Here is a 226,980-nt window from a genome sequence, read left to right as displayed (position 1 = left end):
CGTCGGCAACACCGACAAGAAGGCCGGGGCTCTCAACCAGGTCCTCGACACCCTGCTGCCGACGCTGGGCGAGTCGGACCTGATCTTCGTGCAGGACGCGGACTCGGCGCTGGAGCGGCACTTCCTCGCCAACGCCGCCCGCTACCTCACCCGTCACGACCACCTCGGCGCCGTGGGCGGCACCTTTCGCGCGCAGCCCGCCCTCCAGCGGGAGCGCACCCGACGCCGCGAGCCGTCGACCGAGCGCTGGCAGCGTCAGGCCTGGAACCTCAACTCACGCTTCCTGCGGCACCTGCAGGACAACGAGTACGCCCGCTACGCCCGCGACGTGCGACGCCTCGACGGCAAGTGCCTCGTGGTCACCGGCACCGCGGCGATGTTCCGGGCCACCATGCTGCAGGACCTCAGCCGGGCTCGGCTCGACGGCCGACTCCCCGCAGGCGACGGCAAGGGCGGGATCTACGACCCCCGGGTCCTCACCGAGGACAACGAGCTGTCGTTCGCCATCATGCACCTGGGCTACGAGCTCCTGGCGCCCCCGAACTGCCTGCTCACCACCGAGGCGATGCCGACCTGGCGCGAGCTGTGGCAGCAGCGGCTGCGCTGGAAGCGCGGCGCCGTCGAGAACTGCGTGCAGTACGGCCTCACCGCCGTCACCCGCCCCTACTGGGGCCGGCAGCTGCTCACCATGCTGGGCGTCCTGGTCACGATCCTCTACCTGTCGGACCTCGCCCTCACCCTCGCGCTCGGTCACTTCACCCTTCAGCCACTCTGGGCGGCGGTGACCGGGATCTTCTGCCTGGAGCGGTTCGTGACGATCCGGGACAAGGGGATCAAGCAGATGGCGCTCAGCGCCACGATGTACGAGCTCCCGTTCGACTTCTTCCTGCAAGCCACCCACGCGAAGGCCTACGCCGACGCGCTCATCGGAACCGAAAGGACATGGTGACATGTACAACAACCCCGCTCCGGTCTTCGCCGCCGGCGTGACCGGTGGACTGACCTACGCCGGGTTCGAGAACCTCTACTACGCGATGGGCGCCTTCGCTCTCGTGGCCGCGGCCTCCGCGGTCAAGCGCATGATGCCGGTTTACCGCACGCGGTCGGCCCGCGCCCGCGCCGCCATGATCTCCGAGAACGCCTGATCCTGGGCGCTCCCGGCGTCACCAGACCAGCGCCGACGGCCGGTCCCGCAGCTGCGGGACCGGCCGTTGGTCCGTCCGGGCAGACTTGGCTAGATACAGAAAGTAGTTGATGATTACGCTTCGTACTGTCGGGCGATGCGCCTCCCCCGCCGTGCCCTCCTGTCCCTCGCCCTCGGAGCTGCCGCGATGACCGCCACCGCGGGCAGCTCGGACGCCGTCTCCCCCGCCCCCCGGCCCAGCACCGCTCCCCGCACCCTGGCCGACTCCTCGGTCCCGCTCGTCCTGGGCGCCTACAGCCAGGGCATGGACAAGGACCCCACGGTGCTGGACCGGACAGCCTCCGCCCTCGGGCGGCCCCTGGCCGTCGCGAGCGTCTTCCGCGGCAAAGGTGACGACGCCTGGTGGCCATACCCCGCAGATCGGACCCTCGGGATGCGCCGGACGCTGCTCGTGGCGTGGTCGCTGGAGGACTACGGCAGCTATGCCTGGTGGGCGTCCGGCCAGGGCGACGCCGTGCTGCGCGACAAGGCCCGCACGCTGCGTGCCTACGGACGCCCCGTCGTGCTGCGCCCCTGGGCCGAGATGAACGCCGACTGGGTGGCCCACCAGGTCACCACCGGCACCCCCAAGCCCGCCGGAGGATCCCCCGAGCAGTTCCGGGCCGCCTGGCGGCGCGCGGTCGACATCTTCCGCCACGAGGGAGCCACCAACGTGCGCTGGGCGTTCAACCCCACCACCGACACCTACGCCGGCACCAGCGACGTGCGCGCGTTCTACCCCGGCGACGACGTCGTCGACGTCCTGGGCCTGGACGGCTACAACTGGGGCACCACGGCCACCACCGACCTCGGCTGGCGCGCCTTCGACGACGTGTACGCCGCGCAGTACGCCCGCCTGGTCGGGCTCGCCCCCACCAAGCCCGTGTGGCTGTGCGAGATATCGTCGGCCGACCCCGCCAGCGCGGGGGTCTCGGCGGTGCGGGCGACCGCACCGGCCGGGCAGACCAAGGGCCTGTGGTGGCAGGACACCTTCGCGCACCTGCGCACCGGCTACCGCAACGTCCAGGCCGTGGTCGTCTTCGACGTCGACAAGGAGCGCGACTGGCGGGTGGCGAGCTCGGCCGAGGCGCTCCGCGGGCTGCGCACCGCAGTCAGCTCCCCGATCTACAAGCCGCGCCTCGGCTGACCGTGGCCGGGACCATCTCCGCTCCGCAGGCGCAGGTATGACGACAGGCCCGGGTGCACCGGGCCTCTCGTCATACCTGCTGGGTCGGTCGAGGGCTCACTTGCCCAGCATGCCGCCGAAGCCCTTGGGCAGCTGGGACAGGTCGAGCTCGGAGGGGTCGGGCATCGCGCCCTCGCCGAAGGCCGAGCCGAAGGCGTTCTCCTTGGCGGCCCTGGCCTTCTCGGCCGCGGCCCGCTCCTGCTCCGCGCGCTTGGCGGGGTTGCCCGACTTGGCCTTCTTGCGGGCGGGCTGCTGCTTGGCCTTCTTGCCGCCGGGGGCTCCGGGCATCCCCGGCATACCGCCGCCGCGGCGCAGCTGGCGCATCATCTTCTGCGCCTCGCCGAAGCGCTCGAGCAGCTGGTTGACCTCGGAGACGGTGACGCCGGAGCCCTTGGCGATGCGCGAGCGGCGGGAGCCGTTGATCTGCTTGGGGTGGGTCCGCTCGAAGGGCGTCATGGACCGCACGATTGCCTCGACCCGGTCGAACTCCCGCTCGTCCAGCGCATTGATGGCGTCGCGCATCTGGTTCATGCCCGGCATCATCCCGAGCATCGACTTGAGGTTGCCCATCCGCTTGATGGCGGACATCTGCTGCAGGAAGTCGTCGAAGGTGAAGTCCTCCTCCGCCAGGAACTTCCGGGCCATCTCGTCGGCCTGGCGACGGTCGAAGGCCTTCTCCGCCTGCTCGATCAGGGTGAGCACGTCACCCATGTCCAGGATGCGGCTGGCCATCCGGTCGGGGTGGAAGACCTCGAAGTCCTTCACGCCCTCGCCGGTGGAGGCGAACATGATCGGCTTGCCGGTCGTGTGGGCCACCGACAGCGCGGCACCGCCACGGGCGTCGCCGTCGAGCTTGGACAGGACCACGCCGGTGAAGTTGACGCCCCGCTGGAAGGCGTCGGCCGTCTCGACGGCGGCCTGGCCGATCATCGCGTCGATGACGAAGAGGACCTCGTCGGGGTCGATGGCGGCCCGGATGTCCGCGGCCTGCTTCATCAGCACCTCGTCGATCGCCAGGCGTCCGGCGGTGTCCACGATGACCACGTCGCGCTGCTGACGGCGGGCCTCGGTGACGCCGTCGCGGGCCACGGCGATCGGGTCGCCGTAGCCGCGGGTGCCCGAGCCGGTCTCGATCGCCGCGTCGTAGCCCGACACGTTGCCGCGCTCGGGGGCGTAGACGGGGACGCCGGCACGCTCGCCGACCACCTGCAGCTGGGTGACGGCGTTGGGGCGCTGGAGGTCGGCCGCGACGAGCATCGGGGTGTGCCCCTGCTCCTTGAGCCAGTAGGCCAGCTTGCCCGCGAGCGTGGTCTTGCCCGCACCCTGCAGACCGGCCAGCATGATGACCGTCGGTGGCTGCTTGGCGAACTCGATCCGCCGGGTCTGGCCGCCGAGGATCTCGACCAGCTCGTCGTTGACGATCTTGACGACCTGCTGGGCGGGGTTGAGCGCCTCGTGCACCTCCGCCCCGAGCGCCCGCTCGCGCACGGCCGCGGTGAAGTGACGCACGACGGGCAGCGCCACGTCGGCGTCGAGCAGGGCGACCCGGATGTCGCGGACCGTGGAGTTGACGTCCTTCTCGGTGATGCGCCCCTTGGAGCGCAGGTGCTTGAAGGTGTCGGTCAGACGGTCAGACAGGCTGGTGAACACCGGACAAGGTTACCGGCTGACCCTCGTGCCCCCGACACGGTCCGTCCCCGTCGCGCGCCTCGGCCGCCGCGGGGCGGCGACCGGTGCCGACGGGGGTCAGGTCGTAGCCGGTCTCGGCGTGCTCGGTCGTGTCCACGCCCTGCAGCTCCTCCTCGTCGGTGACCCGGAAGCCCATGGTGCGGTCGACGACCGTCCCGAGGACCCAGGAGACCACGAAGGAGTAGCCGAGGACCGCGAGCGCGCCGGCGGCCTGGCGCCACAGCTGGTCCGGTCCACCGCCGTACGCCAGGCCGGCCACGGTGCCCGCCGGGACCGAGCGGGTGGCGAGGACGCCGACCGCGAGGGTACCGGTCAGTCCGCCGACCAGGTGCACGCCGACGACGTCCAGCGAGTCGTCGAGGCCGATCCGGAACTTCAGGCCGACCGCGCAGGCGCACACCGCCCCCGCCACCGCACCGATGACGATGCCGCCGACCGGGCTGACCGCGGCGCAGGCGGGGGTGATGGCGACCAGGCCCGCGACGACCCCGGAGGCGGCGCCGAGGGACGTGGCGTGCCCGTCGCGCAGCCGCTCGGTGAGCAACCAGCCGCACATCCCCGCGGCGGCCGCGCCCAGGGTGTTGATCCAGGCGATCCCGGCGAGCGGACCGGCGCCGAGCGCGGACCCGGCGTCGAAGCCGAACCAGCCGAACCACAGCAGCCCGGTGCCCAGCATGACCAGGGTCAGGTTGTGCGGCCGCATCGGGTCGGTGCCGAAACCGCGGCGCCTGCCGAGCACCAGCGCCAGGGCGAGGGCCGCCGCGCCGGCGTCGATGTGGATCGCGGTGCCCCCGGCGAAGTCGACCGCCTTGAGGCCGTTGACGATCCAGCCTCCGTGCGGGGAGACCACGCCGTCGAGCGAGAACACCCAGTGGGCCACCGGGAAGTACACCAGGAGCGCCCACGACGCCGTGAACACGCACCAGGCGCTGAACCTCGCGCGGTCGGCGATCGCACCGGAGATCAGGGCGACCGCGATGACGGCGAAGGCGCCCTGGAAACCCGCGAAGACGGTGGCCGGAACGGTCCCCACGACCGAGGTGGGGCTGAGCACGTGGTCGAGCCCGGCGAGCTCCACCGGGTTGCCGACGAGCCCGCCCATCGAGTCGCCGAAGGCCATCGAGTAGCCGACGAGGACCCACAGCACGCCCACGATCCCCATCGACGCGAAGCTCATCATCATCATGTTGAGCACGCTCCTGGAGCGCACCATGCCGCCGTAGAAGAGGGCGAGACCGGGGGTCATCAGCAGCACCAGGGCGGCACTGACGAGGAACCAGGCGGTGTCGCCGGTGTTGGTTGTGTGCATGTCTCCACCCTGCCGCGGGGGTGTTTCGGCGCGCCGCTCGGCGATATTTCCGCGACGTGAACCGAGGCCGCCGCAGGTTAACTCCGCGTGACACCGCCCAGGTGGCCGCCCATCGGGGGCACGAGCCCGGCGTCCGCCGCCGCCGCCCGCAGCGCCAGGCCGATGGAGTCCACGTCGTCGTGCGCGTTGAGCCCGCTCGGGTTGGGGACCACGTGCACGATCGCGCCGTGCCAGGGCTGCGGCTGCCGGCCGCGCACGACCTGCTTGACGCCGAAGGCGATGCGATAGGTGGAGATCCCGGCGAAGGCCACCACGCGCGGGTGTCGCTCGTCGACGAGGGCGGCGAGGCGCTCGACCCCGGCGCGCAGCTCCTCGGGGGCCAGCTCGTCGGCCCGGGCCGTGGCGCGCGGCACGAGGTTCGTCATGCCGATGCCGCGCTCCTCGACCAGCGCCCGGTCCTCGGCGCGCATCCCGCAGCTGACGTCGATGACGTGCCGGGCCAGCCCGGCCCGGTGCAGCGCCGGCCAGAACCTGTTGCCCGGTCGGGCGTAGTGGGCGTCCACGGCGGCGGACCACAGCGAGGGGTTGATGCCGACGACCAGCAGCGCCAGGCGCTCCGGCATCAGGTCGGTGATGACTCTCCCCCGGGCCTGCTCCAGCTCGGCGGCGGTGGGCCTGCGGCCCGTGACGTAGGCCGCGAGCCCGCCGCCCTGGCGGGCGGCGGGCTCGGGGTGCTCGGACACCATCAGCGCGGTGGCCTCACTCGACGATGGCGTCGACGAACGCCACCGGGTCGAAGGGCGCCAGGTCGTCGGGTCCCTCGCCGAGCCCCACGAGCTTGACCGGCACGCCGAGGGTGCGCTGGATGGCCACGACGATGCCGCCCTTGGCGGTGCCGTCGAGCTTGGTGAGGGCGATGCCGGTGATGGCGACCTGCTGGGCGAAGGCCTCGGCCTGACGCAGACCGTTCTGACCGGTGGTGGCGTCCAGGACGAGGATGACCTCGTCGACCTCGGAGGTCTTCTCGACCACGCGCTTGATCTTGCCGAGCTCGTCCATCAGGCCCACCTTGTTGTGCAGCCGACCGGCGGTGTCGAGGATGACCACGTCGGCCTCCTGCTCGATGCCGGCCTTGACCGCGTCGAAGGCCACGGCGGCGGGGTCGGCCCCGTCCCGGTCCGAGCGCACGGTGGCCACGCCGACGCGCTCCCCCCAGGTCTGGAGCTGGTCGGCGGCCGCGGCGCGGAAGGTGTCGGCCGCACCGAGGATCACCTCGCGGTCCTCCGCGACGAGGACCCGGGCCAGCTTGCCGACGGTGGTGGTCTTGCCGGTGCCGTTGACGCCCACGACCATGATCACCGCCGGGCGGTCGCCGCGTCGGGTGGAGGCGATGCGGCGGTCCATGGTGGGGTCGACGAGGGTGAGCAGGTCCGAGCGCAGCCACTCACGGGCCTCGGCCTCGCTCGTGGTGCCGTCGACCTTGACGTGGGTGCGCAGCTGGGCGACCAGCTCGGTGGTGGCTTGCACGCCGAGGTCGGACGCGAGGAGCGTGTCCTCGACCTCCTCCCAGGCCTCCTCGTCGAGCCGTCCGCTCGCCAGGAGGTTCAGCAGCGCGCGGCCGAAGGCCGTGTTGGACCGGGCCAGGCGGCTGCGGAGCTTGTAGAGCCGTCCGCGCGCCGACTCCGGACGGGAGGTGCCCACGTCCAGACCCTCGGCCTCGGGGGTGACGGCGACGGCCGGGTCACCGGGCGCGGTGAGGGCGGTGCTGCGACGCAGCCCCGCGGGGTCCACGTCGGGCACGGCGTCGGTGGCGGTCGCCCGGGTGGCTCCGCCCTGCGCCGGCTCGTCGAGGTCGGGGGCGGCGCCGGCAGGCGCGGTGCCGACGGAGGCGCCCAGCGCCGGCGCGTCCTTGGGCGCCTTGGGCTCCAGCACGTCGCCCCACGTCGGGGCGGGTGCGTCCCGACGTGGCGCCGGACGGGCGGAAGCAGGTGGCTTCGGGGCTTCCTTCGTCCGCCCGCCCCGGCCGCGGACGAGTCCGACGACGGCGACGGCGGAGAGGACGAGGATGCCGACGATCAGCAGCAGATAGTCCTGGAGGGTGTGCACGTCGCCATCCTCGCAAACCTCGGGGCCGGGCACACCTCGCGCGGCCGGGCCGGGACCCTGCGATCGGGGGGAGCGGGGCAGGACGAACCGAGCGGCCCTCCACCCGGACGGGCAGGAGGGCCGCTCGGCGGCGTCGCTGGGGAGCCGGGCTCGCGGCCCGGCGGGACGTCAGGCGCTGGCGCCGATCGCCTCCCGGCCGGAGCCCGAGGGGCAGGAGACGGTGGTCGCGGGGCGGGCGATCTCCTGGCCCTGGGCGGTCAGGGCGAGGGCACCGTCCTGCGCGGCCGGGATGGCCACCAGGGCGAGGATGACGATGGCGAGGGACAGGGCAAGGAGCATTCCGAGGATGACGACGACCATGGGTCCAGTGTGACGGTTGGGTCGCCCGCGACCTATGGGATCCGGGCTGTCGCGACAGGACTGTGATCAGATTGCTCCGACCGGGTGTGCCTCATTCACTTCCTCTACCAGGTCGTCACCAGGCACGACGTCACGATCGGCCAGATCCCGGATGCGCTGCGACACCACGGTCGTGACTCCGTCGCCACGCATGGTCACGCCATACAGGGCATCGGCCACCTGCATGGTGCGCTTCTGGTGGGTGATGACGATCAGCTGGGAGGAGTCCCGCAGCTCCTCGAAGATCGCGATCAACCGGCCGAGGTTGGCGTCGTCCAGCGCCGCCTCCACCTCGTCCATGATGTAGAAGGGGCTCGGCCGGGCCTTGAAGATGGCGACGAGCAGGGCCACCGCCACCAGCGAGCGCTCGCCGCCGGACAGCAGGGACAGCCGCTTGATCTTCTTGCCCGGCGGACGGGCCTCGACCTCGATGCCGGTCGTGAGCATGTCCTGCGGGTCGGTCAGCAGCAGGCGGCCCTCTCCGCCGGGGAACAGCCGCGCGAAGACCCCGACGAACTCCCGCGCGGTGTCGGCGAAGGCCTCGGCGAAGACCCGCTCCACCCGCTCGTCGACCTCCTTGACGATGTCGAGCAGGTCGCGTCGGGAGCGGCGCAGGTCGTCCAGCTGCTCGGTCAGGAAGGTGTGCCGCTCCTCCAGGGCCGCGAACTCCTCCAGCGCCAGGGGATTCACCCGGCCCAGGGCCGCGAGCCCTCGCTCGGCCTTGCGCAACCGCTTCGCCTGCTCCTCCCGGACGAACGCCACGGTGCGGGTCTGGGTGGGTGCGCCGTCGTCGGCGCCCTCGGCGGGCGGCTCGAGCACCGGGATCGGCTGGTGCGGACCGTACTCCTCCACGAGGACCGCAGGGTCGACGCCCAGCTCCTCCAGCGCCTTGCTCTCCAGCTGCTCGATCCGCAGCCGCTGCTGAGCCCGGGCCATCTCGTCGCGGTGCACCGAGTCGGTGAGGACGCGCAGCTCGTCCGCGAGGCGGGTGACGTCCGCGCGTACGGCGACCAGCCCGCTCTCCCGCTCGGCCTTGGCCCGCTCCGCCTGCTGCCGTCGACCGGCCGCGGCGACGACGAGCCCCTCGAGGACCGCCACGGCCCGCTCCGCCCCCGCGCGGACCGCGCACGCGGCGTCGGCCTCCCGGCGGCGTCGGGCCAGGCGCTCGGCGGCCTGGCGGCGGGAGAGCTCCTCCTGGACGGCCGCCCGCTCCAGGCCGGCGGCGCGCCCGCCGTGGGCCCGGACCCGCTCCTCGGTGGTGCGCAGGGTCAGCCGCAGCTCGGTCTCCTGGCCGCGGGCGGCCTGGGCCTCGGCGGCGAGCCGGTCCCGCTCCCGCGTGCTCGGCCCGGCCTCGTCCTCGGCCGCGGTGGTGCGCGCGTCGGCGAGCCGCTGCTCCAGCGCCGCCAGCTCGGTCCGGTCCCGCTCGATGCCGGCCCGCAGCTCGCCGCCGCGGCGGGCGGTGCGCTCCGCCTCGGCCCGGGCGCCGCGGGCGGTGGCCGCCAGCGAGCCGAGCCGCTCGGCGACCGCGGCGAGCTGGGCGTCGTTGTCGTTGAGCCGGTCCAGCGCGGCGTCCGCGGCCACGCCGGCCTGCTCCAGCCGGGCGGTCGCCCCCTGGAGCGCGAAGGCCGACCGCTCCCCCGCGGCCGTCGCGGCGGCCACGGCGGTCCGGGCCTCGTCGACGGCGGCCTGGATCTCCAGCTGGCTGGGGGCGCTGCCGGATCCCCCTCGTGCCCAGCCCGGCCCGTGCACGTCGCCCGCTGCGGTGACCGCCGTGACGTCCCGTGCGAGGACTTGCGCGACGAGGGCGTCAGGGGCGCCGTCCGGGAGCAGGGCCACCCGGTCGAGCAGGCGGTCGAGGGCGGGCCGCAGCTCGACGGGGGCCCGCTCCACGCAGTCCGCGGCCCACTCCACGTCGGGCGGCAGCACCGGTCGGTCGGCCACGGCCGTGCCGGAGCCCGAGGCCGGCCCGCTCACGGCGCCGGCGGCGACGCCCGCCTCGACGCTCGTCCGCGCGTCCGCGTCCGCGACGAGCAGGGTGACCTGGCCGGCGTCCTGGGAGCGCAGCCGCGCGAGCGCCGCCACCGCCTGCGGCCGACCCGCGACGGCCACGGCGTCGGACGCCCAGCCCAGGGCCGCGGCGACCTGGGCCTCCCGGCCGGCCCGGACCGTGACCAGGGACGCGAGCGGCCCCAGGACCCCGTCCGGCATACCGTCGAGGAGGGAGCCGGCGCCGTCCTTGCGCCGCAGCCCCAGCTCCAGAGCGCCCAGGCGTGCCTGCTGGGCCGCCCGCTCCTGGGTGGCGGCCCGGGCCTGCTCCTGCAGCCGGCGCACCTCGGCCTGGGCCGCCTCGCGCAAGGACTGCGCCTGCTCGTAGGCCTCGTCGAGGTCCTCCTCGCCCGCCTCCGCGTCGGCGATGGAGACCTCCAGGGCCCGGAACTGCCCGTCAGCCTCCTCCGCGCGCGCCCGCGAGGCGGCGACGGCCTCGTCCAGGCGCGACAGCTCGCCCTCGGCCGCCTCGATCCGGGACCGCCGGGCGGCGACCTGCCCCTGCAGGCGCGCGAGCCCCTCACGGCGGTCGGCCGCGGCCCGCGCGAGCCGGGCGAGCCGATCCACCTCCTGGGCGTGCTGCTGCTCCAGCTCGGCCCTGCGGGCGACGATCTCGTCGAGGTCGGCCTCGGCCTGGGTGACCTCGGCGGCCAGGGCCTGCTCCGTGGCACGTGCGGCGGCCGCCTCGGCGCGGAGCAGGTCCGGGTCCCGTCCGGCCGGGGCCGCCTGGTGGGGGTCGTCGGCGAGCAGCCGGGCGCGCTCGGCCGCGAGCTGCCCGGTCCCACCGATCCGGTCACGCCAGGAGCTGAGCTCGAACCACTCCTGCTGCGCCCGGGCGACCTGCGGCGCCAGCTCGGCGACCCCCGCCTCGAGGGTCGCCAGCTCGGCCTGCGCCACCCGCAGCGCCTCCTCGACCTCGGCCCGCCGCCGCAGCAGCGCCGTCTCGTCGGCGACCTCCTGCTCCAGGGTGCTGGTCAGCTGCACGAGATCGTCCGCCAGGAGCCGCAGCCGGGCGTCCCGGGCGTCCGCCTGGATGGTCGCGGCGCGGCGGGCCGTCTCGGCCTGGCGCCCGAGCGGCCCCAGCTGACGGCGGATCTCACCCGTGAGGTCCTGCACCCGCTGGAGGTTGCCCTGCATCTGGTCGAGCTTGCGCAGCGCGCGTTCCTTGCGCTTGCGGTGCTTGAGGACGCCGGCTGCCTCCTCGACGAACCCGCGTCGCTCCTCCGGGGTCGCGCGCAGCACCGCGTCCAGCTGCCCCTGGCCGACGATGACGTGCATCTCCCGGCCGATGCCGCTGTCGGACAACAGCTCCTGGATGTCGAGCAACCGACAGGGGGTGCCGTTGATGGCGTAGTCGGACCCGCCGTTGCGGAACATCGTCCGACGGATGGTCACCTCGGTGTAGTCGATCGGCAGGGCACCGTCGGAGTTGTCGATGGTGAGGCTGACCTCGGCGCGCCCCAGCGGCGGACGCCCGGCGGTGCCCGCGAAGATGACGTCCTCCATCTTGCCGCCGCGCAGCGTCTTGGCGCCCTGCTCCCCCATCACCCAGGCCAGCGCGTCGACGACGTTCGACTTGCCGGAGCCGTTGGGACCGACGACGCAGGTGATCCCCGGCTCCAGCCGGAAGGTCGTCGCGGACGCGAAGGACTTGAAGCCCTTCATCGTCAGCTGCTTGACGTACACGCGGTCACCCTAGCGGCCCGATCCAGTCAGACGTGTGACGCTGGGTGAGTGAGTATGTCGCAGGTCGCCATCCCCCGTCGGTCACCGGGGTACCCGGCCGCGGCTCGGCGGCGGGAGCCGCACCGGAGCCAGGTCACCCCTCGGCCTCAACGGGTGAGCGCCACCCGAGCGACGCGTCGGAAGCCGTGCCGCTCGTACCACGTGACCGGCCAGTCGTCCTCGTCGGCGCCGACGACCACGGTGTCGACCCCGTCCTGACGCAGCTGGGCGGTCACCCCCGCCATGAGCAGGTCGCCATACCCCTTGCCGCGGTGCCCGGGGAAGATGTCGACCTCCTGGAGCCGGGCACAGGTCACCCCCTGCTCCGTCACGCGAAAGATCCCGACCGCTCCCACCCGGGTGCTGCCGGCCGTGGCGAAGTACATCCGCAGGCCCAGTCGCGTGCAGCGCTCGTGGAGCACGCCGACCATCGAGAAGACCTGGTGCTGCGCCGTGCCCAGCTCGACCTCCACCCCCGTGCGGCGCTCGAGGTAGCCCGCCCAGTCCTCGCCGGAGACGATCGGCGTGAGCTCCACCCGGGTGGCGGACGAGCTCGTGGTGGTGGGGGTCCAGCCTGGCTCGTCCAGGGCGAGGAGGGCCTTGCCGACGGCATGGGGGTCCCGCAGGATCGTCGTCCGGGGAGAGAGGGCACGCTCCGAGGCCAGCACGGCCTCGACCAGGTCAGTCGCTGTCACCTGACCAGCCTAGCGGCATCAAATTCTTTATATGACAAATAAACTCATCGTGAGGCAGCCAGGCTCGAGCGCCTGCTCGGGGCACCTCGGCATACCACCAGGGGGGTATGCCGACGGTCCCCGGCCGGGCTCGTGATGCGGGATCGGGCGGACCGTCGACTACTTCTCGACGAAGCCCGTCACGTCCGGGCGCACCCGACCGGGCAGCGCCACGCAGGACTCCACCCGTCCGGGGCGGCGGCGAGCGCCGGAGGGGTCCACCGCCGCGGTCGGTGACAACCGGCGCCCCAGCTCGGCGACCGCGTCGGTCGGGCCCTGGGCGACGACCTCCACGCGCCCGTCGTCTATGTTGCGGGCGTGCCCGACGAGCCCGAGCTCCAGCGCCTGCGAGCGGGTCCACCACCGGAAACCCACACCCTGCACCCGCCCTCGCACGAAGTAGGTCGTGCGCACCGTCTCCTCGGTCATGCGCCGAGCATAGGTGCCCGCCCGGCCTCGACGGCAGTCCTCCCGGAGCCTCACCGCTCGACGGCGGGCCCGACCCCGCCGTTAGGCTGAGCGGGTGATCGCCGCCTCCGCCCTCCTCGCCCTGCCCGCCGACGCCACCGCCTGGCCCGACTGGGTGCGAGATCTCCTCGACGGCCGTCTCGCCGACGCCGCCCGACTGCATGAGGAGCTGCGTGCCCTGCCCGTTCCCGCCCCCGGCGACACCGCGGCCCGCGACCGGGTGCTGCGTCTCTGGGACGAGATCGGGGGGCACCTGCGGGGTGCCGCCGCCCCCGCCGAGCTCTTCGTCAACGTCCACCCCGACCCCGAGGTCCGGGCCCGCTGCGAGGAGGCCGCCGCCCGGGTCGTGGCGCTGGACACCGAGATCGGTCAGGACCGCGAGATCTACGCCCTGCTCGGGGGACTGGACCGCGAGGGGCTGGACGGGGACCGGCAGGTGCTGCTCGACCGGGCGCTGCGCGAGTTCCGCCGCGCCGCGGTCGACCGGGACGACCGGACCCGCGAGCGGGTCAAGGAGCTCGCCCGCCGGGCCGTGGAGCTGGGGCAGGACTTCGACCGCACGGTCCGCGACGACGTGCGCACCGTGCGGGTGCGTCCCGACCAGCTCGAGGGTCTGCCCCAGGACTGGATCGAGGCGCACACCCCCGACGCCGACGGGCTGATCACCCTGACGACGGACTACCCGGACCTGGTCCCCGTGCGGACCTTCGCCCGCGACCGAGGCGCCCGCACCGCCATCACCCAGGCCTGGATGCGCCGCGGGTGGCCCGACAACCAGCGCACCCTGGCGGACCTGCTGTCCACCCGGGACGAGCTGGCGCGCACGCTGGGCTACGCGGACTGGCCGTCATACGACGCCGAGGTCAAGATGATCGGGCGCGGCGACGCTATCCCCGAGTTCATCGACCGGATCAGCGCGCTCGCCCAGGACCGGGCCCTCGCCGATCGCGAGCAGCTGCTGACGCGGCTGCGCCAGGACGAGCCCCACGCCGACGGGCTCACCACGGCCGACACGCTCTACTACACCCAGGTGCTGTCCCATGAGTTGCACGCCGTCGACGCGCAGGAGGTGCGCTCCTACCTCGCCTTCGACAAGGCCCTCGCGGGCGTCCTGGACGTCACGAGCCGGCTGCTCGGCATCGACTGGACGCCGGTGCCCGACGCCCCGGTCTGGCACGAGGAGGTGCTGACGTACGACGCGCACGTCGACGGCGACCTGATCGGACGGATCTACCTCGACCTGCACCCGCGGGAGGGCAAGTTCGGCCACGCCGCGATGTTCGAGATGGTGGCGGGGGTCCGCGGCGGCGCCCTGGCCCAGGGTGCCCTGGCCTGCAACTTCAGCAAGGGCTACCTCGAGCACTCCCAGGTGACCACCTTGTTCCACGAGTTCGGGCACCTCGTGCACCACGTCCTCGGCGGCCGCGGCCCCTTCGCCCGGCACTCCGGGGTGGCCACCGAGTGGGACTTCGTGGAGGCCCCCTCGCAGATGCTCGAGCACTGGGCCTGGGAACCGGACGTGCTCGCGACCTTCGCCACCGACGACGAAGGCAGGCCGATCCCGCGCGAGCTCGTGGAGCGGATGCACGACGCCGACGGCCTCGGTCGTGGCCTGCACGTGTGCCGGCAGATGAGCCTGGCCGCCATGTCCTACTGGATGCACGCCCGGCCGGCGGACGACCTGGACGCCCAGAAGGACGAGCTCACCGCGCGCTACGACCTGGTGGCCCACCCTGCGGACACGCACTTCCACACGAGCTTCGGTCACCTCAACGGGTACTCGTCGGGCTACTACACCTACATGTGGTCGCTGGTGATCGCCGAGGACATGTTCAGCTGCTTCGACCGGCAGGACCTGATGGCGACCGGGCCGGCCCGGCGGTACCGCGAGCGGGTCCTCGAGCGGGGCGGCCACCGACCCGCCGCCGAGCTGGTCGAGACCCTGCTCGCACGCCCCCGGTCCGAGGATGCCTTCCGCCGCTGGCTGCAGGCCTGAGACCTGCCGGGGGCGGTCGGACCCGCCTGGGCGACCAGGCCCGGCGGATCCGACCGCCCCCGGCAGGACGTCAGTGGTCGGCGCAGCAGGGCGTCGGGCTGGGGGTCTCGTAGGGCACGAGCATCCCGCCGTCGGCCGGCTGCACGGGGAGCAGGAGCCGCCCGTCGCGCCATACCGGCCGGACGAAGTCCCGGGTCCGCACCTGGTCCTGCGACCCCACGGCGCTGCCTGCCAACCCGACGACCTCGTCGATCGCGCTGAGCCGCACCAGGTCCCGCACCGCCAGCGTCCCCACCAGTGCGGCACGCCCGGGATACACCACGGCCCGGCCGCCCATCCCACGGCGGCTCTCCTCCTCGACCGCCGCGGCCCAGGACGCGAGCGCCGCGAGCCCCCGGCGGTGCGGCCCGCACGCCACGCCGATCTCCCCAGCCCCCTCGGCGCCGCAGTGCGGGAGCAGGGTCTCGGCGAGGGCGTCCAGCAGGTCCGGCAGCAGCATGCCGATCGGCGGGTCCAGCCGGACGCCCAGCGCCACGTGCGGAACGGGCCCCCGGACCGGGTGCGTGGACACGACCGCCGCCTGCGCGGGGTCACCGAGCAGTGCGTCGAGCCGCTCGGCCAGGAGCTCGGCGAGGTGGTCCGCCTCGCGCACCGAGGCCACCACGGGGTCGAGCCCGACCACCGCCGGCGCGCTGGCGGGGTCGAGCCCGACCACCGCCGGCGCGCTGGCGGGGTCGAGCCCGACCGTCGGGTCCGTCGCGCTCACGCGCGCGGCAGGACCCAGATCGGGTTCGTGTAGAACCACAGGTCGTTCCACGGGTCGGCGTCGCCGACGACGTCGAGGGCGGGTCCGGCCGGGTCCACGGCCGCCCCCCGCAGACCGGGAGCGACCCGCTTGCCGTCGGAGCCGCGCAGGCGGACGTAGAGCCCCTGGTCGCCCACCGTGGTGGTCCAGGTCAGCACGGCCCACTGGCCGGCGGCCGTGGTGGACACGTCCCAGCTGCGCGCGACCTTGGTGTCCGGCGCGACGAAGGAGTCACGGTCCTTGGCGGGGCCGGTGACCGGGCCCGAGATCAGGTCGACCTTGGCGACGTGCGGCAGCAGACCGCCCCAGCTCGGCAGGTTCTGCTGCTGGACGCGCACGAAGAGGTCGACGCGGGCGCCGCGGCGGGCCGTGATGACACCGCCGAGGCCCACCTGGTGTCCGTCGACGGCGACGCGGACGTCGAGGTCCTTGACGAGACGGCCGTGGTCGACCCAGACCCGCCCGTCGCGCAGGCCCCGCATGACCGAGGCGTAGTCGCGGCGGTCCGCGCCGACGTGGGTGCGGCTGTAGTAACCGGGCCAGTAGTCGCCGCTCTCGGTGTCCGGCTGCTTGCCGACGACCGGGTCGGCATAGTAGCCCTGCTTGGCGAAGTCGCCGTCCGGACCGCCGCGCACCGCGGAGTCGAGGTAGATGCTGTGGCTGTCGGAGTTGGCGGTGATCCACCACGGCTTGCCCTCGGCGAGCAGGCTGTCCCAGAGGCCGCCGACGGTGGCGGTCATCCAGTCGAAGCCGCCGTAGGTGCGGTAGGACTCCAGCGGGTAGGCCGCGAAGGAGTCCTTGCCCGGCGCGTTGTCGTAGTAGCCACGAGCCGAGCCGGGCCCGAGCGGCTTGGGCAGCCCGGCGGCCTGGTGCCCGGGCGCACCCTCCATGCCGACCGCGATCCGGCCGGGGGCATCGCGCCAGCCGCGGATCTCATGGGGGCTGTCCAGACCCTTGCGGGCGGGGTGGTTGGCGATCATCAGGGCGTCGCGCACCTGGTGGGAGCCGACCGCGGAGGCGAGGTAGGCCAGGCCCTGCAGCGCCAGGGCCTCGTTGGCGGGGGTCGAGCCGGTGGCCTTCTTGACCGCACCGTCGAAGGTGTTCTCGAAGGCCTTGAGGACCGCCACCTCGTTGGCGCCGGGGTGGACGAAGACCGTGCCGTGCTCCGCTGCCGGGATGTTCCACTCCAGGCCCTGGAAGACGAGCATGTCGTCGAACTCCTGGCGGGCCGCCTTGATGAGCGGGTTGACCTTGTCGACACCGATCTTGGCGTGCTGCTCCGAGCCGTGGTCGGTGATGACCATCCAGTCCAGGCCGTATGCCGAGGCGTGCTGCACGTGGTCGATCACGCGGTACTTGCCGTCGGAGGAGAACTGCGTGTGGATGTGGTGGTCACCGGCGAGCCAGTGCTGGCCCTTGCCGTGCGGACGCCCGAGGTGCCACAGCTCGTGCGCGGCGGCCGCTGCGGTGCCGGTGCCGTTCTCGGTGACGAAGCCCGCGGCGGCCACGCCGGCGCCGAGGACCCCCGCGGCGCGCAGGAAGTTGCGGCGGCCCAGGTCGGCGGGCGCCAGCTCGGTGTCGGGGACGCGCAGGTCCTCGGCCGGGGCGACCGGCAGGTCGTGGTCGTGGCTGTGCGTGTGGGGGTGCGAGTGGTCGTGGTCGTGCGAGTGGTGGTGACCCATGAGGGTGTGTCCTCCAGTGGTGTCAGGACCATCCCGTCCGCACGGGCGGGGTGGGTCGCCGGGGGCGGTCCCGGTCAGCGCCCCCAGCCAACTCCTGCACCTTCAACCCCCAGGACCCACGCGTTGAACCCTGCATGAACTCCGCGCGACCACCACCTCTCGCGCGATCATCGATCTCACAAAGTCCCTCCGCCGCGCGGTCGGGTCTGGCACGTCGGGCAGTAGTGGCTGGAGCGGTTCATGAAGGGCTCGCGGCGGATCAGGGTGCCGCACCGTCGGCAGGGCCGCCCCTGCTGGCCGTAGGCCGCCAGCGACCGGTCGAAGTAGCCGCTCGCCCCGTTCACGTTGACGTACAACGCGTCGAAGCTCGTGCCGCCCTGCGCCAGGGCCTCGCGCATCACCGTCGCGGCGTGGTCCAGGATCCGTCCCAGGGCGGGCTTGCTCTGCGCGGACGTGAGCCGCATGCCGTGGACCTCCGCGCGCCACAGCGCCTCGTCGGCATAGATGTTGCCGATCCCGCTGACGATCCTCTGGTCGAGCAGGGCGCGCTTGACCGGGACGTGGCGGGCCTTCAGCCGGCGCACGACCTCCCCCTGGTGGTAGGCCCCCTCCAAGGGGTCCGGAGCGACGTGGACGACCGAGCCCGGCACCCCGTGCGGATGGATCGGCCCCGTCGGCGCGCCGTCCGGCCCGGGCACCGCCGTGGGGCTCCTGGCCGGGTCGGGCACCAGGTCCGCCCACGCCAGACCGCCGAAGGTCCGCTGGTCGACGAACCGCAGCTGGCGACCACCCCCGAGGTCGAAGGTCGCGTGCAGGTGCTTCTCGGGCGGCGCGTCGGCGGGCTCCACGAGCAGCTGCCCGCTCATCCCCAGGTGTATGACGAGCGCCCCGGCGGGCTCGGGCACGGGGTCACCGGCGCCCACGACCAGCCAGAGGTACTTGCCGCGGCGGTCGGCGGCGAGGACCCCTTGCCCGGTGAGCCGGTCCTCCAGGTCCCGCGGGCCGGGCGCATGGCGGCGCGCGACCCGAGCCCCGCGCAGCTCGACCGCGCGCAGGGTGTGTCCGACGACGTGGTCCGCGAGTCCGCGTCGGACGACCTCGACCTCGGGCAGCTCGGGCACGGGGTCAGCCGCGGTCGGGGACCTCGCCGGACGGCGTGCCGTCGGCGTCGGTGGTCGTCACCTGGTCGAGCTGGGGAGAGGTGTTGCCGTCTCCTCGCCCGCGCCGGACGGCGCGGGCACTGAGGGCGGTCCAGGCGATCTCGGCGGCCTTCTGCTCGGCCTCCTTCTTGGACCGGCCCACGCCCTCGCCGAGGGTTTCCTCGCCGACGACGGCACGGGCGGTGAACACCTTGAGGTGGTCGGGCCCCTCGTCGGTCAGCGCATACTCCGGCACACCGATGCCGAGGGCCGACGTCATCTCCTGCAGGGAGGTCTTCCAGTCCAGCGCGGCGCCGAGGCGGGCGCTGGAGGCCATGAGGGGATCGAGCAGGTGGTGGACGAGGGCCTCCGCCTGGCGCGTCCCGCAGGAGAGGTAGACCGCACCGATGACGGCCTCCGTGGTGTCGGCCAGGATCGAGGTCTTGTCCCGGCCCCCGGTGCTCTCCTCCCCGCGTCCGAGCAGGAGATAGGCGCCGAGGTCGAGGCCGCGCGCCACGCCGGCGAGCGCCCGCATGTTGACGACCGCGGCGCGTAGCTTGGCCAGCTGGCCCTCGGCCTCGTCGGGGTGCGCACGGTACAGGGTGTCGGTGACGACGAGCCCCAGCACCGCGTCACCCAGGAACTCCAGGCGCTCGTTGTGCGGGAGGCCGCCGTGCTCGTAGGCGTAGGACCGGTGGGTCAGGGCACGCACGAGCAGCGGCTCGTCGACGCGCTCTCCGACCACCTGCTCGAGGTGGTCGACGAGGGCGCCGACGGGCCGCTGCGGCGTGCCGTCGGAACCGGTCCCGGCGCGAGGCGTGGTGCTCATGCGCTCGGTGACCCGGCTCAGCCCTGGAGCTCGGTGCGCTCCGCGACCGCGTAGTGCCGGCCGTTGTAGGTGCCGCAGGACGGACAGGCCACATGGGGCTGCTTCATCGAGCGGCACTGGGGGCACGTGGTGAGGGGGGTGGCGGTGGTGCGCCAGTTGGCGCGACGCGAGCGCGTGTTGGAGCGCGACATCTTCCGCTTCGGGACAGCCACGTCAGTTCCTCTTCTCTTCGTTGATGGTCAGGCCTTGCAGTGCCGACCACCGGGGGTCGATCACGTCGTGCTGGTGGTCCGGGTCGTCCGCGAGGCGCTCTCCGCACTGGGAGCACAGCCCCGGGCAGTCGGCCCGGCACACCGGCTGGAACGGCAGCGTGGGCACCACCGCGTCCCGCAGCACCGGCTCGAGGTCCAGGAGGTCGCCCTCCAGCTCGCGCAGGTCGTCGTCGTCCTCGCCCGCGACCTCCTCGTGGTGACGAGCGCGGTCGGCGTAGGCGAACAGCTCCTGGAAGGTCGTCTCGACGGGGAGACGCACCTCGTCCAGGCACCGCACGCACGCGCCGGTCGCGGTCGCGGTCACGGTCCCGGACACGAGCACGCCCTCCAGGACGGACTCGTAGCGCAGGTCGAGGTCGACAGGGCTGCCGGTCGGGACCGCGATGACGTCCGTCCCGAGGTCCTCGGGGGCCGGCACCTCGCGGCGCTCGGTGTGCATGGACCCGGGCCGACGCCCGAGCTCCCTGGTGTGGAACACCAGGGGCGAGCGGGGGTCGAGTGGGGACATGGCTCCAACCGGGCGGTCTGAGTGGGCGGTATGGCGGTGAGGCTACGACGTGCTGCTCGGTCGACGCACGCCCGGGCGCCCGGCTCGAGACCGAGTCGCACGCACACACGCAGACCGACGCACAAGACTACCGGACCGGGTGGCCCCACCCAAATGCGTCAGCGACCGCGCTCCCGCAGGGCGGCGGCCACCGGCTCCGGCACCAGGTCCAGGCCGTAGCCGCCGAGCCGCCACACCTCCTTGACCAGCGACGAGGAGACGTGCTCGAAGGACGGGTCACCGGGCAGGAAGACCGTCTCGATCCCGGTGAGGTGCTTGTTCATCAGCGCCATCGGCAGCTCGTAGGCGAAGTCGGTGCCCGACCTCAGCCCCTTGACGATCGCGGTGACCTGCAGTCGCGCGCACAGGTCGACGAGCAGACCCTCGCCGTAGGCACCGACGGTGACGTTGGGCAGGTGCGCGACGGACTGCTCGACCAGACGGGTGCGCTCCGGCACCGGGAACATCCCCGAGTCCGCCTTGGCGGGGTTGAACAGCACCCCCACGACGACCTCGTCGTAGAGCCGGCTGGCCCGCTCGACGACGTCCACGTGACCCAGGGTCACGGGGTCGTAGGAGCCGGGGCAGAGGCAGCGTCGGGTGGTCACGAGGTCGACCCTACGCGGCGGGGTCCGCGACGTGCTCGGCGTAGTGGATCGTGGTCTCGCCGTACTTCTTGTCGGCCAGCGGCTCGATCCCCTCCGGCCAGCGCGGCGCCGCGGACCGGGAGGAGCGCTCCACGACGAGGACCGCACCCGGCGCCAGCCAGCCCTGGTCCACGAGCGCCGCGAGCACGGCGGCGAGCGCGTCGTCGTCCACGGCGTACGGCGGGTCGACGAGCACCAGGTCCATCGGCTGCGGGGGCGCGGCGGCGAGCACCCGGGCCACGGTGTCGCGGCGCACCGTCGCACCGCGCAGCCCGAGGTCGGCGGCGTTGCGCGAGATCACCTGCGCGGCGGCGCGGTCGGACTCGACGAGCAGGGCGCTCGCGGCGCCGCGGGACAGGGTCTCGAGCCCGAGGGCACCGGACCCGGCGTAGAGGTCGAGGACGTGGGCGCCGGGCAGGACGTCGAGGTGGTCGAGCCGGCTGAAGATGGCCTCGCGCACCCGGTCGCTGGTCGGGCGGGTGCCCGCACCGGAGGGGGTGGCGAGGCGGCGGCCTCCGGCGCTGCCGGCGATGATGCGGGTCACGGCAGCACCCTAGGTCAGCCGCGCTCCAGATAGGCGGCGCTCTCGTCGTCGAGCGTCTCCCGCAGCCAGGCCGCCAGCACGGGGTGGCCCCCGAGGTCGGGATCCTCGCCCAGCAGACCCTGGGCGTCCTCCCGGGCCTGAGCGACGAGGCCGGCGTCGCGGGTGAGCCGCAGCAGCCGCACCCGGCGCCGCCGCCCGCTCTGGGCCGCGCCGAGCACGTCGCCCTCGCCGCGCAGCTCCAGGTCGCGCTCGGCGAGCTCGAAGCCGTCGGTGGTGCCGGCGACCGCCGACAGCCGCTGCCAGGCCAGTGGCTGTCCCTCGTCCGCGGGTGCGCCGGGCAGCTGGGCGGCTCCCCCGGCGTCCGGGTCGACCTGGGTGGCGAGGAAGCAGGTGCCGGGGTGTCCGCCCCGCCCCACCCGGCCGCGCAGCTGGTGCAGCTGGCTGATCCCGAAGCGGTCGGCGTCCAGGATCACCATCACCGTGGCGTTGGGCACGTCCACCCCGACCTCGACGACGGTGGTGGCCACGAGCACGTCGATCTCACCCGCCGCGAAGCGCCGCATCACGGCGTCCTTGTCCTCCCCGGACAGGCGGCCGTGCACCAGGCCGATCCGGACGTCCGCGAGCTGCGGCGTGGCGTCGACGAGCCGCTGGTGGGCGTCCAGCAGGCTCACGGCGACCGGGCGCGGCTCGGAGCCGCCGGCCTCGTCGGCCTCCGTGTCCCACGCCGCCTCCGGCGCGTCGTCGGCGGCCCCGGCGTCGTCGCCCCCGATCCGCGAGCAGACGACGTACGCCTGGCGTCCCGCGGCCACCTCGTCGGCGACGATCTGCCACACCCGGTCCATCCAGGCCGCGGCCTGCTGCTTGACGACGTGGGTGGTGATCGGGGTGCGGCCCGCGGGAAGCTCGCGCAGGGTGGCGGTGTCCATGTCGCCGAAGACCGTCATCGCCACCGACCGCGGGATGGGCGTCGCGGTCATCACCAGCACGTGGGGTGGGCGGGCGGCCTTGGCCCGCAGGGCGTCCCGCTGCTCGACGCCGAAGCGGTGCTGCTCGTCGACCACGACCAGACCCAGGTCGGCGAAGGACACGGCGTCCTGGATGAGGGCATGCGTGCCGATGACGATCCCGGCCTGCCCGGAAGCCGCCTCCGACAGCGCCCGGCGCCGGGCGTCGGCGGACATCGACCCGGCGAGCAGGACCACCCGGGTGGCGTCCTCGGCGCCGCCGAGCAACCCGCCCTCCGCGAGCGGACCCAGCAGGGCGCGGATCGACCGCTCGTGCTGGGCGGCGAGCACCTCGGTGGGGGCGAGCAGCGCCGCCTGGCCGCCGGAGTCGACGACCTGCAGCATCGCCCGCAGCGCCACCACCGTCTTGCCGGAGCCGACGTCGCCCTGCAGCAGCCGGTGCATCGGCGTCGGCTCGGCGAGCGCCCGGGCGAGCTCCTCCCCCACCTGCCGCTGCCCCGCGGTCAGGGCGAACGGCAGCGCGGCGTCGAAGGCCGCGACCAGCCCACCCGGGCGGCCGGGTCGGGCGGTGCCCTCGTCGGCCACGGCGGCCAGCCGGCGCTGGACGAGGGCCGTCTGCAGGAGCAGGGCCTCGTCGTAGCGCAGCCGGCGGCGGGCGCTCTCGACGTCGGGCCAGCCGGCGGGCTGGTGGATGGCGCGCAGCGAGCTCGTCAGGTCGCCGAGCTCGTGCCGGGCGAGCAGGTCGGCCGGCACCGGGTCCGGGATCTCCCCCACGGCGTCGAGCACGATCCCCATGGCGGTGGCGAGGTTCCAGGAGCTGAGCTTGTCGACCGCTCGATAGACCGGCAGCAGCCCGTCGAGGCGGGCCTCGCCCTCCTCCCCGATCACCTGGTAGTCCGGGTGCGCGAGCTGCCAGCGGCCGTTGAAGGTGCCGGCCTTGCCGGAGAACACCGCGAGCACCCCGGGCTGCAGGTCCTTGGCGGGCCCCCAGTGGCTGAAGAAGGTCAGGTCGATCTCGGCGGTGCCGTCGGTGATGGTCGCGCGCAGCAGCTTCTTGCGCGGGTTGGAGCGGATCGGCTGCACCGACGCGCGCATCACGCGGGCGACGACGACCAGGTGCTCCCCCTCGACCAGCCGGCTCGTGGACAGGCGTGGCTCGAGGTAGGTGCGGGGGAACCACCCGAGCAGGTCGCCCGCCGTCTCCAGCCCCACCTGCGCCAGCACGGTCGCGGTCTTGTCGCCGAGCAGCGACCGCAAGGGGGTGCTACGCGAGGCGCCCGGCTCGGCGGGTCCGTCGGACCAGCTGACCCCGCCCGCCACCTACTCCACCCCCACGAGCAGGAGGTAGGCCGGAGAACCACCCTCGTGGGCCAAGGCCTCGACCCCCGGGTACTCGGCCTGGACGCGGGCGGCGAGGGTGCGCAGCGCGGCGGCCTCGACGGTGCCGCCCAGCAGCGAGACCAGCTCGCCCCCGGAGGCCAGCAGGTGCGCGACCACGGCCAGCCCGAGCTCGACCGGGTCGTCGCCCGTGGCGACCTCGACGTCCTCGGCCCGCGCCACCAGGGCGGGGCGGCCGCCCTCGCAGGTGGCGTCGCCGGGGTCCGCGGCGCGCCTGGTGACCGAGCCGCTGCGGATGACACCCACCACCTCGCGCAGGCCCGCGGCCGCCTCGGCGAGCGGCGCCTCCCGGTCGAGCACGGCCAGGGCGGCGAGCGCCGCCAGGTCCGAACCGGCGTCCACGGCCTCCGCGCGGCGGCCGTCGCGGCGCAGCTTCTCCGCCAGGGGCTCGACCCCCTCGTGGGATCCGGTGAGCAGCAGCAGGTCACGGTCCGGGTGCTCGGCCGCGGCGGCGAGGGGCTCGGCGGTGAGGACCGCGCCCTCCCCGGCATACAGCTCGCGCAGCGCCTGACCCTCGGCGTGGACCAGGACGACCGGCCCGGTCTCGCGCAGCCGGGCCCCGCGCTGCGCGCTGACCTGCGCGTGCAGGTCGGTGACGGCCAGGTCACCGACGACCCCGACCGCCCCGGCCAGGCGGACCGCCTCCTCGACGTCGTCGACGTGGGCGTGGACGCGCGCCACGTCGCCCGCGGACGCCACCACGACGCTGTCGCCGATCCGGGCGAGGGCACCCCGCAGGTCCCGCAGCTCGTCGGGGGTGCCGCCGTGCAGGACGTGCACGACCTCGTAGCGTGGCCCGGAGCAGTCCGTGGGCAGCTCCTCCCCGTGGGCGACGCCGTAGCCCAGGTCGTCCACGGCCACGCCCCCCGGCGAGCTCGGTCGCCGGGGGGCGTGGCCGTGGACGACCTGCTGCAGCGCGCCCAGGACCGCCACCAGCCCCGAGGCGCCCGCGTCGACCACACCGGCGGTGCGCAGCGGGGTCAGCTGGTCAGGGGTGCGTTGCAGCGCCTCCTCGGCCGCGTGCAGCGCGTCGTCGACGACGGCGGCGACGGTGGCCTGGGCCTGCCGGGCACGGGCCTCGGCGGCCTCCGCGGCGGACCGGGCGACGGTGAGGATGGTGCCCTCGGCGGGGTCGCCCACCGCGGCGTAGGCCAGGTCGGAGGCGCGCCGGAAGGCGCGGGCCAGCACCCCGGCGTCCGCGCCGCCGGACCGGGCGGGTCGTTCCAGGACGTCGAGCAGCCCGCGGACGAGCTGGGAGACGATGACCCCGGAGTTGCCGCGTGCCCCGAGGACCGCCGCCCGGGCGAAGACCGTGAGCTTCTCCTCCTCGCCGACGGACGCGGTCCGGGTGACGGCCGAGTCGAGGGTGAGGAACATGTTGGTGCCGGTGTCGCCGTCGGGCACGGGGTAGACGTTGAGGGCGTCGATGGCCTCGCGCTCCTCGCGCAGGGCGTGCTGGGCCCGCACCGCCCAGCGGCGCAGGGCGTGCCCGTCCAGGACGTCCAGCGGCGCGTTCGGGGGGCGGCGTGGCGACATCGGGCACCTCCGTGGGGGGTCGAGGTCCTCGGAGCCTACGGGAGGAAGGCGACCCCTCGGCAGGGCGCGTCCGGACCGGGCCGGGCGTGCGGACCCGAGGGTACGCGTCGGTGGGCCGCTCCGACGGTTTGGCCCTGAGGTGCGGGTCGGATACGCTAGAGCGGTTGCCCCACCTGCCTGGCGCCTGCCTGCGCCGGACAGCTGCGCCCACCGGCGCGGCCACGGGGCGCGAACCGACTGTCGACGAACGTAGGAGAACTCCCGTGGCTGCCAACTGCGATGTCTGCGGCAAGGGCCCGTCCTTCGGGCACAGCATCTCGCACTCGCACCGTCGCAACAAGCGCACCTGGACCCCCAACATCCAGCGCGTCAAGGCGAAGGTCGGCGAGGCGGGCATGACCCCCAAGCGCCTCAACGTGTGCACCTCCTGCCTGAAGGCCGGCAAGGTCAAGCGCTGACGCACCCACGAACCACCGCGAGAGGGCGGCACCCATGACGGGTGTCGCCTTCTCGCGTCTCCGGTCCCACGAGGGCAGGGACGGCCGCGGGCGCTCGTCGGCCGGCACCCCGCCCCCTGCCCGCCTCGTCGGGGTCGACCTCGCCCGCGGCGTCGCCCTGCTGGGGATCCTGGTCAACCACCTGGTGGGTGGCCTGCCCAGCCAGGTGCTGTGGGACGTCCACGCGGTGCTGTTCGCCGTCCTGGTGGGCGTGGGCGCACAGCTGGCGATCGCCCGGGGCGCCACCGTCCGCGACGGGGGCGTGCGCGTCCTGGTGCTCGCGGTCGTGGGCCTGACCCTGGCCCAGCTGGACACGCGCGCGGCGATCGTCCTGGTGCCCCTCGCCGTGGTGAGCGCCGCCGCGACCTGGGCCGCCCGCGCCCGCTCCGCGGCGGTGCTGGGCGGGGTCGCCACCCTGGCGCTCGCGGGACCGGTCGTGGCGCACCTGGCCCGATGTCCCTTCGCCCCTCGGCCCTGGTCCCCCGACGTGGGCTGGTCCGAGCTCACCGACCCAGGTCGTGCCCTGGTCACGCTGCTGTGCGCCACCAGCTATCCGGCGCTCACCTGGACCACCCTGGGCCTGCTCGGCGTCCTCGCGGCCCGGGCCTGGCTGCGCCCCGGCGCTCCCGCCGACGTCCGCGCGATCCTGGCGGCGGGTATGGCGCTGCTGCTCGTCGGCCGGGTCGGCGGGATCCTCGCGGTGCTCCTGACCGGACGACCCGGGCTGCTCGACGTCGAGGCCGCCGCGGCCCGGCACCACACCCCGCTGCCGGACGTCCCCGAGCGGTTGCTGCTGGTCGGGCCCTACTTGCCCTCCACGCCCAGCATGCTCGTCAGCGCGGGCGCCGCCCTGGTGGTGCTGGCCGCGTGCCTGGCGATCGGCCGCGCCGCGACGTGGGGTGGGTCGCCACCGGTGCGGTCGGTGGCGGCGCTGGGGTCGATGACCCTGTCGGCCTACACCCTGCACGTCCTGCTGCTGCCCGCGACCGAGACGGTCCTGCGGGCCCGTCCCGAGCTGACCGGGTGGCCGACCTATGCCGGGCACGTGGTGGTGCTCGCCGCCGTCCTGGGGGCCTGGCGGGCGTGGCTGCCCTTCCCGCTGTCGGCGGGGCCGCTGGAGTGGGTGACGCGGACGATCAGCCGCCGAAGTGGTCCCAGCCCTGCCCCGACACCGGCGCGCCGTCGAGGGTGACGGCCGGCTCCTCCTCCGCGAAGGGCAGCACCCGGCCGATCACCCACCAGCGGCCGTCCGGGTCGTCCTGGTCGCGCAGCAGCGGCGAGTCGGCGGGGACGGTCGCGACGAGCGAGTGTTCCTCGCCCCCCGTGAGCACCTGCTGCCAGGCGACACCCTCGGGCAGCACCTCGACCAGCGGGGCGACGAAGTCGCGCTGCAGCGCCTCCCCGTCCAGGTCGATGCGCACCCCCGAGGCCCGCGCGATCCGGCCGGCGTCGCGCACCAGCCCGTCGGACAGGTCGATCATCGCCGTGGCCCCGGCCCGGGCCGCCAGGGCACCCGACCCGGGATGGGTGACCGGAGTCCGGTGCACCCCCATCAGGTGGTCCATCGCCCCCGCCCGACGCCACTGCGGCGTCGGCTCGCCGTCGCCGGACCACGGGCCGGCGTGGTCCGGCCGGTAGCCGTGCTCGTACAACCACCACCCGGCCCCGGACTCGCCCAGCGAGCCGTGCACCGCCAGCAGGTCGCCCGGGCGGGCACCGCTGCGGCGCACCGGTTCCCGGCCCTCCAGGTCGCCCAGCGCGGTGATGGTCACCACGATCACGCCCTCCGGCGCGCCCGACAGGTCCCCGCCGACCACGGTGACGTCGTAGGCCGCGGCGGCCCGGGCGATCCCGTGCGCGAAGCCCTCGACCCAGGCCACCTCCAGGTCCCGGTGCGCGGCCAGGGTGACGAGCAGCCCGGTCGGTCGGGCCCCCATCGCGGCGACGTCGGCGACGTTCTGGGTCACCAGCTTGTGGCCCACGTCCTGCGGCGAGGACCAGTCGTCGCGCCAGTCGTGGCCGAGGACCATCGTGTCGGTGGTGGCGACGACGGACCCCGAGGGGGCGGCCACGACGGCGGCGTCGTCCCCGGGACCGAGCAGGATGTCACCCTCCCGGCCGCAGGCCGCGGCATACACCGGGAGGATCCGGGCGAGCAGCTCCTCCTCGGACAGGTCGCGCAGCCACAGCGGGCGCGCCGGGCTCGCGTCGGCCAGGACCGGACCATCTGACATGCGGACCTCCGTGGCGCTCGAGTGAGGTCTGCACGCTACCGTGACGAGGACGCGGCACCGCCCGAGGTCCCGCCCCCGTCGCACGTCGCGGCGGGCACCCTGCACGAGTGGAGGATTCGCATGGTCCAGGCCTACATCCTGATCCAGTCCGAGGTCGGCAAGTCGTCCGCGGTGTCCGAGGCCGTCGGCGCGATCCACGGCGTCGTCAAGGCCGAGGAGGTCACCGGCCCCTACGACGTGATCGCCCGCGTCGAGGCCGACAACGTCAACGAGCTCGGTCAGCTCGTCATCGCCAAGATCCAGGACATCCAGGGGATCACCCGCACCCTCACCTGCACGGTCGTGCACGCCTGAGCACCGTCCCATGGATGCCCGCGTCGACCGGCGCACGATCGTCACGGCCACCGTCTGCGCCCTCGCAGCGGTGGCCGTGACGTTGTGGCTGCTGCACCCGCGCGCCCTGCAGGTGGCGCCGGCCGCGGCCGACGGCTCCGTGGCCTGCGCCCGGGTCGCCGACCGGTGGCCGACCGTCGTGGCCGGCCTGCCTCGGCGCGACGACGTCCAGGGTGGTGCCCGGGCAGCGGCCGCCTGGGGCGATCCCGCCGTGATCGCGCGCTGCGGCGTGCCTGCCCTCGCCCCGACGACCGAGCAGTGCGTCTCCGCCGACGGCGTGGACTGGGTGGTCCGCGACCTGAGCGACGGCCAGCGGCTGACGTCCTACGGCACCGATCCGGCCGTCGAGGTGCTGGTGCCCCGCCGCTACGCCCCGGCACCGCTGCGGGTGGGTGCCTTCGCGCCGGCCGTGCGCACCTTGCCCGGCAACGGGCACCGCTGCCGCTGACGGATCCGGCGCCGGGGGGGACAATGGACCGGTGAACGACAGCGACGGACCCACCCCCTCCACCGAGCAGGCCAAGGGCGGGGAGAGCATGCTCACCGTCCTCGTGGCCCTGGCCGCCAACACCCTCATCGCGATCGCCAAGTCCGTGGTGGCGATGATGACCGGATCGGCCTCCATGGTCGCCGAGGCCGCGCACTCCTGGGCCGACGCGGGCAACGAGGTCTTCCTCGTCCTCGCCGAGCGCAAGTCGGCCCAGCCGCGGGACCGGTCGCACCCGCTCGGCTACGGCCGGGAGGCCTACGTCTGGTCCATGTTCGCGGCCTTCGGGCTGTTCACCGCCGGCGCCGTCGTCTCCATCTGGCACGGGATCACCTCCCTGCAGCACGCGGAGGAGGAGGCGGACTACCTCTGGGCGTACGTCGTGCTCGGGGTGTCCTTCGTCCTCGAGGCCGTCTCCTGGGCCCAGGCCATGCGCCAGACCCGCAAGGAGGCCGGCGAGCGCGGTCTCACCCCCGCCCGCTACATCTGGACGACCCCCAACCCCACGCTGCGGGCCGTCGTCGCCGAGGACACCGCCGCCCTGGTCGGCCTGCTCATCGCGGGGGCCGGGATCCTGCTGCACCAGCTGACGGGCAACCCCGTGTGGGACGCGATCGGCTCCATCCTCGTCGGCCTGCTGCTCGGGGTGGTCGCGGTCTTCCTGATCGGCCGCAACCGCGACTTCCTCACCGGGCAGGCGGTCTCGGTCGAGACCCGCGACCGGGCGCTGCGAACGCTGCTGGAGCACCCCGAGATCGAGCGGGTGACCTACCTGCACCTGGAGTGGGTGGGCCCGGACAAGGTCTTCCTCGTCGCCGCCGTCGACCTCGTCGGCGACCAGAGCGAGCACGACGTCGCCGTGGTCCTGGACCGGCTCGCCACCGAGCTGCGCACCCACGAGATGGTCGAGGAGGCCGTGCTGACGCTCGCGACGCCGGACCGCCCGGCCCTGCTGCCGCACTGAGCCACGCCGCTGACCAGGGGCGTCGACATACGACCTGTTGGCCTGGACGTCGTTCCGTCGTCGGACGCACGACACCCGCGCAGAGGAGGATGCGGACATTCGGCACCCCCACCGGAAGGTCAACCCCCATGCGCACCCGCCTCCTCGCCGGGCTCGGCTCCGCCGCCCTGGCCCTCACCCTCACCGCCGCCCCGGCGTCCGCCGCCGGCCCCGACCACGGCCGGCACCAGGGCCGTGACCAGGGCTACACCTTCGCCGTCATCGGCGACACGCCCTACGGCGCGGCCAAGATCGCCCGCTTCCCCCAGGACGTCGCGAAGATCAACGCGGACAAGGACGTCCGCCTGGTCATCCACGTCGGCGACATCAAGAACGGCTCCACGGTCTGCTCCGACGAGTACTTCCGCTGGGTCAAGGGTCAGTTCGACCGCTTCGAGGACCCGCTCGTCTACACCCCCGGCGACAACGAGTGGACCGACTGCCACCGGGCCAACAACGGCGGCTACGACCCCCTCGAGCGCCTGGCCACCATCCGCAAGACCTTCTTCGGCCAGCCGGGCCTGACCCTGGGCAAGAGCCGGCTGGCCGTCAACGCCCAGACCGGCATCGGCTTCCCCGAGAACGTGCGCTGGCAGCAGGCCGGCGTCGTCTTCGCCATCACCCACGTGGTCGGCTCCAACAACTCGATGGCGCCCTGGACCGGCAAGACCGCTCCCACGCCCGAGCAGGCCGCGGAGGTCGTCGACCGCACCGCAGCCGCCGTCGCCGAGATCCACGCGGCCTATGCCCAGGCCCGGGCCTCCCGCGCCCGAGCCGTCGTGATCTCCATGCAGGCCGACATGTTCGACGGCAGCTACGACGGCTGGAAGCTCACGGAGAACAACTCCTTCGTCCCCGTGATCAAGGCGCTGACCGAGGAGTCCAACTCCTTCCGCGGCGCGAGCTACCTGTTCGACGGCGACTCGCACGTCTACACCGACGACCGCCCGCTCGCGGCCGGCTCGGTGTGGCTGCAGCGCTACGACCTGACCACGCCGGCTCCCAAGCTCCACCGCATCACCGTGGACGGGTCCGACAAGGCCGACGACTACCTCAAGGTGACCGTCAACACCAAGGCGCACCAGGGCGACCAGGACGTCCTGTCCTACGTCCGGGTCCCGCTGGTCTGAGCCGGCGCACCCTGCCCGAGGGCCCGGACCGCGTCGGCGGTCCGGGCCCTCGGCGTTGCCGCCACTCCCCTCGCGCGGCGCCCGCGCCCGGCGAGGCGGACCCGGGTCCGACCAGGCCTGGTCCGGCTCGTCCCGGCCTGGTCCCCCGTGACCCGGCCTGGCTCGGCTCGCTAGGGTCGGCGGATGAGCCTGCCCACCATGGTCATCGGTCAGCGGTATGCCGTGCGCGTGGACACCGGCGCCGACGTGCGGGATGTGGTGGGGCTGCTCGTCGCCGCGGACGCGGACGGGTGGACCCTGCTGCCCGAGGACCGGGGACCGGTCCTGGTGCCGGTCAGCCAGGTGAGCGCCGCCCGGGCCGTCCCGCCGCGCGCCGTGCGCCCCACCTCCTCCCCCGACGACCTGCAGCGCCTCGCGGCCCGGGGCTGGCCCGGCCTGGAGCAGGAACGGCTGGGCGGCTGGCTGCTGCGGTATGCCGGCGGGCACACCCGGCGGGCGAACTCCGCACTGGTGGCGGGTGATCCGGGATGCGACGTGGCGGCCGCGATCGACCTGGCGCAGGAGCGCTACCGCGAGCGGGGGCTCGTCCCGACCTTCCAGGTGACGCCGGACAGCGACTCGTCCGGGCCGGTGGACCGGCTCCTCGACGAGCGAGGCCTGGTCCGGTGCGCGCCCTCGCTGACGCTGGTGACCGACCTGCGGCGGCATGCGGACTCCCCTGTGCCCGCGGCTCTCTCGGTGACCTGGTCGGATCGGCCGGACCCGGACTGGCTGGCCGTGTCCGACCCGGTCCATCCGCAGGCGGCGGCGGTGATGACGGCCTCCCGGGCGCGCTACCTCACGCTGCGGCACGAGGGCGCGCCGGTGGGCCGGGCCCGGGTCGCGCTCGTGGCGGACTGGGGCGGACTGACCGACCTGGTGCTGGTCCCGCACCTGCGGGGGCGCGGGTGGGGGCGGGCGGCGATCCACGAGGCGGCCCGCGAGACCCGGCGCTGCGGCGGACGATTCGGCTACCTGCAGGTGCTGGAGGACAACACCGTCGCCCGCGGGCTCTACACCTCCCTCGGGTGGCAGGTGCACCACCACTACCACTACCGCGAGGCCCCGAGGTCCTGAGGCGGGCGGCGCCCGACACGCACCCGACCGTCCGCCGAGGTGAGGGGCGCGGGCCGTCATACCGTGTCGTCATGGACTGGAGCCCCGCCACCCGCGTCGTCGCCCTCGGCCGCCCGCCGCGCGAACCCGGAGCACCCGTCAACGTGCCCGTGGAGCTGTCCACGACCTTCGTCAAGGGTGGGGAGATCGCCTACTCCCGAGCCGGGAACACCACCTGGACGGCCTTCGAGGAGACCCTGGGCTCCCTCGAAGGAGGCTCGGCGCTCGCCTTCGCCAGCGGTATGGCGGCTGTCGCGGCGGCCCTCGACCTGGCCCCGGTCGCGGGTGTGGTCGCGGTGCCGGACGGGGCCTACAACACCACCTTGTCGCTGCTCGAGTCCTGCCAGCGGTCAGGGCGGCTGGGACAGGTGCGGCGCGTGGACCCGGCCGACACCGGGAGCGTGCGGCGGGCGCTGGACGGGGCCGACCTGGTGTGGCTGGAGTCGCCGACCAATCCCCTCCTCGTGGTCGCCGACCTGGGCGAGATCGCCGCCGCGGCCCGGGCGCAGGACGCGGTGGTGGTGTGCGACAACACCTTCGCTACGCCGATCCTGCAGCGCCCCCTCGACCTCGGGGCCGACGTCGTGGTCCACTCGGCCACGAAGTACCTCGCCGGCCACTCCGACGTGCTGCTGGGCGCCACCGTGAGCCGCGACCCCGCCCTGACCGAGCGACTGCACACCCACCGGACGCTGCACGGCGCCGTGCCCGGGCCGCACGAGACCTGGCTCGCGCTGCGCGGGATGCGCACGCTCGCGCTGCGGGTCGAGCGGGCCCAGGCCTCGGCGCGGGCGCTGGCCGAGCGGCTGGCGGCCCACCCGGCGGTGTCCCGGGTGCGCTACCCGGGGCTCGGCGCCATCGTGTCGATCGAGGTCCGCGGCGGCGCGGACGCCGCCGACCGGCTCGCGGGCGGCACCCGGCTGTGGACCGATGCCACCAGCCTGGGCGGGGTGGAGTCGCTGCTGGAGCGGCGCCGCCGACACGCCAACGAGCCTACCGTCGTGCCGGAGGACCTGGTGCGTCTCTCCGTGGGCATCGAGGACGTCGAGGACCTGTGGCGCGACCTGGAGCAGGCCCTGGACCGACTCGGTTGAGCCGCGCCCGTCCGGGCACGGCAGGCGGGACCAGCCGATCCGGTCGGGTCAGCGCCGCTCGGACTTGCGGGCCCGCGACATCAGCGCGGTCACGACCTCCTGCGGTTCGCGCCCGTCGTGGACGACGGCCGCGACCTGCTCGACGATCGGCATGTCCACCGCCACCGAACGGGCGAGCGCCAGGATCGACTCGGCCGACTCCACGCCCTCGGCGACCTGGCGGGTCTCCGCGACGATCTCGTCCACGGACAGGCCCTGGCCGAGCTTGACCCCGAAGGAGTGGTTGCGGGACAGCGGCGACATGCACGTCGCGATGAGGTCTCCCACGCCCGCGAGCCCGGAGAAGGTCAGCGGGTCGGCCCCGAGCCGGACCCCGAGCCGGGTGGTCTCGGCCAGGCCCCGGGTGATGATCGAGGCCTTGGAGTTGTCACCCAGCCCCAGCCCCTCGGCCATGCCGACCGCGAGGGCCACGACGTTCTTGGTCGCCCCGCCCAGCTCGCAGCCGACGACGTCGGTCTCGGTGTACGGACGGAAGTAGGGCGTCGCGCACAGGTGGGCCACCCGCTCGGCGGTCTCGCGCGAGGCGGAGGCCACGACGCTCGCGGCGGGGTCGTGACGCACGATCTCCTTGGCGAGGTTAGGACCGGTCACGACGGCCACCCGCACGGGGTCGATGGCGCCGACTTCGCTGATGACCTCCGTCATACGCCGGCCGGTGCCGCGCTCGATCCCCTTCATGAGCGAGACATAGGTCGCCTCGCGCGGCAGGGTGCCCGCCCACCCGGCGAGGTTGGCCCGCAGGCTCTGGGACGGCACCGCCAGCACCACGGCCTCGACGCCGGCCACGGCCTCGGCGACGTCGGACGTGGCCGAGATCGCCGCGGAGAGCGGCAGACCCGGCAGGTACTGCGCGTTGGTGTGGCGCTCGCGGATCTCGCCGGTGACCTCGGTGCGCCGGCCCCACATGGTCACCGTGCACCCGGCGTCCGCCAGGACCGTGGAGAAGGCCGTGCCCCAGCTGCCGGTGCCCAGCACGGCCACCCGCGGGCTCACGCGCGACCCCCCGCGACGGCGCCGGGCCCGCGGCCGTCGCCCTGACGGCGCAGGTCGTAGCGCTCGACGGGAGCCGGCTCACCGCGCAGCTCCTCCAGCAGGCGCACGATGTCGGCGACGATCCGGTCGGTGGCCTCACGCACCACCTCACCCGTGACCGGCCGGCCCTGCAGGTCCGTGAGGTCCACCGGCGGGCCGGCGAGCACGGTCACCGTCTTGCGTGGGAACGGCCGCAGCCGGCCAGAATAGGGCGCCATGATCTCCTGCGGTCCCCACTGCGCCACGGGGATCACCGGGCAGCCGGTCTCCAGGGCGATGCGGGCCGCACCGGTCTTGCCGGTCATCGGCCACAGCTGCGGGTCCCGGGTGATGGTCCCCTCCGGGTAGATCGGCACCGTCTTGCCCGCCCGGATCGCTCCCACGGCGGTGCGATAGGCCTCGACGGCGCGACCGGTGTTGCGATAGACGGGGATCTGGCCGGCCAGCGCGGCGAGACGACCGAGGACGGGTGTGCGGAACACCGACTCCTTGGCGAGGAAGAACGGCGGTCGCCCGTTGTCGTAGAGGAAGTGCGCGAGCACCAGGAAGTCCACGTGCGAGAGGTGGTTGGCGCAGACGACGACCCCGCCGGGGCGGTCCAGGTGCTCGGTCCCCCGCCATACCCGCCGGGTCAGGGGCACCACGGCAGTCTTGGCGATCACCACGCACGCCCGATATGCCCACGGCAGCCTGATCCTCGGCGCTCGGCCCACGGTGATCCCTTCGCCCTGCGGTCGGCCGGGAGGATCCCGGACGGCTGACCCGCAGGGGCCATGATCGTGCAGCACCTGCGTCCTGTCGACCTGCGCGACCCGGCGTGGCGCACCTGGGAGGATGGATCCGATGTCCGACTCCTCCGCACCCCAGCCCTTCCCCTGGCGCGTCGTGATCCCCGTCAAGGACACGGTCACGGGCAAGTCCCGTCTCGTGCCCCCGGAGGGCATCTCGCGCAACTTCCTGGCGATGAGCATCGCCCTGGACACCATCAACGCCGCCCGGCACTGCCTGGGCGCCGCTGCCCTGGTGGTGGTGACCGGCGACGAGGCGCTGCAGGCCCACATGGGCTCGTGGGGGGTGCCGGTCCTGCCCGACCCGGGGGGTGATCTGGACGCGGCTCTGCGGGCCGGTGCGTCGTATGCCGTGACGGCGGCCCGCACGGCCGGGCACGAGGCGCCCGGCGTGGCCGCGCTGCTCGGCGACCTGCCGGGGATGCACCCGGACGACCTGCGATCGGTGCTGCTGGCGGCGACGGGGGTGCCGCGCGGCTTCGTGCCCGACCGGGACGGGACGGGAACCGTGCTCCTCACCGCCGCCCCCGGTCTCGCGCTCGCCCCGGCCTTCGGGCCCGGGTCCGCCGGGCGCCACGGGGAGCAGGCGGTCGACCTCACCACCCTGGTCGAGGTTCCCGAGCGGCTGCGGCTGGACGTCGACGTCCGGGCCGACCTGGCGCGGGTCGCGCAGCTCGGGGTGGGGCGGCACACCGCGATGGTCCTCTCCCTCGGCGCCCCGGACTGAGGTCGGCGCGCCGGGGCCTGCTACGTCGCGGGCACCGAGCCGGACCGCGCGGCGCCGCAGCCGTACCGCTCCGGACGCGGACCGCCCGCCGCCTCCGACGGAGACGGCGGGCGATCGGGGCGCGGGCAGGCGCTACTTCTTGGCGTCCTTCTTGCCCGACGCCTTGGGCGTGGCCTTGGCGGCTTTCGTGCCCGTGGTGCCGGGCGCGTCCTTCTTGGGGGCAGCCTTGGTGACCGGGGCCGGGGTCTTGGCCGCGGCGGTCTTCTTGACCGCGGCCTTCTTGACCGCGGCCGAGGCGACCTTGGTGGCGGGGGTGCGGGCGCCCAGCGCGGAGGCGGAGTTGGCGCGAGCCCCGGCGATACCCGACTTCGGGAGCTTCCTGGGGTCGGCGACGACGTCCTTGAACTGCGCGCCCGGGCGGAACTTCGGCACGTTGGTCTTCTTGATGCGGACCGTCTCACCGGTGCGGGGGTTGCGACCGGTCCGAGCGGCGCGCGCGGCCCGCTCGAAGGTGCCGAACCCCGTGATGCCCACGCTGCCGCCGCCGGCGACCTCGCGGATGATGACGTCGACGATGGCCTCGACGGCCTCCGACGCGGCCCTGCGGCTGCCGAGGCGCCCCTCGAGGGCATCGAGCAGATCTGCCTTGTTCACATTCCCTCCACATGTCCGTTGCGTCCGGCAGGCTGCCGGTCGTCACCGCGTCGGTCGAGGGAAGGACCCCTGCGCCCTGCCAAGGCTCGACCTGTCCTCGACGGTAGGTAATCGGCGGGGCCACGTCTACGAATTCGGGAAGTTGGACCACTTGCCCGACAAGGACTTTGGGGGGCGGGGGGAGCCGGTGGGACGAGCCACGGTCGCGTGGCCCCTGGCCTGCGCAGATCCCGTCCGGGCGGGGCCCCCTCTCGACCCTCTGACCGAAAGCACTGCGACACAACATACTTCACTCAGAGTAGTCGAATGAACACGTATAGATGACCGTCCGTCGGGCCGAACGAACGGATGCGCCAGGGGATCTCGGGGCGGCTCCCAGAGGTCGGGTCGAGGCGCCGAAAAATAACTCTCGGCCTCTTGGCGTGTTGCTACGCCGATCGGGTGAGCGTGCTCGGGAGACGGCCCGGTCGACGCGCCTCGAAGGCCGTGATCGCCGCCTCGTGGCGCAGGGTCAGGCCGATGTCGTCCAGCCCCTCCAGGAGCCGCCAGCGGGTGTAGTCGTCGATCTCGAAGGGGGCGACCAGCTCCCCGCAACGGACCTGCCGCTCCTGCAGGTCCACCGTCACCGCGGCGCCCGGGTCGTGCTCCAGCAGCTTCCAGAGCAGCTCGACGTCGGACTGGGCGACGGCCGCCGTCAGCAGGCCCGCCTTGCCGGAGTTCCCCCGGAAGATGTCGGCGAAGCGGGACGAGATCACCACCCGGAAGCCGTGATCCATCAGCGCCCACACCGCGTGCTCGCGCGAGGAGCCGGTGCCGAAGTCGGGGCCGGCCACGAGGATCGTCCCGCCGGCATACGCCGGATCGGCCAGCACGAAGCCCGGGTCCGAGCGCCAGCCCGCGAACAGGCCGTCCTGGAAGCCCGTGCGCGACACCCGCTTGAGGTATTCGGCCGGGATGATCTGGTCGGTGTCGACGTTGCTGCGGCGCAGGGGCACCCCGACTCCGGTGTGGACGACGAACGGCTCCACGGCTCACGCTCCTTCGGTCGAGGTAGGGCGGGCTGGCAGGTCGGCCGGGCCGGCGAGCGTGCCGCGCACGGCGGTGGCGGCGGCGACGGCGGGTGAGACCAGGTGGGTGCGCCCGCCCGGACCCTGCCGCCCCTCGAAGTTGCGGTTGGAGGTGGAGGCGCAGCGCTCCCCCGGCCCGAGGCGGTCCGGATTCATCGCCAGGCACATCGAGCACCCGGGCAGGCGCCACTGCGCCCCGGCAGCGGTGAACACCTCGTGCAGGCCCTCGGACTCGGCCTGCTGCTGCACCCGGGCCGATCCGGGGACGACGAGCATCCGCACCCCGTCGGCGATCTCGCGGCCCCGCAGCACCTCCGCGACCTCCCGCAGGTCCTCGATGCGGCCGTTGGTGCACGACCCGACGAAGACCGCGTCGACAGGGATGTCCTTGAGCGGCATACCTGCTCGCAGACCCATGTAGTCGAGGGCGCGGCGCGCGTCGGCCGCCGCGTCGTCGTCCCCGAGCGCGTCCGGATCCGGCACCTCGGCCGACAGGGGCAGCCCCTGGCCGGGGTTCGTGCCCCAGGTGACGTGCGGGGACAGCGTCGTCGCGTCGATGACGACCTCGCGGTCGAAGGTCGCGTCGTCGTCCGAGCGCAGTCGCGACCAGGCCGCGACGGCGGCGTCCCAGTCCGCACCGGTGGGGGCGTGCGGACGTCCCCGCAGGTAGTCGAAGGTCACCTGGTCCGGGGCGATCATGCCCGCTCGGGCCCCGGCCTCGATCGACATGTTGCAGACCGTCATCCGCGCCTCCATCGACAGCGAGCGGATGGCGGGGCCGCGGTACTCGATCACGTGGCCCTGCCCCCCGCCCGTACCGATCCGGGCGATGACCGCGAGGACCAGGTCCTTGGCCGTGACCCCGGCCGGCAGCTCGCCCTCGACGGTGACCGCCATGGTCCGGAAGGGCCTGAGCGGCAGGGTCTGGGTGGCCAGGACGTGCTCGACCTCGGACGTGCCGATGCCGAGGGCCAGCGCCCCGAAGGCGCCGTGGGTGGAGGTGTGGGAGTCGCCGCAGACGACCGTCATCCCCGGCTGGGTGAGGCCAAGCTGCGGGCCCACGACGTGCACGATCCCCTGCTCGGGGTCACCCATCGGGCGCAACGGGATGCCGAGCTCGGCGCAGTTGCGGCGTAAGGTCTCCACCTGGGTCAGGCTCACCGGGTCGGTGATCGGGCCCGGTGTGGTGGGGACGTTGTGGTCCTCGGTGGCGAGCGTCAGATCCGGGCGGCGCACGGTGCGCCCCGCGAGGCGCAGTCCGTCGAAGGCCTGAGGGCTGGTCACCTCGTGAAGCAGGTGCAGGTCGATGTAGAGCAGGTCGGGCTCGCCGTCGGCGCGGTGCACGACATGGGATTCCCACACCTTCTCGGCAAGGGTGCCGCCGTGGTTCGGGCTGACGCTCACGGTCTCCTCCGATGGGCTGGGCGCGATTGGTCGGGTATGTCGGCGGGCCGCTGGCCCTCTCTGCTGGCAGGCTGTCGCAGGACGGCTACGCAGCGGATTTGCGTCTCAGGCTACGAGACGGCAGTATCATGCTATGGACACCTCTACATCGGGCGTCGGCGTCCTCGACAAGGCCGCCGTCGTGCTCGGAGCCCTCGAGGCGGGACCCGCCACGCTCGCCCAGCTCGTCTCCGCCACGGGGCTGGCCCGGCCCACCGCGCACCGCCTCGCGGTCGCCCTGGAGCACCACCGCCTCGTGGCCCGCGACATGCAGGGCCGCTTCGTTCTCGGACCCCGCCTCGCCGAGCTGTCCAGCGCGGCCGGGGAGGACCGGCTCCTGGCCGCGGCAGGCCCCGTGCTCAACGCCCTGCGCGACCACACCTCCGAGAGCGCGCAGCTGTTCCGGCGCCAGGGCGACCACCGCATCTGCGTCGCCGCCGCCGAGCGCCCGATGGGTCTGCGCGACTCGATCCCGGTCGGCGCCTCCCTGTCCATGCTCGCCGGCTCGGCCGCTCAGGTGCTGCTCGCCTGGGAGGAGCCCGACCGGCTCCACCGTGGCCTGCAGGGCGCGAAGTTCACCGCCACCACCCTGTCCGGGGTGCGGCGCCGGGGCTGGGCCCAGTCGGTGTCCGAGCGCGAGCTCGGCGTGGCCTCGGTGTCCGCCCCCGTGCGAGGTCCCTCCGGCCGGGTCGTCGCCGCCGTGTCGATCTCCGGCGCCATCGAGCGGATCTCCCGCCAGCCCGGCCGGCTCCACGCCGCCACCGTGGTCGCCGGCGCCAACAAGCTCACCGAGATCCTGCGGCGCTCCGCGCCCTGACCCACCCCGCCGAGCCGGACTCGGTGCTGCCGGACGCCCGCGACGGCGCCTCGCCCCGATCGCCGGGGGTGAGGCGCCGCCGCCGGAGGCGGCTCAGAGGATGTGCATCTCCTGGGCCTTGATCCCCAGCTCCTCGCGGAACTTGGGGTGGGCGATGTCGATCAGCGCCCGGCAGCGCTCCTGGTTGGTCTTGCCGCGCAACTGGGCCACGCCGTACTCCGTGACGACGTAGTTGACGTCGTTCTTGGAGGTGGAGACGTGCGCGCCCGGCTTGAGGGTGGGCACGACGCGCGAGATCGTGTCGCCCTTGGCCGTGGACGGGGTGACGATGAAGGACTTGCCGCCCTTGGAGCGGTTGGCCGCGCGCACGAAGTCGCTCTGACCGCCGGTGCCGGAGTAAGGCATCCACCCCATCGACTCCGAGCAGCACTGGCCGACGAAATCGATCTCGACGGTGGCGTTGATGGTGTGCATGTCGTCGATCCCGCCCACGACGTAGGGGTCGTTGGTGAAGTCGACCGGGTGCATCTCCAGGGCGCGGTTGCGATGCATCCACGAGTAGAGCCGCTCCGAGCCGAGCGCGAAGGTGGCGACCGAGCGCCCGGGCAGGAGGTTCTTGAGCCGGTTGGTGACCACGCCGGCCTCCACGAGGGACAGGATCCCGTCCCCGATCATCTCTGTGTGCACGCCCAGGTCCTTACGGTCGGTGAGCTGCATGACCACGGCGTCGGGGATCGCACCGAAGCCGATCTGGATGGTCGCGCCGTCGGGGATCAGGTCGGCGACATACCTGCCGATCGCCTGCTGCACCGGGCCGATCTCGGGCAGCCCCACCGTCGTCAGGGGGCGGTCGTCCTCGACGACGGCGGCCACCTGGTCGACGTGCACGTGGCACTCGCCGTAGGCATAGGGCACGCGCGGGTTGACCTCGAGCACCACGCACCGGGCCTTCTCGATCGCGGCCATGGTGTAGTCCGTGCTGAGGGAGATGGCGAAGTACCCGTGCTCGTCCATCTCCGAGGCCATCGCGAAGACCACGTCGCACGGGAAGAGACCCTGCCGGATCAGCGAGGGCATCTCGGTGAAGTAGTTGGGGCGGTAAGGGATCCAGCCGGCCTGCCCGCCGGGACGGGTGGGTCCGCCGTAGAAGTAGGCGGTGTGCCGCACGTGGTCGACCGTCTCCGGGTCGTAGTAGTCGAAGCTGCGGAAGGGGATGATCTGCTCCACCGCGACGCCGTGGAGCTCGCGGCGCCGCTCGGAGAGGGCCTCCAGCAGCGAGGGCGGCTCACCGACCCCGGTGGGAACCACGATCGTCTCGCCGTCCCGCACGAGACGGACCGCGTCGTGCGCGCTCGTCAGCTTGCGGCGGTAGGTGTCCTGGGCGGTCAGGCTCGTCGTCATCGTCACTCTCCATCGAGGCGGCCGGTGGGTCACCCCATCCTCCCGGCCCGCGGCGGAGCCGACAACGCGACCCCCCTGGTTGCCCGTGTGACCTGACAGACAGCGGCGGTATGCCGGGCGCCCCGCAGCGCCACCAGCAGCGGTCGGCCTGGTCAGGAGCGGCCCGGCCAGGCCGACCGAGGGGGCCTGGCGCCCTCGAGGGTGCTCGTTCAGACGACCGTGTCGCCGGCCTGGCGGGCGTGCCGCAGGCCGAGCAGCAGCATCAGGCGGAGCCGAGGTAGTCCGCGATCGCGGCGAACTTGGCGATGGTGCCCACCGTGGTGAAGGCCTTGGCCTGGTCACCGGTCGTCATCTCCTGGCCGGCGTACTTCTCCGGGTTGGGCTTGATCGCCGGGTCCTCGAGCTGCCTGCCGGAGGGCATGGTGATCCTCTGCGCGGCCAGCTGGTCGTGGACCTGACCCTGGGCGAAGGAGGAGGCGGCCCAGGTGAGCAGGCCACCCCCCACGAGCAGCGGCAGGGCGAGCAGGAGCCCGAGGGAGGAGAGGAGGGTGTCGAGGGTCGTGCGGCGCATGGGGTGCCTCCTTGCGGTGAGAGCCGGTCGACATCGACCGGCCTCTCCACTGCGCCCCCGATCGTTCATGGTTCAACCACTCGGCCGCTTGCTTCGCATCACATCTCCCTGCACAGGCAGGAAGGGCCCCTCCTGCAGGAGGGGCCCTTCCTGATGTTTGTACCCCCGACCGGATTCGAACCGGCGCTACCGCCGTGAGAGGGCGGCGTGCTAGGCCGCTACACAACGGGGGCAAAACTGTTGCGCTCTCACCCTCTCGGGTGTTTCGCAACGAGGAGAAACCTTACTCGAACCAGCGGGCTTCTCCCAAATCGACGCTTTCCACGAGAGAGAACGGTCGATCTTGCTGGGGTACCAGGACTCGAACCTAGACTAACTGAACCAGAATCAGTCGTGCTGCCAATTACACCATACCCCAAGGGAACTGACCCCTTCCTCGACCGCCTGGTGAGGGGCGGTGAAGCGTGGGCGAACCGAGAGAGAACTCTACCGGAGGCGGGCCGCTCCCCCAAATCGTCCCGCTCACGACGAGGAGGCCAGGTAGGAGTACTCAGGCGCCGACACCCGCCGCTGCCTAGGGTCGCGGCCATGAGCGACCTCCCACCCCCGGCCCGGCCCGGGTGCGAACGCCGCGCCCTCCACGTCCTCGCCACCACCTACACCCTGCTCGTCACCGGGTGCTGGGCCCTGTGGATCCGGGACGAGTTCCACCCGGATCCCGACCAGGTAGGCGCCTCCCTCGCCGGCGTACCGCTGCTCCTGGCGACCATGCCGTGGGGCGTGCTGCTCCCCCCGGTGCGCAGCCTCCCAGGCCTGGGCGACGTGCCCGTCTGGGTGCACGCGACCGTCGTCGCCGTCGTCGGGTGGGCGGCCAACCTGGCGGTCCTGCGGTCCCTGGCCTGGGTGGTCAGGCAGGTGCGTGGCCGTCGGGCGAGGTGATGCGGTCGGCGGGATCAGGGGGGACGACGACGCCCCCGCCGCTCGAGGGGGGCGGCGGGGGCGTCGTCGGGCATCCGGCTCAGAGCTGGGACCGCAGACGCCGCAGGCGCGCCAGCGTCGACTCCTTGCCCAGGATCTCCATCGACTCGAACAGCGGCGGCGACACCCGGCGCCCGGTGACCCCGACACGAGCGGGGGCGAAGGCGAACTTCGGCTTGATCCCGAGGTCCTCGCACAGCCGGGCCCGCAGGGCGGCCTGGATCGGGGCGGCGGTGAAGTCGTCCAGGGCCGTGAGCGCCTCGATGGAGGCGTCCAGCACCTGCGGGGCGTCCTCCTTGAGGGCCGCGACGGAGTCCGCGTCATACACCAGCTCGTCGTCGCCCACGAACAGGAAGCCGAGCATCGGTCCCGCCTCGGCAAGGGTCTGCATCCGCTCCTGCACCAGCGGGGTGGCCGCGGTGACCAGGCGCATCTGCTCCTCCGTCGGCTGCCCCGGCAGCTCGCCGCGACGCACCAGGTGCTCGACGATCCGGCCGGCCAGGTCCTCCGGCGAGAGAGCCCGGATGTAGTGGCCGTTGAGCCAGTTGAGCTTGTCCATGTCGAAGATCGGGCCGACGGTGTTGACCTTGGTCCAGTCGAAGCGCTCCACGAACTCCTCGAAGGTGGACACCTCCTGGCCGTCCGCCACCGGGGGGTAGCCCACGAGCTGCAGGAAGTTCAGCAGCGCCTCGGGCAGGTAGCCCTCCTCGCGGAACCAGGTCAGGCGGGCGGCGGGGTTCTTGCGCTTGGAGATCTTGGACTTGTCGGGGTTGCGCAGCAGCGGCATGTGCGCGAACTGCGGCAGCTCCCAGCCGAGCCACTGGTGGAGCAGCACGTGCTTGGGGGTGGAGGAGATCCACTCCTCGCCGCGCACCACGGTGGTGATGCCCATCAGGTGGTCGTCGACCACGACGGCCAGGTGGTAGGTCGGGAAGCCGTCGGCCTTGAGGATCACCTGGTCGTCCGGACGAGGGGCGCTGACCCAGCCGCGGATGACGTCCTGGAAGCGCAGCTCCACGTCGTCGGGGATGAGCATCCGCACGACCGGCTTGTCGGTGAATCCCGGCAGCTGGGCTCGCTCCTCGCGGGTCTTGCCGTGGCACAGCCGGTCGTAGCCGGTGGGCTGCTTGGTCTTCTGCTGCAGCTCGCGCATCGCCGCGAGGCGCTCGGTGGAGCACCAGCAGTAGTACGCGTGCCCGTCGGCGATGAGCTGCTCGACGTAGGGCGTGTAGGTGTCCAGCCGCTCGGACTGGCGGTAGGGGCCGTGCTCGCCGCCCACGTCCGGTCCCTCGTCGTAGGTCAGCCCGAGCCAGGTGAGGGTGTCGAAGATCTGCTGCTCGCTGCCCTCGACGTAGCGCGCCTGGTCGGTGTCCTCGATGCGCAGCACGAACCGGCCGCCCGTCCTGCGGGCCCAGGCGAGGTCGAACAGCGCCATGTAGGCGGTCCCGACGTGCGGGTCACCGGTCGGCGAGGGGGCGACGCGGGTGCGCGCCGGCGTGCGGGAGGCAGGGGTGTGAGCGGCGTCAGTCATGGTGGGGCCAGCCTATCGGCCCTGCCTGACCGGGGCGGCCCGGCGGATCCGGCACGATGGGCGGGTGACTCCCCCACCTCGGCACCTGCTGACCGTGGCCGTCGGTGGCGCGGTCGGAGCAGGGCTGCGCCAGGCTCTGGTGCTGGCCTGGCCGCCACGCGGGTGGGACGCCGTCGTGCCGGCGATCAACGTGGTCGGGGCCTTCGCCCTGGCGGTGCTGCTCACCTGGCTGGCCGGGCTCGGCCCCGACGCCGGTCGGCGCCGCGACGCACGGCTGCTGCTGGGCACCGGCGTGCTAGGGGGCTTCACCACCTACTCCACCCTCGCCGTGGACACGGCGACGCTGCTGCGCAGCGGTCGTGCCGGTATGGCGGCCGGCTACGCCCTGCTCACCGTCGGCCTCGGCGCCGCGGCCTCGCTGATCGGGATCCGCTGCGGTGCAGGGCTGCTCGCGGCCCGGCCGGGGGGACGTCGGGGGACGCCGCCGCCCGACGCCTCGGCGCCCGAGGAGGCACCGTGACCCCTGGCCTCTTCTTCGGCGTCGCCGTCGCCGGTGGCGTGGGCGCGGCGTTGCGGCTGGCCGTCGACACGTGGGTGCGCGACCGGGTGGCCCGCCACGCGGCCCCCGGGTTGGCGGCCTACGGGCCGGGCACCCTGCTGATCAACGTCGCCGGATCGTTCGCCCTCGGTCTGGTCGTCGGCCTCGCGTCTCGCGAGCCGCTCGACCCCGCCTGGCGGCTCGTGCTCGGCACCGGGCTGTGCGGAGGGTTCACGACCTTTTCGACCGCGAGCCTGGACACCGCTCGGCTGGTGCCCGCGGCCGGGCCCGGCCGCGCGGCGTCGCACGCCGCGGCGACGCTGGTGCTGTCGCTCGCGGCGGCGCTGCTCGGCCTGGCGCTCGCCGGCACCTGACGGCCGGACCCGGCCGGGATCAGCGGGAGCGGACGAAGGGATTGCTCAGCGTGCCGATCCCCTCGACCTCGACCTCGACGCGCTGACCCTCCTGGACCTGCCCCACGCCGGCGGGGGTGCCGGTGAGGATGACATCGCCCGGCAGGAGCGTGAAGGTCTGGGAGGCATGGGAGATCAGCCGGGCGACGTCGTGGATCATGTCGCTGGTCCGGCCGTCCTGGACGACCTCGCCATCCAGCCGGGTGACGATCCGCAGGTCGGCGGGGTCGAGCTCGGTCTCGATCCACGGCCCCAGGGGCTTGGACCCGTCGAACCCCTTGGCCCGGGCCCACTGCCCGTCCGACCGCTGCAGGTCACGGGCGGTCACGTCGTTGGCACAGGTGTAGCCGAACACGGTGGCGAGCGCGAGCTCGGGCGGCACGTTGCGCACCATCTTGCCGATGACGACGGCGAGCTCGCCCTCGTAGTGGATGTTGCTGCTCGCGGCCGGCATCGGCACCGGGTCGCCAGGACCGGAGACCGCGGTGTTGGGCACCAAGAACATCAACGGCTCGGCCGGGGCCTCACCACCCATCTCCGCGGCGTGGTCGGCGTAGTTCTTGCCGATGCCGACGACCTTGCTGCGCGGGATCACCGGACTGAGCAGCCGGACCTCCTCGAGCGGGTAGCGGGGACCTGCGAAGGCGAGCTGCTGGTAGATCGGGTCGCCGCCGATCTGGGCGACCACCAGGTCGTCCCCGTCGCGCTCCACGACGCCGTAGGCCGGGTCTTCTCCAAGGGTGAATCTCGCGATACGCACGGTGTCAACCTACCGCCGTGCGCCAGCCCGCCGCTGCTCGGACGGCCTGACGTCCACGTGGCCGCGGGCGCGCAGAAACCGCCTGTTCGGCAACAGCCCGTGTCGATACCACCCGCCCGGCTCAGCCTGGACGGTTCATACCGTGACGACCCCGACCCGGTCGGGCTACGTTGCGATTCCCCCGTCCCTGGATGGACCCCGGAGGTCCGAGCATGCCCAGCTCATCCACCCGCCGATACGCCGCGCCCGCCCCCGTGCGCGCGGTGCCCTCCCCCGAGGGGCCGACCCAGCCTAGCCCCGCGCACCTGGTGCCCCAGTCACCGGCAGACGCCGAGGAGGACGAGCCGATGACCGTCTCCATCCGCGACATCTTCGCGGGAGGCGGTCCGGAACCGGTCGACGACGAACGGGCCGCGGACGCGCCCGCGCACCGCACCGACGAGCAGGAGGCGCGGGCTCGCGGGGACCGCTTCCCGCACGCCGAGCGCTTCGGGCGGCAGGAGGGGCGCCGCGACGAGCGGCGGGCCGAGCACCGCGCCGACCGGCGGGAGGACCCCCGTCCTGGTCCCGAGGACCGCTTCGACCACGACGAGGTGCAGCGGCGCCCCGGCGCCCGCCCGACGCACCGCTCCGGCGGGGAGCACGCGCACGGACACCCGGTCCTGGAGCCCGTCGCCGCCGCGCCGGACCCGGTCCGCGATCCCGAGACCGACCCCGACCTGGCGTGGGAGCGTGCCTGGGGCCGCGACCCCCAGCCCGAGCCCCGACCGCGCCAGGAGACCCGGCGGCGCACCCAGGTCGGCGAGCGCACCGCCCGCGACGGACGCCCCACCCGCGACGGACGCCCCACCCGCGACGGACGCCCCACCCGCGACGCGCGGCCGACCCGCGACGAGCACCCCACCCGCGACGAGCGACCGCAGGACGTCGAGGAGGACGAGGACCTCGACCTCGACCTCGCCGAGCCCACGCTGCGGCTGGAGGAGGACGAGAGCACCCCGCCCCGCAGCGGCTTCCGCGCGCTGCTCTTCGAGCTGAGCGGCGGGCGGATCAACCTCGGCCCCAGCGCCGCCGAGGTCGAGGACCTGGAGCGGGTGCACCGCATCCAGCGCCACCTCGACCGTCCCCTGCACGTCGCGTTCCTGTGCTTCAAGGGCGGTGTCGGCAAGACGTCCACGGCGGCCGGTGTGATGCTCGCCATGGCCAACAACCGCGCCGACGGGGTCGTCGTCACCGACCTCAACCCCGACGCGGGAGACCTGGCCGAGCGGCTCATCGGTGAACGCCTGTCGGGGGTCTACGACTTCGCGAAGTCCTGCCGTCAGGTGCAGCGCCGCGGCGACCTGGGCCGCTGGGTGGTCACCGAGGGCCGCCTCGCGGTGCTGCCCGGGGACGAGGACCCCAGCCCGGAGCGCAGCGTCTCCAGCGAGGACGTGGACGCGGCCGTCGCCACGCTCGAGCGCTACTACACCGTGATCGGGATGGATGCCGGCACCGGCTTCGCCCAGCCGATCATGAGCGGGGTGCTCGCCAACGCCGACGTCGCGGTCGTGTGCGCCAGCCACTCCCTCACGGGTGCCCGCCGCGCCATCGACACCCTGGAGTGGCTCCGCCGCCACGGGCACGAGGACCTCGCGGACAACGCGGTCATCGCCCTCGCGGACAAGGACCGCACCTCCGGCCACCTGTCCAAGGATCGCGTCGTCCGGTGGCTCAGCCGACACACGCGCGGTCTGGTCGTCGTGCCCCACGACCCGCACGTGGCCGACGGACGCCAGGTCACCTTCGGTGCCCTGGCACCGGCCACCCGCCGCGCGTACGAGGAGATCGCGGCGATGGTCACCGACCTGGCGCCCTGACCGAGGCGGGTCCGGCTCAGGTCGAGCGGGACCCTGAGGAGCCTCGGCGGGCGAACCAGCGCCGCCACCAGGCTTTCTCCCGTCGCTCCTGGGCCAGCCGGGCGATCCGGGCGCGCTCCCGCTCGGCGTGCTTCTCGGCCGCTCGCGCCACCAGGCGCCGGTGCTCGCGCCATACGGCCAGGACCTCGTCGACGTCGACCGTCGGTGCGACGGGTGGCATCTGCGGGCCGGTCGCCGGCCGCAGCCGGTCCTGCCGGACCCGGCGGTTGAGGTCCTCGGCGATCTCCCGGACCGCCTCCTCCCGGGTCACGTCCCGCACCGTGTCGTGGATGTCGTGGGCCTCGCGCCGCAGCGCCATCGTCGGGTTCATCGCGCCGGCCAGGTCCAGCTGCTCCCGCTCGATCAGACCGGTGATCCACCAGTCCTCGCGATACGGGCGGTCCAGGCTGGGCAGGGGCTTGCCGGCCCCCTTGAGGTTGTCGAACTCGCCACGCTCCTGGGCCTCGCGGATGCGCTTCTCGGCGAGGGACTCGACATAGCTCGGTGGCGGACGCCACCCGCGGCGAGGTCCTGGGTCTCCAGCGGTCTGCTCGTCGGCCATGGCCTCCATCATGGCGCCGGACCAGGTCCCGGCGGTCCTAAGATCGTCCGGTGATCGTGCTGACCCGCAGCGAGTGGGAGCCGCTCGAGTCCGCCCACCGGGCGCGGGCCTGCGCGGCGACCGCGGCGCACCTGGAGCGCCGGGCACGCGGGCACAAGCACCCGCTGGAGGACTTCCTGTTCGAGTACTACGGCTTTCGCCCCGGCCACCTGGCCCGCTGGCACGTGGGGCCGGGTGTGGCCCTGGAGGGACCGGCCCCGCACGAGGCCTGGCCGTGCTACCGCACCGAGGCGGGCCGCACCTGGCTGGACGTCCAGGCGTATGCCGACAAGCGCGGCGCCGCGGTGCGATTCGTCCGGGACCTCCTCGTAGGCATCCACGGTCGGCCGCCGGCTTTCGGGTGCTTCGGGCTGCACGAGTGGGCGATGGTCTACCGCCTCTCCCCCGACGACGTGCGGCACCGCTCGCTGCCGCTGCGGCTCGGGTCGCGGGGCACCGACGAGGTGGTCGAGGCCCACGAGATCCGGTGCTCGCACTACGACGCCTACCGCTTCTTCACCCCCGACGCGGTCGACCGCAACGCCGTGCGGCCGACGCGCGAGACGATCCAGGCGAACGAGCAGCCCGGCTGCCTGCACGGCGGGGCGATGGATCTCTACCGCTGGGCCTTCAAGCTCGCTCCTGGCATCCCGGGCGACCTGGTGCTCGACTGCTTCGACGTGGCCCGCCAGGCGCGGATCCTTGACATGGCCTCCTCGCCGTACGCCACCGCGTCGCTCGGGGTCCCCGACATCGCCGTGGAGACGCCCGAGGGCAAGGCCGAGCACGTGCGCCGTCAGCGGGCGATCGCCGAGGCGGCGGCGCCGGTGCGGGCGCGGTTGATCGCGGCGTGCGACACCCTGCTCGACGCCGCCCGGTGACGCGGCCCCGCCGCCTCGGCAGGTGGCGGGGCCGCGAGCGCCGGTGTCGCTCCGACGAGCCGGCGTCGCTCAGGCGAGCCGGTGCAGCCAGCCGTGGGTGTCCTCGGCGCGCCCGGTCTGGATGTCGAGGAGCTGGTTGCGGATGGTCATGGTGACCTCGCCGGGCTCGGAGCCGCCGACGACCTCCCCGTCCAGCCAGGACAGCCGGCCGACGGGGGTGACGACCGCGGCGGTGCCGCAGGCGAAGACCTCGGTGATCTCGCCGGAACCGACGCCCTCGCGCCACTCCTCGAGGCTGATGCGCCGCTCCTCGACCTCGTGGCCGAGCTCGCGGGCGACCTCGAGGATGGACGACCGGGTGACGCCCTCGAGGATCGAGCCGCTGAGCTGCGGGGTCATCACGGTGCCGTCGCGCTTGACGAAGAAGAGGTTCATCCCGCCGAGCTCCTCGATGTAGCGGCGCTCCACCGCGTCGAGGAAGACGACCTGGTCGCAGCCCTGGGACTGCGCCTCGAGCTGGGCCGCCAACGACGCGGCGTAGTTGCCGCCGCACTTGGCGGCGCCGGTGCCGCCCGGGGCCGCCCGGGTGTACTGCGGGGTGACCCACAGCGAGACGGGCTTGATCCCGCCGGAGAAGTAGGCGCCCGCCGGGGAGGCGATGACGCAGTAGGTCACGTGGGTGGAGGGGCGGACGCCCAGGCCGGACTCGGTGCCGATCATGAACGGTCGCAGGTAGAGAGAGGACTCGCCGCCGTGCTCAGGCACCCACACCTGGTCGACGTCGACCAGGGCGCGGATGGACTCCAGGAAGTCGGCCTGGGGCAGCTCGGGCAGGCCGAGGCGGTGCGCGGAGCGGGCGAAGCGGGCGGCGTTCTGCTCCGGGCGGAAGGTCCACACCGAGCCGTCGGCGTGCCGGTAGGCCTTCATGCCCTCGAAGATCTCCTGGCCGTAGTGGAACACCGCGGTGGAGGGGTCGAGCGTGAGCGGGCCGTAGGGCACGACCTCGGCGTCGTGCCAGCCGGCGTCGCGCGTCCACGTGGCCAGGACCATGTGGTCGGTGAAGTGCTTGCCGAAGCCGGGGTCGGCGAGCACCTGCTGGCGCTCGGCCTCCGTGGCCGGGGAGGTGGACCGCTCGACCGGGAAGGACAGGGACGACGTTGTCATGGGTGCTCCTGGTGGGAGGTGAGGTTCGCGTCCGAGGCTACCCCTCGGGGGCGAGGGCGACGACGGCCGGTCGCCGCGTCCGGCGCACGCCCGCGGGAGCCGCGCGACCGGCCGCGCCCCGGCGCCCGGCTCACAGCCGGGCGCGGATCGCGGCCCCGATGGCGCTGGTGCGGCGGACCTCGCCGCCGCGGTCGGCCAGGTCCGCCGCCACGGCCTCGGTCACCCGGTGCGCCTGGTCGACGAGCCCGACGTGGTCGAGCAGCAGCGCCGCCGACAGGATCGCCGCCGTGGGGTCGGCGATGCCGCGACCGGCGATGTCCGGGGCCGACCCGTGGACCGGCTCGAACATCGCGGGGTTGGTGCCCGAGGGGTCGATGCCGGCCGACGCGGCCAGCCCGATGCCACCGGACACCGCGGCGGCCAGGTCGGTGAGGATGTCCCCGAACAGGTTGTCGGTGACGATCACGTCGAAGCGGGCCGGGTCGGTGACGAGGAAGATCGTGGCGGCGTCCACGTGCAGGTAGTCCACCGTCACGTCGGGGTGCTCCGCCGCCACCGCCTCCACGGTCCGTCGCCACAGGTGGCCGGCGTGGACGAGGACGTTGTGCTTGTGCACGAGGGTGAGCCGGCGTCGAGGCCGCTCGGCGGCGCGGGTGAAGGCGGCCCGGACCACGCGCTCGACGCCGTGAGCCGTGTTGACGGACACCTCGGTGGCGATCTCGTGCGGGGTCCCGACCCGCAGGGCGCCGCCGTTGCCGACATAGGGCCCCTCGGTGCCCTCGCGCACCACCACCAGGTCGACGCCGTCCGGTGCCACCCGGTCCAGGTCCAGCGGACCCGGGACACCGGGGAACGACCGGGCAGGCCGCAGGTTGACGCCGTGGTCCAGGGCGAACCGCAGCGGCAGCAGGACGCCTCGCTCCAGCACCCCGGACGGCACGGAGGGGTCGCCGATCGCGCCGAGCAGGATGGCGTCGTGGGCGCGCAGCGTGTCCAGGTCGGGGTCGGTGAGCGTCTCACCGGTGGCGTGCCAGCGGCGGGCCCCGAGGTCCTGCTCGGTGGTGGACAGCGTCACCCCGGCGGCGGCGGTGACGGCCTGCAGGACGAGGACGGCCTCGGCGACCACCTCCGGGCCGATGCCGTCACCGGGGACGACCGCGAGGTCCAGCGAGGTCGGCGGGGTGGGCGTGGGCACGGCGGAGTCAGTCCCCCTCGTCGGTGCGGCCCTGCTCGCGCAGGTCCATCGACTCCTGGAGGGCGCGGCGGATGGCGTTCTGGTCGTCGGACATGGCACCAGGATGATCGGTCATCTCTCCTGATGGACCCCGCGTCTCACGTGATGGTCAACGGACGATCTCCCGGTGGCTGCCGTCGGTCCGTCGGGTCCAGCCCCGCGCGTCCAGGTGCTCCAGCAGCGGTATGACGACCCTGCGGGTGGTCCCCAACGTCTGGCGGGCCGCACTGGTGGTGAACGGCTGGGGCAGGGCCGCGAGCGACCGCATCGCCAGCGCCGGGGCCTTGGGCAGCAGCACGATGTCGTCGACCAGGCGGACCACCCGGCCCGCGGCCTCGGCGGCGGCGAGCTCCCGCGCGCCCAGCCCCCACTCGTCGAGCTGCCACCGCTCCGGCGCGGCGAAGGGGTCGGCGCCGAGCTGGGCCTCCAGCGCGCACATCCCGGCCTCGGCGTCCCCCAGGGTCGGAACCAGCCCGGGCCGACCGAGCCGCCCCTCGGAGCTGTCGAGCCCGGCGCCGGTCGCCAGCGCGCGCACCAGGTCCAGGTCGGGCAGGTCCAAATGTCGTCTGGCCTGCTCCAGCGGGAGCCACGGGTCCATGGGGTGCTCCCGTTCGCGGGCGGCCGCCAGGCGACGCAGCTCGGACACCCCGGCGGCCCACCGGTCCTCGTGGACCAGCCAGTCCCCGACGCGCAGGACGCCGGGGAGCTCGCCACGCACCTCGTCCGGGTCGGCGCCGAGCACCGCCAGGTCCTCCGGGCGCATCAGCCCACGTCGACGCACCTCGGTGACGACGTCGACCCCCTCCCGGGCGTCGACCAGCACCTCGGCCCGGCGCCGGGCGGCGCCGCGCCGCTGCAGGGCGGGTGGGTCGGCGTCGAGCACGGTGGCCCCGCCGAGGACCACCTGTCGTCCGGGGTCGCGCAGGATGATCCGGTCACCTGCCTGCAGGGGCAGCTCCTGGGGCAGCCGGAGCCGGGCGAAGCGGTCCCCCAGCGGCCGCACCCGGGCCGCCCAGGCGCCGGCGCCCGCGTGCACCATGACCTCCCCGGGCAGGTCCTCGGCCACGCCCCGCTGCAGCTGGACGTCCAGCTCCCGGGTGAGCCGCCACGCGCCCGGGGTGAGCAGATAGCCGCCTCGGGACACGTCGGCAGCGGCGACCGAGCGCAGGTTGACGGCGACCCGTCCCCGCGCCGGGATCGTGGTGAGGTCCTCGCCGAGCGACTGCAGCCCGCGCACGCGCACCTTGCGACCGCACAGCTCCAGCTCGTCGCCGACCGACAGGGTCCCGGACTCCAGGGTGCCGGTCACCACCGTGCCCGCCCCGGCGACGGTGAACGCGCGGTCCACCCACAGCCGGACCCGGCCGGTCGGGTCCGGTGCGGGAAGCCGCGCCACCAGCCGCTCCAGCGCTGCCCGCAAGGGGTCCAGACCCTCGCCGGAGACCGGAGAGACCGCCACGGCCTCCACCGCGCCGAGGCTGGACCGGGCGATCCGCTCCCGGGCCTCGGCCAGCGCCGCCGTCGGGTCGGCCAGGTCGCTGCGGGTGACCGCGAGCAGGCCGTGCCGCAGCCCGAGGGCGTCCACGGCCTCGAGGTGCTCCTCGCTCTGGCGTCGCCAGCCCTCGTCGGCGGCCACCACCACGAGGACCGCCGGAGCGGGCCCCAGTCCTGCGAGCATGTTGCCGATGAACCGCTGGTGCCCCGGCACGTCCACGAAGGCCAGGCGATCCCCCGACCCCAGCGTCGCCCAGGCGAACCCGAGGTCGATGGTCATCCCCCGGCGGCGCTCCTCGGCCCAGCGGTCGGGCTCCATCCCGGTCAGGGCACGCACCAGCGTGGACTTGCCGTGGTCGACGTGCCCGGCGGTCGCGACGACGTGCCTCATCGGGGGCCGTCCTCGCGCTCGCAGGGGGCGGCCGGCCGGTCGAGGTCGCCGAGCCCGGTCGCGACGTCCCGCACCGCCGCGGCCACCGCCTCGAGCCGGCCGTCGGGCAGGCACCGCACGTCGAGCAGGGTGTGGCCGCTCTCGACCCGGCCGACCACGGGGGTTCGTCCTCGGCGCAGCCGAGCGGCATACGGCTCCGGCAGCCGCAGGGCCCAGCCGGGCAGGTCGAGCCCGGGCGCCGACCCTGCGCCCACGCGACCGGCCGACGGGACGACCTCGGTGCCCGGCAGGTCGACCAGGGCCCGGAGCCGCTCGGCCCGCTCGCGCAGCGTCGTCGGGGCGACGTGCAGGTCCTGGTACGTCGGGGTCTGCGGTGCCTGCAGGGTCGCGGCGAGGGCCGCGAGGGTCAGCTTGTCGGCCCGCAGAGCCCGGTGGAAGGGGTGGCGGCGCAGCCGCTCGACGACCTTCGCGGCGCCGAGGACGATCCCCGCCTGGGGGCCGCCGAGCAGCTTGTCGCCGCTGCAGGTGACCACGGCCGCACCGGCCCGCAGGGCGGTGGTCGCGTCGGGCTCGTCGGGCAGGAGCGGGTCGGGCCGCAGCAGCCCGCTGCCGGTGTCGGCGACGACCGGCAGGCCCAGGGTGGCGAGCTCGCGGACGCTCGCCTCGCTGGTGAAGCCCTCGACGCGGAAGTTGCTGGGGTGCACCTTGAGGATCGCGGCGGTCTGCTCGGTCAGCGCCGCGGCGTAGTCCCCGAGGCGGGTGCGGTTGGTGGTGCCGACCTCGACGAGGCGCACGCCGGTCGACTCGACGAGCTCGGGGATCCGGAAGCCGTCGCCGATCTCGACCATCTCTCCCCGGCTGACCAGGACCTCCCGACCGCCGGCGAGGGCGGCCGCGGCGAGGGCGAGCGCCGCCGCTCCGTTGTTGACCACGAGGGCGTCGCCCGCGTCGGGGACGGCGCGCAGCAGGGCGTCGACCGTGCGCCGCCCGCGCCGGGTGCGGGTGCCGGTCGTCAGGTCGAGCTCCACGTCGGTGCTGCCGGCCGCGGCGGCGACGGCGTCGACCGCATCGGGCGCGAGCCGGGCGCGTCCGAGGTTGGTGTGCAGCACCACCCCCGTGGCGTTGAGCACGCCCGGGGCGGCAGCGCGCTCGGCCAGCAGGGCGGCGGCGGTGCCGGCGACGGCGTCGGGGTCGATCTGCCCGGCCCGGGCCTGGGCCTGGGCGTCGTGCACGGCGGCGAGCACGTGCTCGCGGGTGTGACGTGCGAGCGCCTCGACGAGGGGCGAGGAGGCCAGCAGCGTGTCGGTCCGCGGGATGTGACGCCGGGGATCCTCGGATTCCGCGCTCATGGTCAGACCCTACGACGAGGGAACCGCCCGGTCGTGGATCGCGGTGGGCGATCGACGCAGGGCGGTCGCGGCCGGTCGGCCGCTCCGGGGCGAATGGTCCGAGGGCCTTCGTCCCGGAGCGTGTAATTACAATCTGTCACATTCAGTAACTCTATGCAGTTATCGTGAGGGTCGACCCGACCACCACCCCGCAGAGGACCGCATGCTCCCGACGCCTCCCGACCGTCGCGCCGCCAGCGCGCTCGCCGGCGTCACCGCACTCGCCGTCGCGGCGGGCGGGTGCGCCACGAGCGTGACCGCGGCCACCACGCAGGCCACCGGACCGGACGTCCGGGCCGGGCGCACGGCCGCCGTCTCCGCGCCACCGATCCCCGCCGCCCCGGTCAGCCCCACGCTGACCCCGCCCCCTCCCCTGCCGACGGTGGTGGCGCCGCCGGCCCCGCTGCCCGAGTGGCCCACCCGCGCCCAGGTGGCCACCTGGTCCTGCGACCGGGTGGTGCGCGCCGTCAACGGCGCCGCAGCGCGCTGCCTCGCCGCGGGCGACCCCGCCCTGCAGGCCCAGTCGGTCGACGGCGAGTCCACCGTCGGCCTCACCGACGACGACCAGGTGGTCTACGTCCAGCGCGGCATGAGCTCGCTGGACACCTACCTCGTCGCGATGCACGAGCGCGGGCACCAGGAGCTGCGTCAGCGCTGCTCCACCTGGGCCTGCGGCGACATCCTGGTCCGGCGGATGGGCACCACCCGCTCCGGATGGAACCAAGGACCCTACTTCGACCGCGTCGTCGAGGCGGCCGCCTCCACCTGGGCCCGCTGCCACGGCGCCGACAACGCCCGGTACGGCTACCAGCTCAGCTGCCAAGACCTTGAGCGTGCCTTCGCCGCCGAGACCACGGCCCGGGCGGCGTACGTCAGGGACAAGACCGTCTTCGACACCGCGTGGGCCGACTACCACCGGGCGTACGAGCGATATCGCGACGCCGTGACCAGGGCCGCGAGCTCGCTGCCCTGACCTGCCCAGCTCCATACCGCCGCCGCCGGTCCGGGCTCGTCCCGGCACATCCGGCACGCGACGGACCCGCCCCCGACCCCCGAGGACGAACGTGACCCGCACCCGCACCCGCCTCCTGGCCGCCCTGTCCACGCTCACCGCCGTACCCCTGCTCACCACCCCGGGCGCCGCTCCCGCCGCGGCGAACCCAGCCACCACCTCTGTCGTGGCCCGGCCCGCAGCACCGGCCACGACGCCCCCCACCGCCCGGCGGGTCTACGCGCCCGGAACCTCGATCAGCCAGCTCGACTCCACCCAGGTGCTCGTCGCCGACCGGGTCGCCGGCACCAGGGGCACCTGGGCGCGCTGGTCCTGGAACGGATCTCGCTGGGTCAAGGTCAACGCGCCCGCCGGCGCGGTGTTCGGTCGCGGCGGGGTGGTGCCCGCCGCCGTCCGGCGGCAGGGCACCGGCACCACCCCCGCCGGTGCCTTCACCCTGGTCAGCGCCTTCGGCAAGGGCAACCCGGGGACCAGGATGGCGTACCGCACGGTGACCGCCTGCTCGTGGTGGATCCAGGACCCCCGCGCCCGGGACTACAACCGCTGGCGCCAGTCCTGCGCGGTGCCCCGCGCCACCGCCGCCGGCAGCGAGCGGCTGTCCACCTACGTCGCCTCGGGGCTGTACCGCCAGGCCGTGGTCGTCGGCTACAACTACTGGAACGTCCGCCGCTACGGCTCCGGCTCGGGGGCAGGGATCTTCCTGCACCACGCGCGCCGCTACACCGGCGGCTGCGTGGGGATCGACGACATGGCCGAGCTCACCGCGACCGTGAGGTGGCTGGACCCGGCGCGGCACCCGGTCCTCGTCATCAAGGCCTGACCCCCTGCCGCCACGGCGCCGTCGGCTGTCGACCCGGCTGTCACGGCCCTTCGGCGGCGGCCCGCGACCAGCCCGACGGCACCCGGCCCCGGACCCGCGTCACGGGGGTGACCGGGACCGGAGCCAGGTCTGGCGGAGGCGGACGGGAATCGAACCCGCCTACGACGGATACCGCCGTACAACGGTTTTGAAGACCGCGAGGGCCACCAGGCACCTGTACGCCTCCGGCATCGAGCCTACCCGTGCCGGTCCCCGGGCCGGGGTGTTGTCGCCGGGTGACGAGCAGGAGCCGCCCGATCGGTCCCACCGCCGGCGGCCGAGGCTCGTCCCCGGCGGCGAGGAGCGAGCCGGTGGAGGCGCTGCGCAACCACTGAGTCACCCGCCACGGTCGTTAGATTGACCGTATGACGAGCACCACCCCCGACCCCGCGACCGGCGTCGCCGTGCGCCTCACCCAGACCGCCCACGGCGGGGGGTGCGCCTGCAAGATCCCCCCGGGTGAGCTGGAGGACGTCGTGGCCGGCCTGCGCGGGGTCACCTCGCCGGACCTGGTGGTGGGGTTGGACGACGGGGACGACGCCGCGGTGGTGCGGATCGGCCCGGGTCAGGCCGTGGTGGTGACGACCGACTTCTTCACGCCGGTGGTCGACGACGCCTACGACTGGGGGCGGATCGCGGCCGCCAACGCCCTCTCGGACGTCTACGCCATGGGCGGGCGGCCGGTCGTCGCCGTCAACCTCGTGGGCTGGCCCCGCGACTCGCTCCCCCTCGAGCTGCTGCGCGAGGTCCTCCGCGGTGGTCTCGACATCGCGCGGGAGGCGGGCTGCCCGGTCGGCGGCGGCCACTCCATCGACGACCCGGAGCCGAAGTACGGCCTCGCGGTCACCGGCCTGGTGGACCCGGATCGCCTGCTGCGCAACGACCGGGCCCGGGCCGGGCTGCCCCTCAGCCTGACCAAGCCCATCGGCGTGGGCCTGCTCAACAACCGCCACAAGACCACCGGGGAGGTGTTCCCGCAGGCGATCGCCTCCATGGTGGCGCTCAACGCCGAGGCGGGGCGGGCCGCGGTCGCCGCGGGCGTCGAGGCCGCCACGGACGTCACGGGATTCGGCCTGCTGGGGCACCTGCACAAGATGATGCGGGCGTCCGGGGTCACGGCACGACTGTCCGCGGCCGACGTGCCGGTGCTGGAGGGGGCGCGCGAGGCGCTGCGCGACGGCTACGTCAGCGGCGGCACCAGGCGCAACCTGGACTGGGTGCGTCCGTCCCTGGACGCCACGGTCGACGAGGACACCCTGCTCCTGCTCGCCGACGCCCAGACCTCGGGCGGCCTGCTGGTGGTCGGCGAGGTCCCGGGCGCACCGGTGATCGGGGAGGTGGTCCCCGCGGTCGACGGGGTGACCGTGCAGGTGCGCTGACGGGCGGCGGCTCGCCGCAGCCGGGCCTCCTGCTGCCGGGTCATCCTGCCGCCGGCGTGGGTCAGGTGCGCTCGGCCAGCCAGGCCACCAGCGCCTTGTCGAACTCCGGACCGTTGTCGAAACCGAGCGGGGCATAGACGCCGCCGTGACCGGAGGACGTGGCCCGGCGGGTGGCCTCCAGGGCCGCTGCCAGCCCCTTGCGGTCGACGGCGAACGCGAACGCCGCGTAGGCCACGGCGTAGGCGTCCCGCACCGCGGGGTCGTCCCCTGTCCAGAAGTCCACGTCGTCGGCCGCCTTGATCCGGGCGGGGAAGGCGTCCGCGGCGTCGGTGAGGATCCCCTCCTCGAGGTCCGCGTCCCCGTCCAGCTCGGCCCACTGGCTCATGCCCTCGACCGTCCAGCGGGCCGTCGGGTCGGATGCTCCCCACAGCCGCGCCAGCAGGGCGTGGACGGACTCGTGCCGGATCGTCGCCTGGGCCTCGTCGTCGTCCTCGGCGAACACGTCGGCCGGCACGAGGATGCGGCTGGCCGAGACCTGCCCGTCGCCCAGCGGCTGGTGGAGCTGGTCGCGGGCCAGCAGCGGCACCGTCGCCGCCCCGAAGTCGGCCTGGGGCGTGGTGCGCACCCCGCCGAGATAGTCCATGAACCGGCCGTGCTCGCCGTCGACGATCCCCACGAGCAGCCCCTCCCCCGCCGGGAGCCGCACCCCGCCCTCCCGCAGCAGCTGGGTGGTCCGCAGCACCCCGGGCTCCAGGGCATGCAGGGCCGTGCGGCAGCGGGCGGCGGACCAGGCGGCCGGCGTGAGCAGCCCCATGCCCCGCCCGGCGGTGTAGCGCACCGGTCCCTCGTCCCACAGCTGCGGATAGGCCCCGAGATATCTCTGCCGGCTGCGCGGGTCCTCGTCCCGCACCCCCGTCCACGCACCGAGGACGGTGTCGCTGCCGTGCCGCACGAGGGGCGCGGCATACCACTCCTCGGACAGGGCCCCGTCCAGTCCCTTGACCTGGTGCAGGTAGGCGAAGACCCAGGGCTTCCCCGGCGCCGGTGGCTCCTCGCCGTCCACGCCCGACACCGGCACCACCCCGTGCATCGTCATCGGGACGCTGCGGACGGCGTCGAACCACCGCCCGGCCACCGGCTGGGCCGCCGGGGCGAAGGAGCGCAGCAGCAGCGCCCGGTCCGCGGTGCGCAGCGCCGCGGAGATCTGCTTGGAGAGGGCCACCGCGGCGTCGGTGCCCTCGAGCCCGGCACCCGTCGTCTCCGCCGGCGCCCCGAAGCTGCCGAAGGTGCCCCCTGCTCCTGTCGAGGCGGGGGCGCCCGGCCCGCGCTGGGAGCATCCGGCCAGGGCGCCGACGCCGGCGAGCACGAGCAGGCTGCGGCGTCCGATCGGCCGTGACGAGGACATGGACGCCACTCTAGGCCGCAGGCAGACCGACGGCCCCGCACCTGGTGAGACAGGTCGGGGCCGTCGGACGATGCGCTGCGCGCGGCAGCGGTATGCCGGGGATCAGGCGCGCGGCATGACCTTGCGCGGCGCCTTGGTGATCAGCGGGATCACGGCGCCGACGAGGGCGACGACGCCGAGCGTGGTGTAGGCCAGCGTGTAGTTCTTGCCGTCCCCGATGAGCTGGGCGGCGAGCAGCGGACCGACGACGCCGCCGATGGACCAGGCGACCAGCATCAGGCCGTAGATCCCACCGGCGTTCTTGGTGCCGAAGAACCTCCCGGCGGTGGACGGCAGGGTGCCGAAGGCCCCGCCGTAGCAGGTGTAGACGATCGCCGCCAGGATCGCGAAGGTGACGGCGCTCGTGGCGTGCGGCAGCGCGACGAGGGCCAGCCCCTCCAGGACGAGGATCCCGATGAAGGCCGGCATCTTGCCGATCTTGTCCGAGACGGCGGCCCACAGGATCCGGCCGGCGCCGTTGAACAGGCCCATCGTGCCCACGAGGGCGGCGGCGCCGGCCTTGCTGAAGCCCGCGATGTCGGTGGCGCTCGCGGCGGCCACCGAGATCAGCGAGATGCCCGCGATGACGGCCAGGGTGAGGATGGCGGTCAGGAGATACCACTGCGGGGTGCGCAGCGCCTCGGCCTGCGTGAACTGGGTGACCTGGTCGGTGCTGGCCTGCGGGAGGCCGACCGAGCGGGCCGGGGTGCCCACCGGCGACCAGCCCTGCGGCGGGTTGCGGAACATCGCGGCGCCGATCAGCCCGGCGACGAGGTAGGCCAGGCCGAGCCACAGGAAGGGCGCGGTCGGGTGGGCCGGGTCCTTCTCGATCAGCGCGGTGGCGAGCGGCGCGGTGATCACGGCGCCGAAGCCGAAGCCGCCGACCGCGATGCCGGTGATCAGGCCGGCCTTGTCCGGGAACCACTTCTGCAGCATGGCGATCGGCACGATGTAGGCCATGCCGAGGCCGAAGCCGCCGATCACGCCATACCCGAGGACCAGCAGCCACAGCTGGCCGCCGTCGCGGGCGAAGGAGCTGAGCATGATGCCGAGGCCGTAGAGCACGACACCGACGAGGGCGACGGTGCGCGGCCCCCGCTTGTCCTGCAGCCGACCGCCGAGGAAGGACGCGACGAAGATCATCGCGACCGCGGTCTCGAAGGGGATCGCCGCCTCGGTCTTGGACAGGTGCAGCGCCGAGGCCGGTGCCTGCAGCGCCTTGCCGAAGACGCTCCAGGCGTAGACCGCGCCGAGCGCGAGCTGCACGAGGACGGCGCCGACGAGCAGCAGCCAGCGGTTCGGCACCCGGTCGTGGGCGAGCGCCGGAGCCCCGGCTGCGGTGGACGAGCTCATCGGAGGGCTCCTTGTCGGTCGGCCGCGTCGCTGCGGGCGCGACGGTCAGCTGGGTGGGATCGGGCGGGACAGGCCGGAGCGTATGCCGGACGGTCGCGGCCCGGCACACCGCCCCCTCAGCCCAAGGTCCGCAGACCGCGGTCGAGGCGCTCGCGCTGCGGGACGACGGTGTACCTGGGGTCCTTGGCCGACGCGATGCCCGCCTCGAACACCGCGAACCGGGTGCAGACCGAGCCGGCCGCGAGCGCGAGCCCGGCGGCGACGGAGACCGCCTTGCTGCGCCGGGCGCCCAGGACGGTCAGGGCCGCACCGGTGAGGGTGAGGGCCTTGCTCGCGTCGTACCACCACCGGGGTCGCCCCTCGTGCAGGGTCTGCGCGGACAGGCCCATCGAGTGCTCCATGAGCCGCGCCGAGGCGATCTCCCACAGAGCGCCCCCGACGGCGAGCCGCCGTGCGGGCCAGGTCTGCTCGTGCGGTGCCGCGATCATCGCCAGACCCGCGGCGGAGGCTCCCGCGGATCCGGCGAAGACCATCGGCAGCTCCTTGTAGGCCGCGTGCCAGCCGGGGGTGGAGGTGTTGCCGAGGAGCACCGCGGTGTAGGCCGCCAGCGGCGGGGACAGGAACGCCGCGGCCAGACCTGCCGGACGCCCGAGCCAGGTCACCAGCCGCCCGAGGGGCGCGATCGCCTCCGGGGCGCGCGGGGTCAGCACCTCGGCGAGCTCCGCCGCGGCCGCGAGGCCCGCGCAGGGTCCGTAGCCCGCGAGGATCCACGAGCCCACGCTCATCGGGGACGTCAGCTTGACGACGCGCATCATGTTGAGGAAGCGCTCAGGGCGGCCCAGGTCGTGGATGAGCAGATAGGTGGCGGCGCCGATGGACACGAGCGCGGTGACCCGACCCTGACGGCGCAGCCCCGGCAGGCCGGTCAGGTCGGCCCCGGCGGCCAGCAGGGACGACCCGGCCGCCAGGCCCCCGACGAAGAGGTACTCCGCGATGTCGTGGCTCCACGGCGCCGGCTTGACGATCGGGCGGTCGTAGTAGGACGTGAACTCGGCGTCCCCGACCATGGTCTGCTCGCCGCGCTCGCCGTTCCCGGCGAACCGGCGGAAGCCGAACACCCCCGAGCCGCCACCTGGGCCACCGCGCTCGCGACGGCGCTTGCGGGGCCCGCGCGCCTCGTCGGGCCACAGGCCCTCGCGGCTCTCCTGATGGGCGATGGTGGTCATCGACGGCCTCCGAGGAAGGACAGGGCGACCCCGACCAGCAAGGTCAGTCCGCCGACGCCGCCCTTGCGGAAGATGTCGGCGAGGTCGCGGGTGGTGACGACCGGGTCCGGCGGCAGTCCGTAGACCTCCGGCTCGTCGAGGAGCAGGAACATCGCGCCGGTGCCCCCGACCCCGTCGTGCGGGTCGTCGCCGTACATCCGGGCCGAGGTGTAACCCTGCTCGTGCAGCTGCGCCACGCGGGCCCTGCCCCGCTCGCGCAGCTCGGCGACGTCCCCGAACTGGATCGACTCGGTCGGGCAGGCCTTGGCGCACGCGGGGGTCTGGTCGGCCTTGAGCCGGTCGTAGCACAGCGTGCACTTCTGGGCGATCCCCGCGTTGGTGACGGTGCCCTTGTCACCCCCACGACGCTCGATCACGCCGAAGGGGCAGCCGGCCACGCAGTAGCCGCACCCGTTGCACACGTCGTCCTGCACCACGACGGTGCCGAACTCGGTGCGGAACAGCGCGCCGGTCGGGCACACGTCCAGGCACCCGGCGTGGGTGCAGTGCTTGCACACGTCCGAGCTCATCAGCCACCGGAAGTCGGGCTGCACGGCCTCCTCGGCGGGCGCGTCCGGGCAAGGGGCGTCCGCGGCGGTCGCGTCCTCTCCCGGCGGCGCGTCCTGCGGCCGCAGGCCCGGCATGCCGAGGTCGACGGGCTGGCGGGACAGGACGGCGTCGTCCGCCCGGCCCGGCTGCTCGATGAACTTCACGTGCCGCCAGGTGCTGGCCCCGAGCGACCGGGAGTTGTCGAATGACGAGCCCAGCAGGGACAACCCGTCCTCCGGGACGTGGTTCCACTCCTTGCAGGCGACCTCGCAGGCCTTGCAGCCGATGCACACCGAGGTGTCCGTGAGGAAGCCCTTGCGCTCGGGGGCGTCCACCCAGCCGGCGTCGGGCGCCGGGTCCAGGGGTCCGAAGAGGGAGTTGGGCATCAGGCATCACCCTTCGTTGCGTCGTCGCCGGCCTCGCTCGCACCCTTGACGTCCGCGCCTGCGTCGTCACGCTCCTTGACGTCGGCCTCGCGCCGCTGCTGGACGTCGTCGGCATCGGCGCCGGAGCGCAGGTCGTTGCCGGTCGCGGCGGTCACGCCCGCCCGACGGCGGTAGTCATCGACCAGCTCGACGAGCCCGGGACCGCGCGGTCGACGACCCTCGCGGATGTCGCAGGCCCCGACCTTGGACTCCTGGATCAGGACGTTGGGGTCCAGGGCGACCCCCATCAGGTCGTTCACCGAGTCGCCGTCGACGACGGCTCCCCCGCCGCCCTGGGCCCAGTGGTAGGGCAACCCGATCTGGTGGAAGACCTTGCCCGCCACCAGCAACGGCTTCATCCGCTCGGTGACCAGGACCCGCGCCTCGATGGCCGACCGCGGCGACACGATGGTCGCCCAGCCGCCGTTGACCAGCCCACGCTCGGCCGCGAGCTGCGGGGAGACCTCGCAGAACATCTCCGGCTGCAGCTCGGCGAGGTAGGGCAGCCACCGGCTCATCCCGCCCGCCGTGTGGTGCTCGGTCAGGCGATAGGTCGTGAACACGTAGGGATAGACCTCCGGGTGCTCGCTCGCGTGGTCGTCCTCGGGCGGGTGGCCCTGCGACGGCGCGGTGAGGTTGTCCGCGCGCTCGTAGACCTTGCGGGTGGGGCTCGCCTGCTGGGTGTAGAGGGGATTGCGGACGCGCCCCTCCTGCGGCTCGTAGTGGCTGGGCAGCGGCCCGTCGAGCAGCCCCTTGGGGGCGAACAGCCAGCCCTTGCCGTCGGCCTGCATGATGAAGGGGTCGTCACCCGCGATCGCGTCGGGACCCGTCGCCCCCTCCGGCGGGCGGTATGACGGCGCGCGGTCGGCCGGGAAGTCCGGGACGTCGGGTCCGGCCCACCGGCCCGCGGCCTCGTCCCACCACAGGTGCTTCTTGCGCTCCGACCAGGGCTTGCCGTCGGGGTCGGCGGAGGCGCGGTTGTAGAGGATCCGCCGGTTCGCAGGCCAGCACCAGCCCCACTCCAGGGCGGTCTCGTCCTGCTCCTCCTTGGGCTTGCGGCGGGCGGCCTGGTTGACGCCGTCCTTGTAGACACCGGTGTAGATCCAGCACCCGCCGCTCGTGGACCCGTCGGCCCTCATCTCGGTGAACAGCGACAGCGGCCGACCGGCCTGGTCCCCGGTCAGGTGACGACCGTTGATCTCCTGCAGCACGGCCTCCGCCTGGACGTCCCCGTGCTCGTCGAGCGGGTAGTCCCAGGTCAGGTCCAGCAGCGGCCGGTCGCGCTCGTCGGTGGAGCCGGCGAGCCGCTCCCGCAGCCGCACACCCAGCTCGTGGAAGAAGTCGAGCTCGCTGCGGGCATCTCCCGGCGGACGGACCGCCTGCTCGCGCCACTGCACCATGCGCTGGGTCTGGGTGAAGGTGCCGGCCTTCTCCAGGTGCGAGGCGGCGGGCAGGAAGAACACCTCGGTGTCGATGTCCTCGGGCCGGCGCTCCCCCGTCTCGATCTCGGGCGAGTCCTTCCAGAAGGTCGCCGACTCGATGAGGCGCAGGTCGCGGACGACGAGCCACTTGAGGTGGGCCAGTCCGTCCCGCTGCAGCCTGCCGTGCGCCGACGCGACGGCGGGGTTCTGCCCGAGCAGGAAGTAGCCCTCGACCTTGCCGTCGATCATGTCCATCGTCGTGCGGTAGGTCCCGTGGTCACCGGTCAGCCGCGGCAGGTAGTCGAACGCCCAGTCGTTGTCCTGGGTGGCGGCGTCGCCCCACCAGGCCTTGAGCAGGCTCACGGCATAGGTGTCCGCCTTGGTCCAGAAACCCTTCTGGTCCTTGCTGGAGATGGTCCCGAGGTAGTCCTGGAAGGTGTCGTGCACCCCCGCCTTGGGCATCGGCAGGTAGCCCGGCAGCAGGTTGAACAGCGTCGGGATGTCGGTCGACCCCTGGATCGAGGCGTGCCCGCGCAGCGCCATGACGCCGCCGCCGGGCCGGCCCACGTTGCCCAGCAGCAGCTGGATGATGCAGGCGGTGCGGATGTACTGCGCGCCCACCGAGTGCTGGGTCCAGCCGACCGCGTAGCAGAAGGCCGTCGTGCGCTCGCGACCGGAGTTGCTGGTCATCGCCTCGGCGACGTAGGCGAGGTCCTCGCGGGAGACCCCGCAGACCTCCTCGACCAGCTCCGGCGTGTAGCGCGCGAAGTGCCGCTTGAGGACCTGCAGCACGCAGCGCGGGTCCTGCATCGAGTCGTCCCGACGGACCCGGTGGGCGCCGGGCAGCGTCGGGCCGCCCGAGCCGTGCTCGTCACCGGCGGCGCGCTCGTGCTTGGACGCGTGCGACTCCTCCTGGCCGTCAGTGCTGCCGTCGTCGTCCTGGTCGTCGTCCTGGTCTGCGCCGGAGCCTTCGCCCGCGTCGGCGTACATCCAGCTCTCGGAGTCGTAGGTCGCCGTCTGCGGGTCGTAACCGGAGAATACGCCGTCGAGCTCGTCGACGTCCTGGAAGTCCTCGCGCAGGATCACCGGACCGTTGGTGTAGGCCCGGACGTACTCCTCGAAGTACAGGTTCTTGGACAGGATGTGGTTGACGATCGCGCCGAGGAAGACGATGTCGCTGCCCGCGCGGATGCCCACGTGGCGGTGGGCGTGCGCGGACGTGCGGCTGAAGCGCGGGTCGACGTGGATGACCTTGGCACCGCGCCGCTTGGCCTCCACGACGTACTGGAAGGCGACCGGGTGGGCCTCGGCCATGTTGGAACCCTGGATGACGATGCAGTCAGAGTTGGCGAGGTCCTGCACGAAGTTCGTGGCGCCGCCACGACCGAACGAGGCTCCCAGACTGGGAACCGTGGCGGAGTGTCAAATACGCGCCTGGTTCTCGATCTGGATCGCGCCCATCGCCGTGAAGAGCTTCTTGATGAGGTAGTTCTCCTCGTTGTCGAGGGCGGCCCCTCCCAGGCTCGCGATCCCCATCGTGCGGCGCAGCGGACGACCGTGCTCGTCGTGGTCCTGCCAGGTGCGTCGGCGGGTGTCCAGGACGCGGTCGACGATCATGTCCATCGCCCGCTCGCGCTCCATCGGCTCCCACTCGGTGCCGCCCGGCCGGCGGTAGAGCACCTGGGTCTGCCGGTTGGGGGCGTTGACGAGCTGCTCGGTGGCCGACCCTTTGGGGCACAGCCTGCCCCGCGAGATCGGGGAGTCCGGGTTGCCCTCGACGTGGACGATCCGGCCGTCCTTGACGTAGGCCTTCTGCGCGCAACCGACCGCGCAGTAGGGGCACACGCTGTGGGCCACCGAGTCGGCGGTGACGGTGCGGGGCTGCAGCGCGGCGGTCCTGGGGGACCGGGCGGCCCGCCCGCGTCCTAGCGGGTCGCCACCGGTCAGCTGGCGCACGACCGGCCACGACAGGAGCGTCTTCTTGGCGTCCATCGGTTCTCCTTCGACGCAGGTCACCCTACGCGACCGGACCCGGAGCAGGTCGCTTGGCAGGACTCGCTCCCGCGGCGCGTCGCTCATGTCCCCGTGACGGCCGCGACGAAGGCGAACGCCTGGCCCTCGAGGTCGGCCCTCGCCGACCCTGCCGACGCCAGGGCGACCAGGGCTGCGCCCTCGCCGCGCCAGGACCTCGTGATCAGCAGGCGCGACCCCGGGCCCACCGCCTCGACCCGGTAGGTCGTGGTCGTCGCGAGGCGGCCGCCACGGCGCCAGGTGAAACCCACGCCCTCCTGCCACTCGATGATCTCGTGCACGTCGGGCGCCCTGCCGTAGCGGATGACCTGCAGGTGCGCGCCGACCCCCGTGGCCCGGTCGACCGGACGTACCGCCATGACCGTGGGCAGGACCGTGCCCCATCGGGCGAAGTCACCGACCGTGGCCCAGAGCTGCTTGGTGCTGGCGGAGGACTCGCAGGTCGCCGTGATGTCCACGAGGACGACGCTAGCGCGCCGCGCCGACAGGCCCCTGGGACCCGGGGGGTCTACGCGAGCCCTCGGCGCCGAGGCCCGTCGACCCGGGGCGGTCGACCCGAGATCTGCGATGCTGGGCTCGTGACGCGCGGGACCCGGATGTTCGTGGCCGTCGTGCCGCCGCCGGAGGTGCTGGCCGAGGTCGAGACCTTCCTCGAGCCCCGGGTGGACGCCGACCCGGACCTGCGCTGGGCGCGGCCCGAGCAGCGGCACCTCACGCTGGCCTTCCTGCCCGCGGTGGGCCCGGGGTCGCTGGAGCACCTGGAGGAGCGGCTCGACGAGGTCGCCCTGACCACCGAGCCGTTCGACCTGACCCTGCGGGCGGGCGGAGCGTTCCCGGGCACCGCGGACGCCCGGATCCTCTGGCTGGGCGTGGACGACCCCCTGGACGGGCTGGCCCCCTTGGCCCGGCGGGTCCGGGGCGCCGCCAACGCCGCCGGCACCCAGGTCCACGGCGGTCCCTTCCGGGCTCACCTCACGCTCGCCCGGCTGGGCCGGCCCAAGGACGTGCGCCGATGGCTCGAGGTCCTGGACACCTTCGTCTCGACGACGTGGACCGTGACCGACGTGACGCTCGTGGAGTCGCACCTGGGACAGGGACCGGGCGGGCGCCCGAGGTATGCCGAGCGCGGGACCTTCCCGCTGCGGTGAAGGACACGCCCACCGGATCCCGCTCCCGGTCCGGCGGGCGGCACCGGTCCAGCCGCACCGGTGCCGTCCGGTCACCGCACCGGCGACCCTCGTCGCTACGCACGGCGCACGACTCCGCGCGGCCAGAGCCGGGCACCACCCGAACGGTCTGTCCACAGGGACCGCCACGAGCCAGACCGGCGCGGAGTGGATAGGGTGCACCTGCATCGTCGTCGTCGAGGAGGGCCCATGCGCCTGCGTCCCGCTCTGTTCCTGGCTCTCGTGCCCGCCCTGGCGGCCGGGGTGTCCGTCCCGGCCGCCGCGGCCGAGGATCCGGCGCCCGCCTGCCCCTGGGTCGGGTCCAGCGCCCCCGCCGCCGAGCGCGCCGCGCAGCTGCTCGCCGCCATGACGCAGGACGACAAGCTGCAGATGGTCCACGGGTCCGCCGGCACCCTGCAGCCCTACGGCCCGACCTACGCCGGTCAGGTCAAGGCCAACCCCCGCCTGTGCATCCCCGCCCTGAGCCCCACCGACGGGCCGGCCGGGGTGGGCAACGGCAAGACCGGCGTCACCCAGCTGCCGGCACCCATCGCCCTCGGCGCGACCTGGGACCGGGCGCTGGCCAGGCGGTACGGCGAGGTCATCGGTGCCGAGACCGTGGGCAAGGGCGCCAACTACGCCCTGGGGCCGGGCCTGGACATCGCCCGCGACCCCCGTGCCGGCCGCCACTTCGAGGACCTCGGCGAGGACCCCGACCTGATCGCCCAGCTCGCCCTCCAGGAGTCCCAGGGGATCCAGTCCCAGGGCTCGCTGTCCGTGGCCAAGCACCTGGCGGCCTACACCCAGGAGACCGGCCGCAACACCGCCCAGGGCGACGCCAAGGTCGACGAGCGGACCTTGCAGGAGCTCTACCTCGCGCCCTACGAGCCGCTGGTGGCCGGCGGCGTGGACTCGGTCATGTGCTCCTACAACAAGGTCAACGGCGTCCACGCCTGCAACGACACCTACACGATGACGCAGGTCCTCAAGGGCCAGCTCGGCTTCCGCGGCTTCACCATCAGCGACTGGTTCGGGATGCACGCGTCCACGGCCTCGGCGAACGCCGGACTCGACCTGCAGATGCCCGACACCTGCTACTACGACAAGCGCCTGCGCGCGGCGATCAACGACAAGCTGGTGCCCCAGGCACGGCTGGACGACATGGTCCGGCGGATCACCACGCAGATGTTCGAGCGCGGGCTGTTCGACCGCAAGGTCTCCGGCACCCCCGAGACCAGGGTGACCAACGACAAGAACGCCCAGGTCGCCCAGGACGTCGCGGCGTCCGGCATGGTCCTGATGCGCAACACCGACGGCCTGCTGCCGCTGGACCCCGCCCGCACCCGGAGCATGGCCGTGATCGGCTCCGCGGCCGGTCGCAACACCCTCGGCTCCGGTGGGGGCTCGGCCCACGTGGTGGCCGACAAGGTGTCCACCCCCCTGGAGGCGCTCGCCGCCGAGGCCGCGCACAACGGCACCACCTTCACGTCCTACACCGGGGCGCTGCCGGGGGCCGCCGCGGACAAGGCACGGGCCGCCGACGTGGCCGTGGTCGTGGTCAGCAAGCTGATGTCGGAGTCCAAGGACGAGGGCGACCTGCTGCTCTCCGCCACCGACCGGGCGATCCTGGACGCGGTCACCAAGGCCAACCCCAACACCGTCGTCGTGGTCAACACCGGTGCGCCGGTCGACCTCTCGTCGGCCGCGAAGGCGCGGGCGGTGCTCGCAGCCTGGTATCCCGGGCAGTCCTTCGGCGTGACCCTGGCCGACGTGCTCTACGGCCGTACCAACCCCTCCGGCCGGCTGCCCGTCACCTGGCCCGCGTCGCAGGACCAGCTGCCGGCCGCCGCCCGCGACCGCTTCCCCGGCGGCGAGCACTCCGAGGGCCTGGCCGTCGGCTACCGCTGGTACGCCCAGCAGGGCACCAAGCCGCTCGGTGTGTTCGGGTCGGGCCTGTCCTACACCACCTTCGACTACTCCGGCCTCACGGTCGGGGACGAGGCCGCCGACGGGTCCTTCCCGGTGACCGTGACGGTCCGCAACACCGGGTCCCGGGCCGGAGCCGTCGTCCCTCAGGTGTACGTCGACCAGCCGGCGGGCGCCCCGGCGACCCCCCGCGCCCTGAAGGACTTCGCGAAGGTCGTGCTGGCGCCGGGCGAGTCGCGCCAGGTCACGCTGACGCTGACCACCCGCGACCTGTCCCACTGGGACGTGGCCCAGCACCGCTGGGTGCGGTCGGCGGGGAGCTACCCCGTCCACGTCGGCGACAACGCCGTGGATCTGCGCCTGCACGGGACCGCGAAGGTCGATGCCACCACGACCACGTCCCCCGCCACCCCGGCCGCCCCCGAGGGCGCCCCGGCGGGCAACGAGACGGCCGGCGAGTCGCTCAAGGACACCTTCGTGTGCGGCAACGGCGGGTTCATGGCTGGCGGCGTCGGGCTCGCGTCGTACTTCGGGCTCGCCCCGCAGCCTCAGGCCGTGGTGGCGCCCACCGACGACCTCCGCCGATGACCCGGGTGCTGCGCCGGGCGCAGGCGGCGCTCGGCGTCGCGGTGTGCGGCGCGGCACTGCTGGTCGCCCCCGCGGCGGACGCGGCTCCCCGGCCGCGCTCCGTCCTGGCCGCGCCCGGCGTCCGAGGCGCCGTCGCGGCCGCCCGCCCCACGACCACCGTCGCCAGGCGTACGCCCGGTGACGCCGGCGCCCCGGACGCAGCTCTCGTGGTGGAGCGGGTGTCGTTGCAGGGCATGGGTGCTCATCCCGTCACCGCGGTGGCTCTACCGGCCGACCTGACCCCTGCCGCGGTGGGCGGCGCGGACTATCTCTTCCCCGCCGACACCGGCGACCGGCGGCTGGCGGCCGTGACGATGATGCCCGGCTTCGCCGACAGCCGCGCCTCCGTGCGCTGGCTCGCCGAGCGTCTCGCCAGCCACGGTCTGATCGTCCAGCTCGTCGATCCGGCGAGCCCCGTCGACCCGCCGGTCGTCCGGGCACGCGCCTTCGCTCAGGCGCAGGAGCTCCTGCTCTCCGCCAGCCCCGTCAGCGGCCGGGTGGACCCGGCCCGCACCGCGCTGTGGGGCTACTCCATGGGCGGCGGGGGCGCGCTGCAGGCGGCGAGCACGTTGCCCGCCCTGCGCGCCGTCGTGGCGGTCTTCCCCTGGCACGCCACCCCGTCCTTCCCCACGCTGACCGCACCCACGCTCGTCGTGGCAGGGCAGGCCGACGGTGTCGCCGTCCCCGCGTGGTACGCCCAGCCGATCTACGCCTCCCTCACCGGCTCCCCCGACCGGGCGTACGCCGAGCTGGCGCAGGCCCGGCACCCGCTGCCGTCGCACTCCACCGACGCCCGCCTGGCCGAGATGAGCGCGGCCTGGCTGCTCACCCACCTGACCGACGCGCGCCCGGCGGACGGGTTCCTGTGTCCCGGGCCGCAGGTCGGCGTGCCGGTCGCGGACACCCCGGGCTACTCGGCCTACACGGCGACCTGCCCCCCGCGCTGACGCCCTCGCGCAGGACCGGGCACCCCCGCTCGCCGACCGTCGGCGCCGTGCACGACGGGACCGGTCGTCATACCGCTGCCCGCGCCAGAGGATCATGACGGTGCGCCTGCGTTCACCCTCGCGGTCGGTACCTGTGATGGACTGTCCGGCATGATGATCCCCTGGCAGCCTCTCGCCGACCGCGTGCTCGCCACGCTGCGCCGCCTCTCGGGTGACGACCTGGTGGCGGTGTGGGTGCACGGGTCTGCGGCCCAGGGCTCGTTCGTCGTCGGGCGCAGCGACCTCGACGTGCTCGTCGTCGTCCCCGACCACGCCGAGGCGGACTGGGGCCAGGTGGGTCACGCCGTCGCCGAGGCGGCCACGGATGGCGGTCGGGAGTCGATCCCCCTGGAGCTCAGCATCATCCGTCGGTCGCTGGCCGAGTCCCCGCGCGAGCCATGGTCCTTCGCGGTGCACGTGGCGACCCACCCCGGACAGCGACGGGACTCACGGGTCGTACCGGACGACGGCCACGGCGACATCGACCTGCTGCTGCACCTCGCCGTCGCCCGTCAGCAGGGGATCACACTGCTCGGCGCCTCCCCCGACGCCCTCGTCGGAGAGATCGACCGCGACACCGTGGTGGACCAGCTCGTCGAGGAGCTGCGGTGGGCCGTGGACGAGGCGGACGAGTGCTATGCCGTGCTGAACGCCTGCCGCGCCTGGCGATTCGCCGAGACCGGAGACCTGGTGAGCAAGGGCGAGGGCGGCGAGTGGGCGCGGACCCGGCTCCCGGACCACGCCGCGGTGATCGAGCGGTGCCTGGCCAGGCAGGGCGGCGCCGAGCCTGCCGGCCGCGAGCGGGACAACAGCGAGCGGGGCGAGCCGGCGACCATGGCCGGGCGCGCGCTGGTGGCTGAGGTGCTCGACGAGCTCACCTGGGGCTGATCCCCGCCGGCAGGACCCGGCTCCCGCCACCTTCGGCAGCCCGTGGCGCGCCCGTCTCGGGTCCCCGTGCCCGCCGCGGACCCACCTGCGCTCGCAGCTCGAGAAGCGCATGTCATGGCCTCGTCTTCGGGCACTTCCGCAGCTGGGAGCGAGGGTGAGGGACGACAGAGGGGGGCGCGACGAGTGGGCCCCGGTCGAGGAGCCCACCCGTCGGCCGGAGGTCAGCGAGCGGCCGAGCCCTCGACGTAGTCCGCGGTGCCGTCGTCCTTGATCCAGCTCATCAGCGACCGCAGCTCGCGGCCGGTGCGCTCGATCGGGTGCCGGGCGCCGCGCTCGCGCAGCGCCGTGAACTCCGGCGCCCCCTTGTCCTGGTCCTCGATGAAGCGCTGGGCGAAGGTGCCGTCCTGGATGTCCTTGAGCACGGCCCGCATGTTCTCCTTGACCTCCGGGGAGATCACGCGCGGCCCGGAGACGTAGTCGCCGAACTCCGCGGTGTCCGAGATCGACCAACGCTGCTTGGCGATGCCGCCCTCGACCATCAGGTCGACGATCAGCTTGAGCTCGTGCAGGCACTCGAAGTACGCCACCTCGGGCTGGTAGCCCGCCTCGGTGAGCACCTCGAAGCCGTACATCACCAGCTGGGAGGCGCCGCCGCAGAGCACGGCCTGCTCGCCGAAGAGGTCGGTCTCGGTCTCCTCGGCGAAGGTCGTGCGGATCCCGCCGGCACGCAGCCCCCCGATGGCCTTGGCGTAGGACTTCGCGAGCTCCCAGGCCGAGCCGGAGGCGTCCTGCTCGACGGCGACGATCACGGGGACGCCGCGACCGTCGGTGTACTCGCGACGCACCAGGTGACCGGGCCCCTTGGGCGCGACCATGATCACGTCGGCGCCGGCCTCGGGGGTGATGTAGCCGTAGCGGATGGTGAAGCCGTGGCCGAAGACCAGGGCCGCGCCGGCGCGCAGGTGCGGCTCGATCTGCTCGGCATACACCGTGCGCTGGACCTGGTCGGGGGTGAGGATGACGACCACGTCGGCCTCGGCGACGGCCTCGGCGACGGTGAGCACGCGCAAGCCCTCGGCCTCGGCCTTGGCACGCGAGCGGGAGCCCTCGGCCAGGCCGATGCGGACGTCGACGCCGGAGTCACGCAGGTTGAGGGCGTGGGCGTGACCCTGGGAGCCGTAGCCGATGACGGCGACGCGGCGCCCCTGGATCACGGACAGGTCGGCGTCGTCGTCGTAGAACATCTCAGCCATGGGGCTGGTCTCCTTCGCTGGGTGGGGCCTCGGGGGCGAGGCCGTGGGTCGGGTCGCGGGACGATTGTCCCGTGGGGCGCGGTGCGTGGCCGCAGGCACGCGGGCGGTATGCCGGTGTGCGGGCGCCTCAGCGTCCGGAGCGGTCGGTGATGCTGCGCGAGCCCCGCCCGATGGCGACGAGCCCGGACTGGACCAGCTCCTTGACGCCGAAGGGCTCGAGCAGGCCGAGCAGGGCCTCGAGCTTGAGGACGTTGCCGGTCGCCTCGATGACGAGGGTGTCCGGGCCGACGTCGACGACCTTGGCCCGGAACATCTCCACGACCTGCATCACCTGGCCGCGGTGGGCGGCGTCGGCGCGCACCTTGACCAGGATGATGTGCCGCTGGACCGACTGGTCGGGCTGCAGCTCGACGACCTTGAGCACCTCGACGAGCTTGTTGAGCTGCTTGGTGACCTGCTCGAGCGGGAGCACGTCGACGTCGACGCGGATCGTCATGCGGGAGATCTCGGGGTGCTCGGTCTCGCCCACCGCGAGCGCCTCGATGTTGTAGCCGCGGCGGGAGAACAGCGCGGCGATCCGGGTGAGGACGCCGGGCTTGTTCTCCACCAGGACGGACAGGGTGTGCTTGCTCACTCGTCATCACTCCACTGCGGGGCCAGGCCCTTGGCGATCTGGATCTGGTCGTTGCCGACGCCGGCGGGGACCATCGGCCACACCATGGCGTCGCGGCTGACCACGAAGTCGACGACGACGGGCCGGTCGTCGATCGCCATGGCCGCCTCGATGGTCTCGTCGATGCGGGCCGGGTCCTCGCAGCGCAGCCCGACGCAGCCGTAGGCCTCGGCGAGCTTGACGAAGTCGGGGATGCGGACCTGGTCGTGGCTGGTGTGCAGGTCGGTGTTGGAGTAGCGCTCGTCGTAGAACAGCGTCTGCCACTGGCGGACCATGCCGAGGGAGGAGTTGTTGATGACGGCGACCTTGATCGGGATGTCGTTGATGAGGCAGGTCGCGAGCTCCTGGTTGGTCATCTGGAAGCAGCCGTCGCCGTCGATGGCCCACACCGTCCGGGCGGGGTCACCGGCCTTGGCGCCCATCGCGGCCGGCACGGCGAAGCCCATGGTCCCGGCGCCGCCGGAGTTGATCCACTGGCGGGGGCGCTCGTAGCCGATGAACTGCGACGCCCACATCTGGTGCTGCCCGACGCCGGAGCAGTAGATCGCCTCCGGGCCGACGAGGGCGCCGAGCCGCTCGATGACCCGCTGGGGGGCGATGGTGGTCTCGTCCTCGTGGACGTAGCCGACGGGATAGGTCTGCTGCCAGCCCTGCGCCGTGGCGAGCCAGGCCTCGTGGTCCCCCACGTCGGGGGTGCCGGCGCCGGTGCCCTGCAGCTCGGTGAGCAGGTCGGCGACGACCTCCTTGCAGTCGCCGACGATGGGGATGTCCGCCACGCGGTTCTTGCCGATCTCGGCGGGGTCGATGTCGGCGTGGATCACCGCGGCGCCGGGGGCGAAGGTCGACAGCTGCCCGGTGACCCGGTCGTCGAAGCGGGCGCCGAGGGCGATGATCAGGTCGGCCTTCTGCAACGCGGTGACCGCGGCGACGGAGCCGTGCATCCCGGGCATGCCCAGGTGCAGGGGGTGGCTGTCGGGGAAGGCACCGCGCGCCATCAGCGTGGTGACCACCGGGATGCGGGTGAGCTCGGCCAGGGCGCGCAGCTCCTCGTGGGCCTCGGCGCGGATGACCCCGCCGCCGACGTACAGCACCGGTCGCCCGCTGCGGCGGATCAGGCGGGCGGCCTCGCGGATCTGCTTGTGGTGCGGGTGGGTCACCGGGTGGTAGCCGGGCAGCTCGAAGGTGGGGGGCCAGGAGAAGGTGGTCCGGGCCTGCAGCGCGTCCTTGGTGATGTCGACCAGGACCGGGCCGGGTCGGCCGGTGCTCGCGATGTGGAAGGCCTCCGCGACGGACTGTGCGATCCGGGCAGGGTCGGTCACCAGGTAGTTGTGCTTGGTGATCGGCATGGTGATCCCGCGGATGTCGGCCTCCTGGAAGGCGTCCGTGCCGATCATCCCCGAGCCGACCTGGCCGGTGATCGCCACGATCGGCACCGAGTCCATGTGGGCGTCCATGATGGCGGTGACCAGGTTGGTCGCGCCGGGGCCGCTGGTGGCCATGCACACCCCGACCTTGCCGGTGGCGGCAGCATAGCCCTGGGCGGCGTGGCCGGCGCCCTGCTCGTGCCGCACCAGCACGTGACGCACCGTGGCCGAGTCCAGGAGCGGGTCGTACGCCGGGAGGATCGCCCCGCCGGGGATGCCGAAGACCGTGTCGACCCCGAGGGCCTCGAGCGCGAGGACGAGCGCCTGGGCGCCGGTCACCTCGACGGGGTGGCGCTGCCGCAGCGACGCGGCGAGGCTCGACGGGCTGGGCGCGGGCGGGGCGCCCGGGCGGGTGGGCGAAGCGGACGACGAGGTGTCGGTCACGGTCGTTCACCACTTTCGGCTCGGTCTGGGCTGTGGCTGCACGGCATCGGGTGACGCCGACACGAAAAAACCCCTGCCCCGGGGACGGGACGCAGGGGTGGCGCTCGGTCGACGGCCGCAACGGTGCGGGTCGGCTGAGCGCTCAGGGAAGTACGAGGAGGGTGGCCACCGGACAACGGTCCCCCAGACCCCCCGTCCCGTCAAAGGGTGGGCGGTGTCGTCTCGGCATACGGTCACGGACGGACGCACCACCCGCACGCGCTGTGACCTGCGCCGCACGACCCGCCGGGTCGCGGTGCACCTTGGGACACTGGGGCGCGACCCCCAGGAGGACCCATGGCCACCCACGCCCGCCGCACCGCCCTCGAGCTCGTCGACCTCGTCCTGGACGACGGCACCTTCGCCCGCTGGGACGTCGAGCCGGTGCCCGTCCCCCTGACCGAGGAGTACGCCGAGGAGCTGCGGGTCGCCCGGGAGCGCACCGGGCTGGACGAGTCGGTGGTGACCGGCGAGGGGCGGCTGCGTGGACGCCGGGTCGCCGTGGTGATGTGCGAGTTCGGCTTCCTGGGCGGGTCGATCGGCGTGGCGGCCGCCGAGCGCCTGGTGCTCGCGATCGAGCGGGCCACGCGCGAGCGGCTGCCGCTGCTGGCCGCCCCGGTCTCGGGCGGCACCCGCATGCAGGAGGGCACGACGGCCTTCCTGCAGATGGTCAAGATCACCGCGGCCGTCATGGCGCACAAGGCCGCCCACCTGCCCTACCTCGTCTACCTGCGGCACCCGACGACCGGCGGGGTGCTCGCCTCGTGGGGCTCCCTCGGCCACATCACCGTGGCCGAGCCCGGCTCGCTCGTGGGCTTCCTCGGGCCGCGGGTCTACGAGGCGCTGCACGGCGAGCGTTTCCCCGAGGGCGTACAGCTGGCGGAGAACCTGCACGACAAGGGCATCGTCGACGCGGTGCTCGCCCCCGAGGATCTCGCGGACATCGCCGACCGGGCGCTGACGGTGATGCTCGCCGAGACCGAGGGCCTGCCCGAGCAGCACCCGCAGCCGCAGCCGCAGGTGCCGGACCTGCCGGCCTGGGACTCGATCACCCTGTCCCGCAAGCGGGATCGCCCCGGGCTGCGGCGGCTGCTGAAGTACGCCGCCGCGGACGTGGTGCCTCTCAACGGCACCGGCGCGGGCGAGTCCGACCCGGGGCTGCTCCTGGCGCTCGCGACCTTCGGCGGGGCGCCGTGCGTGGTCCTCGGTCAGTGCCGGCGCGGCCAGAGCGAGTCCCAGCAGCTCGGGCCGGCCGCGCTGCGCGAGGCCCGGCGCGGGATGCGGCTGTCCAGCGAGCTGCACCTGCCGCTCGTCACCGTCATCGACACCCGTGGCGCCGCTCTGTCCAAGGAGGCCGAGGAGGGCGGTCTCGCCGGGGAGATCGCCCGTTGCCTGGCCGACCTGGTGACCCTGCCCTCCCCCACGGTGTCCGTCCTGCTCGGCGAGGGCACCGGCGGCATCGCGCTGGCCCTGGCGCCCGCCGACCGGGTGCTCGCCGCCCAGCACGCCTGGCTGTCGCCGCTGCCGCCGGAGGGCGCGAGCGCCATCGTGCACCGCGACACCAGCCGGGCCCCGCAGATGGCGCAGGCCCAGGGAGTCCGCTCCCGGGACCTGCTGGCCGCCGGCATCGTCGACCGGGTGGTGCTGGAGGAGCCGGAGGCCGCGGAGGCACCGGTGGCCTTCTGCCGGGCCATGGGCGAGGCGCTGCGGGAGGAGATCCTGGCGGTGCTGGCGCTGGACGAGCAGGAGCGTCGTCGGCGGCGGTTCGAGCGTTATCGGGCGCTCGGCCTGTGAGCCGACTCCGGCCCGGGTCGCACCCGGGTCAGGCGCGGGGCACCTCCACGGCCACCAGGTCGGCGGTCGCGGCGCCCACCGAGAGCCATTCCCGGTCCGCCTCCAGCACGCACACCGTCGTCGTCGGGAAGCCCTGGTCCAGCGCCTCGGCCACCGCGACCGGGCTGTCGGAGGAGGCCAACGTGTTGACGAGCATGGGCATCCCCGGCGCGTGGCCCAGCATCAGCACGGTGGTCGCCTCGTCGGGCAGGTGGGCGACCTCGGCGAGCAGGTGGTCCAGCGAGGCCTCGTAGATCGTCTCCGTGGCCCGCACCTGCCGAGCGATCGCGCCGCCCTCCACGGCTGCCTCCCAGGTCTGCCGGGTGCGCACCGCGTCGGACAGCACCACCAGGTCGATCTCCCCGACCTGCCGGGCCAGCCAGCGCCCCGCGGCCCGCGAGTCCGCCAGCCCCTGCTCGGTGAGCGGCCGATCGTGGTCGGGGCCACCGGTGGCCGCCTCGGAGTGACGCATCAGGACCAGGGTGCGCGTGGGGGTCGTCATACGGCCATCCTCACCCATCGGCGGGCTCCGGGGGGAGCGGGTCGCGGCGCTGCGTCGGAGTGCCCGGCGAGGGCCGCGGCCGGGCGGTCCGGACGCCGGACGACGTGCAGACCCGGCCCCGGCGCGCGGCGCAGGTCAGGAACGGGCAGGTCGTGCGGGCCACCGTCGCGGGCAGGTGGTCGACGTGGTGGCCCAGGCCCGCAGCACCAGCCGGGCGGCCTGCCGCGACCTGGCTGGAGGCCGGACGCCGACGCCGTGGCACCGGCGGTCCCCGACCGCACGCCGCCGCAGATCCGTGCCGACGACCCGTGGATAGTCTGCGCACATGGCACTGCCCCACCCGGAGACCCCGCGATCCGCTCGTCGCCAGGCCACCCGACGGCGACTGCCGGCTGCGGCCTCGGCGGCCTTCGCCGACCGGGGGCTGCACGGCACGACCGTCGAGGACATCTGCGAGCGGGCGGGATTCACGCGGGGCGCGTTCTACTCCAACTTCACCTCGCGCGACGACCTCGTCATCGCCCTGGTCGAGGAGCGCAGCGCCGCGCTGCGCGCGCGGGTCGCCGAGCTCACCCGGCGAGCCGACCTCACCCCCGATGAGCTGCTCCACGAGGTGCTGACCACCTGGACCGAGCTGCCCGGCGAGCGCGAGCAGTGGCTGCTGCTGCAGACCGAGCTGATGCTGCACGCGATCCGTGAGCCCGCGGCGGGCGCGGCCTGGCGCGAGGTCGTGACCCACAACCTGCGCGAGATCGCGGCCGTCCTCCAGGCCTACCTCGGGCGCCGGGGAGTCCAGCTGCCCATCGACAGCCTGGTCTTGGCGCGGCTTGTCTACGCGACCTTCCAGGGCGGGGCGCTGCAGCATCTGCTCGACCCCGCGCACGTGGCCCCCGGCGACCTGTCCGGCAGCCTGGTCACCCTCCTCGACGGTGCCCTGGTCGCGGGGGCGGGCGCGGTGGCCGAGCCGGGCTGATCAGGCCCGCAGGTCGGCATACTCCGGGTGCTTGTCCAGCCAGGACGCGACGAAGGAGCAGGCAGGCTCCACCCGCAGCCCGCGCTCGCGGACGTCGTCGAGCATCCCCCGCACGAGAGCGCTCCCCAGACCCATGCCGCCGAAGGCCGGATCGACCTCGGTGTGCGGCACGACGAGCACCTCGCCGTCGAGGTGGGCGTCGGCGAAGCCGGCGAGCTCACCGTCGCGGCGCACCTCGTAGCGGTGCAGGTGGTCGTTGCGCGTGACGACGGTGTCCTCGGCCATGACGGGAGTCTGCCACCAGGCACGCGAGCACGCTCGGCGAGCGAGCAGCACCACGGTGTCGAACGATTCGCCCACCCGCTGGTCCTCCGCCTGACGCCGGACCAGCCAGGTCGGCGGCGGTCCTCACGGCCACGGCAGCGACGTATGGCGATGGACCCGGGCGTCCGCGGGGGCGCTAGGTTGTGGTCGACCCAGCACCATCCCCCGCACGAGGAGACCCCATGTCCGCTGTCGACGAGATCCTTCGCTCCCTGCCCGTGGCCGACCTGGCCCACCAGCTCGACGCCCGCCCCGAGGAGGTCCAGCAGGCCGCCGCGGTCGCGCTGCCTGCGCTGCTCGGCGGCCTGCAGGCCAACGCCGCGGACCCCGCCGGCGCCGCGTCCATCGTCGAGGCCCTGTCGAAGCACGAGGGCGGGCCGGGCGAGGGACCGGTCGACCTGGGGCAGGTGGACACCCGCGACGGCGAGGCGATCGCGCAGCACATCTTCGGCGAGCAGCAGGGCGCCGTGGCCCAGCAGCTCGGTGGCCTGCAGGGCGTCGCGGGTCCGCTGGTGCAGCGCCTCATCCCGATCCTGGCCCCGATCGTCATGGCCTGGCTCGCCCGTCAGGTGCTGGGCCAGGCCGGCGCCGGCGGCAGCATGGGCCTGCCGCAGGGCCAGGCCACCGGGCAGGGTGGCGCGACCGGCTCGATCCTCACCGACATCCTCGGCTCGGTGCTCGGCCGCGCCACCGGTCAGGGCGCGCAGACCCCGCAGACCCAGACGGTCCCCGGGCAGGCCCCGGTCCAGCAGGACCTGCCGCCCCAGTCCGAACCGGGCCTGGACACCGGCCGGATCATCACCCAGGTGCTCGGCGGCCTGCTCGGCGGTGGCCGTCGCTGACCCGCGCGCTGCGCGTCGCAGAGCCCGCGGGACCGTCCCGGCCCCAGACCTGGCCTCACGCCCCGGGTCAGGACCCAAGTCTCACGCCTCGGTCCTGACCCGGGCTCCGGGCTCCGCGACACGCAGCAGTCACGGCCGGCGCAGGAGCACCCCCTCCGCGGCGGCCAGCGTCACCTCGGCCACGGCGCGACCCTCGCGGTCCACGAGCCCGGCCGGGGTCGTGATCCGGACCGCCTCGGTGCCGGCCTCCGCGACGTGGAGGGCGCACCACCCGCCCTCGAAGTCGCGGTGCAGGGCGTTGGCGGTGACCCGCGCCGGGCCGAGCGGCCGACCCAGGTCCCAGCCCAGCTCCGGCACCCACGGCACGGGGCCGGAGTAGTCGTCGTGGGCGGTCGCGGCGAAGCCGCCGGGCCGCCCCTCCCCCACGAGCCACCACGCCGCCAGCCCGTAGCGGAAGGCCGGGTGGGCCTGCTCGCCGCAGGAGCCGTCGGTCGCGATCCGCGCCACGACCAGCTCCGGCCCGGATCCGGGCATCACCTGGACGAGCTGCCGCAGCTGGTCGCCGGGGCTGAGGAAGGTGCCGGGCGACCACGACAGCCAGCACTCCTCGAAGGCACCGCCGTAGGCCCCGTGCCGGGCCCAGCGCCCCGGGTCGCGGCGCGACTCGGCGACGTTCGGCACGAGGATCCAGCCGCCCTCGACGAGAGCCCGGCCCACCCACGGGACGAAGTCGTCCAGCGAGGCACGCAGGTCGTCCACCGTGGTCCCGTCGAGCAGCGGCAGGCCCAGCTCGTAGTAGTCGTCGAAGACGTCGTTGTCCGCCATCACCCCGTCGAAAGCGGTGCCGGTCAAGGCCTCTTGCACGTTCGCCAGCCAGGCACGGCGGTATGACGGCACCCAGTGCCGCATCTGCCAGTGGCCGGGATACCCCGCCCACTCCGCCCGGGAGCCGTCCCGTCGCCGCGCGAACCACTCCTCCCCCTCGGGGCAGTCGCAGTCGTGCTCCTCGGCCTGCGCCCACGAGACGCCCGAGCTGTACGTCGGCCCTGGCTCGTAGTCGCGCACCGAGGACAGGCAGCGGTACTGCAGGACCACCAGGTCGGGCGCGGCCTGCTTCAGATAGGCGGCGGCGTCGGTCTCCCAGGGCTGGAGGATCGCCACCGAGCACCGCCGGGCGGCGTCCTCGAGCTCAGCGCGCCCGATCGGGCCGCCATACCTGATCCAGGCTGCCTGGCGACGGTTCACAGGCGACCGGCCTGGGCGCGCCAGGAGGTCGACCCGGACGCCTCGCGGACGTGCCGCTGGACGTCCTGGAACCACGTGCTGGACCCGAAGCCCTCGGCAGTCTCGCCGCTGGGCAGGAGCGACTCGGCGAGCTCGTCCGAACGGAGCGGAAGCCCTCCCAGCGACCGGTAGATCGTGTTGTAGGTCGAGGTCACGTCGTGCAGCTGGAAGGTCGTGCGGACACGCTCGCGGGCGTTGTAGGCCAGGGTGCGGTAGAGCTCGTGGTCGGTGAGCACCTCCTCGATCCGGTCGGCCATCTCGACGGGGTCGCCCGGCGTGGTGAGCAGCCCGCAGGGGCCCCACACCTCGTCGCCGGTGACCAGGTCGTCGTGGATGAGCTGCCGCATCCCGCCGACCTCGGTGCCCACCGTCGGGATCCCCGCCGTCATCGCCTCGAGCACCACGATGGGCTGCCCCTCGTTGTAGCTCGGCAGCACGAGCAGGTCGAAGCCGCCGAGCAGCTCGCGCACCTTGACGGTGCCGTGGAAGACGACGTGGTCCTCCAGGCCCTTGGCGGCGACCTTGTCCTGGCACTTCTCGAAGTACCACGGCACGTGCTCGGTCGGGCCGCACACGTCGATGACGAAGTCCGCGATGCCCCGCTCCACCAGCAGGGCGGCCGTGTCGATCAGGTCGAGTAGGCCCTTGATGGGGACGACCCGGGCAATGTAGGCCAGCCGGAGGGGGTCGCGCTTGTCGGCCCGGGCCTCGGTCTCCTGACGCCTCGCCTCGTAGGCGTCGTCGAACTGGCTCATCGTCATGCCGTTGGGCACCACGACGGCGCGCTCGGTGGGCGACCCCAGGGCGTCGGCCTCGGCGATCGCGGAGGGATAGAGGTAGGAGATCAGGTCGGCCGCCGGGTAGCACAGCCGGCCCATCTCGATCCACCAGGCCATCCAGGCGCGGTGCACCGCCCCCACGTCGAAGGTGCGGTAGTCGTCCGCGGACACCGTGAGGTTCATCTCCCGGTCGAGCAGGGTGTTGACGGTGTCGCGCACGTAGAGGTTGTGCTCGGTGAGGAAGAACGAGGTGCCGTGCTCGCGGGCCGCGGCCGCCGACAGCAGCGAGGCGTAGCCCGTGGTGTGGGCGTGGTAGACCCGGGCGCGGGGCATCGGCTCCGCCAGGACGGCGTAGGTGAGCGAGAAGAACTCCCGCAGCAGCCAGAAGGCCTCGGCGAGCGGGAGGTCCAGGTAGCCCATCCGCTGCTGGACCGTCTCCATCAGCTCGCGCGACCCGAGCAGCCCCCACAGGGCCGGCCGGTCGCTCGTCGGGCTGATGTGGTCGTCGTAGAGCGACCAGAAGGGCTCGACGTCGCCGCCCGGGATGCCCTCCAGGGCATCCACGAGCCGGTGCGCGAGGTCCCGGCGCCGCGCGGCCGGCATCCGCAGGTCTGCCACCCGGGCCGCCAGGAAGGTGCCGGCGTGCTCCCGCATCGACAGGTAGCGCGGCTTGACCCAACGCACGTTGCTCGGCATGCCGTAGAGATCCTGGGCGGGCGAGGTCGAGTCCCAGCACAGATGGATGATCCCGAAGTCGAGGTCGGGATTGCCCAGGATGATGTCGTGCACGACGGCCGACACGCCGCCCTTGAGGTAGGGATAGGTGGATTCCATCACGATGGCCACGTCCACGTCGGGGTAGGCCGGGTCGGACACGCCGCGAGCTGCCCGCGGGTGCAGGCGGGCGGCGTGCTCGACCTCGTGGCGCAGGTCGAGGTCCGGGGTGTCGTCGATCAGGAAGCTCATGGGGTCCTCGCTCTCGGTCGGAGGAGTCCTGGGTCACCAGGAGGTGGCGTGGCGCCAGAAGAGGGTGTATGCGGGTGAGGACCAGGCACGCTGCACGAGGTAGGCCGTGACGACCAGCAGGGCGCAGTCCCCGATCGCCAGCGCGACGTAGGCCGAGGTGGCGGACAGGGTGGCGAAGGCCAGGACGACGAGCACGAGGTGGACGGCCCCGACGACCATCGCGCTGGTGCGGTGCCCGACGTAGTCGAGCTTGTAGCTCAGCAGCGTGACCGCCATGAACACCCACGACGCGAGGGCCACCGCGGCCGCGAGGGAGGCCAGGTGCGGGCGCAGCACCGAGATGATGCCGACGATCCCGAGCGTGAGGACGCCGGCGATCCCCGCGGTCCGGGACAGCCCCGCCACCGTCCCGTGGACCAGCTCGCGGGTGGTGCTCGCGAGCCCGGCGAGGGGCTCGCGCTCCAGCGCGTGCCGCAGACGGATCACGTCGCGGTCGAACGCCGGCGCCACCCGCACGAAGTAGAAGTTGTAGGCGAGCACCACCGGCAGCATGGCCAGGTAGACGACGTCCACCTGGAACAGGCCGGCGGTCATCACGAAGAGCAGCAGCTTGTCCGCCCACAGGACCGACCCCATGAGGAACCCGCGGACGACGTCCTGCCAGGTCTGCGCCAGGGGCACCGCGGTGCGGCGGGACCGGCGGGCGGTGGCGACGGCCCCGGCCGCCGTGCGAGCGGCGCGGTCGGCCCGCAGCAGCGGCACCACGTGGACCGCGGTGGCGAGGATCGCGGGAAGGGGCCACCACGTCGGGGCGGCCAGCAGCGCTGCGGCATACGCCAGCCAGGACACCGCCCAGCGCAGCCGGCGCTGGGTGACGTTGGCCAGCACCACGGACTGCGCGAACACCAGGTGGAGCAGGAGCAGGAGCACCAGCACCAGCCAGACGCGCAGCGGCCAGCGCAGGACGAGCTCGAGAGGTATGGCGAACAGCAGCACGACGGGGGCCGTCCGGAGCAGGACGCCGGGCCAGGCCTGGACCAGACGATGCGCCACGTCGTCATGGCTCGCCCGGTCCAGGACCGGGAGCATGTCGCCGATGACGCGGTAGAGCGGCAGGCATCCCGCCTGGCTGAGCCACGGCACCGAGGCCGACGCGGCCAGCAGGATGGTGAGCAGCGGGACCCTGTCGAGGCCCGAGGTGATCCTGGTCGCCGCGACTGGATAGGCCACCATGAGCAACCCGACGGGTGCCAGGTGGAGGACCAGGTGTCCCCCGGCGACGACCCGGCCGTGGTCGCGCGCAGGTGTCGCGAACATCAGACCGGCGCCGACGAGGGTGGCGATGATGCCCAGCCCCAGCAGGAGGCGTTCCTGCGCGAGGAGCGGGCTGACGGCGGCGCCTGCGAGGGCGGCCACGGTGAGAGTTGCGCCCTTCAGGGCGCGCAGACGGACAGAAGACACGGTCTCCCCCAAGACGTGTGGATGTCCCCGACACCCGACGGGCGTCGGGCTGAAGTCACTGCGGCAGAGGCCCTTTCAGTGACAGCGATCACGACGCTAGGGACCCTGCGGCGGGACACGCCCGCGGTCCAGCTGCTCTTAGTCCGTTCACCTCATGATGTCATTCTTCGCATTTCTTTCAACTCTCTGCGTAGCAATCAGGGTCAGCCACGCTCCGCAGGCGCCGAGGCACGGTGCGAAGTCGTCGTCGGCTGTGCGGCAGCCCCTCGCGGGTATCCGGATGGACCACCGTTCACGCAGGTCAGGACGGGCCTAGGCTCCTCTCGACGCCATCCGTCGATCCAGGGGGGGATCACCATGCCGAGGCACCCGTCCATCATGGCCGCCGTCGCCTGCTCCGTGGTCGCGCTGGCGGCCGCTCCGACCCCGACCGCCGCCCAGGCGGCCTCGGCCGGCACTGTCGCCGCCGCCCGACCGGCCGCTGTCGCCGCCGCGCCCCGCGTGGTCGCCCTCGGCGACTCCTTCGCCTCCGGCGAGGGGCTGTTCTCCTACGACGCCGGGACCGACCGCGCCGGCAACCAGTGCCACCGGTCACCCCTGTCCTGGCAGCGCCAGCTCGACTGGGGCAACGGGCTCGGCGCCATCAACGAGCGCAACACCCGCTACTCCTACCGCCAGGTCGCCTGCGCAGGCGCCCGCACCACCAACATCGACCGCAACGTGCGTCCGGTCACCGACCAGGGCCGCGTCCCCACCCAGCTCGGCGAGCCCGCCTACCAGATGGACGTCCTCACCGGATCCGAGAGCCTGGTCATGCTGACCGTCGGCGCCAACGACCTGGGCTACTGGCCCGTCGTGACGACGTGCGTGCAGGACAGCACCGAGGCCTGCCAGGGGATCACGGCGCACTACGCCGCGGCCGTGCCTGCGGTCACCGGCAACCTCGAGCAGATCGTCCGCGACATCCACACCCGCTCGCCGCGGGCCAAGATCGTCGTAGCCGGCTATCCCCTCGTCATCGACGCGCCCAGCAACCCCTCCGGGCGGTGCACCGGGATCGACAGCACCGCGGCAACGGCGGTCCGCGGCCTGATGAACTCCGTCAACAATGCCTACTCCGCCCGCATCAACGCCCTGCGCCAGAGCGGCATCCCGGTGCGCTACGCCAACACGGCGTGGACCTGGCTCCATACCGACACCGCCCGCCACGACGCCTGCGCGCCCACGACCACGAACTGGGTCAACGGCGTCGTGGGGTCCATGTGGACTCCGGACTACAAGTCCTTCCACCCCGACCGCGCCGGGCACGCGGCCTTCACCCGGACGGCCGACGCCGCGCTGCGCAGCTGACGCCCGGCCCGGCGCGACGGGCGACTCGACCCTGCGGGTATGCCCAGGATCAGGCGAGGCGGCTCCGCAACAGCAGCATCGCGGCGTCGCGGGCCTGCCCCTGGTGGACGCGCGGGGTGGGCAGGCCGGGGACCGCGGGGTGACGGGCCGCGTCGGCGTAGTACGCCGCCATACCGGCCAGGAAGCCCGTGACCTGATCGCTCGTCGCGCCGAGCCCGAGGGCCCAGGGCTCCAGGACGGCCAGCACGTCCGCGCCGCCGACCAGGCCCCCGTGCTGGGCGACGTCCACCGCCAGGCTGACGCCGTCGCACCACGGAGCGCCGCGACTGGCGTGGGGCCAGTCGACGATCCGCACCGTCCCGTCCGGCTGGACGAGCAGGTTGTCGGCGCGCAGGTCGCCGTGACCCAGGCTGCTCCCCCAGGTCGCCGCCAGCCCCAGCCGCGCCAGGTCGTCGAGCCGGTCCAGCCGAGCGGTCACCCAGGGATCGAGGTCGGCCGACGGCTCCGCCCGCAGCCTCGCGAAGCCCGCGAAGGTCTGCTCGTACCGCTCGGTGGCGCAAAGGATCCCGGGATCGACACGGGGGTCGTCGCCGTCGCCAGCCGGGTCAGGGCGTCCAGGATCGCCGCCAGCTCGTCGGGCCGCCAGGGCAGCTGGGCGTGCCGCCCCTCGACGTCCTCGAGCAGCAGGGCGACCCACTCGCCGTCGTCGTGGGCGTCGAGCAGGTGCGCGCAGGGCACGGCCGGTCCGAGGAGCCGGGCGACGGCGATCTCCCGTCGGTAGAAGTCCGGCGTCAGGGGGTTGAGCCCTGGGTGGGCGGCTTTCAGGAAGGCCCGGGTCCCGTCGGCGCACACGAGGCGGTCCGCGGTGCCGGGCGACCAGCCGCCGGTCTGCGGGTGCCACCGGACCACCGGCGAGCCCAGGGTCCGTTCGGCCCAGGACCGGACCTGGTCGGCGACGTCGGGCCAGCTGATCCGTGGCGAGGGCATGGCCTGAGGATGACACGCCACGCTGCCTGCCGGACCGGGATGTCGGCGGTATGGCGCCCACCGCCCCATCGCCCCGCGGGGCACCCGCCCGCAGCCCCGCGGCCCGTCCCGTCCCGTCCCGCCGCAGCGCAACCCTCGGCCCCCGTGGCGCCACCCTCAGCCCCCGGGCCCCGTGGCCCGGGGGGGACGCGATCAGAAGCCCGCGACGAGCTGCTCGACGGCGCGTGCGAAGGCCGCCGGGTCGGCCACCATCACCAGGTGCCCGGCGCCGGGAATCTCGATCGTCCGCGGCCGGCCGAGGTAGTCCTGCGCCAGCGCGAGCGAACCGCCGGACGTGGCGTCCTCGGCGCCCCAGACGATGGCGCGCGGGACCGTGATCCGGCGCAGCTCGTCCGGCGTCAGGTGCAGCACCCCCGACCCCGCCAGCGCCGGGAAGGCCTGCTCCGTCGACCGCTGACGCATCGGTCGCATCCAGGCCTCCACCAGCTCGGGGGTGACGGCGAGGCAGCGAGAGCCGCACTGCTGCCGGACGATCCGCTCGTCGAGCCAGGACCAGCGGGTGCCCACGCGGTAGGCCGCGAGGACCCAGGGGCTGTGCAGCAGCCACGAGGGCGGGCCGGAGCGCGGCTCGTCCGAGCCGTCCTCGCGGCGGAAGGGCAGCGCGTCCCCGTCGGCCAGGACGATCCCGCCCACGTGGTCGGGGTGGTGCAGCGCCAGCCCGGCAGCGACGGCGGCGCCCATGGAGTGCCCCACCACCGCGGGTCGGTCCAGGCCCAGTTGCGCGATCAGGCCGTCGACCAGCGCCACCTGGTGGTCCAGGTCGTAGCGCCCGGTCCGCTCGGTGTAGCCGTGCCCCTCCAGGTCCACCGCCACCACCCGGCGGGTGCCCGCGAGCAGCCGGGCGCTCGGCTCCCAGACGACGGTGTGCTCGGCGAACCCGTGGATCAGCAGGATCGGTTGCCCTGGGCCGCCACCCCACTCGCGGTAGTGGACCCGGGTGCCCGCCACCTGCACGTCCGCCCCGTCGGGTGCGGCCAGCGTGTCCGGAGGCGAGATCACCCAGCAGGTCACCAGTGCCAGGACCGTGAGGGCCGCGACGAGCCCGAGCACCCCGACACCGAGACGCCGCAGCGCCCGCCGCACCCGGGAGAGTCCCCGGACGCGACGGGCGCCGCCGTCGTTCGTCATCCGGTCACCGGCACCTGGCCAGGATCAGCTCGCGCACCTTGGCGGCGTCGGCCTGACCCTTCATGGCCTTCATGACCTGGCCGATCAGGGCGCCCGCCGCCTGGACCTTGCCGTCCTTGATCTTGGCGACGATGTCGGCGTTGCGGCCGAGCACCTCGTCGACCGCGGCCTCCAGCGCTGAGTCGTCCTGCACCAGCTCCAGCCCGCGGGCGTCGGCGACCTCGCGGGGCGAGCCCTCGCCGGCCAGCACCCCGTCCATGACCTGGCGGGCCATGGCGTCGTTGAGGCGGCCGTCGCGGACCATGGTGTCCAGCTCGGCGACGTGCTCCGGGGTGACCCCCATGTCGGCGAGGTCCTTGGCCTGGTCGTTGGCGCGGCGGGAGACCTCGCCCATCCACCACTTGCGGGCGGCGGGCGGGGTGGCACCGGCGGCGACGGAGGCCTCGATCAGCTCGACGGCGCCGGCGTTGACGACGTCCCGCATCTCCAGGTCGGAGTAGCCCCACTCCCCCTGCAGCCGCTTGCGCCGCACACCGGGAGGCTCGGGCAGGGTGGCCCGCAGCTCCTCGACCCACTCGCGGCTCGGGGCGACCGGCACCAGGTCCGGCTCGGGGAAGTAGCGGTAGTCCTCGGCGTCGGACTTCTCGCGGCCCGACGTCGTCACCCCGGTGTCCTCGTGCCAGTGCCGGGTCTCCTGCAGGATCGTCCCGCCGGCCGAGAGGATCGCGCCATGGCGCTGCATCTCGTAGCGCACCGCCCGCTCGACCGACCGCAGCGAGTTGACGTTCTTGGTCTCGGTGCGGGTGCCGAAGCGGTCCGCGCCCTTGGGCATCAGCGAGACGTTGGCGTCGCAGCGCATCGAGCCCTGCTCCATCCGCGCGTCCGAGACGTCGAGCGCGCGCATCAGGTCGCGTATGGCGGAGACATAGGCCTTGGCGACCTCCGGCATCCGCTCGCCCGCACCGGTGACCGGCTTGGTGACGATCTCGATCAGCGGGATCCCCGCGCGGTTGTAGTCCAGCAGCGAGTAGTCCGCGCCGTGGATGCGTCCGGTGGCGCCGCCCATGTGCAGCGACTTGCCGGTGTCCTCCTCCATGTGGGCGCGCTCGATCTCGACCCGGAAGACCTCACCGTCGTCCAGCGTCACGTCGAGGTAGCCGCCGAAGGCGATCGGCTCGTCGTACTGCGAGGTCTGGAAGTTCTTGGGCATGTCCGGGTAGAAGTAGTTCTTCCGGGCGAACCGGCACCACTGCGCGATCTCGCAGTTCAGGGCCAGGCCGATCCGGATCGCGGACTCCACACCCTTGGCGTTGACCACGGGCAGCGCGCCGGGCAGGCCGAGGCAGACCGGGCAGACCTGGGTGTTGGGCTCGGCCCCGAAGGTCGTGGCGCAGGAGCAGAACATCTTGGTGGCGGTGCTCAGCTCGACGTGCACCTCGAGCCCCATCACAGGGTCGAAGCGCTCGAGGACCTCGTCGTAGTCGAGGACCTCCTCGACGTGGGTCGTGGCCATGTCAGCGGTCCTTCCGGGTCTCGTCGCCGGGCAGCGCCGGCGCCTGGTCGAGCAGCGGCCCGCCCCAGGTCTGCTCGAGCTCGCGCTCGACGTAGGCGGCGACGCGGTACATCCGGTCGTCGGCCATCGCGGGGGCGAGGATCTGCATGCCGACCGGCAGCCCGTCCTCGGGGGCCAGTCCGGTGGGGACCGACATGCCGGGGGTGCCGGCGAGGTTGGCCGGGATGGTGGCGATGTCGTTGAGGTACATCGCCATCGGGTCGTCGATCTTGTCGCCGATCGTGAACGCCGTCGTCGGCGCGGTGGGGCTGATCAGCACGTCGCACCGCTCGAAGGCCGCCTCGAAGTCCCGCGCGATCAGCGTGCGGACCTTCTGCGCCTGGCCGTAGTACGCGTCGTAGTAGCCGCTGGACAGGGCATAGGTGCCGAGGATGATGCGGCGCTTGACCTCCGGGCCGAAGCCCGCGTCGCGCGTGGCCGCCATGACCTGCTCGGCGCTGGGGGCGTCGACGCCCCGGGGCGCCACCCGCAGGCCGTAGCGCATGGCGTCGAACTTCGCGAGGTTGCTGGACGCCTCGGACGGCAGGATCAGGTAGTACGCCGCCAGGGCGTAGCGGAAGTGCGGGCAGGAGACCTCGACGATCTCGGCGCCCCCGGCCTCGAGCAGCGCGACCGTCTCGTCGAAGCGCTGCTGCACCCCGGCCTGGTAGCCCTCGCCCGACAGCTCCGTGACGACGCCGATCCGCATCCCGCGGACGTCGCCGTTGCGGGCGGCCTCGACGACCGGCGGGACCGGGGCGTCGATCGAGGTGGAGTCGCGGGGGTCGTACCCGCCCATGACCTCGTGGAGCAGGGCGGTGTCCAGGACGGTGCGCGCGCACGGGCCCGCCTGGTCCAGGGAGGAGGCGAGCGCGACGAGGCCGTAGCGCGAGACCCCGCCGTACGTCGGCTTGGTGCCGACCGAGCCGGTCACGGCCGCGGGCTGACGGATCGAGCCGCCCGTGTCGGTGCCGGTCGCGAGCGGGGCCTGGAAGGACGCCACGACCGAGGAGGAGCCACCGCCGGAGCCGCCGGGGATCCGCTCGAGGTCCCAGGGGTTGTGGGAGGGGCCGTAGGCCGAGTGCTCGGTGGACGAGCCCATGGCGAACTCGTCCATGTTGGTCTTGCCGAGGATCGGCATCCGCGCGGCCTTGATGTGCGCGACGACGGTCGAGTCGTACGGCGGCACCCAGCCCGCGAGCATCTTCGAGCCGCACGTGGTGGGCAGGCCCGTCGTGGTCATCACGTCCTTGACCGCGATCGGGACGCCGGCGAGGGGGTGCAGCTGCTCGCCCCGGGCTCGCCGCTCGTCGACCTCGCGGGCCGTGGCGAGAGCGCCCTCGGCGTCGACGTGCAGGTAGGAGTGGACCGCGCCGTCGACGGCGGCGATCCGGTCGAGGTGGGCCTGGGTCAGCTCGACGGCGGTGAAGTCGCCGGCGGCGAGGCCCTCGGACATCTGGGCGGCGGTGAGCCGGGTGAGGTCGGTGGTCGTCATGGTCAGTCCTCGCTCAGGATCCGGGGCACCTGGAAGCGGTCGAGCTCCTGCTCGGGCGCTGCGGACAGGGCCTGCGCGGCGGTGAGGCCGGGCCTGACCTCGTCGGGCCGGGTCACGTTGGTCAGGGGCATCGGGTGCGACATCGGCGGGACGTCGTCGGCGGCGACCTCGCCGACCTGCGCGACGGAGTCGAGGATGACGGCCAGCTCCCCGGCCATCGTGTCGAGCTCGGCATCGGTCATCTCGATGCGCGCGAGGCTGGCCAGGTGGGCGACCTGGTCGCGGGACAGGGAAGACATGCGCCGCAGTCTAGTGGCGCTGAGTGATCCGCCACGTCGCCCGCCCGTCCGGCGAGCCCGGCGGGGCGGACGGGCGATCAGGGCCGTCCGTGGGTGGCGGCCTCGTGCCATGCTTCGTGGGTGTGGCCACGCAGACGACGCGACGCGCCGGGTCCGTACCTGTTCGACGAGCACTTCCCGCACGGCGGCGTCCCGACGGGCGATCCCGTCGAGCTCGTCGGCATCGCCCACCACGACCGAGGCTCGCTTTACCAGTTCGTGACGACCGACGGCACCTACGTCACCCTGCACGAGCTCGCCTGTGCGGGAGTCGACGTCCGCTTCCTCGAGCGGACCCTCACGCTGCTGTTCACGCACGAGCGCAGCTCGGGCCCCGTCCTGCGCATGCACTTCGCGGGCGCCCGCATCCTGCGTTGGCGCCTGGACACGCCCGTCGCCCCGGACGAGCACCGGGGCCAGGCCTCCGACCTGTGGTGGGACAACAGGCAGACGTTCGCGCTCTACCTCATCGACGACGAGATCGCCTTCACCGCCACCCGCCTCACCGTCACGACCCACGGCATGCCCGATCTGCGCTGAGGCGACCACCTTCCCGGGCGTCGCTCCGTAGCGCGGCGTGACCGGCGTGGTCAGGTGTGGTGTCTCGCACGTCGGCCGTCGCGGACGCCGGACCTCGGACGTTACGGCCTTGCTCCGACCGGTTCGGTGACTCCACGCGGATGGCGGACCAGGCAGTCCGCCACCCGAGGTAACCCATCGTGGTAACTCTCCGTCGAGAATTCAACTACCGTTGAGTACACGGCGTGACTACTTACGCCTCCCCCCGACGACACCGCCTCCTGCGGGCGGCTGCCACCGCCGTGCTCGCGGCCAGCGCCGCCGCCGGCGCGGTGGTGTCCCAGCCCGCCGCGCCCGCCGCCCAGGCCGCCACCGACACCGGCTGGTTCAAGCCGGCGACGACCTACGTCGGCGAGTTTGCCGACCCCGACGTCCTCAAGGTCGGCAGCACGTACTACGCCTACGGCACCAACACCGGCGGGTCCTACCTGCCGGTGATGCACTCGGTCGACACGAAGTCGTGGATCGCCCGTCGTGCCTACGGCGCCACCGGCGACCCGCTGCCCAACAAGGGCATCAACCCTCGCACCGGCACCTACTACCCCGGCCTGCGCAAGGTCTACAACGGCACCCTGCGGGTCGATCCGTACTACAACGACGCCCTCCCGGACGTGGCCGCCTGGGCCGACCGCAGCCGCTGCAAGGCGCACTCGGACGGCACCAGCGCCGCCGAGGACAAGTGGTGCGTCGGCGCCTGGGCCCCCACCGTGGAGCGACTGAAGGACGGCCGCTACCTGCTGGCCTACGTCGCCCAGCAGAGCTATGCGACCGGCCGCCAGTGCATCTCGCTCGCGACCGCCACGTCCCCCGAGGGCCCCTTCGTCGACCGGACCACCAAGCCGGTCGTGTGCTCGTCGGACCCGCACGGATCGATCGACCCGGACCTGTTCCGCGACCCCAAGACCAGCCAGCTGCACCTGATCTTCAAGAACGAGGGTGTGCCGGGCAGCAAGCCCACCGAGATCCTGAGCATCCCGATCAACGAGGCCGGGACCTTCCAGGACGCCGCGACCAGCTATGTCCCCGGCGTCAGCTCGGCCCTGCTGCTGCGCACCTCCCAGACCTGGGAGGGCACCCTGGTCGAGAACCCCTCGATGGTCTACTGGGGCGGTCGCTACTTCCTCTTCCACTCGGGCAACCTGTGGCAGACGGCGAGCTACGCGACCGGTGAGACCCACTGCGCGTCCCCGCGGTCGACGTGCGGCCGGATCTTCACCTACCCCGTCCTGAAGACCAGCTCGACCCAGGGCATCTGGGGACCGGGCGGGGCCTCGGCGTTCGTCGACCCGAGCGGCAAGCTCGCCCTGCTGTATGCCGCCTGGAACAAGTCCACCACCGGCTATGCCTACGCCAACCGGATCTACCACACCGCGCGGATGACCTACGCCGACAGCCAGGGTCGGGTCACCGTCGCCAACGCGCTCGGCTGACCGGCCGCCCCCACCTGCGCACGCCGCCACGCCCCGCCTGCCCATCGCAGCCGGGGCGTGGCGCTGCTCGTGCTGGCCCGGCCGACGTCGCCGCCGGAGCCGGACGACCCGCGCCGCCCCCGGGTCGGCTGCGCCGCGGTGCTGTTCGGCTGCGCCGCGGTGCTGTTCGGCTGCGCCGCGGTGCTGTCCGGTCGCGACCAGGCGTGCTCGCGGCTGCGGTCAGGCAGGACCCGCAGCGGCGTCGGACTGCGTCGGGGTGCTGTCCGACGGGGCACCGTCCCGCTGCTCGTCGTCCGGCTGCTCGCCCTCGGTCGACTCCGTCGCCTCGGCCGGGAGCACCGCCGCTGACCCGCCCTCGAGCAGCCGCACGAAGCCGGCCTCGTCCAGGATGGGTCGCCCCAGCTCCTCGGCCTTGGCGGCCTTGGTGCCCGCCCCCTCGCCGATGACGACGAAGTCGGTCTTCCTGGAGACCGATCCGGAGGCCTTGCCGCCGCGGGTGATGATCGCCTCCTTGGCGCTGTCGCGGGTGTAGCCCTCCAGCGAGCCGGTCACCACGACGGTCAGGCCCTCCAGGGTCCGCTCGACGGACTCGTCGCGCTCGTCCGCCATACGCACGCCGGCCGCCGCCCAGCGGTCGACGATCTCGCGGTGCCAGTCGACCTCGAACCACTGGATCACGGACTCGGCGATCACCCCGCCGACGCCCTCGACCCCGGCGAGCTCCTCGACCGAGGCGGCCCGGATGGCGTCCAGCGAGCCGAAGTGGGTGGCGAGCGCCCGGGCGGCGGTGGGACCGACGTGGCGGATGGACAGGGCGACCAGGACGCGCCACAGCGGCTGGTCCTTGGCCTTGGCGAGGTTGTCGACGAGCTTGCGGCCCGTGGCGGACAGCACCCGGCCGTCGACGATGCCGGGCGCGGGGACGGCGCCCGGGTCGGCCTGCTCCTTGCGGTTGGCCGCCCGGGTGTAGAGCGGGACCCGGGCGATGGCCTCGGGCGTCAGGTCGAACAACGTGGACTCGTCGGCGATCACGCCCGAGTCGAGCAGCGCGAGAGCGCCCTCCCACCCGAGCGCCTCGATGTCGAAGCCGCCCCGCGAGGCGAGCCCGAAGAGTCGCTCGCGCAGCTGGGAGGGACAGGAGCGGGCGTTGGGGCAGCGGATGTCCTTGTCGCCCTCCTTCTCGTACGCCAGGGCGGTCCCGCACGCCGGGCAGTGCGTGGGCATCACGAACTCCCGCTCGCTGCCGTCGCGCAGGTCCACGACCGGGCCGAGGATCTCCGGGATCACGTCGCCGGCCTTGCGCAGCACCACGGTGTCGCCGATGAGCACGCCCTTGCGCTGCACCTCGAAGGCGTTGTGCAGCGTGGCCATCTCGACCGTGGAGCCCGCGACCTTGACCGGCTCCATCACGCCGTACGGCGTCACCCGGCCGGTGCGACCGACGTTGACCCGGATGTCGAGCAGCGTGGTGTTGACCTCCTCGGGCGGGTACTTGTAGGCGATCGCCCAGCGGGGCGCGCGGGAGGTCGTGCCGAGGCGCCCCTGCAGCGCGAGCTCGTCGACCTTGACCACCACGCCGTCGATCTCGTGCTCCACGTCGTGGCGGTGCTCGCCGTGGTGGGCGACGTAGTCCAGCACCTCCTGCGGCGTCTGCAGCACCCGATGGTGCGTGGTGGTCGGGAAGCCCCACCCGCGCAGCAGCTCGTAGGCCTCGCTCTGCCGGGTGAGCGAGAGCCCCGCGCGCGCGCCGATGCCGTGGACCAGCATGTGCAGCGGGCGGGTCGCCGTGACACGGGAGTCCTTCTGCCGCAGGGATCCTGCCGCAGCGTTGCGCGGGTTGGCGAAGGGCGCCCGCCCCTGCTCGACGAGCTGGGCGTTGAGGTCGCCGAAGGCCTCGATCGGGAAGAAGATCTCGCCGCGCACCTCCAGCAGCGCGGGCACGACGTCACCGGTGATCCGGTGCGGGATGCCCTCGATGGTGCGGACGTTGGGAGTGACGTCCTCCCCCACCCGGCCGTCGCCGCGGGTGGCTGCCGTCACGAGCTCTCCGTGCTCGTAGACCAGGTCGATCGCCAGCCCGTCGATCTTGAGCTCGCACAGGTAGTGCGGCGCGCCCTCCAGGCCGCGCTCCACCCGCGCCAGCCACTCGGCGAGCTCGTCGGGACTGAAGACGTTGTCCAGGCTGAGCATCCGCTCCCGGTGCTGCACCGGCGCGAAGTCGGTGGCCCGGTGCGCCGCCCCGACCTGCTGGGTGGGGCTGTCCGGCGTCCGCAGGTCGGGGAACTGGTCCTCGAGCTGCTGCAGCCGGCGCATCAGCTGGTCGTACTCCGCGTCGGACATCGTCGGCGAGTCCGTGCCGTAGTAGCGCTCCTGCGCGTCCCGCACCCGCTCGGCGACCTCGGTCCACTCGTGCCGCGCCGCCACGGAGGCGTCGGCGACCTCGGCGTCGCTGGTCGGGACCTCGGCCCCGTCCGCGTCGGCCACCGCGGGGGCCTGGGGGGTGGTCTTTCTCGGCATACGCGCATCGTGCCACGCAGGGCCGACAGACCCCCGGCGGCGACACCGCACCGTCCAGGCCGTATGTCGGCTGATCAGAGGCCCCTCAGCCCGCAGCCGGCGCGCCGCCCGCCACGAACCCCCGCTCCTGGTGGAAGGACTCGTAGCGCAGCCACTTCTCGGCCAGGGCCTCCTCGACGTCGACGCCCAGCCGCTGCGCCGCCACGAGCGTCATGGCGAGCACGTCGGCGACCTCGCCGCGGACCGCCTCGGCCAGCTCCTCCGGCGAGCGCCCGCGGTCGCGCCCCTGCCCGCTCGACGACAGGTGCGCCTGGACGAGCTCGCCCACCTCCTCGGTGAGCTTGAGCAGCACCCACTCGGTGGTGCGGTCCACGCCGTAGTGGTCGGCGTAGCCCGCCGAGACGTACTCGATCCGGTCCTGCCACTGCGCCAGCTCCATGCCCGCCATCCTGCCGGCGACCTACGACAGACCCTGGCGACGTGCGGCCCACGAGGCGGCCCAGCGGTTGCCCAACCCGACCAGCACCGCGCCGGCCAGCACGATCGCGAAGCCCACGAGCGTCCACGCGTCCATGGCCTCGCCCAGCACGAGCACCCCGAGCAGGACGGACACGCACGGGATCAGATAGGTGACGGTCGTCGCCACGGTGGCGCCCGCGGCCCGGACCACCTGGAACTGCAGGGAGAACGCCAGGCCGGTGCCCAGCGCCCCGAGTGCGAGCACCGCCGCGAGCGACCAGGGCACCGAGCCGGATCCGTGGCGCAGGTGGACCTCCCAGGGGCTGGCGACGCCGGCCAGACCGAGGGCGGACGCCCCCACCAGGATCACCACGAGCTGTGCCGAGGCGCACAGCAGCTGGGCGGCCGGGACGGCCAGCCCGCCGGGGTCGTGCTCCGTGAGGTGCAGCCGGTGCCAGGTCCACCCGACGCCATAGCTGGAGCCCGCGAGCAGGGTCATCCCGAAGCCGAGCAGGTCCGGCCGCTCGGCCGCCGCCCAGGGCTGCATGATCACCACGACCCCGAGGAAGCCGAGCAGGACGCCGAGCAGCTTGGGCCGGGAGAAGTGCTCGTCGCGCACGAAGAGCATCGTCAGGCCCACGGTGGCGATGGGCGTGATCGCGTTGCCGATCCCCGCCAGGGCCGAGGAGACCCGGGTCTCCCCCAGCGCGAAGAGGGTGAACGGCGCCGTGGCCAGGAAGAATCCGACGACCATGAGGTGACCCCAGACCTGGCGTCCGCGGGGCAGCCGGCCGCCGGTGAGCCGCAGCAGCGTCACCACGACCAGGCAGCCGGTGAGCACCCGCAGCGTCGAGATCTGCAGCGGGACGAGGGCGTCCAGGCCGACCTTCATCAGCAGGAAGCTCGCTCCCCACACCAGCACCAGGACCAGCCAGCTGACCTGCCAGGGCCACCGCAATCGGGTCATCAGCCCGCGACCTCGCGGACGGCCTCGGCCACCTGTCCCGCGAGCCGCTGGGCGGCGACCGCGTCGGCCGGAGCGAGCCCGGCCAGTCCGCAAGAGGGCGAGATCGTCACGTCCGCCAGGGTGCTCGCGGACAGGCCGAGATCGGACCAGCGGCGCACGACGGTGTCGCGGACGGCGCCGACCCCGGGCAGCGGCGCGGCCGAGGGACAGGCCCCGAGCCACACGTCGGTGCCCGCCTCCAGCGTGGTCGCCAGGGACTCCCAGCCCTTGGGGCCGAGGACGGTCGTGTCGACCGCGAGGGCGCCGGCGCCCGTGGAGCGCAGCAGGGGCAGCGGCGCACCCTTGGCGCAGCAGTGCACGACCGTATGCCGCTCGCCTGCGGCTCGTCTCCCCACCTCGCCCGCGGCGCGCAGGACCTCACCGACCAGGTTGGCGCCGACGTACGAGTCGATCGCCCGGATCCGGCCGAAGCCGCTGGCCGTGGGCAGCCGCCCCGCGAGGATCGCGGGCAGCGAGGGCTCGTCGAGCTGGACCACCACGCGGGCGCCGGGCACCAGCCGCTCGACCTCGGCGACGTGGTTCCTGACGCCCTCGGCGAGGCTGCCGGTCAGGTCCCGCAGCGCGCCCTCGTCGACGACGGCGCGCTCGCCACGGTGCAGCCAGACCGATCCGGCGAGGGTGAGCGGCCCGGCGACCTGGACCTTGAGCTCGCCCTCGTAGCCGTCGAAGGTCTCCGCCAGCTCGTCGAGGTCCTGGCGCCACCACGCGGCCGTCCGCTCGGCGTCGCGACCCGCCCGGTCCACGAACCGCCAGCCCTGCGGCTGCAGGTCCACGTGCAGGTCCACCAGCAGCGCCGCCGCCCGCCCGATCAGGTCCGCGCCCGGACCGCGGTCGGGCAGCTCGGGCAGGTAGGGCAGCCCCTCGTCCGCCAGCAGCGAGCGCACCGCCCGCTGCGTCTCGCGCACGTCCGTGCCCGGCCACGATCCCATCCCGGTCGCTCTCGTCACGTCGGCGACAGTACCCCGCCCGCGGCCGCTGCCCCGGTGGGCGTCGAGTCCGTGGACAGCTCCGTCCGCGGGCTGCTGGGACCCTGTGCCCCGGGGGCCGGGCGCGGCGCTGAGGTCGACGTACGACGCAGGGACGAGCCGCCACGGCCCTGGCAGGCCGTGGCGGCTCGTGGGTGGCGGGGCGCCATGCCGGGCGCCCCGCCCCCGATGTCGTCCGGTCGTCCCGGACGGACGATCAGCGCTTGGCGCCGATGGTGGTGTTGACCCAGCTGCGGATGTGCGCGACGTCCTCGGCGTCGAACTCGTTGCGGGTCACCAGACCCGCGAAGCCCACGACCTTGGTGGGCCCTCGAAGGTCAGCGCCCACCGGGGGGCGACCAGGACGGCGCTGCAGGCGTGGTGCCCGCCGTCGTCGGTGAGGGCGACGAGGCCGGGGGGCTCCGTCGCAGATGGGGCTGGTACCAGCGGCATCACCGGGACAAGCCCCATCTCGCATGCGTGATCCATCACCCTCGACGAACGACCTGCCAACGCCTGGGCACCGACAAGGCACCCACGAGCACGGCCACGGCCACGCTGACCGACACGGTCAGCAGCGGCGTCCAGGTCGCGGGGATCGGCAGTCGGGCCGCTCGGGCCAGGGTGACCCCACCCGCCACCCCGCACAGGGCGCCGAGCGCGGTGGCCACCAGAGCGATCGATCCGCCCAGGAGGGCCCCGGTGCTCCCCAGCCATCGTCGCGACGCTCCCAGAGCCGCCATCATCTGTCGGGACGAGCGCAGGTCGTCGCTCCACAGCGCCATCATGGCGGCCAAGATCGCGGCCGCCGTCAGACAGGCCCCCACCGTGGCCATGACCTTCATGGCTCGGGCCGGCCCCAGCTGGGGGGACTCCTCGTTGACGGTGATGCGTGCATCTGCCTGCACGTCGGCAGGCAGGCGGCTCTGGATCTGTCTCGGGCCGGCCGCCGCGACGAGATACTGCGGGTCCCCCGGCGAGAGGCCGAGGCGCCTCGCACCGGCGGACGACAGGTACGCCACGGGCATCCGGCCGAAGCGGGCGCCCCCCGGGGCGACCCGGCGGGGAACGCGGCCGAGGGGATGCAGCTGGAGGTGGCTGCCGCCGGCCGTGAACGACTGGGCTGCCAGGGTCAGCGGGCCCGGCACTCCGGGGTCGTCGGTCACCACCGCCAGCCGTCCCTCGGCATACGCAGCAGCCTCCCCGGGCAGCCAAGGACGCCGAGCGAACGCCGCGGCGTCGTCCGACGTCGCCACCGCGACGGAGGGAAAGACCACCTTGGCCGTGGAGCGCGACACGCACGGCACGGCGTCGAAGCCCCCGGCACCGGAGGTGGAGAAGACCACGGTGGCCGAGAGGCACCGCATCAGATCGGTGTCCAGCGTGACCTCGCCCTCGCCCTGGGCAGCCGACGAGACGGGGGTGATCGACCTCACCGTGCCGCCAAGGTCTCGTACCTCACCCGCCGTGAGGGGGCGGCGCGTCTCGACGAGCGCGTAGCCCGGGACGACGGGGGTGACCGGGTTGCGCTCCGCCGACTCGACGAAGGCCTGCGACGCCATCTGGAGGTATGTCGCGATGCACACCACGAGAGCGATCGCCATGGCGGTCAGCGCAGCCCGAGCCGGGGCCGCCGCCAGGTGCCGGAACGCGACTCCGGCGCCCGCGGGGCCGGGCAGGGTCGGGGACGCTCCCCGGCGCGCCACGAGTCGCAGGCAGGCCAGGACCAGACCGGCGCAGATCAGGGGGGCCGCGACGAGAGCAAGGAGGGGTGACCAGTAGGACCACACCACGCTGGCTGCTCCCACCAGGAGTCCGAGGACGAGCAGCGCGACCACCACCACCCAGCCCCCTCTGCTCCCCTCCCGAACGGTGGGAGGTGCCTGCCCGAGGAGGTGGAGGAGGGGCGCTCGGCGCATCCTGCGCCGCGGTGCAGCGCAGGTGGCCGACACCCCGATCCAGGCGATCACCGCCACGGCCACCAACACCCACCAGGCCGGGGTGAACCGTCCCCAGTCCGCGGCGGCGCGCTCCTGGACCGGGCCTTGCACGACGTAGGCGAGTCCGAGCCCGAGACCGGATCCGACGAGGATCCCCGTGACGGTGACCACCCTGACGTACCACTGCAGGAAGGACCAGCGGATCCTCGGTCCTGCGCCCATGGCCGCCAGCAGACCGGCGGACCGGGTCTCGGCACGCACCACCATGTTCATCGCGGCGCCGACCAGGAGGAGGCACTCCACCAGCAGACCGACGCCCACCCCGAGAGACAACGCCTGCAGCTCCTGCGTGCCGGACACGTGCCCGTCGAAGGTCTGTCGTGGTTCGTAGCGCAGGCGAGCTGCCTCGAGGCGCCCGCTGTCCACCCCACCGACGACGAGCCAGCGATGAGATCCCTCGATGTCCTTGGCCCGCGGGCCGGCCAAGGGGATCGGCGACGCGCTCACGAAGAACACGTCGTCCGCGGTGGGCGCATAGACGAGCAGGGCGCTCACCCGCCGAGGGACGCCCTGCGGGCCGACGCCGACGTGGTCACCCACGCCCACGTGCAGCCTGGCGGCCAGCGCCCGGGACAGACCGATCGTCGCGGGGTCGGCGCCGGGGCGGCCCTCCTCGACCACGAACATGCCGGCGGTCGCGGGGTCTGTCAGGTCCAGGGCTCGCCCCTTGACATCCGTGCGCCGTCCGCCGGGCGAGGTGATCGGCATGTCCTGGTAGGAGACGTCCGGCACGAGGTGCGTGCCGGGCAGGAGCGCCTGGCGAGGATCGGCGCTTCGGGACAGGGCTGTCAGACGGCCCTCGGACTGCCCGACCATCAGGGCCCGAGCCTCGTCCTCGGAGACGGCTGCGGTCGCCGCCAGGCTGGACAGACAGGCACAGATCAGCACAGGTAGGGCGACGGCCAGGACCAGCAGCGCGGTCCGCACCCGATGTCGCGTCGCCAGGCGCCACCCCAGCAACCGCATCTGGGCCCTCATCAGGCGGCGTCCTGCTGCTCGATGCGGCCGTCGACGATCCGCCACACCGCGTCGCACCTGGCCGCGACCGCGGAGTCATGGGTGGCGATGATGCATCCCCGCTCACCGCCGTCCACCAGGGAACGCAGGAGCGTCAGCACCCGGGCACCGTTCGCCTGGTCCAGCGCGCCCGTGGGCTCATCGGCCAGGATCAGCCGACGGTCGTCCACCACAGCCCGGGCGATGGCCACCCGCTGCTGCTCTCCTCCGGAGATCTGGTCGGGGAAGCCAGCCATCAGGTGATCCACACCGACTCGCTCCAGGGCGGCCAGGGCCAGCTGGTTGCTCCGTTGTCGCGGGACACCCGCCAGCCGCAACGGCAGGGCGACATTCTCGATCACGGTGAGGTCCCGCACCAGGTTCCACTCCTGGAAGACGAACCCCACGTTGGTTCCCCGGAACGTCGTCAGCTCGTCGGCCGACATCGCCTCGATGGCTGTCCCGTTGACCACGACCCGCCCGGACACCGGCTGCAACAACCCACCCATGATGTTCAGCAAGGTCGACTTACCCGAACCCGAGGGACCCATGAGCGCCACCATCTTCCCCGGTGCCAGAGCACACGACACCTCATCGAGCACGAGGCGCTCCCCTGCTCCTTCTCCTACGCGGTGAACCACGTCCACGCACCGCACCAACATCTCCACGTCCACACCTTCCACCAAGCGCTAGGACCCGATGGTCGACACCCTTCACCAAGGGCATCGACCACCGGGGATCGAGGATCAGGACTCGACGTGCGTGCTCTCGATCCCGTTGATGCAGTGCGAGCTCGAGGTCGAGCGGTTGGCGCCCGTGATCCAGGCCGTAGCGATGTCAGGCTGCCACAGGTTGCAGTCCCCGATGCCGCGGGCCGACGTGTTGCTGTACTTGGTGCAGGAGATGACGACGTGGTTCTGGTCGGTGCCACCCGCCCAGGTCTTGCAGTCCACGCGGGCCAGGGAAGGAGACGCGCAGCCGGCGACAGCAGGCGGGGCCGGCGTGAGGGCCGCGGCCCCCATGGCGACGACGATCGGGAGCTTCTTGGTGGACAGGTCGAACCCTTCTCTCGGATGGAGCTGTGGGCCATCGACCAGGGCAGCGGATCGCTCCGACCTGGCGCATGGAGGGGTCTTCCCTCAAGCGCTCTCATCCTGCAGGTGGAACACTGTGCCGCTCAAGGGATTTCGGTGAACTGCGGATGAAGACTGCATCGAGCCGGTCGTTGCCCACCGCCCGGAGCGGCATGACGTCCATGCCTGGCAGGCATGCCTGACGACGTCCGCACGGAGCACGCTCGGGCGTGGGGCCTGCAGGTCTTCGCTCTCGCTGCGACAGACGCGGCTGGGTCGAGACCGGGTCAGGCCCGGCCGGTCTCGGCGATCGTCGCGGACCCGACCACCCGGGTCCCGGCATACAGCACCACCGACTGCCCGGGCGCGACGCCCCGGGTGCGCTCGGCCAGGGACACGTGCAGCGACGCACCGTCCACCCAGGCCCGTGCGGGGATCTCGGCCCCGTGAGCGCGCAGCTGGGCGCCGACCTCGACCGTCCCGTCCGGCGCCGGACCACACCAGCGGACGTGCTCGCCGCGGATCCGGTCGATGCCGAGCAGCTCGCCGGGCCCCACCACGACCCGGTTGCGCGGGACGTCGACGGACGTGACGTAGCGCGGCCTGCCGTCCTGCGCCGGGTGCCCGAGCCGCAGCCCGCGCCGCTGGCCGACGGTGTACGCATAAGCGCCCTCGTGCGCGCCCACCACCGCACCGGTCTCGTCCACGATCTCCCCGGGCCGCTCCCCCAGCCGTGCCCCGAGCCACCCGCGGGTGTCCCCGTCGGCAATGAAGCAGATGTCGTGGGAGTCGGGCTTGCGGGCGACGGCGAACCCGCGCTCGGCCGCCTCCGCGCGCACCTGGGTCTTGGTCGAGTCCCCGAGCGGGAAGAAGGACCGGGCCAGCTGGTCGGCGTCCAGGACGCCGAGGACATAGGACTGGTCCTTGGCCGGGTCGACGGCACGGTGCAGCTCGCGCGCCACGGCGCCGTCGGGCGAGCGACGCTCGACGACCTGGGCGTAGTGGCCGGTGGCGACCGCGTCGAAGCCCAGCGCGAGCGCCTTGTCCAGCAGCGCCGCGAACTTGATCCGCTCGTTGCAGCGCAGGCAGGGGTTGGGGGTGCGGCCGGCGGCATACTCCGCGACGAAGTCGTCGATCACCTCGGCCTGGAAGCGGTCGGCGAGGTCCCAGACGTAGAACGGGATCCCGAGGCGGTCGGCGACCCGTCGGGCGTCGCCCGCGTCCTCCAGGGTGCAGCAGCCCCTGGCGGACTCGCGCAGGGTGGCGGCGGAGCGGGACAGGGCCAGGTGCACGCCGACGACCTCGTGGCCGGCGTCGCGCATCCGGGCGGCGGCCACGGCGGAGTCGACCCCGCCGCTCATGGCGGCGACGACCCGCATCAGCTCGCCGCCTCCACCGCGTCGGCACCCAGGCCCCGGGCGGCGGCAGCCGCGACCGGGCCACCGCTCAGCGAGCCCGCGCGCCGGGCCCGGTCGACCGCCCCCGGCAGCGCCGCGAGGGCCCGATCCACGTCCTCGTCGGTGGAGCTGTGCCCGAGGGTGAGCCGCAGGGCACCGCGCGCCTCCGCCTCGGACAGGCCCATGCCGAGCAGCACGTGCGAGGGCTGCGGGACGCCCGCGTGGCAGGCGGACCCGGTGGAGCACTGCACGCCGGCGGCGTCGAGCAGGTAGAGCAGCGAGTCGCCCTCGCAGCCGTCGACGACGAGGTGGGCGTTGCCGGGCAGGCGCCGGGTGGCGTCGCCGGGCTCCCAGTCGCCGCCCACGCGGATGCCGAGGTCCAGGTCGAGCGCCCCCTGCAGCAGCCGGTCGCGCAGCGCGACCAGGCGGGCCGTCTCGGCCTCACGCTGCTCGCAGGCGATCCGCAGGGCCGTCGTCATGCCCACGATGCCCGCCACGTCGAGGGTGCCGGAGCGGATGTGCCGCTCCTGACCACCACCGTGGGTGAGCGGGTCGACGACGGCATTGCGGCGGGCGAGCAGGGCGCCCACGCCCACCGGACCGCCGAACTTGTGCGCGGTGACCGCCATCAGCGCGAGCCCGCTCGCCGCGAAGTCCACCAGCAGGTGACCGACCGCCTGCACCGCGTCGGAGTGCACCGGGATGTCGTATGCCGCTGCGGCTGCAGCGATCTCGGCGATCGGCTGGATCGTGCCGACCTCGTTGTTCGCCCACATGACCGTGGCCAGGCAGATGGCGTCGCGGTGCTCGTCCAGGGCTGCGCGGGCCGCCTCGAGGTCCACCCGCCCGGTGGCGTCGACCTCGAGCCAGGTGACCTCCGCGCCCTCACGGCGGACCAGGTGCTCGACGGCGTCGAGGACGGCGTGGTGCTCGACGGTGGAGGCGAGGATCCGGCGGCGCTGCGGGTCGGCGGCCACCCGCGCCCGGGCGGTGCCGAGGACCGCGAGGTTGTCGGCCTCGGTGCCGCCGCCGGTGAAGATCACCTCGGAGGGGCGGGCACCGACGAGCTCGGCGATCTGCTCGCGGCTCTCCTCGACGACGCGGCGGGCGGCGCGGCCGGCGGTGTGCAGGCTGGACGGGTTGCCGACGACGGCGCGCTGACGGGCCACCGCCTCGATGACCTCGGCGAAGACCGGGGTCGTGGCGGCGTGATCGAGGTAGGCATGGTCCGGCTGCACACCCGGAGTCTACGTCCGGTCACCGATCGCCCCCGGGGCCTCCAGGATCGTGTGCGTCTGCCGCCGGATTCCGGCGGCAGACGCACACGATCCTGGAGCACGCGGCGGCGGGTGCGGCTGTCAGAAGATGCGCACCCGCTCCTCGGGAACCAGCCAGGACCGGTCGCCGGGCGCGGTGGCGAAGGTCTCGTGGAAGCCGTCGAGGTTGCGGACCAGCCCGGCGAAGACCTCGAAGGGCGGGTGCCCGTCGCTGCCCAGGCGGGCGCGGGCGACCTCGGGCCGGTCGGCCGCGCGCCGCCCGTAGGCCTTGGCCACGAAGAACCGCTCGTCCCCGGTCAGCCCGTCCACGCGCCGCCTCCGCTCGTCGGCCGAGGCGACCTCGCACCAGGTGTCCCACGCCAGCTGCAGCCCGATCAGCTCGGCCACGCACTCGAAGCCGACCATCGCCCCGTCGACGCCCTCGTCGTCGACGCCGCGTGGGCGCCACCCGTCGACCTGGGCCTCGACGGCGGCCGCCCGCTCACGGAAGGCCGCCTCCTCACCGGCGCCCCACCACTGCCGCACCCGGCCGAGGTGGTCCCGCTGCGCGCCACGCGAGTCGAAGGCATGCCCCAGCTCGTGCCCGAGGATGCTCGCGTACTGCCCGAGGAGCACGGCCCGGTCGTCGAGCACCGCGGCCGGCGGCAGGCTCGCGCCCTCCACCGTCACCTGGTTGTAGAAGGGGTGGTAGAAGGTGTTGACGACGTAGGGCGGCGGCCCCCAGGTCACCCGGTCGACGGCAGCCTCCGTGGCCGCCACCTCCCGGTCGTGCGCCGCCGCCCGCGCCGCGCGCACGGCGCCGGCCGCGGTCTCCCCCAGCTCCAGACCGGTCACGTCGGGCCACTCGTCCGGCCACCCCACCAGCATGACCACGGCGTCCAGCTTGGTCAGCGCCGCGGTCGTGGCCTCCTCCCCCAGCCAGGGGCACTCGCGCAGCGTGGTCCGCATCCGGTCCCGCAGCGCCTCGGCGAGCTCACGGGTGCGCTCCCGGGACCGCTCGTCGGCATACCGCTCGACCCACAGCCGACCGAGGGCCATGGGCAGGAGGTCCTGCACGGTCTGCACCCGGCGGCGCCAGTCCGGCGTCGGCTGCGCCTGGCCCCCGAGCACCTGCTCGAGGAAGCGGGCGTGCTCCCCCGCCAGGTCCGGACCGAGGTATGCCGCGCGTGCCGCGACCACCCGCCAGCGCAGGTAATCCTGCCACTGCGCCAGGGATCGCTCGCAGCAGCCGACCGAGCCCGGCGACGTAGGACGGCTGACAGACGTCGAGCCCCAGCCGATCCGGGCGCAGGCCCAGCGCGTCGAGCCAGGGTCCGAGGTCGACGCCGGCCAGGTCGCCCAGCTCGGCGAAGGTCATCGGGTGGGTGAGAGCCCGGTCGTCCTCGCCCTCGGGGGCGTCCCAGCTGACCTCGGCCAGCGCGCGCTCCAGGTCCAGCGCCGAGGCGGCCACCTCGGGTCCGAGACCGGCTGCGGCGCACAGGGATCGGGCGTGCTCGTCGAGCGCGTCCCCCAGCCGGGGGTAGAGCGGGGCGACGGGCAGGGTGAGCCCGGCCTGGAAGAGGTGCAGCGCCCAGCCGGTGGGGTCGGTGGTGTCCGGCAGGAGGTAGGTCGCCAGCACACCGGTCATCCCCTCGCGCTGCCGCTCCCCCAGCACCCGCAGCAGGTCGGGCAGGCCGTCGATCGCATCGACGTCGCCCAGCTCGTCGCGCACCGGGTCGAGCCCGGCGGTCGCGCGACCGGCCTCGTCCGCCAGCAGGTCGCGCAGCCGGGCGACGACCCGCTCCTGCGCGAGATCGCTCGTGGCGCAGGCGGAGTCGACGATCTCACGCAGCTGCTCGGACACCCGCGCCCGCTTGAGGTCGGACAGCCCCCACCGCCCACGGTCCGCCGGGATCGGGTCCGTCGCCAGCCAGCGGCCGTTGACGTGACCCCACAGGTCGTCCTGAGGGCGCACGGCCGGGTCCAGCTCGGCCAGGGGCAGCGCCCCGGACAGCGGGTCCGGCGTGGCGGCGGGCACGGCGACGTCGGGAGCAGCGGCGTCGGGAGCAGCGGGCGATGAGGCGCTCATGCCTCGACCCTAGGAGTCAGGCGATGGCGGCGCAGACGATGGCGCTGACCGCCACCATGGCAGCCGCGGCGACGAGAGCGCCCGGGTGCCAGTCCTTCTCGACCACGATGGCGCGCAACGACCCGGGGGTGACCGCGTCGAGCAGCAGGAAGCTCACGGCCTGCAGCACGATCCCCAGGAGCCCGAAGCCCACGGTCCACAGCAGGGCGTGGCCCACGCCGGCGTCGCCGTTGGTCCAGATCGTCGTGAAGGTGATCGCGCCGAGCCCGAGGAACTCCGCCGCGACGACGACGGCGGCGTTGACCGATCGCTCGGTGTAGATGCGGGCGCCCAGGCGACCCGGCGTGAGCAGGTCGAGCACCACGAAACCGGCTGCCAGCAGGGCGATCCCGGCCAGGCAGTAGACAGCGGCATACAGCAGGGCGGCGATCATCGGGGACCTCCCTGGTCCTCGGCCACCCACTGCGCGCGCTGCGCGGCGGACGGCGGGGCGGTGTCGATCAGGTGGGGGACGAAGCGGGCGCCGACGTCGGTGACCCAGCCGTCGCTCTCGCGGATCCCGGCGCCGGCGGCGTGGCCGTCGACCACCCAGGAGCCGATGACGACCTTGTGGCCGTCGAGCTCCGGGAGCGGGCACCACTGCTGATAGACGCAGCTCGGGGCGCCGTCGTAGCCGGGCGTGGTCTGCTGGACGCCGTCGGCGTGGATGCGGATCCCCGCGCCCTCGCGGCCGAAGATCGGCTTGGCGACCCACTCGGTGAGCCCCTGCGGGGAGTCCAGATAGGCCGGGAGCAGCAGCTCGTGGCCCGGGTAGAGGTGCCACAACGCGGCGAGCAGGGCCTTGTCGGACAGCACGACCTTCCACGGCGGCTCCAGCCAGGTGGTGCCGTACATCGGGTTGGGCCGCGGCTCCACCCAGCGGCCGAAGGGCTCGCGGAGCATGTCCTCCCAGGGGTAGAGCTTGAAGCAGGTCCGCAGCATCTCGCCGCCGTGCCCCACGAAGTACTCCGCCGCCTCGTTGTAGCCGATCTGCCCCATCGTGATCGAGCGGGTCTGCAGCCCGGCCTGCTCGGCGGTGTCGCGCAGGTAGGTCGTGGTCATCCACTCCTCGCCGGTGACCTCGTCCTCGTGGTGGGCGAACCACACCGGCTGGCTGATCCGCGGCGCCATGGCCTGCCACGCGGCGATCAGCCGCTCGTGCACGGAGTTCCACTGGTCCCGGTCGGGGTGCAGGTCCTCCAGCCAGTACCACTGCACCACGCTGGACTCGAGCAGCCCGGTGGGGGTGTCCGCGTTGTACTCCAGCAGCTTGGGCGGGCCGTCCCCGTCGTACCGCAGGTCGAACCGGCCGTAGAGGCTGGGCGTGCCCGCCTCCAGGCTCGCGCCCGCCAGCCGCAGCGCCCCCTCGGGCAGGCCGATCGGTCCCATCGCGCCGGTCACCAGGAACCGCGCCGCCTCCAGGCACATACCGTGCAGCTGCTCGGTGGCGGACTCCAGCTCGTCCACCTCGGCGCAGGTCAGCTCGTAGTACGCGCCCTCCCACCAGTAGGGCCGCTCGGTGCCGTCCGGGCCCACGGTCGTGGGATAGACCAACCCCTGCGCCTCGACGGTCTCGCGCCAGCCCTCGCGCGGCGTCGACGCCATCCGGCGCATCAGCTGCTCCCCTTGCCGCCGGAGCCGCCGAAGCCACCCCGCGAGATCGTCGTGCCCTTGCCGCCGGAGACCGTCGAGGACTTCAGGCTCGTGGTGCCCTTGGGGTCCACGCCCCCGGTGACATAGCTGTGGTCGCTCGGTGCGCTGAACGATCCGCCGCTGACCTTGCCGCCCACACGGGGCACCCGCGCCCCGTCGTCGTAGTAGTACCACCGGGCCGAGCGTCCGACCACGCCGTGGGCGCCGCGGCGCCGGCCGTCGCACTCGGAGTCGGGCAGTCGCTCGTCGGTCTGCGCGTCCACGCACACCCCCGCGGACGTCCGGCGGGTCTCCTGCGCGCAGCCGGTCAGCGTGCCGGCCAGGACGGCCGTGATCCCGAGGGCCACGACCTGGGACCGTCGTGCGGTCATCTGTGCCTCCCCCATCGGGTGCGGCGGGTGCCGCACTCTTTCCTGGACGCACCCTGGCACCCCGCGGTTCCTCGCGGGTCCCGGCTCAGTGCGAGGCGCCCGCGGCGGTCAGGCTCGTGACGGTCACGACCACCACCGACAGCAGGCACAGGCCCAGGCCGACGAGGATCCACACCCGGCCCGTGCGGGTGCCGCCCGCCCGTCGCCACATCCCGGCGCAGGCCAGGGTGCCGATGACCAGCACGACGTGGGCGAACGGGACCGAGAGGGCGGGCAGGCAGAGGATCCCGAGCGCGAGAGCGGCTCGGGCCCAACGCTCCTGGGCCGCCAGGGTGGGTGGGGTGGTGCTGGGCATGGAGCTCCTCCGGATCGGGCCCGAGGCCGGGATGCCTCGGGCGCAGGGCCAACATAGGGGACCCTCCCCGGAGTCCTGCACCCGCCCCCGACTCATCTCCAGCCGTATGACGGCGGCGGGCCGCCCTCCCCTGGGCAGGGAGGGCGGCCCGCCGCGAGAGCGCGTGGGCTCAGCGCTTCTGGACGGCCTCGGTGGCCTGCGGGAGCACGGAGAAGAGGTCGCCCACGACGCCGAAGTCGACGAGCTCGAAGATCGGGGCCTCCTCGTCCTTGTTGATCGCCACGATCGTCTTGGACGTCTGCATGCCGGCGCGGTGCTGGATGGCACCGGAGATCCCGCACGCGACGTACAGCTGCGGCGACACCTGCTTGCCGGTCTGGCCGACCTGCGAGGCGTGGGGGTACCAGCCCGCGTCGACGGCGGCCCGGGAGGCGCCGACGGCGGCCTTCATCGAGTCGGCGAAGGCCTCGACCGTGGAGAAGTCGCCGCCGGTGCCGCGACCGCCGGAGACGACGACCTGCGCGGTGGCCAGGTCCGGGCGGCCCGTGGACTGCTTGGGCTGGGCGTCGGTGATCTGCACGGCCTTGGCGGCGTCGGAGATCTGCACCTGGACGGGCTGCAGGGCGCCGGCGCCCTGGGCGGGCTCGGGTACCACGGAGGCGGGCTTGACGGTCACGAAGGTCGTGCCCCGGGTGCCCGTGGACTGCACGGTCCAGTTGCCGGCGAAGACGGACTGGGTGGCGAGGACGCCGTTGCCGCCGCCCTGCACGTCGACGGCGTCGGTGATCAGGCCACCGTCGCAGCGGACGGCCAGGCGGGCCGCGATCTCCTTGGCGTCGGGGCCGGTGGTCATCAGGACCGCGGCGGGCGAGGTCTGCTGCACCACGGCGGCCAGCGCGTCGACGGCCGGGCCGACGAGGAACTGCCCGAAGGCGTCGTCGTCGACGACGTAGACCTTCTGCGCGCCGTACTTGGCGAGGACCGGCAGGGCGGTGTCGACGCCCTTGCCGAGGAAGACGGCGCTGGGCTCGCCGACGCGGCGGGCCAGCGTCAGCAGCTCGGCAGAGGTCTTCCTGAGCTTGCCGTCGGTGTGGTCGACCAGAACGAGAACTTCAGCCATGTCAGTGAACTCCTTTGTCGCAGTGGCCGGCTCAGACGAACTTCTTGGCGGCGAGGAACTCGGCGAGCTGGGCGCCGCCGTTCCCCTCGTCCTTGACGATGGTGCCCTGCTCGCGCGGCGGGCGGGGGGTGGCCTGCTCGACCTTGGTGCGGGCAGCGCCCAGGCCGACCTGACCGGCGTCGAGGCCGAGGTCGGCGAGCGACCAGGTCTCCACAGGCTTCTTCTTGGCGGCCATGATGCCCTTGAAGGAGGGATAGCGCGGCTCGTTGCCGGTCTGGTCGGTGACCGAGACGACGGCGGGCAGGGTGGCCTGGAGGCGCTGGGTGGCGGTGTCGCCGTCGCGGCGGATGCTCACGGTGCCACCCTCGACGGCGATCTCGGAGGCCAGGGTGACCTGTGGCAGGCCGAGGCGCTCGGCCACCATCGCCGGGACGACGCTCATGGCGCCGTCGGTCGAGGCCATCCCGAACATCACCAGGTCGGGCTGCCCGGCCTTCTTGATCGCCTCGGCGAGCACGAGCGAGGTGGCGACCGAGTCCGACCCGTGCAGCGCCTCGTCGTTGACGTGGATGCCCTTGTCGGCGCCCATCTGCAGGGCCTTCTTGATGGCGTCGGCCGCCGCGTCGGGGCCCATCGTCAGGACGGTGATGGTGCCCTCGCCGGCCTCCACCAGACGCAGGGCCTCCTCCATGGGGTACTCGTCCAGCTCGGACATCAGGCCGTCGACGGCCTGGCGGTCGGTGGTCCAGTCGGACTCGTCGAAGCCGCGGTCGCCCTGGGCGTCCGGCACGTGCTTGACGCAGACAACGATGTCCATCGTGCGGGTCCTCTTCTCTATCGTCCACGCAGGCCTCGGTCGAGGCCCGTGCTGGTGCTACTCAACTACATTACCGGCAGGTAACTTGCCGTGCGAGACGATCGACACCCTGATGCGACGCGCCCCCGGCCGTCCGGGTGGACGGTCGGGGGCGCGGTCGGCCCGGGGACCGAGCGGCCGGGTGCTCAGCCGGGCATGCCGCCCTGGGGCTGGCCGCCCTGCTCGCCCTCGCCGGGCACGAGGCCGGTCTCGAAGTGCAGGTCGCCGGTGACGATCTGGTGCCAGGTGTGGACCGCGGTGAGCACCACGGAGGTGGTCATCGGCAGCAAGGTCTTGACGTCGGTGCCGGGCAGCACCACGTGCTCGGCGGTCACCACGAGGGTGCCGCCGGCCAGCCCGGACTTGACGACGCTCATGCGCAGGTTGAGCTCGTTGCAGGCGCGCAGGTGGGAGAGCTCGTCCTGCGGGATGTCGTCACCGATCTGCCACTGGCCGAAGACCCGCATGATCGTGACCTCGCCCTCGATGCAGCGGACGAAGAGCTGCTGGCCCTGGACCTTGAAGGAGACGTCGCCGTCGGCGTCGATGTCGGCCATCAGCCCGTCGTCGTGCAGGGCGTCGATGACCTGGCCGCGCAGCGGGTGCTCGTCGGCGGCCGGCGGGAAGCTGGGGATGGAGGTGGGATCCGTCATGCCCCCACCCTATGCGCCGCCGCGGGGATGCGCGCCAGACGGGGAGCCCCGGGGCCCCGACGCGCCTCGGTCGGGCCCTGTCGGGACCCCCACCTATGCTTCCAGCCATGCCCGCCACCCTCGAGCAGCCCCCGCGCCTCGGCGTCACCCTCCGGCCCGACGGCGCGGCCGTCGCCGTCCACGCCGGGCACGCCACGGCCGTGGAGCTGTGCCTGTTCGAGGCGGGCGACACCACGGGAGCGAGCGAGCGACGGATCCCCTTGAGGCAGCGGGTCTTCGGGACGTGGTTCGACGTCATACCCGGGATGCGCGCGGGTCAGCGCTACGGCTATCGGGTGCACGGCCCGTGGTCCCCCGCGCAGGGTCACCGGCACAACCCCGCCAAGCTGCTGATGGACCCCTACGCCCGGGCCCTGGAGGGGCAGGTCACCTGGCGACCGGAGATCTACGGCCATCGCGTCGACGCCGACCTGCGCGGCGAGCACGAGGTCATGGACGACCGCGACGACGCGGCCTTCGTGCCGCGATGCGTCGTGATCGACGACGACTTCGACTGGGCGGGAGACGCCCGCCCGCGCACCCCGCTCGCCCGGTCCTTCGTCTACGAGGCGCACCTGCGCGGCCTGACCCGCACCCTGCCGGGCGTGCCGGAGCACCTGCGCGGGACCTATGCCGGCATGGCGCACCCGGCGACCGTCGCGCACCTGCGGCGGATCGGGGTGACCGCCGTCGAGCTGCTGCCGATCCACGCCTTCACCCACGAGCCGCACCTGGCGACGCGCGGGCTCACCAACCACTGGGGCTACAACACCCTGGGCTTCTTCGCACCGCACGCTCCCTATGCCTTCGCCACCGACCCCCAGGGCGTCGTCGACGAGGTCAAGCGGATGGTGCGCGACCTGCACCGGGCAGGGATCGAGGTCATCCTGGACGTGGTCTACAACCACACCTGCGAGCAGTCCGTCGACGGGGCGACGCTGTCGCTGCGCGGGCTGGACGCCGCGACCTACTACCGCCTCGACGGGCGCGGGCACGACGTCGACGTCACCGGGTGCGGCAACACCGTGGACACCCGCCACGTGGTGCCGCTGCGGCTCGTCCTGGACTCGCTGCGCCACTGGGTGCAGGAGATGCACGTCGACGGCTTCCGGTTCGACCTGGCCGTCGCGCTCGGGCGGGGCCGGGACGACGGCTTCGACCCGGACCACCCCTTCCTCATGGCGCTGCGGGCCGACCCCGTGCTGCGCGACGTCAAGCTCGTCGCCGAGCCCTGGGACATCGGCTTCAACGGGTGGCGCACCGGTCAGTTCCCGCCGCCCTTCTCGGAGTGGAACGACCGCTTCCGCGACGGCGTCCGCAACTTCTGGCTCGTCGACGCCGCCCGCTCCCGCACGGGTGTCCCGGGCCACGGCGTCTCCGACCTCGCCACCCGCCTGGCCGGGTCGGAGGACCTCTTCGCCCGGCACGACCGCAACGCCGCCGCCTCGATCAACTTCGTGGCCGCCCACGACGGCTTCACCCTGGCCGACCTGACGGCCTACGACACCAAGCACAACGAGGCCAACGGCGAGGACAACCGCGACGGGTCCGGCCACAACCGCTCGTGGAACCACGGGGTCGAGGGCCCCGCGGGGGCGGGCGAGGCAGGGGCCGCCGTCGAGGCGCTGCGCCGCCGCTCGATCCGCAACCTGCTCGGCACCCTGATGTGCTCGGCCGGCGTCCCCATGCTGGTCGCCGGCGACGAGCTCGGGCGCACCCAGCAGGGCAACAACAACGCCTACTGCCAGGACAACCCACTCGGCTGGGTGGACTGGGACCTGGCCGCCTGGCAGGACGACCTGGTCGAGACCACGGCCTGGCTGGCCCGGCTGCGCCGCGACCACCCGGTGCTGCGGCAGACGGCGTTCTTCGGACCGCGGGCGGCGCACGCCGACGGCAGCCGAGACCTGATGTGGTTCGACGCGGCGGGCGTGGAGATGCGCGCCGACGAGTGGCACGACCCGCGCAACGTCACGCTGCTCGCCTACCTCGACGGCGGCGTCTGCGAGGACGAGTCCTTCCTGCTGGTGATGCACAGCTCGACCGTCGACCTGCCGGTCACGCTGCCGCAGGTGCCGGGGGTGACGGGCTACCGGCTCGCGTGGGACAGCGCCTGGGAGCGGCCGGGCGAGGACTGCGGGGAGCAGGTGCTGCCCGGGCAGACGCGGACCTCCCCCGGCCCGTCGATGCAGGTGTGGCGCGCCGAGCGCTGACCGATCCCGACGGTCACCGGACGAGCAACCGGACGAGCCACGGGACGGCGAGCCACGGGACGGCGAGCCCCGTGCGGCGTCGCCCCACGAGCAGCCGTCGAGGGGCCGCCCGCAGCAGCGGGCGGCCCCTCGACGGGCGACCGGATCAGTGCGTGGGCATCCAGATCCGGCTCAGGTAGTCCCTCATCGACCGGTCGGAGGAGAAGAACCCGCAGCGGGCGACGTTGAGGATCGCCGAGCGCGTCCACGCCTCCTGGTCCTGGTAGTACGCGTCGACCCGGGCCTGGGTCTCGACGTACGACTGGAAGTCCGCGAGGGTCATGAACCGGTCGTTGTAGAGCAGGTCGTCGACCACCGGCGCCGCCAGGCCGCGGTCGCCGCCGGTGAAGTGCCCCGAGGCGAGCAGGTCCATGGCCTTCTTCAGGCTCGGGTTGGCCTCGTAGACCGCGCTCGGGACGTAGCCCTTGGCCTGCAGCTCGGCGACCTGGGGCTCGCGCATCCCGAACAGGAAGAAGTTCTCGTCGCCGACGCGCTCGCGGATCTCGACGTTGGCGCCGTCGTCGGTCCCGATGGTGAGGGCGCCGTTGAGGGCGAACTTCATGTTGCCCGTCCCCGAGGCCTCCTTGCCCGCGAGCGAGATCTGCTCGGACAGGTCGGCGGCCGGGATCAGCCGGTTGGCGAGGGTGACGTTGTAGTTGGCCGGGAAGGCCACCGACAGGGTGCCCCGGACCCGCTCGTCGGCGTTGATCGTCGCGGCCACCGAGTTGATCAGGAAGATGATCTCCTTGGCCATCTGGTAGCCGGGCGCGGCCTTGGCGCCGAAGACGAAGGTGCGGGCGACCACGTCGTCCTTGGCGATCTCGCCGTCAATGATCTGCTGGTAGGTCGAGACGATGTGCAGCAGCTTCAGGGTCTGACGCTTGTACTCGTGCAGCCGCTTGACCATCGCGTCGATCATGGCGTGCTCGGGGATCTCGATCCCGTCGCGCACGACGAGCAGCCTGCGCAGCCGGTCCTTGTTGGCCTGCTTGGCCGCGCGGAAGCGCTCGCGGAACTCCTCGTCCTCGGCGAAGGGCTCCAGGGCCTCGAGCCGCTCGAGCCTGGTCTCCCACCCGACACCGATGGTGTCCGTGATGAGCTGGCTCAGGCCGGGGTTGGCCAGGCGCACGAAGCGGCGCGGGGTGATGCCGTTGGTGACGTTGGTGAACTTGTCCGGCCACATGGCCGAGAAGTCGGGCAGCACCTTGTCGCGCAGCAGCTGGGAGTGCAGCTCGGCGACGCCGTTGACCTTGACGCCGGCGACGGTGGCGAGGTTGGCCATCCGGACCGCGCGCTCGGGGTGGTCCTGGATGATCGACATACGTCGCACGCGCAGCTCGTCGCCGGGGAACCGGCTGCGGACGTCGGCAAGGAACTCCTCGTTGATGCGGTAGATGATCTCCAGGTGCCGCGGCAGGAGCCGGCCGACGAGCTCGACCGGCCAGACCTCGAGCGCCTCCGGCAGCAGCGTGTGGCAGGTGTAGGCGAAGCACCGGCTGGTGACCGCCCAGGCCTCGTCCCACGCGAAGCCGTGCTCGTCCATGAGCAGGCGCATCAGCTCCGGGATCGCGATGACCGGATGGGTGTCGTTGAGCTGGAAGATGATCCGCTCGTCGAGGCGGTGGAGGTCGAAGCCCTTCTCCAGGGTCCGGTCGAGGAAGTCCTTGAGCGAGCAGGCGACGAAGAAGTACTGCTGCTGCAGACGCAGCTCGCGGCCCTGCGGCGTCGAGTCCTCGGGGTAGAGCACCTTGGAGATGTTCTCGGCCGTGGTCTGGGCGCGGACCGCCTGCGCGTAGTCCCCGGAGTTGAAGACCTGAAGGTCGAACTCCTGGGTGGCCTTCGCGGACCACAGGCGCAGGGTGTTGACCACGCCGTTCTGGTAGCCGGGGACCATGTAGTGGTAGGGCACGCCCAGGACATTCCACTCCGGGACCCAGCGGCTGCGCTCGACGCCGTCCTCGGTGACCGTCTCGGTGCGACCGCCGAAGCCCACCTGGACCGCGCGGTCCGGGTGCGGGAAGCCCCAGGGGTCCCCGAGGTGCAGCCAGGAGTCGGGCACCTCGACCTGACGGCCGCCCTCGAAGGTCTGGCGGAAGATGCCGTACTCGTACCGGATCCCGTAGCCGATGCAGGGGACGTCCATGGTGGCCAGGGAGTCCACGAAGCACGCGGCCAGACGTCCGAGACCCCCGTTGCCGAGGCCCGGCTCGACCTCCTGGGCGCGCATGGCCTTGAGGTCCAGGCCCAGGCTCGCCAGGGCCTCCTTGGCGATCTCGCCGAGGTCGGTGGCGAGCAGCGCGTTGCCCATCTGGCGACCCAGGAGGTACTCGGCGGACAGGTAGCCCACCATCTTGGTCGGCTGCTCCCGGCGCCGGCGCGCGGTCTCCAGCCAGTCGGCCATGAGGTAGTGGCGGATCGTGCGGGACAGCGCGAGGTACTGATCGTTGCGGGAGGACCGCGACAGGGCCACGCCCTCGCCGAAGCTCAGCTCGCGCAGGAACTCCCGGGCGAAGCCCTCGACCGTGCGGGGCGGGCGGCCGACGGGGGCCGCGGCCAGCGGGCTGGTCGGGGTGATGTGCGGACCCTCGTAGTCCGGGCTGTAGGCCTGCGGGTCCTCGTCCGCCAACCAGCTCGAGTCGTGCATCGGGTGTGCGGCTTCCTGGGTCATTGCGCCTCCGGTGTCGCGGCATGGGGTCCGGAGCGTGGAGGATCCCGCAGGCCGCTACAGCGCGGGGTGCCACGGTCCGGGGACTCGCCTGCCACTGTAGTGGAATCCGCGCAGCAAGCCACCGGGCTCGCGCCCCTCCCGGCACCGGGCGGCGGGCCCGACCAGGACCGCCACCTCGCGCACGGAGCGGGGTCGTGAGTACCTAGCACAGTTCGGTAGCGTTGGCCCGGTGAGCGCCCACCCCGTGTCAGTCGCCCCTCAGACCCCCGTCGGCCGCATCCCCGTGCTGGCGGTGACGCCCAGCGTGGACGGAGGCCTGCGCCCCGTCTCGTCCGTCGTCGGGGAGCCGATACCTGTCGCCGCCACCGTCTTTCGCGAGGGGCACGACGCCGTCAACGCCTCCGTCGCCGTGACCGACCCCGCGGGAACGACGACATACCTGCCGATGACCTGCACCAACGTCGGCCTGTCCCGGTGGGAGGCGACGATGGTCGCGGACCGCGTGGGCCTGTGGTCGTTCACCGTCGAGGGCTGGTCGGACCCCTACGGCACCTGGCACCACGACGCGGTCATCAAGGTCGAGGCCGGCATCGACGTCGAGCTCATGCTCGAGGAGGGCGCCCGCGTCCTGGAACGCGCCGTGGAGCGCGTCGAGCGCGACCCGGAGCAGCGCGCCGTGCTCACCGGCGCGATCGCGGCCCTGCGCGACACCACCCGTGACCCGCGCGAGCGGTTGTCCGCCGCCGTGTCCGGTCCGGTCGAGCAGGAGATGACGGCTCGTCCGCTGCGCGAGCTGGTCTCCCCCGCTCCCGCCCGGTCGTGGCTCGTGGAGCGCCCGCTCGCGCTCTGCGGGGCGTGGTACGAGATCTTCCCGCGCTCCGAGGGGGCCTACCAGGACGAGGACGGCACCTGGCACACCGGGACGCTGCGCACCGCCGCCGAGCGGCTGCCGGCGATCGCCGAGATGGGCTTCGACGTGGTCTACCTCACGCCGATCCACCCCATCGGCAGGACCAACCGCAAGGGCCCCAACAACACGCTCACCGCCGGACCGCTGGACGTCGGCTCGCCGTACGCCATCGGCGCGGAGACGGGCGGCCACGACGCCATCGAGCCGTCGCTGGGGACCTTCGAGGACTTCGACGCCTTCGTGGCCCGGGCCCGCGAGCTGGGCCTGGAGGTCGCGCTGGACATCGCGCTCCAGTGCTCGCCCGACCACCCCTGGGTGAGGGAGCACCCGGAGTGGTTCACCACGCGCGCCGACGGCACGATCGCCTACGCCGAGAACCCGCCCAAGAAGTACCAGGACATCTACCCGCTCAACTTCGACGACGACCCGGCTGGGCTCTACCAGGCCGTCCGCGACGTGATCCAGGTCTGGATCGACCACGGGGTCACGCTCTTCCGCGTCGACAACCCGCACACCAAGCCGGTGGAGCTCTGGCAGTGGCTCATCGCCGACGTGGCCCGCGACCACCCCGAGATCATCTGGCTGGCCGAGGCCTTCACCAAGCCCGCGATGATGCACACCCTGGGCAAGATCGGCTTCCAGCAGAGCTACACCTACTACGCCTGGCGCAACGAGAAGTGGGAGCTCGAGGAGTACGTCCGCGAGCTGGCCGGGGACGCCGCGAGCTACATGCGGCCGTCGTTCTGGCCCACGACGCACGACATCCTCACGCCCTACATGCAGTTCGGCGGACCGGCCGCGTGGAAGGCCCGCGCGGCCCTCGCCGCGACGCTGGTGCCCACCTACGGCATCTACGCGGGCTACGAGCTGATGGAGTGCGTCGCCCGCCCGGGCGCCGAGGAGCAGATCGACAACGAGAAGTACCAGCTCAAGGACCGCCGCTGGGCGGACTACGAGCCGGGCGGCGCCAAGGAGGGTCAGTCCCTCGCGGGCTACCTGCGTCGCCTCAACGAGATCCGCCGGGCGCACCCCAGCCTGCACCTGCTGCGCAACATCACCTTCCACCACTGCGACGACGAGAACGTCATCGTGTTCTCCAAGACGGCGACGCTGCCCGACGGCCGGGAGGACACCGTGATCGTCGTGGCCAACCTCGACCCCCACTCCACGCGCGAGTCCTGGGTGCACCTGGACATGGGCGCCCTGGGCCTTGGGCCCGACGACGGCTTCGTCGCCCGGGACGAGATCACCGGCGCCGAGTGGCACTGGGGTCGGCACGACTTCGTGCGCGTCGGTCGCGACGGCGAGCCGGTGCACGTCATCCACGTGCGGAGGTTCTGAGCGTGCAAGGTCTGTCGGTCACCCAGCCCGGCCTCAGGCACGACCCCAGCTGGTTCCGCAAGGCGGTGTTCTACGAGGTCCTGGTGCGGGCCTTCGCGGACAGCAACGGCTCGGGAGCGGGTGACTTCACCGGCCTGATCACCAAGCTCGACTACCTGCAGTGGCTCGGCGTGGACTGCCTCTGGCTGCCACCGTTCTACGCCTCCCCGCTGCGCGACGGCGGCTACGACATCGCCGACTACCGCGCGGTGCTGCCGGAGTTCGGGACGCTGCCGGAGTTCACGGAGCTCGTCGCGCAGGCGCACGCCCGCGGCATCCGGATCATCACCGACTTCGTGATGAACCACACGAGCGACCAGCACCCGTGGTTCCAGGCCAGCCGGTCCGAGCCCGAGGGGCCGTACGGCGACTACTACGTCTGGTCCGACGACGACACCCTCTACTCCGAGGCGCGCATCATCTTCGTCGACACCGAGGTGTCCAACTGGACCTTCGACCCGGTGCGGCGGCAGTTCTTCTGGCACCGTTTCTTCTCCCACCAGCCGGACCTGAACTTCGACAACCCGAGGGTGCAGGAGGAGATGTTCGACGTCGTCCGCTTCTGGATGGACCTCGGCATCGACGGTTTCCGGCTCGACGCGGTCCCCTACCTGTTCGAGGAGGAGGGGCACAACGGCGAGAACCACCCCAGGACCCACGAGTTCCTGGCCCGGCTGCGGCGGATGGTCGACACGGAGTACCCCGGACGGATCCTGCTGGCCGAGGCCAACCAGATGCCCCACGAGGTCGTCGACTACTTCGGGTCCGAGGAGGAGCCGGAGTGCCAGATGTGCTTCCACTTCCCGGTGATGCCCCGCCTCTACTACGCCCTGCGCGAGGGAAAGGCGACGTCGATCGTCAAGGTCCTCGAGGACACTCCCGCCATACCGCCGGGGACCCAGTGGGGCACCTTCCTGCGCAACCACGACGAGCTCACCCTGGAGATGGTCGACCCGGAGGAACGGGCGGCGATGTACGGGTGGTACGCCCCCGACCCGCGGATGAGGGCCAATGTCGGCATCCGACGCCGCCTGGCGCCACTGCTCGACAACTCCCGCGCCGAGATCGAGCTGATCAACGCCCTGGTGCTCTCCCTGCCCGGCTCGCCGTGCCTGTACTACGGCGACGAGATCGGGATGGGGGACAACATCTGGCTGCAGGACCGCGACGCCGTCCGCACCCCGATGCAGTGGACGCCCGACCGCAACGCCGGCTTCTCCACCGCGGACCCGGGCAAGCTCTACCTCCCGGTCGTCCAGTCGCTCGTCTACCACCACAACAACGTCAACGTCGAGGCGCAGCTGGCCTCGAGCTCCTCGCTGCTGCACTGGATCCGCGGCATGCTGTCGGTGCGCAGGCACCATCCGGTGATGGGGATGGGCACCTTCGAGGTGCTGGCCGACGACAACGACGCGATACTGGCCTTCCTGCGGGAGATCCGTCCCGAGGACGCCACCGAGGACGGGCCTGCCGAGGTCGTGCTCTGCGTCAACAACCTCTCCCCACGCCCCCAGGGCACGCGCATCCAGCTCCCCGAGCGTTTCGCCGGCGCCCAGGTCGTCGACCTCTTCGGCGGGTCGGGCTTCGTGCCCGTCGACGAGCAGGGCCGCCTCGTCGTCACGATGGGCTCGCGCGACTTCTTCTGGCTGCAGCTGGTCCCCGCAGCCCCCACCACCGACACCGGAAACGAGTCCTGACATGGCCGGCATCTCCCGGATCGAGAAGGGCGCGACGATCACGCCCGACAAGCGCGAGACCGTCCAGGCGTGGATCGGGCGGCAGCGGTGGTATGTCGGGAAGGGCTCCGGCACGACCCCGCAGCTCGAGCACGTCGGCAGCTACCGCTTCGAGGACCCCGCCCACGAGGTGGGCGTCGAGACGCTGCTGCTGCGTGACGTCTCGGTGCAGCCCCCGGTGACCTACCAGGTGCCGCTGACCTATCGCGGGGCGCCGCTGGAGGGGGCCGAGGACGCGCTGGTCGGTGTGATCGAGCACTCCGTCCTCGGCACCCGTCACGTCTACGACGCCCCCCACGACCCGGTCTACGTCGCCGAGCTGGTCCGCACCGTCGTGGAGGCGGACACCGGGTCGACCCCGGACCACGGGACCCCCGACGTGCACGTCGTCGGGGAGCCGACGACGGCCCGCCCGCCGGTGTCGGTCCGCTCGGCGCGGGTGCTGTCCGGCGAGCAGTCCAACACCTCGATCATCGTGGAGACCGACGCCGAGCCCCTGATCGTCAAGGTCTTCCGAGTCCTGTCCCCCGGCGACAACCCGGACGTCACCGTCCAGACCGCCCTCGCAGGCGCCGGGTCGACGCTGGTGCCCAGCCCGGCCGGCGCGCTGCGCGGCCGGTGGACCCGCGACGGCCGTCAGGTCACCGGGCACCTGGCCTTCGCCCAGGAGTTCCTCCCGGACGTGCGCGACGCCTGGCGGGTGGCCCTGGAGTCGGCCGCCGCCGGGGGCGACTTCACCGGTCGCGCCCGTGCCCTCGGGGTCGCCACCGGGCAGGTGCACCGCACCCTGGCCGACACCATGGAGACGGCCGCGGCCACGGTCGAGGACCGTCGGACGCTGGCGCTGTCCATGCGCAACCGCTTCGTCCTCGCCGCGGAGGCGCACCCGCCGCTGCGGACCCAGGAGGCCGAGATCGAGCGGGTGCTCGGCGCGGCCCGGGACGCCGAGTGGCCCCGGCTGCAGCGCATCCACGGCGACTACCACCTGGGCCAGGTCCTCGACGTGCCCGGCCGCGGCTGGGTGCTGCTCGACTTCGAGGGAGAGCCGCTGCGACCGCTGCGGCAGCGCACGCGTCCCGACCTGGTGCTGCGCGACGTCGCCGGGATGCTGCGCTCCTTCGACTACGCCGCCGGGTCGGTCGCGCAGGAGGATCCGGCCCGCGCCGAGTCCGCCCGCGCCTGGGCCGACGCCGCCCGGGCGGCCTTCCTGGAGGGCTATGCCGAGGCGAGCGGCCTGGACCCGCGCCGTGAGCCGGAGGTGCTGCGCGCCCTGGAGCTCGACAAGGCGCTCTACGAGATCGACTACGAGGCCCGCAACCGCCCCTCGTGGCTGCCCATCCCCACGACCGCCGTCGCGCGGCTCGTGACCGCTGCGGCTGACGCCGTGCCGCAGGAGTGCCACGCCCCCGACGCACTGGAGGACGAGACTCCCACCGCGCCGGCCGAGGTCGCGGCGTCCTCCCCGACCCCGCCGGTCGAGCTGGCGGCGTCCACCCCGACCGCGCCGGTCGAGGAGGAGTCCGCGGAGGCGCCCACCGCCGGTGCGTCCCGTCAGGCCCGCAACGCCCCGGTCAGCGCCGCGGTGTCCGGGCTCGCGGCCCAGCTGGGCTCGACCGCCCGCCTCGTCGCCCGGTCGGCCCGGTCCGCCGTGCGGACCGCGACCACGGCCACCACCACCGCCGTGCAGCACGCCGCTGCGGACGCCCGCGCCACCGAGCCGGTCGACCAGACCCAGCCGAGCGCGCCCGATGCACCCGAGCAGGTGGACGTCCAGGACCCCGGCGACGCCGCGGGTCGGGAACCCTCGACCGTCGAGGCGCTCGAGCCGGTCACCTCCCTCGAGGCGCCCGAGCCGGTCGCGCCCGACCCCGACGAGACGACCACCGCCGAGCCCACGCCGGGCCTGATCGAGCAGACCCCGAGGGTCGACGAGGCCCCGGCACCCGGGGCGCCGACCCCGGCGACCACCGGTGCGGACGACGAGCCCGTCCCCCCGGCATACGGCCAGGAGCAGGACCCGGTCACCGACGCCCGGCCTCCCCGGGCCGTCTCCCGCCACCTGCCGATGCCCACCGACCAGATCGACCGTCTGGTCCACGGTCACCACCACGACCCCCACGCGGTCCTCGGCGGGCACGTCGGCGAGGGCGTGGTCACCATCCGCACCCTCAAGCCGCGCGCCGCGACGGTGGACCTGCTTCTCCCGGGCGGCCACCGCCTGCCCTTCGAGCACGAGCACGAGGGCGTCTGGGTCGCCACGATCGAGGGCACCGAGGTCCCCGACTACCGCGTGGCGGTGGACTACGGCGACGGGTTCGAGCACACGGTGGACGACCCCTACCGCTTCCTGCCCACGCTCGGCGAGATGGACATCCACCTCATCGGCGAGGGGCGTCACGAGCGGCTGTGGGAGGTCCTCGGCGCCCACGTGCGCGAGTACGACGGGCCGATGGGGGTCACCCGGGGCACGGCCTTCGCGGTGTGGGCGCCCAACGCCCGCGCCGTGCGCCTGGCCGGCGACGTCAACACCTGGGACTCCGGGGCGCACCCGATGCGCTCGCTCGGCTCGTCCGGCCTGTGGGAGCTGTTCGTCCCCGGCGTCGAGGAGGGCACCCGCTACAAGTACGACATCCTCGGCAAGGACGGCCGGTGGCGGGGCAAGGCCGACCCGCTGGCCCGGGCCACCGAGATCCCGCCCGCCACCGCCTCGGTCGTGGAGCGCTCGTCGTACACCTGGCACGACCAGGAGTGGCTCGCCCGGCGCGACGCCACCTCGCGCCACGAGGCCCCCATGTCGGTCTACGAGGTGCACCTCGGCTCCTGGCGGCAGGGACTGAGCTACACCGAGCTGGCGACCCAGCTGGTCGACTACGTCAAGGACCTCGGGTTCACGCACGTGGAGCTGCTGCCCGTCGCCGAGCACCCCTACGGCCCCTCCTGGGGCTACCAGGTCACCGGCTACTACGCCCCGACATCGCGGTTCGGTTCGCCGGACGAGTTCCGGCACCTCGTGGACGCGCTGCACCAGGCCGGGATCGGCGTCATCCTCGACTGGGTGCCCGCGCACTTCCCCAAGGACGCCTTCGCCCTCGCCCGCTTCGACGGGGAGGCGGTCTACGAGCACCCGGACCCGCGCCGCGGCGACCAGCCCGACTGGGGCACGCACGTCTTCGACTTCGGCCGGCCCCAGGTCCGCAACTTCCTCGTCGCCAACGCGCTGTTCTGGCTCGACGAGTTCCATGTCGACGGCCTGCGCGTGGACGCCGTCGCGTCGATGCTCTACCTCGACTACTCCCGCAACGACGGCGAGTGGCTGCCCAACGTGTATGGCGGGCGGGAGCACCTCGAGGCCGTGCAGATGCTGCAGGAGACCAACGCGACCGTCTACCGCCACCACCCGGGCGCGGTGATGATCGCCGAGGAGTCCACCTCCTGGCCGGGCGTCACCCGCCCCACCGAGACGGGCGGCCTCGGCTTCGGCTTCAAGTGGAACATGGGCTGGATGCACGACACCCTCGACTACGTCGAGCACGACCCGGTCCACCGGCAGTACCACCACGGCGAGATGACCTTCGGGCTCGTCTACGCGTTCAGCGAGAACTTCGTGCTGCCGATCTCCCACGACGAGGTCGTCTACGGCAAGGGCTCGCTGCTGCGCAAGATGCCCGGCGACCGCTGGCAGCAGCTCGCCAACCTGCGGGCCTACCTCGCCTTCATGTGGGCGCACCCCGGCAAGAAGCTCCTGTTCATGGGGCAGGAGTTCGCCCAGGAGGCCGAGTGGGCCGACGGCAGCTCGCTGGACTGGTGGCTCCTCGACCAGCCCTGCCACCTGGCCGCGCACCAGATGGTCCGGTCGATGAACGCGACCTACCAGGCCTCCCCCGCACTGTGGCAGCTCGACACCAGCGGCGAGGGATTCCAGTGGATCGACGCGAACGACGCCATGGGCAACGTCTTCTCGTTCGTGCGCTACGGCAAGGACGACGGCTCGGGTCGCGTCCCCGCCGTCGCCTGCGTCGCGAACTTCGCGGGCGCCCCGCACGAGGGCTACCGCATCGGCCTGCCCGGCCCGGGGGTCTGGCGCGAGGTCCTCAACACCGACGCCACCGAGTGGCACGGCTCGGGCGTCGGCAACCTCGGCCAGGTCGTCGCCGAGCCGGTCCCGTGGCACGGGTTCGCGTGGTCGGCGGTGATCACCTGCCCGCCGCTCGCGACCGTGTGGCTCGCTGCCGAGCAGGACGTGGAGCGCCACCGCGAGGTGTCCCGGGCCCAGGAGCGTCCCGAGCTCGTCGCGGCGGCCGAGGCCCGACGTGAGGCCGAGGCCCGTGAGGCCGGTGACGCCGCCGAGCGACCCGAGCTGAGCGAGACGTCCGCCGAGGGCTGATCAGCCCGTAGGCGGACAGGCCCCGGACCCGGCTCCTCGCCGGAGGTGCCGGGCCCGGGGCCTCGCGTCATACCGCGCCTGGTCCGGGGCGAACCCGGGCCGGGGAAACGGTCACTCGTAGGGGTTGGGCTCCGCCGGCACCGGCTTGACGACCGCGTCCCGCAGCTGGGGCCAGGTCACCGGGCCCTCGCCGGAGTAGGGCGGGCGAGCCACCCAGGTGCCGACCACCTCGACCCAGGAGTCCTTCGGCGGGGCCGGGGTCCCCACGACGCCCACCTTGAACGGCCGGGCGTCGGCCGCGCAGCACTTGACCCGGATGCGGGTCACCGCCCACCCGTCGCCGTCCGGGGACACGAAGCCGACGAGCCGCACCTTGCGACCGGTCAGGGAGGACTGGCTGTCGAAGGTCGCCCGGTCCACGAAGTCCGACACGTTCATCGACAGGACCTCGTCAGCGGGGAGCGGGTCGAAGGTGCCCGAGGGGTCCCCACCCATCTCGACCTGGGAGCGGTCGGCCGACCACGAGGTCAGGGGGGTGATCGGCACGACCGCCATGGCGACGAAGGGCAGGGCCAGGGCGAGCCCCATGCGGGAGGCGCGGTGGTCGTGGCCGTGGTCGTCCCCCGGGGCCAGCAGCAGCGTCACCCCGCAGGCGGCGAGGATGGCGGCGGTCGCGAGCAGCGGCCAGCGCATCGTCGGCCGGACGAGGTTGAGATAGGTGTCGTTGAGGACGATGCCCGCCGTCGTCACCGCGACGGCCAGCAGCAGGGCGGCTTGCACAGGACGCTTCACAGCAGCAAGGTTCCGATCCAGTTGGCGCAGTTGAGCGCGACGACGAGGGTGAGGGGGACGAAGACCAGGGCGAACTTCTTGCCGTAGGTCCCGACCTGCATGGCGATCAGCTTGATGTCGACCACCGGCCCCACGACCATGAAGGCCAGCTGGGCGAGCGGCGAGAAGGCCGAGAGCCCGGCGGCCACGAAGGCATCGGCCTCCGAGCAGACGGCGACGATCACCGCGAGGAAGGCGAGGGCCAGCACCGACAGCACCGGGTTGCCGGCGACGGCGCCGACCCACTCGGTCGGCACGACGACGTTGAGGGTGGCGGCGATCATGGCGCCGACGACAAGATAGCCGCCGGCCTGCAGCACGTCGTGGGACAGCTCGTCCATGAGCGCCCGCCACCGACCGTGCTCGTGCTCGTGCCGCTCACGGATCGCGAGCACGTGGTCCTTGCCGAGCCTGATCCACACCAGACCGACGACGACGGCCGTCAGCCAGGACGCGAGGAACCGGGCCGTGACCATGGTCCAGCTGCCGCCGAAGGCCACCGCGGTCGACGCGAGCACGACCGGGTTGACCGCCGGTGCCGCGAGCTGGAAGGTCAGCGCCACGGCAGGGGCGACCCCGCTGCGCATCAGCGCCGAGCTGACCGGCACCGAGGCGCACTCGCAGCCGGGCAGCAGGATGCCGGCAGTCCCGGCCACGGGGACCGCGGCCACGGGGTTGGCGGGCAGCGCGCGCTCCAGCAGCCGCGGCGGCACGAGGACGCTGATCGCCGCCGACAGGAGCACCCCCAGCACCAGGAAGGGCAGGGCCTGCACCGACATGGACAGCATCGTCGTCAGCCAGGCCTGGAGAGCGGGTCGGCCGGACATCACCGCGGCGACGGGCGCCCGGGACCACATGGCCAGGGCCGCGAGGACCCCCAGCAGGAGCAACGCCGGCGCCAGGGGGCTGCGGCGGAGGGCTGACAGGTCCACGACAAGGCCTTCCACGAGCGGGGAGTCACCGCCGCCGTACCCTGCGCTACATCGGCGCAGGTCAGCGGGCTAAGGCATGGTAGTGACAGACCGAGCCCGCCGCCATACCTGCTCGTCGGCGACAGTCGGCCCGACCCGCGAGGTGCAGCAGACCGGTCCGCTTGCGAGGATGAGCCCATGACCACGAACCGAGCTGGACAACCCGCAGAGCCCCGCGACCTGGTCGACGTGGCGCACCTCGTCACGGCGTACTACACCGGTAAGCCGTCCCCGGACGACGTCGACCAGCAGGTCGCCTTCGGGACCTCCGGGCACCGCGGGTCGAGCCTGAAGACCTCCTTCAACGAGGACCACATCCTCGCGACGACCCAGGCGATCGTGGACTACCGCACCGAGCAGGGCTTCGACGGCCCCCTGTTCATCGGCCGCGACACGCACGGCCTGTCCGAGCCGGCCTGGGCCTCGGCGATCGAGGTGCTCGTCGCCAACCACGTCCACGTGCTGGTGGACGCCGAGGACCGCTACACCCCCACCCCCGCCGTCAGCCACGCCATCCTGCGCGCCAACAAGGACAAGATCGGCGGCGTCGACGACCTGCCCGCCGACAGCGGTCTCGCCGACGGCATCGTGGTCACGCCGTCGCACAACCCGCCGACCGACGGCGGCTTCAAGTACAACCCCCCGCACGGCGGCCCGGCCGACACCGACGCCACGAGCTGGATCGCCGCCCGCGCCAACGAGTACCTCAAGGCCGGGCTCGAGGGGGTGCACCGCGTGCCGTTCATGGAGGCGCGGCCCCAGTGCGAGCCCTACGAGTTCAAGCGGATCTACGTCGAGGACCTCGAGAACGTCATCGACATGCAGGCCATCAAGGACGCCAAGGTCCGCATCGGCGCCGACCCGCTCGGCGGCGCGGCGGTCGACTACTGGGCGGCGATCGGCGAGCACTACGGCCTGGAGCTGACCGTCGTCAACCCGCTGGTGGACCCGACCTGGCGGTTCATGACGCTGGACTGGGACGAGAAGATCCGGATGGACTGCTCCTCCCCCTCGGCGATGGCGAGCCTGATCGCGCAGAAGGACTCCTACGACATCGCCACCGGCAACGACGCCGACTCCGACCGCCACGGCATCGTCACCCCCGACGGCGGCCTGATGAACCCCAACCACTACCTCGCCGTGGCGATCCAGTACCTCTACGGCGGCGCCCGCCCGCAGTGGCCGGCCGACGGATTCGTCGGCAAGACCCTCGTCTCCTCCTCGATGATCGACCGCGTCGCCGCCGACCTCGGCCGCCGCCTGGTCGAGGTGCCGGTCGGGTTCAAGTGGTTCGTGCCCGGGCTGCTCGACGGCTCCGGCCCCTTCGGCGGCGAGGAGTCCGCCGGCGCGAGCTTCCTGCGCAAGGACGGCACGGTGTGGTCCACCGACAAGGACGGCATCATCCTGGCGCTGCTCGCCTCGGAGATCCTGGCCACCACGGGCAAGACCCCCTCCCAGCACTACGCCGAGCTCGTGTGCCGGCACGGCGACCCGGCCTACGCCCGCATCGACGCCCCCGCCGACCGGGAGCAGAAGGCCAGGCTCAAGGCCCTGTCCCCCGACGACGTCACCGCCCGGACCCTCGCCGGCGAGCCGATCACCGCCACGCTCACCGAGGCGCCGGGGAACGGCGCGGCCATCGGCGGCCTGAAGGTGACGACCGAGTCCGCGTGGTTCGCCGCGCGGCCCTCCGGCACCGAGGACGTCTACAAGATCTACGCCGAGTCCTTCCAGGGCCCCGAGCACCTCGCGCAGGTGCAGCAGGAGGCCGCGAAGGTCGTCTCCGCGGCCCTCGGCCGGTGACCGGGGGCACCCGGCGTCTCGCCGGCACGCTGCTGCTCGTCCTCGGGATCCTGTGCCTCGTCGGCCTCGGCGTCCTGCTCCTCGTGCGCCCGGAGTGGCAGTGGTGGCTGCGCGGCTCGCTGGCCAAGGGGCTGCAGTGGGGCGGCGCCGGGCTGCTCCTCGCGGGCTTCGGCCTGCGGGCGACCGCCGAGGGCGACTGACCACGCCCGCGTCTCCCGATGGCGGTATGCCGCGCCCGTCGGCCCTGGCTGGTCGGCGGGCGCGTCCGTCGGCAGGCGTGTCGTCCGACGGGCGTGGCGCGTCGTCGCCCGCAGGGCCGTCATACGGCAGGATCCGCCCGCGCGGCTAGGCTGACCGCATGACCTTCGCCGACGACCTCGCGCTGGCCGCCGACCTGGTGCGCACCGCGGGCACCCTGGCCCTGCAGATGCGATCGGAGGGGCTCGAGGGCGAGCGCAAGACCTCCGTCTCCGACGTGGTGACCGCCGCCGACCACGCTGCCGAGGAGCTCGTCAGCACCCGGCTGCGCACCGAGCGCCCCGACGACGCGATGATCGGCGAGGAGGGCACCTGCGAGGTCGGCGTCACGGGACGGACGTGGTACATCGACCCGGTCGACGGGACCTACAACTTCCTCGGTGGGATGACCCACTGGTGCTCCGCGCTCGCCCTGGTCGACGAGGACGGGCCGGTGCTCGGCGCGGTCTACCACCCGCAGACCGACGAGCTGTGGCTCGGCGGTCGCGAGCACCCGACGAGCCGCAACGGCGTGCCCGTCAGCCCGATCGAGGACCAGCCCCTCGCCCTGGTCAGTGCCGCGACCTACCTGCACCCGACCCGCTTCGACCGGCCCGAGATGATCGCCCCCTGGGCCGAGGCGACCAAGCGGTGCGCCACGGTGCGGATGCTCGGCTCGGCGTCGGTGGACCTGTCGTGGGTGGCGGCCGGACGGCTGGGGGTGTGGTATCAGGCCGACTGCCACCCCTGGGACTGGTATCCCGGGCGCGCCCTGGTCGAGGCCGCCGGTGGTGTGACCGAGCTGGTCGAGGTGGGCGAGCACGTCTGGCACGTGGCGGGCACCCGGGCGGCGGTGGTCGACGTCGCCGCGGCGATGCGCACCTGCCTGCCCGCCGAGCGGCGCTGAGCCGCAACCGACCTCGCGTGCCCCGCATCCTGGTCCTCCCGCGGCGGCAGACCGATCCGCTCCTGCCGGCCGGGAGCCTGCTACGGCTCACCGTGCCCGGGGCAGCGGACGAGCTCTTCGCGTGCGAGTACGCCCTGCTCATCGGCGCCGCGGACCGGGTGGAGCTCGCGCTGTCGCTGCACGACGCCCAGCCGGCCGGGCCGGGGGTCACGCAGATCAGCGGGTATGTCGTGGCGCCGGCGCCGTTCGCGCACCGGGCGTGGTCTGCAGGCCGGGCCCGGGTCGTCGACCTGGCCCAGGACGCCGCACCCTTCCTGTGCGCCGAGGCCGAGATGGCCGAGCTGGTCGCCACGCGCCGGCACTGGGACGGTCGCTATGCCCTGACGGGACGTCAGCCGTTGACGGACCCCTCCCCGGGTTTCGTCGAGTGGGCCACGAGCCGACCGGATGACGGTGGCCTCCTGCTGCTCGGTGACGGCGAGGGGCGTCACGCCCGGGCCGTGCCTGCACGCCACCCGGTGACGATGGTCGAGCTGAGCCCGGTGGGCGCCGAGGTGTGCCGGCGGCTCGCCGCACGTTCCCTGACCGTCGAGACCGGCGACGCCTACCGCTGGCTGCGGGCGGCGCCGGTGACCTGGCGGTGGGTCGCGCTGCACTACCTGCCGGCCCCGACCGAGCCCCAGCTGCGACTGCTGCTCACCCGGCTGCGCGAGGCCGTCGACGCCGGGGGCGGATGCTTCGTCGAGATGGCGCGGTTCGCCCTGCCCGCCGAGGTCGCCGAGCTGATGGCGGCGGCGCTGGGCACCAGGGCGGTCGCATGGCGACGCGAGGCCGACGACCTTGAGCGGGTGCGGCTGGTGGCCGGGCGCTGACCACCGGAACCGGTCGTGCCCAGGGCCACGACCCGCCGCGACCCCACCGGCCCCGGCGACGCGCCGCTCAGAAGAGCGCGGACATCAGGGCGGTGCGCCCCTTCTTGACCCGCGGGTCCTCGGCCCCGACGACGTCGAAGAGCTGGACCAGGTGCAGCCGCACCCGCTCCCGGTCGTCACCCGCCAGGGTGCGGACCAGGTCCACCAGGCGCAGGAAGGCGTCCTCCACGTGGCCGCCCATGACGTCCAGGTCGGCCACGAGCAGCTGGGCGTCGACGTCGCTCGGGTCCGCGGCCGCCGCCGCGCGGGCGGCGTGCAGGTCGACACCCGTGGTGCGCTGGAGCAGGTCGACCTGGGCCCTGCCGATGGCGGCGTCGCGGTCCTTGGGGTCCTTGGCGAGCGCCTTGTCGTAGGCCGCGCGGGCGGCGTCGAAGTCACCCCGGTCGAGGGCGGCATAGGCCTCCTCGTGCTCCGGGGACAGCGGCGGTAGCTCGGCGCCGTCGTCCGCCCCCTCGACCCGGCCGGTGACACCGTTCGCGACGGCGACCTTGGCCAGCTCGTCGACATACCGCTGGATGACCTCGCGGGGCTGCGGACCGACGAAGAGCGGGACCGGCTGGCCCTGCAGCAGGCCCACGGCCATCGGGATCTGCTGCACGCCGAGGGCCTGGGCCAGCCCCGGCGAGGCGTCGACGTCCACGGTGGCGAGCAGGAAGCGACCGCCGGACGCCTCGGCGACGGCTGCGAAGTCGGCCACGGTCTCGGCGCCGCCCTGACGACCGCTCCACACGAGCAGGACGACCGGGTGCTTCACCGACTGCTGCATGATCTGCTGGATCGTGGCGTCGGTGGCCTCGACCACGACGCGCGAACCGCCGGTGGGCTGCGCCGGGGCCTGGGCCTCCCCCTGCCCGGCCGGCGTCCGGGGCGCGCCCGCGGAGGTGGTGGACAGTCCGGACAGGTCGACCGCGCCACGTGCAGCGGCGCCGGGGAACGGCTGGCTCGTCATACGGCTCATTCTGTCGCAGCCGCGCAGGTATGGCGAAAACCGGCGCCGCTGCGACCTACCGGGGGCGGTCGGACTCGCCTGGGCGCGTAGCCCAGGCCGATCCGACCGCCCCCGGTAGGTCTTCAGAAGCGAGCAGGCTCGCGGTAGCTGCCCCACTCCTCACGCAGGGCGTCGCAGATCTCGCCCAGCGTCGCCTCGGCGCGGACGGCGTCGAGCATGGCCGGGATCATGTTGTCGCTCGTGCGGGAGACCTCGACCATCCGCTTGACGGCGTCACGGGCGATGTCCTCGTTGCGCCCGGCCCGGCGCCGGCCGAGGGCCGCCACCTGCTCACGCTCCACCTCGTGCGAGACCCGCAGGATGTCCAGCTCGGAGCTGACCGACTCGGTGAGGCAGTTGACGCCGACGATCTTCTTGGTCCCCTCCTCCAGCGCGATCTGGTGGCGGAAGGCCGCGTCGCCGATCTCGAGCATGAACCACCCCTCCTCGATCCCGTGCAGGATCCCCGAGGTCATCGGCATGCCGGGCGCGTCCGCTCCGGACCGCACGGCCTCGCGCACCGCCTCGGCCAGGCGCGGCTTGTCCGTCGAGTCGACCCGGGTCGTGCCCATCGACAGGATGCGGGTGAAGATCGCCTCCGCCTCGGCCTCGATGCGGTCGGTCAGCGCCTCGACGTACCACGAACCGCCCAGCGGGTCGGCGACGTTCGTGACGCCCGTCTCCTCCATGATCACCTGCTGGGTGCGCAGGGCGATCTCGGCCGACTGCTCGGTCGGCAGGGCCAGGGTCTCGTCCAGGGCGTTGGTGTGCAGCGAGTTGGTGCCCCCCAGGACGCCCGCGAGCGCCTCGACGGCGGTGCGCACCACGTTGTTGTAGGGCTGCTGCGCGGTCAGCGAGACCCCGGCGGTCTGGGTGTGGAAGCGCAGCTGCATGGCCTTCTCGCTCGTCGCGCCATACACGTCCCGCATCCAGCGAGCCCAGATGCGCCGCGCGGCACGGAACTTCGCGATCTCCTCGAAGAAGTCCACGTGGGCGTCGAAGAAGAAGGACAGGCCCGGCGCGAAGGAGTTGACGTCCAGCCCGCGGGACAGCCCCAGCTCGACGTAGCCGAAGCCGTCCGCGAGGGTGAAGGCCAGCTCCTGCGCCGCCGTCGCCCCGGCCTCGCGGATGTGGTAGCCGGAGACCGAGAGCGGCTTGTAGGCCTTGATGCTCTGGTCGCAGTACTCCATCAGGTCGCCGATGAGGCGCAGGTGCGGCTCCGGCGCGAAGAGCCACTCCTTCTGGGCGATGTACTCCTTGAAGATGTCCGTCTGCAGGGTGCCGTTGAGGGTGCCCACGTCGACGCCCTGACGCTCGGCGGCCACGAGGTACATGCAGAACACGGGGACGGCCGGCCCGGACACCGTCATCGACGTGGTGGTCTCGCCCATGGGGATGTCGCTGAACAGGATGTCCATGTCGGCGGCGGAGTCGACGGCGACGCCGCAGTGCCCCACCTCGCCGAGGCTCATCGGGTCGTCCGAGTCGCGCCCCATCAGCGTGGGCATGTCGAAGGCCACGGACAGCCCGCCGCCGCCGCGCGCGAGGATCATCTTGTAGCGCTCGTTGGTCTGCACCGCGTTGCCGAACCCGGCGAACTGCCGGATCGTCCAGGTGCGCCCGCGATAGCCGGTCGCGTGCAGCCCGCGGGTGTAGGGGAACTCGCCGGGCCAGCCGATGCGGTCCATGCGCTCGTCGGCGGCCGCCTGCTCGTCGGTGGGGCCGTAGACCGGCTCGACCTCGAGGCCGGACAGGGTGGTGAAGTCGGCCTGGCGGATGCGGCCCTTGGCCACTGCCTCGTCATACCGTGCCCGCCACCGGCTGCGGCCCTGGCTGCGGTGCTCGGGGGTGGTGGAGTCGCTGCGCTGAGTCTCCTGGATCGTCATGGCGACAACATACGTGGACGTCCTAGTAGTTGTCAGTGCCCGGCGCGCTCCGGCTCGGCGACGGCGGTGTCGGCGGCCTCGGCCGGATCGTCGGCGTCGGCGAAGTCCCCTGCCGCCACCCGGACCCGGCGCAGCACGCCGAAGAGCTGCTCGTGCTCGCCCTGGTCCAGGACGTCCAGCCCGAAGCCGAGGGCGTGCAGGTCGGCCGTCGCCGCCTCCATGACCGCGTGGCCGGCGTCCGTGATCTGGGCGAGGGTGCCCCGGCCGTCGTCAGGGTTGGGCACCCGCCGCACGAAACCCTGGGTCTCGAGCCGCTGCACGATGCTCGTCGCACTCGTCGGGTGCACCATCAGCCGCTCCCCGATGCGCGTCATCGGCAGCCCGCTCGCCCGGGCGAAGGCCAGCAGCACCAGCGCCTCGTAGCGCGCGAAGGTCAGCCCGTGCCGGGCGCATGCCTGATCGAACTGCATGGTCAGCACCTGCGCGACCCGCAACAGGCTGGTGGCCGTCGCCATCTGGGTGGCGGGTGCCCCGTCGCCCCACCGCTCCCGCCAGGTCAGCTCGGCGCGGGCGATCGGGTCGAAGGGCAGGTTGAGCGGGGTCACCCGCGCAGGATAGAGGCGCGGCCGGGTGGGCGTCACCGCGCGTCGCCGCCGTGACCCCAGGGCGGGGGCTCCCCCGCCACCTCGTCGAGCAGATCCGCCAGCGCCGCTCGATCCACCCGCGCGACGGGCGAGGTGGCCACCCAGGTGCCTCGCGGGCTGCGCAGCTCGATCCGCCCTCCCTCGGTCAGCTCGCCACGCACCTGCAGCACCGCCTGGCGCGGCGGGCGACCGGCGACCTCGACGATCCAGGTGGGCTGCTCCCCCACCATCACGAGCACCGCATCCGCTCCGGGACCGAGGGGTAGTCCGACCACGGTGCGGGACTGCGCCCACGGCGCGGCCAGCAGGCGCTCGAGGCTGCGGCGTGCCCGGCACACCCGCACGGCCTGGACCGCGAGCGCGAGCAGCAGGGCGAGCGCGCTCAGCGGCGCCCATCGACGGGCGTCCGCCCCGACGGTCGTCAGCGCGGCCGTCAGCGCGGCCAGGACCAGCACCACCCACCAGCCACCGGCCGCCAGGGTCAGCCAGAACTGGCCGGACCAGGAGCGCACCTCCTCCAGGGAGAGCGGCTCCGGGTCCGGATCGCCCTCGTCGTCCCAGCCCTCCTGCGCGGACAGCTCGAGAGCACGCCGCACCAGCGGGTCGCGGGCCAGCGGGGTGGACGGTGGCGTGGTGATCGCGAGGACCGGGCGCAGGCTGATCGCACGGACCTCCTCGAGGCGTGCCCGGGCCCGTGCGCGCAGCCACCCGGCCAGGGCGAGCAAGCCGATCCCCAGGCCTGGCGCCCAGAACCTCAGGAAGCTGGACAGCCCTTCGTAGGACGCGCCCTCCCCACGCAGGAGTCCGGTGTGCGCGCGCACCCGGATCGGGTCGCCGGCCCGGATGGGCCGGCCCTCGTGCTCGGAGCAGTCGACGTGGATCCCGGACACCCGGTCCGCAGTCCGCGGATCCACCCAGCTCACCAGGCAGCTGCCGTGCTGCGGGGTCTCCTCGACGCGAGCGGTCACGTCGACGCCGGTCAGCCAGACCGGCCACAGGAGCGCGGAGCCGAGCAGGCAGAGCGCTGCGAGACCGGCGGCGACCTGGGCGGGTCGGGACCTCACCCGGCGGCCCGGGGCCGGTCCGCCGGTCGAGGCCCGGTGGGCTCCCGTCGGGTGCGAGGACCGACGGAAGCTGTCCAGGGCCTCGACCGCAGCCAGCGGGACCCCCACGAGCAGGCGCCGCCCGTCGGGACCGTGACAGACGTCCAGCACCCAGATCTCCTGGCGGTGCCCGTCCTCCAGCACGGTGCGCACCGTGTCCTCCGGCAGGTGCAGCGGGGTGCGCCAGCGCCAGATGTCGCAGGACCACTCGAGCTCCTCGCCGACGACCGCGACGCTACCCGTCCGGTCCAGGCCGGCCCGCTCGTCGACGAGCAGCGCCACCATCTCGCGGCGGTCACCCGCGACCCAGGCATGAGCGTGGCATGCTCTGAGCCGTCCCCTCGTCCACCTCACCACCGCCGCGAGGACCAGGCCCAGCGCCACCACCAGGAGATGGTTCATCGGCGGTCACCCGGGCCGGACAGCGGCGCGTGGGGGTCGATCAGCCCCGACGGGCGGCGATCTTGGCCTCGAGTCGCTCCAGCTTGCCGTCGAGCTCGCCCGTCCGCCCCGGACGCAGGTCGGCCTTGAGCACCAGCGAGACGCGGGGGCTGTGCTCGGCGCACGCCTCGCAGGCGGCCTTGATCACGGCCAGGCACTCGTCCCACTCGCCCTCGACGGTGGTGAACATCGCGTCGGTGCGGTGCGGCAGGCCGGAGTCGCGGACGACCCGGACGACGTCGGCCACGGCGTCGGAGACCGAGCCGGACTCGTCGGAGGCGGTGGCGGGGGCGATGGAGAAGGCGAAGAGCATGAGGCGAAGGTACCTCTCGGTCAGGCCGTCCGGTCGAGCAGGGTGACCCCGTGCCAGGCTCCCGCGAGGACCACCACGAGAGCGGCAGCGGACGCGACGGCGGCGGTGAGCATGTGGTACGCGATGGCGTGAGCCCCCATGTAGGGGCCGATGGTGACGAGCTGGTAGAACGCGCCGAGGGCGCCCACCGCCGCCGGCAGGGGCAGCAGGAGCGCGGCGACGGAGGGCACGCGCCGGACGACGAGGTCAGGATGGCGCCGGGCCAGGTCGTGGTGGGCGGTCCGGCAGATGGCGACGAGGCCGAGGACCGAGCAGAGGTACATCAGCCACCGGGCCACCGGGAGCCCGCCGACCGGCATGGCGAGGGCGGGCACGTGGCCGGTCAGCCAGGACGGCTCGTGGGTGAGCTGGTCCCAGGCCAGGTGCGACAGCGACCCCACCAGCACGGCGGGCAGGGACCACAGCCAGTAGCTCCGGTCCAGGCCCGGTGGGCGGCCGGGCATCCGGGCGCGGCACCAGTCGGGCAGCGCGTCCCGGACCGGGGCGCGCAGGTAGTAGCCCCACACGGCGGTCATCATGAGCGCGACGGGCACGCAGAAGGCCACGAGCCCCAGCCACGTGTGGGTCCACGAGTGGGCCTCGTCCCGGGTGCCCAGCACTCCGCCCGGGACGTAGATCGGCACGTCCGGCGACAACGACCCGGCCACGAGGGCCGCCAGCGGCAGGTGCGACCGACGCAGGGGCAGCACCACGGCGGGGTGAGCGAGCGTGAACGGCACCCAGGCAGCCTAACCACCAGGCGTATGTCGTGCAGGGCGCTCGGCAGCCGCCCGGCCCCGCGCCTGGACCGGTCCGCGGGGCCGACCCCGCCTCGTCCCGGAGGCCTGCCGCGGTCTCAGGTCAGGTCCGCGAGCACCTGGTCGGCCGCGCGATAGGGATCGCTCTGCCCGTCCACCACGGCGGAGGCGAGCGCCTCGATCCCGTGGGAGCCGCGCAGGTCGCCCATCCGCTCGCGCAGCGAGGTGATGACGATCGACTCGATCTCGTCGGCGGCCCGACGGGTCCGGCGACGTCGCAGCTCGCCCTTGTCCTGCATCCAGGCCAGGTGCTTGTCGAGCGCCTCCACGACCTCCCCGACGCCCTCGTGCTTGTGGGCGACGGTCTTGACCACGGGCGGGCGCCACAGGCCGGCCTCGGTGCGGTCGCCGAGGGAGATCATGTGGCGGATGTCGCGGACGGTGTTGTCGGCACCGTCGCGGTCGGCCTTGTTGACCACGAAGACGTCGCCGATCTCCAGGATGCCGGCCTTGGCGGCCTGGATCCCGTCACCCATCCCGGGCGCCAGCAGCACGATGGTGGTGTCCGCCAGCCCGACGATCTCGACCTCGCTCTGGCCGACGCCGACGGTCTCGACCAGGATCACGTCGCAGCCGGCCGCGTCCAGGACGCGCAGGGCCTGCGGGGTCGTCCAGGACAGCCCGCCGAGGTGACCGCGGGAGGCCATCGAGCGGATGTAGACCTGGGGGTCCAGGACGTGGTCGGCCATCCGGATCCGGTCGCCGAGGAGCGCGCCGCCCGAGAAGGGCGAGGAGGGGTCCACCGCCAGCACGCCGACGCGCAGGTCACGCCTGCGCAGCTCGGTGACCAGCGCGTTGGTCGAGGTCGACTTGCCGACGCCCGGCGACCCGGTGATCCCGACGATGTGGGCGTGGCCGGTGTAGGGCGCCAGCGCAGCCATCACCTCCCGCAGGGCCGGGTGGGCGTCCTCGACCATCGAGACGAGCCGCGCGACGGCTCGGGGGGCCCCGGCTCGGGCCTGCTCGACGAGGGACGGGATGTCGACCTGACGGGACACGGTGGGCTGCTCCTCCGAAGGTAGGGGGCCGCGCGGACGCCTCGGCAGGAGGCGCCCGCGCAGCAGGGTCTTACTTCGCGACCTTGACGATCAGGGCGTCGCCCTGACCTCCGCCGCCGCACAGGGCGGCCACGCCGGTGCCGCCACCGCGCCGCTTGAGCTCGAGGGCCAGCGTCAGGACGACCCGCGCCCCGGACATGCCGAGCGGGTGTCCGAGGGCGATGGCGCCGCCGTTGACGTTGATCTTGTCCTCGTCCAGGCCGAGGTGACGGGCCGACGCGATGCCGACGGCGGCGAAGGCCTCGTTGATCTCGACCAGGTCGAGGTCCTTGGGGTCGATGCCCTCCTTGCGGCAGGCCGCCTCGATGGCGTTGGCCGGCTGCAGCTGCAGGGTCGAGTCGGGACCGGCGACGTTCCCGTGCGCGCCGATCTCCGCCAGCCACTCCAGGCCCAGCTCCTCGGCCTTGGCCTTGCTCATCACGACGACCGCGCAGGCGCCGTCGGAGATCTGCGACGCGGAGCCGGCCGTGATGGTGCCGTCCTTGCTGAACGCCGGACGCAGCTTGCCCAGGGACTCGGCGGTGGTCTCGGCGCGGACCCCCTCGTCGGTCTTGAGCTCGATGGGGTCGCCCTTGCGCTGGGGGATCGTCACCGGGACGACCTCGTCCTCGAAGCTGCCGTCGGCCCAGGCCTTGGCGGCCAGCTGGTGCGAGCGCGCGGCGAAGGCGTCCTGCTCCTCGCGGGACACGGCGTTCTCGTCGACGTTCTCGGCCTCGGTCAGCAGGCCCATCGGCTGCTCGGTGAAGACGTCCCACAGTCCGTCCACGATCATCGAGTCGGCGAGCGTGGTGTCGCCGTACTTGAAGCCGTCACGGGACTTGGGCAGCAGGTGCGGGGCGTTGGTCATCGACTCCTGGCCGCCGGCCACGACGATCTCGAACTCGCCGGCGCGGATGAGCTGGTCGGCCAGCGCGATGGCGTCCATGCCGGACAGGCAGACCTTGTTGACCGTGAGCGCGGGGACGGTCATCGGGATGCCGGCCTTGGCCGCGGCCTGGCGGGCGGGGATCTGACCGACGCCGGCACCGAGCACCTGGCCCATGATGACGTACTCGACCTGCTCCGGGTTGACCCCGGCCCGGTCGAGAGCTCCCTTGATGGCGACGGCGCCGAGGTCGGCTCCGCTGAAGCCCTTGAGGGAGCCCATGAGCCTCCCCATGGGCGTGCGGGCGCCGGCGACGATGACCGACGGGGTGGATGCAGCGGACATGGGTGAGGCCTCCAGCAGCGATGGTGGGTGAGGTCTGTGCAACCCCACCATAGCCAGCAGCACCAGGGAGGAGCACGACGCCCAGGTGGTGGCTGGTGGGCGCCGTCGTGACTCTCGTCATACGCCTGTCGCGACCGACCCCGGCTGGGTCGCTCCGGACCAGGGGTCCTAGGCTGGAGCCATGGCTGACAACGACCTGCAGGGACTGTTCACGCACATCGACCACGTCGGCATCGCCGTCCGTGACCTCGACGAGGCCATCGAGTTCTACGAGACCAAGTACGGCATGAGGATGGCCCACCGCGAGGTCAACGAGGAGCAGGGCGTCGCCGAGGCGATGATGGCGGTCGGCGACTCGACCTCCCACATCCAGCTCCTCGCTCCCCTCGACGAGCAGAGCACCATCGCGAAGTTCATCGACAAGAGCGGCGTCGGCATGCAGCAGATGGCCTACCGCGTCGAGTCCATCGACGACGTGTGCGCCACGCTCAAGGAGCGCGGCCTGCGCCTGCTCTACCCCGAGCCCAAGCGCGGCACCGCCGGCTCCCGCATCAACTTCATCCACCCCAAGGACGCCGGTGGCGTCCTCGTCGAGCTGGTCGAGCCCGCGCCGGGCGGCATGCACTGAGGTCCTGCCCCCAGCCCGTACGACGGAGCGCCCGTCCCCCACCGGGGGTGGGCGCTTCGTCGTGTGGACGAGCTAGCGGACCGTGCCGGCCGCCGCGATCTCGGCCACCGTCACCGAGGTCAGCCCCCGGGCGCGAAGCGCTGCCAGCAGGTGCGGCAGCGCCTCTACCGTCGCGCTGCGGTCGTAGGTCTGGGCCCACCGCCCGGCGACGTGCCCGCCGTCGTGGGCCAGGACCACCGCACCGGGCGCGAGACTCTCGCCGAGCGCCCGACCCCCTGCCGCGGCACCGGCGTGCAGGGTGGCCTCCAGGCAGTCGGTCCAGAAGACCTGCCGCTCCCCCGCCGCGTGCGCCTGCCCCGCGACGGCCCGGCTGGTCCGCCCGACCGGCGGTCGCAGCAGCCACGGCTCCCCCGCCGACCCCGCCGTGGCCGTCACCGCGGCGCGCCCCCGCCGGATCTGGTCGCCCGCCTCGGGCGCCGGGATCGCGGTCAGGTCCGGGTGGTCGTGCGTGTGGTTGGCCACGAGGTGCCCCTCGCGGCGGATCCGGGCGACGAGATCGGGATGGGCCGCGGCGTTGGTCCCGACGAGGAAGAAGGTCGCGCGGGCGGCATACCGCCGCAGCAGGTCGAGCACCGCAGGGGTGTAGGCCGGGTCCGGCCCGTCGTCGAAGGTCAGCGCCACCCATGGGCGGGAGGTGCGAACGGCGTTGATGCAGCGGGGATCTGCCGCCCGCCGCGCCTGCGGGGAGGTCGTCGGGCCGCCATACGCCAGCTCGAGCCGACCGTCCTGCACCACCGCCAGCCCGACACCGGACAGGGCGCACAGCGCCGAGCCGACCAGGATCGTCCGCCGAGGTATGCCGGGAGCGGGGACCGGCTCCTGCCGGTCTCCCCGCCCACCGGGGCCCCGCCCTGGATCCGCACCTTCCACCCACCCATCGTAGGCACCCCGTGACGGAGGTCACCGTTGTGAGGGGCCTCTCAACTCCTGGTAGCCCTCCCGACGCGCCAGTACCGTCGAACGGACAGGCACACGGTGGTGCCCTGCCAAGGAGCCAGAGATGACGAACGACCGCATGATCGCCATCCGCGACGCCATCATGAGCGGCGACCGCACCGACGAGACCTACGCCGGTCTGGACCTGCCGGAGTCCTACCGCGCGGTGACCGTGCACAAGGACGAGGTCGGGATGTTCGAGGGCCGCGCCAGCCGCGACAAGGATCCCCGCGAGAGCCTCCACCTCGACGAGGTGCCCCTGCCCGAGCTCGCCCCGGGCGAGGCCCTCGTCGCCGTCATGGCCAGCTCGATCAACTACAACACGGTGTGGACCTCGATCTTCGAGCCGGTCCCCACGTTCGGGTTCCTGGAGCGCTACGGCCGCACCTCGGCGGCCGCGAAGCGGCACGACCTGCCCTACCACATCGTCGGGTCCGACCTCGCGGGCGTCGTCCTGCGCACCGGCCCGGGCGTGCACATCTGGCAGCCCGGCACGGAGGTCGTCGCCCACTGCCTGTCCGTCGAGCTCGAGCACCACGACGGCCACGACGACACCATGCTCGACCCCGAGCAGCGGATCTGGGGCTTCGAGACCAACTTCGGCGGCCTGGCCGAGCTGGCCATCGTCAAGGCCAACCAGCTCATGCCCAAGGCCGAGCACCTCACCTGGGAGGAGGCGGCCTCCCCCGGCCTGGTCAACTCCACGGCCTACCGCCAGCTGATCTCCCGCAACGGCGCGGGCATGAAGCTCGGCGACCGGGTCCTGATCTGGGGTGCGTCCGGTGGGCTGGGCTCCTACGCCACGCAGATGGCGCTCGCCGGCGGGGCCACCCCGATCTGCGTCGTCTCCTCGCCGGAGAAGGCCGAGATCTGCCGCAAGATGGGCGCCGAGCTCGTGATCGACCGCAACGCCGAGGGTTACCGCTTCTGGAAGGACGAGCACACGCAGGACCCCAAGGAGTGGAAGCGCTTCGGGGCCAAGATCCGCGAGCTCACCCACGGCCACGACCCGGACATCGTGTTCGAGCACCCCGGTCGCGAGACCTTCGGCGCCTCGGTCTACGTCACCCGCAAGGGCGGCACGATCGTCACCTGCGCCTCGACCTCGGGATACCTGCACGAGTTCGACAACCGCTACCTGTGGATGAACCTCAAGTCGATCATCGGCTCGCACTTCGCCAACTACCGCGAGGCGTGGGAGGCCAACTCGCTGATCCGCCGCGGTCTGATCCACCCCACGCTGTCGGAGACCTATGCCCTGGAGGACGTGGGCCAGGCCGCCCTGGACGTCCACCGCAACGCCCACCAGGGCAAGGTCGGTGTCCTCACCCTGGCCCCCGAGGAGGGTCTCGGCGTCAGCAACCCGCAGCTGCGCGACCAGCTGCAGACCGAGATCGACCGCTTCCGCCACGTCTGACCGCGCGCCGCCATCACCGGGGCCCGGGTCGCAGCTGGCGACCCGGGCCCCGACCTGCGTGACCGGCCGGCGTCAGGCCCCCTCGGCGACCTCACCGGCATACGTCGTCGGCAGCGGACCGAAGCCGGGCCGCACCCGGGCCACGATCTCGTCCAGCGCCCGTCGCACGTAGGTCTCCCCCACCCACAGGTGCTTGCACCCGTCGATGCCGACGACCTCGGCCTGCGGCACCACCGCGAACCTCTCCCGCGCCGCCTGCGGCTGCAGGTAGTCGTCGTGCTCAGGCACCAGCGCCACCAGCGGCCGCCCGTCCACGGCCCACTCGCGCAGGTGCTCGGGCCGGGTCCACCGCAGCGGGGGGCTGAGCAGGACGGCCCCGTCGATCGAGGGGTCCAGGCCGTACATCAGGGTCAGGTCGGTGCCGAAGGACCACCCGACCAGCCACCGGTGCGGGAGCACGGGGCTCTCGTGGAACTCGGCATACTCGATCGCCGCCGCGACGTCGAAGCGCTCGCCGTCGGCATTGTCGAAGGCCCCCTCCGACGTGCCCCGCGGCGAGCTCGTCCCCCGCGTGTTGAACCGCAGCACGGCGATGTCCGCGAGCGCGGGCAGCCGGTAGGACGCCTTCTTGTAGACGTGGCTGTCCATGAAGCCGCCGTGCGTGGGCAGCGGGTGCAGCGTCACCAGCGTCGCGACCGGGTCCCGCTCCAGGGGCAGGGCGAGCTCGCCGACGAGGGTGAGTCCGTCCGCCGTGTGCAGCTCGATCGCCTCCCGCCGCGCGGGCAGGATCGTGTTGGCGCGGATCTCGTGCTCAGCCATGGGTTCCTCGTCGGTGGTGGTGGTCAGGTCGTATGCCGGGAGCAGGCGCCGGGCACGCCCGCCCGCGGGGCCGGCACGCCGTGCCCACGGGTGTCAGCGGCGGCGCCCGGGCAGGTGCCGGTGGTTGCGCGCGGCCCAGCACCCCTGGTGCCAGTGCCGCCGGTCCGGCAAGCCCCGCAGCCCCTCCGCCGGCCAGGCCACCACGTGCGGCAGCGAGTCGGGCAGCTCCTGCTGGCAGCCGGGGCAGCGATAGACCTTGCCGTTGGCCGCTCCCCGCACGGTCCGCACCATCCAGGCCCCGTCGGGGTGCTCCTCGCGCCGCTCCATGCCGGCGAGCCGTCCGACCGCCAGCGGCACGTGCTGGTCGGAGCGTCGGTTCGCGCGGGGCATGACGCCATTGTCGCAAACCCGTCGTCGTGGTGGTCCGGGTGCCAGGACGCCGTCACCGGCCCGCCTCGGCGGCGGACCTCGGCGGCGGACCTCAGTGGCGCGGACCGGAGTAGTACGCCTTGGTGGGGTCCGTCCGGCCGAGCAGCTCGGGGACGGTGACCAGCGTGTACCCCTGGCGCTGCAGGCCCTTGACGATGCCGGGCAGGGCCCGGGCCGTGCTCGGGTGGATGTCGTGCATCAGGATGATGGAGCCGCGGCGGGCACCGGCGAGCGCGCGACGGGTGGTGGTCGCGGCGTCGCGGTTCTTCCAGTCCTCGGTGTCCACGTCCCACAGCACGAAGGGATACCCGGCGTGCGGGGTGCGCCGGTCGAACGCACCGTAGGGCGGTCGGACCGCGACGGGGGCGGTCCCGGTCGCGGACCGGATGGCCTTGGTGGTGCGGGTGATCTCCTCGGTCACGGTCCGGGCGGGCAGGCGGGTCAGCTGACGATGGGTCCAGGTGTGGTTGCCGACGGCCATGCCGAGCCGGTGCATGCGGCGCATGGTGCCGGGCGCGGCCTTGACCGCGGGGCCCAGGGTGAAGAAGGTCGCCCGCGCCTTGTGGGCGACCAGCGTGTCCAGGATCGCGGGGGTGTGCTTGCCCGGACCGTCGTCGAAGGTCAGGGCGAGGCACCGGACCTTGCGGCAGTCGGTCGCGGGTCGGGCGGCGGGGACCGGTGAGGTCGGGTGCCGGTCGGTGGCGTCGGCGGAGGCCGGGGTCGAGCGCACGACGGCGTCGCGGACCCGGCGACCGGCCGGGGACAGCAGCCGGTCGGTGGTGGGCCGGTCGAGGGTGACGAGCACCCGGCCGGTCCCCCCGGTCCGAGCCTGCGGCGCCGGGACGACCAGCTGCAGCCCGCCCTGACGGGTGAAGGCGACGTCGTCCAGGATCGCGTCGACCGGGCCGGGTCGCACCGGTGCCGCGGCGCGACGGCCAGGGCGCACGGCGTGGTGCACGGCGGCCACGACCCGGGCGCGGCCCTGGGGGGTGATCAGGTCGGGACCGCGCCATACCGCCCGCCCGTCCCGGGTCCCGTAGACCGTCGTGCTGTCGGGTGCGGCGTGGGTGCCGCTCTGCTCGGTGCGCAGCCGGACGCCGACGAGGCCGGCGTGGTCCGCCACCACCGACCAGGTGGTCGTCAGCTCCGAGCCGGTCCGCCACATGGCCGTCGGCACCTGGGCGATCCGTCGTCGCACCTGGGCGCGCACCGCCCCGGCGAGCGCCGTGGCGCCGGGGACGGCCGGCCAGGTGGCGTGCAGCCGTCGGGGCGTCCAGGAGGTCTCGGTGGCCACGTCGAGGGGCGGGATCGCCACGGCCCCCGGGTCCTCCTCCGGCCCGAGCGGTCGGACGGAGGCGAGGACGGCGGGGGCCGCGACGGGAGCGGGTTCCGGCGTGGTCGCGGACCAGGCGGGTCCTGCGGGCAGGACGCCGAGGGCCAGGGCGAGGGGCAGGGCGCGTCGCAGCGTGGGAGTCGTCAGGGTCACCACGGCAGCCCAGCACGACACCCTCCACGCACCCTGACCGGGTGGCGGCACGGCTCAGTACGACCGGAACCCACGCCTGGTCTTGCGACCGAGATAGCCCGCCGTGACCATGTGCTCCAGGAGCGGCGCGGGGGCAAACCCGCGGTCGCGGAACTCGAGGTAGAGCTGCCGCTGGATGGCGTAGGACACGTCCAGCCCCACCACGTCGAGCAGCTCGAAGGGCCCCATCGGCAGGGCGCAGCCGTTCTTCATCGCCGTGTCGATGTCGTCGGCCGTGGCGTAGTGCGCCTCCAGCATCTTGACCGCGTCGTTGAGGTACGGGAACAGCAGCGCGTTGACGATGAAGCCCGCCCGGTCTCCGCAGCGGACCGGCACCTTCCCCAGCCCGGCACACAGGCGCACGACGGTCTCCGCCACGTCCGCGGCGGTGGACACCGTGGTCACGACCTCGACGAGCTTCATGACCTGGGCGGGGTTGAAGAAGTGCATGCCGATCACGTCGGCGGGTCGCCGGGTGGCGGCCGCGACCTGGATCACCGGCAGCGAGCTGGTCGTGGTGGCCAGGATGGCGCCGTCCCGGCACACCTCGTCCAGGCGCCGGAACATGTCGGTCTTGACGTCGATGTCCTCGGCGATGGCCTCGACGACCAGGTCCACGTCCGCGAGCGCCGAGACGTCGGTGGCGCCGGTGACCAGGCCGAGCGCGGTGGCCTTGGCCTCCTCGGTGGCCTTGCCCTTGCTGACGGCCCGGTCCAGGCTCTTGGTGATCGCGGCGGTGACGCCCGCGACCTTGTCCTCGCCGCGGCCGACGACGGTGACCGGGTAGCCCGCCTTGGCGAAGACCTCGACGATGCCGCAGGCCATGGTGCCGGTGCCGACGACGCCGACGGTCCGGACCTCGCGGGTGGGGGCCGTGCTCGCGTCGGACGAGGGGGTCTGGGCGTCGGGGACGATCGTGCCGGAGCCGGGGCCCTCGTAGGTGTAGAAGCCGCGTCCGGTCTTGCGCCCGAGCAGACCCGCCGTGACCATCTGCTTGAGGATCGGGCTGGGGGCGTGCAGCTTGTCCCGGCCCTCGCGATACATGGTGTCGAGCACCTGGTATGCCGTGTCCAGGCCGATGAGGTCGAGCAGCGCCAGCGGCCCCATCGGGTAGCCGCAGCCGTGCTGCATCGCCGCGTCGAGGTCCTCGCGGGTCGCGTAGCGCGACTCGTACATGCTCATCGCGTGGTTGAGGTAGCCGAAGAGCAGGTAGTTGCCGATGAAGCCGGCCTTGTCCCCCACCACGACCGGGGTCTTGCCGAGTCGCTCGGCGAGCTCGCGGGCCGCGGTGACCACGTCGGGGTCGGTGACGACGGTCGAGATGATCTCGACGAGCTTCTGGACGGGGGCGGGGTTGAAGAAGTGCAGGCCCACCACGCGCTCGGGGTGGCTGGTGGCGACCGAGAGCTCGGTGACCGACAGGCTGGAGGTGTTGGTCGCGAGGACGCACTCAGGGCGCACGATCTCGTCCAGGCGGCGGAAGAGCTCCCGCTTGATGTCCAGCACCTCGGGGACGGCCTCGACGACGAGGTCGCACCCGGCGACTGCCTCGAGCTCCGCCGCGAAGGTGATCCGCCCGAGCAGCTCGGTCTGCTCGTCGGCGGCCATCTTGCCGCGCGCGACCGCGCGACCGGTGGACCGCTCCACGTGACCCCGTCCGCGCGTGACGGCTGCCTCGTCCATGTCGACGGCGACGACCTGCAGTCCGTGCTTGGCACAGACCTCGACGATGCCGGCACCCATGGTGCCGAGCCCAACCACTCCGATGCTGTCCACGGTGCGCTCCATGCTGAGAGTCTTCGCGGGGTACGGGAACGGCAGCAAGACTGTCGCACTGCGGGCTTGGTCACAAAACTACTGCGCGGTAGCGATCTCCCGCGGGGCGTGACCGCCGTGTGGTGACCATCACGCCGCCTGCCGCGGGGCTAGGGTGCTGCGCGTGCGTCTCGTCATAGCCCGCTGCTCCGTCGACTACGAGGGCCGCCTCACCGCCCATCTCCCCCTGGCCACCCGCCTGCTCATGGTGAAGGGGGACGGCTCGGTGCTGATCCACTCCGACGGCGGGTCCTACAAGCCGCTCAACTGGATGTCCCCGCCGTGCGCGCTGGCCGAGGTCACCCCCGAGGAGGCGGAGACCGAGGAGGGTGCCACCGCCGTCTGGGTCGTGCGCAACGCCAGGTCGGGCGACGCGCTGCGGATCGCGATCCACGAGATCCTGCACGACTCGTCCCACGAGCTCGGGGTGGATCCGGGGCTGGTCAAGGACGGCGTCGAGGCCCACCTGCAGCGGCTGCTCGCCGAGCACATCCACACCCTCGGCGAGGGATGGTCCCTGGTGCGGCGGGAGTACATGACCGCGATCGGCCCGGTCGACATCCTGTGCCGCGACGACACCGGTGCGCACGTGGCCGTCGAGATCAAGCGTCGGGGCGAGATCGACGGGGTCGAGCAGCTCACGCGCTATCTCGAGCTGCTCAACCGCGACCCGGCGCTGGCCCCGGTCACGGGGATCTTCGCCGCCCAGCAGATCAAGCCCCAGGCCCGGACCCTGGCCACCGACCGAGGCATCCGCTGCGTCACCCTCGACTACGAGGAGCTCAAGGGGATCGACCGCTCGGAGTTCCTCCTCTTCTGAGGAGGTAGGCCGAACCTGCCCGGCCACCTGCCCGCGCCCCATGCCAGGCCGCAGGCCGCTGCGGCGGCGTCCGTCGGGGCGGCCCGCGTCCGCTGCGGCCTAGGTGTACTGACCGGGGACGTTGATCAATCGTGAGAACGGTGGCTGGTTCCCGCAAGCCGTGTGCGGACGATGCTGGTTGTAGTCGTGGAGCCAGCCGGGTAGCGCCTCTCGGCGTTCCTGCTCGCTGGTGTAGCAGCGGGCGTAGGCCCACCCGTCGGCCATGGTCCGGTGAAAGCGCTCCACCTTCCCGTTGGTCTGCGGCCGGTACGGGCGGGTCCGCTTCGGAGTGATCGACAGCGCTTCGCACGTGTCGCGCCACAGGTGCGACCGGTATGCCGCACCGTTGTCGGACAGCACCCGTTCGATGGTCACGCCGCGTTCGGCGAACCACGCCACGGCCCGGTGCAGGACGGCGACGGCGGTGATGGCGGTCTCGTCGTCGTGGACTTCGGTGTACGCGACGCGGGAGTGGTCGTCGATGACGGTGTGCACGAACGCGTACCCGAGCCTGGGGTTATGCCACTTGCTCTTCGGCTTGCCTGGGGTCGCCGCACGATTGCGTTCACCTTGACGCCGGCCGACGTAGCGCCAGCCGCCACCGTCGGGGATGTTCCCTAGCTTCTTCACATCCACGTGCACCAGCGACCCCGGGTGGGGGTGTTCGTACCGACGGATCGGCTCGCCGGTGGCCCGGTCGACGTACGACAGCCGGTTCAGGCGTGCCGCCGTGAGGATGCGGTGAACCGTCGACGGGGCGATGCTGAGCCGGGCGGCGAGCTGAACTGGCCCTTCCCGCAACCGCATTCGCAGGCTGACGCATCTCTTCGCCACCGCCTGCGGGGTTTTGTTGGGGGACGACTTCGGGCGCGATGAACGGTCGTGCATGGTCTCGCCGGACAGGTACCTGTCGACCCAGCGCTTCACCGTGGGCCAGGAGACCTGGAATCGGGCGGCGACCTCGCTGATCGGGTAACCGTCATCGACGACGAGACGGGCGACCTTGAGGCGGTGGCGCGGTGTCAGTGCCGCGTTCGCGTGTGACATCGGATTCCTTGCTCGGGTAGGCATCGTTGGGCTGAGGGCGTCGAGCGTGAGGAGCAGGCCCCTCGGCGGGTCACAGGGCGAGTCGTGCGGCGAGGGCGCGGCCGGTGTGGGTGTCGGTGGTGGGCAGGTCGGCGGCTGGTCCTTGGTATGTGATGCGGCCGCCGTCGGGTCCTGCGTCGGGGCCGAGGTCGATGATGTGGTCGGCGGTGGCGATCAGGTTCAGGTGGTGGTCGGCGATGACGACGGTCGCGCCGGCGTCGACGAGGCGGTGGAGCAGCCGGGTCAGGGTGTCGACGTCGCTCATGTGCAGCCCTGTGGTGGGCTCGTCCAGGGCGTAGACGGTGGCGGACTGCGCGATGCGGGTGGCGAGGCGTAGGCGTTGGCGTTCTCCTCCGGAGAGGGTGGATAGGGGTTGTCCGAGGGTGAGGTAGCCCAGGCCGACATCAACCAGTCCGGCCAGCGGCGGGCCTGCGGGAGTGTTGGTGTAGCGGGTGGCGGCGTCGGCGACCGGCAGGGCGAGGACGTCGGCAATCGTCAGGCCGTCCAGGGTGTGGGTGAGCACGCCTGCGGTGTAGCGGGCGCCGTTGCAGGTGGTGCAGGTGACGGGGACGGGGCCGCTTCCGGGGGCGTCGAGGTAGGTGACGCCCAGGCCGGTGCAGTCCGGGCATGCGCCGGCGCTGTTGGCGCTGAACATGGCGGGCTTGAGCTTGTGTCCGGGGGTGCTGCCTGCTTTGGCGAAGGCGTCGCGGAGCCAGTCCATGACGCCGGTGTACGTGGCGGGGGTCGAGCGCCGTGATCCGCGGATGGGGCGTTGGTCGATGACTGCGATGTCGTCGCGTCGGGGCAGGTTCGTCAGCAGAGATGTCTTCCCGGCGCCGGCGACGCCGGTGATGCAGGTCAGGACGCCCAGGGGGATGTCGACGTCGAGGTGGTGCAGGTTGTGGGTGGTGGCGTCGTGGATGCGCAGGGTGCCGGTGGGAATGCGGGGCGTGGTGTTGAGGGTGGGTCCGGCGGCGAGGGCTGCGGCGGTGGGAGTGTGCGCGTCCGCGAGCTGGGCGGGCGTGCCCTGGAAGGTGATGGTGCCGCCGGCGGTGCCGGCGCCAGGGCCCAGGTCGATGACGTGGTCGGCGGCGGTGATGACGTCGGGGTGGTGCTCGACGACCAGGACGGTGTTGCCCTTGTCGCGCAGCGCGTGCAGGAGCGTGACGACCTGGGCGGTGTCGTGGGCGTGGAGCCCGGCGGCGGGTTCGTCGAAGACGTAGGTCAGGTCGGTGAGGGCGGAGTCGAGATGAAGGACGGTGCGGATGCGTTGTCCCTCGCCGCCGGACAGGGTGGAGGTGGGGCGGTCCAGGGCGAGGTAGCCCAGGCCGACGCGGGTGAGGTTGGCCAGCAGGGACTACAGCTGGGCGATGAGCGGTGCTGCGGCTGGTAGGTCGAGGTCCGCGAGCCAGCGGTGCAGGTCCGTGGCGGGCATGGTGTGGCAGGTGGTGATGGGGGTGTTGTCGATGGTGCAGGCGCGGGCGGCTGAGTTCAGGCGGGTGCCGGCACAGCCGGGGCAGGGCCCGGTGGTGGCGGCGTGCTCGAGGGCCTCGCGTAGGCGTGGTTTGAGCGCGGCGGGGTCTTTGGACAGGTACAGGCGGGTGATCTTGGTCAGGACTCCTTCGTAGGCCATGGGGTAGGTGCCGGTGTCGACGTTGGGTCCGGTGCCGGTCAGGAGGTGCTCGAGCTCGGCCGGGGTGTATGACTGCACCGGCTTGTCGTTGTCGAACGCCCCGCTGCGGGCGTAGACCTTCCAGAACAGGGACCCGACGGTGAAGTTGGGGAACGTGATCGCGCCGTCGTTCAATGACAGGGATCGGTCGAGGACGAGATCGACGTCGAGGGTGGCGGTGCGTCCGGTGCCTTCGCAGGCTGGGCACATCCCGGTGGGAGCGTTGAAGGACAGTGCGTGGGGGCCGGGTACGGGTGGGGTGCCGTGGCCGGCGTAGAGCTGGCGCAGCAGGGACCAGGCGTCGGTCGCGGTCCCGACGGTGGAGCGGGGGTTGGCGCCCAGGGGCGCCTGGTCGACGACGATCGACGCACTGAGACCTTCGAGGGTGTCGACGTCGGGGCGTGGCAGGTGGGGCATGAGGTTCTGGACGAAGGCCGGGTAGGTCGCGGCGAGCAGCCGCTGTGACTCGGCTGCGATGGTTTCGAAGGCCAGGGAGGACTTGCCCGATCCCGATACCCCGGTCACCACGGTGAGCTGCTTCTTCGGGATGTTGACGTCGACATTGCGCAGGTTGTTCGTGCGGGCGCCGCGCACCCTGATGACGCCGCTGCCCGACACGGGCTGCTCCTGGGGGGTCTTGGGGGTCATCGGTTCAGTCCTGGTGGGTCGCTGCGGTCTTGGGCAGGGCGAGCATCGCGACGGCCGCGAGCAGGTGGGTGGCGACCTGCCAGGGCATCGCCTGGGCCAGTGCGTGACCGAACAGCTCAGCCGGTGGGGTCGCTGTGCCGGCGCTCGAGGTGGCGTTGAAGAAGACGGTGCCGAGGACGGCGACGCCGACCGCTCCGCCGATCTGGTTGACGGTGGACAGCACCCCGCCGGCGGCGCCGGCGCGGCGGCCGGGAACGCCAGCCAGGACGACGTTGACCAGGATCGGCGCGGCCAGTCCCAGGCCGAGGCCGCCGAGAAACATGGCGCTGGCCAGGGTCCAGTAGCCGGGAGTGGCGCCGTCGCGGACGAGCCACCACAGCAGCGCCTGAGACGCGGCCAGGGTCAGCGAACCGGCCACGAGCAGGGCTCGCCCGGCCCTCGCGGCGAGGGCGACACCCGCACCGGAGGTGAGCATCGACCCTAGGGCGTAGGGCAGGATCACCAGGCCCGTGTCCCAGGCCGAGCGGCCGGTTCCGGCCTGCAGGTAGATCGACAGGACCAGGAAGAACGAGGCGAGGCCACCGAAGAACAGCACCGACGCGGTCAGGCCGGCGACAAAGGGTCGGACCTTCAGGAGGTCGGGGTCGAGCACGGGCTCGCCACCGCGGCGTGCGAGGGCGCTCTCGTAGCGCAGGAACCCGGCCAGGACGAGCACGCCGGTGGTCAGCAGAGCCCAGCCCCAGGTGGGCCAGCCCCAGTCGCGACCCTGGACGAGGGGCAGCAGCACCAGCAGCACCCCGACGGAAGCGAGCAGGGCCCCAATGACGTCTAGGCGAGAGTGGGCCGCAGCGCGGGACTCGGGCAGGACCCGCCAACCCAGCACGAGAGCGACGACGGCGACGGGGATGTTGATCCAGAAGATCGTGCGCCAGCCCAGACCCGCCAGGTCGGCGTCGACCAGTGCTCCGCCGATCAGGGGTCCGGCGACCGAGGCCAGGCCCTGGACGGCGCCGTAGGCGCCGAAGGCCTTGGCCATCGCCGCCGGCTCGAAGGAGGAGCGGATGATCCCGAAGACCTGCGGGACCATGAACCCGCCCGCGAGTCCCTGGACCGCCCGAACGGCGATGAGCGCACCTGCGGTCGGGGCGAGGGCGCATGCGGCCGACGCGACGGCGAAGGCGGTCAGGGCGGCCAGGAACATCCGGCGTCGTCCGCAGTCGTCACCGATACGCCCACCGGTGATCAGGCCGGAGCCGAGCGCCAGCGTGTACGCGGCAAGCATCCACTGCAGTTGTGCCGGCGACGCGTGCAGATCCGCTGCGATGTGCGGGGCCGCGACCGTGACGATGGTGACGTCGAGCAGGTCCATGAACGAGGCGAACAGGACGACCAGCAGCGCGAGCGAGGCCGCCCGGCCGCCTACCCGAGCATCCGTCGCGGTGTCTTGAGGAGAAGTCATGGCCTCACCGTGCTGTCGATTCAGGACACCGAATGTCCGCAACTCGCTTCATGCTGTGGGCATGGCCGATACCTCCGCCCGCATCCTGCGGCTGCTGTCCCTGCTCGAGGCGCGCGTCGAGTGGCCTGGTGGCGACCTCGCCGAGCGGCTCGGGGTGTCGGCGCGGACCGTGCGCCGTGACATCGACACGCTGCGCGAGCTCGGCTACCCCGTCGAGGCCGTGCCCGGTCCCGGCGGTGGCTACCAGCTCGGCGCCGCCGGCAAGCTCCCGCCCCTGGTGCTGGACGACGATCAGGCCATCGCCATCGCGCTGGCCCTGCAGACCGCACCGGCGACCGTGACCGGCATCGACGATGCCGTCGCCAGGGCGCTGACGACCCTGCGGCAGGTCATGCCCGCACGCCTGCGTGCCGCCAGCGAAGCATTCGAGGTCACCGCGCTGCGCAACTACTGGGAGTTCTCAGCGCCACCCATAGACGTCGCCACGCTGCAGGCAGTCGGGTCCACGATCCGCATGAGTTCCTGCCTGCGGTTTGACTACGCCGACCCCGACGGGCGGGTCCCCGCGCCGGGCGATGCCGACTTCCGACCGCCCCACGACGTCGAGCCCCACCACCTCGTCGTGTGGGCCGGCCGCTGGTACCTCGTCGCCCGCGACCGCAACCACGCCACCTGGGGCACCTACCGGGTCGACCGTATCCGCCCCAAGACCCCCGCAGGCCGCACCTTCGCCCCCGCCCCCCTCGACCCCGAAGACCTGAACCGGCTTGTCGTGCAGAACCCCGACCGAGGCGACACCCCCGGCCAGTGGCAGTGCGTCGGCACCGCAACGCTCGCGCTGCCCGCGGACGTCGTCGCCCGCTGGGCCCCCGGCGGGTCCGTCGTCGCCCCCATCGACCGCCACTCCTGCCGCCTGACGATCGGGGGGTGGTCCTGGGCCGGAGTTGCGGGCCTCTTCATCACCTTCGACACGGACCTCGCGAATGTCGAGCCATCCGAACTATGCGACGCCTTCGCGACCATCCGGCGACGCCTGGAACCGGCCCCGCCAGCGGGACTACGCCAACAATGACCGGCACATACCCGCCCCGAAGGGCCGGGGTTCTCCGTACCCGCCGCCACGCTGAAGTCGCTGGCTGGCGCACTGCCGGTCGATCAACGTCCCCGGTCAGTACACCTAGGCGTCCAGGGGGGCCAGCCCGCGGGCGGAGCGGATGACCGCCACCACCTGACCCATGATCTCGTCGAGGCCGAAGTCCTTGGGCGTGAACACCGCGGCGACCCCGAGCTCGGTGAGCCGCCGGGCATCCGCCTCGGGGATGATGCCGCCCACCACGACCGGCACGTCCGTGACACCCGCGGCGCGCAGCCCCGCCAGGACGTTGGGCACGAGCGCCATGTGCGACCCGGATAGGATGGACAGCCCCACGACGTGGACGTCCTCGGCGACGGCCGCGGCCACGATCTGCTCGGGCGTGAGCCGGATCCCCTGGTAGACCACCTCGAAGCCGGCGTCGCGCGCCCGGACCGCCACCTGCTCGGCGCCGTTGGAGTGCCCGTCGAGACCGGGCTTGCCCACCAGGAAGCGCAGGTGGGTCCCGAGCTCCTCTCCGGTGCGACGCACCGCGGCCCGCACCCGGTGAATCGGGGCCTGCCCGTCGGCGGTGGCAGGCAGGTCGAGCTCGCGGGGGGCGGACCCCCCGCTGGCACCGGAGACCCCGGTATGGGCGCGGTACTCCCCGAAGACCTCGCGCAGCGCGTCCGTCCACTCCCCCGTCGTCACCCCGGCGCGGGCGCAGGCGAGCGAGGCGTGGACCAGGTTGGTCGTGCCGGCTGCGTCGGCACGCAGCTGCGCCAGGGCGGCCACGGCGGCCGCGCGGCGGGTCGCGTCGGCGTCCCGCTCCTCGCGCCAGCGGTGCACCGAGGCCACGGCCCGCTCCTCCACGTCGGGGTCGGCCACGTGGATGGCGGTGTCCAGGTCGGCCGTGAGCGGGCTGGGCTCGGTCGTCTGGAAGCAGTTGACCCCCACGACCTTGTCCACACCCGCCTCGATCCGGCGACGACGCGCGGCGTGGGCGTCGACCAGCGCCGACTTGAGGTAGCCGGACTCGACGGCCGCCACCACCCCGCCCATCTCCTCGACGCGACGCATCTCGGCCCGGGCGTCCGCGACCAGCTCGGCGACCTTGGCCTCGATCACGGTCGAGCCGCTGAAGATGTCGTCGTACTCGAGCAGGTCGGACTCGAAGGCGAGGACCTGCTGGATGCGCAACGACCACTGCTGGTCCCAGGGGCGCGGCAGGCCGAGCGCCTCGTTCCAGGCCGGCAGCTGCACGGCCCGGGCGCGGGCGTCCTTGGACAGGGTGACGGCCAGCATCTCCAGGACGATGCGCTGGACGTTGTTCTCCGGCTGCGCCTCGGTCAGGCCGAGCGAGTTGACCTGCACGCCGTAGCGGAAGCGGCGCTGCTTGGCGTCCTGCACGCCGTACCGCTCGCGCGTGATCTCGTCCCACAGCGCGACGAAGGCCCGCATCTTGCACATCTCCTCGACGAAGCGCACCCCGGCGTTGACGAAGAAGGAGATCCGGCCCACGACCTCGCCGATCCGCTCACGGGGCACCTGCCCGGCCTCGACCACGGCGTCGAGCACGGCCACGGCGGTGGACAGCGAGTAGGCGAGCTCCTGCACCGGGGTCGCCCCCGCCTCCTGCAGGTGATAGCTGCAGATGTTGATGGGATTCCACCGCGGCATCTCGGTGACGGTGTAGCTGATCATGTCGGTGATCAGCCGCAGCGAGGGGCCGGGGCCGAAGACGTGGGTCCCCCGGCTGAGGTACTCCTTGATGATGTCGTTCTGCGTGGTCCCGGCCAGACGGTGCCGGGCCTGCGCGACGTCCTCGCCGGCGGCGCGGGCCTGCTCCTCGGCCACGGTCTCGTAGAGCGCGAGCAGCCACATCGCCGTCGCGTTGATCGTCATCGAGGTGTTCATCTCGGCCAGGGGGATCTGGTCGAACAGCGCCCGCATGTCGCCGACGTGACTGACCGGGACACCGACCTTGCCCACCTCGCCGCGCGACAGCACGTGGTCCGGGTCGTGGCCCGTCTGCGTCGGCAGGTCGAAGGCCACGGACAGCCCGGTCTGACCCTTGGCGAGGTTGGTCCGGTAGAGCGCGTTGCTGGCCGCGGCGGAGCTGTGGCCGGCATAGGTGCGCATCACCCAGGGACGGTCCTTGGGGCGCGGGGTCGTCAGGTCGGTCGGGTCAGCCGTCTGGTCAGCCATGCTCGCAAACTACCGGCGGGTCCGGGACCTCGCGACCGGTCCGTGAGAGTGACCACAGGTGACGCTCCACACACGCGGCGCCATCGCTCAGGAGGAGCTCCGCCGTCGCAGCACCTTGCCCAGGCGCATCGCCGCGACGACCCGCTCGAACCGCGGCGAGGGGTTCACGACCACCAGGGTGCGCCCGGCCCGCTGGGCCCGGTGGTGCGCGCCGGCGATCAGCGCCAGCGCCGTGGCGTCGTAGAGCTCGGCCTCGGCGAGGTCGACGAGCAGCTCCCCCTCCCCCAGCACGATGGCGCGGTGGATCTCCTCGCGCAGGGTGTGGTCGGTGCTCGCGTCGAGCCGACCCCGCACCCGCAGCTCCTGGCCGGGCACGACGACCTCGACCGTGGTCGTCTGCTGGGTCCTCATCGAGCCTCCCGCCCTGCTGCCACGGTTCACCGCCGTGGTCTCACCGCTACTCGTAGAGATATTCGACCACGACGGGTGAGGAATTTCCGGCATTGGGTCAGGTCCGCCCCGACCTCCTTCCCGCGACACATGGGACCATGCCCTCATGGTCAACCTCACGCGCATCTACACCCGCACCGGTGACGACGGCAGCACCCACCTGGGCGACTTCAGCCGGACGAGCAAGACCGACCTGCGGCTGCAGGCCTACGCCGACGCCAACGAGGCCAACGCGGCGCTCGGCGTGGCCGTGGCAGCCGGTGGTCTGCGCCAAGACGTGCGCGACACCCTCACCCGGGTGCAGAACGACCTCTTCGACGTCGGCGCCGACCTGTGCAACCCGCTGCGCGACCCCGCCGAGAAGCCGGACTTCCCCCCGCTGCGGGTCCAGGCCGCGTGGATCGACGAGCTCGAGGCCGACTGCGACCGCTACAACGAGGAGCTGGAGAAGCTCCGCTCGTTCATCCTGCCGGGCGGGACGGTCGGCTCGGCCTACCTGCACCTGGCCTGCACCGTGGTCCGCCGCGCGGAGCGCAGCACCTGGGCAGCCATCCAGGCGTATGGCGACCAGCCGGCCGCCGAGGGCGCGGAGCGCGGCGTGGGCGGCATCAACGTCCTCACCGCGACGTACCTCAACCGGCTCTCGGACCTGCTGTTCATCCTGGCGCGGGTGGCGAACGTGGGCGCCGGCGGGGACGTGCTCTGGCAGCCGGGCGGCGGTCGTGAGGGCTCGTCCTAGACCGCCCTCGGCGGCAGCCCTGGTGAGGTCGCCTCGTGCCAGGAGCGCATCGCGGTGGCGGTGGGCAGGGGAACCGCCAGCTCCACCTGCCGCCCGTCCGCGCACAGGTCCAGCAGCACCGGCTCGTCCAGCGTGATGGGCAGGTCGTCGAGACCGTCGCGACGGGCCCCCTGCACGGACAGCGCCCGGCGTTGCAGCTGCAGCGCCGGGCGCAGGGTCGCCCCCATGAGCGGGTAGACCAGGAGGGCGTGCGTGTCGAAGCGTCCGAGTCCGTAGCGCCAGCGATGCTGGTCCGCGCGGAACGCGCAGACGAACATCGGGGCTCCGCCGGCGATCAGCTGCCGGCGCAGAACGTGCAGGCCCAGGCAGAGCAGGCCGATGACGACCAGGCCCCCGGCGACCACCTCGGTGATCGCCAGCCCGCCGCCCATCGCCCCCCTCGCTCAGCGGCGGCTGTCGGCAGTGGCCTGGGAGACCTGCTCGGCGAGCAGGGTCACCTGGTCGTCATGGACGGAGAGGAACCCGGAGTCGACGGTCCAGACCTGCCGGCCCTCGCCGGAGGTGATGGACACGGGCCCGGCGACGACCACACCCAGCAGCGGCGCGTGCCCCGGCAGGATGCCGAGCTCCCCCTCGGTCGTCCGGGCGGTGACTGCCGCTGCCTCGCCCTGCCAGACGGAGCGGTCCGCGGCGACGAGTTGGACCTGGAGTGGCACGGGTGGCTCCTCGGTGCTCGGGGGTGGTTGCTGCCATGCTACAAGCACGACCCGCCGCCCACGACCACCCGTGGCCCCCGCCCCTGGCGTCGCGGAGCAGCCCCGAGGCCGGTCGTCACGCCCGCCCCGCTTTTCACTCAGCGCAACTGTTGATCACGCTGTGCTATGATCAACGGGGAATCGGGTGGGTTCTCGGAGCACGCAGTCCTGTGACCTGGGACGCTCGGTAACCTCGGGGTGGTTCGGACGACGGATCACGGGCGGCGGGCCAGGGGTCCGACCTCGGGTCGAGAGCAGCATGTCGACATACCGCCCGGACCGCACCGGGGCGGGGGCCTCGGCCCGGACCGCACCGCGTCGACAGCACGCGCCCCGACCGCCGACCGAGGCGGAGCCGGGAGAGCACCGTCCGGCCGACTCCTGGGGGGACACCGATGGCCACCACCGACCGCACCACCGCCACGGCGGAGCAGGATCGCCGACCGCCGCTCGTCTCGGTGGTGGTCCCGACCTACCGCCGGCCTCATCTGCTCCGCGAGGCGCTGGCCTCCGCGACCGGGCAGAGCCTGACCGACCTGGAGATCCTGGTCTGCGACAACGCCGCCGAGTCCGCCACCCGCGAGGTGGTCCAGTCCTTCGCCGACGACCGCCTGCACTACGTCCCCCGCCCCACCAACCTGGGGATGATCGGCAACGCCCTCGACGGCTTCCGCCAGGCCCGGGGCACCTATGTCGTCAAGCTGGACGACGACGACGCCCTGCTGCCCGACGCCCTGGAACGGCTGGTCGGGGCGCTCGAGCGCCGACCCGACGCCACCGTCGCCTTCGGCGAGATGACCCTCGTCGACCTCTCGGGACGGGTCCTGGAGGAGCAGACCCACCAGCTGCGCGTGGACACCGCCCGGGTGGGTCTGGCCGCGGGCTACCACACCCCCGCGAGCGAGCTGGCGGTCCGGGGGTCCGTGTGCCTGGCAGCGAGCGTGCTGCGCCGCGCGGCGATCGACTGGGACGCCGTGCCCGCGTGGGCCGACACGGCCTACGACCTCCACCTCGTGCTGGAGGCCGTCCAGGACGGGGCGACCGCCTACTTCGACCCCGAGCCGGTCACCCGCTACCGGATCCACGGCGCCAACGACTCGGTCACGAACGTCATCCCCAACCTGGAGGCGGGACAGCGGGTGCTGCGCCAGGCCCGCAGCAGCGGACGCCACCCCGACTCGCCTGCCTACGACCTGGTCCTGTGCCGCGACCACGAGCGGCTCTCCCGGGAGTATCTGCTGGTCGGAGACCGCGCCCAGGCCCGGCGCCACGCCCTGCGGTCGCTGCGGGCCAAGCCCTCCGTCGCCGGGCTGCGGGCGCTGATGATGGCTGCCCCACCCGTTCAGGTGGGGCAGCGCATCGCCGCCTCCCGGCGCGCCGCCTACCTCGCCGGACGCGGCGTCTGACCGGGCGCGACCGGCCCTGGTGCGCCACCGTCGTGGCCGGTCACTCCTGCTCAACACGGAGCGAGCACCCGACCCCGTGAGGCAGACTCTTCGCAAGGCCTGTTCGATCCAAGGAGCACCGTGACCGCCAAGACCCCTCCCGCCTCTCCGCTGCAGGCCCTCGCCCGCAACTGGTGGCTCGCCCTCGCGCTGCCGCTGCTCCTGGCCCTGGTGGGGTTCGTCGTGGGCGGCACCCGCCCGGTGGAGTACACCGCGGAGTCCCGGGTCGCGGTGGGCAGCGGCAGCCTGAGCGCCGGGGCGATCGCGGGCTTCCCGCTGGCCTCCCAGCAGCTGGCGGACAACTACGCCCGGTGGGTCAACAACCGGGGCGTGGAGTCGCAGGGCACGACCCAGAGCGACGTCGTCATCGCGGCGTCGCCGATCCCCGAGTCCAACGTCGTGCGGGTCGAGGCCAAGGGCCCCGACAAGGCCGAGGTGGTCGCGGCGGCCGACAAGACCGCCAAGGACCTCGTGGCCGCCGTCAACGGCAAGCGCGGGGACAGCGACCCCGAGACGACCCTGAAGGCGCTGGACGCGGCGGCCGCCAAGTGGGGTCAGGCCAAGGCCGACTCGGACGCCGCCACCAGCGCCGTCCAGAGCGCCATCGGCGCCAAGAAGCCCCAGGACGCGATCGAGCGTCTGCAGCGGGTGTCCGGCGACGCGGCCGCCCGGTCCGCGGTGCTGCAGGCCCAGATGGACGCGCTCTCGGAGAAGTACCGCTCGCAGGTGTCCCAGGGCTCCACCGCGGCCGACCTGCGGGTGGTGGCCCCGGCCCAGATGTCGGCCTCCACCAAGGCCGCCAACCAGCAACGGGGCGCGCTCCTGGGCCTGGCGCTCGGCCTCGGTCTCGCCCTCGCCGGCGCCATGCTCCTCGAGCGTCGCCGACGCGACTCGGTCCAGGTGGTGGCCCGCCCCACGCCGGAGACGCGCACGGTCGAAAGCCGCCCCGCCGAGCCCCGGATGGCCGAGGTGCGTCCCGTGGACGGCCGCGGCGAGGGCGAGGCGCCCGAGGTGCGCAAGCGTGGTCTGGGCGACACCCGCACCATCGACACCCGCCGCGGAGCCCGCCCGGTCTCCCTGGCCCGGCGCCGCGAGGCAGGCTCGTCCCGGGACGACGCGGTCGCAGACGCCCCCTGGGGCGAGGACGAGTGACCGCCACCGCGGTCACCGCTGCGCAGGGCACCGACGACGTCGTCCACGGCACGGAGCGGATCCCGGCCTTCGTCTGGGTGACGCTGGCCTATCTCGCCACCAACATGTTCTCCGGGGTGTGGGGCGAGCTGGGCGTCCCCGCCCCGCTGGATCGCGGGCTGCTCCTGTTGGCCCTGCTCCTGGTGGCCCTGGACCCCTTCCGCGAGCGGCTGCGCTGGCGGCCGGTGTACGGATGGATGATCGCCACCGTCCTGTGGACGACCTGGTCGGCGCTCACGGCCGACACCCTCACCACCCCCGAGGGGCTCTACGGCCTGCTCGACCGCGTCGTGGTCCCCTTCGTGATGTTCCCGGTGGGCGCTCTCGTCTTCGCGACCCCGCGCCGGCGGGACCTGATCCTCAAGCTGCTCGTGCTCATCGGCCTCTACCTGGGCACCAACGCCGTGTTCACCATCCTCGGCCCGCACAGCCTGGTCTACCCGCGCTACATCATGACCTTCGTGGAGACGAACCCGCTGGTGGCCGGCGACAACCGCGCGGTCGGCCCCTTCCTCACCGCCGAGGCGAACGGCTTCACCCTGAACCTCTGCGTATACGCGGCCGGGTTCGCCGTCCACCGCTTCCGCGGGTGGTGGCGCCGCCTCGCGCTGCTCGCCATACCCGTCTGCCTGGCCGGCGTCATGCTGACCCTGACCCGGTCCGCGTGGCTGGCGTGCGTCCTCGGTCTGGTGTCGGTCTGCCTGTTCGTCCCCCGCCTGCGGCGCTGGCTCATCCCGTCCGCCATCGGCGCCGCCGTCCTCCTCGGCGCGGCGGTCCTGGCGATCCCCGCGCTCAACGAGCTGGTGACCTCCCGAGCCACCACCTCGCGCTCGCTCTACGACCGGGCGAACACCTACGAGGCCGGGTGGCGAGCCCTCGAGCAGCACCCCCTCTGGGGCGTCGGGTGGTCCACCTTCATCGACCACGGCGTGGAGTGGGTGCGCCAGTCGCCGGACTACCCGGTCACCACGGTGACCATCGAGATCCACAACGTCTTCATGTCCCGGGCGGTGGAGACCGGCTTCATCGGCGGCGCCCTGTGGATCGTCTGCTGCGCCGCCGGCCCCTTCGCCCGGCTGCTGCGTGGCCCGGACCGCCGCACGCCGGAGCTGTTCGGCTGGTGGTTGTTCGCCCTGATGAGCTTCTTCGCCTGGATCGTCCCCTCGATGACCAGCCCGAACCCCTTCCCCCTGCCCAACATCCTGACCTGGCTCATCGGTGGCATCGTCGCCCGCGCCGCCCTCGTCCGGCCTCGTGGGGCCCCGAACCGGGACGACCAGGACGACGCGCACCCCGACGAGCCGCACCTGGAGAGGAGCCCCTCGTGGGCCTGAAGGATCTCTACCGGCACGTGCGCACCGATGTGCTGCCCAAGGAGCAGCTCCGCCGCCGCAACCCGCGCGCCTACGTCACGCACCGGGCCGTCTTCCGAGGTGACCCCTCCCGGGTGGACCTGGCGCCCGAGGTCTACGTCGCCGGCCCTTCGATCCTCGTGTGCGAGGACGGGGGCGGACTCACCGGCTCGCGGATCGTCGTCGGGGAACGCACCTACATCGGCGAGTTCAACAACATCCGCACCGCCGGGGCCCCGATCGTCATCGGCGCGAGGTGCCTGATCAGCCAGCACATCACGATCGTGGGATCCAACCACGGGACGGCCCCGGGACGGCTGATCGTCGACCAGCCCTGGTCCGGCGACGGCGTGACCATCGGTGACGGCGTCTGGGTCGGCGCGGGGAGCGTCATCCTGCCGGGCACCCGGATCGGGGACGGGGTGGTCGTCGCCGCCAACTCGGTGGTCCGCGGTGAGATCCCCGCCGACTCGATCGTGGCCGGCGCACCGGCCCGGGTGATCCGCGGACGCTGAGGTCCCGCCCCGGAACCGGGCTCGCGGCGCGCGGGACGGCCGCACCCCCAGACCGGCCCTCGACGCAGCCGCGGTGTCAGCCGACGGGCTTGCCGTAGTCGCGCCGGACGACCTGCATGCGCTCCCAGGGGAAGCCCTTCAGCACGTCGTAGGGCATGGTGCCGCCAAGGATCTGCTTCCACGGGTCCTTGCCGGTGCGCGCCTGCTCGCCCTGCCCGGACTGACCGATGACGGCGACGGCGCCAGAGGTGTCCACCACCAGGAAGCCGTAGCGTTGCGCGGCCCGGGCGATGACCTTGCCCATCGGGGACAGCGGCAGGGAGTCCACGTCCACGGCCGGGTCCAGCCGCAGCCGGGCACCCTCGGGGATGGCGTCGGGATGCGTGGAGACGCCGTCGCTGCGGTTGGCGGGGTACCACACCCGAGAGGCGTCTCCCGTCTCGATCAGGACGAGCCCGATCGCGTGCTCGATCAGCCCTCTGCGGGCCTCGTCCAGGGTGATCATCGTGCCGACGTGGGTCAGACCCGAGGCAGGGACGCCGAACCCCTGGTCGTAGTACCCCGGCGCCGAGGAGACCCGGTCGATGCGTCCGCCCCAGCAGGCACGCCAGCCGGTCCGGCCGCCCCTGGTGACCGGCTCCATGATCCAGAACTCCCAGAGCTGGTCGGTGCTGCGGTCGTAGATGCTCATGGCCTTGTCGGTGCCGTGCGCCGGCTGGGCCCCGGCCGGGACCGGCACCTGCTTCCACATGGCGGGCCCGTCCTCGACCCCCCACGGGACCTCCTTCTTGCCCTGGCAGTCGTAGAACGCGACGTCCTGCCGGGGGGTCTTGTCGTCCACGACGTAGTAGCTGGTGTTGTACTGATCGGTGTTGAACCCGGCGACGCCGTTCCAGTTCGGGGTGATCTGACCGATGAGGTGCTTGACCATCGCCGGGGACCGCGGCTCCACGGGGGCCTTGGTGAGGTCCACGCGATAGACGTTGTCGGGTGCGAACAGCCGGCTCGGGGGGAGGTCCGCGGCGCGGGGCGTCGCGAGCGGTGTCTGGGGCTCCTCGAGGGCCATCCGGGTGCGAGTCACCCGCGGGCTGGGCAGCGCGGACGGGGTGCCCGGCGCCGACGTCCCGCTCGTGGTGGTCGGGCGCGCAGGCGCGGGCTCGTCGCTGCAGCTCGCGGCGGACAGCACGACGAGGACGACGGCGGCGCAGCGCAGCCCCGCGGCGTGATGGGGTGTGGGCACGTCAGGAACTCCTGTGGTCGGGCAGGTGGGGGCGGTACGGCGCGACCCGGGACTCCGGGTCACGCCGCGGCCAGGTCACCCCCGCCTCGCCGGTTCTTGATCATGGTGATGGCCGCCCGGAACCCTACTGTCGCCCAGACGTAGGCCAGGACGGCGGGCACCGCCCCGAGGCCGCAGACGACCAGGCCCAGTCCGCCCTGGGGCAGGTAGCCCAGCTCGATGACGCGGCTCACGCCGTACACCCCCAGGTAGGAGATGGACGCCGCGAAGATCATCTCGATCACGGGCACGTGGATCAGCGGTGGGCGCGGCGGCAGCGGCAGGTGACGACGCACCTGGTGCAGCAGGTAGAGCAGGGCGACCAGCTGGGCGGCCACGGTCGCCGCGACCGAGCCGAGCACCCCGAAGGGCACGATGACCGCCGCGGTGAGGGTGAGGTTCAGCGTCACGTTGACGAAGCCGTACCGCATGTCGATCTCGGGGTGGCCGAGGGTGAGGACCCACAGGATCGTGGGCAGCGCCAGCAGGGGGAAGAAGTGACCGGCGAGCGCGAGCGCCGCCACCTGTCCCGGCAGCGGGGTCGGCATCCGCAGCCACTCCACGACGCCGAACAGGCATGCGGGCACCCCCACCGCGACCCAGCCCGACACCACCGTGACCCATAGCTTCTGGATCTTCTCGAACTTCGGCAGGGTGTCCTCGGCGCCGTTCTCCCCCACCCAGCGACCGAGGGTGGCCTGGATCGGGGTGCCGGCGTTGGTCGGCAGCATGCGCAGCTGCATGGCGAACTGCGAGCCGGTGCCGAAGATCGCGGCGTACGGCGAGGCGAAGCGTTGGACGATGAGCATGTCGCCCTGCAGGCCCGCCATCTCCAGCACCGAGGCGATCTGCGCCTTCCAGGCGTAGCCGAAGAAGTCTCGCGTCTCGGCGCCGGTGAGGAAGCGGAACCGGCGGAAGGTCAGGAAGCGCATCGCGCTGGGGACGATGAGCAAGGTGCTCATCACCTGCTGGACCATGAAGGTGTACGCGACGCCGTACAGCCCGAGGTCCAGGTGGATCGTCAGCAGCAGACCGGTGGCGTAGATCGCGTGGCCGATCAGCCCGGTCAGGCTCGGGACCGAGAACTTCTGCATGGCGAACAGCACGCAGGCGAACAGCTGGCGCACCAGCGCCACCCCGACCACGACGACCATCGTGCGGAACAGGTAGACCGTCTCCGGCATCAGCCGGTCGGAGGTCTTGAAGAAGGCCAGGATCGGGTGGGCGGCGTTCCACAGCCCCGCGAACACCACGACCGACACGACGGTGATGATCCCCAGCAGGGACACGAGCAGGGTGGTGATCCGGTCACGCTCGTCCTTGCCGGCATACAGCGTGAAGTAGCGCTGGGCGCTGGCCCCGATGCCGCCGTCGAAGGTCGCCATGGCGCCCACGAGGCTGTTGACGAGCAGGAACTTGCCGTAGGCCTCCAGCCCGAAGTAGCCGAGGACGACCGGAGTCAGGAGGAGGTTCAGCGCCAGGGGCGCCACCTGGGCGACCGTCTGCCAGCTCGCCCCGCGCAGGAGGGTCCTGGCCGCCGACGGCGGGGGCGGTGGCTGACGGGCCGTGGCGGCCGGGTCGGGGTACCCCTCGGGAGAGGCGTAGGCCTCCGGGTCGGCACTCACGAGCGGCCCCTGGGACGACGACTCACGCCCGCTCGCGGGCGGCTCGACGCGTTCCAGGGGTAGGGGTGCACGCGCCCATCGTACGGAACCGCGCCGTGACCACCGCGTGGTTCGCGGGAAGAGCCGAGGTGAGGGCAGTGGCGACGACCTCTGCGCTCCTGACCGGGGTGGGCGGACGGCCGCATACCATGGTCCTCAGCAGGGGGCTGCGGACGGTGCCCTCCCCCGCCACGGAAGGGTTCCACGTGCTCGGACGGCAACCGCTCGTCTCCGTCGTCATCCCTGCCTACCAGGCGCAGGACGTCCTCGGAGCGGCCATCTCCAGCGCTCTCACGCAGAGCTACCCCGAGGTCGAGATCATCGTGGTCGTCGACGGCGCCACGGACCGCACCGAGGCCGTGGCCACGGCCTACGGGGACCGGGTGCGCGTCATCACCCAGCCCAACCGGGGCGTCTCGGCCGCGCGCAACGCCGCGATCCGGGCCGCCGAGGGCGAGCTGGTCGCGCTCCTCGACGCCGACGACGTCTGGCTGCCGCCGTACCTCCAGACGGCGGTGCACACCTGGGTGTCGGCGGAGGACCCCCGCTCCTTCGTCACCTGCGACGCCCACCTGCTGACGCCGGCCGGTTTCGTGCAGGGTCGCGCGGTGCTGCCGTCCGGCACCCCGGACGCGACGCGCCAGCGCAGGCAGATCCTGGAGAACAACTTCGTCTCGATCTTCTCGGTCTACCCCAAGGCCCTGTGGGCGGAGCTCGGCGGCTACGACGAGTCGATGCCGGTGTGCGAGGACTACGACTTCTGGGCGCAGGCGATCTTTCGCGGCTGGACCGCGCTGTTCGTCACCGAGCGCCAGGCGTTCTACCGCCGCGGCGCGGGCAGCCTGTCCACCCAGCGCGAGCGGATGTATGCCGGGGAGCAGCAGGTGCTGCGCCACGTGGCCGACCGGCACGGCGACCGGCTGAGCCCGGCGGAGCGCGCCTTCCTCGACCTGCGCCTGGCTCACGGGTCCGCCATGCAGCAGATCGACCTCGGCGAGGCCGCGCTGCGAGCCGGGGACCGGGACACCGCCGCGGAGCGGTTCGCGCTCGCGGCCCGCCTGATGCCGAGCGCCCGCCGGATCCGTCTCAAGGCCGAGCTGGTCGGACGCGTCCCCCTGGCGGCCCGGGCCTACGCCCGCCGCCTGTCCACCACCGACCTGCAGACCGGTCGCACCCTCCAGGGCGAGAGCCGGTGACCTTCGACTCCACCCTGCCCCGGGCGAGCGTGATCATCCCGGCGCACGACGAGGGCCGGGTCATCTCGGACTGCCTCCAGGCGCTGCGCACCGCGGCCGGCGAGATCCCCCTGGACGTGGTCGTCGCCGCCAACGGCTGCACCGACGACACCGTCGAGCGCGCCCGGGTCTTCCCCGGGGTGCGGGTCCTCGACCTCGCCACCCCCTCCAAGGTCGCCGCGCTCAACGCCGGCGACGCGGCCGCGCGGACCTTCCCCCGGATCTACCTCGACGCCGACATCGTCCTGTCCCGCGAGGCCCTGCGCGACATGCTCGCCGCGCTCGACACCGACCGCGCGATCACCTGCGGCCCCACGGTGCAGTTCGCCACCACCGGCTCCACCTGGCCGGTCCGGGCGTTCTACTCCGTCTTCGCCGAGCTGCCCTACGTCCGGAACAAGCTGGTGGGCCTCGGGGTCTACGGGCTCAACGCCGCCGGACGGGCGAGGTTCGACCGATTCCCCGACCTGACGAGCGACGACCTGTTCGTACAACGACTGTTCTGCGCCGAGGAGCGGGTCGTGGTCCCGAGCACCTTCCTCGTCCAGGTCCCCCGCACGCTGACCAACCTGCTCAAGGTGCGGGTGCGCGTCGCCAGGGGCAACCGCCAGCTCGCCGAGCACGGGGCGGAGGCGGCCGCGGGCGACTTCACCCCCTCCACCGGCGGGACCATGTCCGCGATCGTGCGGCTCGTGCGGCGCAGTCCCGCCGCCATACCGGCCGTGCTCGTCTATCTCGCCGTCACCGTCGTGGCCCGGTGGCGCGCCCGGCAGGCGTCCGCCGCACGGTGGGAGCGTGACACCTCGACCCGCTGAGCATCCCTGCCAGCCCATGACGCGGCCGCGGCCGCGAGGAGGAAACCATGACCGCACCCTTGCGGGTGGCCTATCTCGTCAGCGCCTACCCGGCGTTGTCGCACGCCTTCATCGAGCGCGAGGTGCAGGCGCTGCGCGACCTCGGCACCCAGGTCGACACCTTCACCATCAACCAGACCCCCGCCGACCAGCTGCACTCGCAGGCGATGCGGGACGACGCGGCGACGACCACCCCGGTGAAGACCGCCTCCGCCCCGACCTGGGTCCGCGCCCACCTGGGCGTCCTGCGCCGCGACGCCGGCGCCTGGGCCCGGCTGCTCGGCACCGCGCTGCGTACCGGGGAGGCCACCCCGAAGGCGCGCCTGTGGCAGGTGTTCTACCTCGGCGAGGCGGTCGTGCTCTACGACCTGATGCGCCGCCGCGGCCTGCGCCACGTCCACGCCCACTTCGCCAACGTGTCCGCCGACGTCGCCCGGCTCGTGGTCACCCTCGGCCGGGACCTGGACGGCCCGCAGGCCGGGTGGCGCTGGTCCTTCACCATGCACGGGCCCACCGAGTTCGAGGCGGTCGACCGTTTCGACCTGCCGGCCAAGGTCCGCTCCGCGTCCGGCGTCTCGTGCATCTCCGACTTCTGCCGCAGCCAGCTGATGCGCCTGGTCGAGCCCGGCGAGTGGGACAAGCTGGCCCTGGTCCGGATGACCGTCGACGCGGACCGCTACCGGCCGCCGGCCGACGGCCGCGCGGGACGTGCAGGCACTCCCCTGCGGGTGCTGTACGTCGGTCGCCTCGTCCCGGAGAAGGGCGGACCGGTGCTGCTCGACGCGGTGCGGCGGCTGCAGGAGCGCGGCGTCCCGGTCCAGGTGCGGATGATCGGCTCGGGCCCGCTGGCGGACCCGCTGCGGGAGCAGATCACCCGCCAGGACCTGGGCGGGCTGGTCGAGCTGGCCGGTGCGGTCGGGCAGGACCACCTGCCCGAGCACTACCACTGGGCCGACGTGTTCTGCCTGCCGTCCTTCCAGGAGGGGCTGCCCGTGGTCCTGATGGAGGCGCTCGCCACCGAGCTGCCGGTCGTGACCACCCGGATCGCCGGGGTGACCGAGCTGGTGACGGACCAGGAGATGGGACGGGTCGTCCCCGCAGGGCGGGCCGACGCCCTGGCCGACGCCCTGGCCGAGGAGGCTGCCGACCCGCAGCGACGCGCCGCCCAGGGCCGGGCCGGGCGCGCCCGGGTGCTGGAGGAGTTCACCGCGCGGACGGCCGGCCCGGCCATGGTGGACTTCCTGCGCTCGGTGGGCTGAGCCTGCTGCTCGGCACGGCGCCCGCGGGGGGTGAGGACCACGGTCCTCGCCCCCCGCACCGTCTCACGGGCAGCCGGTGTCAGGGGCGTCCGGTGTCAGGGGCGGTAGCCCAGCACCGACAGGATCGACTCCACGTAGTGCTCCGGCATGAACCGTGCCTTGACGTCCGCGCGGGCTCGCGCGCCCATCTCGGCATACTCCGAGGCGTTGACCGGGTCCATGACGTGCCGCAGGGCTGCTCGCAGGCTGTCGACGTCGCTCGGGACCACCACGCCGGTCACCCCCGGGGTGATGTAGTCGGTGACCCCCAGCCCCTCCGTCACGACGACCGGCTTGCCCAGCACCATCGCGTTGAGGTAGGTCTGCTGGCCGGCGCTGCGGACCGAGGTCTGCAACGGCAGGACCATGGCGCGGCAGCCCGCCAGCAGATCGACGAACTCCTCGTGGGTCGTGGGGCCGACCTCCAGCTCCGGGCACGGCACCTCGGGCTGCCAGGTGGTGGCCACCCGCACCCGGATCCCGGTCCCCCGCACCGCCTGCGCGAGCAGGTCGTAGTCGCGCAACGAGTTCCCACCCGCGAAGACGTAGTCCCCCGACGTGGTAGGTCGGTCGTGGTCGTCGTAGAGCGTCATCGGGAAGGGGGTGAACACCACCCGCTCCTGCGGGATCCCCCACTGCTCGCTGAAGGTCGCGCGCTCACCCTCCGACAGCACGGCGAACCTCAGGTGCGGCCCGTCCAGGGCCCGGATCAGCACCCGGGCCACGACCGGGACGACCGGCTCGAGCCAGGGCATCCTCGCCGTCAGCGACCGGCTGCGCGGCTCCCAGGTGGCGTCGGTCATCACGGTCCGCGGGGGGTGACGGCGCCGGCGCAGGACGAGTGCGAACACCAGGTCTCGATACCACTCGCCCAGGGTCACCGACCCGCGCAGGACCAGAGCCTCGCGGTGGCGCGACCGCAGGAGCAGCTCGGCGAGGGACCGGGCCGGGTGCCCCGGCCGTGGGTGCGCGGCCTCCATGAGGTCCCCCCAGGCAGGCGCGTCGGGGTCGCCCACGGTCGACAGGATGGGGCGGCGCAGAGCCACGCAGGTCTCCTTCGAGCTCGGTACGGCTGGGGTGCACGGACGCGGGGCACAGCCCGGGGCCGTCACCTCGACGGTGACGGCCCCGGTGCCACAGGTGCTACGACGAGCAGCTCAGAGGGACTTCTGGATCTCGTGCCACTGACGCTCGACGTCCTCGAGACCGCCGCACATGAAGAAGGCCTGCTCGGCGACGTGGTCGTACTCGCCGTCACAGATCCGGGTGAAGGCGTCGATGGTCTCGTCCAGCGGAACCGTCGACCCCTCGATGCCGGTGAACTGCTTGGCCACGTAGGTGTTCTGCGACAGGAAGCGCTGGATGCGGCGAGCCCGGTTGACGAGGATCTTGTCCTCCTCGCTCAGCTCGTCCATGCCGAGGATGGCGATGATGTCCTGGAGCTCCTTGTTGCGCTGCAGGATCCCCTTGACGCGCACCGCGGTGTTGTAGTGGTCCTGGGAGATGTAGCGCGGGTCCAGGATGCGCGACGTCGACGTCAGCGGGTCCACGGCCGGGTAGATACCCATGGAGGCGATGTCGCGAGAGAGCTCGGTCGTCGCGTCCAGGTGGGCGAAGGTCGTGGCCGGAGCCGGGTCGGTGTAGTCGTCGGCGGGCACGTAGATCGCCTGCATCGAGGTGATCGAGTGTCCCCGCGTGGAGGTGATCCGCTCCTGCAGCACGCCCATCTCGTCGGCCAGGGTGGGCTGGTAGCCCACCGCCGACGGCATCCGGCCGAGCAGGGTCGAGACCTCGGACCCGGCCTGCGTGAAGCGGAAGATGTTGTCGATGAAGAGCAGCACGTCCTGCTTCTGCACGTCGCGGAAGTACTCCGCCATCGTCAGGGCCGACAGGGCCACGCGCAGACGCGTGCCCGGCGGCTCGTCCATCTGGCCGAAGACGAGCGCGGTCTGACCGAGGACGCCCGCCTCCTCCATCTCGACCATGAGGTCGTTGCCCTCACGGGTGCGCTCGCCGACACCGGCGAACACCGACACACCACCGTGGTCGCGGGCGACACGGGCGATCATCTCCTGGATGAGCACCGTCTTGCCCACGCCGGCGCCGCCGAACAGGCCGATCTTGCCGCCCTGCACGTAGGGGGTCAGCAGGTCGATGACCTTGATGCCGGTCTGGAACATCTGGGTCTTGGACTCGAGCTGGTCGAAGGCCGGCGCGGTGCGGTGGATGCCCCACCGCTCGGTGACCTCGAGGCGCTCGCCCTCACCGAGGTTGAGGCACTCGCCCGTGGCGTTGAACACCTTGCCCAGGGTCACGTCACCGACCGGCACCGTGATCGGGCCACCGGTGTCGCGGACCGCCGCGCCACGGACCAGACCGTCGGTGGGCTGCAGCGAGATCGCGCGGACGAGGTTGTCCCCGATGTGCTGGGCCACCTCGAGGTTGAGGGTCTTGCTCTCGCCCCCGAGGACGACGTCGACCTTGAGGAGGTTGTAGATCTCGGGCATCGCGTCGACGGGGAACTCCACGTCGACGACCGGGCCGATCGAGCGGGAGACCCGGCCGACGCCGCCCTCGGCGGGGGCGCCCTGGTGGGCCTCGTTCATCGTGGCAGTCATGAGTCTCTCTACCTTTGCTGTTGGGCGGCTTACTTGGCGTCCGCGAGGGCGTTCGCGCCGCCCACGATTTCGCTGATCTCTTGGGTGATCTCGGCCTGACGGGCCTGGTTGGCCAGGCGCGTGTAGGTCTTGATGAGCTCCTCGGCGTTGTCCGTGGCGGACTTCATGGCCCGCTGGCGGGCGGCGAGCTCGGACGCCGAGGACCCGAGCAGGCAGGTGTAGATCCGGCTGGTCACGTACTTCGGCAGCAGCGCGTCCAGCACCGTCTCCGCGTCCGGCTCGAACTCGAACTGCGGCTGCAGGCCGTCGCGGTCGGGCTCTACCAGGAAGCCCTGGTCGACCTCGACCTTCTGGCCACGCTCCACGACCTCCAGCGGCAGCAGCCGCAGCGCCCGTGGTGTCTGGGTCACCATGGTGCGGAAGCGGGTGTAGACCACGTGGACCTCGTCCACGCCGTCCGGCCCCTCCGTCAGGAAGTCGTGCATGACCCGGTCGCCGATGGCCTTGGCGTGCTCGAAGCGCGGCGCGTCGCTGAAGCCTTCCCAGGACTCGGCATAGCCGCGGTCCCGGAACTTGAACCAGGCGATGGCCTTGCGACCGACGAGGTAGGGCACGACCTCCTTGCCCTCGGCCCGCAGCCGCTCCATCAGCTCGTTGGCGGTCTTCAGCGCCGAGGCGGAGTACGCCCCGGCCAGACCGCGGTCGCTGGTGATGATGACGACGCCCGCGCGCCGCCCACCGTCGCGATTCGTGGTGAGGGGGTGCTCCTCACCGGCATAGGTCGCGGCCGCCGACACGGCGCGGGTGAGCGCGTGCGTGTAGGGAGCCGAGCTCATGACCGCTTCACGCGCCTTGATCACCCGGGAGGCGGCGATGAGCTCCATCGCCTTGGTGATCTTCTTGGTCGCGCTGACGGACCGGATGCGCTGGCGGTAGACCCGCATCTGCCCACCCATGTAGTTGCCGCCTCTCTGCTGTCTGTCGTGTCCGGGGTGTCACTGGTCGACGGTCACGGTGCCGGGGCTCCGCCTCGGCACCGTGCTGCTCGTCAGGTCAGTGCTTCTCGATCTGCGCGCGGTCCATGTGCTCGTCCTCGATGGAGTCGAACTCCTCGTGGCCGGGGTGGACACCCGCGTGCTCGGTGCCCGAACGGAACTGCTGCTTGAAGGCGGTCATCGCGTCGTCCATGGCCGACTTGCTGTCGTCGTCGAGCTTCTTGGTCTCGCGGATGGCGTCCAGGATCCCGCTGCGCTCCCGACGGACGAAGTCGAGGAACTCCGCCTCGAAGCGGCGCACGTCCTCGACGTCGACGTCGTCGAGCTTGCCGGAGGTTCCGGCCCAGACCACAAGGACCTGCTCCTCCACGGACATCGGCGAGGCCTGTGGCTGCTTGAGGAGCTCGACGAGTCGGGCGCCGCGCGCGAGCTGCTGACGGGAGGCGGGGTCCAGGTCGGAGGCGAACATGGCGAAGGCCTCCATGGCGCGGAACTGCGCCAGGTCCACCTTGAGGCGGCCGGAGACCTCCTTCATCGCCTTGATCTGAGCGGCGCCACCGACGCGGGACACCGAGATGCCCACGTCGACGGCGGGGCGGACGTTGGCGTTGAACAGGTCGCCCTGGAGGTAGATCTGACCGTCAGTGATGGAGATGACGTTGGTCGGGATGTAGGCCGAGACGTCACCGGCCTTGGTCTCGATGATCGGCAGGCCGGTCATCGAGCCATGACCCAGCTCGTCGGAGAGCTTCGCGCAGCGCTCCAGCAGGCGCGAGTGCAGGTAGAACACGTCACCCGGGTAGGCCTCGCGGCCCGGCGGGCGGCGCAGCAGCAGGGAGACGGCACGGTAGGCCTCGGCCTGCTTGGACAGGTCGTCGAAGACGATCAGGACGTGCTTGCCCTGGTACATCCAGTGCTGGCCGATCGCGGACCCGGTGTAGGGCGCGAGGTACTTGAAGCCGGCCGCGTCGGACGCGGGGGCGGCGACGATGGTGGTGTACTCCATCGCCCCGGCCTCCTCGAGGGTGCCCCGCACTGACGCGATGGTGGAGCCCTTCTGGCCGATGGCGACGTAGACGCAGCGGACCTGCTTGTCGGGGTCACCGGACTCCCAGTTGGCGCGCTGGTTGATGATCGTGTCGACGGCGACCGTGGTCTTGCCGGTCTGCCGGTCACCGATGATCAGCTGGCGCTGGCCGCGACCGATCGGGATCATCGAGTCGATGGCCTTGATCCCGGTCTGCAGCGGCTCGTGCACGGACTTGCGGCTGACGACGTTGGGCGCCTGCAGCTCCAGCGCACGCCGGCCCTCGTCCCGGATCTCGCCGAGTCCGTCGATGGGCTGGCCGAGGGGATTGACGACACGGCCCATGAAGGCGTCGCCCACGGGGACGGAGAGGACCTCCCCGGTGCGGCGGACCGTCTGGCCCTCCTCGATCCCGGAGAACTCGCCGAGGACGACGACGCCGATCTCGTGGACGTCGAGGTTGAGGGCCAGGCCGAGGGTTCCGTCCTCGAACTGCAGCAGCTCGTTGGTCATGGCCGAGGGCAGGCCCTCGACGTGGGCAATACCGTCACCGGCGTCGACGACACGACCGACCTCCTCGCGGCTGGCCGCACCAGGCTGGTACGACGCCACGAAGCTGTCCAGGGCGTCCCGGATCTCCTCCGGACGGATCGAAAGCTCCGTCATTGTGTGTCTCTTCTCCTCGTAGCGGTCGCGGGGACCGACTCGTAGTCAGGTGGTGCGTCGGACCCGCTCAGGCGCCGAAGTGGCGGCGCGCTGCGTCGAGCTTGGTGACGATGGTGCCGTCGACGACCTCGTCGCCGATCTGCACCCGGATGCCGCCCACGACCTCGGGGTCCAGGACGACCTTGAGCAGGACCGTGCGCCCGTAGGTGCGCCCCAGGGCTGCGGCCAGCCGAGCCTGCTGCTGCGCGGTGAGCGGGGCGGCCACGGTGACCACGGCGCTGAGCTGGTCCCGGCGCTCGGCCGCGACGGCGAGGTACTCCTCGATCGTCGACGAGAGCGTGCGACCGCGTCCCGCGGTGACCGCCTGGTGGATCAGCCGGCCGGTCTCGGGATGGACCTTGCCGTAGAGCAGGCGCTCGATGAGCCGGGCCTTGCTCTCGACCGGGGCCTGCCCGTCGGCGAGCGCCTCGCGCAGGGCGGGTGCCCCCGCGACCGCGCGCTCGAAGCGGAACAGCTGCTCCTCGACGTCGTCCGCCCGACCGCCGGCGACCGCCATGGCGACCTGGGTCTCCACGGCGAGCAGCTCGACGGCGTCGGACAGGTCGCGCTCGGTGGACCAGCGCTGGGCCGTGACGGCGGACAGCACGGTGATGGCGGCGGGCGTCACCTTGCCGTCGAACAGCCGGCGCGCGAGGACCCGCTTGCTCTCGGCGTCGCGCGTCGGGTCGGCGAACGCGCGGCGCAGGGTGGCGGACCCGTCGAGCACCGAGGTCATCGCGAAGAGGTCGTCGGAGAGCCGGGACCAGTCGGTCCCGGAGTCCAGGACCCCCTGCAGCGTCCGGCGGCTCTCGACGAGGGCTCCGCGCGATGCCCCCTGCATCAGAAGGCTCCGTCCGTGGGCTGCCAGCGGGACGCTCCGGTGCCGGCTGTCCCCTGGTCGGCGATGCCGTACGCGGGCGTCTCCGGTGCCGGCGCGCCCTGGCCGACGGCCACGGGTCGGATGTCCCCGGCCTCGAGCTCGGCGAGGAAGCGGTCGACGATGCCCTTCTGCCGAGTCTCCTCGTGCAGCGACTCACCGACGATGCGGCTGGCCAGGTCGGTCGAGATGCGCCCGACCTCGGAGCGCAGCGAGACGACCGCCTGCTGGCGCTCGGCCTCGATCTGCTTGTGCGCCGACTCGGTGATGCGGTTGGCCTCGGCCTGGGCCTCGGCGCGCATCTCCGCGATGATCGTCGCCCCCTGCTCCTTGGCCTCCTCGCGGATGCGGGCGGCCTCCTCGCGGGCCTCGGCGAGCTGCGACTTGTACTCCGCCAGGGCAGCCTCGGCCTCGCGCTGGGCGGCCTCGGCGCGGTCCATGCCGCCCTCGATCGCCGCGGTGCGCTCGGCATAGGCCCGCTCCAGAGCCGGAGCGACCTTCTTGGCCACGACGACCCAGATGATCGCGAACACCACCAGGCTGAAGATCAGCTCCGGGATGTGCGGCATGAGGGGGTTGTGACCGCCCTCCTCGGCGGCCGCGACCGCCAGTGCGGTGAGCTGCACGATGTCTCCTTCTGGTCAGGCTGCGAACTCGGTCAGGCGACGCGCGGACGCGTCACTTGAAGAGGAACAGACCGACGAAGGCGAGGATCGCGAGGGCCTCGGCGACGGCGAAGCCGAAGATGGCCTGCGGGCGCAGGAGACCGGCGGCCTCGGGCTGGCGGGCGATGCCGTTGAGGAGGGCGGCGAAGATGAGACCGATGGCGATGGCCGGGCCCAGCGTGGCGATGCCGTAGCCGACGAGGGACATCGAGCCGTTGATCTCCAGGAAGTGCTGCATCTCAGGATTCTCTCTCTGTGGGTGTCCCGGGTGGCTGCCCGCCCGGGAGGCGGTGGGGTATTCGGTTGTCGGTCAGCAGGTCTGGGCGAGCCGTGGCTCGGTCAGTGCTCGTCGGCGACGGCCGCACCGAAGTAGGACGCGGCGAGCATGACGAAGACGTAGGCCTGGATGGCCTGGATCAGCAGCTCCAGCAGCTGCATCAGGAAGCCGAGGCCGAAGGCGCCCAGCGACGCGGCCATCAGGCCCGGGTTGCCCGACAGGAGCATGTAGGCGCCGCCGAGGATGAAGACACCCATCAGGATGTGGCCGGCCAGCATGTTGCCGAACAGACGCAGGGTGAGGGTGAGCGGGCGGGTGATGAAGAAGGTCATCAGCTCGAGCAGCAGGATGACCGGCGCCAGCACCACCGGGATCCCCTTGGGGACCATCGACGAGAAGTAGCCGCCGAGGCCGTGCTTCTTGATGCCGGCGTAGTGGTAGCCGAGGTAGACGATGGCCACCAGCGGCAGCACCATGCCGATCCGCGACATCGTCGGGAAGTTGGTGAACGGCGTCGAGCCGAACCAGTTGTTGACCAGGATGTAGAGGAACAGCGCGAACAGCACCGGGGTGAACCGTTTGAAGTCGTGGGACCCGATCATGTCGCGGGAGACGCCGTTGCGGATGAAGTCGTAGACGTTCTCCAGGAACCACTGGCGCTTCGTCGGGACCACCGAGACCCGGCTCGTGGCCCACAGCAGCCAGCCGACGATGAGCACCAGCGACAGCAGCGCCAGCAGCATAGGTCGGGTGAACCAGTCACCGATCAGCGGGACGTAGAAGTCGTCGGGGCTGGGCGGGACGAAGCCCTTGTCCTCGGATGCCGGGAGGCTGCTCAGGGCAGGCCACGCGGTGACGATCACGGTGTCTCCTCGTTGAAGCAGTGCTGGACGGTGCGAGAGCGGACGGTGTCCGGCTTGTGTCGACTCATCGCAGTCAGGCCCTACCGTACCGGACCCAGACGACGTACAGAGACAGCAGGAAGCCCAGCACCAGACCGGTCGGGAGGCAGAAGCCGGTCCCCCACCAACGGTCCAGGCCGTGGCCGATCAGACCGAACGTCGCAGGGCCTGCGAGCAGGTAGGCCGTGACGTCGGTGGCGGCGGAGTGGGCCAGGGCGTCCTGGGTCCGCCCGGAGCGCTCGTCGCGCAGCTTCTCCGGACGGGAACGGCGGGGGGACCCGGTCCCGCCGGGGGTCGCGTCAGGGCCCGGCTCCGGGCGCCCCTGACCGGTGGGCGTGCTCACGCGGCACCTCCGGGGCCGAAGACCTCGTGGCGTCCGCGCAGGTAGGACCAGGTGGCGGCGACCTGCCACGCCAGGGTGGCCCCGAAGGCCGCGAACCCGAAGGGCTCCGGGTCGACCAGGGCCTCGGCGTCGAGCCGCCACAGGACCCCGAACAGCAGCAGCATGAGAGTGGCGTAGGCCACGAGCGCCAGCACCGGCAGCAGCGGACCCGCCCCTCGGGTCAGGGCGGTGATGACGCTCACACCCGCACTGAGGAAGGCGGTCGCCACCAGCGACCCGGCGGCACCGCTGAGGGCCCCTCGCTCCCCGCGGGTGACCCCTGCGGCGGCTGCGGCCACAAGAGTGACGGCGAGCCCCGCCAGGGCGGCGGACCGGAGCATGCCGGACACGACGTCCGGGCTCGCGGGGGGTCGCCGATCGGGCACGGATGGCTCCTCGGGTCAGGCTGCGGGACGGGTGGGCGCAGGCTCCGGCCGGCGCTGCGGTGCGTGCGGGGTCCGACGGGGCACGACAGTGTGCACGACTGTCCCCACCTGCTTGTGAACGCTATCACAAGGTCCGTCGGCGGGGCGAGCCCGACCTGCGGAAGGTGAGCCGGCTGGCGATCAGCAGGGCGGCGACCACGCTGACCAGCGGCACCCAGCCGTCGAGCATGGCGACCGCCAGCATCCCCACGGACACGATGGCGGCCCACAGGTAGAGCAGGAGAACCGCCCGGGGGTGGGTGTGGCCCGCCCGCAGCATCCGGTGGTGCAGGTGGTGGGCGTCCGGGCGCCAGGGCTGCACGCCCGCCCGGGTCCGCCGGACCACGGCAAGAACCATGTCGAGCAGCGGCAACGACAGGATCGCGAGCGGCAGCAGCAGCGGCATCCAGCCCATGACCTGGTTGCCGCGGCCCGGACCCACGCTCACCTGCGTGGGGTCCAGGGAGGTGATGGAGATCGTGGCGGCGGACAGCAGCAGCCCGAGCAGCAGCGCCCCGCTGTCGCCCATGAACAGCCGGGCCGGGTGGAAGTTGTGCGGCAGGAAGCCCGCGCAGCACCCGGCCAGCGCCGCCGAGATCAGCGTCGCCGACGAGAACGCGTTGGGCGGGTTGTAGGCCATCGACACGACGTAGGAGTACGCGAAGAAGGTGAACGCCGCGATCCCGACGATGCCGGCGGCCAGCCCGTCCAGCCCGTCGACGAAGTTCACGGCGTTGGTGGTGACCACCACGATCAAGATCGTCAGGGCGAACATCACGGCGATCGGGAACACCGTCTGTCCGCCGAGGAAGGGGAAGGACTGCAGCTGCATGCCCTGATAGGCCATGATCCCGGCGGCCAGGATCTGCCCCGCCAGCTTGGTCAACCAGTCGAGCTCGCGGACGTCGTCCACAGCTCCCACCAGGCACACCAGGACCGCGCCGACGACCACGCCGGTGAGCCGACCGTCGGTGAAGACGCTGTCGGTGGGCGGCTGCCCCTCGACATACCCGCCGAGGAAGGGCAGGCGCCAGGCCACGAGCACGGCACCGAGGAAGCCCAGCAGGATGGCCACCCCACCCATCCGCGGGATGGGGACCACGTGCACGTCACGGTCGCGGACCGCGGTGACCGCCCCGGCGCGGACGGCGAGCCAGCGTGCGAGAGGTGTCATCAGGAAGGTGATCGCCGCAGCGACCACCATGACCAGGAGGTACTCACGCACGCCGGCTCGGCCTCCTCAGGGGTCAGCGCGGGTAGGCCGGGAAGCGGGTGACCAGCTCGTCCACGGCGGCCCGGACCTCGCGGGCCACGGGGTGCCCGGGGTCGCCGTCGGTCGCGGTGACCGCACGGTGGATCAGCTCGGCGACGGTGTCCATCTCGGCCAGGCCCATGCCCTGCGTCGTCAGGCACGGGGTGCCGACGCGGATGCCGGAGGCGACGTTGGCCTTCTGCGGGTCGAAGGGGATGGCGTTCTTGTTGAGCACGATCCCGGCCGCGTCGCAGCGCAGCTCCGCGTCGGCGCCCGTGACCCCCACCGGCTGCAGGTCGAGCAGCGCCAGGTGGGTGTCGGTGCCGCCCGTCGTGGGGCGCAGGCCGCGCTCGGCCAGACCCTCGGTGAGGCGCCGGGCGTTGGCGATGACGTCCTTGGCGTACTGCTGGTAGTCCGCCGACAGGCACTCCTTGAAGTTCACGGCCTTGGCCGCGATGGTGTGCATCTGCGGGCCGCCCTGCATCATCGGGAAGACCGCCTTGTCGAGCTTGGCGGCGTGCTCCTCCTTGCACACGAGTGCGCCCGAGCGGGGACCGCGCAGCACCTTGTGCGTGGTGAAGGTCACGACGTCGGCATGGGGCACCGGCGAGGGGATCGCCTTGCCCGCGACCAGGCCGATGAAGTGGGCGGCGTCCACCCAGAAGATCGCGCCGACCTCGTCCGCGATCTCGCGGAAGGCCTGGAAGTCGATGAGGCGCGGGATCGCCGAGCCACCCGCGAGGATGACCTTGGGGCGACGCTCCCGGGCCAGGTCCCGCACCTGGTCGTAGTCGATGTCCTCGGTCTCCTTGTCGACGCCGTAGTGCACGACGTCGAACCACTTGCCGGAGAAGGACACCTTGGCGCCGTGCGTCAGGTGGCCCCCGTGCGGCAGCGACATCGCCAGCACCGTGTCCCCGGGCCGGCAGAAGGCGCCGTAGACCGCCTGGTTGGCGCTCGCGCCCGAGTGCGGCTGCACGTTGGCGTGGTCGGCGCCGAAGAGCTCCTTGGCCCGGTCGATCGCGATCTGCTCGGCCTTGTCGACCTCGGCGCACCCGCCGTAGTAACGACGCCCCGGGTAGCCCTCGGCGTACTTGTTGGACAGGGTCGAGCCCAGCGCCGTCAGCACGGCCGGGCTCGAGAGGTTCTCGCTCGCGATGAGCTGCAGCCCGCTGCGGATGCGGGTGAGCTCGGACTGCAGGACGCCGGCGATGTCCGGGTCGAAGGCCTCCAGCGCGGCGTAGTCGGAGCCGTAGAACGTGGTGTCGGACATCGATGTCTCCCGAGAGGTTCGTGGGTGGTGCCGGGCCGGGCCGGGCCAGGCCAGCCTAGAGGGTCGGGTCCGCAGGCCGGACGGCGGTGGTCGGGTCCTGGAGCGCCGCGTCGGCCGAGGAATCGCGCGGGGCGTCCGTCGCCTGCGGGCCACCGCCCTGCTCGGACGGCTCCTCGTCGCCCTCCATCCGGACCTCGCCCAGCGCCTCGCGCAGCTGCTCCTCGGTCACCGCGCCGTGCCGCAGGATCCGCGGCCGGGACTGGGTGCAGTCCAGGATCGTCGACGCCTCGCCGTCCTCGCAGGCACCGCCGTCGAGGTAGACCGCGACCGCCTCGCCGAGCATCCCCTCCGCCTCCGCGCACGACAGCGCGGCCGGCAGCCCCGTCGTGTTGGCGCTGGTCACGGCCATGGGCCCGACCTGGGTCAGCAGCGCGAGGGCGGTCTCGTCGCGCGGGATCCGCAGGGCCACGGTGCCGTTGGTCTCGCCCAGGTCCCACATCAGCGAGGGCTGGGCGATGAGCACCAGCGTCAGCGCGCCGGGCCAGAAGCGCTCCATCAGGTCGCGGGCATAGGCCGGCACGTCCACGGCGAGCCCGTCGACCGTGCGCGCGTGCGGCACCAGGACCGGCGGCGGCATGTCCAGGCCCCGGCCCTTGGCCGCGAGGACCGCCCGGACCGCCTCGGGGTTGAACGCGTCACCGCCCACGCCGTACACCGTGTCGGTCGGGAGGACCACGACCTGGCCGCGGCGCACCGCCTCGGCCGCCTCCGTCAGACCTGCCTCGAGGCCCTCCGGGCTCGTGCAGTCGTAGGTCTCGCTCATGGGGCGAGCCTAACCGGCCAGGCCCTCGGTCCCTCCGGAGCGGCGTGCCGTGGTCGCCCGGGGCCGTCCGGCCAGGTCGCGGTGGTCGTGCACCTCCAGCCAGCCGCCCGTCCGCAGCGCCGCGGGCAGGGTCTGCCCCTGGCAGTCGGCGTGCTCCATGACGAGCAGTCCGCCCGGGCGCAGCAGCACCGCGGCGGTCCGGGCCACGGCCAGGGGTATGGCGAGCCCGTCCGCAGAGCCGCCGTAGAGCGCCAGCTCCGGGTCGTGGTCGCGCACCTCGGGGTCCCGGGGCACCGCGCCGACGGGGATGTAGGGCGGGTTGCTGACCACGACGTCCACACCGCCGACCAGGTCGCGCAGGGGCGCCAGGTCCGACGCCGTCCGCGGGTCGCCGGTGGCGTCGGCGTGGATCACCGTCACGTCCAGGTCCAGGGTGGTGGCGTTGTGCCGGGCCCGACGGGCGGCCGGCTCGGACAGCTCCACCGCCAGCACCCGGGCCGCGGGTCGCTCGTCGGCGACGGCCAGGGCGATCGCCCCGGAACCGGTGCCCAGGTCGACGACGACGCGGGGTGCCACCGAGGCGCCCGTGGCGGCCGCGTCGAGGGCGTCCAGCTCCCCCAGCACCAGCTCGACGGACAGCTCGGTCTCGGGTCGCGGCACGAAGGTCCCGGGACCCACCGACAGCTCCAGCCGCCGGAAGCCCGCCCGGCCGGTGAGGTGCTGCAGCGGCACCCGGGCGGCTCGGTGGGTCACCAGCTCGGCATACCGCTGATGCTGCTCGGCAGGCAGGTCCACCCCCAGCAGCATCCGGCGCTGCACCTCGCCGGGCCCGCAGCCCAGCACGTGCGCCGCCAGGTGGACGGCGTCGACGGCGGGCGAGGGCACGTCCGCCGCCCCCAGCCGGGCGGTCGCCGCGCGCACGGCGCCGCGCAGGTCAGTCACCGGTGCCCGCGACCGCGGCGAGCCGGGCGGCCTCGTCCATCGCCACGGCGGACTGCACGACCGGCTGCAGGTCCCCGTCGAGGACCTGGTCGAGGTTGTAGGACTTGTAGCCCGTGCGGTGGTCGGCGATGCGGTTCTCCGGGAAGTTGTAGGTGCGGATCCGCTCGGAGCGGTCGACCGTGCGCACCTGGGACCGGCGGGCGTCCGACGCCGCGGCGGCGGCCTCGTCACGCGCCGCCTGAAGCAGCCGCGCCCGCAGGACGCGCAGCGCGGACTCCTTGTTCTGCAGCTGGGACTTCTCGTTCTGGCAGGAGACGACCGTGCCCGTGGGCACGTGGGTGATCCGCACCGCGGAGTCGGTCGTGTTGACGCTCTGCCCGCCGGGACCGGAGGAGCGGTAGACGTCGACCTTGAGGTCGGCGTCGTGCAGCTCGACCTCGGTGACGTCCTCGACCTCGGGCATCACCAGCACGCCGGCGGCCGAGGTGTGGATCCGGCCCTGCGACTCGGTGACGGGCACCCGCTGGACCCGGTGCACCCCGCCCTCGTACTTCAGCAGCGCCCAGGGCCCCTCCCCCGGCGCCACCTGGCCGCGCGCCTTGACGGCCACCGACACGTCCTTGTAGCCGCCCAGGTCGGACTCGGTGGCGTCGATGAGCTCGGTGCGCCAGCCCCGCCGCTCGGCGTAGCGCAGGTACATCCGCAGCAGGTCGCCCGCGAACAATGCGGACTCCTCGCCCCCCTCGCCCGCCTTGACCTCCAGGATCACGTCGCGGTCGTCGTCGGGGTCGCGCGGGACGAGCAGCCGGCGCAGCCGCTCCTCGGCGGCGTCCCGCGTCGCGCGCAGGGCGGGCAGCTCCTCGGCGAAGGACGCGTCCTCCCCCGCCATCTCCTCGGCGGCACCCACGTCGTCGGCGGCCGCGCGCCAGGCGTGGAAGGCCGCCACCGTCGGGGCGATGGCGGCATACCTCGTGTTGAGCCGGCGCAGCACGGTCTGGTCGGCGTGCACGGCGGGGTCGGCCAGCCGGCGCTCCAGCTCGGCGTGCTCCTCGACGACGGCCCGGGCGGACTCGAGCATGGTTCTCCTGCCTGATCGGTGGGCGGGCGGGGTAACACGAAGGGCCGGTCCTGCCCCGCGTGTCAGCGGGAGGACCGGCCCAGGCGTAGGCGTTACTTCTGGCGCTTGCCGTAGCGCGCCTCGAAGCGGGCGACGCGACCACCGGTGTCGAGGATCTTCTGCTTGCCGGTGTAGAACGGGTGGCACTGCGAGCACACGTCGGCGCTGATCTTGCCGGAGGTCGCGGTGCTGCGGGTGGTGAACGTCGAGCCGCAGGTGCAGGTGACCTGGGTCTCGACGTACTCCGGGTGGATGTCCTTCTTCATGGTGGTCTCCCTAGGTGGTGGGCCGTGCCGGGTCGAGCAGCCGAGGACTCGGGCCGTCCTGCGACCTCCCGCACCGGCGGGGGGCTCGTGAACCGGCAACCTCTCCATTGTGCCAGAGGATGGTATGCCGGTCCTAACGCTCCCCTGCCCCGCCCACCCCGCATCCGCAGGGCCGGACGGTCAGGCGGCCGGGCATCGGCACCGCACCCGCGGCGACGACGAGGCCCCGGGCAGATCGCTCGCCCGGGGCCTCGTCCGCCGGAACCGTCAGTCCTCGGAGCCCAGCCCGCCCGTGGGGGCGGTCTGCTGGACCTGCATGAGGAACTCCATGTTGCTCTTGGTCTTCTTGAGGCGGTCCAGGAGCAGCTCCAGGCCCTGCTGGGAGTCCAGCGCCGACAGGACGCGACGCAGCTTCCACATGATCTTGAGCTCCTCGCTGCTCATGAGGATCTCCTCACGACGCGTGCCCGAGGGGTTGACGTCGACGGCGGGGAAGATACGGCGGTCGGCGAGCTGGCGGGACAGGCGCAGCTCCATGTTGCCGGTGCCCTTGAACTCCTCGAAGATCACCTCGTCCATCTTGGAGCCGGTCTCCACCAGCGCCGTCGCGAGGATGGTGAGCGACCCGCCGTGCTCGATGTTGCGGGCGGCACCGAAGAAGCGCTTGGGCGGGTAGAGCGCGGACGAGTCCACACCACCGGACAGGATGCGCCCGCTCGCGGGGGCCGCGAGGTTGTAGGCCCGCCCCAGGCGGGTGATCGAGTCGAGCAGCACCACCACGTCCTGGCCGAGCTCCACGAGCCGCTTGGCGCGCTCGATGGCGAGCTCGGCGACGGTCGTGTGGTCGGACGCCGGCCGGTCGAAGGTCGAGGCGATGACCTCGCCCTTGACGGTGCGCTGCATGTCCGTGACCTCCTCGGGGCGCTCGTCGACGAGCACGACCATGAGGTGGGCCTCGGGGTTGTTGACCGTGATGGCGTTGGCGATGGCCTGCAGGATCAAGGTCTTGCCCGCCTTGGGCGGCGAGACGATCAGACCACGCTGACCCTTGCCGATCGGCGACACCAGGTCGATGATCCGGGTCGTCAGGACGTGGGGCTCGGTCTCCAGGCGCAGCCGGTCCTGCGGGTAGAGCGGGGTCAGCTTGCTGAACTCGACCCGGTCACGCGCCTGCTCGGGCGTCTGACCGTTGACCGCGTCGACGCGCACGAGCGCCGAGAAGCGACCCTGCTTGCCGTGCTGGTGCTGGCCCGCACCGTCCTCGCCCGGGTCCTTGATGACGCCCTGGACGGCGTCGCCCTTGCGCAGGCCGTAGCGCTTGACCATCGGCAGCGTGACGTAGACGTCGCTCGGGCCGGGCAGGTAGCCGCTCGTGCGCAGGAAGGCATAGCTGTCGAGCACGTCGAGAACACCGGCCACGGGCAGCAGCACGTCCTCGTCGGAGTAGCTCACGTCCTCGCTGCGGACGTCGCCGCCCTCGCGACCACGGCGCTTGCGGTCCCGACCGCGCTGACGGCCACGACGACGGCCACCCAGCTCGTCGTCGAACCGGCTGTCCCCGCCCCGGTCGGCGCGGGTGTCGCCGCCACGGTCGCCTCGGCCGTGCTGGTCCCGGTCACCGCGCTGACGCTGGTCGCGCTGCTGGTCCGCCCGGCCCTGATCGCGGTCCCGGTCGCCGCGCTGGCGCTGGTCCCGGTCGCCACGGCCCTCGCGGCCCTGGTCGCGCTCCCCTCGCTGCTCCTGCTCCGGACGGTGGTCCCGGTCGCCGCGCTGCCCGCGCTCTCCGTCCGGCGACCCGGCCTGACGCTGCGCCTGCTCGCGCAGCTCGGCGGCGAGGTCCTGGGTGCGCCGGTCGACGTCGCCGTCACCGCCGGTGCCCGCTGCACCGGCCGGCGCGGAGGCCACCCGTCGGCCCCGACGGGTGCGCCGCTCGCCCTGGGAACGCTCGGGACCGCGCTCGTCACGACCGTCCTCGCGCTGCTCGCCCGGTCCCTGGTCGCGTCCCCGCTCGGTGCGGGCGACCCCGCGGGAGCGGTCCTCGGCCTGCGACCGGTCGGCCGCCCGCGGCTCGGTCGCCTCGGGCCGCTCGATGGCCTGGGGGCGCTCGGCGGCCTCGGCGCTGGCGCTGGTCTCGGTCCGGTCCGCGGTCGCAGACCGGTCGGACGACTCACGGGCGGCGTCGGGCGCCGCGGCGGTGGGGGCCACCGGCGCCGCCTCGGCGGCGGCGCGGCCGCCGCCCCGACGCTCCCGGATGGCGGCGACGAGATCGCTCTTGCGCATCTTGGCCGTGCCGGGGATGCCCATCTCCGCGGCCACGGCCTGGAGCTCGGGCAGACGCATCGCCGAGAGTGCGGTCGTGCGTCGCTGGGCACCACCGGATGCGGTGGTGTCGGTGTTGTCGGTCACGAAGGTTCCTTCCCCCTCGTCGTCTGCGGGGCGTCCGCGCCGCCGCAGGAGCTAGCGCCGAGACGGTGGCTCGGCTCTGGTCCCTTCCAGGCCCCGCCGTCCATCGCCAGGGGCGAGGGTGAACGGGAGCCGGTCCGAGCGCAAGGGGGCGCGTCGGTGGATGGGTGCATCTGGGGCTGATCGTGTCGCCACCCGCGGGGCACCTCTCGTCGACAGCAGGGTGTCGGCACGGGGATCGGCGTCACGTCTCCGGATCGTCGGTCCGCCGGGGAGGGACTCCCCGGTCCGACCACAGGTCCGGTTCTGGTGCTCGATGCACGGTCAGGCTATCACCGGTGTCGACACGGGGTGGGAACCGCGTCCGCACGGCCTGGTGCGGGCCGGCTTCGCGAGCCGTCGTCAGGCCGGCAGCGGGCGGGCGACGACCCCTTCCGTCGCCAGCCCCGGAAGCAGCCGCAGCCACCCCTCGGCAAGCGGGAACGACTGGACGGCAGGGAGATTCGTCGCCGTCGTCAGCACCAGCACCGTCGGGCCCGCCCCGGAGACGACGGCGGCGTGACCGGCCGCGCGCAGCCGGTCGACCAGCGTCATCGTCGCCGGGTAGTCGGCGCGTCGCTGCTCCTGGTGCAGCCGGTCCTGGGTCGCGGGCAGCAGCAGCTGCGGACGTCGGGTGAGCGCCTCGACGAGCAAGGCGGCCCGGCCGGCGTTGGCCGCGGCGTCCCCGTGGGCGACCTGCGCGGGCAGGGCGGCGCGGGCGGTGGCCGTGGACAGGGCCGTGTCCGGCACCAGCACCACGGGCACGACGTCCGGGTGCACGTGGAGGCGCACGGTGCGGACCCTGGGCGCGACCTCGGCGCGCGCGGGCTTGTCGACGGCCCGGCTGCCTGACTGCTCCCCGACGTCCTCGGCCTGCTCGGTCCAGGACAGCGTCATACCGCCGAAGACCGACGCGGAGGAGTTGTCCGGATGCCCCTCCCGGGCACCGGCCAGGTCGTTGACCAGGTCCCGGTCGAGCGGTCCGACGAGGGCGGACGCCGCGGCGTAGCCCGCGACGGCGGCCGCCGCCGAGGAGCCGAGACCGCGCGAGTGCGGGACCACGTTGCGGCAGACGACCTTCAGACCGGCGGGCGGCTCGACGCCGAGCCGGTGCAGAGCCTCGAGCAGGCAGGCCACGACCAGGTGCGAGGCGTCGCGCGGGACCTCCTCGGCCCCCTCCCCCACCACCTCGACGACGAGTCGGTCGCCGGTGACCTGGACCGCCACGGTGTCACGCAGCTCCAGGGCCAGCCCGAGGGTGTCGAAGCCCGGCCCGAGGTTGGCCGAGCTGGCCGGCACCTCGACCCGCACCCCTGTCCCGGGAACCAGCCGGCGCGGCACCGCTCAGCCCTCGAGGCCGAGCGCCGCGGCCACCGAGACCGCGTCGACCGGCACGGACACGGGCGTGATCTCGTCGCCGGCGGCGGTCCGCAGCGCCCACTGCGGATCCTTGAGGCCGTGCCCGGTGACGGTGCAGACGATGCGTGCGCCGCGCGGCACCAGCCCGGCCTCGGCGCTGCGGAGCAGGCCCGCGACCGACGCCGCGGACCCGGGCTCGACGAAGACGCCCTCCCGCGAGGACAGGATCCGGTGCGCCTCCAGGATCTGCGCGTCGGTCACCGCGTCGACGAGCCCGCCCGAGTCGTCCCGCGCCTGCTCGGCCTGCTGCCAGGAGGCCGGGTTGCCGATCCGGATCGCCGTGGCCACGGTCTCGGGGTGGTCGATCGGGTGACCCTTGACGATCGGGGCGGCCCCCGCGGCCTGGAAGCCCCACATCCGCGGCAGCTGCGTGGCGACGGGCGCGAGTCCTGCCGTCTCCTCGGCATACTCGCGATAGCCGCGCCAGCAGGCCGTGATGTTGCCCGCGTTGCCGACGGGCAGGCAGTGGATGTCGGGGGCGTCGCCGAGCGCGTCGACGACCTCGAAGGCCGCGGTCTTCTGCCCCTCGATGCGGGCGGGGTTGACCGAGTTCACCAGCTCCACGGGATAGGCCTCGGCGAGCTTGCGGGCCACGGTCAGGCAGTCGTCGAAGTTGCCGTCGACCTGCAGCAGCGTGGCGCCGTGGGCGACGGCCTGGGAGAGCTTGCCCATCGCGATCTTGCCCTCGGGCACGAGGACCGCACAGGTCATCCCGGCCTTGGTGGCGTAGGCCGCGGCGCTCGCGGAGGTGTTGCCGGTGGAGGCGCAGATGACCGCCCGCGCCCCGGACCGCGCGGCCACGGACATCGCCGTGGTCATGCCGCGGTCCTTGAACGAGCCGGTGGGGTTGAGCCCCTCGTACTTGAGGTGGACCTCGGCGCCGACCAGCTCGGACAGGTGCTTCGCGGGGATCAGCGGGGTGCCGCCCTCCCGCAGGGTCACGGTGGGCGCACCCGCCAGCATCGGCAGCCGCTCGCGGTACTCCTCGATCACCCCACGCCACTGGTGGACCATGGTCACTCTCCCTCGACTCGCATCACGGACGACACCTCGCGCACCTGTGCCAGCCCCGCCAGGGCCTCGACCGTGGCCGCGAGCGCCGCGTCCGGCGCCGCGTGCGTCACCACGACGAGCTCGGCCCGCTCCTCCGCGCGGTGCTCGTCGTCGGCGCGCGCGGTCTGGCGGACGGTCTCGATGGACACCTGGTTGCGGGCGAACTCCGTGGCCACGGCGGCGAGCACGCCCGGCTCGTCGGCCACGTCCAGGCTGATGAAGTAACGCGTCCGCGCCTCGCCCATGGGCAGGGGCGGCAGGTCGGCATAGGTCGACTCGCCCGGTCCGCGCCCGCCGCCGACGCGGTGACGGGCGACGGCGACCACGTCGCCGAGGACGGCCGAGGCGGTCGGGTCGCCGCCTGCGCCGCGGCCGTAGAACATCAGCTCGCCGGCGGACCGCGCCTCGACGAAGACCGCGTTGAAGGCCTCGCGGACGCCCGCGAGCGGGTGGCTCAGCGGGATCATCGCCGGGTGCACCCGGACCGAGATGCCGGTCCGGTCGGTGCCGGTCGCCGGGTCGGCGTCGACCCGCTCGCAGATCGCGAGCAGCTTGACGACGCAGCCCATCGCCTCGGCCGCGGCGATGTCGGCCGCGCTCACCTCGGTGATGCCCTCGCGGTGGACGTCGCGGGCGCTCACCCGGGAGTGGAAGGCCAGCGACGCGAGGATGGCGGCCTTGGCGGCGGCGTCGAAGCCCTCGACGTCGGCGGTCGGGTCGGCCTCGGCGTAGCCCAGCGCCTGAGCGGCCTCGACGGCCTCCCCGAAGCCCTGGCCGGTGGTGTGCATCTTGTCGAGCACGTAGTTGGTGGTGCCGTTGACGATCCCGAGGACCTTGCGGACGTCGTCGCCCGCGAGGGACTCCCGCAGCGGGCGCAGCAGCGGTATGGCGCCCGCGACCGAGGCCTCGTGGTAGAGGTCCACCCCGGCCGCCTCGGCCGCGGCATACAGCTCCGGTCCCCGCTCGGCCAGCAGCGCCTTGTTGGCGGTGACCACGGACGCGCCGTGCTCGAAGGCGCGCAGGATCAGGCTGCGGGCCGGCTCGATGCCGCCGATGACCTCGACGACCACGTCGGCGCGGGTGACGAGCTCCTCGGCGTCGGTGGTGAGCAGCGCCGGGTCGACGCCCGCCTCGGAGCGGTCCCGGCCGAGCCGCCGCACGGCGACGCCGACCAGCTCGAGCGGGGTGCCCACGCGGGCGGCGAAGTCGTCGGCCTGCTCCTGCATCAGCCGGGCCACCGAGGACCCGACCACGCCGCACCCGAGCAGCGCCACGCGGATCGGCCGGTGCTTGTCGCTGTCGTCCACGCGTGCTGCTCCTCGTTCCCTGGTCGGCCGGACCGGGACCCACGTATGCCGACCCCCGGTCACCCTCAGTGTGGGTCGCCGTCCGGGGTCGCCCGCGGCCGTGTCCGGCATCCGGGACCCGTCCGTCTCGCGGAGGTGGGGCGACTCAGGCTTCGTCCACGTCCAGCGCGAGCAGGTCCTCCACGGTCTCCCGCCGCACGACCAGCCGGGCCCGGCCGTCGCGCACGGCGACGACCGGCGGGCGCGGGGTGTGGTTGTACTGGCTCGCCATGGCCCGGCAGTAGGCCCCCGTGCCGGGCACCGCGATCAGGTCACCGGGGCGCACGTCGGCGGGGAGGTACTCGTCGCGGACGATCACGTCGCCGCTCTCGCAGTGCCGCCCCACCACCCGGGAGACCGCGGGGTGGGCGTCGGAGCGGCGGTTCGCCAGGGTGCACGAGTAGTCCGCGCCGTACAGCGCCGTGCGGATGTTGTCGCTCATCCCGCCGTCGACGGCGACGTACAGCCGGCTCGCGGCGCGGTCGACCTGCACCCGCTTGACGGTGCCGACCTCGTAGAGCGTGAACGTCGACGGACCCGCGACCGCCCGGCCCGGCTCGATGGACACGCGCGGCGGCTCGACCTCGAGGCCGCGGCACTCGCGGGCCACGATCTCGGCCATCTGCGCGGCCAGGTCGGCGGGGGTCATCGGGTCGTGCGCGGTGGTGTAGGCGATGCCGAAGCCGCCGCCCAGGTCGATCTCCGGCATGGCCAGGCCCAGCTCGTCGCGGACCCGGGCGTGCAGCCCCAGCACCCGACGGGCGCTCAGCTCGAAGCCGCTCGTCTCGAAGATCTGCGACCCGATGTGGCTGTGCAGCCCCAGGAGTCGCAGCCCGGGCCGCGCGACGATCCGCTCGCACGCCGCGAAGGCCTCCCCCGTCGACAACGAGAAGCCGAACTTCTGGTCCTCGTGCGCCGTCGCGATGAACTCGTGGGTGTGCGCCTCGACGCCCGCGGTGACCCGCACCATGACCCCGACCTCGACGCCGCGCTCGCGGGCGATCGCCGACACCCGGTCGATCTCGGTGTGGCTGTCGACGACGATCCGTCCGACGCCCACCTCGACCGCGCGTTCCAGCTCGGCCATGCTCTTGTTGTTGCCGTGCAGGCCGATCCGCGCCGCCGGCATACCGCCGCGCAGCGCCGTCTCCAGCTCGCCGCCGGAGCACACGTCCAGGTGCAGGCCCTCCTCGGCCATCCACCGGGCGACCGCCGTGCACAGGAAGGCCTTGCCGGCGTAGTAGACGTCCGCGCCGCCGCAGACCTCGGCGAAGGCCACGTCGTAGGCCTCGCGGAAGTCGCGCGCCCGCGCCCGGAAGTCCGTCTCGTCGACGACATAGGCCGCCGTCCCGAACTCCGCCGCGATCGCGGTCACCGGCACGTCCGCCACGGTGAGCACGCCCTCGTCGTCCTTGCGGACCGTCCGGGCCCACAGCCCGGGCTCCAGCGCGTTGACGTCGGCCGGCCAGGGCAACCACTCGGGGGCGGCGGAGTATCCGGGGGCGTGCAGGGCACCGGCCTCGTGGGCGTGCATCGATCAGAACCTCTCGCTGGGTGGCAGTCCGGCGGCGCGCAGGGCGCTCGCCAGGGTGGCACGCGCGGCTATGACCAGCCTGGGGTCGTGGCGGCACAGGTCGGCGTCCTGGGTCCAGGTCACCACGGCGGAGCCGGTCGCCGCGAGCCAGTCCACCAGGTGGTGCGGCCGGTGCTCGCCGCGCAGCCGCGCCGCGACCCGGTGGGCGTCCGCCAGCAGCACCAGGACCTGGTGCGGGACCGGGTCGTATGCCGGGATCGAGGCGCCCTCGTCACCCGGGACGAGGGGGCGGCACAGGCGGGCGTGGGCGAGCACCGCGGCGTAGGCCGGGTCGTCCCGGCTCCGGCGGCGCGGGCCGGGCACGACCGGCGCGCACCCGCCCCTCACGCACGCGTCCTGCGCCCAGGTGCCGGGCAGCGCGGTCGCCATGGCGGCGAGCACCTCGTCGTGCACCGTCAGCGTCACCAGGCCGGGGGGCCGGGCGTGGGCGGTGACCCCGGGGCGCGAGTCGAGGGCGACCGCGAGCCGCCCCGCGAGCTCCGCGGCCTGCGGCCCGCCCCGGGCGAGCCGCACCGCGGCCGAGGTCACCCAGTCCCCCGGCGCCGGCGGCCGGCAGCGCTCCAGCGACGCCCGGGCGGGCAGGCCGAGCCCGGCGAGCGCCGCCGTGAGCAGCGCGTCCGGACCGGTCACACCCGCCCCGACGCCGCCAGGATGCCCACCATGGCGAGCAGCTCGTCCGGCTCGAAGGGCTTGGCGATGAAGCCGTCCACCTCGGCCTGCTCGGCCTGCTGCCGGTGGTGCGGCTGGACCGACGCGGTCACCATGACGATCGGGATGTCGGCCAGGGCCGGGTCGGCCCGGATCATGCCGACCGTCCACCAGCCGTCGCGGCGGGGCATGAGGGCGTCCACGGTGACCACGTCCGGGCGAGGCATCTCGGGGTCGCGCAGGATGGCGAGCGCCTCGACCCCGTCCCCTGCCTCGATGACGTCATAGCCCTCGAGCTCCAGGTTGAGGCGGATGAGGGTGCGGATCTGCTCGGCGTCGTCGCACACCAGGACGGTGGCGGTGGACTCACCTGCTGCGCGGGGCCATTCCATGTTTGGCAGCCTAGGCTGGTAGTGTCATGCTCCGCAGCCTGCGGCTGGGACTTTCTGGTCCTGGACGTCTGCGACCCTGCCCCCATAGCTCAGGGGATAGAGCACCGCCCTCCGGAGGCGGGTGCGTAGGTTCGAATCCTACTGGGGGCGCCACCCGAAAGGGCCTCTGACCTGCGAGAACAGGTCAGAGGCCCTTTCTGCGTGCAACCTGCGTGCGACCACACACCAGCCACGCACGAGAGGTGCCACCATGCCTACCGCCCTGTCGGACCCCACGGACTACATCGTCGAGACCCTGGCGGCGACCGCCACGCGCTACGCCGAGTTGTCGCGCAAGCTCAACGACCCGATGAGCCCCGAGACCCGTGAAGCCGTCATGGCCCACTGGTCCGATGTGCAGCTGGCCACGCACCACCTCGCGGCCCTGCTCCTGACCCAGGAGCACGTCGATCTGCCAGGCGAGCTGACCCGCCGCTGAGCCCCGATGGGGTGGTGCATGCACCCCCTCACCGCACGACGCCCGCCCCCACCAGGGGACGGGCGTCGTGGCGTCACCCGGTGATCTGCTTGATGGGGATCGTGACGTGGTGGGGTGTGGCGCCGCGCATGTGGATCAGGGCCTCGCCGGCGCCGGTGTACCACTGGCCCCGCCACCGGAGCCGCTGGGTCTGGGGGTCGAAGGTGACCGGGGGGCAGATGACCCGCAGCTCCTCGCTCAGGACGAACTTGCCCTTGGCGTCCAGCGCGGTGGAGGCGTAGGTGACCTGCGCCGGGAGCATGACCGTGGCCTGCGGGTCGTCCCAGGACACTGCGTCGTTCCCGAGGTCGTCCACGTACTTGCGGCCGGTGACGAGCTCGATGCGGTCTGCGAGCCTCACAGCGCCCGCTTCCGGTAGCGGTGCAGCACGGCGAGCTCGGGCAAGACCCAGCCGTCGAGCACGGCTGGACGCTCGGAGTAGTCGCCGGCGGTGTAGGCCGCGACGTGCTCGGGATTGGCGACCAGGCGCGCGGTGGCGGAGGTGATGACGGCCGCGAGCGGGGGTGCCGGGTGTCCGGCGTCGTCGAAGCCCTGGTCCCGCACGTAGGCCTGCACGAACGCCGTCACGATGGGCAGGTGCTCCCCGGCAAGGGCGAGGACGGCGGGGTCGTCGCCCTTGCCCAGGAAGCGCGCAACGGCCTCGGGGGTCGGTGCGGTCATCGTCAGCGGGTGATCCCGGTCAGGCTGACGATCGCCTCGGGGTTGAGCGGGGCGGCGTCGTAGCGGGCCACGACACGGATGCCGACCTGGTCGTAGTCGGCGTACCGCTCGGTGAGGACCTTCACGCTCGGGGCCAGGTCGCGGGCGACGGCGATCTGGGAGAAGTCCACGAGAGCGGCGCGGCCGGTGGGGGTGGTGCCGGTGGTGTTCGGGATGCGGCTGGTGACGATGACGGGGGCGCCCCAGACACGGAACACGCCGTCGGCGGTGGGGTCGGCCTGCAGCAGGTAGCGGCCGGCGGTGTCCTTGATCTTGCGCAGGGCCACGAAGTCGCCGGGGGTCATCACCCACTTGAGCGCGGTCATGGCGACGTTGGCGGACAGAGCCTTGCCCCAGGCGTCGAGCAGGTGGTCGAGGGTCAGCGCGCCACCGACCTTGACCTCCTGGGTGCCGGCGTAGGCGAACAGGCCCTTGGGGGTCGTTACGCCGTCACCGGACGCGGACAGGAGCTGGGCGTCGAGCTTGTCGGCGACGTCGCGCACGAGCCGGTCGCGGATCGCCTGGTCGAGGTTGATCACGGACTGGCGGGCGAGCTCGGCCGAGACGCGGGTGATGACCTTGACCGACTTCATGGTTGAGGGGAGCAGCTTCACCTCGTCGAAGTCGACGTCGCGCTCCGGGATCTGCTCGTTCTCCCCGGTCCAGCCGGGGTCGGTGATGGGGCCGCCGTTCTTCGGCAGGCGCAGGGGGCCGGCGGTGTCGAAGATGCGCGGGCCGGCGGCGAGGAACACGGACTGGGCGCGCAGCGGCTCGACGAGGATCGCCTTGACGTCCTCGGCGGTGAGCTCGGGGGTGGCGACGCTGCCGGCGGCGGCGGTGGTGGTCTGGGTGGCAAGGGCCATGAGGGGTCTCCTGACGAGGGGAACGGGTGGGGTGCGTTCCGGCCGCCAGGACCGCGAGCGTGGTTGAGCCTCCTGGACTCAACGCCAGCATACCCCTGGGGGGTATGCTGGCGAGGCATTGAGAGATGCATGGTGTGCGGTTGGTCGCCGCAGCGCGATGCCCCGGCCCCGGGAGGGGTGCCGGGGCATCGTCGTGTCCGGGGTCAGCGCCAGTCGTCGAAGTTGACCTCGGTGCCGGCGAGGAAGGCTTCGACGTGGTGCAGCTGGACGTTCTGCATGCGCTCGATGCCCCTGTTCGTGGTGGCGTAGACCGTCGTCCCGTCGTCCTCCGCCACGGTCCACAGAGAGTAGTCAGTTGCCTCGGGGTCGCGGCGGCGTGACTTGCTCAGGACGTATCCCCGGCGGGCGGCGATGCGGCGGACGCGGTTCTCGCGGACCTTGGTCGAGGTGGTGCTGGGAGGTGTGCCGGTCGTGGTCGTCATGTGGTCCTTCCTATGCTCTAAGTGATGCTGTGGTGCTGGGCGCGGTGCTGGAATGCTGGGACTGGTGCCAGAGGGTGTGCGGGAAGGTGTGCTGACGGGGTGGACCCCTCAGATGAGCCTTCTCACGGGGCGGATGCGCTCGGGGACCTCTGTCGGCGGGGTCGTGGTGCCCGGCGCGATGCTGCGGACGCTGGTCGCCGGGACGGCCAGCACGTCGTTCCCGTCGTCGTCGAGGAACACGACGAAGGTCCCGCGCTCCTGCCACGTCGCGGCGGTCACTGTCTGCGACGAGCGGTGGGTGGTGAGGGTGAAGGTCTTCATGGCGCTCACCCGGCCGCTCGGCGGAGCATGCCCGCGAGGTCGACGGACTGGCCGGCGTTCGTGGCGCCCTGTCCGATCGCCCCGTGCGGCCGGCGGCTGGCGAGGTGGGGCTTGCGGGCCAGGAGCTCGTCGACGGCGGCGGTGAGGGCGTCGGGGTCGGTCAGGTGGTCCTCGCTGAATGCGAGGTCGGTGGGGTCCTGGAGGCGACCGGTGGCGGCGACGAGGGCGGTGTGCAGGCGCTCGGCCAAGGTGTCGCGATCCTTGGCGCGCACGCGGGCGTCTGCGGCCTCCTGGCGCAGCTTCTCGACGTAGGCGCGCGGGAACGTCTCGGGGTCGTCCTGGGCCTCGCCGTCGGGGGTCCCGGTGGGGTCGGTGGAATCCACCCCATCGGTGGGGTGATCCTGACGCACCCCATCGGGGTGGGGTATGTCGGGCGTACCCCACCCGTGGGCGTTGCTGTCCTTGGTATCGGTGGTGGTGGTCTGGTCGGTCATGGTCAAGCTCCTGTCGTGGCGGGGATGGGGTGGCACCGGCACCCGGTGTGCCGGTGCATGGGCTGGCTGGCGGGGTAGATGTGGCCGAGGCCGAGCGGGTCGAGATGCCGCTTGGCCAGCCACTGACACAGCTCGCAGGCGCCGTCCTCGAGCTGGCGGCGGTAGCCGGTCACGTGCTGGGACCGCTTCACTGCCTCGTTGAAGGCCCCGCCGGCGGCGTCCAGGGGCTCGTTGCGGGCGAGGCGTTCCACGCGGCGCGCCACGGCGTCGTGCTGCTCGTCGGGGGTACTGGCGGTGGCGTTGGGCTCGGGGTCGCCCAGGATCGTCGTGGCGGCCTTGGTGAGACGGTCGAGGTCCCCGGCCGGGGCGGTCAGGCCCAGAACCGGGGTGGGCCGCGCCAGGTCCTGCGACAGGGTGGCAGCCAGCGACAGGTCGGCGAGGGCGACAGCGTGGGCGTTGGCGCGCGCCACTGTCGCGGCGATGGCGCGTGTCGCTTCAGGCGTCGCGACACGGCCCGCCAGCCATGCCGTGACGACCCGCAGGCATGTCGTGACCGCGCCATCGGCCAGGGCGGCAAGGGCCCTCTGGTAGGGAGTCTCGCTGCTCATCGGGCCACGACACCGCCCAGGTCGAGGCGCGCCACGGCGTCGGCGGACATGTCGCGGCGGATCGCGTCGATCTCGTCATCCGAGTAGCCGAGCCGGCGCAGGGCGGCCGACGCGGGCAGCAGGCCGGCCTGGTAGAGCTTGACCACAGCGTCCGCCTCCTGGGCGACAGAGCGGGTGGCGGGGTCGGCCCACGACACGGACGGCGACACGGTGGCGGGGTCGACACCGTTCTCGACGGCCAGGACGAGACGCGCCACGCGCTCCCACGCGCGCCCGAACACGGCCTGTCGGGCCTCGGCGCGAGCGGTCAGGGACGCCTCGCTGGCGCGCAGGGCGTCAGCACTGGCGGGCTGGTTCGTCAGGATCCCGAGGTAGTGGCTCGGCAGACCCGACACCGCCGAGGCCTGAGCAGTCAGGACGCTGACGGCGCCGGTGTAGGCGGACAGGTCGGCCGCCGGGAGTGACCCGAACCTCGTGTCGGGCGACTCCGAGACCATCATGCGGTCGGACTCTGGAAACGGGTTGACTGCCCTGCCGTCCGCGTCCTCCACCAGCTCGACGCCGGTAGCCCAGCGCCGGGGCCGGGCGTAGTACTCGCTGCCGACGAGCATGTCGGCCAGGGTCTTGTTGAGGGCGTCCACGAGGGGCAGCAGATCCGCCATCTCGGAGACCCCGCCGCCGAGGAGCCGGTCGGCGTTGTGCAGCGGGGTGACGGGCACAACGCCGACCGGGTTGTCGATCGTCTCGACGACGCGGAATCCGGCCGTGGCGCCGGCCTGCGGGGCGAGGTGGTGGCGGATCGTGTCGGCGGTGTAGACGACGGCATGGGTGCCCTGCCCGTCCTCCCACCGCTTCACGGCGGCGGTCACCTCGCGGGTGGCGGGGTCGTGCACGGTGACGACCTGACGAGCAGACTCGACCGTGACCAAAGCCTTGCCGTCCTCGCCGGCCCAGGTGAGGGCGTAGGCGCTGCCGAGGGCCAGTGCTTCACGGTGCGCGACCCCGGCGAGTTGGTCGAGATCGCAGCGGCGCCACGCATCCCAAAGCTGCGTGCAGGGCTTGCCGTCGAGGGTGAAGCCGGTCACCCGCAGCCGCTCCGCGAGCGACGTCACGGCCAGGCGGCACAGGTTCGAGCTCAGTGCGCCGAGCCGTTCCCCCAGGGCCTCGCGGGCCTCGGGCGCCAGGTAGGCGAGGGGCTGCTGGCCGGCGTAGTACCGGTCGAGCGATGCGTACCGGGCCTGGGGGGCGTCCAGGGCGGTCAGGAGCGTCGTGAGCAGATCAGTGGGCATGAGGTGTCCTCCGGTCATCGGAACGACGCCACACGGCGTCGCGGGGGCTTGCGGGTGGCGCGCCAGGTGGCGCGGGAATGGGCCATGACCAGGCACGCGGCGAGGTCGATCTTGCGGGCGTTGCGCTTGCGGTTGGGCTTGGCGAGGCGCACCCCTCGGGCGTCCTCGGTGATCACGGCTGCGGCGACGTGGGCGGCCAGGCGCGGGTCACCGGAGTGCGTCAGCTCGCCGTTGTTGGCGGCGTTCAGCAGGTCACCCGTCGCGGCAGTCAGGCGGGAGGGCGAGTGCGGGAACTCCACGACCGGCAGGCCCTCGGCCTCTAGGGCTTGGAGCGTGCGAGTCCACCGGAAGGGGTCAGCGATGATCTCCACCACCCGGTAGGTGCGGGCGGCGGCGCGGATGGTGTCCTCGACCTCGGCGATGGGCACCCGCCACGACTCGTCGTTCGTCGGCCGCTCCCACGTCGCCAGGACGTCGAAGTGCGGCCGGGTCGACACGGTGCCGAGCAGGAGTGCCGTCGTGTCGTCGCTGAACGATCCGTCGAGGGCAAGCACGACGTCGGTGCCCTCCTCGATGCCCTCGCCCGTGCTCAGGGCGTCCCACACACCAGGCGCCAGGAACGCCCCATCGGTGTCGGTGACGAACTGGCAGAGCCGGGCACGGCGGAACGTCGCCTCACGCACCTTCGGCGGCAGCAAGGCCGTCAGCGCGTCGCGGTGCAGGTAGTCGTCGAGCGCGGGGTTCGCCAGCTCCCAGCAGTGCTCGCAGTCGACCGGGTGGTGCTCGAAGCCGGCCGCGCTGAACTCCCGCCACACCTGCGTGCGGTCGTCGGGGTGCTCGGCGGCATAGACGCGCATGTCGGTCAGGACGCTGTTGTGCGGGTCCGGGCCGGGCGTCCCGATGCCGATCAACGTGGACTGGGCGCGCTTGCCCTGGGCCACGACCAGCACCTCGTACACGTCGCGGTCCACGACGCCCAGCTCGTCCACGATCGCCAGGGACGGGTCCAGGCCCTCGAGCGCCTTGGGCGAGGCGGGGAGGCACTGGAACTTGGCTCCCCGCTCGGGCACCGTGAGTTTGTCCTTGTAGACCTGCACCCGGCTCGCGAGGTCGTCGTGCAGCTCGACCATGCGCGCGGCCGTCCCGAACACGATCCCGGCCTGACGCTCGTCAACGGCCACGACGTCAACCTCGGCGCCCTCGTCGCCCAGCAGCAGGTCGTACAGGCCGAGAGCGGCCACCAGGGTCGACTTCCCCTGGCCTCGCGGCATCATCCAGCCGGCGGTGCGCGGGCGAGGGTCGGCGTCCAGGACGGAGCCGACGAGCTCGACCTGCCAGGGCCGCAGCCTCATCGGGGACCGCGCCCCGGTGCCCTTCGGCACGGTGATGAACCTTTTGCAGAAGGCCTCGAATCGCTCGGACTCCACACGCGAGCGCGGGCGGAACGGCAAGGGTGAGGGGTCAGCTGCGCCCTTCGGGCCGGCCTTCACTGCTCACCCTCCACCACGAGTCGAACAGGCGTGCGAGTGTGATGGTCCTTGCGCCTTGGCGCCGGGGGCGGGGAGAGCACAGCGTCACCCCCACCCCCCAGGTCGTCACCGTCGGTCACGGGTCGGGCTCGTCCTCGCTTGCTGTTGCAGGACCGGCAGACCACTGCGACGTCCTCTAGGCGGATCGGGAGTCCGGCGGCCTTGCGCTCCCAGGCTCGGGGCGAGTGGTCGGTGGTGAGGTCGGTGGTGGCGCCGCAGTCCTCGCACAGCGGCGAGAGGCGGCGGGCGCGGCGGCTGAGCTTCACCCAGGCCCAGTCGTAGCCCCGCTCGTGGCCGGGGGCCTTGGGGTAGTGCTTGGGCCTGTGCTCCTCGCAATGGCTCCCGGCGGTGGGCTCACCGCAGCGCAGGCACGGACGCATGGTCATGCGGTCACCTCGCGCTTTTCGTCGTGGGAGGCGAGGCGGTGTCGCCAGGAGGCTCCGTCCCGGTGGCGCGTGATGACGCCTGCGGCGATGAGGCAGCGGAGGGCGATCTGTGCGAGGTCTGCGTACATGCCGCCCTGTTCGCGGGCGGTGGCGATGAGCTCTCGACGGTTGAGGTCGGGCTGCTCGGCGACGACGCGAAGGTAGGTGTCGACTGCGGCGTCGATCTCTTGGTCGGTGACCCATACGGCCATGACGGGGTGCTCCTTGGGGTCTGGGGTTCGGCTGCGGTGACGCTCGGAGAAGGTGCGTAGATAGATCAAGACGTGGCCCTCTGACCTGCGGGTTTGAACGCTAAGCGTGAATCTGAGGCACGCAGGCGTGAATCTGAGGCACGCTTAGCAGTCACGGGGCGTAGCAAACGTGAATCTGAGGCACGCTTAGGCCCTGGCCGAGCGGGTGTAGCGGTAGGCATCGAAGGCCACGAGGTCGGCAGACAAGACGAGCTCCATCGACGTGCTGCCGGGCTCATAGAGGCCCGCGTCGACTCCTCGGCGGACTGCCTTGCGGAGTGCCGAGGAGTCGCCCACGTCCAGCAACTCGGCCAACTCGCCACGGCCGAATGTGGCGCGGCGTCGGCCATCGACCGAGGCACTCGCGACAAGCCACAGCCGTAGGTCGAGAGGGAGCGGTGCCACCTTCTGGCCCGCCTCGCGCCGCTGAGCGACCATGCGCTGGTGGCGCTTGATGAACGGACGTACCTTGCGGCGCAGCAGCTTGGAGAACAGCTCGACAGGCTCACTCACCCCGCCGCCTTTCTGGCCTTGGACTCGACGACGCGCCAGCCCTCGACCTCGGCTACGGCCATGACGTCGGGGAGGCGTGAGGCCCGCACGGTGCGGAACGGTTCCTTGCCGGCGGATAGGATGCGGGCGCTGAGCAGGAGCTCGTGCACGTCTCCCCCGGTCGGGCTGAACAGGGGTACGCGGCCGTTGAGCTCGCGGCAGATCACCAGGACGTCCGTCGCCACGGGGCACCTCCTGTCGCTGCTGCGATGAGGCGGCGTGCGCGGGCTTCGTCTACGGCGTCGCGCAGTCCGGCGAGGTAGCCGTCGTCGTAGCCACACCGGTAGATGTGGCGGTCGGCGTCGAGAGTGGGTGTGGGGGCGAGGGGCTTGCCGTCGAGGTAGGCGAGGGCTGCCCGAGCGACGTTGGTCGCCCAGGCGTACTCTTCGCTGGCCTGCGTGGTGGCCCCTGCCCGCTGGGTGGTTGCGGGCGTCACGGGTCAGACCGTCGCGGTGGGGATGGGGCGGGCCAGCGCGTCCACGTCCTCGGGGCGCACGCGGATGACGCGCCCCCCGAAGCGATAGGCCGGCAGTCGTCCATCGCTGATCCAGCGGCGAAGCGTCTTGACGGTGAAGCCGGTGTCGATGGCTGCTTCCTGCAGCGTCATGTAGCGGGGTCGTGGCGCGGTGGTGGCGTTGCGGGGCATGATGGTGCCGCCTCTCTGTCGTGGAGTGGTAGGCGGCCCTGGAGAGACTTTGGCGAGTGCTCCGGGGCCGTCGTGCGTAATCAGGTGGTGTGGGAGGCCGTTTCGTGGCGGTGTGTCCACTACACGGAAAGCCTGGTCGTGGTGGGTGGCCAAGCGCAAATAGCTGTGGCTCGTGAAACTGGTGAATTTGCCTATGAGTGACGGGGCGGCCGAGGACCGTGTGGGGCTCCTAGCGCGCTCTGTAACGTTCTGGCCATCATTGAGTGGGTATATGTATAACTTTTTCCATGGATTCAACAGGCTAGAGAAGTTCATCCTTTTGGAGCATGGACATCCCCCCTCCCATCCTGCTCGCGATCAACTGGTCGCGGCCCTGGGCGGCGTGCTGGTAGCGCAGGGCGGCCGTGGGCGTGGAGTGCCCCAGCCGGGCCATCAGCTCGGCCAGCGTGGCGCCCGCCTGGGCTGCCAGGACGGCTGAGGAGTGGCGGAGGTCGTGCAGCCGTAGGTCGGGCCGGCCGATTGACTCACGGGCGGCGTAGTACGACGTCATGAACGTCTTGTGCAGCATGTGGTCGTTGGTGCCGGGGCGTGGGAACAGCAGGGCATCGGGCTGGGGCTGGACGTGCTGCTCGAGGTGGGCTGCCAGGGCCGGGAGCATCACGGGCGGGACGTGCACGGTGCGCACGCCGGCCCTGCTCTTCGGGGTCCCCACGAGGTCCTTCCCGTCCACGCGGGTCACGGCGCGCTCGACCCGGATCGTGCCGGCGGCCAGGTCGACGTCACGACGCCGCAACTCGGCCACCTCGCCCCAGCGCAGCCCGCACCAGGAGCAGATCAGCACGAGGGCCTGCAGCCGGTCGGGCATGGCGGCGGCGAGCCGGGCGACGTCCTCGGGTGCAACCGGGCTGATCTCGCGGGCACGGCTGGTCTGCCCTGCCCCGGTGATCTGGCACGGATTGCTGGGGATCAGTCCGTCAGCGACGGCCTGGCCCATCACGGTGCGCATGAGGCTGTAAGCGTGCGCGCGCCGGGTGGGCGTCTTGGGGTCGAGTCCGCCATACCAGGCAGTCACGGCGTCGGGGGTGATCGAGCGCAGCGGCAGGTCACCGAGGGCCGGCAGGATCACATGGTCGAGGTGCCAGGTGTAGAGCCGCCGGGTGGTGGGCTTCAGGGGCTCACCTCGCACGTGCCGCCGCTCGATGACGCCGGGGGCGTACTCGCGCAGCGTGGTCGTGCCTTTCGCGCGCTGGGCGCGGGCCTTGGGGGGCACCCATGCGTCGCCGTAGTTGTGGTGGCGGCTGACCAGGTGCTCCTCGAGCCCCAGCCACGCCTCGGCGTCACCCTTGGTCTGGAAGGTCGCTGGGGCGTTGTGCCGCTGCAGGTCGGGTCCGGTGTAGCTGGCCTGCCACCGGCCGGACGGCAGCTTGCGCAGCGCGCCGAACGCTCGGCGGGACCGCTTCCTTGCCATGTGCACCCCCTCAGATCGTGCGATATCCGTGCAAGGAACTATTGCATACGGGGGTATTGCTGTCTACGTCTGGGCAGGTCTATAGTCGGAGTCATCGCAGGTCACGAGCATGAGTTCCCAGGTCGGGACGCATGCAACGTGTAGCGCATTCCATAGGTTCGAATCCTACTGGGGGCGCCACGGCGCCGAAGGCCCACCGACCTGCACGGATGCGGGGAGGTGGGCCTTCGTCATACCCCGGGCGCCCCTGACGCCTGGGTGCCCCAGCTCGGGCGCCGCGCCCCCTCAGCACGACCGCCGTCGGCACCGCTCCGCCGTCCGGGTGCACCCCCGGGGCCGCGTCGCCACTTTGAGTAGTTGAAAACTACTGTGCGTCGTGACCACACGATCGGAGCCCCCGTGCCAGCGCTCTCCCCCCGCCGTGTCCTGAGCGTCCTCACGCTCCCCCTCGCCACGCTCCTCGCCGTCACCGGCCCCGGGGCGCCGGGCCCCGCGGCGGCGAGCCCCCGCCCGCAGCCGGCCCGGTCGACGACGCCGACCGCGCCGACCGCCTCGACCGCACCCCTGGAGCCGGTGGGGTTCTACCTCGTGACCATGGCCGCTCCGCCCGCGGCCACCGCGCCCGCCACCCGACCCGCGCGGGGGCACCGGCTCCAGGTCCGCGCCGCCGCGACCCAGGCCTACACCGGCGACCAGCTGAGCCGGCAGCGGGCCACCGCAGCCCGGGCGCGCGTGACGATCTCCCGGCAGCTCACCCTGGCCACGAACGGCTTCACCGCCGTGCTGGACCCCGCGCAGGTCACCGCCCTGCGCAAGGATCCCACCGTGGCGCGGGTGCAGCCCGTCCGTGCCCGCCGGGCCGCGGTCTACCGCACGCCCGACACGCTCGGTCTGACCGGGGCCACGGGCGTGTGGAGCCAGGTCGCGCCCACCCCGGGCGCCCCGCTGACCGCCGGTCGAGGGGTGGTGGTCGGCGTCCTCGACACCGGCGTCTGGCCGGAGAACCCGGCCTTCCGCGGCGCCGCCGTCGCCACCAGCGCGAGCAGCACGCCGGGGACCGCCTGGAGCACCGACGGCAACGCGACCGTGACCGTGCCCAAGGCGGGCGGCGGCAGCTTCACCGGCAGCTGCACCGGCGCCGTCCCCGGGCAGCCCACCGAGGCCTGGCAGCCGTCCCTGTGCACCCAGAAGCTCGTGTCGGCCCGGGCCTTTCCCACCCACTACCCGTCCTACCTGAAGCCCCCCGCGACCAGCATCACCGCCCCGGACTACTGGTCGCCCCGGGACAACGACGGCCACGGCTCGCACACGGCCTCCACCGCCGCGGGGGCCGACGCCGACATGGGCTCGCCCTACGGCAGGAGCGCCGGGATCGCCCCCGGCGTCTCCCTCGCGGTCTACAAGGTCTGCTGGGACTTCGCCGGGGCCGACGCGGACGGTGACGGCGTCCCCGACAACTACTGCCTGGACGACTCCACGGTCGCCGCCGTCGACCAGGCGGTCGCCGACGGGGTCGACGTCATCTCCTTCTCGGTCTCGGGGGCCGACGACGACGTGACCGACCCGGTGTCCGAGGCCTTCCGCGCGGCCGACGCCGCCGGCGTCAGCGTGGTCGCCGCCGCGGGGAACGCAGGACCGGACGCAGGGAGCGTCAACCACGTCGCGCCGTGGGTGACCACGGTGGGCGCCTCGGCCTACACCGCGCCGTACGCCGTGCAGGGCTTCTCCGGGCGCGGGCCCACGCCGGTCGCCGAGGGCGGGCTGCTGAAGCCGGACCTCACCGCACCGGGGGCGGACGTGGTGGCCGCCACGGTGCCCGCGGACTGGTCCACGACCGCGGCCCCCGCCTGGCGGGCCGAGTGGGGCACCTCGATGGCGACCCCGCACGTGTCCGGGCTGACGGCCCTGCTGCGCGCGCGGCACGCGGGCGACCCGGCGTGGACGACCAGCGCGATCCGCTCGGCGCTGATGCTCACCGCACGGGCCACCTCCACCCCCGACCCCTTCGCCCAGGGAGCGGGCTACGTCGACCCCGCAGCCGCGCTCGACCCCGGTCTGCTGCTGGACGTCACCCCCGAGGAGCTGGCGGGCTTCGCCGCCACCCGGGGGACGGTCACCGGACGCACTCCCGTCGCGGCCACCGACCTCAACCTCCCCGCCATCGCCGTGTCACGGCAGGGCGGGCCCGTGACGGTGCGGCGGACCTTCCGCGCCACCCGGGCCGGCACCTGGACGGTCGGCAGCAGCCTGGCGGGTTACCGCGTCACCGTCCCCGCCCGCCTCACCGCGGCCGCCGCCGGGGACCTGGTCCCCCTCGACGTGACCCTGCAGCCCGCGGGCGCCACCCCCGGCTCGTGGGTGAAGGGCACGATCACGCTCACCCCCACCAGCGGACCCACCCTGCACCTGCCGGTCGTGTCCCGCCCCGGCCTGGTGCAGCCGCGCGAGCTGCGGGCGAGCGATCGCAGCGGCCGGGTGCCGCTGCGCGTCGTCAGCCCCACCTCCGGCCGGTTCACACCGACCGTCGGCCTGGCCACGGGCGTCACCGGCACCGCGCAGGTGGCTGACGGCGCCTGGTGGACCAGCCCGACCTTCGCGGTGCCGGCCGGGAGCCCGCACCTGCGCGTCGTCGTGGACGGGGTCCCCGAGGAGGACCTGGACGTCTACCTCCAGGTCCTCGACGCCACCGGGACCTGGACGGACGTGGTGTCCTCCGCCGGGCCCGGCGCGCACGAGCAGGTCACCGTGAGCAGCCCGGCGGCGGGCAGCTACCGCTACCGGGTCGCGGGCTACGCCGTCGGCAGCAGAGGGACCTTCACCCACAGCCGGTATGTCGTGTCGACCACGCCGCTGCCGGGTCCTGCCGTCGCGACCTTCACCGTCAACCCGCGCACCTCGCTGCTCCAGGGGGGTCTGGCCTCGACGCCGTGGGCGGTGTGGCGGGGGCTCGACCCGGGCCGCAGCTACCTCGGCTACGTGCTCTACCCCGGCTCCGCGGCCGCGACGACCGTCCTGATCACCACCTGATCCCGGACGGCGCCCTGAGCCCGTCAACGAGGCAGGTGGGTCCGCGGCGCCATCCGGGCACCCCGGCGGGGCCGCCCGCCCCGCGTCGCCAGCACCAGCCGCACCACCCGGTGCCGGTGGCCGGCATACGGGCGCAGCAGCTCGGCCAGCCCGTGGTCGTCCAGCTCGCGACCCAGCACCGCCCACCCCACGTCCTTGGCCACGTGGTAGTCCCCGAAGCTCACGGCGTCCGGGTCGCCGAGCGCCCGTTGACGCACCTCCGCCGCGGTCCACACCCCGATGCCCGGGACCGTCCGCAGCCGCCGGTGGGCCTCGCGCAGGTCGAGCCGGGTGATCTCCTCCAGGCGGGACGCCACGGCGAGCGCCCGCATCACCGTGTCGGAGCGGGCGGCGTCCACACCCGCCCGCAGCCAGGCCCAGGACGGCAGCTGGCGCCACACCGCCACCGACGGGGCGACCACCAGGCCCAGGTCGCCCCCCGGCCCCGGAGCCGGCTCGCCGTGGTCCCGCACCAGCCGGCGGTAGCCTCCGAAGGCCTCCTGACCGGTCACCCGCTGCTCGACGATCGCGGGCACGAGGGCCTCCACGACCAGCCCGGTGCGCCCGATCCGCAACCCCGGTGCACTGCGCACGGCGTGGGCCACCACGTCGTGGACGGGTTCCAGGCCCGAGGGGTCGTCGTGCTCACCGACGAGGGCGGGGAGGGCGTCCAGCGTCCAGTCCGCGCCCGGGCCCCAGGCCTCGCCGAGGACCTCGGGACCGACCCGGCGCACGTGCAGCGTCGCCGGTCCGTCCGGGGTGCGCAGGGCCCGCCACCAGCCGTCGGCCGCGCGCCGCCCGGTGGGGTCGGCCCGGCCTCGCTGCAGGATCCCCACGGTGGCGTCCAGGTCCAGGGGCCGGTCGAGCCGGATCCGGCGCACTCACCGCCGCCGGAAGGTCAGGCGCAGCAGGGCGTAGGGGCCGTCGGCGTCGGGGTCCCCGTCGCGGGCAACCCGGGCCAGGTGCGCCAGCCGGTGCCCCAGCTCGCCGTCCAGGTCCCCGACGAGCACCAGGCCGAGGTCGTGGGCGCGGGCGACGAGGGCGCGCAGGTCGGCCCGCCCCAGGGCGCCGTCCGCACCGTCGTCACCGACCGGCACCGTCGTCACCACCGCACCCCCGGGGCGCAGGGCCGCGGACGCCCGCTCCAGCAGGTCGTCGACGTCGTCGGCCCGGACCCGCGCCGGGTGCACCCGGACCACCAGGTCGGCTCCGCCCGCCTCGGCCGGGAGCTCGCGCACGACCGGGAAGCCCACGGCCCGGCACCAGCGCGAGACCGCCGAGCGCGGCGCGCCCAGGTCCACGACCAGGCTGGTGCGGCCGCCGGTGTCGACGAGCCGGATCGCCGCCGCCAGCACCCCGAGCGCGGCCCAGGCGTCGAGCTCGTCGAGCACGAGAGGCAGCCCGAGGTCGTCGGCGAGCCGGGTGTGCTCGTGCGCCTGGTCGACGCAGGAGAGCAGGTCGGTGGGCAGCACCCACTCGGGCAGCGTCGCACCCGACAGCCGCACCTGGGGGCCGGCCTCGGCCCGGGACTGCAGCAGATGAGCCGCCCCCGCCACCATCACCGCGCTCGCCGCGACCCCCGCCGCGCGTCCGAACAACCGCGCCCGTCCTGCGTCCATCGCTCGTCCTCCTCGCTGCTGGCGCCACCCTAGCCCGCTCTGGCTAGGGTGGCACCGTGCCGACCCTCGCCGACGCCATCCGTCTCCTGCAGTCCGGGGACACCAGCCAGCCCGCGATCACGTGCTACGACCGCAGCGGGGGCCCCACCGACGGCGAGCGGATCGAGCTCAGCGGCCGGGTGCTGCTGACCTGGGCCGCCAAGGCCGCCGGGGCCCTGCAGGACGAGCTGCTGGTCGAGCCCGGCGCCACGGTGGGCCTGGCGCTGCCGCCCCACTGGCGGCTCGGCTACTGGGCTCTGGCGACCTGGTGGGTGGGCGCGACCCTGGTCACGGGCCCGCAGGCCGCCGACGCCGACGTGCTGGTGACCGACGATGTCGCGCTGGCCGCCGATCACCCCGGGGACCGGGTGCTGGTCACCCTCGCCGGGCTGGCCCGCTCCCACCCGGGGCCGGTCCCGGCCGGGGTCATGGACGAGGCGCGCGAGCTGGCGTCCTACCCCGACCGCTTCGTCCCGTCGCTACGGCCGGCGGGGTCGGACCTCGCGTGGCGGGCAACCGATCGCGTCATGTCGTACGCCGAGGAGCTGTGGGGGCGCACCGGACGCGCGCTGGTGGTGGCGGGCGGGACGGGCGCCGAGACCTGCCTGCGGTCCATGGTCGAGCACTGGGTGGGCGGCGGGTCCGTGGTGCTGGTGCGCTCGGCGGGCGCAGGCCTTCCTGACGCCGACGTGGCCACGATCCGGGTGGCCGAGCGGATCACGGACTAGGGCGTGTCTCTTAATGCTGGTAGCCAGAGGGTGATGGCGCGTAGGAGGATGGCGGCGCGGTAGGTGAGGGCGAGCTTGTCGTAGCGGGTGGCGATGGCGCGCCATTGCTTGAGCTGTTGGAAGCTGTTCTCGACGACGTGGCGTTTGGCGTACAGGCCAGGGTCGGTCTTCGGGGGCCGTCCGCCCTTGGACCCGCGGCGTGTGCGGTTGGCGCGTTGGTCGCGGGGCTCGGCGATCGCGGTGGTGATCCCGCGCCGCCGGAGCAGCGCGCGGTGGGCTCGACTGGAGTAGGCCTTGTCGGCCATGACCGCGTCCGGTGTCGTGCGTGGGCGGCCCGGGCCTGGGCGCGGGACCCGTACGGCGTCGAGCAGGTTGGTGAACATCCGGCTGTCGCTGCCCTGACCGGGACCGAGCAGCACCACGATCGGGCGGCCCTGGCCGTCGCACAGCTGGTGGACCTTGGTCGACAGCCCGCCGCGTGACCTGCCGATGGCGTGGTCAGCCGGCTCGATCCGCTGATTCTTGTGATTCGACCGATCCCCCCGCGAGGCGGGTGGTGTTCGTCGCGTGCTGGTGGGCGCGGGTGATGGTGGAGTCGACCGCGACGTCCCAGTCGATGACCCCCGCCGCGTCCGCACGGGCCAGCAGAGCCGTCAGCACCCGGTCCCAGGTCCCGTCACCGGCGAACCGGCGGTGTCGCTTCCACACGGTCTGCCAGGGCCCGAACTCGCCCGGCAGGTCCCGCCACGCGATCCCGGTCCGGTACCGGTAGATGATCCCCTCGACCACGGTCCGGTGGTCACGAAACCGCCTGCCCCGCTTTCCGTCCGCGCACGGCATGAACGGCTCGATCAGCTCCCACTCGCTATCCGAGAGCACCTGCATCCGCGACATGACACCGACAATCGCGTGTCACCACGCTCACCTTTGGGAGACACGCCCTAGTCACCTCGGGCCGGCTCCCCTGGTCGTTTCCTGGTCACCCTGGCGTCGGACGCCGCCGCCGGTGGTGGAGCTGCCGGCCGACGGCGTGAGGGGTCACACCGGCCTCATCGCCCTCGTGAACCTCACGAGACACACGCGTGTGATTAGCCCAAAGGCGGCCTCGGGCTGACAACGGGCCCCATCTCACGCCGTGGTGTGTTCAGATACTCTGAGTAGTCATTTAGTTACACAATGTAGCTATGACTCCGGGGCGAACTAGCCACCCACCCCTTCCTTGACCGGCAGGGCCACCCGGGACCGCCCCCATCCCGGGTGTTGGAGAGATCACTCATGCGTATTGCTCACCGCGCGCTCGGCGCAGGACTGACGACGGCCGCCTGCGCCGCCACGGTCCTCGCCGGCGCACCGTCCGCCCAGGCCGCCGAGGTCTACACCCGGCCCGCCGACGGGACCATCGAGATCACCGGGCGCGGTTTCGGCCATGGCCGCGGCATGTCGCAGTACGGCGCGATGAACGCCGCCCGCCAGGGTCGCACCTGGCAGCAGATCGTCGGCCACTACTACCCCGGCACCACCGCCGCCTACCTGGCGAACCCCAGCGTGCGGGTGAGCATCGCCGGCAAGGTGGGCAGCACCCTGCGCGTGGCCCCCGAGACCGGTCTGGTCGCAGACGACGGCGCCGGCCAGGTCGTCCGGCTCGCCACCACCAACTGGGGCGTCCCGCTCACCTCCTGGGAGGTCGCCCGTCCCGCCGCCGGCGGCACCAGCACCACCACCACGCTGTGGTTCACGACCGCCCTCGGCAAGCGCTACGCGCTGCGCTCCACCGACGCCGGGCTGTGGACGATCCGCCCCGCCGACGGCACGGTGACCGCGCTCGCCCCCACCCTCAAGCCGGCGGCGATCTACCTCGGCACGGCCACCGGCCGACGCACCGGGACCACGATCACGCCGGTCGTGACCACCAGCATGGAGAACTACGTCCGTCAGGTCGTGCCCTTCGAGAGCCCCGGCAGCTGGCCGGTCGCCGCGCTCGCGGCCCAGACCGTCGCCGCCCGCTCCTACGCCGCTGCCGCCCTGCGGCGCCCGCGGGCCGCGACGTACGACATCTGCGACACCCAGGCCTGCCAGGTCTTCGGCGGCATCACCGCCGAGACCGCCAACAGCCGGGCCGCGGTCGCCGCGAGCGCCGGCACCATCCTCACGTCCGCCGGTGTCCCCGCCCTGACCGAGTTCGGCTCGTCCAACGGCGGCCAGCGGGTCTACGGGCTCAAGAGCTACCTGCCCGGCACGGCGGACGCCTTCGAGGCCGGCCTGGCCCCCACCACCAACACCTGGACCACCTCGGTCCCGGTCACCCGCCTCGAGCAGGCCTACCCGGCCATCGGCACCTTCCGCACCCTGACCGTCCTCACCCGGGACGGCAAGGGCTACTGGGGCGGCCGCGTCCTCACGCTGCGCCTCACCGGCACCAAGGGCTACGTCGACCTCACCGGGGACCGCTTCCGATCCCTCGTCGGCGGCACCGCACTGCGCTCCACCTACTTCCTGCCGACCTCGGCCTGACCTCACCCGTCCCCCAAGGAGGAGATGACATGACCGGCACCCGCGCCACCCTGCTCAAGGGCTCTGGCCTCCTGACCGCCGCCATGGGGCTGAGCTTCGGCTTCGTCGCCATGCCCAGCATCACCGGGCCGGCCTCCGTGCCCGCCGCGACCCCCGCCCGCAACACCCCCGTCACCCCCCGGATCACCACCCACGCGCTGACCGGCGCCCCGCAGACCTCCGTCGCCGCCGCCGGCCCCCAGACCAAGGTCATCGACCAGGCGACCCTCCCGCGCGACACGAACGGCAAGGTCGTGGCGCCCGCCGGCGCGGTGGCCCTGGACCCGGCCCTGGAGGCCGGGCAGGCCGACGACACCGTGGTGGACCTCGCGGCCACCGGGGACCTGGTCGGCATCACCTGGCCCGCGACCACGACCGTCGCCCCCCGGGCCACGGTCGCCGTGCGCGCCCGGAACGACCAGGGCTGGCAGGACTGGCAGGAGCTGACCGTCGACGCCGTGCGGGACCAGCGCACCGGCGTCGTCCGCAGGTACGGCACCGACCCGCTGTGGGTCGACGGCGCCACGCGCGTCCAGATCCGGGTGGCCCCCGAGGCCAAGGCCCTGCTCCGGACCGCGTCCCTGGCCGCCATCACCTCCCCCACCACCGCGGCCGACGCCCAGCTGACCCCGCAGGCCACGCCGGGCGCCGCCGACGCGGCCTACGCACCGGGCTACATCTCCCGGGCCGGGTGGGGCGCCAACGAGTCCCTGCGCAAGGGATGCGTCCCGACGATCAACCCCACCACCCAGGTCGTCGTGGTCCACCACACGGCGGGCACCAACAGCTACACCGCCGCCCAGAGCGCCTCGATCCTGCGGGGCATCTACGCCTACGACACGGGCTCCCTGGGCTGGTGCGACGTGGCCTACAACATGGTCGTCGACAAGTACGGCCAGAAGTTCGAGGGGCGCTACGGCGGCCTCAACCGGCCCGTCAAGGGCGCCCACGCCGACTCCTTCAACACCCGTACCTTCGGCATCTCCATCCTCGGTAACTACGACGTGGCCGCGGTGCCCTCGGCCGGCATGTGGGCGCTGAAGCAGGGCATCGCCATGCGGCTGTCGCAGTTCTACCTCAACCCCTACGGCAAGACGACGATGTACTCCGAGTACAACGGCACCACCTCGCGCTTCCCCAAGGGCGCGGCGTACTACGCCAACAACATCGCCGGGCACCGCGAGTCGAGCTACACCGCCTGCCCGGGCCGCTACCTCTACCCCCGCCTCGGCGAGCTGCGCGACGGCGCCGCCGCCCTGGCCGGGTGGACCGGGTCCGGCTACAACTCGCCGATCTACAAGCGTTACGCCGCCGGGGGCGGGGCCGCGAGGTACGGCTACGTCAACGTCGGCGAGAGCCTGGTGTCCGGGATGGCGCGCACCGCCTTCACCTCGGGGCGGTTCTTCTACTCCACGCCCGCCGGCGTCAAGATCATCGGCCCCGGCATCAACGCGACCTGGATGGGTCTGGGCGGGTGGACCTGGGCGGGTCACCCCACCACCGACGAGGTCTCCACGGCCAACGGGTGGTACGTGCACTTCAGCAAGGGCATCACGGTGACGTCCGACCGGTCCGGTCTGCGGTCCTGGACCGGGGGCTCGATCCGCGGATACTGGCTCAAGCGCGGCGGCATGTGGGGCTCCCTGGGTGCTCCCACCGCCCCGATGCAGACCATCCCCGGCGGCTGGCAGCAGCAGTTCGCCGGCGGCGTGATCAAGGCCGACCGGGCCACGGGCGCCGTCTGGCTCGCCTGACCGTTCAGCGCGCACGGCGAACCCCGCCGACCTCCCCGGGTCGGTGGGGTTCGCCGTGCGCGCTGAACGGGCGGCAGGGCCACGGTCCCGGGTCGCCTCAGGAGCGGCAGGGGCCCACGCGGTAGACCGTCACGGTTCCTTCGTGACCGATGGGGGTCAGGCCGGGGCGGTTGGCGAGGCTGTTGAGCCCCAGGTATTTCCACGGGCGGCGCAGCTGGTCGTCGGACCAGAACAACCTCGTGTCCTCGGTGGCGTAGCCGATCCTGAGGCGCTTGACCGCCCGGCAGACGTCCCGGTCCGTCGCGAGCTCCTTGAACCGCGCGGCCACGAGCCTGCGGTCCGCGTCCAGAGAGGTGGTCAGGTGCGCGATGACGGACTCGCGACCGCTCAGCGGCCCGGCCAGGGCGGCCCCGTTCCACGGGTTGCCGACCACTCGCTCGCCGTCCGCGGCACCCGGGCGCAGGGTCTGCTGGTAGAGCATCGCCTCGTCCCGGTCCACGAGGGTGATGTTCTCCTCCTCGGGGTAGTAACCCCTGCGGATCGTCTCGGCGACGTCGTCCAGCGCCAGACCGCCGGGCAGCGCCCAGACCACGGCGGCGAGGACGCCGATCCCGGCCCCCCACTGCCACCCCACCGAGCGCCCGGGCGTCACCTGCAGGTGTCGACCGGACCGGTGGGGCCGCTCGGCGTACCACGCGTCCAGGGCCCCCAGCAGCTCGTCGCGGCACCACACCAGGCCCAGCCCGACGAGGGGTGCGGCGGTGATCGGCAGCAGGGCGACGATGCGGTACTGGTCGTTGTACCAGAAGCTCGTGAGGTCCTTGGAGATCGGCTCGTCGGTGCCGGCGGCCAGCATGTAGAGGTAGACGACCACTCCGTGCGCCAGCGGCACCCACAGGGTGTGGCGCTGCTGGCAGGCGCGCACCGCGCCGAGCACAGCCAACGCCCCCATCACCCAGGAGGACGGCGAGCGCGGAGATCCCAGGGCGAGCGCGTTGCCGAAGGCCTGGGCCAGGGTCATCCCTGCCGGCCAGTCGAAGGACATGGTGCTCTTGAGCGCCGGGATCTGCAGGACCCGCGCCCACAGCGGCGGCACCACCAGGACGACGGCGAGCAGGATCAGCAGCACCCACAGCGGTCCCAGCCGGCGGGTCCGCCACAGCAGGGACAGGCCTCGGGCGACCGCGGCGCCGAGCACCGGGACGGCGAGCGCGAAGGCTGCGAAGACGCTGCCCGGGTGGGCGTAGTAGAGCCCGCTGACGCTCATCAGCCCGGCGACGACGGCCGTGGCCACCGGGATCGTCGGCGTCGCGGCCTGGCCCAGCGCGATGACCACGAGCGCGAGGACCGCGGGGAGCACGGCGATGCCCAGCATGTTGGGCCACAGGACGCCCCACTTCATCAGCAGCGCCGGGAAGAGCGGGATCGAGCAGGCCGCGACGACCGAGGCGAGGATGCCGTAGCGGTGCCGGGCCAGGACCACGTGGGCGAGCAGCGCCACCGAGGGGATCCAGCACAGGGCTCCGACGACGACCGCGAGGACGTTGGCGGCGACCACCGCGTCCACCCCGGTATGGCGGACCAGGAGCCCCGCGACGGCGTGGAACAGCGGCGGGTAGAAACCGGGCCGGCCGGTCGTGTTGGCCGTCGCGGCGACGGTGGCGGGGCTCGCCGAGCCGAGGTGCGCCACCCGCTCGACGGCGTTGACGTGGAAGACCCCGTCGTAGCTCTGCTGGACCGACTCGACCTGGCCGATGGTGTGGATCGCGACGGAGGCCAGCCAGGTCGCCCCCACCGCCACCGTCACGCCGAAGACCGTCAGGTCCATCAGGCTGCGTCGCTCGACCGCCTCGGGCGGCAGCCGCAGCAGCCGCGGCGCCCAGGTGCGCGCGGCGAGCCATCCGGCGCCGGCGACGGCGGCGACGGCCAGGGTGCCGACCACGACGGCGGCCCAGGTCCAGGTCAGGTGCGCGACCGCGGCCAGCGGGAGGGCCCAGCCGATGGCGGCCAGGGACAGCAGGGGCGCCGCACCGAGCAGCGGCTCCCGGCGCAGCCCGAGGGCGGCGCCCACGACCAGCCCGGGCACCGTCACCAGGACGGCGGCGAGCAGCAGCGCGGGCCAGACGGCGACCCAGGACATCTCAGCCCTCTCCGCGCAGGTGGGCGACGGCCTCGCCGATGGGGCCGTCGTGCACCAGACGCCCCCGCTCGAGGACGACGCCGCGGTCGCAGACGCGCTGCACCATCTCCAGGTCGTGGGTCACGACGACGAGGGTCTGGCCCATCTCCTTGAGCGCCGCCACCCGGTCCAGGCACTTGCGCTGGAAGGGCTCGTCGCCCACGGCGAGGATCTCGTCGATGAGGAAGATGTCGGGCTCGGAGTGCGCCGCGACGGCGAACGCCAGGCGCAGGAACATGCCCGAGGAGTAGAACTTCACCTCGGTGTCGATGAACTTCTCGATCTCGCTGAACGCCACGATCTGCTCGAAGCGCTCGTCGATGGTGGCTTCCGACATACCGAGGATGGAGCCGTTGAGGTAGACGTTCTCCCTGCCGGTCAGGTCCGGGTGGAAGCCCGCGCCGACCTCGATGAGCCCGGCGATCCGGCCCCGGATCCCGACGCTGCCGCGGTCGGGCAGCATCACGCCGGACAGCAGCTTGAGCAGCGTGGACTTGCCGGACCCGTTGAAGCCGAGGAGCCCGACGGACTCGCCCTGGGCGACCTGCAGGGACAGGTCGTCGAGGGCGAGGAAGGTCTCGGACAGCTCGCCCTTGCGGCCGCGCACGGTCCACATCGCCCACTCCTTGAGGGAGTGGGAGTGGCGCAGCGTGAACCGCTTGTCCACGTGGTCGACGTCGATGACGGTGAGGTGGTCGGCCATCTAGAGCTCCTGGGCGAAGCGGCCCTCGAGCCGCCGGAAGACCATCTGGCCCAGCCCCACGACCAGGCCGGACAGGGCCAGGCCGAGCAGGCTCCACCAGGGCCACTGGGGGGGCATGTCGGCGGTGACCCCGCGGGTGGGGATCCAGAAGGCGTAGTGGATCAGCTCGACCGCGGCGGTGAGCGGGTTGACCTGGTACAGCACCCACAGCCACGTCGGCAGGGCGTCGTGGACCTTCTGCCAGGTGTAGAGCACCGGGGACAGCCAGGTGGCCATCATCACGATGAGGTCGACGAAGTTCTCCGAGTCGCGGAAGAGCACGTTGACGGCGCCGAAGAGCAGTCCCAGGCCCAGGGCGAGCAGCCCGGTGACCAGGACCGAGCCGACCGCGGCCAGCAGGTGCAGCGGGCCGGGCCGCCACCCCACGACGACCGCCCCCACGAGCAGCACCACCAGCTGGGGCACGAAGTGGATGAAGGCCACCCACACGCTCGCCACGGGGAACAGCTCGCGCGGCAGGTAGATCTTCTTGACCAGGTCGGCGTTGCGCACGATCGAGCGGGTGGTGTTGCCGAAGATCTCGTTGAAGAAGTTGATCATCACCACACCGCTGAACATGTAGATCACGTAGTTGTGGATCGCGGCCTCGAGACGCAGGAACTTCCCGAGGGCGAGCCAGAACACGAAGATCTGCACGGCCGGCTTGACGTAGGACCACAGCAGCCCGAGCACGGACCCGCGGTAGCGGACCCGCATCTCCTTGCGGACGAGCAAGGTGAGCAGGAACCGCCAACGCGGTATGTCGAGCAACCCGTTGGAGCGCCCGGGCGCGACCAGCGGCGCGTCCGCGAGCGCGGTGGCGGCCGGGCTCATCGCTCCTGCTGGTCCCCGCCGTGCGTGCCCTCGTCCTCCCCCGGCGCCGCACCGTGGCGGGCGCGGTAGCCGGGATCGGTCCGGTCGACCGACTCCGGGTGGGACCCTTCCGGGTGGACCGCAGGGGCTCCCTCGGGGGTGACCGCCGCAGCGTCCTCGGGCGCGCCCTCCTGGTCGATGCCGAAGGTCTGGGCCCAGGCCTCCATCGACGTCAGCTGGGCGGCGCGGGAACGGTACTGCTCGCGCAGCTGCTTCCACTCGGTGTGCAGGCGGGCGCGCAGCAGGGAGCTCTCGGCCATCAGGGCCTTGAAGGTCTCGGGGTCGCGCTTGTACCACGCCGCCCCGGTCCCGTCGGCCTTGGAGACGAGCGCCGAGTCGTACTGCGACAGGATCCAGAACTTGCTCTGGTAGTGCGGGATCGAGGCCTGCGGGCGCTCCTGCGACTTCGCGCTGGTGGGCAGCAGGTGACGGGCCGCGGTCTTGAGCGCGAAGGGCGCGACGGTGCGGGCGTTGGGCTGTTGGGGCAGACGACCCTTGCGGGCGGGCTTGCTCCGGTCGACCAGCGGGTAGGCGTCCGGGTCCGCGGAGTACCGCGAGTCGTCGAACTCCTTGGCCATGGCGCGCAGCTCGGGCATGGTGCCCTCGATGGACCGGTGCAGGTGGTCCGGGCCGCTGAGGATGTCCTTCATGGCCTTCACGCGCAGCGACTGCGGGTAGTACTGCGAGGAGATGGTGTGCTTCACGTCGTTGAAGAACAGCTCGCGGACCAGGCGGCCGCCGTGGTCGTAGGGCGAGTGGAGCAGACCGACGAGCAGCCGGTTGCGCTCGTGGTAGTAGGCCTGCCAGTCGACGGCGTCGTCCTTGTCGATCCAGGAGACGTGCCACACCGCGGCGCCGGGGAAGGACACCGTCGGGTAGCCCGCCTCGCGGGCGCGCAGGCCGTACTCCGCGTCGTCCCACTTGATGAAGATGGGCAGGGACAGACCGATCTCGCGGATCACCTGGGTGGGGATGAGGCACATCCACCAGCCGTTGTAGTCCACGTCCGCGCGGCGGTGCAGGAAGGCGGTCGCCCTCAGGTTCGACCGAGACAGGTCGTGGCGCTCCTTCAGACCCGGCAGCGAGCCCCACAGGAAGCGCCAGCGGTTGACCTCCTCGCCGAAGGCGTGCAGCACCGAGCGGTTGTGCAGGTCGAACATGTGGCCGCCGACGATCGTGGGCACCCGGCAGTAGCCGGCGAAGTCCAGCGCCCGCAGGATGCCCTCGGGCTCGATGTTGACGTCGTCGTCGAGGACCATGTGGTAGTCGCTGCGGCCGGCCCTGACCGACTCGTACATCCCGCGCGAGAAACCGCCGGAGCCGCCGAGGTTGCCCTGACGGATGAGGCGCAGCTGGTCACCGAGAGCGGCCGCGGCGGCGGGCCAGGTGGGCTCGTCCTGGACGAGCTGGCTGCCCTGGTCCACGACATACACCATGTCGATCCGCCGACGCAGCTCCTCGGCCTCGGACAGCGCCTGGATCGTCTTGGCGCAGTAGTCCGCCCGGTTGAAGGTCGTGATGCCGATGCTCAGCGTGCCGGGGCGCGGCGGGGTGCCCGCCACCTGCCAGTCGGCCTCCTCCAGGACCAGGCCGGACTCGCCGGCGACCAGGTCGAACCAGTACCACCCGCCGTCGCCGAAGGTCTTCAGGTCCAGCTCGAAGGTCGACCGGTCGTCCTGGCCGGACACCGTGCGGGTCGCCACGCGCTGGGCGCGACCCGTGGCGTTGGAGCGGTAGACGAGGACCGAGCCCTCGCCGCTGGTGCGCACGCGCAGCCGCACCTGCTCCACGACGGTCCAGGCCCGCCAGTAGCTCGCCGGGAAGGCGTTGAAGTAGGTCGCGAAGGAGGTGCGCAGCCCTGCGGGCATCCGGACGCTGCGCCGCGACAGGACCTGCTCGCCGCGCAGGGTGTCACCCACGGCGTTGCTGGTGGACACGGCGGTGGCCTCGGCCATGGCGGCCTGCGCCTCGGTCAGGCCGGCCGAGTCCGCGGCGCTGACCGCGGCACGTCCGAAGTCGAGGTAGAGCGGCAGCGTGTCCTCGTCGGAGGCCAGGGGCATGACCACGCGGGCCACGGTCGCCCAGCCGGTCTCCTCGCCCACGACGCCGTGCGTGCCCAGGTCGGTGGTGGTGCTCATGCGTCGACTCCTCCGCTGACGAGCTCCTCGCCCCGCTCGAAGTGTGGGGCGAGCTTGTTGTCGACCATGCTGAGCGCCGCTCCGATGGCCATGTGCATGTCGAAGTACTTGTAGGTGCCCAGACGCCCGCCGAAGAGCACCCCGCGCTGGGCCTTGGCCAGGTCGCGGTAGCGCAGCAGCTGCTCGCGGTCCTCGGGCGTGTTGACCGGGTAGTACGGCTCGTCGTCGCCGGTGGCGAAGCGGGAGTACTCGCGGTGGATGATCGTCTTGTCCTGGGCCATCTGCCGCTCGGGGTGGAAGTGGCGGAACTCCAGGATCCGGGTGAACGGCACGTCCGCGTCGGGGTAGTTCATCACCGGGCAGCCCTGGAAGTCACCCACGTCCAGGCGCTCCTCCTCCAGGTCGATGGTGCGCCAGCCGAGACGCCCCTCCTGGTAGTCGAAGTAGCGGTCGACGGGGCCGGTGTAGACGACCGGCACGTTGCCCGCCACCGCGTCGCGAGAGAGCTCCTGGCTCGCGTCGAAGAAGTCGGTGTCCAGGCGCACCTCGATGTTGTCGTGGTCGGCCATCCGCTCGAGCCAGGCCGCGTAGCCCTGCGCGGGCAGGCCCTCGAAGCGGTCGTTGAAGTAGCGGTTGTCGTACGTGAACCGCACGGGGAGCCGGCTGATGATGTCCGCGGACAGCTTCTCCGGGTCGGTCTGCCACTGCTTGGCGGTGTAGTGCGCGATGAAGGCCTCGTACAGCGGGCGCCCGATCAACGACACGCCCTTCTCCACGAAGTTCTCCGGCGTCTTGTCACCGAGCTCGGCGGCCTGCTCGCGGATCAGCGCGCGCGCCTCGTCCGGGCCGTACGCCGCGCGGAAGAACTGGTTGATCGTGCCGAGGTTGATCGGCATCGGGAAGACCTCGCCGCGGTGACAGGTGTAGACCCGGTGCTGGTAGCCCGTGAACGAGGTGAACCGGTTCACGTACTCCCACACCCGCTCGTTGGAGGTGTGGAACAGGTGGGCGCCGTACTTGTGCACCTCGATCCCGGTGTCCGGGTCGATCTCGCTGTAAGCGTTTCCGCCGACGTGCGAACGACGGTCGAGTATCAGAACCTTCTTGTCGAACCTCTCGGCCACCTGCTGGGCCACGGTCAGGCCGAACAGTCCGGCCCCGACGACGACGAGGTCATGGTTCACGCGGTGCCCCCAATGGTGCGTTCCGGCTGAGTTTCGCCTCACCCTACTTCACGCTCACGCACGCCCATGCGGCGCGGGGAGGCGTGTCCGGCGCGAGGCGATCGCCTGCCCGCGGCGCCTGCGCCGCACCCGTACGGCCACGCCGTAGGGTGTGCGTCGTGAACGAGGACGTGTGGCTGGTCGTGCCGCTGTACAACGAGGCGGCGGTCATCGAGGACGTGGTGTCCCACGCCCGCCGCACCTTCCCCAACGTGGTCTGCGTCGACGACGGGTCCAAGGACGACTCGGCCCGCCGGGCCCTGGCCGCCGGCGCCCGACTGGTCCAGCACCCGATCAACATGGGCCAGGGCGCGGCCCTGCAGACCGGCTTCGAGTTCGCCCTGACCGACCCCGGGATGCGCTACGTCGTGACCTTCGACGCCGACGGCCAGCACCAGGTCGACGACGTCCTGCAGATGCTGGACCGGATCCGCCGCGACGACCTGGACGTGGTCTTCGGCAGCCGGTTCCTGGACGAGCGCACCCGCCCCGGCGTGCTGAAGCGCCTGGTCCTGCGCGCGGCCGTGGCCTACACCAACCTCAGCACCGGCACCCGCCTCACCGACGCCCACAACGGCCTGCGGGTCCTGTCCCGCCCGGTCGTGGAGCACGTCGACCTCACCCAGAACCGCATGGCCCACGCCTCGGAGATCGTCGCGCAGATCGGGGCGATGCGGATCGCCGGTCGTCCGGTGCGGTATGCCGAGGAGCCGGTCCACATCCTCTACACCGACTACTCCCTGGCCAAGGGCCAGTCGCTGTGGAACTCCGTCAACATCCTCGTGGAGCTGATGTTCAAGTGAGGTCGCTGATCCAGCTCGCGCTGATCGCCTCCGTCGTGGCGGTCGTCTTCCGGCTGACCACCGCGCGTGGCGCCCGCACCCAGGCCATCCGCCGGCTCGGGATGATGGCCTTCGGCGCCTTCGCGGTGTGGTCCATCCTGGTGCCGGGCGTCTGGACCCGGGTCGCCCGCTTCGTGGGGGTGGGTCGAGGCACCGACCTGCTCCTGTACTCCCTGGTCGTGGCCTTCCTCGCCTACGTCGTGAGCACCCAGCTGCGGTTCCGCGAGTTCGACGTGCGCCTCACCCGGCTCGCCCGGCGGGTGGCCCTGGACGAGGCCACCCGGCGACACCCGGAGGTGGCGGCCGGGGGCCGGGCCGGGACCCAGGGCCGACACGGCGTCCTGCCCTCCAGCATGCCCGCAGCCACGGCGGCTACGGTGATGCGTCCTCAGGACGACAACGACCCCGATCACGAGGCCCCGACTGCCCATGACGCACGCTGACGACCACGAGCCACGCCGTCCCGGGCGCCCCGCGGAGGACGAGACGGAGGCCTACGTCATCGACACCCGCCGCAGCCGTCGCCGGGTGAGCGCCCCCCGCAACCCGCTGGGCGGGTCGGCCCGCCGGACGGGCGGTCCCCGCCAGGAGCGGCCGGATCGCGAGCCGGACCAGGACGAGCGCGGGGAGGGCTCCCCGACCCACCCCCGCCAGGGCTCCCCGGAGGCTCGGCCCGGCGCCGCCGACCCCGGCAGGACGCGCCTGATGACCTCGGACCCGGCCGATCCCACGGCGCCGGACCGGCCGCGACCGCCCGCCCGCCCCGGCCGACCGGGGGGTCCGGGCCGTCCCGCCGGCGGCCGCCGCCCGGGAGGCCCGTCGGGTCGGGGCGCCTCGGCGGTCCCCCGCCCGCGGCGCCGGCGGCGTCGTCCCCCGGTCCTGGCCCTGGCGGCCCTGGCGCTGCTCGCCTGGCTCGCCTTCCTGGTCGTCACCCCGCTGCACGCCTGGAGCACCGTGTCGAACGTCGACACCACACCCGCGGGTGAGCGGCCCGCCCGGGTCAAGGGGTACAACTACCTGCTCGTGGGCTCGGACTCGCGTCAAGGAATGACGGCCGAGGAGGAGAAGGCCCTGTCCACCGGCGACGCCGAGGGCCAGCGCACCGACTCGATCATCCTGGTGCACGTCTCGGAGACCGGGCAGAGGTCCGCGATGGTGTCCCTCCCCCGCGACTCCTACGTCCCCATCCCCGGGCACCGCAAGAACAAGATCAACGCCGCCTTCGCCCTCGGCGGCCCCAAGCTCCTGGTGGCCACCGTCGAGGGGGTGACCGGCGTCCACGTCGACGGTTACGTGGAGATCGGCTTCGGCGGCTTCGCCAAGGTCGTGGACTCCCTCGGTGGCGTGGACATCGACGTGCCCTTCGCCATGAACGACGAGAAGGCCGGGATCAACCTCAAGAAGGGGCCGCAGACCCTGGACGGTGCGCAGGCCCTGGGCTTCGTCCGGTCCCGCTACACCGACCCCGAGGGCGACCTGGGCCGGGCCAAGCGTCAGCGGCAGTTCCTCGGCGCGATCATGCACAAGGCCGTCAGCCCGGCCACGGTCCTGCTGCCCTGGCGCTACTGGGGCTTCAGCCACGCCGCGGCCGGCGGGGTCAAGGTCGGCGAGGGCACCGGTATCGGCGACCTGACCAAGGTGATGCAGGCGCTGCGCGGGGCCTCCAGCGGCGACACGCTGTCCCTGGTCGTGCCCATCTCCGACCCCGGCTACCACACCGCCGCGGGCGACGCGGTCAAGTGGGACAGCGAGAAGGCCCGGGCCTTCTTCGGCGCGATCAAGAACGACGAGGCCGTGCGCTGACCCCACCCGGTCCGGGCGACGCCGGAGCCGCACCACCCCTCGGGGCAGGTGCGGCTCCGGCGCGTCGGCAGGAGGTACGCCGGGAGCCCGGTCCTCAGCGGTCACCGCGCTGCGCGAGCACCGCACGGTAGGCGACCCGTCGGATGCCCTCCGGGATGATCCGGTAGACCCCGCGCACCAGCACGTTGCGGGCGCACTGCGCGGGCGTGGTGAAGCCCATCCGCAGGAAGCGTCGCTGCAGCGCCAGCTCGGTGCGCAGCATCGACCACCCGCCCCGGCGGGCGTACGCCCCCTCCCCCACGCGGTAGCACAGCAGGGGCTCGGCGACGTTGGCCACCCGCGCCCCGCCCTGGATCATCCGGGCGAAGAGCAGGTAGTCCTCCATCTGCTTGAAGTCGGAGTAGCCGCCGGCCGCCTCGACCGCGCTCCGGCGGTAGACGACCGTGGGGTGGTTGAAGGGCTGCGCCATCCGCGAGGACGCGACGATCTTCTCCTCGGACAGCGGCGGCACCCGGGCGCCGACCACGTCGTCGCGCCCGGTGCCGATCTCCAACATCCCCGAGCCCACGCAGTCCACGCCGCCCTCGACGATCGGCACCTGCACCGCGAAGCGGGTGGGCAGGGAGATGTCGTCGGCGTCCATCCGGGCCACGACGTCGTGCGCGCAGCGCGCCATACCCTCGGTGAGCGCGACGCCGAGCCCGCGGTTGACGGGCAGCCGCACCAGGTCGACCTGGACGACCGACCGGGCGACGAGCTCGTCGACGGCCCGCTCCAGCGGCGGCGGCACCGGGCCGTCCTGCACCAGCACCACCTGGGACGGACGGCGGGTCTGCTCCACCGTCACCGAGTCGAAGGCCTCGGCGAGGTGCCTCGGGTCGTCGGCGCGGTAGACGCACATCAGCACGCTGAAGCCTTCGGCCTCGGGCTGGTTCACTGCTGGTCCCCCTCCTGCGCCGGGGCTGCCGGAGCCACCGCCGCGGACAACAGCTCCTCGGTCGGGCGCGGTCCGCGCCGCACCCCGTCCCGCAGCCCCCGGCCCAGGCCGTCCAGCAGCACCCGCCGGTCCGTGGACCGGGCGAGCGTGCGCCCCCAGCGCACCAGGGAGGACCCGCCGTACACCGCCTTCTCCCACGGCGTCAGCGAGCGCGACCGGGTCCACATCCAGACCTTGTTGCGCACTTCCCAGTAGAACCTCGCCCCCGGGTCGGCGTCGGTGGCACCGAAGGTCCTGGTCTTGTGGACGACGACCGAGGCGGGGCAGGCGATGCCGTGGCCGCCGCGGATCAGGCGCGTGGAGTACTCGAAGTCGTCGTTCCACAAGAAGTAGTCCGCCACCGGCAGCCCGCGCTCGCGCACGACCGCGGCGTCGCACAGCAGCGAGACGAAGCTCGCGGACCGCACCGGCAGGCAGCTGATCTCGGCGGCGGCGGCCGACTCGGCGGGGCTCGCGAAGGGTGACCGGCGGGGGGTGTTCATCGGGTGGTCGCGCCCGTCGGTCCACACCACCCGGCTCGCGACGACCGCGGGGGTGCCCAGCGGGTGCTCCTCGCGGGCGCGGACGAGCTCGGCGAGCGCCGTGGGCGTGGGGACGGTGTCGTCGTCCATCACCCACAGCGCGTCGCAGCCGAGCTCCAGGCCACGGCGCAGGCCGAGGGCGAAGCCGCCGGCCCCACCCGCGTTGTGCCGGGCCGTGACGACGTCCAGCGTCGGGTCGCCCGCGGCCCGGGCGGCCAGCAGCTCAGCGGTGCCGTCGTCGGAGGCGTTGTCCACCACCACGACCCGCGCCGGCGGGTGGCCCTGGGCGGCCAGCGCGTCGAGGGTCTCGGTGAGCAGCGCCTTGCGGTTCCAGGTGACGACGACCGCGACCACGCGCGTCGAGAGGGCCACGGCTCAGCCCTGCAGGATCTGCCGGGCCATGACCAGGCGCTGGATCTGATTGGTGCCCTCGTAGATCTGGGTGATCTTGGCGTCGCGCATCATCCGCTCCACGGGGAAGTCCTTGGTGTAGCCGGCCCCGCCGAGGGCCTGGACCGCGTCGGTGGTGACCTTCATGGCCACGTCGCCGGCGAAGCACTTGGCGGCCGCGCCGAAGAACGGCAGGTCGGCGTCCCCGCGCTCCGAGCGCGCCGCCGCGACGTACACCAGCTGCCGAGCCGCCTCGAGCTCCATCGCCATGTCCGCCAGCATGAACTGCAGACCTTGGAACTCCCCGACGGCCGTGCCGAACTGCCGACGCTCCTTGACGTAGGCCAGGGCGCAGTCGAGGGCGCCCTGGGCGATGCCGACCGCCTGGGCGCCGATGGTGATCCGGGTGTGGTCCAGGGTGCGCAGGGCGATCTTGAGGCCGTCGCCGACGGCGCCGACGCGGCGGTCGTCGCCGATCCGCACGTGCTCCAGGTGCAGCTCGCGGGTGGGCGATCCCTTGATGCCGAGCTTGCGCTCCGGCTCGGAGAAGCCGAGGCCCTCGTCGCCCTTCTCGACCACGAAGGCCGTGACGTTCGCGCCGCGGCGCCCGTCGGGATCGGTCACCGCCAGGACCGTGTAGTACTGCGAGACCCCGGCGTTGGTGATCCACGCCTTGGTGCCGTGCAGGACCCAGTCGTCGCCGTCGCGGCGGGCCCGGGTGCGCATCCCGGCGGTGTCGGAGCCGGCCTCCCGCTCGGACAGTCCGTAGGAGAACATGGCCTCCCCGCGGGCGAGCGGCGGCAGGTAGCGCCGCTTGACCTCCTCGGACCCGGCGAGGACCAGCGGCATCGAGCCGAGCTTGTTGACCGCAGGGATCAGCGAGGAGGAGGCGCAGCCCCGGGCGACCTCCTCGATGACGATGCAGGTGCCGAGGGCGTCCAGCCCCACCCCTTCGTACTCCTGCGCCACGTGCGGCGCGTGCAGGTCGACCTGGCACAGCGCGTCGTAGGCGACCTGCGGGAAGGCACCCTCCTGGTCGACCTGGGCCGCGGCCGGGGCGATCTTCTCGGTGACCACCTGGCGCAGCATCGCACGGAGCTCCTCGTGCTCCTCGGTGGTCCGGAACAGGTCTGCGGGGATCTTGGCTGGCACGCTCGGAGCCTACCGGTGCCCTCCCGGCCCGCCGACCGTCCGGCCTCGTGTCGCGGGCGGGTGACGCGCGCGACGAGCAGGTATGACGGGCAGCGATCCTCGGTATGTCTTCGCCGTACCGGGTCCGTCCGACCCGGTCCCGCACGAGACGCAGGAGGCCCCCATGACCGATCCGACCCGCCCGGACGACCCGACCGCCACCGACACGGGTGCGGTGTTCGACCAGGAGCAGCCCGCGGCACCGGGCCTGGAGCCGGCCGGGACGGTGACCGAGGACGCCGGGGCGCCGGCCCGTGGCTCCGGCGAGGCCGACGACGACCAGGCCCCCGTCGACCAGGACGACCCCGAGCTGAGCGGTGCCGACCTGCGTGAGGACCCGGCGAGCGGGCAGGGTCCCACCATCGAGCCCGGCGCGTGAGCTCCGCGGGTGACCGGCCGGCGCTGAGCCGGCTGGTGGGCGATGCACCGGCGTTCGCCCGCGAGGTGTGGGGCCGTCGCCCCTTCCTGCGCACCCACGTGGAGAGCGGCGAGGACTTCGCCGACGTCTTCGGCCCGGACACGGTGGACGAGCTCGTGGCCCGGCGTGGCCTGCGGGCGCCCTTCCTGCGACTGGCCAAGGACGGGTCGCCGCTGTCCGACACGCTGTTCACGACCGCCGGTGGGGTCGGGGCCAGCGTCGCCGACCAGGTGTCCGACGACCTGCTCCACGAGGAGTTCGCGAACGGCGCGACCATCGTCGCCCAGGGGCTGCACCGCACCTGGCCGCCGCTGCTGCACCTGGCCCAGCAGCTCGCCGTGGACCTCGGGCACCCGGTGCAGGTCAACGCCTACGTCACCCCGCCGCAGAGCCAGGGTTTCGCCGACCACTACGACGTCCACGACGTGTTCGTGCTGCAGACCTCGGGCCGCAAGCGGTGGGTCCTGCACGAGCCGGTGCTGGAGGCGCCGCTGCAG

211 protein-coding genes, 4 tRNA genes and 1 pseudogene (2 of these 216 cut by a window edge) are annotated in these 226,980 nt (G+C 73.0%); 64 read left to right on the top strand and 152 right to left on the bottom strand.

Translation table 11 applies throughout. The annotated features are described in order from the left end of the window. The 3 genes from ACK2IS_RS06390 to ACK2IS_RS06380 form a co-directional block, all read left to right on the top strand. Positions 1-949, top strand: partial view of a glycosyltransferase family 2 protein gene (locus ACK2IS_RS06390; protein ID WP_409485306.1) — the 3' portion only. 269 nt of this gene lie to the left of the window's left edge; 949 of the gene's 1,218 nt are visible here — the last part of the coding sequence; its start codon lies beyond the left edge, outside the window; the stop codon is at positions 947-949. A gap of 1 nt (position 950) precedes the next feature. Further along, on the top strand, positions 951-1,145 hold the full coding sequence (locus ACK2IS_RS06385; RefSeq protein WP_409485305.1) for a hypothetical protein: 195 nt from the start codon (positions 951-953) through the stop codon (positions 1,143-1,145). 135 nt (positions 1,146-1,280) lie between these two features. Beyond that, positions 1,281-2,330, top strand: a complete 1,050-nt coding sequence (locus ACK2IS_RS06380) for a glycoside hydrolase family 26 protein (RefSeq protein WP_409485304.1) — start codon at positions 1,281-1,283, stop codon at positions 2,328-2,330. 96 nt (positions 2,331-2,426) lie between these two features. On the opposite strand, the gene ffh is transcribed toward ACK2IS_RS06380, so the two are convergent. The 8 genes from ffh to ACK2IS_RS06340 all read right to left on the bottom strand — a co-directional run bounded on the left by ffh (position 2,427) and on the right by ACK2IS_RS06340 (position 12,806). Further along, positions 2,427-4,019, bottom strand: a complete 1,593-nt coding sequence (gene ffh, locus ACK2IS_RS06375; protein ID WP_409485303.1) for a signal recognition particle protein — start codon at positions 4,017-4,019, stop codon at positions 2,427-2,429. Beyond that, the gene (locus tag ACK2IS_RS06370; RefSeq protein ID WP_409485302.1) at positions 4,000-5,367 is read right to left on the bottom strand and encodes an ammonium transporter; all 1,368 of its coding nucleotides are present in this window, start codon (positions 5,365-5,367) and stop codon (positions 4,000-4,002) included. Before ACK2IS_RS06370 ends, ffh begins: the two co-directional genes overlap by 20 nt. 77 nt (positions 5,368-5,444) lie before the next feature. Continuing rightward, positions 5,445-5,990, bottom strand: a complete 546-nt coding sequence (locus ACK2IS_RS06365) for a mismatch-specific DNA-glycosylase (protein ID WP_409485642.1) — start codon at positions 5,988-5,990, stop codon at positions 5,445-5,447. Positions 5,991-6,126: 136 nt separating this feature from the next. Further along, a complete protein-coding gene (ftsY, locus tag ACK2IS_RS06360; RefSeq protein ID WP_409485301.1) occupies positions 6,127-7,473 on the bottom strand; it encodes a signal recognition particle-docking protein FtsY in 1,347 nt (448 codons plus the stop codon). Between the two features lie 168 nt (positions 7,474-7,641). After that, positions 7,642-7,833 (bottom strand): hypothetical protein, encoded by a 192-nt coding sequence (locus tag ACK2IS_RS06355; RefSeq protein ID WP_409485300.1) that lies wholly within the window; start codon positions 7,831-7,833, stop codon positions 7,642-7,644. 66 nt (positions 7,834-7,899) lie between these two features. Next, positions 7,900-11,604 (bottom strand): chromosome segregation protein SMC, encoded by a 3,705-nt coding sequence (gene smc, locus ACK2IS_RS06350; protein WP_409485299.1) that lies wholly within the window; start codon positions 11,602-11,604, stop codon positions 7,900-7,902. A gap of 146 nt (positions 11,605-11,750) precedes the next feature. Continuing rightward, positions 11,751-12,338: a GNAT family N-acetyltransferase gene (locus tag ACK2IS_RS06345; protein ID WP_409485298.1), complete on the bottom strand. Its 588-nt coding sequence runs from the start codon at positions 12,336-12,338 to the stop codon at positions 11,751-11,753. Positions 12,339-12,497: 159 nt separating this feature from the next. After that, positions 12,498-12,806, bottom strand: coding sequence for an acylphosphatase (locus tag ACK2IS_RS06340; protein WP_409485297.1), 309 nt, complete (start codon positions 12,804-12,806; stop codon positions 12,498-12,500). 94 nt (positions 12,807-12,900) lie between these two features. Between ACK2IS_RS06340 and ACK2IS_RS06335 the strand changes: the two genes are divergently transcribed. Then, positions 12,901-14,841 carry a M3 family metallopeptidase gene (locus tag ACK2IS_RS06335; RefSeq protein WP_409485296.1) on the top strand — a complete coding sequence of 647 codons (1,941 nt, stop codon included), beginning with the start codon at positions 12,901-12,903 and terminating at the stop codon, positions 14,839-14,841. A 70-nt stretch (positions 14,842-14,911) separates the two neighbouring features. On the opposite strand, the gene ACK2IS_RS06330 is transcribed toward ACK2IS_RS06335, so the two are convergent. From ACK2IS_RS06330 to ACK2IS_RS06285, 10 genes are all read right to left on the bottom strand, one after another. Continuing rightward, positions 14,912-15,607, bottom strand: coding sequence for a hypothetical protein (locus ACK2IS_RS06330; RefSeq protein ID WP_409485295.1), 696 nt, complete (start codon positions 15,605-15,607; stop codon positions 14,912-14,914). Next, the gene (locus ACK2IS_RS06325) at positions 15,604-17,328 is read right to left on the bottom strand and encodes a PHP domain-containing protein (RefSeq protein WP_409485294.1); all 1,725 of its coding nucleotides are present in this window, start codon (positions 17,326-17,328) and stop codon (positions 15,604-15,606) included. Before ACK2IS_RS06325 ends, ACK2IS_RS06330 begins: the two co-directional genes overlap by 4 nt. A 176-nt stretch (positions 17,329-17,504) precedes the next feature. Further along, on the bottom strand, positions 17,505-18,449 hold the full coding sequence (gene mutM, locus ACK2IS_RS06320; RefSeq protein WP_409485293.1) for a bifunctional DNA-formamidopyrimidine glycosylase/DNA-(apurinic or apyrimidinic site) lyase: 945 nt from the start codon (positions 18,447-18,449) through the stop codon (positions 17,505-17,507). A 4-nt stretch (positions 18,450-18,453) separates the two neighbouring features. Further along, positions 18,454-19,296 carry a ribonuclease III gene (rnc, locus tag ACK2IS_RS06315; protein WP_409485292.1) on the bottom strand — a complete coding sequence of 281 codons (843 nt, stop codon included), beginning with the start codon at positions 19,294-19,296 and terminating at the stop codon, positions 18,454-18,456. A gap of 17 nt (positions 19,297-19,313) precedes the next feature. Continuing rightward, positions 19,314-19,508 carry a 50S ribosomal protein L32 gene (gene rpmF / locus ACK2IS_RS06310; RefSeq protein ID WP_241451915.1) on the bottom strand — a complete coding sequence of 65 codons (195 nt, stop codon included), beginning with the start codon at positions 19,506-19,508 and terminating at the stop codon, positions 19,314-19,316. A gap of 1 nt (position 19,509) precedes the next feature. Continuing rightward, complete coding sequence (locus ACK2IS_RS06305; protein WP_409485291.1) at positions 19,510-20,076, bottom strand: YceD family protein; 567 nt, start codon at positions 20,074-20,076, stop codon at positions 19,510-19,512. A gap of 158 nt (positions 20,077-20,234) precedes the next feature. After that, positions 20,235-20,723: a pantetheine-phosphate adenylyltransferase gene (gene coaD, locus ACK2IS_RS06300; RefSeq protein ID WP_409485290.1), complete on the bottom strand. Its 489-nt coding sequence runs from the start codon at positions 20,721-20,723 to the stop codon at positions 20,235-20,237. 10 nt (positions 20,724-20,733) lie between these two features. After that, a complete protein-coding gene (gene rsmD / locus ACK2IS_RS06295; protein ID WP_409485289.1) occupies positions 20,734-21,306 on the bottom strand; it encodes a 16S rRNA (guanine(966)-N(2))-methyltransferase RsmD in 573 nt (190 codons plus the stop codon). A gap of 14 nt (positions 21,307-21,320) precedes the next feature. Then, positions 21,321-23,594: an ATP-dependent DNA helicase RecG gene (locus ACK2IS_RS06290; RefSeq protein WP_409485288.1), complete on the bottom strand. Its 2,274-nt coding sequence runs from the start codon at positions 23,592-23,594 to the stop codon at positions 21,321-21,323. After that, positions 23,595-25,208, bottom strand: coding sequence for a DAK2 domain-containing protein (locus ACK2IS_RS06285; RefSeq protein ID WP_409485287.1), 1,614 nt, complete (start codon positions 25,206-25,208; stop codon positions 23,595-23,597). 263 nt (positions 25,209-25,471) lie between these two features. Between ACK2IS_RS06285 and rpmB the strand changes: the two genes are divergently transcribed. Both rpmB and ACK2IS_RS06275 read left to right on the top strand, forming a co-directional pair. Then, positions 25,472-25,666 carry a 50S ribosomal protein L28 gene (gene rpmB / locus ACK2IS_RS06280; RefSeq protein ID WP_241451921.1) on the top strand — a complete coding sequence of 65 codons (195 nt, stop codon included), beginning with the start codon at positions 25,472-25,474 and terminating at the stop codon, positions 25,664-25,666. Positions 25,667-25,700: 34 nt separating this feature from the next. Then, entirely contained in the window at positions 25,701-26,897 is a 1,197-nt protein-coding gene (locus ACK2IS_RS06275) for a hypothetical protein (RefSeq protein ID WP_409485286.1), read from the top strand. Here ACK2IS_RS06275 and thiL read toward each other — a convergent pair. Further along, entirely contained in the window at positions 26,842-27,939 is a 1,098-nt protein-coding gene (gene thiL / locus ACK2IS_RS06270; protein WP_409485285.1) for a thiamine-phosphate kinase, read from the bottom strand. The genes ACK2IS_RS06275 and thiL overlap by 56 nt on opposite strands. A 120-nt stretch (positions 27,940-28,059) precedes the next feature. Between thiL and ACK2IS_RS06265 the strand changes: the two genes are divergently transcribed. The 6 genes from ACK2IS_RS06265 to ACK2IS_RS06240 all read left to right on the top strand — a co-directional run bounded on the left by ACK2IS_RS06265 (position 28,060) and on the right by ACK2IS_RS06240 (position 33,201). Then, entirely contained in the window at positions 28,060-28,293 is a 234-nt protein-coding gene (locus ACK2IS_RS06265) for an Lrp/AsnC ligand binding domain-containing protein (protein ID WP_409485284.1), read from the top strand. A 10-nt stretch (positions 28,294-28,303) separates the two neighbouring features. Then, positions 28,304-28,780: a DUF3515 family protein gene (locus tag ACK2IS_RS06260; RefSeq protein ID WP_409485283.1), complete on the top strand. Its 477-nt coding sequence runs from the start codon at positions 28,304-28,306 to the stop codon at positions 28,778-28,780. Between the two features lie 88 nt (positions 28,781-28,868). Further along, on the top strand, positions 28,869-29,783 hold the full coding sequence (locus ACK2IS_RS06255) for a cation diffusion facilitator family transporter (protein ID WP_409485641.1): 915 nt from the start codon (positions 28,869-28,871) through the stop codon (positions 29,781-29,783). Positions 29,784-29,911: 128 nt separating this feature from the next. Continuing rightward, a complete protein-coding gene (locus tag ACK2IS_RS06250; protein ID WP_409485282.1) occupies positions 29,912-30,952 on the top strand; it encodes a metallophosphoesterase in 1,041 nt (346 codons plus the stop codon). A 183-nt stretch (positions 30,953-31,135) separates the two neighbouring features. After that, entirely contained in the window at positions 31,136-32,068 is a 933-nt protein-coding gene (locus tag ACK2IS_RS06245; RefSeq protein ID WP_409485281.1) for a GNAT family N-acetyltransferase, read from the top strand. 71 nt (positions 32,069-32,139) lie between these two features. Further along, the gene (locus ACK2IS_RS06240; protein ID WP_409485280.1) at positions 32,140-33,201 is read left to right on the top strand and encodes a trans-sulfuration enzyme family protein; all 1,062 of its coding nucleotides are present in this window, start codon (positions 32,140-32,142) and stop codon (positions 33,199-33,201) included. Between the two features lie 48 nt (positions 33,202-33,249). Here ACK2IS_RS06240 and ACK2IS_RS06235 read toward each other — a convergent pair whose 3' ends face one another. Both ACK2IS_RS06235 and ACK2IS_RS06230 read right to left on the bottom strand, forming a co-directional pair. Next, positions 33,250-34,254 (bottom strand): NAD(P)H-dependent glycerol-3-phosphate dehydrogenase, encoded by a 1,005-nt coding sequence (locus ACK2IS_RS06235; protein ID WP_409485279.1) that lies wholly within the window; start codon positions 34,252-34,254, stop codon positions 33,250-33,252. Then, positions 34,251-34,958 carry a lysophospholipid acyltransferase family protein gene (locus ACK2IS_RS06230; protein WP_409485278.1) on the bottom strand — a complete coding sequence of 236 codons (708 nt, stop codon included), beginning with the start codon at positions 34,956-34,958 and terminating at the stop codon, positions 34,251-34,253. The genes ACK2IS_RS06235 and ACK2IS_RS06230 overlap by 4 nt, the downstream gene beginning before the upstream one ends. A 178-nt stretch (positions 34,959-35,136) precedes the next feature. On the opposite strand from ACK2IS_RS06230, the gene cofC reads away from it, so the two are divergent. Further along, complete coding sequence (cofC, locus tag ACK2IS_RS06225; RefSeq protein ID WP_409485277.1) at positions 35,137-35,808, top strand: 2-phospho-L-lactate guanylyltransferase; 672 nt, start codon at positions 35,137-35,139, stop codon at positions 35,806-35,808. A 132-nt stretch (positions 35,809-35,940) separates the two neighbouring features. On the opposite strand, the gene ACK2IS_RS06220 is transcribed toward cofC, so the two are convergent. The 3 genes from ACK2IS_RS06220 to leuC form a co-directional block, all read right to left on the bottom strand. After that, positions 35,941-36,462, bottom strand: a complete 522-nt coding sequence (locus ACK2IS_RS06220) for an HU family DNA-binding protein (RefSeq protein WP_409485276.1) — start codon at positions 36,460-36,462, stop codon at positions 35,941-35,943. Between the two features lie 428 nt (positions 36,463-36,890). Continuing rightward, positions 36,891-37,490: a 3-isopropylmalate dehydratase small subunit gene (gene leuD, locus ACK2IS_RS06215; protein ID WP_409485275.1), complete on the bottom strand. Its 600-nt coding sequence runs from the start codon at positions 37,488-37,490 to the stop codon at positions 36,891-36,893. Positions 37,491-37,493: 3 nt separating this feature from the next. Further along, a complete protein-coding gene (gene leuC / locus ACK2IS_RS06210; RefSeq protein ID WP_409485274.1) occupies positions 37,494-38,933 on the bottom strand; it encodes a 3-isopropylmalate dehydratase large subunit in 1,440 nt (479 codons plus the stop codon). 133 nt (positions 38,934-39,066) lie between these two features. Between leuC and ACK2IS_RS06205 the strand changes: the two genes are divergently transcribed. Continuing rightward, positions 39,067-39,789 carry an IclR family transcriptional regulator gene (locus tag ACK2IS_RS06205; RefSeq protein WP_409485273.1) on the top strand — a complete coding sequence of 241 codons (723 nt, stop codon included), beginning with the start codon at positions 39,067-39,069 and terminating at the stop codon, positions 39,787-39,789. 93 nt (positions 39,790-39,882) lie between these two features. On the opposite strand, the gene ACK2IS_RS06200 is transcribed toward ACK2IS_RS06205, so the two are convergent. The 4 genes from ACK2IS_RS06200 to ACK2IS_RS06185 form a co-directional block, all read right to left on the bottom strand. After that, positions 39,883-41,190 (bottom strand): acetyl-CoA hydrolase/transferase family protein, encoded by a 1,308-nt coding sequence (locus ACK2IS_RS06200; RefSeq protein ID WP_409485272.1) that lies wholly within the window; start codon positions 41,188-41,190, stop codon positions 39,883-39,885. Positions 41,191-41,452: 262 nt separating this feature from the next. Then, positions 41,453-41,761 carry a hypothetical protein gene (locus tag ACK2IS_RS06195; RefSeq protein WP_409485271.1) on the bottom strand — a complete coding sequence of 103 codons (309 nt, stop codon included), beginning with the start codon at positions 41,759-41,761 and terminating at the stop codon, positions 41,453-41,455. 160 nt (positions 41,762-41,921) lie between these two features. Beyond that, positions 41,922-41,994: transfer RNA gene (locus ACK2IS_RS06190), tRNA-Glu, on the bottom strand. A gap of 113 nt (positions 41,995-42,107) precedes the next feature. Continuing rightward, a tRNA-Gln gene (locus ACK2IS_RS06185) sits at positions 42,108-42,179 on the bottom strand. A gap of 170 nt (positions 42,180-42,349) precedes the next feature. On the opposite strand from ACK2IS_RS06185, the gene ACK2IS_RS06180 reads away from it, so the two are divergent. Continuing rightward, positions 42,350-42,700, top strand: coding sequence for a hypothetical protein (locus ACK2IS_RS06180; RefSeq protein ID WP_409485270.1), 351 nt, complete (start codon positions 42,350-42,352; stop codon positions 42,698-42,700). A gap of 79 nt (positions 42,701-42,779) precedes the next feature. On the opposite strand, the gene gltX is transcribed toward ACK2IS_RS06180, so the two are convergent. Continuing rightward, positions 42,780-44,270, bottom strand: a complete 1,491-nt coding sequence (gene gltX, locus ACK2IS_RS06175; protein WP_409485269.1) for a glutamate--tRNA ligase — start codon at positions 44,268-44,270, stop codon at positions 42,780-42,782. Positions 44,271-44,334: 64 nt separating this feature from the next. Here gltX and ACK2IS_RS06170 point away from each other — a divergent pair, with 64 nt between their 5' ends. Next, on the top strand, positions 44,335-44,790 hold the full coding sequence (locus ACK2IS_RS06170; protein WP_409485268.1) for a fluoride efflux transporter FluC: 456 nt from the start codon (positions 44,335-44,337) through the stop codon (positions 44,788-44,790). Beyond that, the gene (locus ACK2IS_RS06165; RefSeq protein ID WP_409485267.1) at positions 44,787-45,182 is read left to right on the top strand and encodes a fluoride efflux transporter FluC; all 396 of its coding nucleotides are present in this window, start codon (positions 44,787-44,789) and stop codon (positions 45,180-45,182) included. The genes ACK2IS_RS06170 and ACK2IS_RS06165 overlap by 4 nt, the downstream gene beginning before the upstream one ends. A gap of 19 nt (positions 45,183-45,201) precedes the next feature. Here the strand turns inward: ACK2IS_RS06165 and ACK2IS_RS06160 are convergent, their stop codons facing one another. Next, positions 45,202-45,981 (bottom strand): fumarylacetoacetate hydrolase family protein, encoded by a 780-nt coding sequence (locus ACK2IS_RS06160; RefSeq protein ID WP_409485266.1) that lies wholly within the window; start codon positions 45,979-45,981, stop codon positions 45,202-45,204. Positions 45,982-46,328: 347 nt separating this feature from the next. Between ACK2IS_RS06160 and ACK2IS_RS06155 the strand changes: the two genes are divergently transcribed. Continuing rightward, entirely contained in the window at positions 46,329-47,840 is a 1,512-nt protein-coding gene (locus ACK2IS_RS06155; protein ID WP_409485265.1) for a hypothetical protein, read from the top strand. A gap of 16 nt (positions 47,841-47,856) precedes the next feature. On the opposite strand, the gene ACK2IS_RS06150 is transcribed toward ACK2IS_RS06155, so the two are convergent. After that, the gene (locus ACK2IS_RS06150) at positions 47,857-48,441 is read right to left on the bottom strand and encodes a DUF1992 domain-containing protein (RefSeq protein ID WP_409485264.1); all 585 of its coding nucleotides are present in this window, start codon (positions 48,439-48,441) and stop codon (positions 47,857-47,859) included. A gap of 50 nt (positions 48,442-48,491) precedes the next feature. Here ACK2IS_RS06150 and ACK2IS_RS06145 point away from each other — a divergent pair, with 50 nt between their 5' ends. Continuing rightward, on the top strand, positions 48,492-49,361 hold the full coding sequence (locus ACK2IS_RS06145) for a 3-methyladenine DNA glycosylase (protein WP_409485263.1): 870 nt from the start codon (positions 48,492-48,494) through the stop codon (positions 49,359-49,361). Between the two features lie 69 nt (positions 49,362-49,430). Here ACK2IS_RS06145 and ACK2IS_RS06140 read toward each other — a convergent pair whose 3' ends face one another. The 5 genes from ACK2IS_RS06140 to selA all read right to left on the bottom strand — a co-directional run bounded on the left by ACK2IS_RS06140 (position 49,431) and on the right by selA (position 54,993). Continuing rightward, entirely contained in the window at positions 49,431-50,525 is a 1,095-nt protein-coding gene (locus tag ACK2IS_RS06140; RefSeq protein ID WP_409485262.1) for a branched-chain amino acid aminotransferase, read from the bottom strand. Positions 50,526-50,655: 130 nt separating this feature from the next. Further along, complete coding sequence (locus ACK2IS_RS06135) at positions 50,656-51,720, bottom strand: 3-isopropylmalate dehydrogenase (protein WP_409485261.1); 1,065 nt, start codon at positions 51,718-51,720, stop codon at positions 50,656-50,658. Between the two features lie 7 nt (positions 51,721-51,727). Next, on the bottom strand, positions 51,728-51,835 hold the full coding sequence (locus tag ACK2IS_RS06130) for a 3-isopropylmalate dehydrogenase (protein WP_409485260.1): 108 nt from the start codon (positions 51,833-51,835) through the stop codon (positions 51,728-51,730). A 33-nt stretch (positions 51,836-51,868) separates the two neighbouring features. Beyond that, positions 51,869-53,644 carry a selenocysteine-specific translation elongation factor gene (gene selB / locus ACK2IS_RS06125; protein WP_409485259.1) on the bottom strand — a complete coding sequence of 592 codons (1,776 nt, stop codon included), beginning with the start codon at positions 53,642-53,644 and terminating at the stop codon, positions 51,869-51,871. Beyond that, entirely contained in the window at positions 53,641-54,993 is a 1,353-nt protein-coding gene (gene selA, locus ACK2IS_RS06120) for an L-seryl-tRNA(Sec) selenium transferase (RefSeq protein ID WP_409485258.1), read from the bottom strand. Before selA ends, selB begins: the two co-directional genes overlap by 4 nt. Positions 54,994-55,195: 202 nt before the next feature. On the opposite strand from selA, the gene ACK2IS_RS06115 reads away from it, so the two are divergent. Next, a complete protein-coding gene (locus ACK2IS_RS06115; protein ID WP_409485257.1) occupies positions 55,196-56,005 on the top strand; it encodes a hypothetical protein in 810 nt (269 codons plus the stop codon). Between the two features lie 91 nt (positions 56,006-56,096). Further along, positions 56,097-56,864 (top strand): L,D-transpeptidase family protein, encoded by a 768-nt coding sequence (locus tag ACK2IS_RS06110; RefSeq protein WP_409485256.1) that lies wholly within the window; start codon positions 56,097-56,099, stop codon positions 56,862-56,864. A gap of 130 nt (positions 56,865-56,994) precedes the next feature. On the opposite strand, the gene ACK2IS_RS06105 is transcribed toward ACK2IS_RS06110, so the two are convergent. Further along, a tRNA-Sec gene (locus ACK2IS_RS06105) sits at positions 56,995-57,090 on the bottom strand. A 178-nt stretch (positions 57,091-57,268) separates the two neighbouring features. Here ACK2IS_RS06105 and selD point away from each other — a divergent pair. Then, positions 57,269-58,282 (top strand): selenide, water dikinase SelD, encoded by a 1,014-nt coding sequence (gene selD / locus ACK2IS_RS06100; protein WP_409485255.1) that lies wholly within the window; start codon positions 57,269-57,271, stop codon positions 58,280-58,282. Between the two features lie 61 nt (positions 58,283-58,343). Here selD and ACK2IS_RS06095 read toward each other — a convergent pair whose 3' ends face one another. The 6 genes from ACK2IS_RS06095 to ACK2IS_RS06070 form a co-directional block, all read right to left on the bottom strand. Continuing rightward, positions 58,344-59,687: a hypothetical protein gene (locus ACK2IS_RS06095; protein ID WP_409485254.1), complete on the bottom strand. Its 1,344-nt coding sequence runs from the start codon at positions 59,685-59,687 to the stop codon at positions 58,344-58,346. A 102-nt stretch (positions 59,688-59,789) separates the two neighbouring features. Beyond that, positions 59,790-61,079, bottom strand: coding sequence for an OFA family MFS transporter (locus tag ACK2IS_RS06090; protein ID WP_409485253.1), 1,290 nt, complete (start codon positions 61,077-61,079; stop codon positions 59,790-59,792). Positions 61,080-61,195: 116 nt separating this feature from the next. Next, positions 61,196-62,305, bottom strand: a complete 1,110-nt coding sequence (gene nrfD, locus ACK2IS_RS06085) for an NrfD/PsrC family molybdoenzyme membrane anchor subunit (protein ID WP_409485252.1) — start codon at positions 62,303-62,305, stop codon at positions 61,196-61,198. After that, positions 62,302-63,279 carry a 4Fe-4S dicluster domain-containing protein gene (locus ACK2IS_RS06080; protein WP_409485251.1) on the bottom strand — a complete coding sequence of 326 codons (978 nt, stop codon included), beginning with the start codon at positions 63,277-63,279 and terminating at the stop codon, positions 62,302-62,304. Before ACK2IS_RS06080 ends, nrfD begins: the two co-directional genes overlap by 4 nt. Beyond that, positions 63,279-66,731 carry a formate dehydrogenase gene (fdh, locus tag ACK2IS_RS06075; RefSeq protein WP_409485250.1) on the bottom strand — a complete coding sequence of 1,151 codons (3,453 nt, stop codon included), beginning with the start codon at positions 66,729-66,731 and terminating at the stop codon, positions 63,279-63,281. Before fdh ends, ACK2IS_RS06080 begins: the two co-directional genes overlap by 1 nt. An 83-nt stretch (positions 66,732-66,814) precedes the next feature. Continuing rightward, the gene (locus ACK2IS_RS06070) at positions 66,815-67,228 is read right to left on the bottom strand and encodes an SRPBCC family protein (RefSeq protein WP_409485249.1); all 414 of its coding nucleotides are present in this window, start codon (positions 67,226-67,228) and stop codon (positions 66,815-66,817) included. Between the two features lie 120 nt (positions 67,229-67,348). Between ACK2IS_RS06070 and thpR the strand changes: the two genes are divergently transcribed. The 4 genes from thpR to ACK2IS_RS06050 all read left to right on the top strand — a co-directional run bounded on the left by thpR (position 67,349) and on the right by ACK2IS_RS06050 (position 72,363). After that, positions 67,349-67,918, top strand: coding sequence for an RNA 2',3'-cyclic phosphodiesterase (gene thpR, locus ACK2IS_RS06065; RefSeq protein WP_409485248.1), 570 nt, complete (start codon positions 67,349-67,351; stop codon positions 67,916-67,918). 228 nt (positions 67,919-68,146) lie between these two features. Next, positions 68,147-70,450 carry a beta-glucosidase gene (locus ACK2IS_RS06060; protein WP_409485247.1) on the top strand — a complete coding sequence of 768 codons (2,304 nt, stop codon included), beginning with the start codon at positions 68,147-68,149 and terminating at the stop codon, positions 70,448-70,450. Beyond that, positions 70,447-71,436, top strand: coding sequence for a dienelactone hydrolase family protein (locus tag ACK2IS_RS06055; protein WP_409485246.1), 990 nt, complete (start codon positions 70,447-70,449; stop codon positions 71,434-71,436). Before ACK2IS_RS06060 ends, ACK2IS_RS06055 begins: the two co-directional genes overlap by 4 nt. A 150-nt stretch (positions 71,437-71,586) precedes the next feature. Further along, positions 71,587-72,363 (top strand): aminoglycoside adenylyltransferase domain-containing protein, encoded by a 777-nt coding sequence (locus tag ACK2IS_RS06050; protein ID WP_409485245.1) that lies wholly within the window; start codon positions 71,587-71,589, stop codon positions 72,361-72,363. Positions 72,364-72,584: 221 nt separating this feature from the next. On the opposite strand, the gene ilvC is transcribed toward ACK2IS_RS06050, so the two are convergent. The 3 genes from ilvC to ACK2IS_RS06035 form a co-directional block, all read right to left on the bottom strand. Further along, positions 72,585-73,616 carry a ketol-acid reductoisomerase gene (ilvC, locus tag ACK2IS_RS06045; protein ID WP_409485244.1) on the bottom strand — a complete coding sequence of 344 codons (1,032 nt, stop codon included), beginning with the start codon at positions 73,614-73,616 and terminating at the stop codon, positions 72,585-72,587. A gap of 127 nt (positions 73,617-73,743) precedes the next feature. After that, positions 73,744-74,250 carry an acetolactate synthase small subunit gene (gene ilvN, locus ACK2IS_RS06040; protein WP_409485243.1) on the bottom strand — a complete coding sequence of 169 codons (507 nt, stop codon included), beginning with the start codon at positions 74,248-74,250 and terminating at the stop codon, positions 73,744-73,746. After that, complete coding sequence (locus tag ACK2IS_RS06035; protein WP_409485242.1) at positions 74,247-76,097, bottom strand: acetolactate synthase large subunit; 1,851 nt, start codon at positions 76,095-76,097, stop codon at positions 74,247-74,249. Before ACK2IS_RS06035 ends, ilvN begins: the two co-directional genes overlap by 4 nt. Before the next feature lie 336 nt (positions 76,098-76,433). Here ACK2IS_RS06035 and ACK2IS_RS06030 point away from each other — a divergent pair, with 336 nt between their 5' ends. Continuing rightward, positions 76,434-77,930 (top strand): carboxyl transferase domain-containing protein, encoded by a 1,497-nt coding sequence (locus ACK2IS_RS06030; protein ID WP_409485241.1) that lies wholly within the window; start codon positions 76,434-76,436, stop codon positions 77,928-77,930. Between the two features lie 28 nt (positions 77,931-77,958). Here the strand turns inward: ACK2IS_RS06030 and ACK2IS_RS06025 are convergent, their stop codons facing one another. Then, positions 77,959-78,471 (bottom strand): SixA phosphatase family protein, encoded by a 513-nt coding sequence (locus ACK2IS_RS06025; RefSeq protein ID WP_409485240.1) that lies wholly within the window; start codon positions 78,469-78,471, stop codon positions 77,959-77,961. Positions 78,472-78,796: 325 nt separating this feature from the next. On the opposite strand from ACK2IS_RS06025, the gene ACK2IS_RS06020 reads away from it, so the two are divergent. After that, entirely contained in the window at positions 78,797-79,444 is a 648-nt protein-coding gene (locus ACK2IS_RS06020) for a TetR/AcrR family transcriptional regulator (RefSeq protein WP_409485239.1), read from the top strand. On the opposite strand, the gene ACK2IS_RS06015 is transcribed toward ACK2IS_RS06020, so the two are convergent. Continuing rightward, positions 79,445-79,780, bottom strand: coding sequence for a GNAT family N-acetyltransferase (locus ACK2IS_RS06015; RefSeq protein ID WP_409485640.1), 336 nt, complete (start codon positions 79,778-79,780; stop codon positions 79,445-79,447). 170 nt (positions 79,781-79,950) lie between these two features. On the opposite strand from ACK2IS_RS06015, the gene ACK2IS_RS06010 reads away from it, so the two are divergent. Beyond that, positions 79,951-80,610, top strand: a complete 660-nt coding sequence (locus ACK2IS_RS06010) for a DUF937 domain-containing protein (protein ID WP_409485238.1) — start codon at positions 79,951-79,953, stop codon at positions 80,608-80,610. Positions 80,611-80,739: 129 nt separating this feature from the next. On the opposite strand, the gene ACK2IS_RS06005 is transcribed toward ACK2IS_RS06010, so the two are convergent. Genes ACK2IS_RS06005 through ACK2IS_RS05995 form a run of 3 tightly spaced genes read right to left on the bottom strand, consistent with a single transcriptional unit; the run spans position 80,740 to position 85,100 of the window. Further along, positions 80,740-81,855, bottom strand: a complete 1,116-nt coding sequence (locus ACK2IS_RS06005; RefSeq protein WP_409485237.1) for a putative glycoside hydrolase — start codon at positions 81,853-81,855, stop codon at positions 80,740-80,742. Further along, positions 81,852-83,639 (bottom strand): GT4 family glycosyltransferase PelF, encoded by a 1,788-nt coding sequence (gene pelF, locus ACK2IS_RS06000; RefSeq protein ID WP_409485236.1) that lies wholly within the window; start codon positions 83,637-83,639, stop codon positions 81,852-81,854. The genes ACK2IS_RS06005 and pelF overlap by 4 nt, the downstream gene beginning before the upstream one ends. Before the next feature lie 33 nt (positions 83,640-83,672). Then, positions 83,673-85,100 carry a hypothetical protein gene (locus ACK2IS_RS05995; RefSeq protein ID WP_409485235.1) on the bottom strand — a complete coding sequence of 476 codons (1,428 nt, stop codon included), beginning with the start codon at positions 85,098-85,100 and terminating at the stop codon, positions 83,673-83,675. Between the two features lie 357 nt (positions 85,101-85,457). Between ACK2IS_RS05995 and ACK2IS_RS05990 the strand changes: the two genes are divergently transcribed. Then, positions 85,458-86,450 carry an SGNH/GDSL hydrolase family protein gene (locus ACK2IS_RS05990; RefSeq protein ID WP_409485234.1) on the top strand — a complete coding sequence of 331 codons (993 nt, stop codon included), beginning with the start codon at positions 85,458-85,460 and terminating at the stop codon, positions 86,448-86,450. Between the two features lie 49 nt (positions 86,451-86,499). On the opposite strand, the gene ACK2IS_RS05985 is transcribed toward ACK2IS_RS05990, so the two are convergent. The 6 genes from ACK2IS_RS05985 to gatC all read right to left on the bottom strand — a co-directional run bounded on the left by ACK2IS_RS05985 (position 86,500) and on the right by gatC (position 91,971). Further along, positions 86,500-86,928, bottom strand: a complete 429-nt coding sequence (locus ACK2IS_RS05985; RefSeq protein WP_409485233.1) for a phosphotransferase family protein — start codon at positions 86,926-86,928, stop codon at positions 86,500-86,502. Next, complete coding sequence (locus ACK2IS_RS05980) at positions 86,925-87,437, bottom strand: hypothetical protein (RefSeq protein WP_409485232.1); 513 nt, start codon at positions 87,435-87,437, stop codon at positions 86,925-86,927. Before ACK2IS_RS05980 ends, ACK2IS_RS05985 begins: the two co-directional genes overlap by 4 nt. Positions 87,438-87,629: 192 nt before the next feature. Further along, entirely contained in the window at positions 87,630-88,625 is a 996-nt protein-coding gene (locus ACK2IS_RS05975; RefSeq protein WP_409485231.1) for an alpha/beta fold hydrolase, read from the bottom strand. A 4-nt stretch (positions 88,626-88,629) separates the two neighbouring features. Then, positions 88,630-90,138 (bottom strand): Asp-tRNA(Asn)/Glu-tRNA(Gln) amidotransferase subunit GatB, encoded by a 1,509-nt coding sequence (gene gatB / locus ACK2IS_RS05970; protein WP_409485230.1) that lies wholly within the window; start codon positions 90,136-90,138, stop codon positions 88,630-88,632. A gap of 1 nt (position 90,139) precedes the next feature. Further along, on the bottom strand, positions 90,140-91,672 hold the full coding sequence (gatA, locus tag ACK2IS_RS05965; RefSeq protein ID WP_409485229.1) for an Asp-tRNA(Asn)/Glu-tRNA(Gln) amidotransferase subunit GatA: 1,533 nt from the start codon (positions 91,670-91,672) through the stop codon (positions 90,140-90,142). Between the two features lie 2 nt (positions 91,673-91,674). Then, complete coding sequence (gene gatC, locus ACK2IS_RS05960; protein ID WP_409485228.1) at positions 91,675-91,971, bottom strand: Asp-tRNA(Asn)/Glu-tRNA(Gln) amidotransferase subunit GatC; 297 nt, start codon at positions 91,969-91,971, stop codon at positions 91,675-91,677. Positions 91,972-92,091: 120 nt separating this feature from the next. On the opposite strand from gatC, the gene ACK2IS_RS05955 reads away from it, so the two are divergent. Both ACK2IS_RS05955 and ACK2IS_RS05950 read left to right on the top strand, forming a co-directional pair. Further along, a complete protein-coding gene (locus tag ACK2IS_RS05955; RefSeq protein WP_409485227.1) occupies positions 92,092-92,550 on the top strand; it encodes a hypothetical protein in 459 nt (152 codons plus the stop codon). A gap of 224 nt (positions 92,551-92,774) precedes the next feature. Beyond that, positions 92,775-94,019: a family 43 glycosylhydrolase gene (locus ACK2IS_RS05950; RefSeq protein ID WP_409485226.1), complete on the top strand. Its 1,245-nt coding sequence runs from the start codon at positions 92,775-92,777 to the stop codon at positions 94,017-94,019. Positions 94,020-94,238: 219 nt separating this feature from the next. On the opposite strand, the gene ligA is transcribed toward ACK2IS_RS05950, so the two are convergent. The 19 genes and pseudogenes from ligA to ACK2IS_RS05855 all read right to left on the bottom strand — a co-directional run bounded on the left by ligA (position 94,239) and on the right by ACK2IS_RS05855 (position 112,845). Next, positions 94,239-96,536 carry an NAD-dependent DNA ligase LigA gene (ligA, locus tag ACK2IS_RS05945; protein WP_409485225.1) on the bottom strand — a complete coding sequence of 766 codons (2,298 nt, stop codon included), beginning with the start codon at positions 96,534-96,536 and terminating at the stop codon, positions 94,239-94,241. 85 nt (positions 96,537-96,621) lie between these two features. Then, positions 96,622-96,975 carry a phosphoribosyl-ATP pyrophosphohydrolase gene (locus ACK2IS_RS05940; RefSeq protein ID WP_409485224.1) on the bottom strand — a complete coding sequence of 118 codons (354 nt, stop codon included), beginning with the start codon at positions 96,973-96,975 and terminating at the stop codon, positions 96,622-96,624. A 21-nt stretch (positions 96,976-96,996) separates the two neighbouring features. After that, positions 96,997-97,962, bottom strand: a complete 966-nt coding sequence (locus ACK2IS_RS05935) for a DMT family transporter (RefSeq protein WP_409485223.1) — start codon at positions 97,960-97,962, stop codon at positions 96,997-96,999. Beyond that, positions 97,962-98,969 (bottom strand): methionine synthase, encoded by a 1,008-nt coding sequence (locus tag ACK2IS_RS05930; protein WP_409485222.1) that lies wholly within the window; start codon positions 98,967-98,969, stop codon positions 97,962-97,964. The genes ACK2IS_RS05935 and ACK2IS_RS05930 overlap by 1 nt, the downstream gene beginning before the upstream one ends. 235 nt (positions 98,970-99,204) lie before the next feature. Next, on the bottom strand, positions 99,205-99,336 hold the full coding sequence (locus tag ACK2IS_RS05925; protein ID WP_409485221.1) for a hypothetical protein: 132 nt from the start codon (positions 99,334-99,336) through the stop codon (positions 99,205-99,207). 139 nt (positions 99,337-99,475) lie between these two features. Continuing rightward, positions 99,476-101,965, bottom strand: coding sequence for an FtsX-like permease family protein (locus tag ACK2IS_RS05920; RefSeq protein WP_409485220.1), 2,490 nt, complete (start codon positions 101,963-101,965; stop codon positions 99,476-99,478). Continuing rightward, positions 101,965-102,645: an ABC transporter ATP-binding protein gene (locus ACK2IS_RS05915; RefSeq protein ID WP_409485639.1), complete on the bottom strand. Its 681-nt coding sequence runs from the start codon at positions 102,643-102,645 to the stop codon at positions 101,965-101,967. Before ACK2IS_RS05915 ends, ACK2IS_RS05920 begins: the two co-directional genes overlap by 1 nt. Positions 102,646-102,729: 84 nt before the next feature. After that, complete coding sequence (locus tag ACK2IS_RS05910; protein ID WP_409485219.1) at positions 102,730-102,936, bottom strand: hypothetical protein; 207 nt, start codon at positions 102,934-102,936, stop codon at positions 102,730-102,732. Positions 102,937-103,343: 407 nt separating this feature from the next. Then, positions 103,344-104,435: a tRNA 2-thiouridine(34) synthase MnmA gene (mnmA, locus tag ACK2IS_RS05905; RefSeq protein WP_409485218.1), complete on the bottom strand. Its 1,092-nt coding sequence runs from the start codon at positions 104,433-104,435 to the stop codon at positions 103,344-103,346. Next, positions 104,435-105,691, bottom strand: a complete 1,257-nt coding sequence (locus tag ACK2IS_RS05900; protein WP_409485217.1) for a cysteine desulfurase family protein — start codon at positions 105,689-105,691, stop codon at positions 104,435-104,437. Before ACK2IS_RS05900 ends, mnmA begins: the two co-directional genes overlap by 1 nt. A 120-nt stretch (positions 105,692-105,811) precedes the next feature. Next, positions 105,812-106,597 carry a M13-type metalloendopeptidase gene (locus ACK2IS_RS05895; RefSeq protein ID WP_409485638.1) on the bottom strand — a complete coding sequence of 262 codons (786 nt, stop codon included), beginning with the start codon at positions 106,595-106,597 and terminating at the stop codon, positions 105,812-105,814. 42 nt (positions 106,598-106,639) lie between these two features. Continuing rightward, positions 106,640-107,798, bottom strand: a pseudogene (locus ACK2IS_RS05890) (hypothetical protein); the annotation flags it as partial. A 16-nt stretch (positions 107,799-107,814) separates the two neighbouring features. Next, on the bottom strand, positions 107,815-108,231 hold the full coding sequence (locus ACK2IS_RS05885; RefSeq protein ID WP_409485216.1) for a DUF350 domain-containing protein: 417 nt from the start codon (positions 108,229-108,231) through the stop codon (positions 107,815-107,817). Next, positions 108,228-109,451, bottom strand: a complete 1,224-nt coding sequence (locus tag ACK2IS_RS05880) for a glutathionylspermidine synthase family protein (protein WP_409485215.1) — start codon at positions 109,449-109,451, stop codon at positions 108,228-108,230. Before ACK2IS_RS05880 ends, ACK2IS_RS05885 begins: the two co-directional genes overlap by 4 nt. After that, positions 109,451-109,861, bottom strand: coding sequence for a hypothetical protein (locus tag ACK2IS_RS05875; RefSeq protein WP_409485214.1), 411 nt, complete (start codon positions 109,859-109,861; stop codon positions 109,451-109,453). Before ACK2IS_RS05875 ends, ACK2IS_RS05880 begins: the two co-directional genes overlap by 1 nt. An 85-nt stretch (positions 109,862-109,946) precedes the next feature. Next, positions 109,947-110,216, bottom strand: coding sequence for a hypothetical protein (locus ACK2IS_RS05870; RefSeq protein WP_409485213.1), 270 nt, complete (start codon positions 110,214-110,216; stop codon positions 109,947-109,949). 169 nt (positions 110,217-110,385) lie between these two features. After that, positions 110,386-111,336: an electron transfer flavoprotein subunit alpha/FixB family protein gene (locus ACK2IS_RS05865; RefSeq protein ID WP_409485212.1), complete on the bottom strand. Its 951-nt coding sequence runs from the start codon at positions 111,334-111,336 to the stop codon at positions 110,386-110,388. Between the two features lie 31 nt (positions 111,337-111,367). After that, entirely contained in the window at positions 111,368-112,153 is a 786-nt protein-coding gene (locus ACK2IS_RS05860; protein WP_409485211.1) for an electron transfer flavoprotein subunit beta/FixA family protein, read from the bottom strand. Positions 112,154-112,338: 185 nt separating this feature from the next. Then, positions 112,339-112,845 (bottom strand): hypothetical protein, encoded by a 507-nt coding sequence (locus ACK2IS_RS05855; protein WP_409485210.1) that lies wholly within the window; start codon positions 112,843-112,845, stop codon positions 112,339-112,341. A gap of 107 nt (positions 112,846-112,952) precedes the next feature. Between ACK2IS_RS05855 and glgX the strand changes: the two genes are divergently transcribed. Further along, on the top strand, positions 112,953-115,097 hold the full coding sequence (gene glgX, locus ACK2IS_RS05850) for a glycogen debranching protein GlgX (protein WP_409485209.1): 2,145 nt from the start codon (positions 112,953-112,955) through the stop codon (positions 115,095-115,097). 145 nt (positions 115,098-115,242) lie between these two features. On the opposite strand, the gene ACK2IS_RS05845 is transcribed toward glgX, so the two are convergent. Further along, positions 115,243-117,780: a glycogen/starch/alpha-glucan phosphorylase gene (locus tag ACK2IS_RS05845; protein WP_409485208.1), complete on the bottom strand. Its 2,538-nt coding sequence runs from the start codon at positions 117,778-117,780 to the stop codon at positions 115,243-115,245. A 253-nt stretch (positions 117,781-118,033) separates the two neighbouring features. On the opposite strand from ACK2IS_RS05845, the gene ACK2IS_RS05840 reads away from it, so the two are divergent. The 3 genes from ACK2IS_RS05840 to glgB are packed head-to-tail and all read left to right on the top strand — an operon-like array spanning position 118,034 to position 126,214. Further along, positions 118,034-120,055 carry an alpha-1,4-glucan--maltose-1-phosphate maltosyltransferase gene (locus tag ACK2IS_RS05840; protein ID WP_409485207.1) on the top strand — a complete coding sequence of 674 codons (2,022 nt, stop codon included), beginning with the start codon at positions 118,034-118,036 and terminating at the stop codon, positions 120,053-120,055. Between the two features lie 2 nt (positions 120,056-120,057). Beyond that, positions 120,058-121,791: a maltose alpha-D-glucosyltransferase gene (gene treS, locus ACK2IS_RS05835; RefSeq protein WP_409485206.1), complete on the top strand. Its 1,734-nt coding sequence runs from the start codon at positions 120,058-120,060 to the stop codon at positions 121,789-121,791. Between the two features lies 1 nt (position 121,792). Further along, positions 121,793-126,214, top strand: coding sequence for a 1,4-alpha-glucan branching protein GlgB (glgB, locus tag ACK2IS_RS05830; protein WP_409485205.1), 4,422 nt, complete (start codon positions 121,793-121,795; stop codon positions 126,212-126,214). Between the two features lie 111 nt (positions 126,215-126,325). On the opposite strand, the gene ACK2IS_RS05825 is transcribed toward glgB, so the two are convergent. Continuing rightward, entirely contained in the window at positions 126,326-127,006 is a 681-nt protein-coding gene (locus tag ACK2IS_RS05825) for a TIGR03943 family putative permease subunit (RefSeq protein WP_409485204.1), read from the bottom strand. Continuing rightward, positions 127,003-127,977 (bottom strand): permease, encoded by a 975-nt coding sequence (locus ACK2IS_RS05820; RefSeq protein WP_409485203.1) that lies wholly within the window; start codon positions 127,975-127,977, stop codon positions 127,003-127,005. Before ACK2IS_RS05820 ends, ACK2IS_RS05825 begins: the two co-directional genes overlap by 4 nt. Positions 127,978-128,154: 177 nt before the next feature. On the opposite strand from ACK2IS_RS05820, the gene pgm reads away from it, so the two are divergent. The 4 genes from pgm (at position 128,155) to ACK2IS_RS05800 (ending at position 131,835) form a co-directional block, all read left to right on the top strand. Next, positions 128,155-129,819, top strand: a complete 1,665-nt coding sequence (gene pgm / locus ACK2IS_RS05815; protein ID WP_409485202.1) for a phosphoglucomutase (alpha-D-glucose-1,6-bisphosphate-dependent) — start codon at positions 128,155-128,157, stop codon at positions 129,817-129,819. Beyond that, positions 129,816-130,019, top strand: coding sequence for a hypothetical protein (locus tag ACK2IS_RS05810; protein WP_409485201.1), 204 nt, complete (start codon positions 129,816-129,818; stop codon positions 130,017-130,019). Before pgm ends, ACK2IS_RS05810 begins: the two co-directional genes overlap by 4 nt. Positions 130,020-130,177: 158 nt before the next feature. Next, positions 130,178-130,963 (top strand): inositol monophosphatase family protein, encoded by a 786-nt coding sequence (locus ACK2IS_RS05805; RefSeq protein WP_409485200.1) that lies wholly within the window; start codon positions 130,178-130,180, stop codon positions 130,961-130,963. Positions 130,964-130,980: 17 nt separating this feature from the next. Beyond that, the gene (locus tag ACK2IS_RS05800) at positions 130,981-131,835 is read left to right on the top strand and encodes a hypothetical protein (protein WP_409485199.1); all 855 of its coding nucleotides are present in this window, start codon (positions 130,981-130,983) and stop codon (positions 131,833-131,835) included. Positions 131,836-131,902: 67 nt separating this feature from the next. On the opposite strand, the gene ACK2IS_RS05795 is transcribed toward ACK2IS_RS05800, so the two are convergent. From ACK2IS_RS05795 to ACK2IS_RS05760, 8 genes are all read right to left on the bottom strand, one after another. Further along, positions 131,903-132,844 carry a co-chaperone YbbN gene (locus ACK2IS_RS05795; protein WP_409485198.1) on the bottom strand — a complete coding sequence of 314 codons (942 nt, stop codon included), beginning with the start codon at positions 132,842-132,844 and terminating at the stop codon, positions 131,903-131,905. Between the two features lie 122 nt (positions 132,845-132,966). Further along, the gene (locus ACK2IS_RS05790; RefSeq protein ID WP_409485197.1) at positions 132,967-134,769 is read right to left on the bottom strand and encodes a methylmalonyl-CoA mutase; all 1,803 of its coding nucleotides are present in this window, start codon (positions 134,767-134,769) and stop codon (positions 132,967-132,969) included. Positions 134,770-134,801: 32 nt separating this feature from the next. Next, on the bottom strand, positions 134,802-135,374 hold the full coding sequence (locus ACK2IS_RS05785) for a MarR family winged helix-turn-helix transcriptional regulator (RefSeq protein WP_409485196.1): 573 nt from the start codon (positions 135,372-135,374) through the stop codon (positions 134,802-134,804). 32 nt (positions 135,375-135,406) lie between these two features. Then, positions 135,407-136,918 carry a hypothetical protein gene (locus tag ACK2IS_RS05780; RefSeq protein WP_409485195.1) on the bottom strand — a complete coding sequence of 504 codons (1,512 nt, stop codon included), beginning with the start codon at positions 136,916-136,918 and terminating at the stop codon, positions 135,407-135,409. 40 nt (positions 136,919-136,958) lie between these two features. Next, positions 136,959-137,270, bottom strand: coding sequence for an MTH1187 family thiamine-binding protein (locus ACK2IS_RS05775; protein ID WP_409485194.1), 312 nt, complete (start codon positions 137,268-137,270; stop codon positions 136,959-136,961). Between the two features lie 20 nt (positions 137,271-137,290). Further along, positions 137,291-138,049: a DUF4184 family protein gene (locus tag ACK2IS_RS05770; RefSeq protein ID WP_409485193.1), complete on the bottom strand. Its 759-nt coding sequence runs from the start codon at positions 138,047-138,049 to the stop codon at positions 137,291-137,293. Between the two features lie 116 nt (positions 138,050-138,165). After that, positions 138,166-139,125: a methylmalonyl Co-A mutase-associated GTPase MeaB gene (gene meaB / locus ACK2IS_RS05765; protein ID WP_409485192.1), complete on the bottom strand. Its 960-nt coding sequence runs from the start codon at positions 139,123-139,125 to the stop codon at positions 138,166-138,168. A gap of 70 nt (positions 139,126-139,195) precedes the next feature. Further along, the gene (locus ACK2IS_RS05760; RefSeq protein WP_409485191.1) at positions 139,196-140,395 is read right to left on the bottom strand and encodes an acetyl-CoA C-acetyltransferase; all 1,200 of its coding nucleotides are present in this window, start codon (positions 140,393-140,395) and stop codon (positions 139,196-139,198) included. A gap of 181 nt (positions 140,396-140,576) precedes the next feature. On the opposite strand from ACK2IS_RS05760, the gene mce reads away from it, so the two are divergent. Then, positions 140,577-141,023 (top strand): methylmalonyl-CoA epimerase, encoded by a 447-nt coding sequence (gene mce, locus ACK2IS_RS05755; RefSeq protein ID WP_409485190.1) that lies wholly within the window; start codon positions 140,577-140,579, stop codon positions 141,021-141,023. 72 nt (positions 141,024-141,095) lie between these two features. On the opposite strand, the gene ACK2IS_RS05750 is transcribed toward mce, so the two are convergent. Beyond that, the gene (locus ACK2IS_RS05750) at positions 141,096-141,953 is read right to left on the bottom strand and encodes a polysaccharide deacetylase family protein (RefSeq protein WP_409485189.1); all 858 of its coding nucleotides are present in this window, start codon (positions 141,951-141,953) and stop codon (positions 141,096-141,098) included. A 145-nt stretch (positions 141,954-142,098) separates the two neighbouring features. Here ACK2IS_RS05750 and ccrA point away from each other — a divergent pair, with 145 nt between their 5' ends. Then, positions 142,099-143,436 (top strand): crotonyl-CoA carboxylase/reductase, encoded by a 1,338-nt coding sequence (gene ccrA, locus ACK2IS_RS05745; protein ID WP_409485637.1) that lies wholly within the window; start codon positions 142,099-142,101, stop codon positions 143,434-143,436. 72 nt (positions 143,437-143,508) lie between these two features. On the opposite strand, the gene ACK2IS_RS05740 is transcribed toward ccrA, so the two are convergent. The 4 genes from ACK2IS_RS05740 to ACK2IS_RS05725 form a co-directional block, all read right to left on the bottom strand. Next, positions 143,509-144,255, bottom strand: a complete 747-nt coding sequence (locus tag ACK2IS_RS05740) for an alpha/beta hydrolase (RefSeq protein WP_409485188.1) — start codon at positions 144,253-144,255, stop codon at positions 143,509-143,511. A 93-nt stretch (positions 144,256-144,348) separates the two neighbouring features. Beyond that, positions 144,349-144,645, bottom strand: a complete 297-nt coding sequence (locus ACK2IS_RS05735) for a hypothetical protein (protein ID WP_409485187.1) — start codon at positions 144,643-144,645, stop codon at positions 144,349-144,351. Positions 144,646-144,736: 91 nt separating this feature from the next. Next, complete coding sequence (locus ACK2IS_RS05730; RefSeq protein WP_409485186.1) at positions 144,737-146,170, bottom strand: polysaccharide deacetylase family protein; 1,434 nt, start codon at positions 146,168-146,170, stop codon at positions 144,737-144,739. Positions 146,171-146,224: 54 nt separating this feature from the next. Next, complete coding sequence (locus ACK2IS_RS05725) at positions 146,225-147,997, bottom strand: 3-hydroxyacyl-CoA dehydrogenase family protein (RefSeq protein ID WP_409485185.1); 1,773 nt, start codon at positions 147,995-147,997, stop codon at positions 146,225-146,227. 151 nt (positions 147,998-148,148) lie between these two features. Here ACK2IS_RS05725 and nucS point away from each other — a divergent pair, with 151 nt between their 5' ends. Further along, positions 148,149-148,844, top strand: a complete 696-nt coding sequence (gene nucS / locus ACK2IS_RS05720; RefSeq protein WP_409485184.1) for an endonuclease NucS — start codon at positions 148,149-148,151, stop codon at positions 148,842-148,844. A gap of 99 nt (positions 148,845-148,943) precedes the next feature. On the opposite strand, the gene ACK2IS_RS05715 is transcribed toward nucS, so the two are convergent. After that, positions 148,944-149,930: an IS481 family transposase gene (locus ACK2IS_RS05715; protein WP_409485183.1), complete on the bottom strand. Its 987-nt coding sequence runs from the start codon at positions 149,928-149,930 to the stop codon at positions 148,944-148,946. A gap of 70 nt (positions 149,931-150,000) precedes the next feature. Beyond that, positions 150,001-150,690, bottom strand: a complete 690-nt coding sequence (locus ACK2IS_RS05710; RefSeq protein ID WP_409485182.1) for an ATP-binding cassette domain-containing protein — start codon at positions 150,688-150,690, stop codon at positions 150,001-150,003. Between the two features lie 51 nt (positions 150,691-150,741). Between ACK2IS_RS05710 and ACK2IS_RS05705 the strand changes: the two genes are divergently transcribed. Continuing rightward, positions 150,742-151,362, top strand: coding sequence for a hypothetical protein (locus ACK2IS_RS05705; RefSeq protein ID WP_409485181.1), 621 nt, complete (start codon positions 150,742-150,744; stop codon positions 151,360-151,362). Here ACK2IS_RS05705 and ACK2IS_RS05700 read toward each other — a convergent pair. Both ACK2IS_RS05700 and ACK2IS_RS05695 read right to left on the bottom strand, forming a co-directional pair. Beyond that, entirely contained in the window at positions 151,327-152,289 is a 963-nt protein-coding gene (locus tag ACK2IS_RS05700) for a hypothetical protein (RefSeq protein ID WP_409485180.1), read from the bottom strand. The genes ACK2IS_RS05705 and ACK2IS_RS05700 overlap by 36 nt on opposite strands. 4 nt (positions 152,290-152,293) lie before the next feature. Further along, positions 152,294-153,748, bottom strand: coding sequence for an MFS transporter (locus ACK2IS_RS05695; RefSeq protein WP_409485179.1), 1,455 nt, complete (start codon positions 153,746-153,748; stop codon positions 152,294-152,296). 61 nt (positions 153,749-153,809) lie between these two features. On the opposite strand from ACK2IS_RS05695, the gene ACK2IS_RS05690 reads away from it, so the two are divergent. Further along, the gene (locus tag ACK2IS_RS05690; protein ID WP_409485178.1) at positions 153,810-154,820 is read left to right on the top strand and encodes a helix-turn-helix transcriptional regulator; all 1,011 of its coding nucleotides are present in this window, start codon (positions 153,810-153,812) and stop codon (positions 154,818-154,820) included. A gap of 105 nt (positions 154,821-154,925) precedes the next feature. Here ACK2IS_RS05690 and ACK2IS_RS05685 read toward each other — a convergent pair whose 3' ends face one another. After that, positions 154,926-157,028, bottom strand: coding sequence for a protein meaA (locus ACK2IS_RS05685; protein ID WP_409485177.1), 2,103 nt, complete (start codon positions 157,026-157,028; stop codon positions 154,926-154,928). Between the two features lie 87 nt (positions 157,029-157,115). Further along, positions 157,116-157,439, bottom strand: coding sequence for an STAS domain-containing protein (locus tag ACK2IS_RS05680; protein ID WP_409485176.1), 324 nt, complete (start codon positions 157,437-157,439; stop codon positions 157,116-157,118). A gap of 145 nt (positions 157,440-157,584) precedes the next feature. Between ACK2IS_RS05680 and ACK2IS_RS05675 the strand changes: the two genes are divergently transcribed. Next, positions 157,585-158,217: a cob(I)yrinic acid a,c-diamide adenosyltransferase gene (locus tag ACK2IS_RS05675; protein WP_409485175.1), complete on the top strand. Its 633-nt coding sequence runs from the start codon at positions 157,585-157,587 to the stop codon at positions 158,215-158,217. Here the strand turns inward: ACK2IS_RS05675 and ACK2IS_RS05670 are convergent. Together ACK2IS_RS05670 and ACK2IS_RS05665 are read right to left on the bottom strand one after the other, a co-directional pair. After that, positions 158,214-158,648, bottom strand: coding sequence for a DUF2550 family protein (locus ACK2IS_RS05670; protein ID WP_409485174.1), 435 nt, complete (start codon positions 158,646-158,648; stop codon positions 158,214-158,216). The genes ACK2IS_RS05675 and ACK2IS_RS05670 overlap by 4 nt on opposite strands. 12 nt (positions 158,649-158,660) lie before the next feature. Beyond that, a complete protein-coding gene (locus tag ACK2IS_RS05665; RefSeq protein WP_409485173.1) occupies positions 158,661-158,933 on the bottom strand; it encodes a F0F1 ATP synthase subunit epsilon in 273 nt (90 codons plus the stop codon). 434 nt (positions 158,934-159,367) lie between these two features. On the opposite strand from ACK2IS_RS05665, the gene ACK2IS_RS05660 reads away from it, so the two are divergent. The 4 genes from ACK2IS_RS05660 (at position 159,368) to ACK2IS_RS05645 (ending at position 163,475) form a co-directional block, all read left to right on the top strand. Further along, entirely contained in the window at positions 159,368-160,378 is a 1,011-nt protein-coding gene (locus tag ACK2IS_RS05660) for a glycosyltransferase family 2 protein (protein WP_409485172.1), read from the top strand. Positions 160,379-160,498: 120 nt separating this feature from the next. After that, a complete protein-coding gene (locus ACK2IS_RS05655; protein ID WP_409485171.1) occupies positions 160,499-161,569 on the top strand; it encodes a hypothetical protein in 1,071 nt (356 codons plus the stop codon). Then, positions 161,566-162,942 (top strand): O-antigen ligase family protein, encoded by a 1,377-nt coding sequence (locus tag ACK2IS_RS05650; RefSeq protein WP_409485170.1) that lies wholly within the window; start codon positions 161,566-161,568, stop codon positions 162,940-162,942. The genes ACK2IS_RS05655 and ACK2IS_RS05650 overlap by 4 nt, the downstream gene beginning before the upstream one ends. Further along, positions 162,933-163,475: an acyltransferase gene (locus tag ACK2IS_RS05645; RefSeq protein WP_409485169.1), complete on the top strand. Its 543-nt coding sequence runs from the start codon at positions 162,933-162,935 to the stop codon at positions 163,473-163,475. Before ACK2IS_RS05650 ends, ACK2IS_RS05645 begins: the two co-directional genes overlap by 10 nt. A 76-nt stretch (positions 163,476-163,551) precedes the next feature. Here the strand turns inward: ACK2IS_RS05645 and ACK2IS_RS05640 are convergent, their stop codons facing one another. Both ACK2IS_RS05640 and ACK2IS_RS05635 read right to left on the bottom strand, forming a co-directional pair. Beyond that, entirely contained in the window at positions 163,552-164,715 is a 1,164-nt protein-coding gene (locus tag ACK2IS_RS05640) for a hypothetical protein (RefSeq protein ID WP_409485168.1), read from the bottom strand. A 59-nt stretch (positions 164,716-164,774) separates the two neighbouring features. After that, positions 164,775-166,379 carry a lipopolysaccharide biosynthesis protein gene (locus ACK2IS_RS05635; RefSeq protein ID WP_409485167.1) on the bottom strand — a complete coding sequence of 535 codons (1,605 nt, stop codon included), beginning with the start codon at positions 166,377-166,379 and terminating at the stop codon, positions 164,775-164,777. A 245-nt stretch (positions 166,380-166,624) separates the two neighbouring features. Between ACK2IS_RS05635 and ACK2IS_RS05630 the strand changes: the two genes are divergently transcribed. Genes ACK2IS_RS05630 through ACK2IS_RS05620 form a run of 3 tightly spaced genes read left to right on the top strand, consistent with a single transcriptional unit; the run spans position 166,625 to position 169,766 of the window. Then, positions 166,625-167,614, top strand: a complete 990-nt coding sequence (locus ACK2IS_RS05630) for a glycosyltransferase family 2 protein (protein ID WP_409485166.1) — start codon at positions 166,625-166,627, stop codon at positions 167,612-167,614. After that, positions 167,611-168,468: a glycosyltransferase gene (locus ACK2IS_RS05625; RefSeq protein ID WP_409485165.1), complete on the top strand. Its 858-nt coding sequence runs from the start codon at positions 167,611-167,613 to the stop codon at positions 168,466-168,468. The genes ACK2IS_RS05630 and ACK2IS_RS05625 overlap by 4 nt, the downstream gene beginning before the upstream one ends. A 47-nt stretch (positions 168,469-168,515) precedes the next feature. Then, positions 168,516-169,766: a glycosyltransferase family 4 protein gene (locus ACK2IS_RS05620; protein WP_409485164.1), complete on the top strand. Its 1,251-nt coding sequence runs from the start codon at positions 168,516-168,518 to the stop codon at positions 169,764-169,766. 95 nt (positions 169,767-169,861) lie between these two features. Here the strand turns inward: ACK2IS_RS05620 and ACK2IS_RS05615 are convergent, their stop codons facing one another. The 23 genes from ACK2IS_RS05615 to ACK2IS_RS05505 all read right to left on the bottom strand — a co-directional run bounded on the left by ACK2IS_RS05615 (position 169,862) and on the right by ACK2IS_RS05505 (position 193,245). Further along, positions 169,862-170,851: a glycosyltransferase family 4 protein gene (locus ACK2IS_RS05615; protein WP_409485163.1), complete on the bottom strand. Its 990-nt coding sequence runs from the start codon at positions 170,849-170,851 to the stop codon at positions 169,862-169,864. 111 nt (positions 170,852-170,962) lie between these two features. After that, positions 170,963-172,423: a F0F1 ATP synthase subunit beta gene (gene atpD, locus ACK2IS_RS05610; RefSeq protein WP_409485162.1), complete on the bottom strand. Its 1,461-nt coding sequence runs from the start codon at positions 172,421-172,423 to the stop codon at positions 170,963-170,965. A 29-nt stretch (positions 172,424-172,452) separates the two neighbouring features. Continuing rightward, positions 172,453-173,379: a F0F1 ATP synthase subunit gamma gene (locus ACK2IS_RS05605; protein ID WP_409485161.1), complete on the bottom strand. Its 927-nt coding sequence runs from the start codon at positions 173,377-173,379 to the stop codon at positions 172,453-172,455. Between the two features lie 97 nt (positions 173,380-173,476). Beyond that, a complete protein-coding gene (gene atpA / locus ACK2IS_RS05600; RefSeq protein ID WP_409485160.1) occupies positions 173,477-175,111 on the bottom strand; it encodes a F0F1 ATP synthase subunit alpha in 1,635 nt (544 codons plus the stop codon). 67 nt (positions 175,112-175,178) lie between these two features. Beyond that, positions 175,179-175,991: a F0F1 ATP synthase subunit delta gene (locus ACK2IS_RS05595; RefSeq protein WP_409485159.1), complete on the bottom strand. Its 813-nt coding sequence runs from the start codon at positions 175,989-175,991 to the stop codon at positions 175,179-175,181. Then, positions 175,991-176,653 carry a F0F1 ATP synthase subunit B gene (locus ACK2IS_RS05590; protein ID WP_409485158.1) on the bottom strand — a complete coding sequence of 221 codons (663 nt, stop codon included), beginning with the start codon at positions 176,651-176,653 and terminating at the stop codon, positions 175,991-175,993. Before ACK2IS_RS05590 ends, ACK2IS_RS05595 begins: the two co-directional genes overlap by 1 nt. A 52-nt stretch (positions 176,654-176,705) precedes the next feature. Beyond that, positions 176,706-176,918, bottom strand: coding sequence for a F0F1 ATP synthase subunit C (locus tag ACK2IS_RS05585; protein WP_409485636.1), 213 nt, complete (start codon positions 176,916-176,918; stop codon positions 176,706-176,708). Between the two features lie 113 nt (positions 176,919-177,031). Next, positions 177,032-177,832, bottom strand: a complete 801-nt coding sequence (gene atpB, locus ACK2IS_RS05580; RefSeq protein WP_409485157.1) for a F0F1 ATP synthase subunit A — start codon at positions 177,830-177,832, stop codon at positions 177,032-177,034. A 73-nt stretch (positions 177,833-177,905) separates the two neighbouring features. Beyond that, entirely contained in the window at positions 177,906-178,214 is a 309-nt protein-coding gene (locus tag ACK2IS_RS05575) for a hypothetical protein (protein ID WP_409485156.1), read from the bottom strand. After that, a complete protein-coding gene (locus ACK2IS_RS05570) occupies positions 178,211-178,639 on the bottom strand; it encodes a hypothetical protein (RefSeq protein WP_409485155.1) in 429 nt (142 codons plus the stop codon). Before ACK2IS_RS05570 ends, ACK2IS_RS05575 begins: the two co-directional genes overlap by 4 nt. 124 nt (positions 178,640-178,763) lie before the next feature. Next, positions 178,764-179,903, bottom strand: a complete 1,140-nt coding sequence (locus ACK2IS_RS05565; protein WP_409485154.1) for a glycosyltransferase family 4 protein — start codon at positions 179,901-179,903, stop codon at positions 178,764-178,766. A gap of 22 nt (positions 179,904-179,925) precedes the next feature. Further along, positions 179,926-181,203: a serine hydroxymethyltransferase gene (glyA, locus tag ACK2IS_RS05560; RefSeq protein WP_409485153.1), complete on the bottom strand. Its 1,278-nt coding sequence runs from the start codon at positions 181,201-181,203 to the stop codon at positions 179,926-179,928. A gap of 55 nt (positions 181,204-181,258) precedes the next feature. After that, entirely contained in the window at positions 181,259-182,026 is a 768-nt protein-coding gene (locus ACK2IS_RS05555; RefSeq protein WP_409485152.1) for an L-threonylcarbamoyladenylate synthase, read from the bottom strand. 9 nt (positions 182,027-182,035) lie between these two features. Further along, the gene (prmC, locus tag ACK2IS_RS05550) at positions 182,036-182,968 is read right to left on the bottom strand and encodes a peptide chain release factor N(5)-glutamine methyltransferase (RefSeq protein WP_409485151.1); all 933 of its coding nucleotides are present in this window, start codon (positions 182,966-182,968) and stop codon (positions 182,036-182,038) included. Continuing rightward, the gene (gene prfA / locus ACK2IS_RS05545) at positions 182,961-184,046 is read right to left on the bottom strand and encodes a peptide chain release factor 1 (protein WP_409485150.1); all 1,086 of its coding nucleotides are present in this window, start codon (positions 184,044-184,046) and stop codon (positions 182,961-182,963) included. The genes prmC and prfA overlap by 8 nt, the downstream gene beginning before the upstream one ends. 92 nt (positions 184,047-184,138) lie before the next feature. Then, a complete protein-coding gene (gene rpmE / locus ACK2IS_RS05540) occupies positions 184,139-184,351 on the bottom strand; it encodes a 50S ribosomal protein L31 (protein WP_409485149.1) in 213 nt (70 codons plus the stop codon). Positions 184,352-184,618: 267 nt separating this feature from the next. Next, positions 184,619-186,757 carry a transcription termination factor Rho gene (gene rho / locus ACK2IS_RS05535; RefSeq protein ID WP_409485148.1) on the bottom strand — a complete coding sequence of 713 codons (2,139 nt, stop codon included), beginning with the start codon at positions 186,755-186,757 and terminating at the stop codon, positions 184,619-184,621. A 399-nt stretch (positions 186,758-187,156) separates the two neighbouring features. After that, the gene (gene thrB / locus ACK2IS_RS05530) at positions 187,157-188,134 is read right to left on the bottom strand and encodes a homoserine kinase (RefSeq protein WP_409485147.1); all 978 of its coding nucleotides are present in this window, start codon (positions 188,132-188,134) and stop codon (positions 187,157-187,159) included. A 3-nt stretch (positions 188,135-188,137) separates the two neighbouring features. After that, positions 188,138-189,226, bottom strand: coding sequence for a threonine synthase (gene thrC, locus ACK2IS_RS05525; protein ID WP_409485146.1), 1,089 nt, complete (start codon positions 189,224-189,226; stop codon positions 188,138-188,140). Positions 189,227-189,228: 2 nt separating this feature from the next. Further along, complete coding sequence (locus ACK2IS_RS05520) at positions 189,229-190,572, bottom strand: homoserine dehydrogenase (protein ID WP_409485145.1); 1,344 nt, start codon at positions 190,570-190,572, stop codon at positions 189,229-189,231. Between the two features lie 145 nt (positions 190,573-190,717). Further along, on the bottom strand, positions 190,718-192,145 hold the full coding sequence (gene lysA, locus ACK2IS_RS05515; RefSeq protein ID WP_409485144.1) for a diaminopimelate decarboxylase: 1,428 nt from the start codon (positions 192,143-192,145) through the stop codon (positions 190,718-190,720). Between the two features lie 3 nt (positions 192,146-192,148). Continuing rightward, entirely contained in the window at positions 192,149-192,835 is a 687-nt protein-coding gene (locus ACK2IS_RS05510) for a hypothetical protein (protein ID WP_409485143.1), read from the bottom strand. Continuing rightward, the gene (locus tag ACK2IS_RS05505; protein ID WP_409485142.1) at positions 192,832-193,245 is read right to left on the bottom strand and encodes a PleD family two-component system response regulator; all 414 of its coding nucleotides are present in this window, start codon (positions 193,243-193,245) and stop codon (positions 192,832-192,834) included. Before ACK2IS_RS05505 ends, ACK2IS_RS05510 begins: the two co-directional genes overlap by 4 nt. A gap of 78 nt (positions 193,246-193,323) precedes the next feature. Between ACK2IS_RS05505 and ACK2IS_RS05500 the strand changes: the two genes are divergently transcribed. Both ACK2IS_RS05500 and ACK2IS_RS05495 read left to right on the top strand, forming a co-directional pair. Next, positions 193,324-193,398, top strand: a tRNA-Arg gene (locus tag ACK2IS_RS05500). A 97-nt stretch (positions 193,399-193,495) separates the two neighbouring features. Beyond that, positions 193,496-193,723, top strand: a complete 228-nt coding sequence (locus ACK2IS_RS05495) for a hypothetical protein (protein ID WP_409485141.1) — start codon at positions 193,496-193,498, stop codon at positions 193,721-193,723. A 73-nt stretch (positions 193,724-193,796) separates the two neighbouring features. Here ACK2IS_RS05495 and ACK2IS_RS05490 read toward each other — a convergent pair whose 3' ends face one another. From ACK2IS_RS05490 to ACK2IS_RS05415, 16 genes are all read right to left on the bottom strand, one after another. Continuing rightward, positions 193,797-194,123, bottom strand: a complete 327-nt coding sequence (locus ACK2IS_RS05490) for a hypothetical protein (protein ID WP_409485140.1) — start codon at positions 194,121-194,123, stop codon at positions 193,797-193,799. Further along, positions 194,120-194,443 (bottom strand): hypothetical protein, encoded by a 324-nt coding sequence (locus ACK2IS_RS05485; RefSeq protein ID WP_409485139.1) that lies wholly within the window; start codon positions 194,441-194,443, stop codon positions 194,120-194,122. Before ACK2IS_RS05485 ends, ACK2IS_RS05490 begins: the two co-directional genes overlap by 4 nt. A 2-nt stretch (positions 194,444-194,445) precedes the next feature. Next, positions 194,446-195,345, bottom strand: coding sequence for a phage major capsid protein (locus tag ACK2IS_RS05480; protein ID WP_409485138.1), 900 nt, complete (start codon positions 195,343-195,345; stop codon positions 194,446-194,448). Positions 195,346-195,548: 203 nt separating this feature from the next. Further along, the gene (locus ACK2IS_RS05475) at positions 195,549-195,827 is read right to left on the bottom strand and encodes a hypothetical protein (RefSeq protein ID WP_409485137.1); all 279 of its coding nucleotides are present in this window, start codon (positions 195,825-195,827) and stop codon (positions 195,549-195,551) included. Between the two features lie 108 nt (positions 195,828-195,935). Continuing rightward, entirely contained in the window at positions 195,936-196,148 is a 213-nt protein-coding gene (locus tag ACK2IS_RS05470; RefSeq protein ID WP_409485136.1) for a hypothetical protein, read from the bottom strand. A gap of 5 nt (positions 196,149-196,153) precedes the next feature. Beyond that, entirely contained in the window at positions 196,154-196,642 is a 489-nt protein-coding gene (locus tag ACK2IS_RS05465; RefSeq protein WP_409485135.1) for a hypothetical protein, read from the bottom strand. Positions 196,643-196,644: 2 nt separating this feature from the next. After that, positions 196,645-197,250, bottom strand: a complete 606-nt coding sequence (locus ACK2IS_RS05460; RefSeq protein ID WP_409485134.1) for a hypothetical protein — start codon at positions 197,248-197,250, stop codon at positions 196,645-196,647. After that, complete coding sequence (locus tag ACK2IS_RS05455) at positions 197,247-198,539, bottom strand: phage portal protein (protein WP_409485133.1); 1,293 nt, start codon at positions 198,537-198,539, stop codon at positions 197,247-197,249. Before ACK2IS_RS05455 ends, ACK2IS_RS05460 begins: the two co-directional genes overlap by 4 nt. Positions 198,540-198,553: 14 nt before the next feature. After that, the gene (locus ACK2IS_RS05450; RefSeq protein ID WP_409485132.1) at positions 198,554-199,921 is read right to left on the bottom strand and encodes a terminase large subunit domain-containing protein; all 1,368 of its coding nucleotides are present in this window, start codon (positions 199,919-199,921) and stop codon (positions 198,554-198,556) included. A gap of 104 nt (positions 199,922-200,025) precedes the next feature. After that, positions 200,026-200,454: a hypothetical protein gene (locus ACK2IS_RS05445; protein WP_409485131.1), complete on the bottom strand. Its 429-nt coding sequence runs from the start codon at positions 200,452-200,454 to the stop codon at positions 200,026-200,028. Beyond that, the gene (locus ACK2IS_RS05440) at positions 200,451-200,705 is read right to left on the bottom strand and encodes a hypothetical protein (protein ID WP_241451345.1); all 255 of its coding nucleotides are present in this window, start codon (positions 200,703-200,705) and stop codon (positions 200,451-200,453) included. The genes ACK2IS_RS05445 and ACK2IS_RS05440 overlap by 4 nt, the downstream gene beginning before the upstream one ends. A gap of 186 nt (positions 200,706-200,891) precedes the next feature. Then, positions 200,892-201,257 carry a hypothetical protein gene (locus ACK2IS_RS05435; RefSeq protein WP_409485130.1) on the bottom strand — a complete coding sequence of 122 codons (366 nt, stop codon included), beginning with the start codon at positions 201,255-201,257 and terminating at the stop codon, positions 200,892-200,894. Continuing rightward, on the bottom strand, positions 201,254-201,481 hold the full coding sequence (locus ACK2IS_RS05430) for a hypothetical protein (RefSeq protein WP_241451343.1): 228 nt from the start codon (positions 201,479-201,481) through the stop codon (positions 201,254-201,256). Before ACK2IS_RS05430 ends, ACK2IS_RS05435 begins: the two co-directional genes overlap by 4 nt. After that, the gene (locus ACK2IS_RS05425; protein ID WP_409485129.1) at positions 201,460-201,732 is read right to left on the bottom strand and encodes a hypothetical protein; all 273 of its coding nucleotides are present in this window, start codon (positions 201,730-201,732) and stop codon (positions 201,460-201,462) included. The genes ACK2IS_RS05430 and ACK2IS_RS05425 overlap by 22 nt, the downstream gene beginning before the upstream one ends. 3 nt (positions 201,733-201,735) lie before the next feature. Continuing rightward, positions 201,736-201,942, bottom strand: coding sequence for an excisionase family DNA-binding protein (locus ACK2IS_RS05420; RefSeq protein WP_409485128.1), 207 nt, complete (start codon positions 201,940-201,942; stop codon positions 201,736-201,738). A 301-nt stretch (positions 201,943-202,243) separates the two neighbouring features. After that, positions 202,244-203,410 carry a tyrosine-type recombinase/integrase gene (locus ACK2IS_RS05415; RefSeq protein WP_409485127.1) on the bottom strand — a complete coding sequence of 389 codons (1,167 nt, stop codon included), beginning with the start codon at positions 203,408-203,410 and terminating at the stop codon, positions 202,244-202,246. A gap of 399 nt (positions 203,411-203,809) precedes the next feature. Between ACK2IS_RS05415 and ACK2IS_RS05410 the strand changes: the two genes are divergently transcribed. Then, entirely contained in the window at positions 203,810-206,437 is a 2,628-nt protein-coding gene (locus ACK2IS_RS05410; protein WP_409485126.1) for a S8 family serine peptidase, read from the top strand. A gap of 23 nt (positions 206,438-206,460) precedes the next feature. Here ACK2IS_RS05410 and ACK2IS_RS05405 read toward each other — a convergent pair whose 3' ends face one another. Next, a complete protein-coding gene (locus ACK2IS_RS05405) occupies positions 206,461-207,357 on the bottom strand; it encodes a DNA-3-methyladenine glycosylase family protein (protein WP_409485125.1) in 897 nt (298 codons plus the stop codon). Next, positions 207,358-208,095, bottom strand: a complete 738-nt coding sequence (locus ACK2IS_RS05400) for a hypothetical protein (protein WP_409485124.1) — start codon at positions 208,093-208,095, stop codon at positions 207,358-207,360. Between the two features lie 56 nt (positions 208,096-208,151). On the opposite strand from ACK2IS_RS05400, the gene ACK2IS_RS05395 reads away from it, so the two are divergent. After that, positions 208,152-208,862: a TIGR03089 family protein gene (locus ACK2IS_RS05395; protein WP_409485123.1), complete on the top strand. Its 711-nt coding sequence runs from the start codon at positions 208,152-208,154 to the stop codon at positions 208,860-208,862. Here ACK2IS_RS05395 and ACK2IS_RS05390 read toward each other — a convergent pair. Continuing rightward, positions 208,859-209,756 (bottom strand): IS5 family transposase gene (locus ACK2IS_RS05390; RefSeq protein WP_409483857.1). Its coding sequence is split into 2 segments (ribosomal slippage): positions 208,859-209,395 and positions 209,397-209,756, totalling 897 coding nucleotides; the frame shifts between segments, so codons are not numbered across the junction. The genes ACK2IS_RS05395 and ACK2IS_RS05390 overlap by 4 nt on opposite strands. A gap of 381 nt (positions 209,757-210,137) precedes the next feature. Between ACK2IS_RS05390 and ACK2IS_RS05385 the strand changes: the two genes are divergently transcribed. Next, on the top strand, positions 210,138-211,373 hold the full coding sequence (locus ACK2IS_RS05385) for a SpoIID/LytB domain-containing protein (RefSeq protein WP_409485122.1): 1,236 nt from the start codon (positions 210,138-210,140) through the stop codon (positions 211,371-211,373). Positions 211,374-211,402: 29 nt separating this feature from the next. After that, the gene (locus tag ACK2IS_RS05380; RefSeq protein WP_409485121.1) at positions 211,403-213,166 is read left to right on the top strand and encodes an N-acetylmuramoyl-L-alanine amidase; all 1,764 of its coding nucleotides are present in this window, start codon (positions 211,403-211,405) and stop codon (positions 213,164-213,166) included. 97 nt (positions 213,167-213,263) lie between these two features. On the opposite strand, the gene ACK2IS_RS05375 is transcribed toward ACK2IS_RS05380, so the two are convergent. The 5 genes from ACK2IS_RS05375 to glf are packed head-to-tail and all read right to left on the bottom strand — an operon-like array spanning position 213,264 to position 220,282. Further along, a complete protein-coding gene (locus ACK2IS_RS05375) occupies positions 213,264-215,306 on the bottom strand; it encodes a DUF6541 family protein (RefSeq protein WP_409485120.1) in 2,043 nt (680 codons plus the stop codon). Between the two features lies 1 nt (position 215,307). Then, positions 215,308-216,048 (bottom strand): ABC transporter ATP-binding protein, encoded by a 741-nt coding sequence (locus ACK2IS_RS05370; RefSeq protein WP_409485119.1) that lies wholly within the window; start codon positions 216,046-216,048, stop codon positions 215,308-215,310. After that, the gene (locus ACK2IS_RS05365; protein WP_409485118.1) at positions 216,049-216,921 is read right to left on the bottom strand and encodes an ABC transporter permease; all 873 of its coding nucleotides are present in this window, start codon (positions 216,919-216,921) and stop codon (positions 216,049-216,051) included. Then, positions 216,918-219,098 (bottom strand): glycosyltransferase, encoded by a 2,181-nt coding sequence (locus ACK2IS_RS05360; protein ID WP_409485117.1) that lies wholly within the window; start codon positions 219,096-219,098, stop codon positions 216,918-216,920. The genes ACK2IS_RS05365 and ACK2IS_RS05360 overlap by 4 nt, the downstream gene beginning before the upstream one ends. Then, complete coding sequence (glf, locus tag ACK2IS_RS05355; protein ID WP_409485116.1) at positions 219,095-220,282, bottom strand: UDP-galactopyranose mutase; 1,188 nt, start codon at positions 220,280-220,282, stop codon at positions 219,095-219,097. Before glf ends, ACK2IS_RS05360 begins: the two co-directional genes overlap by 4 nt. A 158-nt stretch (positions 220,283-220,440) precedes the next feature. Between glf and ACK2IS_RS05350 the strand changes: the two genes are divergently transcribed. Genes ACK2IS_RS05350 through ACK2IS_RS05340 form a run of 3 tightly spaced genes read left to right on the top strand, consistent with a single transcriptional unit; the run spans position 220,441 to position 222,966 of the window. Next, a complete protein-coding gene (locus ACK2IS_RS05350; protein ID WP_409485115.1) occupies positions 220,441-221,124 on the top strand; it encodes a glycosyltransferase family 2 protein in 684 nt (227 codons plus the stop codon). Continuing rightward, positions 221,121-221,606 (top strand): DUF2304 domain-containing protein, encoded by a 486-nt coding sequence (locus ACK2IS_RS05345; RefSeq protein ID WP_409485114.1) that lies wholly within the window; start codon positions 221,121-221,123, stop codon positions 221,604-221,606. The genes ACK2IS_RS05350 and ACK2IS_RS05345 overlap by 4 nt, the downstream gene beginning before the upstream one ends. After that, entirely contained in the window at positions 221,593-222,966 is a 1,374-nt protein-coding gene (locus tag ACK2IS_RS05340) for an LCP family protein (RefSeq protein WP_409485113.1), read from the top strand. The genes ACK2IS_RS05345 and ACK2IS_RS05340 overlap by 14 nt, the downstream gene beginning before the upstream one ends. Before the next feature lie 94 nt (positions 222,967-223,060). Here ACK2IS_RS05340 and ACK2IS_RS05335 read toward each other — a convergent pair whose 3' ends face one another. The 3 genes from ACK2IS_RS05335 to ACK2IS_RS05325 are packed head-to-tail and all read right to left on the bottom strand — an operon-like array spanning position 223,061 to position 226,026. Next, positions 223,061-223,903: a glycosyltransferase gene (locus ACK2IS_RS05335; protein WP_409485112.1), complete on the bottom strand. Its 843-nt coding sequence runs from the start codon at positions 223,901-223,903 to the stop codon at positions 223,061-223,063. Then, positions 223,900-224,856, bottom strand: coding sequence for a glycosyltransferase (locus ACK2IS_RS05330; RefSeq protein ID WP_409485111.1), 957 nt, complete (start codon positions 224,854-224,856; stop codon positions 223,900-223,902). The genes ACK2IS_RS05335 and ACK2IS_RS05330 overlap by 4 nt, the downstream gene beginning before the upstream one ends. A gap of 3 nt (positions 224,857-224,859) precedes the next feature. Further along, positions 224,860-226,026, bottom strand: a complete 1,167-nt coding sequence (locus tag ACK2IS_RS05325; protein ID WP_409485110.1) for an acyl-CoA dehydrogenase family protein — start codon at positions 226,024-226,026, stop codon at positions 224,860-224,862. 163 nt (positions 226,027-226,189) lie between these two features. On the opposite strand from ACK2IS_RS05325, the gene ACK2IS_RS05320 reads away from it, so the two are divergent. Together ACK2IS_RS05320 and ACK2IS_RS05315 are read left to right on the top strand one after the other, a co-directional pair. After that, positions 226,190-226,444 (top strand): hypothetical protein, encoded by a 255-nt coding sequence (locus ACK2IS_RS05320; protein ID WP_409485109.1) that lies wholly within the window; start codon positions 226,190-226,192, stop codon positions 226,442-226,444. Further along, positions 226,441-226,980 carry the 5' end (the start) of a cupin domain-containing protein gene (locus tag ACK2IS_RS05315; RefSeq protein WP_409485108.1) on the top strand. The gene runs 669 nt beyond the window's last position, so 540 of the gene's 1,209 nt are visible here — the first part of the coding sequence; it begins with the start codon at positions 226,441-226,443; its stop codon lies beyond the right edge, outside the window. Before ACK2IS_RS05320 ends, ACK2IS_RS05315 begins: the two co-directional genes overlap by 4 nt.

Source organism: Arsenicicoccus dermatophilus (genome assembly GCF_046267915.1).
Classification (GTDB): domain Bacteria; phylum Actinomycetota; class Actinomycetes; order Actinomycetales; family Dermatophilaceae; genus Arsenicicoccus; species Arsenicicoccus dermatophilus_A.
The sequence above is the reverse complement of the archived record's forward strand: the minus strand, read 5'-3'. Positions and strand labels throughout refer to the sequence as shown.

Bases quoted from the DNA above. Each gene is read 5' to 3' on its own strand.
- ACK2IS_RS06385 (WP_409485305.1), top strand. From the start codon at position 951: ATGTACAACAACCCCGCTCCGGTCTTCGCCGCCGGCGTGACCGGTGGA.
- ACK2IS_RS06380 (WP_409485304.1), top strand. From the start codon at position 1,281: ATGCGCCTCCCCCGCCGTGCCCTCCTGTCCCTCGCCCTCGGAGCTGCC.
- ACK2IS_RS06370 (WP_409485302.1), bottom strand. From the start codon at position 5,367: ATGCACACAACCAACACCGGCGACACCGCCTGGTTCCTCGTCAGTGCC.
- ACK2IS_RS06365 (WP_409485642.1), bottom strand. From the start codon at position 5,990: ATGCCGGAGCGCCTGGCGCTGCTGGTCGTCGGCATCAACCCCTCGCTG.
- ACK2IS_RS06355 (WP_409485300.1), bottom strand. From the start codon at position 7,833: ATGGTCGTCGTCATCCTCGGAATGCTCCTTGCCCTGTCCCTCGCCATC.
- ACK2IS_RS06340 (WP_409485297.1), bottom strand. From the start codon at position 12,806: ATGACCGAGGAGACGGTGCGCACGACCTACTTCGTGCGAGGGCGGGTG.
- ACK2IS_RS06325 (WP_409485294.1), bottom strand. From the start codon at position 17,328: ATGGGTCACCACCACTCGCACGACCACGACCACTCGCACCCCCACACG.
- rnc (WP_409485292.1), bottom strand. From the start codon at position 19,296: ATGAGCACCACGCCTCGCGCCGGGACCGGTTCCGACGGCACGCCGCAG.
- ACK2IS_RS06305 (WP_409485291.1), bottom strand. From the start codon at position 20,076: ATGTCCCCACTCGACCCCCGCTCGCCCCTGGTGTTCCACACCAGGGAG.
- ACK2IS_RS06285 (WP_409485287.1), bottom strand. From the start codon at position 25,208: ATGTCGCCACGCCGCCCCCCGAACGCGCCGCTGGACGTCCTGGACGGG.
- ACK2IS_RS06275 (WP_409485286.1), top strand. From the start codon at position 25,701: ATGACGGGTGTCGCCTTCTCGCGTCTCCGGTCCCACGAGGGCAGGGAC.
- thiL (WP_409485285.1), bottom strand. From the start codon at position 27,939: ATGTCAGATGGTCCGGTCCTGGCCGACGCGAGCCCGGCGCGCCCGCTG.
- ACK2IS_RS06265 (WP_409485284.1), top strand. From the start codon at position 28,060: ATGGTCCAGGCCTACATCCTGATCCAGTCCGAGGTCGGCAAGTCGTCC.
- ACK2IS_RS06260 (WP_409485283.1), top strand. From the start codon at position 28,304: ATGGATGCCCGCGTCGACCGGCGCACGATCGTCACGGCCACCGTCTGC.
- ACK2IS_RS06255 (WP_409485641.1), top strand. From the start codon at position 28,869: ATGCTCACCGTCCTCGTGGCCCTGGCCGCCAACACCCTCATCGCGATC.
- ACK2IS_RS06250 (WP_409485282.1), top strand. From the start codon at position 29,912: ATGCGCACCCGCCTCCTCGCCGGGCTCGGCTCCGCCGCCCTGGCCCTC.
- ACK2IS_RS06245 (WP_409485281.1), top strand. From the start codon at position 31,136: ATGAGCCTGCCCACCATGGTCATCGGTCAGCGGTATGCCGTGCGCGTG.
- ACK2IS_RS06240 (WP_409485280.1), top strand. From the start codon at position 32,140: ATGGACTGGAGCCCCGCCACCCGCGTCGTCGCCCTCGGCCGCCCGCCG.
- cofC (WP_409485277.1), top strand. From the start codon at position 35,137: ATGTCCGACTCCTCCGCACCCCAGCCCTTCCCCTGGCGCGTCGTGATC.
- ACK2IS_RS06205 (WP_409485273.1), top strand. From the start codon at position 39,067: ATGGACACCTCTACATCGGGCGTCGGCGTCCTCGACAAGGCCGCCGTC.
- ACK2IS_RS06200 (WP_409485272.1), bottom strand. From the start codon at position 41,190: ATGACGACGAGCCTGACCGCCCAGGACACCTACCGCCGCAAGCTGACG.
- ACK2IS_RS06195 (WP_409485271.1), bottom strand. From the start codon at position 41,761: ATGCGCCGCACGACCCTCGACACCCTCCTCTCCTCCCTCGGGCTCCTG.
- ACK2IS_RS06180 (WP_409485270.1), top strand. From the start codon at position 42,350: ATGAGCGACCTCCCACCCCCGGCCCGGCCCGGGTGCGAACGCCGCGCC.
- gltX (WP_409485269.1), bottom strand. From the start codon at position 44,270: ATGACTGACGCCGCTCACACCCCTGCCTCCCGCACGCCGGCGCGCACC.
- ACK2IS_RS06155 (WP_409485265.1), top strand. From the start codon at position 46,329: ATGACCGTCTCCATCCGCGACATCTTCGCGGGAGGCGGTCCGGAACCG.
- ACK2IS_RS06150 (WP_409485264.1), bottom strand. From the start codon at position 48,441: ATGGCCGACGAGCAGACCGCTGGAGACCCAGGACCTCGCCGCGGGTGG.
- ACK2IS_RS06140 (WP_409485262.1), bottom strand. From the start codon at position 50,525: ATGACAACGTCGTCCCTGTCCTTCCCGGTCGAGCGGTCCACCTCCCCG.
- ACK2IS_RS06130 (WP_409485260.1), bottom strand. From the start codon at position 51,835: ATGACCGATCATCCTGGTGCCATGTCCGACGACCAGAACGCCATCCGC.
- selB (WP_409485259.1), bottom strand. From the start codon at position 53,644: ATGAGGCACGTCGTCGCGACCGCCGGGCACGTCGACCACGGCAAGTCC.
- selA (WP_409485258.1), bottom strand. From the start codon at position 54,993: ATGAGCGCGGAATCCGAGGATCCCCGGCGTCACATCCCGCGGACCGAC.
- ACK2IS_RS06115 (WP_409485257.1), top strand. From the start codon at position 55,196: ATGCTCCCGACGCCTCCCGACCGTCGCGCCGCCAGCGCGCTCGCCGGC.
- selD (WP_409485255.1), top strand. From the start codon at position 57,269: ATGACGAGCACCACCCCCGACCCCGCGACCGGCGTCGCCGTGCGCCTC.
- ACK2IS_RS06095 (WP_409485254.1), bottom strand. From the start codon at position 59,687: ATGTCCTCGTCACGGCCGATCGGACGCCGCAGCCTGCTCGTGCTCGCC.
- ACK2IS_RS06090 (WP_409485253.1), bottom strand. From the start codon at position 61,079: ATGAGCTCGTCCACCGCAGCCGGGGCTCCGGCGCTCGCCCACGACCGG.
- nrfD (WP_409485252.1), bottom strand. From the start codon at position 62,305: ATGACCACCATCGCCCATCAGGAGAGCCGCGAGGGCCTGTGGCCCGAC.
- ACK2IS_RS06080 (WP_409485251.1), bottom strand. From the start codon at position 63,279: ATGCCCAACTCCCTCTTCGGACCCCTGGACCCGGCGCCCGACGCCGGC.
- ACK2IS_RS06060 (WP_409485247.1), top strand. From the start codon at position 68,147: ATGCGCCTGCGTCCCGCTCTGTTCCTGGCTCTCGTGCCCGCCCTGGCG.
- ACK2IS_RS06055 (WP_409485246.1), top strand. From the start codon at position 70,447: ATGACCCGGGTGCTGCGCCGGGCGCAGGCGGCGCTCGGCGTCGCGGTG.
- ACK2IS_RS06050 (WP_409485245.1), top strand. From the start codon at position 71,587: ATGATGATCCCCTGGCAGCCTCTCGCCGACCGCGTGCTCGCCACGCTG.
- ilvC (WP_409485244.1), bottom strand. From the start codon at position 73,616: ATGGCTGAGATGTTCTACGACGACGACGCCGACCTGTCCGTGATCCAG.
- ACK2IS_RS06030 (WP_409485241.1), top strand. From the start codon at position 76,434: ATGGCCACCCACGCCCGCCGCACCGCCCTCGAGCTCGTCGACCTCGTC.
- ACK2IS_RS06025 (WP_409485240.1), bottom strand. From the start codon at position 78,471: ATGACGACCCCCACGCGCACCCTGGTCCTGATGCGTCACTCCGAGGCG.
- ACK2IS_RS06020 (WP_409485239.1), top strand. From the start codon at position 78,797: ATGGCACTGCCCCACCCGGAGACCCCGCGATCCGCTCGTCGCCAGGCC.
- ACK2IS_RS06010 (WP_409485238.1), top strand. From the start codon at position 79,951: ATGTCCGCTGTCGACGAGATCCTTCGCTCCCTGCCCGTGGCCGACCTG.
- pelF (WP_409485236.1), bottom strand. From the start codon at position 83,639: ATGAGCTTCCTGATCGACGACACCCCGGACCTCGACCTGCGCCACGAG.
- ACK2IS_RS05990 (WP_409485234.1), top strand. From the start codon at position 85,458: ATGCCGAGGCACCCGTCCATCATGGCCGCCGTCGCCTGCTCCGTGGTC.
- ACK2IS_RS05980 (WP_409485232.1), bottom strand. From the start codon at position 87,437: ATGCCCTCGCCACGGATCAGCTGGCCCGACGTCGCCGACCAGGTCCGG.
- ACK2IS_RS05975 (WP_409485231.1), bottom strand. From the start codon at position 88,625: ATGACGAACGACGGCGGCGCCCGTCGCGTCCGGGGACTCTCCCGGGTG.
- gatB (WP_409485230.1), bottom strand. From the start codon at position 90,138: ATGGCCACGACCCACGTCGAGGAGGTCCTCGACTACGACGAGGTCCTC.
- gatA (WP_409485229.1), bottom strand. From the start codon at position 91,672: ATGACGACCACCGACCTCACCCGGCTCACCGCCGCCCAGATGTCCGAG.
- gatC (WP_409485228.1), bottom strand. From the start codon at position 91,971: ATGTCTTCCCTGTCCCGCGACCAGGTCGCCCACCTGGCCAGCCTCGCG.
- ligA (WP_409485225.1), bottom strand. From the start codon at position 96,536: ATGCCGAGAAAGACCACCCCCCAGGCCCCCGCGGTGGCCGACGCGGAC.
- ACK2IS_RS05940 (WP_409485224.1), bottom strand. From the start codon at position 96,975: ATGGAGCTGGCGCAGTGGCAGGACCGGATCGAGTACGTCTCGGCGGGC.
- ACK2IS_RS05935 (WP_409485223.1), bottom strand. From the start codon at position 97,962: ATGACCCGATTGCGGTGGCCCTGGCAGGTCAGCTGGCTGGTCCTGGTG.
- ACK2IS_RS05920 (WP_409485220.1), bottom strand. From the start codon at position 101,965: ATGAGGGCCCAGATGCGGTTGCTGGGGTGGCGCCTGGCGACGCGACAT.
- ACK2IS_RS05915 (WP_409485639.1), bottom strand. From the start codon at position 102,645: ATGTTGGTGCGGTGCGTGGACGTGGTTCACCGCGTAGGAGAAGGAGCA.
- mnmA (WP_409485218.1), bottom strand. From the start codon at position 104,435: ATGCGGGTCGTCGCCGCCATGAGCGGCGGGGTCGACTCCGCCGTGGCC.
- ACK2IS_RS05895 (WP_409485638.1), bottom strand. From the start codon at position 106,597: ATGCTGGTGGGGTGGCCGGACGAGTGGCCCGACGTGACCGGTCTGGAG.
- ACK2IS_RS05885 (WP_409485216.1), bottom strand. From the start codon at position 108,231: ATGATCGCCGCCCTGCTGTATGCCGCTGTCTACTGCCTGGCCGGGATC.
- ACK2IS_RS05880 (WP_409485215.1), bottom strand. From the start codon at position 109,451: ATGCGCCGGATGGCGTCGACGCCGCGCGAGGGCTGGCGCGAGACCGTC.
- ACK2IS_RS05875 (WP_409485214.1), bottom strand. From the start codon at position 109,861: ATGACCGCACGACGGTCCCAGGTCGTGGCCCTCGGGATCACGGCCGTC.
- ACK2IS_RS05870 (WP_409485213.1), bottom strand. From the start codon at position 110,216: ATGCCCAGCACCACCCCACCCACCCTGGCGGCCCAGGAGCGTTGGGCC.
- ACK2IS_RS05865 (WP_409485212.1), bottom strand. From the start codon at position 111,336: ATGGCTGAAGTTCTCGTTCTGGTCGACCACACCGACGGCAAGCTCAGG.
- ACK2IS_RS05860 (WP_409485211.1), bottom strand. From the start codon at position 112,153: ATGGACATCGTTGTCTGCGTCAAGCACGTGCCGGACGCCCAGGGCGAC.
- ACK2IS_RS05855 (WP_409485210.1), bottom strand. From the start codon at position 112,845: ATGACGGATCCCACCTCCATCCCCAGCTTCCCGCCGGCCGCCGACGAG.
- glgX (WP_409485209.1), top strand. From the start codon at position 112,953: ATGCCCGCCACCCTCGAGCAGCCCCCGCGCCTCGGCGTCACCCTCCGG.
- ACK2IS_RS05845 (WP_409485208.1), bottom strand. From the start codon at position 117,780: ATGCACGACTCGAGCTGGTTGGCGGACGAGGACCCGCAGGCCTACAGC.
- glgB (WP_409485205.1), top strand. From the start codon at position 121,793: ATGGCCGGCATCTCCCGGATCGAGAAGGGCGCGACGATCACGCCCGAC.
- pgm (WP_409485202.1), top strand. From the start codon at position 128,155: ATGACCACGAACCGAGCTGGACAACCCGCAGAGCCCCGCGACCTGGTC.
- ACK2IS_RS05805 (WP_409485200.1), top strand. From the start codon at position 130,178: ATGACCTTCGCCGACGACCTCGCGCTGGCCGCCGACCTGGTGCGCACC.
- ACK2IS_RS05795 (WP_409485198.1), bottom strand. From the start codon at position 132,844: ATGACGAGCCAGCCGTTCCCCGGCGCCGCTGCACGTGGCGCGGTCGAC.
- ACK2IS_RS05790 (WP_409485197.1), bottom strand. From the start codon at position 134,769: ATGACGATCCAGGAGACTCAGCGCAGCGACTCCACCACCCCCGAGCAC.
- ACK2IS_RS05780 (WP_409485195.1), bottom strand. From the start codon at position 136,918: ATGAACCATCTCCTGGTGGTGGCGCTGGGCCTGGTCCTCGCGGCGGTG.
- ACK2IS_RS05775 (WP_409485194.1), bottom strand. From the start codon at position 137,270: ATGCTCTTCGCCTTCTCCATCGCCCCCGCCACCGCCTCCGACGAGTCC.
- ACK2IS_RS05760 (WP_409485191.1), bottom strand. From the start codon at position 140,395: ATGTCCGCTGCATCCACCCCGTCGGTCATCGTCGCCGGCGCCCGCACG.
- mce (WP_409485190.1), top strand. From the start codon at position 140,577: ATGGCTGACAACGACCTGCAGGGACTGTTCACGCACATCGACCACGTC.
- ccrA (WP_409485637.1), top strand. From the start codon at position 142,099: ATGATCGCCATCCGCGACGCCATCATGAGCGGCGACCGCACCGACGAG.
- ACK2IS_RS05740 (WP_409485188.1), bottom strand. From the start codon at position 144,255: ATGGCTGAGCACGAGATCCGCGCCAACACGATCCTGCCCGCGCGGCGG.
- ACK2IS_RS05735 (WP_409485187.1), bottom strand. From the start codon at position 144,645: ATGCCCCGCGCGAACCGACGCTCCGACCAGCACGTGCCGCTGGCGGTC.
- ACK2IS_RS05725 (WP_409485185.1), bottom strand. From the start codon at position 147,997: ATGGAGCGCACCGTGGACAGCATCGGAGTGGTTGGGCTCGGCACCATG.
- ACK2IS_RS05715 (WP_409485183.1), bottom strand. From the start codon at position 149,930: ATGTCACACGCGAACGCGGCACTGACACCGCGCCACCGCCTCAAGGTC.
- ACK2IS_RS05710 (WP_409485182.1), bottom strand. From the start codon at position 150,690: ATGGACTGGCTCCGCGACGCCTTCGCCAAAGCAGGCAGCACCCCCGGA.
- ACK2IS_RS05700 (WP_409485180.1), bottom strand. From the start codon at position 152,289: ATGACCCCCAAGACCCCCCAGGAGCAGCCCGTGTCGGGCAGCGGCGTC.
- ACK2IS_RS05695 (WP_409485179.1), bottom strand. From the start codon at position 153,748: ATGACTTCTCCTCAAGACACCGCGACGGATGCTCGGGTAGGCGGCCGG.
- ACK2IS_RS05690 (WP_409485178.1), top strand. From the start codon at position 153,810: ATGGCCGATACCTCCGCCCGCATCCTGCGGCTGCTGTCCCTGCTCGAG.
- ACK2IS_RS05685 (WP_409485177.1), bottom strand. From the start codon at position 157,028: ATGGCTGACCAGACGGCTGACCCGACCGACCTGACGACCCCGCGCCCC.
- ACK2IS_RS05680 (WP_409485176.1), bottom strand. From the start codon at position 157,439: ATGAGGACCCAGCAGACGACCACGGTCGAGGTCGTCGTGCCCGGCCAG.
- ACK2IS_RS05675 (WP_409485175.1), top strand. From the start codon at position 157,585: ATGGTCAACCTCACGCGCATCTACACCCGCACCGGTGACGACGGCAGC.
- ACK2IS_RS05670 (WP_409485174.1), bottom strand. From the start codon at position 158,648: ATGGGCGGCGGGCTGGCGATCACCGAGGTGGTCGCCGGGGGCCTGGTC.
- ACK2IS_RS05660 (WP_409485172.1), top strand. From the start codon at position 159,368: ATGGCCACCACCGACCGCACCACCGCCACGGCGGAGCAGGATCGCCGA.
- ACK2IS_RS05620 (WP_409485164.1), top strand. From the start codon at position 168,516: ATGACCGCACCCTTGCGGGTGGCCTATCTCGTCAGCGCCTACCCGGCG.
- atpD (WP_409485162.1), bottom strand. From the start codon at position 172,423: ATGACTGCCACGATGAACGAGGCCCACCAGGGCGCCCCCGCCGAGGGC.
- ACK2IS_RS05605 (WP_409485161.1), bottom strand. From the start codon at position 173,379: ATGGGTGGGCAGATGCGGGTCTACCGCCAGCGCATCCGGTCCGTCAGC.
- atpA (WP_409485160.1), bottom strand. From the start codon at position 175,111: ATGACGGAGCTTTCGATCCGTCCGGAGGAGATCCGGGACGCCCTGGAC.
- ACK2IS_RS05595 (WP_409485159.1), bottom strand. From the start codon at position 175,991: ATGCAGGGGGCATCGCGCGGAGCCCTCGTCGAGAGCCGCCGGACGCTG.
- glyA (WP_409485153.1), bottom strand. From the start codon at position 181,203: ATGTCCGACACCACGTTCTACGGCTCCGACTACGCCGCGCTGGAGGCC.
- ACK2IS_RS05555 (WP_409485152.1), bottom strand. From the start codon at position 182,026: ATGAGCGAGACCTACGACTGCACGAGCCCGGAGGGCCTCGAGGCAGGT.
- prfA (WP_409485150.1), bottom strand. From the start codon at position 184,046: ATGCTCGAGTCCGCCCGGGCCGTCGTCGAGGAGCACGCCGAGCTGGAG.
- rpmE (WP_409485149.1), bottom strand. From the start codon at position 184,351: ATGAAGAAGGACATCCACCCGGAGTACGTCGAGACCCAGGTCACCTGC.
- thrC (WP_409485146.1), bottom strand. From the start codon at position 189,226: ATGGTCCACCAGTGGCGTGGGGTGATCGAGGAGTACCGCGAGCGGCTG.
- lysA (WP_409485144.1), bottom strand. From the start codon at position 192,145: ATGCACGCCCACGAGGCCGGTGCCCTGCACGCCCCCGGATACTCCGCC.
- ACK2IS_RS05505 (WP_409485142.1), bottom strand. From the start codon at position 193,245: ATGGAATGGCCCCGCGCAGCAGGTGAGTCCACCGCCACCGTCCTGGTG.
- ACK2IS_RS05495 (WP_409485141.1), top strand. From the start codon at position 193,496: ATGCCTACCGCCCTGTCGGACCCCACGGACTACATCGTCGAGACCCTG.
- ACK2IS_RS05485 (WP_409485139.1), bottom strand. From the start codon at position 194,443: ATGACCGCACCGACCCCCGAGGCCGTTGCGCGCTTCCTGGGCAAGGGC.
- ACK2IS_RS05480 (WP_409485138.1), bottom strand. From the start codon at position 195,345: ATGGCCCTTGCCACCCAGACCACCACCGCCGCCGCCGGCAGCGTCGCC.
- ACK2IS_RS05475 (WP_409485137.1), bottom strand. From the start codon at position 195,827: ATGACGACCACGACCGGCACACCTCCCAGCACCACCTCGACCAAGGTC.
- ACK2IS_RS05470 (WP_409485136.1), bottom strand. From the start codon at position 196,148: ATGAAGACCTTCACCCTCACCACCCACCGCTCGTCGCAGACAGTGACC.
- ACK2IS_RS05465 (WP_409485135.1), bottom strand. From the start codon at position 196,642: ATGACCGACCAGACCACCACCACCGATACCAAGGACAGCAACGCCCAC.
- ACK2IS_RS05460 (WP_409485134.1), bottom strand. From the start codon at position 197,250: ATGAGCAGCGAGACTCCCTACCAGAGGGCCCTTGCCGCCCTGGCCGAT.
- ACK2IS_RS05455 (WP_409485133.1), bottom strand. From the start codon at position 198,539: ATGCCCACTGATCTGCTCACGACGCTCCTGACCGCCCTGGACGCCCCC.
- ACK2IS_RS05445 (WP_409485131.1), bottom strand. From the start codon at position 200,454: ATGACCATGCGTCCGTGCCTGCGCTGCGGTGAGCCCACCGCCGGGAGC.
- ACK2IS_RS05440 (WP_241451345.1), bottom strand. From the start codon at position 200,705: ATGGCCGTATGGGTCACCGACCAAGAGATCGACGCCGCAGTCGACACC.
- ACK2IS_RS05420 (WP_409485128.1), bottom strand. From the start codon at position 201,942: ATGCCCCGCAACGCCACCACCGCGCCACGACCCCGCTACATGACGCTG.
- ACK2IS_RS05415 (WP_409485127.1), bottom strand. From the start codon at position 203,410: ATGGCAAGGAAGCGGTCCCGCCGAGCGTTCGGCGCGCTGCGCAAGCTG.
- ACK2IS_RS05400 (WP_409485124.1), bottom strand. From the start codon at position 208,095: ATGGACGCAGGACGGGCGCGGTTGTTCGGACGCGCGGCGGGGGTCGCG.
- ACK2IS_RS05385 (WP_409485122.1), top strand. From the start codon at position 210,138: ATGCGTATTGCTCACCGCGCGCTCGGCGCAGGACTGACGACGGCCGCC.
- ACK2IS_RS05380 (WP_409485121.1), top strand. From the start codon at position 211,403: ATGACCGGCACCCGCGCCACCCTGCTCAAGGGCTCTGGCCTCCTGACC.
- ACK2IS_RS05375 (WP_409485120.1), bottom strand. From the start codon at position 215,306: ATGTCCTGGGTCGCCGTCTGGCCCGCGCTGCTGCTCGCCGCCGTCCTG.
- ACK2IS_RS05370 (WP_409485119.1), bottom strand. From the start codon at position 216,048: ATGGCCGACCACCTCACCGTCATCGACGTCGACCACGTGGACAAGCGG.
- ACK2IS_RS05365 (WP_409485118.1), bottom strand. From the start codon at position 216,921: ATGAGCCCGGCCGCCACCGCGCTCGCGGACGCGCCGCTGGTCGCGCCC.
- ACK2IS_RS05360 (WP_409485117.1), bottom strand. From the start codon at position 219,098: ATGAGCACCACCACCGACCTGGGCACGCACGGCGTCGTGGGCGAGGAG.
- ACK2IS_RS05340 (WP_409485113.1), top strand. From the start codon at position 221,593: ATGACGCACGCTGACGACCACGAGCCACGCCGTCCCGGGCGCCCCGCG.
- ACK2IS_RS05320 (WP_409485109.1), top strand. From the start codon at position 226,190: ATGACCGATCCGACCCGCCCGGACGACCCGACCGCCACCGACACGGGT.